General features: G+C 67.8%; 193 protein-coding genes and 7 pseudogenes (2 of these 200 running past the window's edge). 112 read left to right on the top strand and 88 right to left on the bottom strand.

Annotated elements, in window-relative coordinates; genetic code table 11:
• Positions 1-529 carry the 5' portion of a Rieske 2Fe-2S domain-containing protein gene (locus CYFUS_RS08890; protein WP_232537454.1) on the bottom strand. It extends 419 nt beyond the left edge of the window, so 529 of the gene's 948 nt are visible here — the first part of the coding sequence; the start codon lies at positions 527-529; its stop codon lies beyond the left edge, outside the window.
• A gap of 556 nt (positions 530-1,085) precedes the next feature.
• Here CYFUS_RS08890 and CYFUS_RS08885 point away from each other — a divergent pair.
• On the top strand, positions 1,086-1,298 hold the full coding sequence (locus CYFUS_RS08885; RefSeq protein WP_232537453.1) for a DUF4287 domain-containing protein: 213 nt from the start codon (positions 1,086-1,088) through the stop codon (positions 1,296-1,298).
• 110 nt (positions 1,299-1,408) lie between these two features.
• Here CYFUS_RS08885 and CYFUS_RS08880 read toward each other — a convergent pair whose 3' ends face one another.
• The 5 genes from CYFUS_RS08880 to CYFUS_RS08860 all read right to left on the bottom strand — a co-directional run bounded on the left by CYFUS_RS08880 (position 1,409) and on the right by CYFUS_RS08860 (position 6,243).
• The gene (locus CYFUS_RS08880) at positions 1,409-2,167 is read right to left on the bottom strand and encodes a DUF5953 family protein (protein ID WP_095991882.1); all 759 of its coding nucleotides are present in this window, start codon (positions 2,165-2,167) and stop codon (positions 1,409-1,411) included.
• Position 2,168: 1 nt separating this feature from the next.
• On the bottom strand, positions 2,169-3,143 hold the full coding sequence (locus CYFUS_RS51660; protein ID WP_198316513.1) for a DUF6310 domain-containing protein: 975 nt from the start codon (positions 3,141-3,143) through the stop codon (positions 2,169-2,171).
• A gap of 159 nt (positions 3,144-3,302) precedes the next feature.
• Positions 3,303-4,649 (bottom strand): diphosphate--fructose-6-phosphate 1-phosphotransferase, encoded by a 1,347-nt coding sequence (gene pfp / locus CYFUS_RS08870; protein WP_095984830.1) that lies wholly within the window; start codon positions 4,647-4,649, stop codon positions 3,303-3,305.
• Positions 4,650-4,723: 74 nt separating this feature from the next.
• The gene (locus CYFUS_RS08865) at positions 4,724-5,179 is read right to left on the bottom strand and encodes a hypothetical protein (protein ID WP_095984829.1); all 456 of its coding nucleotides are present in this window, start codon (positions 5,177-5,179) and stop codon (positions 4,724-4,726) included.
• Positions 5,176-6,243 carry an AAA family ATPase gene (locus CYFUS_RS08860; protein ID WP_232537452.1) on the bottom strand — a complete coding sequence of 356 codons (1,068 nt, stop codon included), beginning with the start codon at positions 6,241-6,243 and terminating at the stop codon, positions 5,176-5,178. The genes CYFUS_RS08865 and CYFUS_RS08860 overlap by 4 nt, the downstream gene beginning before the upstream one ends.
• Before the next feature lie 182 nt (positions 6,244-6,425).
• Here CYFUS_RS08860 and CYFUS_RS51655 point away from each other — a divergent pair, with 182 nt between their 5' ends.
• The 3 genes from CYFUS_RS51655 to CYFUS_RS08845 all read left to right on the top strand — a co-directional run bounded on the left by CYFUS_RS51655 (position 6,426) and on the right by CYFUS_RS08845 (position 11,734).
• On the top strand, positions 6,426-7,124 hold the full coding sequence (locus CYFUS_RS51655; RefSeq protein WP_198316512.1) for a ComF family protein: 699 nt from the start codon (positions 6,426-6,428) through the stop codon (positions 7,122-7,124).
• A 165-nt stretch (positions 7,125-7,289) separates the two neighbouring features.
• Positions 7,290-10,976 carry a DUF3857 domain-containing protein gene (locus tag CYFUS_RS08850; protein WP_095984827.1) on the top strand — a complete coding sequence of 1,229 codons (3,687 nt, stop codon included), beginning with the start codon at positions 7,290-7,292 and terminating at the stop codon, positions 10,974-10,976.
• A gap of 104 nt (positions 10,977-11,080) precedes the next feature.
• Positions 11,081-11,734, top strand: a complete 654-nt coding sequence (locus CYFUS_RS08845; RefSeq protein ID WP_095984826.1) for a hypothetical protein — start codon at positions 11,081-11,083, stop codon at positions 11,732-11,734.
• Between the two features lies 1 nt (position 11,735).
• Here CYFUS_RS08845 and CYFUS_RS08840 read toward each other — a convergent pair whose 3' ends face one another.
• The 12 genes from CYFUS_RS08840 to CYFUS_RS08780 all read right to left on the bottom strand — a co-directional run bounded on the left by CYFUS_RS08840 (position 11,736) and on the right by CYFUS_RS08780 (position 32,049).
• Positions 11,736-13,904: a bifunctional alpha,alpha-trehalose-phosphate synthase (UDP-forming)/trehalose-phosphatase gene (locus CYFUS_RS08840; RefSeq protein ID WP_095984825.1), complete on the bottom strand. Its 2,169-nt coding sequence runs from the start codon at positions 13,902-13,904 to the stop codon at positions 11,736-11,738.
• A gap of 14 nt (positions 13,905-13,918) precedes the next feature.
• Positions 13,919-15,070 carry a hypothetical protein gene (locus tag CYFUS_RS08835; protein ID WP_095984824.1) on the bottom strand — a complete coding sequence of 384 codons (1,152 nt, stop codon included), beginning with the start codon at positions 15,068-15,070 and terminating at the stop codon, positions 13,919-13,921.
• A 7-nt stretch (positions 15,071-15,077) separates the two neighbouring features.
• Entirely contained in the window at positions 15,078-16,433 is a 1,356-nt protein-coding gene (locus tag CYFUS_RS08830) for an amidohydrolase (protein WP_095984823.1), read from the bottom strand.
• Positions 16,430-17,446, bottom strand: a complete 1,017-nt coding sequence (locus CYFUS_RS08825) for an MBL fold metallo-hydrolase (protein ID WP_095984822.1) — start codon at positions 17,444-17,446, stop codon at positions 16,430-16,432. The genes CYFUS_RS08830 and CYFUS_RS08825 overlap by 4 nt, the downstream gene beginning before the upstream one ends.
• A 134-nt stretch (positions 17,447-17,580) precedes the next feature.
• Complete coding sequence (locus CYFUS_RS08820; protein ID WP_095984821.1) at positions 17,581-19,182, bottom strand: tetratricopeptide repeat protein; 1,602 nt, start codon at positions 19,180-19,182, stop codon at positions 17,581-17,583.
• A gap of 255 nt (positions 19,183-19,437) precedes the next feature.
• Positions 19,438-20,712 carry a chloride channel protein gene (locus CYFUS_RS08815; RefSeq protein WP_095984820.1) on the bottom strand — a complete coding sequence of 425 codons (1,275 nt, stop codon included), beginning with the start codon at positions 20,710-20,712 and terminating at the stop codon, positions 19,438-19,440.
• 100 nt (positions 20,713-20,812) lie between these two features.
• Complete coding sequence (locus CYFUS_RS08810) at positions 20,813-23,017, bottom strand: TonB-dependent receptor (protein WP_095984819.1); 2,205 nt, start codon at positions 23,015-23,017, stop codon at positions 20,813-20,815.
• Positions 23,018-23,023: 6 nt separating this feature from the next.
• Positions 23,024-24,964 (bottom strand): ATP-binding protein, encoded by a 1,941-nt coding sequence (locus tag CYFUS_RS08805; RefSeq protein WP_095984818.1) that lies wholly within the window; start codon positions 24,962-24,964, stop codon positions 23,024-23,026.
• Positions 24,961-25,569, bottom strand: a complete 609-nt coding sequence (locus CYFUS_RS08800) for a YfiR family protein (protein ID WP_157758343.1) — start codon at positions 25,567-25,569, stop codon at positions 24,961-24,963. Before CYFUS_RS08800 ends, CYFUS_RS08805 begins: the two co-directional genes overlap by 4 nt.
• 371 nt (positions 25,570-25,940) lie before the next feature.
• Positions 25,941-29,561, bottom strand: a complete 3,621-nt coding sequence (locus CYFUS_RS08795) for a patatin-like phospholipase family protein (RefSeq protein ID WP_095984816.1) — start codon at positions 29,559-29,561, stop codon at positions 25,941-25,943.
• A gap of 101 nt (positions 29,562-29,662) precedes the next feature.
• Positions 29,663-30,133 (bottom strand): Imm26 family immunity protein, encoded by a 471-nt coding sequence (locus CYFUS_RS08790; RefSeq protein WP_095984815.1) that lies wholly within the window; start codon positions 30,131-30,133, stop codon positions 29,663-29,665.
• A 941-nt stretch (positions 30,134-31,074) separates the two neighbouring features.
• Entirely contained in the window at positions 31,075-32,049 is a 975-nt protein-coding gene (locus tag CYFUS_RS08780; RefSeq protein ID WP_095984814.1) for a patatin-like phospholipase family protein, read from the bottom strand.
• Positions 32,050-32,282: 233 nt separating this feature from the next.
• On the opposite strand from CYFUS_RS08780, the gene CYFUS_RS08775 reads away from it, so the two are divergent.
• The 3 genes from CYFUS_RS08775 (at position 32,283) to CYFUS_RS08765 (ending at position 36,006) form a co-directional block, all read left to right on the top strand.
• A complete protein-coding gene (locus tag CYFUS_RS08775) occupies positions 32,283-33,557 on the top strand; it encodes a hypothetical protein (protein WP_157758342.1) in 1,275 nt (424 codons plus the stop codon).
• 148 nt (positions 33,558-33,705) lie between these two features.
• Entirely contained in the window at positions 33,706-34,941 is a 1,236-nt protein-coding gene (locus CYFUS_RS08770; protein ID WP_095984812.1) for an ISL3 family transposase, read from the top strand.
• A 474-nt stretch (positions 34,942-35,415) separates the two neighbouring features.
• Complete coding sequence (locus CYFUS_RS08765; RefSeq protein WP_095984811.1) at positions 35,416-36,006, top strand: pentapeptide repeat-containing protein; 591 nt, start codon at positions 35,416-35,418, stop codon at positions 36,004-36,006.
• 39 nt (positions 36,007-36,045) lie between these two features.
• Here CYFUS_RS08765 and CYFUS_RS53845 read toward each other — a convergent pair.
• Together CYFUS_RS53845 and CYFUS_RS08760 are read right to left on the bottom strand one after the other, a co-directional pair.
• A pseudogene (locus tag CYFUS_RS53845) lies at positions 36,046-36,180 on the bottom strand (hypothetical protein); the annotation flags it as partial.
• A 39-nt stretch (positions 36,181-36,219) separates the two neighbouring features.
• The gene (locus CYFUS_RS08760) at positions 36,220-37,086 is read right to left on the bottom strand and encodes a DUF1295 domain-containing protein (RefSeq protein WP_198316511.1); all 867 of its coding nucleotides are present in this window, start codon (positions 37,084-37,086) and stop codon (positions 36,220-36,222) included.
• 239 nt (positions 37,087-37,325) lie between these two features.
• Between CYFUS_RS08760 and CYFUS_RS08755 the strand changes: the two genes are divergently transcribed.
• A complete protein-coding gene (locus CYFUS_RS08755) occupies positions 37,326-37,607 on the top strand; it encodes a cytochrome P450 (protein ID WP_198316510.1) in 282 nt (93 codons plus the stop codon).
• Positions 37,608-37,656: 49 nt separating this feature from the next.
• On the opposite strand, the gene aqpZ is transcribed toward CYFUS_RS08755, so the two are convergent.
• Complete coding sequence (aqpZ, locus tag CYFUS_RS08750) at positions 37,657-38,478, bottom strand: aquaporin Z (RefSeq protein ID WP_095984808.1); 822 nt, start codon at positions 38,476-38,478, stop codon at positions 37,657-37,659.
• A gap of 225 nt (positions 38,479-38,703) precedes the next feature.
• Between aqpZ and CYFUS_RS08745 the strand changes: the two genes are divergently transcribed.
• Complete coding sequence (locus CYFUS_RS08745) at positions 38,704-38,910, top strand: hypothetical protein (protein ID WP_095984807.1); 207 nt, start codon at positions 38,704-38,706, stop codon at positions 38,908-38,910.
• Between the two features lie 320 nt (positions 38,911-39,230).
• On the opposite strand, the gene CYFUS_RS08735 is transcribed toward CYFUS_RS08745, so the two are convergent.
• The gene (locus CYFUS_RS08735; RefSeq protein ID WP_232537451.1) at positions 39,231-39,911 is read right to left on the bottom strand and encodes a hypothetical protein; all 681 of its coding nucleotides are present in this window, start codon (positions 39,909-39,911) and stop codon (positions 39,231-39,233) included.
• 483 nt (positions 39,912-40,394) lie between these two features.
• On the opposite strand from CYFUS_RS08735, the gene CYFUS_RS50475 reads away from it, so the two are divergent.
• Positions 40,395-41,279, top strand: coding sequence for a hypothetical protein (locus tag CYFUS_RS50475; RefSeq protein ID WP_157758341.1), 885 nt, complete (start codon positions 40,395-40,397; stop codon positions 41,277-41,279).
• A 506-nt stretch (positions 41,280-41,785) separates the two neighbouring features.
• Here CYFUS_RS50475 and CYFUS_RS08725 read toward each other — a convergent pair.
• Together CYFUS_RS08725 and CYFUS_RS08720 are read right to left on the bottom strand one after the other, a co-directional pair.
• On the bottom strand, positions 41,786-42,919 hold the full coding sequence (locus CYFUS_RS08725) for a YopT-type cysteine protease domain-containing protein (RefSeq protein WP_095984805.1): 1,134 nt from the start codon (positions 42,917-42,919) through the stop codon (positions 41,786-41,788).
• A gap of 427 nt (positions 42,920-43,346) precedes the next feature.
• Positions 43,347-43,598 (bottom strand): hypothetical protein, encoded by a 252-nt coding sequence (locus tag CYFUS_RS08720; RefSeq protein WP_095984804.1) that lies wholly within the window; start codon positions 43,596-43,598, stop codon positions 43,347-43,349.
• Between the two features lie 290 nt (positions 43,599-43,888).
• On the opposite strand from CYFUS_RS08720, the gene CYFUS_RS53840 reads away from it, so the two are divergent.
• From CYFUS_RS53840 to CYFUS_RS50460, 7 genes are all read left to right on the top strand, one after another.
• Positions 43,889-44,020 (top strand): hypothetical protein, encoded by a 132-nt coding sequence (locus tag CYFUS_RS53840; protein ID WP_269770221.1) that lies wholly within the window; start codon positions 43,889-43,891, stop codon positions 44,018-44,020.
• Positions 44,021-44,167: 147 nt separating this feature from the next.
• The gene (locus tag CYFUS_RS08715; RefSeq protein WP_095984803.1) at positions 44,168-44,779 is read left to right on the top strand and encodes an imm11 family protein; all 612 of its coding nucleotides are present in this window, start codon (positions 44,168-44,170) and stop codon (positions 44,777-44,779) included.
• Positions 44,780-45,233: 454 nt separating this feature from the next.
• Positions 45,234-46,076, top strand: coding sequence for a YopT-type cysteine protease domain-containing protein (locus CYFUS_RS50465; protein WP_157758339.1), 843 nt, complete (start codon positions 45,234-45,236; stop codon positions 46,074-46,076).
• A gap of 445 nt (positions 46,077-46,521) precedes the next feature.
• The gene (locus tag CYFUS_RS08705) at positions 46,522-47,412 is read left to right on the top strand and encodes an alpha/beta fold hydrolase (RefSeq protein WP_095991880.1); all 891 of its coding nucleotides are present in this window, start codon (positions 46,522-46,524) and stop codon (positions 47,410-47,412) included.
• Positions 47,413-47,461: 49 nt separating this feature from the next.
• Positions 47,462-47,722 carry a PH domain-containing protein gene (locus CYFUS_RS08700; RefSeq protein WP_232537450.1) on the top strand — a complete coding sequence of 87 codons (261 nt, stop codon included), beginning with the start codon at positions 47,462-47,464 and terminating at the stop codon, positions 47,720-47,722.
• A gap of 791 nt (positions 47,723-48,513) precedes the next feature.
• Positions 48,514-50,622: a recombinase family protein gene (locus CYFUS_RS08695; RefSeq protein WP_095984801.1), complete on the top strand. Its 2,109-nt coding sequence runs from the start codon at positions 48,514-48,516 to the stop codon at positions 50,620-50,622.
• Positions 50,623-50,674: 52 nt separating this feature from the next.
• Entirely contained in the window at positions 50,675-50,884 is a 210-nt protein-coding gene (locus CYFUS_RS50460) for a hypothetical protein (RefSeq protein ID WP_157758338.1), read from the top strand.
• 44 nt (positions 50,885-50,928) lie between these two features.
• On the opposite strand, the gene CYFUS_RS08685 is transcribed toward CYFUS_RS50460, so the two are convergent.
• Positions 50,929-52,359, bottom strand: a complete 1,431-nt coding sequence (locus tag CYFUS_RS08685) for a M91 family zinc metallopeptidase (RefSeq protein WP_232537449.1) — start codon at positions 52,357-52,359, stop codon at positions 50,929-50,931.
• Between the two features lie 184 nt (positions 52,360-52,543).
• Positions 52,544-52,786 carry a hypothetical protein gene (locus CYFUS_RS08680; RefSeq protein WP_071902754.1) on the bottom strand — a complete coding sequence of 81 codons (243 nt, stop codon included), beginning with the start codon at positions 52,784-52,786 and terminating at the stop codon, positions 52,544-52,546.
• A 240-nt stretch (positions 52,787-53,026) separates the two neighbouring features.
• Here CYFUS_RS08680 and CYFUS_RS54485 point away from each other — a divergent pair.
• Positions 53,027-53,224 (top strand): annotated as a pseudogene (locus CYFUS_RS54485) (helicase-related protein); the annotation flags it as partial.
• Positions 53,225-53,390: 166 nt separating this feature from the next.
• Here the strand turns inward: CYFUS_RS54485 and CYFUS_RS08670 are convergent.
• The 4 genes from CYFUS_RS08670 to CYFUS_RS08655 form a co-directional block, all read right to left on the bottom strand.
• Positions 53,391-54,818, bottom strand: coding sequence for an alpha/beta hydrolase (locus tag CYFUS_RS08670; protein ID WP_198316509.1), 1,428 nt, complete (start codon positions 54,816-54,818; stop codon positions 53,391-53,393).
• 364 nt (positions 54,819-55,182) lie between these two features.
• Complete coding sequence (locus tag CYFUS_RS08665; protein WP_095984798.1) at positions 55,183-55,365, bottom strand: hypothetical protein; 183 nt, start codon at positions 55,363-55,365, stop codon at positions 55,183-55,185.
• A gap of 6 nt (positions 55,366-55,371) precedes the next feature.
• Positions 55,372-55,932, bottom strand: a complete 561-nt coding sequence (locus tag CYFUS_RS50450) for a hypothetical protein (RefSeq protein ID WP_157758337.1) — start codon at positions 55,930-55,932, stop codon at positions 55,372-55,374.
• A 406-nt stretch (positions 55,933-56,338) separates the two neighbouring features.
• Complete coding sequence (locus tag CYFUS_RS08655; RefSeq protein WP_095984796.1) at positions 56,339-56,920, bottom strand: hypothetical protein; 582 nt, start codon at positions 56,918-56,920, stop codon at positions 56,339-56,341.
• 1,427 nt (positions 56,921-58,347) lie between these two features.
• On the opposite strand from CYFUS_RS08655, the gene CYFUS_RS08645 reads away from it, so the two are divergent.
• The 4 genes from CYFUS_RS08645 (at position 58,348) to CYFUS_RS08625 (ending at position 59,815) form a co-directional block, all read left to right on the top strand.
• Positions 58,348-58,665 carry a hypothetical protein gene (locus tag CYFUS_RS08645; protein WP_157758336.1) on the top strand — a complete coding sequence of 106 codons (318 nt, stop codon included), beginning with the start codon at positions 58,348-58,350 and terminating at the stop codon, positions 58,663-58,665.
• A 298-nt stretch (positions 58,666-58,963) separates the two neighbouring features.
• A complete protein-coding gene (locus CYFUS_RS08635) occupies positions 58,964-59,179 on the top strand; it encodes a hypothetical protein (RefSeq protein WP_095984793.1) in 216 nt (71 codons plus the stop codon).
• Positions 59,176-59,445: a hypothetical protein gene (locus tag CYFUS_RS08630; protein WP_095984792.1), complete on the top strand. Its 270-nt coding sequence runs from the start codon at positions 59,176-59,178 to the stop codon at positions 59,443-59,445. The genes CYFUS_RS08635 and CYFUS_RS08630 overlap by 4 nt, the downstream gene beginning before the upstream one ends.
• Before the next feature lie 13 nt (positions 59,446-59,458).
• A complete protein-coding gene (locus CYFUS_RS08625; protein ID WP_095984791.1) occupies positions 59,459-59,815 on the top strand; it encodes a hypothetical protein in 357 nt (118 codons plus the stop codon).
• Between the two features lie 88 nt (positions 59,816-59,903).
• On the opposite strand, the gene CYFUS_RS08620 is transcribed toward CYFUS_RS08625, so the two are convergent.
• Both CYFUS_RS08620 and CYFUS_RS50445 read right to left on the bottom strand, forming a co-directional pair.
• The gene (locus tag CYFUS_RS08620; protein ID WP_157758335.1) at positions 59,904-60,545 is read right to left on the bottom strand and encodes a recombinase family protein; all 642 of its coding nucleotides are present in this window, start codon (positions 60,543-60,545) and stop codon (positions 59,904-59,906) included.
• Entirely contained in the window at positions 60,542-60,799 is a 258-nt protein-coding gene (locus CYFUS_RS50445; RefSeq protein WP_157758334.1) for a helix-turn-helix domain-containing protein, read from the bottom strand. The genes CYFUS_RS08620 and CYFUS_RS50445 overlap by 4 nt, the downstream gene beginning before the upstream one ends.
• Positions 60,800-61,069: 270 nt before the next feature.
• Between CYFUS_RS50445 and CYFUS_RS08615 the strand changes: the two genes are divergently transcribed.
• The 16 genes from CYFUS_RS08615 (at position 61,070) to CYFUS_RS08545 (ending at position 70,583) form a co-directional block, all read left to right on the top strand.
• Positions 61,070-61,345, top strand: a complete 276-nt coding sequence (locus tag CYFUS_RS08615; protein ID WP_095984789.1) for a hypothetical protein — start codon at positions 61,070-61,072, stop codon at positions 61,343-61,345.
• Between the two features lie 31 nt (positions 61,346-61,376).
• Positions 61,377-62,000 carry a hypothetical protein gene (locus CYFUS_RS08610; RefSeq protein WP_095984788.1) on the top strand — a complete coding sequence of 208 codons (624 nt, stop codon included), beginning with the start codon at positions 61,377-61,379 and terminating at the stop codon, positions 61,998-62,000.
• A 1-nt stretch (position 62,001) separates the two neighbouring features.
• The gene (locus tag CYFUS_RS08605) at positions 62,002-62,625 is read left to right on the top strand and encodes a type IV secretion system DNA-binding domain-containing protein (RefSeq protein WP_095984787.1); all 624 of its coding nucleotides are present in this window, start codon (positions 62,002-62,004) and stop codon (positions 62,623-62,625) included.
• A 192-nt stretch (positions 62,626-62,817) separates the two neighbouring features.
• Positions 62,818-64,167 carry a hypothetical protein gene (locus CYFUS_RS08600; RefSeq protein WP_095984786.1) on the top strand — a complete coding sequence of 450 codons (1,350 nt, stop codon included), beginning with the start codon at positions 62,818-62,820 and terminating at the stop codon, positions 64,165-64,167.
• A 10-nt stretch (positions 64,168-64,177) separates the two neighbouring features.
• Positions 64,178-64,546: a hypothetical protein gene (locus CYFUS_RS08595; RefSeq protein WP_095984785.1), complete on the top strand. Its 369-nt coding sequence runs from the start codon at positions 64,178-64,180 to the stop codon at positions 64,544-64,546.
• 12 nt (positions 64,547-64,558) lie between these two features.
• On the top strand, positions 64,559-65,296 hold the full coding sequence (locus tag CYFUS_RS08590) for a hypothetical protein (protein WP_095984784.1): 738 nt from the start codon (positions 64,559-64,561) through the stop codon (positions 65,294-65,296).
• A gap of 10 nt (positions 65,297-65,306) precedes the next feature.
• Positions 65,307-65,627 carry a hypothetical protein gene (locus CYFUS_RS50440; protein ID WP_232537917.1) on the top strand — a complete coding sequence of 107 codons (321 nt, stop codon included), beginning with the start codon at positions 65,307-65,309 and terminating at the stop codon, positions 65,625-65,627.
• Between the two features lie 11 nt (positions 65,628-65,638).
• On the top strand, positions 65,639-66,436 hold the full coding sequence (locus CYFUS_RS08580; protein WP_157758331.1) for a hypothetical protein: 798 nt from the start codon (positions 65,639-65,641) through the stop codon (positions 66,434-66,436).
• A gap of 3 nt (positions 66,437-66,439) precedes the next feature.
• Positions 66,440-66,907: a hypothetical protein gene (locus CYFUS_RS08575; protein WP_095984782.1), complete on the top strand. Its 468-nt coding sequence runs from the start codon at positions 66,440-66,442 to the stop codon at positions 66,905-66,907.
• A gap of 26 nt (positions 66,908-66,933) precedes the next feature.
• On the top strand, positions 66,934-67,089 hold the full coding sequence (locus CYFUS_RS50435) for a hypothetical protein (RefSeq protein WP_157758330.1): 156 nt from the start codon (positions 66,934-66,936) through the stop codon (positions 67,087-67,089).
• Positions 67,086-67,694, top strand: a complete 609-nt coding sequence (locus tag CYFUS_RS08570; protein ID WP_232537448.1) for a glycoside hydrolase family 19 protein — start codon at positions 67,086-67,088, stop codon at positions 67,692-67,694. Before CYFUS_RS50435 ends, CYFUS_RS08570 begins: the two co-directional genes overlap by 4 nt.
• Complete coding sequence (locus tag CYFUS_RS08565; RefSeq protein WP_157758329.1) at positions 67,691-67,900, top strand: hypothetical protein; 210 nt, start codon at positions 67,691-67,693, stop codon at positions 67,898-67,900. The genes CYFUS_RS08570 and CYFUS_RS08565 overlap by 4 nt, the downstream gene beginning before the upstream one ends.
• Positions 67,901-67,904: 4 nt before the next feature.
• Entirely contained in the window at positions 67,905-68,225 is a 321-nt protein-coding gene (locus CYFUS_RS08560) for a hypothetical protein (RefSeq protein ID WP_095984780.1), read from the top strand.
• Positions 68,225-68,467, top strand: a complete 243-nt coding sequence (locus tag CYFUS_RS08555) for a hypothetical protein (protein WP_095984779.1) — start codon at positions 68,225-68,227, stop codon at positions 68,465-68,467. The genes CYFUS_RS08560 and CYFUS_RS08555 overlap by 1 nt, the downstream gene beginning before the upstream one ends.
• A gap of 72 nt (positions 68,468-68,539) precedes the next feature.
• Positions 68,540-69,220 (top strand): hypothetical protein, encoded by a 681-nt coding sequence (locus CYFUS_RS08550; protein ID WP_157758328.1) that lies wholly within the window; start codon positions 68,540-68,542, stop codon positions 69,218-69,220.
• Between the two features lie 232 nt (positions 69,221-69,452).
• Positions 69,453-70,583, top strand: coding sequence for a tyrosine-type recombinase/integrase (locus CYFUS_RS08545; RefSeq protein ID WP_095984777.1), 1,131 nt, complete (start codon positions 69,453-69,455; stop codon positions 70,581-70,583).
• Here the strand turns inward: CYFUS_RS08545 and CYFUS_RS08540 are convergent.
• On the bottom strand, positions 70,511-71,008 hold the full coding sequence (locus tag CYFUS_RS08540) for a transposase (protein WP_232537447.1): 498 nt from the start codon (positions 71,006-71,008) through the stop codon (positions 70,511-70,513). The genes CYFUS_RS08545 and CYFUS_RS08540 overlap by 73 nt on opposite strands.
• Before the next feature lie 302 nt (positions 71,009-71,310).
• On the opposite strand from CYFUS_RS08540, the gene CYFUS_RS08535 reads away from it, so the two are divergent.
• A complete protein-coding gene (locus CYFUS_RS08535; RefSeq protein WP_095984776.1) occupies positions 71,311-72,888 on the top strand; it encodes a TIGR02996 domain-containing protein in 1,578 nt (525 codons plus the stop codon).
• A 243-nt stretch (positions 72,889-73,131) separates the two neighbouring features.
• A complete protein-coding gene (locus CYFUS_RS08530; protein ID WP_095984775.1) occupies positions 73,132-77,433 on the top strand; it encodes a carbohydrate-binding protein in 4,302 nt (1,433 codons plus the stop codon).
• A gap of 401 nt (positions 77,434-77,834) precedes the next feature.
• On the opposite strand, the gene CYFUS_RS08525 is transcribed toward CYFUS_RS08530, so the two are convergent.
• On the bottom strand, positions 77,835-78,071 hold the full coding sequence (locus tag CYFUS_RS08525; RefSeq protein ID WP_095984774.1) for a DUF7336 domain-containing protein: 237 nt from the start codon (positions 78,069-78,071) through the stop codon (positions 77,835-77,837).
• 9 nt (positions 78,072-78,080) lie between these two features.
• On the bottom strand, positions 78,081-79,265 hold the full coding sequence (locus CYFUS_RS08520) for a hypothetical protein (RefSeq protein WP_095984773.1): 1,185 nt from the start codon (positions 79,263-79,265) through the stop codon (positions 78,081-78,083).
• Between the two features lie 368 nt (positions 79,266-79,633).
• Between CYFUS_RS08520 and CYFUS_RS08515 the strand changes: the two genes are divergently transcribed.
• Both CYFUS_RS08515 and CYFUS_RS08510 read left to right on the top strand, forming a co-directional pair.
• The gene (locus CYFUS_RS08515; protein WP_157758327.1) at positions 79,634-80,212 is read left to right on the top strand and encodes a hypothetical protein; all 579 of its coding nucleotides are present in this window, start codon (positions 79,634-79,636) and stop codon (positions 80,210-80,212) included.
• A gap of 683 nt (positions 80,213-80,895) precedes the next feature.
• Complete coding sequence (locus CYFUS_RS08510; RefSeq protein WP_095984771.1) at positions 80,896-82,143, top strand: transposase; 1,248 nt, start codon at positions 80,896-80,898, stop codon at positions 82,141-82,143.
• 1 nt (position 82,144) lies between these two features.
• On the opposite strand, the gene CYFUS_RS53835 is transcribed toward CYFUS_RS08510, so the two are convergent.
• Positions 82,145-82,267 (bottom strand): hypothetical protein, encoded by a 123-nt coding sequence (locus tag CYFUS_RS53835; RefSeq protein WP_269770219.1) that lies wholly within the window; start codon positions 82,265-82,267, stop codon positions 82,145-82,147.
• 508 nt (positions 82,268-82,775) lie between these two features.
• Between CYFUS_RS53835 and CYFUS_RS08505 the strand changes: the two genes are divergently transcribed.
• Both CYFUS_RS08505 and CYFUS_RS08500 read left to right on the top strand, forming a co-directional pair.
• Positions 82,776-83,291: an ImmA/IrrE family metallo-endopeptidase gene (locus CYFUS_RS08505; protein ID WP_095984770.1), complete on the top strand. Its 516-nt coding sequence runs from the start codon at positions 82,776-82,778 to the stop codon at positions 83,289-83,291.
• 365 nt (positions 83,292-83,656) lie between these two features.
• Positions 83,657-84,028, top strand: a complete 372-nt coding sequence (locus tag CYFUS_RS08500) for a hypothetical protein (protein ID WP_095984769.1) — start codon at positions 83,657-83,659, stop codon at positions 84,026-84,028.
• Between the two features lie 53 nt (positions 84,029-84,081).
• On the opposite strand, the gene CYFUS_RS08495 is transcribed toward CYFUS_RS08500, so the two are convergent.
• Positions 84,082-84,528: a hypothetical protein gene (locus CYFUS_RS08495; protein WP_095984768.1), complete on the bottom strand. Its 447-nt coding sequence runs from the start codon at positions 84,526-84,528 to the stop codon at positions 84,082-84,084.
• Positions 84,529-84,706: 178 nt separating this feature from the next.
• Positions 84,707-84,979 (bottom strand): helix-turn-helix domain-containing protein, encoded by a 273-nt coding sequence (locus CYFUS_RS08490; protein WP_095984767.1) that lies wholly within the window; start codon positions 84,977-84,979, stop codon positions 84,707-84,709.
• A gap of 102 nt (positions 84,980-85,081) precedes the next feature.
• Here CYFUS_RS08490 and CYFUS_RS08485 point away from each other — a divergent pair, with 102 nt between their 5' ends.
• From CYFUS_RS08485 to CYFUS_RS08465, 5 genes are all read left to right on the top strand, one after another.
• A complete protein-coding gene (locus tag CYFUS_RS08485; RefSeq protein WP_095984766.1) occupies positions 85,082-85,612 on the top strand; it encodes an OB-fold protein in 531 nt (176 codons plus the stop codon).
• A 154-nt stretch (positions 85,613-85,766) separates the two neighbouring features.
• On the top strand, positions 85,767-86,570 hold the full coding sequence (locus tag CYFUS_RS08480) for a hypothetical protein (protein WP_157758326.1): 804 nt from the start codon (positions 85,767-85,769) through the stop codon (positions 86,568-86,570).
• The gene (locus CYFUS_RS08475; RefSeq protein ID WP_095984764.1) at positions 86,567-87,379 is read left to right on the top strand and encodes a hypothetical protein; all 813 of its coding nucleotides are present in this window, start codon (positions 86,567-86,569) and stop codon (positions 87,377-87,379) included. The genes CYFUS_RS08480 and CYFUS_RS08475 overlap by 4 nt, the downstream gene beginning before the upstream one ends.
• Positions 87,380-87,502: 123 nt before the next feature.
• Positions 87,503-88,540 carry a DNA-processing protein DprA gene (locus tag CYFUS_RS08470; protein WP_095984763.1) on the top strand — a complete coding sequence of 346 codons (1,038 nt, stop codon included), beginning with the start codon at positions 87,503-87,505 and terminating at the stop codon, positions 88,538-88,540.
• A gap of 34 nt (positions 88,541-88,574) precedes the next feature.
• Positions 88,575-89,813, top strand: a complete 1,239-nt coding sequence (locus CYFUS_RS08465) for an HAD-IA family hydrolase (RefSeq protein ID WP_095984762.1) — start codon at positions 88,575-88,577, stop codon at positions 89,811-89,813.
• A gap of 50 nt (positions 89,814-89,863) precedes the next feature.
• Here the strand turns inward: CYFUS_RS08465 and CYFUS_RS08460 are convergent, their stop codons facing one another.
• Both CYFUS_RS08460 and CYFUS_RS08455 read right to left on the bottom strand, forming a co-directional pair.
• Positions 89,864-91,675, bottom strand: a complete 1,812-nt coding sequence (locus CYFUS_RS08460; RefSeq protein WP_095984761.1) for a serine/threonine protein kinase — start codon at positions 91,673-91,675, stop codon at positions 89,864-89,866.
• A 12-nt stretch (positions 91,676-91,687) separates the two neighbouring features.
• Positions 91,688-92,542 (bottom strand): DUF2381 family protein, encoded by an 855-nt coding sequence (locus CYFUS_RS08455; protein WP_095984760.1) that lies wholly within the window; start codon positions 92,540-92,542, stop codon positions 91,688-91,690.
• Positions 92,543-93,843: 1,301 nt separating this feature from the next.
• Here CYFUS_RS08455 and CYFUS_RS08450 point away from each other — a divergent pair.
• On the top strand, positions 93,844-94,164 hold the full coding sequence (locus CYFUS_RS08450; RefSeq protein WP_095984759.1) for a hypothetical protein: 321 nt from the start codon (positions 93,844-93,846) through the stop codon (positions 94,162-94,164).
• Between the two features lie 320 nt (positions 94,165-94,484).
• Positions 94,485-95,411 carry a Shedu anti-phage system protein SduA domain-containing protein gene (locus tag CYFUS_RS08445; protein WP_157758325.1) on the top strand — a complete coding sequence of 309 codons (927 nt, stop codon included), beginning with the start codon at positions 94,485-94,487 and terminating at the stop codon, positions 95,409-95,411.
• A 139-nt stretch (positions 95,412-95,550) separates the two neighbouring features.
• Here the strand turns inward: CYFUS_RS08445 and CYFUS_RS08440 are convergent, their stop codons facing one another.
• Positions 95,551-96,468, bottom strand: coding sequence for a transposase (locus tag CYFUS_RS08440; protein ID WP_232537446.1), 918 nt, complete (start codon positions 96,466-96,468; stop codon positions 95,551-95,553).
• A gap of 276 nt (positions 96,469-96,744) precedes the next feature.
• Positions 96,745-98,160 carry a discoidin domain-containing protein gene (locus tag CYFUS_RS08435; RefSeq protein WP_095984757.1) on the bottom strand — a complete coding sequence of 472 codons (1,416 nt, stop codon included), beginning with the start codon at positions 98,158-98,160 and terminating at the stop codon, positions 96,745-96,747.
• Positions 98,161-98,809: 649 nt separating this feature from the next.
• Between CYFUS_RS08435 and CYFUS_RS08425 the strand changes: the two genes are divergently transcribed.
• From CYFUS_RS08425 to CYFUS_RS08395, 7 genes are all read left to right on the top strand, one after another.
• Positions 98,810-99,778, top strand: a complete 969-nt coding sequence (locus tag CYFUS_RS08425; RefSeq protein ID WP_198316508.1) for an AraC family transcriptional regulator — start codon at positions 98,810-98,812, stop codon at positions 99,776-99,778.
• An 89-nt stretch (positions 99,779-99,867) separates the two neighbouring features.
• Positions 99,868-100,866 (top strand): MBL fold metallo-hydrolase, encoded by a 999-nt coding sequence (locus CYFUS_RS08420; RefSeq protein ID WP_095984755.1) that lies wholly within the window; start codon positions 99,868-99,870, stop codon positions 100,864-100,866.
• 89 nt (positions 100,867-100,955) lie between these two features.
• Complete coding sequence (locus CYFUS_RS08415; RefSeq protein ID WP_095984754.1) at positions 100,956-102,899, top strand: hypothetical protein; 1,944 nt, start codon at positions 100,956-100,958, stop codon at positions 102,897-102,899.
• Positions 102,900-102,935: 36 nt separating this feature from the next.
• Positions 102,936-103,325, top strand: a complete 390-nt coding sequence (tnpA, locus tag CYFUS_RS08410; RefSeq protein WP_095984753.1) for an IS66 family insertion sequence element accessory protein TnpA — start codon at positions 102,936-102,938, stop codon at positions 103,323-103,325.
• A gap of 26 nt (positions 103,326-103,351) precedes the next feature.
• Positions 103,352-103,663 carry an IS66 family insertion sequence element accessory protein TnpB gene (gene tnpB / locus CYFUS_RS08405; RefSeq protein WP_198316251.1) on the top strand — a complete coding sequence of 104 codons (312 nt, stop codon included), beginning with the start codon at positions 103,352-103,354 and terminating at the stop codon, positions 103,661-103,663.
• Positions 103,664-103,711: 48 nt separating this feature from the next.
• Positions 103,712-105,379: an IS66 family transposase gene (tnpC, locus tag CYFUS_RS08400; protein WP_095984752.1), complete on the top strand. Its 1,668-nt coding sequence runs from the start codon at positions 103,712-103,714 to the stop codon at positions 105,377-105,379.
• Positions 105,380-105,504: 125 nt separating this feature from the next.
• A complete protein-coding gene (locus CYFUS_RS08395; RefSeq protein ID WP_095984751.1) occupies positions 105,505-106,644 on the top strand; it encodes a hypothetical protein in 1,140 nt (379 codons plus the stop codon).
• 772 nt (positions 106,645-107,416) lie between these two features.
• Here the strand turns inward: CYFUS_RS08395 and CYFUS_RS08390 are convergent.
• Positions 107,417-108,283, bottom strand: coding sequence for a hypothetical protein (locus CYFUS_RS08390; RefSeq protein ID WP_157758321.1), 867 nt, complete (start codon positions 108,281-108,283; stop codon positions 107,417-107,419).
• Between the two features lie 1,206 nt (positions 108,284-109,489).
• A pseudogene (locus CYFUS_RS51645) lies at positions 109,490-109,704 on the bottom strand (polyamine aminopropyltransferase); the annotation flags it as partial.
• A 4-nt stretch (positions 109,705-109,708) separates the two neighbouring features.
• Here CYFUS_RS51645 and CYFUS_RS54480 point away from each other — a divergent pair.
• Positions 109,709-109,795, top strand: a pseudogene (locus CYFUS_RS54480) (KUP/HAK/KT family potassium transporter); the annotation flags it as partial.
• A gap of 32 nt (positions 109,796-109,827) precedes the next feature.
• Here CYFUS_RS54480 and CYFUS_RS08380 read toward each other — a convergent pair.
• The 3 genes from CYFUS_RS08380 to CYFUS_RS08370 form a co-directional block, all read right to left on the bottom strand.
• Positions 109,828-112,146, bottom strand: coding sequence for an alkyl sulfatase dimerization domain-containing protein (locus tag CYFUS_RS08380; RefSeq protein WP_198316507.1), 2,319 nt, complete (start codon positions 112,144-112,146; stop codon positions 109,828-109,830).
• 794 nt (positions 112,147-112,940) lie between these two features.
• The gene (locus CYFUS_RS08375; RefSeq protein WP_095984748.1) at positions 112,941-113,363 is read right to left on the bottom strand and encodes a sigma-54-dependent transcriptional regulator; all 423 of its coding nucleotides are present in this window, start codon (positions 113,361-113,363) and stop codon (positions 112,941-112,943) included.
• Positions 113,360-116,506 carry an ATP-binding protein gene (locus tag CYFUS_RS08370; protein WP_095984747.1) on the bottom strand — a complete coding sequence of 1,049 codons (3,147 nt, stop codon included), beginning with the start codon at positions 116,504-116,506 and terminating at the stop codon, positions 113,360-113,362. The genes CYFUS_RS08375 and CYFUS_RS08370 overlap by 4 nt, the downstream gene beginning before the upstream one ends.
• Before the next feature lie 463 nt (positions 116,507-116,969).
• On the opposite strand from CYFUS_RS08370, the gene CYFUS_RS08365 reads away from it, so the two are divergent.
• From CYFUS_RS08365 to CYFUS_RS08330, 9 genes and pseudogenes are all read left to right on the top strand, one after another.
• On the top strand, positions 116,970-120,089 hold the full coding sequence (locus tag CYFUS_RS08365; protein ID WP_095984746.1) for a tetratricopeptide repeat-containing serine/threonine-protein kinase: 3,120 nt from the start codon (positions 116,970-116,972) through the stop codon (positions 120,087-120,089).
• Positions 120,090-120,110: 21 nt separating this feature from the next.
• Positions 120,111-120,992, top strand: a complete 882-nt coding sequence (locus tag CYFUS_RS08360; RefSeq protein ID WP_095984745.1) for a sigma-70 family RNA polymerase sigma factor — start codon at positions 120,111-120,113, stop codon at positions 120,990-120,992.
• A 285-nt stretch (positions 120,993-121,277) separates the two neighbouring features.
• The gene (locus CYFUS_RS08355) at positions 121,278-121,898 is read left to right on the top strand and encodes a hypothetical protein (RefSeq protein ID WP_095984744.1); all 621 of its coding nucleotides are present in this window, start codon (positions 121,278-121,280) and stop codon (positions 121,896-121,898) included.
• A gap of 33 nt (positions 121,899-121,931) precedes the next feature.
• On the top strand, positions 121,932-122,720 hold the full coding sequence (locus CYFUS_RS08350; protein ID WP_095984743.1) for a hypothetical protein: 789 nt from the start codon (positions 121,932-121,934) through the stop codon (positions 122,718-122,720).
• Between the two features lie 201 nt (positions 122,721-122,921).
• Positions 122,922-123,029 (top strand): annotated as a pseudogene (locus tag CYFUS_RS54475) (hypothetical protein); the annotation flags it as partial.
• Between the two features lie 497 nt (positions 123,030-123,526).
• Positions 123,527-124,360 carry a hypothetical protein gene (locus CYFUS_RS52490; RefSeq protein ID WP_232537444.1) on the top strand — a complete coding sequence of 278 codons (834 nt, stop codon included), beginning with the start codon at positions 123,527-123,529 and terminating at the stop codon, positions 124,358-124,360.
• A gap of 384 nt (positions 124,361-124,744) precedes the next feature.
• Entirely contained in the window at positions 124,745-125,074 is a 330-nt protein-coding gene (locus tag CYFUS_RS50425; RefSeq protein WP_232537776.1) for a DUF2381 family protein, read from the top strand.
• A 226-nt stretch (positions 125,075-125,300) separates the two neighbouring features.
• Positions 125,301-125,726: a MarR family winged helix-turn-helix transcriptional regulator gene (locus tag CYFUS_RS08335; protein ID WP_232537443.1), complete on the top strand. Its 426-nt coding sequence runs from the start codon at positions 125,301-125,303 to the stop codon at positions 125,724-125,726.
• A 30-nt stretch (positions 125,727-125,756) separates the two neighbouring features.
• Complete coding sequence (locus tag CYFUS_RS08330; RefSeq protein WP_095984741.1) at positions 125,757-126,503, top strand: NADPH-dependent F420 reductase; 747 nt, start codon at positions 125,757-125,759, stop codon at positions 126,501-126,503.
• Positions 126,504-126,969: 466 nt separating this feature from the next.
• Here CYFUS_RS08330 and CYFUS_RS08325 read toward each other — a convergent pair.
• The 3 genes and pseudogenes from CYFUS_RS08325 to CYFUS_RS08315 form a co-directional block, all read right to left on the bottom strand.
• Positions 126,970-127,491 (bottom strand): annotated as a pseudogene (locus CYFUS_RS08325) (twin-arginine translocation pathway signal); the annotation flags it as partial.
• On the bottom strand, positions 127,467-127,826 hold the full coding sequence (locus CYFUS_RS08320) for a hypothetical protein (protein WP_198316506.1): 360 nt from the start codon (positions 127,824-127,826) through the stop codon (positions 127,467-127,469). The pseudogene CYFUS_RS08325 and the gene CYFUS_RS08320, both read right to left, overlap by 25 nt.
• Entirely contained in the window at positions 127,823-128,572 is a 750-nt protein-coding gene (locus CYFUS_RS08315) for an Imm52 family immunity protein (RefSeq protein WP_095984740.1), read from the bottom strand. The genes CYFUS_RS08320 and CYFUS_RS08315 overlap by 4 nt, the downstream gene beginning before the upstream one ends.
• Positions 128,573-128,994: 422 nt before the next feature.
• On the opposite strand from CYFUS_RS08315, the gene CYFUS_RS08310 reads away from it, so the two are divergent.
• On the top strand, positions 128,995-130,203 hold the full coding sequence (locus CYFUS_RS08310; protein WP_095984739.1) for an ISAzo13 family transposase: 1,209 nt from the start codon (positions 128,995-128,997) through the stop codon (positions 130,201-130,203).
• 467 nt (positions 130,204-130,670) lie between these two features.
• Here CYFUS_RS08310 and CYFUS_RS08300 read toward each other — a convergent pair whose 3' ends face one another.
• The 8 genes from CYFUS_RS08300 to CYFUS_RS08265 form a co-directional block, all read right to left on the bottom strand.
• Positions 130,671-131,435, bottom strand: coding sequence for a DUF5953 family protein (locus CYFUS_RS08300; RefSeq protein WP_095984738.1), 765 nt, complete (start codon positions 131,433-131,435; stop codon positions 130,671-130,673).
• A gap of 1 nt (position 131,436) precedes the next feature.
• Positions 131,437-132,429 carry a DUF6310 domain-containing protein gene (locus CYFUS_RS08295; RefSeq protein ID WP_095984737.1) on the bottom strand — a complete coding sequence of 331 codons (993 nt, stop codon included), beginning with the start codon at positions 132,427-132,429 and terminating at the stop codon, positions 131,437-131,439.
• Positions 132,430-132,737: 308 nt separating this feature from the next.
• The gene (locus CYFUS_RS08290; RefSeq protein WP_198316505.1) at positions 132,738-134,372 is read right to left on the bottom strand and encodes an FAD-dependent oxidoreductase; all 1,635 of its coding nucleotides are present in this window, start codon (positions 134,370-134,372) and stop codon (positions 132,738-132,740) included.
• Positions 134,363-135,859, bottom strand: a complete 1,497-nt coding sequence (locus CYFUS_RS08285; RefSeq protein WP_095984735.1) for a polyamine aminopropyltransferase — start codon at positions 135,857-135,859, stop codon at positions 134,363-134,365. Before CYFUS_RS08285 ends, CYFUS_RS08290 begins: the two co-directional genes overlap by 10 nt.
• Positions 135,860-135,884: 25 nt before the next feature.
• A complete protein-coding gene (locus CYFUS_RS08280) occupies positions 135,885-136,112 on the bottom strand; it encodes a DUF350 domain-containing protein (protein WP_095991874.1) in 228 nt (75 codons plus the stop codon).
• 5 nt (positions 136,113-136,117) lie between these two features.
• Complete coding sequence (locus CYFUS_RS08275; RefSeq protein ID WP_095984734.1) at positions 136,118-136,300, bottom strand: hypothetical protein; 183 nt, start codon at positions 136,298-136,300, stop codon at positions 136,118-136,120.
• A gap of 10 nt (positions 136,301-136,310) precedes the next feature.
• Positions 136,311-138,209 (bottom strand): DUF4178 domain-containing protein, encoded by a 1,899-nt coding sequence (locus CYFUS_RS08270; protein ID WP_095984733.1) that lies wholly within the window; start codon positions 138,207-138,209, stop codon positions 136,311-136,313.
• Complete coding sequence (locus CYFUS_RS08265) at positions 138,206-138,592, bottom strand: S-adenosylmethionine decarboxylase family protein (RefSeq protein ID WP_269770218.1); 387 nt, start codon at positions 138,590-138,592, stop codon at positions 138,206-138,208. Before CYFUS_RS08265 ends, CYFUS_RS08270 begins: the two co-directional genes overlap by 4 nt.
• Before the next feature lie 136 nt (positions 138,593-138,728).
• Between CYFUS_RS08265 and CYFUS_RS08260 the strand changes: the two genes are divergently transcribed.
• The 3 genes from CYFUS_RS08260 (at position 138,729) to CYFUS_RS08250 (ending at position 144,721) form a co-directional block, all read left to right on the top strand.
• Complete coding sequence (locus CYFUS_RS08260; RefSeq protein WP_232537441.1) at positions 138,729-139,676, top strand: alpha/beta hydrolase; 948 nt, start codon at positions 138,729-138,731, stop codon at positions 139,674-139,676.
• A 121-nt stretch (positions 139,677-139,797) separates the two neighbouring features.
• Positions 139,798-143,148 carry a serine/threonine-protein kinase gene (locus tag CYFUS_RS08255; RefSeq protein WP_232537440.1) on the top strand — a complete coding sequence of 1,117 codons (3,351 nt, stop codon included), beginning with the start codon at positions 139,798-139,800 and terminating at the stop codon, positions 143,146-143,148.
• Between the two features lie 58 nt (positions 143,149-143,206).
• Positions 143,207-144,721, top strand: coding sequence for a vanadium-dependent haloperoxidase (locus CYFUS_RS08250; RefSeq protein WP_095984729.1), 1,515 nt, complete (start codon positions 143,207-143,209; stop codon positions 144,719-144,721).
• 7 nt (positions 144,722-144,728) lie between these two features.
• Here CYFUS_RS08250 and CYFUS_RS08245 read toward each other — a convergent pair whose 3' ends face one another.
• Positions 144,729-146,612, bottom strand: coding sequence for an ATP-binding protein (locus tag CYFUS_RS08245; RefSeq protein ID WP_095984728.1), 1,884 nt, complete (start codon positions 146,610-146,612; stop codon positions 144,729-144,731).
• Positions 146,613-147,208: 596 nt separating this feature from the next.
• Here CYFUS_RS08245 and CYFUS_RS08240 point away from each other — a divergent pair.
• Positions 147,209-149,065: an OmpA family protein gene (locus CYFUS_RS08240; protein WP_095984727.1), complete on the top strand. Its 1,857-nt coding sequence runs from the start codon at positions 147,209-147,211 to the stop codon at positions 149,063-149,065.
• A 36-nt stretch (positions 149,066-149,101) separates the two neighbouring features.
• Entirely contained in the window at positions 149,102-151,153 is a 2,052-nt protein-coding gene (gene agmC / locus CYFUS_RS53830; protein ID WP_269770217.1) for an adventurous gliding motility protein AgmC, read from the top strand.
• A 6-nt stretch (positions 151,154-151,159) separates the two neighbouring features.
• Here agmC and CYFUS_RS08225 read toward each other — a convergent pair whose 3' ends face one another.
• Complete coding sequence (locus tag CYFUS_RS08225) at positions 151,160-151,744, bottom strand: DJ-1/PfpI family protein (RefSeq protein ID WP_095984725.1); 585 nt, start codon at positions 151,742-151,744, stop codon at positions 151,160-151,162.
• A gap of 122 nt (positions 151,745-151,866) precedes the next feature.
• Between CYFUS_RS08225 and lepB the strand changes: the two genes are divergently transcribed.
• Positions 151,867-152,544 carry a signal peptidase I gene (gene lepB, locus CYFUS_RS08220; protein WP_095984724.1) on the top strand — a complete coding sequence of 226 codons (678 nt, stop codon included), beginning with the start codon at positions 151,867-151,869 and terminating at the stop codon, positions 152,542-152,544.
• Here lepB and CYFUS_RS08215 read toward each other — a convergent pair.
• Positions 152,534-153,322, bottom strand: coding sequence for an alpha/beta fold hydrolase (locus CYFUS_RS08215; protein ID WP_095984723.1), 789 nt, complete (start codon positions 153,320-153,322; stop codon positions 152,534-152,536). The genes lepB and CYFUS_RS08215 overlap by 11 nt on opposite strands.
• Positions 153,323-153,626: 304 nt before the next feature.
• Here CYFUS_RS08215 and CYFUS_RS08210 point away from each other — a divergent pair, with 304 nt between their 5' ends.
• The 4 genes from CYFUS_RS08210 to CYFUS_RS08195 all read left to right on the top strand — a co-directional run bounded on the left by CYFUS_RS08210 (position 153,627) and on the right by CYFUS_RS08195 (position 157,406).
• Positions 153,627-154,508, top strand: a complete 882-nt coding sequence (locus tag CYFUS_RS08210) for a hypothetical protein (protein WP_095984722.1) — start codon at positions 153,627-153,629, stop codon at positions 154,506-154,508.
• Between the two features lie 112 nt (positions 154,509-154,620).
• Complete coding sequence (locus CYFUS_RS08205; RefSeq protein WP_095984721.1) at positions 154,621-155,802, top strand: HEAT repeat domain-containing protein; 1,182 nt, start codon at positions 154,621-154,623, stop codon at positions 155,800-155,802.
• Positions 155,799-156,812 carry a HEAT repeat domain-containing protein gene (locus CYFUS_RS08200; protein WP_095984720.1) on the top strand — a complete coding sequence of 338 codons (1,014 nt, stop codon included), beginning with the start codon at positions 155,799-155,801 and terminating at the stop codon, positions 156,810-156,812. The genes CYFUS_RS08205 and CYFUS_RS08200 overlap by 4 nt, the downstream gene beginning before the upstream one ends.
• A 51-nt stretch (positions 156,813-156,863) precedes the next feature.
• A complete protein-coding gene (locus CYFUS_RS08195; protein WP_095984719.1) occupies positions 156,864-157,406 on the top strand; it encodes a peptidase M23 in 543 nt (180 codons plus the stop codon).
• A gap of 73 nt (positions 157,407-157,479) precedes the next feature.
• On the opposite strand, the gene CYFUS_RS08190 is transcribed toward CYFUS_RS08195, so the two are convergent.
• The gene (locus CYFUS_RS08190; protein ID WP_095984718.1) at positions 157,480-158,190 is read right to left on the bottom strand and encodes a hypothetical protein; all 711 of its coding nucleotides are present in this window, start codon (positions 158,188-158,190) and stop codon (positions 157,480-157,482) included.
• Between the two features lie 153 nt (positions 158,191-158,343).
• On the opposite strand from CYFUS_RS08190, the gene CYFUS_RS08185 reads away from it, so the two are divergent.
• Together CYFUS_RS08185 and CYFUS_RS08180 are read left to right on the top strand one after the other, a co-directional pair.
• On the top strand, positions 158,344-161,070 hold the full coding sequence (locus CYFUS_RS08185) for a bifunctional acetate--CoA ligase family protein/GNAT family N-acetyltransferase (protein ID WP_095984717.1): 2,727 nt from the start codon (positions 158,344-158,346) through the stop codon (positions 161,068-161,070).
• A gap of 247 nt (positions 161,071-161,317) precedes the next feature.
• Positions 161,318-163,627 (top strand): di-heme oxidoredictase family protein, encoded by a 2,310-nt coding sequence (locus tag CYFUS_RS08180; RefSeq protein WP_095984716.1) that lies wholly within the window; start codon positions 161,318-161,320, stop codon positions 163,625-163,627.
• A 50-nt stretch (positions 163,628-163,677) separates the two neighbouring features.
• On the opposite strand, the gene CYFUS_RS08175 is transcribed toward CYFUS_RS08180, so the two are convergent.
• A complete protein-coding gene (locus CYFUS_RS08175; RefSeq protein ID WP_095984715.1) occupies positions 163,678-166,329 on the bottom strand; it encodes a carboxypeptidase-like regulatory domain-containing protein in 2,652 nt (883 codons plus the stop codon).
• A gap of 244 nt (positions 166,330-166,573) precedes the next feature.
• Here CYFUS_RS08175 and CYFUS_RS08170 point away from each other — a divergent pair, with 244 nt between their 5' ends.
• Both CYFUS_RS08170 and CYFUS_RS08165 read left to right on the top strand, forming a co-directional pair.
• A complete protein-coding gene (locus CYFUS_RS08170; protein ID WP_095984714.1) occupies positions 166,574-167,095 on the top strand; it encodes a MarR family winged helix-turn-helix transcriptional regulator in 522 nt (173 codons plus the stop codon).
• Positions 167,096-167,114: 19 nt separating this feature from the next.
• Positions 167,115-168,527, top strand: a complete 1,413-nt coding sequence (locus CYFUS_RS08165; protein ID WP_095984713.1) for a cytochrome P450 family protein — start codon at positions 167,115-167,117, stop codon at positions 168,525-168,527.
• 58 nt (positions 168,528-168,585) lie between these two features.
• Here CYFUS_RS08165 and CYFUS_RS08160 read toward each other — a convergent pair whose 3' ends face one another.
• Entirely contained in the window at positions 168,586-171,717 is a 3,132-nt protein-coding gene (locus CYFUS_RS08160; protein ID WP_095984712.1) for a lipase/acyltransferase domain-containing protein, read from the bottom strand.
• Positions 171,718-171,923: 206 nt separating this feature from the next.
• On the opposite strand from CYFUS_RS08160, the gene CYFUS_RS08155 reads away from it, so the two are divergent.
• The 3 genes from CYFUS_RS08155 to CYFUS_RS08145 are packed head-to-tail and all read left to right on the top strand — an operon-like array spanning position 171,924 to position 173,919.
• On the top strand, positions 171,924-172,724 hold the full coding sequence (locus tag CYFUS_RS08155) for a peptidylprolyl isomerase (RefSeq protein ID WP_095984711.1): 801 nt from the start codon (positions 171,924-171,926) through the stop codon (positions 172,722-172,724).
• 15 nt (positions 172,725-172,739) lie between these two features.
• Entirely contained in the window at positions 172,740-173,474 is a 735-nt protein-coding gene (locus tag CYFUS_RS08150) for an alpha/beta hydrolase (RefSeq protein ID WP_095984710.1), read from the top strand.
• A 31-nt stretch (positions 173,475-173,505) separates the two neighbouring features.
• A complete protein-coding gene (locus CYFUS_RS08145; protein ID WP_095984709.1) occupies positions 173,506-173,919 on the top strand; it encodes a secondary thiamine-phosphate synthase enzyme YjbQ in 414 nt (137 codons plus the stop codon).
• Between the two features lie 24 nt (positions 173,920-173,943).
• Here CYFUS_RS08145 and CYFUS_RS08140 read toward each other — a convergent pair whose 3' ends face one another.
• From CYFUS_RS08140 to CYFUS_RS08130, 3 genes are read right to left on the bottom strand one after another with little or no spacing between them, the layout of a single operon-like run.
• On the bottom strand, positions 173,944-175,281 hold the full coding sequence (locus CYFUS_RS08140) for a sigma-54-dependent transcriptional regulator (protein ID WP_095984708.1): 1,338 nt from the start codon (positions 175,279-175,281) through the stop codon (positions 173,944-173,946).
• Positions 175,282-176,676, bottom strand: a complete 1,395-nt coding sequence (locus tag CYFUS_RS08135) for a sensor histidine kinase (protein ID WP_095984707.1) — start codon at positions 176,674-176,676, stop codon at positions 175,282-175,284. It lies immediately after the preceding gene.
• Positions 176,673-177,035, bottom strand: coding sequence for a hypothetical protein (locus CYFUS_RS08130; protein ID WP_198316503.1), 363 nt, complete (start codon positions 177,033-177,035; stop codon positions 176,673-176,675). The genes CYFUS_RS08135 and CYFUS_RS08130 overlap by 4 nt, the downstream gene beginning before the upstream one ends.
• 375 nt (positions 177,036-177,410) lie before the next feature.
• Between CYFUS_RS08130 and CYFUS_RS08125 the strand changes: the two genes are divergently transcribed.
• Complete coding sequence (locus CYFUS_RS08125) at positions 177,411-177,647, top strand: hypothetical protein (RefSeq protein ID WP_095984706.1); 237 nt, start codon at positions 177,411-177,413, stop codon at positions 177,645-177,647.
• 84 nt (positions 177,648-177,731) lie between these two features.
• Here CYFUS_RS08125 and CYFUS_RS08120 read toward each other — a convergent pair whose 3' ends face one another.
• Positions 177,732-178,532 carry a hypothetical protein gene (locus CYFUS_RS08120; protein WP_157758317.1) on the bottom strand — a complete coding sequence of 267 codons (801 nt, stop codon included), beginning with the start codon at positions 178,530-178,532 and terminating at the stop codon, positions 177,732-177,734.
• 190 nt (positions 178,533-178,722) lie between these two features.
• Between CYFUS_RS08120 and CYFUS_RS08115 the strand changes: the two genes are divergently transcribed.
• Genes CYFUS_RS08115 through CYFUS_RS08105 form a run of 3 tightly spaced genes read left to right on the top strand, consistent with a single transcriptional unit; the run spans position 178,723 to position 184,529 of the window.
• Positions 178,723-179,046: a hypothetical protein gene (locus CYFUS_RS08115; protein ID WP_095984704.1), complete on the top strand. Its 324-nt coding sequence runs from the start codon at positions 178,723-178,725 to the stop codon at positions 179,044-179,046.
• 54 nt (positions 179,047-179,100) lie between these two features.
• Entirely contained in the window at positions 179,101-182,190 is a 3,090-nt protein-coding gene (locus CYFUS_RS08110) for an MG2 domain-containing protein (RefSeq protein ID WP_095984703.1), read from the top strand.
• The gene (locus CYFUS_RS08105) at positions 182,187-184,529 is read left to right on the top strand and encodes an alpha-2-macroglobulin family protein (RefSeq protein WP_095984702.1); all 2,343 of its coding nucleotides are present in this window, start codon (positions 182,187-182,189) and stop codon (positions 184,527-184,529) included. Before CYFUS_RS08110 ends, CYFUS_RS08105 begins: the two co-directional genes overlap by 4 nt.
• Positions 184,530-184,531: 2 nt before the next feature.
• Here CYFUS_RS08105 and CYFUS_RS08100 read toward each other — a convergent pair whose 3' ends face one another.
• The gene (locus tag CYFUS_RS08100; protein ID WP_095984701.1) at positions 184,532-185,287 is read right to left on the bottom strand and encodes a class I SAM-dependent methyltransferase; all 756 of its coding nucleotides are present in this window, start codon (positions 185,285-185,287) and stop codon (positions 184,532-184,534) included.
• 196 nt (positions 185,288-185,483) lie between these two features.
• Between CYFUS_RS08100 and CYFUS_RS08095 the strand changes: the two genes are divergently transcribed.
• The 7 genes from CYFUS_RS08095 to CYFUS_RS52475 all read left to right on the top strand — a co-directional run bounded on the left by CYFUS_RS08095 (position 185,484) and on the right by CYFUS_RS52475 (position 195,125).
• Positions 185,484-187,286: a serine/threonine-protein kinase gene (locus tag CYFUS_RS08095; RefSeq protein ID WP_095984700.1), complete on the top strand. Its 1,803-nt coding sequence runs from the start codon at positions 185,484-185,486 to the stop codon at positions 187,284-187,286.
• 71 nt (positions 187,287-187,357) lie between these two features.
• Positions 187,358-191,134 (top strand): tetratricopeptide repeat protein, encoded by a 3,777-nt coding sequence (locus CYFUS_RS08090; RefSeq protein ID WP_095984699.1) that lies wholly within the window; start codon positions 187,358-187,360, stop codon positions 191,132-191,134.
• A 162-nt stretch (positions 191,135-191,296) separates the two neighbouring features.
• On the top strand, positions 191,297-192,415 hold the full coding sequence (locus CYFUS_RS08085) for a glycoside hydrolase family 5 protein (RefSeq protein WP_232537439.1): 1,119 nt from the start codon (positions 191,297-191,299) through the stop codon (positions 192,413-192,415).
• Positions 192,416-192,519: 104 nt separating this feature from the next.
• On the top strand, positions 192,520-193,578 hold the full coding sequence (locus CYFUS_RS08080) for a hypothetical protein (protein ID WP_095984698.1): 1,059 nt from the start codon (positions 192,520-192,522) through the stop codon (positions 193,576-193,578).
• Between the two features lie 353 nt (positions 193,579-193,931).
• A complete protein-coding gene (locus tag CYFUS_RS50415; protein WP_157758316.1) occupies positions 193,932-194,378 on the top strand; it encodes a hypothetical protein in 447 nt (148 codons plus the stop codon).
• Positions 194,375-194,776, top strand: coding sequence for a hypothetical protein (locus tag CYFUS_RS08075; protein ID WP_232537438.1), 402 nt, complete (start codon positions 194,375-194,377; stop codon positions 194,774-194,776). The genes CYFUS_RS50415 and CYFUS_RS08075 overlap by 4 nt, the downstream gene beginning before the upstream one ends.
• Before the next feature lie 79 nt (positions 194,777-194,855).
• The gene (locus CYFUS_RS52475) at positions 194,856-195,125 is read left to right on the top strand and encodes a hypothetical protein (protein ID WP_095984696.1); all 270 of its coding nucleotides are present in this window, start codon (positions 194,856-194,858) and stop codon (positions 195,123-195,125) included.
• A gap of 48 nt (positions 195,126-195,173) precedes the next feature.
• On the opposite strand, the gene CYFUS_RS54305 is transcribed toward CYFUS_RS52475, so the two are convergent.
• Both CYFUS_RS54305 and CYFUS_RS08060 read right to left on the bottom strand, forming a co-directional pair.
• On the bottom strand, positions 195,174-196,463 hold the full coding sequence (locus tag CYFUS_RS54305; protein ID WP_095984695.1) for a LuxR C-terminal-related transcriptional regulator: 1,290 nt from the start codon (positions 196,461-196,463) through the stop codon (positions 195,174-195,176).
• A 38-nt stretch (positions 196,464-196,501) separates the two neighbouring features.
• Positions 196,502-196,924 (bottom strand): hypothetical protein, encoded by a 423-nt coding sequence (locus tag CYFUS_RS08060; protein ID WP_095984694.1) that lies wholly within the window; start codon positions 196,922-196,924, stop codon positions 196,502-196,504.
• Between the two features lie 588 nt (positions 196,925-197,512).
• Here CYFUS_RS08060 and CYFUS_RS08055 point away from each other — a divergent pair.
• Positions 197,513-197,800, top strand: coding sequence for a hypothetical protein (locus tag CYFUS_RS08055; protein WP_095984693.1), 288 nt, complete (start codon positions 197,513-197,515; stop codon positions 197,798-197,800).
• Between the two features lie 385 nt (positions 197,801-198,185).
• On the opposite strand, the gene CYFUS_RS08050 is transcribed toward CYFUS_RS08055, so the two are convergent.
• Positions 198,186-198,989: a hypothetical protein gene (locus tag CYFUS_RS08050; protein ID WP_095984692.1), complete on the bottom strand. Its 804-nt coding sequence runs from the start codon at positions 198,987-198,989 to the stop codon at positions 198,186-198,188.
• Between the two features lie 761 nt (positions 198,990-199,750).
• On the opposite strand from CYFUS_RS08050, the gene CYFUS_RS52465 reads away from it, so the two are divergent.
• Complete coding sequence (locus tag CYFUS_RS52465) at positions 199,751-201,052, top strand: glycosyltransferase (RefSeq protein WP_232537437.1); 1,302 nt, start codon at positions 199,751-199,753, stop codon at positions 201,050-201,052.
• Here CYFUS_RS52465 and CYFUS_RS08040 read toward each other — a convergent pair.
• On the bottom strand, positions 201,027-201,980 hold the full coding sequence (locus CYFUS_RS08040) for a LysR family transcriptional regulator (RefSeq protein ID WP_095984691.1): 954 nt from the start codon (positions 201,978-201,980) through the stop codon (positions 201,027-201,029). The two genes, CYFUS_RS52465 and CYFUS_RS08040, sit on opposite strands and share 26 nt — an antisense overlap.
• A gap of 114 nt (positions 201,981-202,094) precedes the next feature.
• Between CYFUS_RS08040 and CYFUS_RS08035 the strand changes: the two genes are divergently transcribed.
• The gene (locus tag CYFUS_RS08035; protein WP_232537436.1) at positions 202,095-203,288 is read left to right on the top strand and encodes an FAD-dependent monooxygenase; all 1,194 of its coding nucleotides are present in this window, start codon (positions 202,095-202,097) and stop codon (positions 203,286-203,288) included.
• Between the two features lie 70 nt (positions 203,289-203,358).
• Here CYFUS_RS08035 and CYFUS_RS08030 read toward each other — a convergent pair whose 3' ends face one another.
• The gene (locus tag CYFUS_RS08030; protein ID WP_095984689.1) at positions 203,359-204,138 is read right to left on the bottom strand and encodes a hypothetical protein; all 780 of its coding nucleotides are present in this window, start codon (positions 204,136-204,138) and stop codon (positions 203,359-203,361) included.
• 653 nt (positions 204,139-204,791) lie between these two features.
• Here CYFUS_RS08030 and CYFUS_RS08020 point away from each other — a divergent pair.
• From CYFUS_RS08020 to CYFUS_RS08005, 4 genes are all read left to right on the top strand, one after another.
• Complete coding sequence (locus tag CYFUS_RS08020) at positions 204,792-205,049, top strand: hypothetical protein (protein WP_198316502.1); 258 nt, start codon at positions 204,792-204,794, stop codon at positions 205,047-205,049.
• The gene (locus CYFUS_RS08015) at positions 205,046-205,483 is read left to right on the top strand and encodes an SMI1/KNR4 family protein (protein ID WP_095984687.1); all 438 of its coding nucleotides are present in this window, start codon (positions 205,046-205,048) and stop codon (positions 205,481-205,483) included. The genes CYFUS_RS08020 and CYFUS_RS08015 overlap by 4 nt, the downstream gene beginning before the upstream one ends.
• 289 nt (positions 205,484-205,772) lie before the next feature.
• On the top strand, positions 205,773-206,789 hold the full coding sequence (locus tag CYFUS_RS08010) for a DUF6310 domain-containing protein (protein WP_095984686.1): 1,017 nt from the start codon (positions 205,773-205,775) through the stop codon (positions 206,787-206,789).
• Complete coding sequence (locus tag CYFUS_RS08005) at positions 206,786-207,541, top strand: DUF5953 family protein (RefSeq protein WP_095984685.1); 756 nt, start codon at positions 206,786-206,788, stop codon at positions 207,539-207,541. Before CYFUS_RS08010 ends, CYFUS_RS08005 begins: the two co-directional genes overlap by 4 nt.
• Before the next feature lie 28 nt (positions 207,542-207,569).
• Here CYFUS_RS08005 and CYFUS_RS08000 read toward each other — a convergent pair whose 3' ends face one another.
• The 7 genes from CYFUS_RS08000 to CYFUS_RS07975 all read right to left on the bottom strand — a co-directional run bounded on the left by CYFUS_RS08000 (position 207,570) and on the right by CYFUS_RS07975 (position 211,489).
• Complete coding sequence (locus CYFUS_RS08000) at positions 207,570-207,956, bottom strand: DUF2381 family protein (protein ID WP_157758315.1); 387 nt, start codon at positions 207,954-207,956, stop codon at positions 207,570-207,572.
• Between the two features lie 754 nt (positions 207,957-208,710).
• The gene (locus CYFUS_RS53815; protein WP_269770216.1) at positions 208,711-208,836 is read right to left on the bottom strand and encodes a hypothetical protein; all 126 of its coding nucleotides are present in this window, start codon (positions 208,834-208,836) and stop codon (positions 208,711-208,713) included.
• 192 nt (positions 208,837-209,028) lie between these two features.
• Complete coding sequence (locus CYFUS_RS52460) at positions 209,029-209,466, bottom strand: transposase (RefSeq protein ID WP_232537435.1); 438 nt, start codon at positions 209,464-209,466, stop codon at positions 209,029-209,031.
• Positions 209,463-209,810 (bottom strand): hypothetical protein, encoded by a 348-nt coding sequence (locus CYFUS_RS52455; protein ID WP_232537434.1) that lies wholly within the window; start codon positions 209,808-209,810, stop codon positions 209,463-209,465. Before CYFUS_RS52455 ends, CYFUS_RS52460 begins: the two co-directional genes overlap by 4 nt.
• Positions 209,807-210,025, bottom strand: coding sequence for a helix-turn-helix domain-containing protein (locus CYFUS_RS07985; protein ID WP_232537773.1), 219 nt, complete (start codon positions 210,023-210,025; stop codon positions 209,807-209,809). The genes CYFUS_RS52455 and CYFUS_RS07985 overlap by 4 nt, the downstream gene beginning before the upstream one ends.
• Before the next feature lie 254 nt (positions 210,026-210,279).
• Entirely contained in the window at positions 210,280-210,948 is a 669-nt protein-coding gene (locus CYFUS_RS07980) for an NAD(P)-dependent oxidoreductase (RefSeq protein WP_095984684.1), read from the bottom strand.
• Between the two features lie 67 nt (positions 210,949-211,015).
• Positions 211,016-211,489, bottom strand: coding sequence for an AtaL-like protein (locus CYFUS_RS07975; RefSeq protein ID WP_095984683.1), 474 nt, complete (start codon positions 211,487-211,489; stop codon positions 211,016-211,018).
• Positions 211,490-211,734: 245 nt separating this feature from the next.
• On the opposite strand from CYFUS_RS07975, the gene CYFUS_RS07970 reads away from it, so the two are divergent.
• Positions 211,735-212,628, top strand: a complete 894-nt coding sequence (locus tag CYFUS_RS07970; RefSeq protein ID WP_095984682.1) for a LysR family transcriptional regulator — start codon at positions 211,735-211,737, stop codon at positions 212,626-212,628.
• Positions 212,629-212,710: 82 nt separating this feature from the next.
• Here CYFUS_RS07970 and CYFUS_RS07965 read toward each other — a convergent pair whose 3' ends face one another.
• The gene (locus tag CYFUS_RS07965; protein WP_095984681.1) at positions 212,711-213,553 is read right to left on the bottom strand and encodes a nuclear transport factor 2 family protein; all 843 of its coding nucleotides are present in this window, start codon (positions 213,551-213,553) and stop codon (positions 212,711-212,713) included.
• A gap of 94 nt (positions 213,554-213,647) precedes the next feature.
• Between CYFUS_RS07965 and CYFUS_RS07960 the strand changes: the two genes are divergently transcribed.
• On the top strand, positions 213,648-214,391 hold the full coding sequence (locus tag CYFUS_RS07960; protein WP_232537433.1) for a TetR/AcrR family transcriptional regulator: 744 nt from the start codon (positions 213,648-213,650) through the stop codon (positions 214,389-214,391).
• On the opposite strand, the gene CYFUS_RS07955 is transcribed toward CYFUS_RS07960, so the two are convergent.
• The gene (locus CYFUS_RS07955; protein WP_198316501.1) at positions 214,360-214,845 is read right to left on the bottom strand and encodes a MarR family winged helix-turn-helix transcriptional regulator; all 486 of its coding nucleotides are present in this window, start codon (positions 214,843-214,845) and stop codon (positions 214,360-214,362) included. The two genes, CYFUS_RS07960 and CYFUS_RS07955, sit on opposite strands and share 32 nt — an antisense overlap.
• 47 nt (positions 214,846-214,892) lie before the next feature.
• On the opposite strand from CYFUS_RS07955, the gene CYFUS_RS07950 reads away from it, so the two are divergent.
• A complete protein-coding gene (locus tag CYFUS_RS07950) occupies positions 214,893-216,413 on the top strand; it encodes an FAD-dependent oxidoreductase (RefSeq protein ID WP_095984680.1) in 1,521 nt (506 codons plus the stop codon).
• A 392-nt stretch (positions 216,414-216,805) separates the two neighbouring features.
• On the opposite strand, the gene CYFUS_RS07945 is transcribed toward CYFUS_RS07950, so the two are convergent.
• Positions 216,806-217,951: a hypothetical protein gene (locus CYFUS_RS07945; RefSeq protein ID WP_095984679.1), complete on the bottom strand. Its 1,146-nt coding sequence runs from the start codon at positions 217,949-217,951 to the stop codon at positions 216,806-216,808.
• Between the two features lie 959 nt (positions 217,952-218,910).
• Positions 218,911-219,360 (bottom strand): pectate lyase, encoded by a 450-nt coding sequence (locus CYFUS_RS07940; RefSeq protein ID WP_232537432.1) that lies wholly within the window; start codon positions 219,358-219,360, stop codon positions 218,911-218,913.
• Between the two features lie 74 nt (positions 219,361-219,434).
• On the opposite strand from CYFUS_RS07940, the gene CYFUS_RS07935 reads away from it, so the two are divergent.
• From CYFUS_RS07935 to CYFUS_RS07920, 4 genes and pseudogenes are all read left to right on the top strand, one after another.
• Entirely contained in the window at positions 219,435-219,836 is a 402-nt protein-coding gene (locus tag CYFUS_RS07935; protein ID WP_095991869.1) for a winged helix-turn-helix transcriptional regulator, read from the top strand.
• A 386-nt stretch (positions 219,837-220,222) separates the two neighbouring features.
• Positions 220,223-221,221: pseudogene (locus CYFUS_RS07930) on the top strand (ATP-binding protein); the annotation flags it as partial.
• Positions 221,218-221,697: a response regulator gene (locus CYFUS_RS07925; RefSeq protein WP_095984678.1), complete on the top strand. Its 480-nt coding sequence runs from the start codon at positions 221,218-221,220 to the stop codon at positions 221,695-221,697. The pseudogene CYFUS_RS07930 and the gene CYFUS_RS07925, both read left to right, overlap by 4 nt.
• A gap of 258 nt (positions 221,698-221,955) precedes the next feature.
• On the top strand, positions 221,956-223,929 hold the full coding sequence (locus tag CYFUS_RS07920) for a pre-peptidase C-terminal domain-containing protein (protein ID WP_198316500.1): 1,974 nt from the start codon (positions 221,956-221,958) through the stop codon (positions 223,927-223,929).
• A 141-nt stretch (positions 223,930-224,070) separates the two neighbouring features.
• Here CYFUS_RS07920 and CYFUS_RS07915 read toward each other — a convergent pair whose 3' ends face one another.
• The 3 genes from CYFUS_RS07915 to CYFUS_RS07905 all read right to left on the bottom strand — a co-directional run bounded on the left by CYFUS_RS07915 (position 224,071) and on the right by CYFUS_RS07905 (position 227,836).
• Positions 224,071-224,463: a transcriptional regulator gene (locus tag CYFUS_RS07915; protein WP_095984676.1), complete on the bottom strand. Its 393-nt coding sequence runs from the start codon at positions 224,461-224,463 to the stop codon at positions 224,071-224,073.
• Positions 224,460-225,473 carry a type II toxin-antitoxin system HipA family toxin gene (locus tag CYFUS_RS07910; RefSeq protein WP_157758314.1) on the bottom strand — a complete coding sequence of 338 codons (1,014 nt, stop codon included), beginning with the start codon at positions 225,471-225,473 and terminating at the stop codon, positions 224,460-224,462. The genes CYFUS_RS07915 and CYFUS_RS07910 overlap by 4 nt, the downstream gene beginning before the upstream one ends.
• 503 nt (positions 225,474-225,976) lie before the next feature.
• The gene (locus tag CYFUS_RS07905; RefSeq protein WP_198316499.1) at positions 225,977-227,836 is read right to left on the bottom strand and encodes a DUF7594 domain-containing protein; all 1,860 of its coding nucleotides are present in this window, start codon (positions 227,834-227,836) and stop codon (positions 225,977-225,979) included.
• Between the two features lie 2,050 nt (positions 227,837-229,886).
• Here CYFUS_RS07905 and CYFUS_RS50410 point away from each other — a divergent pair.
• A protein-coding gene (locus CYFUS_RS50410) for a hypothetical protein (RefSeq protein WP_157758312.1) crosses the window boundary here: on the top strand, positions 229,887-230,686 show its 5' portion. It continues 496 nt past the right edge of the window; the window shows 800 of its 1,296 coding nt (coding positions 1-800); its start codon is at positions 229,887-229,889; the stop codon falls past the right edge of the window.

Raw genomic sequence — 230,686 nt, 5'->3', positions numbered from 1 at the left:
AAGGGTCCAGCCAGGTCCCCGTCCCCAGAGCCCACCGGCGGTGCGCGAAGGGGAAGTGGTGCAGGTCCAGATTCCCCTCCATCACCCGGGCGAAGGGAACGTCCCACGTCAGCGTGGCGGTGCACGTGTCCGCTCCCTCCCCGGGAAGCTCCTGGTTCCAGGGCAGCGGGGGAAGCTCGCTCCGTTGCTCGCCCCACCACAGCCACACCAGGCCGAGGCTCTCCCGCACCGCGTATCCCCTCACCCGCAGGTCGGCCCGGATCGGGCGCGCCTTCCCCTCGCAAGGCACGCGCACGCACGCGCCATCCACCGCGAAGCGCATGCCATGGTAGGGGCACTCCAGGCATCCACCCACCACCCGGCCCCGGGAGAGGTCGGCGCCCCGGTGGTGGGGACAGGCGGCTTCCTGAGCCACCGGCTGGCCCCGCGCGTCCCGCCACAGCACGAGCTCGCGCCCGAGCCGGGTGACGCCCACCGGCCGGCGGCCCAGCCGCTTCGACTCCAGCACCGGGTACCACGTGTCGCGCACGAAGTCCTCCCGTGCTCCCGCTCCCCGCATCCGCCTATTCTCATCCGTTCTCATCCATCCAGGGCTGTCCATGTCTCCAACGTAGAGAAGCCCCATCGGACGTGAGTGATGCCACGCGCCAGAAAGAGTGCTCCCACGCGACAGTCGCGCCCGGCACCGGCGGGCCCCACCGCATGGGCCGGACTGGTGTCGCGCGTACTCGACTCCGCCGAGGCCAGCGGCATTCCCCGTCGCGTCCTGCTGGAGTCCTCCGGGCCCGAGCGCGTGCGACTCACCGGGCCCGAGGCGCGGGTGCCCCTGCGCTCCGTCTACACGCTTCGTGAATGGTGGGCGGCTCGGTTACTCCGCGCCGAGCGCCTTCCACCACGCCTTCCGCCGTTGGACGGGCCTATCTCCACGGGAATGGCGCATGGACGGAGAGACGGCTGCCTCGCGCCGGTGAATGCCTTCTGGCTTACTACTTCAACGAAGACGAACCCGCTCCAAGGGAGATTCCTGGGAGGCTTACCGAATGCCCGGTGCAAGAGACCGGGTAGCCACAGAGAAAGGAGCAGCAGTGACGACCAAACCGGTGAAGGGACCCCAATCGTACTTCCCGTCGATCGAGAAGACGTACGGCCGCCCCGTGGAGGAGTGGTTCAAGGTCATTCGCTCAGCGCCCGTCAAGAAGCACATGGAGATCGTGAACTGGCTGAAGTCCGAACACGGACTCGGCCACGGGCACGCCAACGCACTCGTGGCTTACCTGCGGGATCAAGAAGCCAGGTAGGCTGGGAGAATTGGCCGGGGACTTCCGGTGGTGGAGTTGCACCGGGGCCACCTTCCCGGTGAGCCAGAGGGTGGGACCATGAGCCCGGCCACTTCGAGCCGTGCCAAGCCTCAAGGGGTGGAGCGCCCACCAATCTCCGGGAAGCGCTCGTAGGCCCGTTTAAGCGCGTCCAGGTGTGCGGGGTTGTCCAGGTCGAGCGGCGCATCGGTGAGCCTGACAACCCACCCGCCCGTCGTGGTACGCCGTGAGCGCGAAAGCAAATCCGCGTCGCGGGCGGGGTCCGGAAAGCCGATGGCGCGCGCGGTAGCGGAAGACCAATAGTTCAGCCATCCCAGGTAATGCGGAATCTCAGGCGCGGGGATATCCCATGAGAGTTTGAGAGAGGGTAGCCCTTTGGGCGGAATATGAGCCGCATCCCCCGGGTGGCGAAACTGCTGCGCCACTGTCTCGGCCACGCTATCTGGCAGCACGCGCCCCCAGATCGCGCGAGCCCCCTCTGCTACGGCTTCTAGCGCATCCGCTGCCGCCGCAATACCCGCTTCGTCTTGTGGCAGCGTCGCATGGACTTCAAAGTGTGGCGTCATGTCCGCGGCAAGACCTCTCGCATTCTCCCATCCGGTAAGCGTCATGACGCGATTCTCGTCGTCATTGCAGAGGAACGGAAACCCGTTGTCTGTCCTATTTGTCGTGACCCACTCATCACGGTGAGGCAATGCAATGAGGTCGTCCTTTTCAGAAGTCGTCCACCCCAGCCGCAAGCCGGGAACCGCGCGCTCCATTCCATGGACGATGGCAAGAGGGCGCCCATCGTCGCCTACAAGCGCAGGTGCGTAGACAATAAGGTGTAAAGAGTTTTGCGTGGCTGCCATCTCAGCACCAATCCATGACAACAACTTTGAGGTTGGGGTCTAGTTTGAACAACATGGCTTTGTGCGTGGCGCTTTTGACACCAACGATGAAGTCATATCCACACTGTTTGGCGAGCCCGTCCTCGCGTTGTAATTCCGGCAACTTCACTCCAGCAAGAAACTCCTGGGACCGAGACGAGTGTCTGTCGAAGTCATCCGTCTTGACGTCCCACAGAGTGCGCGTGGCCAGTTGCAGCGCGTCGAAGTTCTTCCCATTCACGAACACATCCCAACCGGGGAAGCTGTTGTTCGGCATCAGGTCGGCGCATTTGTTGTGCGGGTCATTACCGCCCAAGTGTGGCACCGGGACGGGCTTGCATCTCGGGTCGTCTTCCTCCACGAGGGCGGACGCGAGCTGCTTCTGTGGCGAGGGCTTCCGGGCCGGTGCTTTCGCCGCACGAGGCTGGGCCTCAAGTTCCACCATGAGTTGCCGCGAGGACTCCGAGACGTCCCGCAGCCGTGCCTCGAACTCCCGTTGAGCGTCGACCCAGGGCGGGCGGCTGTCAGACTCCGGCCCGGCGGTGCGGAAGGGCCAGAGCAGGACGAGGGCCACAAGCACCGGACCCACCCTGGAGAGCGCCAAAGGGGCCTCGCCTGCGCGTCCAGCCTGGGCGAGGCCCTCGGCTCCCCTCGCTACCTCAGCGGCATGCCCGCTCGTCCTCGCGGCGCGCGAGAAGCGCTCGAAGGCCCGCTCCGCCGCGGTGAGCTCGCGGTCCAACTGTTCCCACTGACGCGGTTCCAGGTCCTCGCGCGCCCGAGACAGCAGTGCCCTGGCCTTGTCCAGGTCCGCCTTTCCAATCCACGACCGTTCCGGTGCCGGCTCCATCGGCGCGGAAACGAGCCGGATGCGAGGGCCCAAAGTGGGAGTCGACACGAAGGCATGGGGCCGTGGCATCGACTGCGGGGCGGGCGCGCTCGCGCAGGCGGTGAGCAGCACCAGGAGCGCGCTCCAGGTTCGCAAGCGCATCGTCACATCCTTTCATCAAGCGCGGGGGGCAGGCTCTAGTCGGGCGCGTTGGGGAGCATGGCCAGCATGCTCCGACAGCGACGAACGAGCGCGCGAGGGGCGCGGCACACGGCAGATGCCGCGAGGGTGTCAGGTCGCGGGAGGACCGCCCTCCTGGCTCTCTCCGCTCTCCGCGTTGCCTCCTGGAGTCGGCGTGGCCGCCAGAGCCTGGCCGACGTCCACCGCGATCTCCGGCTCGTCCTTCACCAGGTGGAAGAACTCGCGGCGGAACGCCTCGGGGGTGAGCTGGCACGTCTCCGCGAAGCGCGCCACCTCTCCCGGCCGGGCGAAGTCCTCGCGCTTGAGCCGCAGCATGAAGCTGCGCGCGATGCGGTAGCGATCCGAGTCCACATCCACCATGCGCACACGGGGCCGCCCGGTGGCCGGGTCCTTCATCTTCTCGAACGGGATGGCCTGGAAGCGTCCGTTGATCATCGCCACCACGGCCTCGGTTCCCCCCTCGATGATGTAGCGCGCCGCGCAATGGCCGAGGTCCCGCGTGTACTCCATGTCGAACGGAATGGGATCCGCGCAGCGCACCTCGTAGCCGATGTACTTGGAGACGATCGTGGACTTGATGCCCAACGCCGCGAGCCGCATCTTGACGGCCTTCTCGAGCACCTCGGCCAGGGGCACGTCCGCCACGTGCAGGTTGCCCATGTGGTCGCGCGGCAGCTCCGTGTAGCGCGCCAGATCCTCGGGCTCGATGCAGTCGGCGAGCCCCTCGGCCAGCAGCGCGATGCCGTCCGGGCGCCCGTACGAGAGCCGCTTGATGACGGAGCCGGCGAGCAGGTCCACCACGGTGGTGAAGGGCACCTTCTTGCCGCGGAACTCCTCGGGGATGAGGGTGACGGTGGCGCCCACCGCCTTGCCGATCGCCAGGGCGAGGTGTCCCGCCTTCCGTCCCTGGGCGACGACGAAGTACCAGCGCGACGTCGTCTTCGCGTCCACCATCAGGTTCTTGACGATCTCCACGCCCACGTGGCGCGCCGTCTGGAAGCCGAAGGTGCTCGTGTCGTCGGGCAGGTCGATGTCGTTGTCGATCGTCTTGGGCACGTGCACCACGCGGATGCGGCCGCGCGTCTTCTCGGAGATGATCTGCGCGAGCGTGGCCGTGCCATCTCCGCCCACCGTGACGAGCATGCCCACTCCCAGGCGCTCCAGCCCATCGATGGTGCGCTGGAGGTGCTCGGGGGAGCGCGTGGGGTTGGCGCGCGAGATGCCGATGTACGAGCCGCCGCGAAAGTGGATGCGGCTGGTGTCCTCGATGGTGAGGGGGATGACGTGGGAGGTGTCTCCCTCGGCGAGCCACTTGAAGCCATCCTGGATGCCGAGCACCTCCACGCCCGCGAGGCAGGCTCGGATGGTGGCCGCTCCAATCACGCTGTTGATGCCCGGGGCAGGCCCCCCGGCGACGACAATGGCGAGCTTCTTCATGAGTGCGCGTGTCTCCCGTGATTTCTTTGGCCGCATCCTCCCCCGGAGCGACGGCTGAACCCAGTGAGAAAAGGTCATGAATCGCGCGTGAGGTGCAGCAGGGAGCCGACGAGCCGGATGCCCGCGGCGTCGAGCATTCTCGACTCGGGTGTGTTGCGCGTGATGACCGTCTTGCCACTCGCGATCCAGTACCACCGCTTCACGGTCTGGCCCGGCTCGAGCACGGAGCGCAGCACCGCTTCGGCGGCACGCTTTTTCGCGATGAGGACCTTGACCTGTCCGGTATTCGCCGGATGGACCTCGACCGCGATGAGCGGAAGATCCGATCGGGTCGTTCCCAGCAGGTAGTCCCAGCGATTCTCGCTACCGCGCTCGGCCGCGGTTTGAGTGTCGAGGTCGAGCGAGTCGACGACCCGGGCGGCAGCGGACTCGACGATGCGCTCGCGATCACTCTTTCGGAGGGCTCGTTTGCCCGGATGGACCGCGGCCACGAGCGCGCAACCTGGCTCCAGCGCTTTGCGGACGCTCACGAGCCCTCCTCGTTGACCGCATCGGAGATGGCTTTTCCAAATCTCCCACTGAAACCGGTCAGCCCACCCCAGCCCGAGGTCGCCGCGTCATCGGCGCCTGGATCGAGGCTGGAAATGTCCCGGCCGTGGACGCGGAGTTCCTCATCGAACGCCAGGGCGTAGGTCCTCGTGGACTTGTTGAGTGCCTCGCTGATGAACCGCACATTCTCCGCCCCAGCGGACAGCCCGAATGCCTCGCGCAGCTTCCGAGCGCCTTGCTTCTTGTCCCGCAGGGACTGGATGGCGAAGACGACATCCAGCACGACGGGCGAGTGAGTTGACAAAACCACCCGGTAGCCTCGCCACAACAGATCGAGGACCAGGGCCATGACCGCCGTCAGTGCCTGGGGATGAAGACCCATTTCAGGCTCCTCGATGATGACCCACTCGATGTCCTCTTCCTTCCTTTTGCGCCGCTCGGGAAGAACCCGGTAGAGGCCCAACAGGAGCGGCGTGAACTCACGCTGACCAGCGGTCCAGGTCATGAACGGGAGCTGTGTCTTGCCGTAGCCCAGCTCAAGCCGGGTCTGCAATCCGGCCTTCTCCAGCCGCACCGTGCCCCCATGGAAGACGGCATCGTCGATCAGGGTACGCACCCCCTGCTTCAACCGTCGCTCCACTGGAAACAGATCTCCTGTCTGCTTTCCCGTGAAACGATCATACAGACTCTGGCTGAACAGGCGGGCCACGGTTGGCGTATCCGCCTTGAGCCGAATGAAGGGCGATGGCCACCCCTCTGACATGAGGAGGGCACGATGAGCCGGGACGAAGAACACGCGGCCCTTTGCCTTCCGGGCATGTAGCAGTTCCTCGGGGCGCAACGGCTGGCCATTGATGGACACCCGGGTCTTCCCCACCCACGCCGTGCTCATCCCCTCGCCGTAGTACGCATCCAACAGCTCGTTCTTGTTCTCCAGGGAGGTCCCAGCATCACGCAGCGCGGAGACGATCTCTCCCGCGTCGAGCCCCAGCTTCCACGTCTGCAACAGGAGGCTCTTCCCCGCCGCTTGGGGACCTACCAGCACGGTCAGGTCTCCAAACTCGATGCGAGCATGTGCGATCTGCCCGAGATTACGGACCTCCAGAACATCAGCAGCCACATGTCCTCCAAAGAGGAGAGGGACGCTGACACAGGGCGGGAGACTTCAACAAGCATCCTCGAGCGCTCCGGCCTCCGCTGGCCCCCGGGTTGCACAGTCCGCCCCGCGTGCTCCAGTCCCTCCTCGAACTGCTCTACCCGCCCGCGTGCATCGCCTGCGCGAAGGTGATGCCCGTGCGCGCCGCCTTCTGCGAGACGTGCGACCTCGCCGTGGAACGGCTGCCCATCGCGCGCTGCCGCACCTGCGCCGAGCCCGGCTCCTTCCCCCGCCACACCTGCCCCCGCTGCCACGACTCGCCGCCTCCCTTCTCCCGCGCCTGGGCTCCCTTCGCCCACGAGGGCCCCGTCGCCCGCGCCATCCACCGCTTCAAGTACGAGGACCATCCCGAGCTCGCCCCCGTCCTCGGAGAGCTGCTCGCCACCGAGTGCCGCCACTTCCTCTCCCGGGCCCCCACCCTGCTCGTCGCCCTGCCCCTGCATGGCAAGCGCTTTCGCGAACGCAAGTACGATCAGGCCCAACTGCTCGTGGAGGCCCTGGCCCGCGCCACGGGCCGCGAGGCCAGCCTGGGTCTGCTCCACCGCGCCCGCGAGACGCGCCGCCAGGTGGGCCTGTCCGAGGCCGAGCGCGCCCTCAATGTCTCCCAGGCCTTCCGCGCCTCCGCCTCCGTGGCCGGACGGGACGTGCTCCTCGTGGACGACGTGCTCACCACCGGCGCCACCGTCCGCGCCGCCGCCACCGCCCTCCAGGAGGCCGGGGCCCCCCACGTGGAGGTCCTCACCCTCGCCCGCGCCTTCTCCCTCGCCTGAACCCCGGGCCCCGGACGCCGGGCCCGCTCCCTCGCACGTTCCTCGACATTTCAGTTGCCTGCCCGCTCCCAACAGCGCATGCAGGGAAGGCTGCCCGAAGTCCGGCTGTTCACCGGCGCCGGGAATGACACCCCGGTCCCCCCTTCCGACGGACGAGGAACACGGATGTCTCGTACCCCACGGCTCGCCCCGCGCTCTCCCGCTCCCTGGCTCGCGACACTCCTCGTGCTCGCCTGCCCGCTCCTGTCGCGGGCCGCCTCCAACCCGAGCGCCGCCGAGGCCCAACAAGAGGCCGAGCAGGCCCTCTCCCTCGCCTCGTCCCCCCGGGGCGCCGCGCACCTGCTGCGCATGCAGGCGCTCGAGCCGGACCTCGACGATCTCACCCTCCTGGCGAAGACCTATACCGAGGTGGCCACGACCCGGAAGTTCGTGGACCCCGGCACCCGCGCCACCGCGCAGTTCCTCATGCTGGACCTGGAGCGCGCCCGCGGCCGGCTCACCCGCGCCGCCGAGTGGCAGGACTCGCTGGGCTTCGTGCGCGACTTCTACGTCGTCGGCGGCTTCGACAACGAGGGCAAGGCCGGCTGTGACACCGACTTCGGCCCCGAGGCGACCGCGCTCGACCTGTCCGCCCGCTACTCTGGCGCCAAGGGCCCCGTGTCCTGGCGCCCCCTGTCCGTCACCCCCAACGATGGCTACATCGACCTGGGCGCCGCGCTGCGTCCCAACCGCGAGGCCGTGGCCTACGCCGTCACCTGGCTGGAGGCTCCGGCCGAGGCGCGCGTGACGCTCGGCGTGGGCACCTCCGGCGCCTTCCGGCTGTGGGTGAATGGTGAGAAGGCCGCCACCAGCGACCACTACAACCTGCCCCGGCCGGATCAGACGCGCGTCTCCGTGCGCCTGCGCAAGGGCCTCAACCGCGTCCTCGTCAAGGTGTGCCAGGAGTCGGGGCCCCTCGGCTTCTACCTGCGCCGGGATCCCCCCGGCCGGCTGCGCGTCACCCTGCCCTCCACCGCCCCGGCGATCACCAAGGGCACCACCCCCGCGCCCCAGCTCCTGCCCACCCTCACCTCCAGCCTGAGGGACGCGGTGGCCCGCGCTCCCGCGGACGCCACCCTGCGTGGCGAGTACGCCACCGTGCTCGACTACTTCCGCGCCTTCGACGAGCGCGAGCACACCGCCACCGTGGAGGCCGAGCGCGCCGCCCGCGCCGCCCCGAACGACGCGCGGCTGCAACTGATCGCCGCCACCACCGCCCGCGAGGACCTCAACCAGCGCCGCCTCTTCCTGGAAGCCGCCGTGCGCGCCGACCCCTCGCTGGTGCGCGCCCGCGTGGCGCTCGCCGAGTTCGAGCTGGAGCGCGGCCACCCCGAGCGCGTCCTGGAGCTGCTCACCCCCGACCTGACGAACTCCCCCGACTCGGCCGGGGTCCGGCTCACGCTCGCCCGGGCCCACGAGGCGCTCGGGGAGACGGCGCGCGCGCACAAGCTCGTGGAGGAGACGCTCCTGCGGCTGCCGCGCATCCCCCGCGTGGTGCGCGCCGCCGCCAGCTCCGCGCGCGCCCTGGACCGGCCCGAGGAGGCCGCCTCCCGGCTGCGCGTGGCGCTCGCGCTGCGCCATGACGATCGCACCAGCCGCACCCTGCTCGCCTCGCTGCTCGCGGACCGCGGCCAGCTGGAGCCCGCCGTGCGCGAGTACACCCAGTTGCTCTCGCTCTACCCCTTCGACAACGGCTCGCGGTTGAAGCTCGCCGAGCTGCGCGCCGCCAATGGCCAGCTCGACGCGGCCACCACCGGCTTCGCCGAGGCGCGCGCCCTCTCCCCGGACGAGCCCGAGCTGTACGAGCGCGAGGGCCGCGCGCTGCTCGCCGCCAGCCACCGCGAGGAGGCCATCGCCGCCTTCGAGCGCTCGCTCGCGCTGCGCCCGCAGAACCCCACTCTCAAGGACGCCCTGCGCGCCCTCAAGGGCGAGGCCGCCAGCGCCGGCTCCCAGTACCTCCTGGACCCCAAGGCCCTCGTCCGAGAAGCCGACGGCTACACCAACGAGGACGCCGTCTACCTCACGGAGAGCACCTACGTGCGCGTGCAGAAGAGTGGCCTGTCCGGCCGGCTGCACCAGTTCGCCGTGAAGGTGCTCAACGCCCGCGGCGTGGACGCCTTCCGCACATTCCCCGTCACCTACTCGCCGGATCGGCAGGAGGTGCGCATCCTCCGCGCCCGCATCACCAAGCCGGACGGCTCCGTGGTGGACAGCTACGGCGAGAGCGACCGCAACATCAACGAGCCCTGGACGGGCATGTACTACGACGCGCGCGCCAAGATGCTCTCCTTCCCCGCGCTCGCCGCCGGGGACGTGCTGGAGTTGCAGTACCGCGTGGACGACACCGCCCAGGACAACCTGCTGTCCGACTACTGGGGCGACGTGGAGAGCGTGCAGGGTGTCTATCCCAAGGTGAGCTATCAGTTCCTCGTGGAGATGCCCCAGGAGCGGCCCCTCTACTGGAACGAGAAGAAGCTGCCCGGGGTCGCCTATGCCCACGAGCCCGTGGAGGGCGAGCGCGTGCTGCACCGCTGGAGCGCGAAGCACGTGGCCAAGGTGGTGCCCGAGCCCGGCATGCCCGGCTGGGCCGAGGTGGCCGCCAACCTCCACGTCTCCACCTACCGCACCTGGGACGAGGTGGGTCGCTACTGGTGGGGCCTGGTGAGGGATCAGCTCACGCCCAACGAGGAGCTGCGCCAGACGGTGGAGACGGTGCTCAAGGGCGTGGACCGCAAGGATCAGCAGGCGGTGATGCGCGCCATCTACAACTTCGTGGTGACGAACACGCGCTACGTGGCGCTGGAGTTCGGCATCCACGGCTTCAAGCCGTACCGGGTGGACCGGGTGCTGTCGCGGCGCTTCGGCGACTGCAAGGACAAGGCGAGCCTCATCCACGCCATGTTGAAGGTGGCGGGGGTGGACAGCCGGCTGGTGCTGTTGCGCATGCGCGACCTGGGCTCCATCGGCGAGGAGCCGGCGAGCCTGGCGGCCTTCAACCACGCCATCGTCTACGTGCCGCAGTTCGGCCTCTACCTGGACGGCACCGCCGAGTTCCACAGCGCGCGCGAGCTGCCCAGCGCGGACCGGGTGGCCAACGTGCTGGTGGTGGAGCCGGGCGGCAAGGCCTCGTTCCTCACCACCCCCGAGGCGACGGCGGACGACAACGCCACGCGCCTGAGCATGGACGTGACGTTGCGTCCGGATGGCAGCGCCGAGGTGGGCGGTGCCACGACGGTGGGTGGGCAGATGGCGCCCGAGTACCGCCGCGCCTACACCTCCGTGTCCTCGCGCAAGTCCACCTTCGAGCGCGCCTGGGCCCAGAGCTTCCCCGGCCTCACCGTGCGCGACGTGAAGCTCAATGACACCACGCGCCTGGACGAGGACGTGAAGGTGGACTTCCGCATGGCCATCCCCCGCTTCGCCGAGGCGCTCCCCGGTCAACTGCGCTTCCTGCCCTTCGGCACCGGGCGCGCCTACACCCAGACGTACGCCGCGCTCGCCGAGCGCCGCTTCGATCTGATGATGAGCGGCCCGTGGGTGAACCGCTTCACCTTCCGCTACACGCTGCCCGCGGGCTACTCCGTGGCCGAGCTGCCCCCCACCCTCCAGGAGGAGACGCCCTTTGGCCGGGTGCGGCTCACCTACAAGCAGGAGGGACAGCAACTGGTGTGCGACGGCGAGGTGGCGCTCACCTCGGCCCGGGTGAAGGCGGACGACTACGCCGCCTTCCGTACCTTCCTCGGCCGGGTGGACCAAGGCTTCTCGCGCAAGGTCACGCTGCGCGGCCCCGCATCGCCCACCGCCCAACGCTGACCTCATCCCGGGGGGCCGCATGAAACGCCCCCGGGGTTGGCGCATCCTGGCCTTTCGCGCGACCGCCCGAACGAGCACTCCGGGCCCGCGACGGGGGGGCGCTCATGATGAAGCTGGCGTTGTTGGGAGATAGCTATCCGTCCCAGGTCCGGGTCAATCCCCGGGCCCTCGGAGAGCTGGACGTCGTGTGGGTCGGACAGTCCCGTGAGACCTTCTTCCGGGAGGTACCCAGGCTCCGGCCCCAGGTGCTCGCGCTGGACTTCATGGACCTGACCCAGGTGCCCACCGAGCTGATTCCCGGGATGCTGGAGAGCACCGGCGCCCGGCACGCGCTCATCAGCTACCGCCTGCCCCACGCGCCCCTCATCGACGCGCTCCGCTCGCCGCGCGTGAGCTTCCTCCGGGGGCCGGTGCCCCTGAGCCTGCTGCACCTGCGCGTGCACCAGAGCCTCGACGACCTCAAACGGGCGGGCATGCCCCCGAGTCAGGGCCCCGCTGGCCGCGCCCCGCGCTTCAGCCCCGAGCAGCTCGGCCGGCTGATGGAGCTGTCCACCCAGGAGGGGTGCGAGTGCGCCTCCCAGCTCGCGCGGCTCGTCGGCGGCCTGCGCGGCTTTCGCGAGTACACGGCGGGCTGCGAGCCGCACGACGAGAAGGACCAGCGCCTCCACGAGCTGCTCGACCGGCAGATGGCCCGCGCCCGGGAAGCCCTGGAGGAGGGGCTCGTGGCGCTGCTCGAGCACGAGCACATCCGGCTCTGAGTCAGTCCAGCAGCGCGGCGAGCAGCCGGCGCACCTCGGTGGGGCCATTCACCCGGTAGCCGGCGCGCGACTCCTTGCCTCCCGCGTGGATGGCGATGCCATCCGCGGGGAGCGCGGCGAAGAGATCCTCGTCCGTGCGGTCATCGCCGATGGCCACCACCCGGGTGCCAGGAGCCAGGCCCTCGGTGACGCGCCCCACCACGCGGCCCTTGTTCACCCCGCGCGCGCGCACCTCCACCACCTTGTCACCGGGCAGCACCTCCAGCGGACCCTGGGCGAAGACCTCGCCCAGGTGCAGGCGCAGCTCGCGCGCCAGACGCGCCCCGAGCACCGGCTCCACCTGCCGGTAGTGCCAGGCGAGCGACGCGGACTTCTCCTCCACCAGGGCGCCGGGCACGCGCGCCGCGAAGGACTCGAGGATGGGACGCACCAGGCTCTTCCACTCCGTGGACACGCCTCCCAGCGACTCCCAGGTGGCGCCGGGCGTGGGCCGGGACCACAGGCCGTGCTCGGCGTACAGGCCCGCGTTCAGCCCGCCCACCCAGGCCTCCAGCACCTCGCGGCCGCGACCACTGACGATGGCCACCCGGGTGTGGGGTCGCTCGGTGAGCCGCCGCAAGAGCGTGAGCAGCTCCTCGTCCGGAGCGGCCAGCTCGGGCCGCGACGCGAAGGGCACGAGCGTGCCGTCGTAGTCGAGCAGCAGCAGCAGATGGCTCGCCTCGCGAAGGAGGGGGAGCACCTCCTGGGCGCCCTGGGGCTTCACCCGGGGAGGCGCCGTGGGCGTGGACTGGAGCGCCGACAGGAAGGAGTTCACCCAGCAGTGCACGTCGCACTCGATCACCCGGGTGCGCAGCGCGCGCATGCGCCGCTGGCGCTCCTCCTGGGGCATCTCCAGCGCGGCCTCCAGCGCGTCCGCCATGCCCTCCACGTCGTAGGGGTTCACCAGGAGCGCGTCGCTCAACTCGTCCGCGGCCCCGGCCAGCTCGCTGAGCACGAGCACGCCGTCCTCGTCCGGGCGCGAGGCGCAGAACTCCTTGGCCACCAGGTTCATGCCGTCGCGGATGGGCGTGACGAGCATCACGTCCGCGGCGCGGTAGAGGGCCGCGAGCTGCTTCTGGTTCAACGAGCGGTAGAGGTAGTGGATGGGGACGTTGTGCACCGAGCCGTACAGGCTGTTGATGCGTCCCACCAGCTCGTTCACGCGCTCGCGGTAGGTGGCGTAGTCCTCCACCGTGGTGCGGCTGGGGACGGCCACCTGGATGAAGCGCAGCCTGCCGCGCCAGGCGGGCTCGCGCTCGAGCAGCCGTTGCACCGCCAGGAGCCGGCGGGGAATGCCCTTGGTGTAGTCCAGCCGGTCCACGCCCAGCACCAGGCGCTGCTCGGCGGCCTTCTCGCGGTGCCCGCGCACCTCCTCGAGCACCGCCGGCTGCTGCACCAGCTCCTCGAAGGCCCGGGCGTCGATGCCCATGGGGAAGGCGCCCAGCCGCACCCGCCGCCCATCCTGGTCGACGTGATCTCCCACCTTCTCCAGCCCGAGCAGCTGCGTGAGGGTGCTGGCGAAGTGCCGCACATAGGAGATCGTGTGGAAGCCGATGAGGTCCGCGCCCAGGAGGCCCCGCACCAGCTCGAGGCGCCGCGGCACGGTGCGGAAGATCTCGCTCGAGGGAAAGGGAATGTGGTGGAAGAAGCCGATGCGTGCCTGGGGCAGGCGCTCGCGCAGCAGGGCGGGCACCAGCATGAGCTGGTAGTCGTGCACCCAGATGGTGTCACCGGGCTGGTAGTGGCGCACCGCCAGGTCGGCGAAGCGCTCGTTCACCTTGCGGTAGATTTCCCAGTCCCGGTCCTGGCGGGGCACGCGCTCGAGGAGATAGTGGCACAGCGGCCAGAGGACCTGGTTGGAGTAGCCCTCGTAGAAGCGGCTCACCTCGCTCGCGCTCAGGTAGAGGGGCACGCAGCGCTGCCGGGCGAGCTGCTCCTCCACCGAGGCCTTCTGCGCGGGTGTGAGCCGCGAGACATCTCCGGGCCAGCCCACCCACAACCCTCCGGATTTTTCATGCGGGCCCCGCAGCCCGGTGGCGAGCCCTCCGGCACTGGGGACCACGGAGACCCCGTCCTTGTCCGCTTTGACGGTGACGGGGAGCCGATTGGAGACGAGCAGGAGTCTGGACATGACGTCGCGCGTCTCTAGCTGGACGGGCGCGCATGGGTCACCGGGGAATCTCGCGAGGTGCCTGCTTTAGAACCTTCAGCCGCCGCGCCCCGGGGGGCCCAGCCCAGCCGCACGAGGAGGGCCGGCTCGCGGCCCGGCTTCCAGATGAACGCGTCCAGCAGGTAGTGCGTGGCCTGGGGCAGCGCGAGCAGGGGCACCACGAGCGCCAGCACGTCCGCGGGCAGCAAGAGGCCCGCCTCGCCGAAGAGCCGGGGCCGCTCGTGCCACACGAGCCAGTCCCAGAGCCCCTCCTCGCCCAGGGCGAGCACGACCAGCACGCCCAGCACCGCGGGGGCTCCGGCGCGCACCACGGGGGCGAGCACGCCATAGCCCCCTTCCGCGAGCCGGCCCCGCGCGTAGCGCAGCAGCAGCGCGAAGTAGGGCACCCCGTGCAGCAGGACGTTCATCACCGTGAAGGAGAAGTCGTCCCGGGCGAGCACGATGCCCCCGAACCACGTCACCGCCGTGGCGAGCACGAGCAGCACCTTGCCTACCTGGAGCCCCTCGCCGCGCAGGGCCCGCGCTCCCTGGAAGCCCGCCCACGTGGCGAGCACCCCACCCTGCACGACGAGCGCCGCGGTCCCCACCCAGGCGGGAAGCCCGGCGATGAAGTCCTCCTCGACGAACCACCAGAAGGCGCGAGGCAGGTGGGCGTGCCACCACACCACGGGGCCGAGCGTGGCGGCGTAGATGGCGGCGGCATCGAGGGCGCGCTCGGTGGAGGAGGCACGGGCCTTGCGCCCGTAGAGGGCCACCCAGCCGTACTGCTGGCGGATGAAGTGGAACAGGGCGGTGTACGCGAAGAGGCGCCAGAAGAGACCGGGGGACTGGCTCCAGGCGAACACGCCCAGCAGATACGCGGCGAGCGGCGCCGCCGTGTAGAGGGCGGGCCGGCGGCGCAGCTCCTCCCCATCCGCGTAGGTGCGCAGGAGCGTGGACCAGACGTGGGCCACGTCCACGCCGACGACGAGCAGCACCCAGGCCCACGGGGGCGTCTCGCCCACCGCCCCCAAAGCCGGCGCGGCGAGCACGAGCCCCACCGACACGAGCGCGCTGCCCGCGAAGACGGCGAGGTCCACGCCACGGCCGAAGAGCCACGCCTGGGAGGGAGCGAGGAGACGGGGCATGGGCGGCTCAGGGCCGGTAGTGCTGGATGCGCGAGCCCGGCACCCGCTGGGCCAGACGCTCCATGCCGCTGGCCACCTCGGCGAGGACGCGCTCCTTGTCGATCGTGAGCAACTGGCGGTCGCGCAAGAGGAGCCGGCCATCCACCATGACGGTGTGCACGTCGCTGGCGCGGGCACTGTAGACGAGGCCAGCCATCGGATCGTGGAGCGGCTGCCAGTGGGTGCCACGGGTGTCCACGAGGACGATGTCGGCCTGGTAGCCGGGCGCGAGCGTGCCGAGCCGATCCCCCATGCCCAGCGCGGCCGCGCTGCCCCGCGTGGCGATGTCGAGCACCTCGGCGAGGGGCATGACCTCGGAGTCGAGCGCGTCGTGCTTCTGCGTGAGCGCCAGCAGGCGCAGGGCCTCGAAGAGGTCGAGCGTGTTGCTGCTCACGGCGCCATCGGTGGCCAGCCCCACGGGGATGCCGGCCTTGCGCAGGGCGCGCACGGGGGCCAGGCCCATGCCCAGCTTGAGCGACGTCTTGGGCGCATGGGCGATGCCCACGTGCGCACGGTGGCGAGCGAGCGTCTCGATGTCCTGGGGCAGCAGGCCGCCGCCATGGGCGATGAGCGTGGGCACGCCGAGCACGCCCGTGTCCTGGAGCACCTGGATGGGCGTGTGGCCCCGCCGGTTCACGCTGGCGAGCGTCTGGTTCATGTCCTCGGCGGCGTGGATGTGGATGCCCACCCCGAGCCGGGTGGCGTGCCCCACGCACGCGCGCAGCAGTCCGTCATCGCAGGTATAGGGCGCGTGGGGGGCCATGCACGTGGTGATGCGCCCCTCCGCTCCGCCCTTCCAGCGCTCCGCGAAGGAGGCGGTCCGCGCGAGTTCCTGGTAGCCCCGGCTGGAGAACGCCGTCCACCCCAGATGCGCCCGCGTCCCCGCGCCCTCGACGGCCCGGGCCACCTCGTCCATGGAGAAGTAGTGATCGGCCACGGTGGTGATGCCGCCCTCGATCATCTCGATGAGGCCGAGCATCGCGCCCCAGTACACGTCCGCGTCGGTGAGGTTGTTCTCCAGGGGCCAGATGAAGTCGTTGAACCACCGCTCGATGGACACGTCCTCGGCCAGTCCGCGGAAGATGACCATGGACACGTGCGCATGGGTGTTGATGAGCCCGGGCATGGCGATCATCCGCTGGCCCTCGAGCACCTCCACCCCGGGCGCCAGCGGTGCTCCGGTGGGGCGGATCTCCGAGATCCGCGAGCCCTGGATCAGGATGTCCTGATGGCGCGCGAGGGTAAGCATGCCGTTGGCGCCCGGAACGAGGGCGTGACAGTCACGGATGCACGTCTGGCGTGCCTCGGGAGTGGAAGTGCTCATGGGGTGGACTGGACGGGACCGAACTGCGCGGGCACCCAGGTGTAGCCCTTGCCCTCGGCGCGCACATGGCCCAGGCCGGGGAACGGCAGGTGGGCACCGGCGATCCAGTGCTTGCTCTTGGCCGCCTCGGCGAACAGCCGCTTGCGGGTGGCGATCGCCTTGGGGCTGTCGACGTCGAACTCGACGGCGATCTCGGGCCTGGGGAACTGGAGCGCGACGTTGTGCACGATGTCGCCCCAGACCAGCAGGCTCTGCTCCTTGGAGGTGAACAGGTAGCCGCTGTGGCCGGGGGTGTGTCCCGGGGCGGGAGCGACGGAGACGCCCGTGGCCAGCACCTCGCCCGGCTTGAAGGGCTTGAACCGGCCCGCGGCCACGTAGGGCGCGACCGCCTCGCGGGCCATCTGGAACATGGGCCTGGCGGCCTCGGGCGCCTCGTTGGCCCGCTTCTCATCCAGCCAGTAGTCCGCGTCCTCCTGGGCGGCCCGCACCACGGCGTTGGGGAAGAGGGGCTGACCCTCGGGGGTGAGCAACCCCCGGGCATGGTCCGGGTGCAGGTGGGTCAGCAGCACCAGGTCCACCTGCGCGGGATCGTACCCCGAGGCGCGGAGGTTGCCCGGGATGGCGCCCAGGGTGGGACCGAAAGCCGTGGCCGTGCCGGTATCCACCAGGATCAACTGCTCGCCCGTGTGCACCAGGAAGGCATTGACCGCACCCAGCGCGGGGTTCGGGAGGAACATCCGCTCGTACAGCTTGTCCATGTCCTTGGCGCTCGCGCCCTTGTACATCTTCAGATCGATCGGGATGAAACCGTCGTAGAGCGCGGTGACCTCGAACGCCCCGACCCGCATGCGGTAGTAGCCGGGCACCTGGCTCTGCTGCTGCGCGGGCGGTGCCGCGTCCGCCACCCCAGGCGACAGCGTGGAAAAGGCCGCGGCGCCAGTGAGTGACAGGGACAGCAACGCGCGGTGGAGGGACAGGCGCGAACGGCTCTGGAACTTCGTCTCGTGATTCATGGCGGGAGTCTATCCGAGCCTCCAACGCCCGTGCGCGCCCCAAACCCGGCCCGGGAGAAACCCCGGGTGCAAGCGGGCCCGGACGTGAAGTCCCAGCCAGGGGCTCACCGGCCTCCCGAGCCCGCCGCGCCGAGCTACCCCGGAGCGAGCTTGCGCACGAGCTCGAACCACTTCTCGTCCAGGTAGAAGGTGTGCTCCCGGACCTCGTCGAGCAGGGCCTGACGCACCCCCTCCCCCCCCTCGCGCACCAACTCCTCGAGCCGCGCGTGGGCCTCTTCCCACCGGCCCTCGAGGAAGGCGAGGTAGGCCAGGTTGCCCCGGACGATGGGCTCGCGCGGTGCGCGCCGCAGCGACGCCTCCAGCATCTCCTGGGCGTGGCGCAGACAGTCCGCCACGGCGCTGGTGGCGCCCCGCTTCCAGCACTGCCTGGCCTCGCCGATCCACATCCGGCCCGCCTGGTTGAGCCCCACGGCCACTTCCTGGAGGACGGCCGCGTCGGTCGACTCGCCGAACCGGCGCACCAGCTCCGCGTAGAGCACCTGGGACTGCTCGGCGAGCCCCCGCATGCCGAGCGCATGGCCCCGCGTGCGCAGCGCCCGGGCCACCTGCTCCTGGATGGTCGGCTCGGACGACTCCCCGTAGCGCTCCACCACCTCGTGCAGACACCGGTGGGCCTCCTCGAAGCGATCCTGCTTCACGTAGAACCAACCCAGGTTGGTGAGCGCGCGGCAGTGCTGCTCCCGGCACCGGGGGGCGGGAAGCGCGACATAGCGGCGCAGCGCCTCCTGGAAATGGGACTCGCTCTCCGCCCACCGTCCCTCGTTCCAGTCCAGGAGCGCCAGACCCTGGTGGGTGTCGGCGATCATCTCCTCATCGAGCGAGTACATGGGCAGCTCGGCGCACCCGCGCAGCACCTCCTCGTAGTGGGCCCGCGCCCGTGCGGCGTCCCGCGAGGATTGATACATCCACCCGAGATCGAAGAGCGCCCGGAGCACCACGCCCCGCGTGGCGGTGTCCGTCGAGTCACCATGGCGCCGCGACAGCTCGACGAGGCTGGCCAGGGCCTCCTCCACGCGGCCCTCCGAGTGGAAGACATGCGCCAGCCCCCGATGCGCCTGGACGGCCTGCACCCGCAGCCAGTCCTCGGGGGCCTGGCCATAGCGCAGCATCATCTCCTTGAAGGAGGCACGGGCCCGGTCGAACCGGCCCTGGAAGCACAGCAGCCAGCCCATCCGGTATTGCGCGGCCGGCACCGCGTCGTACGGCGGCGGCCCCTGCGTCGAGCCGAAGCGATGGACCACCTCCTCGTAATGACCCCAGGCGTCTTCCCGCCGTCCCTGCTGCTCGGCGATCTCCCCCAGCTCCAGGAGCGCGCTCGCGATGTCGGACTCCCAGCGCTCCTCGCTCCCGCGCATGCGCCGGAGAAACTCCTCGTGACAGCCGCGCGCCTCCTCCCAGCGCCCCTCCGCCTTGAGCAGCTGCCCCATCCGCGCCAGGAAGACCACCGACTCGGCGGCATCGCCGTCCCCGGCGAGGGCGTCATCGCGGCGGATGATCTCCCGCCAATCCGCCAGGGTCTGCTCCACCAGACGTACCCGCTCCACTCCCGGAGTGCTCCCGTCCGGGAGTTCCCGGGGTGCCACCTCCGTGTCCCGCATCGGGTCGGAGGGCTGCTCGGGAGGTGGCTGCTCGGGACCCATCCGCCGGAGCGTGACGTGTCCGCCTGGGACGAGCAAGTACCCTCCAGGTGCCTCGTGCCAGGGCCGAAGGGGCCTGAACACGCCCCCCGGAGAGCGCCCGGCCAGGAGCGGAAGCGGCGAGCAGGAGGGCACCCGGGGGAGCCGCGTCTGGCGATGTGAATGGGCGGTGCGCCCCACACTCCCCGTGCGCCCCCAAGACGGTGGACCTGCTCACCACCGTGCGCGGGCTGTCCGAGAGCCAGGGCGCATGCGATCTGGCGCTGGCGGCGTTCTTCCTCGGGCAAGACGGAATCAGGGCCGGCGGGAGCGCTCGTCGTCCAGCTCGCGCAGGGGCAGCAGCCGCTCCAGCAGCGAACCTCCGTGCTTGGGCTGGGCGATGCGCTGCGCCGGGTAGATGCCCCGCTGTCCCGTGAGCAGGTACGCGGTGACGGTGACGATGACCACGTGGGGCAGCACGCCCGCGCCGAGCAACTCCACCGCCATGAGGGACAGCGCCAGGGGCGTGTTGGCGGCGGCTCCGAAGAGCGCGGCGAGCCCCACGCCCGCGGCCAGCTCCAACGGCAGGCCCAGCAGGCGCGCCAGCAGATTGCCGAGCGCCGCGCCCACGACGAACAGCGGCGTCACCTCGCCGCCCAGGAAACCCGTACCGAGCGTGAGGACGGTGAAGAGCAACTTGAGGGCGAAGGTCTCGGGCGGCAGCGAGGGGTCCACGAAGGCCCGCTGCATGAGGGGCACGCTCAGGCCGAGGTAGTCGCTCGTGCCCACCACCTTCCAGAGCACCACCACGAGCGCGCCGCCCAGGGCCATGCGCGGCGCGAGCGACGGGACGACCTTCTCCAGCCGCTTCTTGAGGAAGTGCACACCCTCCACGAACACCACGGCCACCACCGCCACCGCCGCGCCAAAGACGAGCCACTTGCCCATGACGCCCGGCGAGAGCGCGAGGGAGGACGCCGCCGGGTAGACCGTGTGGCGGATGCCCAGCGAGCGCGTGACGAAGTCGCCCACCAGGGCGGCCACCAGCGCGGGGACGAGCGCCTCGTAGTTGAGGCGGCCCACGCTGACGACCTCGAGGCCGAAGACGGTGCCCGCGATGGGGGTGCCGAAGACGGAGCCGAAGCCTCCGGCGATTCCGGCGGCGAGCAATTGCCGGCGCGTCACGGGCGAGACCTGGAGGCGGTGGGCCACGCCGTCGGCGAGACTCGCGCCCATCTGCACGGCGGTGCCCTCGCGGCCCGCGCTACCGCCAAAGAGGTGGGTGAGCACCGTGCCCAGCAACACCATGGGGGCCATGCGCGCGGGAATGCGCTCTCCCCCCTCGTGCATGGTGTCGATGACGAGGTTGTTGCCCCCTCGGATGGACGCGCCCCACCGGCCGTAGAGGGCACCGATGACCAGGCCCGCCAGCGGCAGGAAGTAGACGATGACCTCGTGGCGGATGCGCCAGTGCGTGGCTTCTTCCAGGAGGAAGAGGAAGATCGCCGAGGCCACACCACACACGAGGCCCACCAGGGAGCCCAGCACGAGCCATTGGCCCAGGGCCCGTGCGCGCTTGTCCAGGCTCATCTCCCGCCGTCTCTCCTCGTTTCAGGGTCAGCGGGACACCCGTTACCATGAGGACGCCCCCGATGCCGAGCCGAAGCACCCAGGGGCCCGACGAGTGCCCTCAGAGGTTGGCCTCCAGGGTCACGAAGACGCGCCGGCCCTCCATGCGGTAGTCGAAGGGATAGTCGTGCGGTCTCACGAGGTAGCTCTCCGTGTCCAACAGGTTGGACACCTTGAGCTCGGCGGCGGCCCAGGAGGTGATTTGATAGCGCACGTTGGCATCGAGCCGGAACCAGGCGGGCACCTGCTCCGGGCGCAGGGAGCGGAACAAGGGCTCCACGCTGTCCTCCTCGCGGCGCAGCACGCTGCCCTGGTAGCGACCCTGGAGCGCGAGACTGAAGTGCTCGCGTTGGTAGCTCGCCCCCGCCTTGGCCAGATGCGCGGGCGCCCAGGCGAGGTCCCCTGCCCGGCCCACCCCCTCGAGCAGGTGCACGTAGGTGTAGTTGCCGAAGGCCGACAGGCGGCCCATCCCTCCCAGGTCCACCTCCACCAGGAACTCGGACTCCACGCCCACGTTCGTCTGGGACAGGAGGTTGTCCATCACGTTCCCGGCGGAGAAGGCGATGAGGTTCTCGTAGCGCGAGTGGAACAAGGTGCTGCGCCAGCTCAGGTGCTGGCTGATGCTCCAGTCGGCGTCGAGCTCGAAGGTGGTGACCTGCTCGGGGCGCATCCTCTCGACGTTGGCGTCCAGTATCCAGGTGTTGGAACCGAGGATCTCTCCGGGCGAGGGAGCCCGGAAGGCCCGGCCGCCCTGGAACTTGAGGCTGAACACGGGACTCGGTGTGAACACCAACGCGACCCGCGGGCTGAGCTGCTCATAGGACTTGAAGCGGCTGGGTGTTCCGGGCTGCGCGAGGTCGCGGTAGTGGAAGAACTTCAAGTCGTAGCGCAGCCCCATGGTCAGTGACAGGGGAAGCGACAGCAACCGGTTCCAGGCGAGCTGGGTATAGGCCCCCACGTTGCTCAGGGGCTCACCGAGGATGGACTCGTAGAGGGGACCGAGCCGCACCGGAGCCGGGGGAGGGAAAGGCGACTCGTCGGAGAGGTCGGCGGTGGCGTAGTGCACGGAGTCCCCGCCATACAGCGTGGCGGAGTACTCCACGCCGCCCAGCAGGCTGAGCCCCTCGCCCAGGGAGCCCGAGAGCTGGGCGCGCCCGAAGAGTTCGTCCAGCGCCGTCTCGAGCACCTCGGTCACTCCATAGGGGTAGCGCCCGTCCTCGGCGCCGCTCGGATAGAAGCGCACGTGGCTGTCGTACTCGCGCCGCTGGTACTTGAAGACGTACTCCTGCGCCAACGGGCTGCCCGGCCGCGAGCGGTAGCTGGCCACGGCGATGTGCCGCCGGTCCCGCATGGGGCCGTCGATATCGGGCACCCACTGGCGCCAACCGTGGCCGGTGCCGTGGTTCCAGTCCTGCAGGTGGTACTGCAGGGACAGGCCGCGCAAGACACGCGAGGGCTCCAGCTTGACGAAGAGGTACGAGTTGTCGCGGCGATCGTTCACGAGAAAGCGCTGGAGCGCTCCCGTGGCATCGGTGCGTCTCGAGCCGTCATGGGAGAGATAGGAGAACCCATCCGTGTGCTGGTGTTGGAAGCCAACCACCGCGGAGAGGTGCCGGGAGCGGGTGACCGCCACCGCGTCCACCACCGCCGTGCCCAGGTTGCCGACGCGCAACCGGGCCTCGTTGTTGATCTCCAGCCGCTCGTCATCCTCCAGGGTATGGGACGAGGAGAGCGTGTTGAGGGCGATGACGCCATGGATGGCGCTGGAGCCATACAGGGCAGAGGCGGGGCCCCGGAGGATCTCCACGCTCTTGACCAGGAAGAGCGGGGTGATCTCCCAGGTGAACGCGGTGGCCAGGTCGCTGTCGTTCATGGGAACGCCATCCAGCAGCAGCAGCAGGTGGTTGTTGTTCCACCCCTCCCAGAGGCCACGGGCGCCCACCGTGGTGCGCTCGAAGTCATGCGAGGGAAAGAAGCCGGGCTGGCTGAAGAGGAGCTCGTCGATCGTCTCCCAGCCGAAGCGGCGCATCTGCTCGCGCGTCACCACCGAGGCCATGCCGGGAGCCTCCCTCGCCTGCTGGAGACGTTTGGAGGGAGTGGACAGCTCCACCCGCAGCAACTCCTCCAGGGTGAGGGATTGGGTCCACTCCGGTGGGGCCTCCTCCTCTTCGGGGACCTCGTGCGCGAGGGCGGAAGTGGAGCACAGGAAGGCGGCCAGGAGGAGCATCCCGCGGCCACGGGAAGCGAGGGGGGACGAACGAGGCATGGGGGTTCAACCCGAGACGGTGGGGTGGGAGTGGAGGGCGGGAGACTCGACCAGGGCGCGCAGCCGCTCGCGCAGGGCGCGCATGTCGATGGGCTTGTCCAGTGCCCGCTCCTGGTGCTTCTCGATGAAGGCGCGCGTCACCTCGGTGAAGGCGCCCCCGGTGATGAAGAGCACCCCTCGAGCCTGCTCGGGGTTGGTGCGCTGGAGCTCCGTGAAGAACTCCATGCCACTCATCTCCGGCATCATCAGATCGCACAGGATGAGATCGAAGGGCGGACCCTGGCGCACACGGAACAAGGCCTCGTGCGCGCGCGTCGACACCAGCACCTCGTGCTCCCGGCCCAGGGCCCTGAGCAGCGCGGTCCCCACCAGGGGCTCGTCATCCACCACCAGGATGCGCGCGCGCCGCACCGCCCCGGGCGAGGACTCCTCCCGGGGCCGGTGGCCCACCGAAGCGGAGCAGGCGGGGAGCACCACGGTGAAGGTGCTGCCGCGTCCCGGCTCGCTCTGCACCTCGATGCGCCCCCCCAGGTTGGTGATGATGCCCTGGCAGACGGACAACCCGAGCCCGGTCCCCACCCCCACCGGCTTGGTGGTGAAGAAGGGGGTGAAGAGGCGGGCACGCACCTCGGGAACCATCCCGCTGCCCGTGTCGGTGATGGACACCCGCACCCGCCCATCCTCGCCCAGGCGCGTGGAGACACGGATCTCGTTGCGCTCCGAGGCGCCCGCCTCGATGGCATGCGCGGCGTTGATGAGCAGGTTGAGGAAGACCTGGGCGAGCCGCACCTCGTTGGCCTCGACGAAGGGGACGGCCTGGAAGTCGCGCACCAGCCGGGCCCGGTGACGGATCTCGTTGCTGGCCATGTTGATGGCGCTCTCGAGCGTGCGCCGCAGCTCCGTGGGCTCGCGCTTGCCATCATCCCCGGCCGAGAAGGACTTGAGGCTCTGGACGATGTGCTGCACGCGCCCGCAGCCCTCGCGCGCCTCGGACAGGGCGCTGAACACCTCGCTCCACTCCTCCTCCTGCGGGCAGGGCTGATCATCCGGAGTGCCCTGGCGGGAGAAGCGGCGCAGTTGGGGAATCTCCCGGAGCGCGAACTGGATGTTGGCGGTGACGTAGGCGAGCGGGTTGTTGATTTCGTGCGCCACGCCCGCGGCGAGCGTGCCCAGGGAGGTGCGCCGGTCGGCGACGATGAGCTGATCCTGCGCGCTGCGCAGCTCGCGCACCTGGGACTCGATGAGGGCGCGCTGCTCGTACAGCCGGTCCAACATGCGCGAGAACGCCGCGGCCAGGGTGCCCATCTCATCGTGCCGGGAGAGGTCCAGCTCATCCCGGGCCTCGTGCTCGCCCTCGGAGATGCGCAGGGCCACGCGGGTGACACGCTTGAGCGGCCTCACCACCAGCGTGCCCACCACGAAGGCGGCCAGCACACCGCTGGCGAGGATGAGCGTGGAGATGCCCGCGGCGAGCTGTTGCGTCCGCAGGCTCTCCTGCTGGAGACGGGCGAGGTTGAAGCCCAAGAGCAGCATGCCCCGCTGGCCCCCGCGCGTGTGGATGTCGACCCGCGCGAACACCTCGTCCCCCAGGATGAAAGACTCCCGGGGATCGTCCAGGGAGTCCTTCGGCACGCGCTCGGGGTGCCACGCGGCCAGGGGCGTGCCGTCCTCGCGCAACAGCAGGCCGAAGAGCGCCTCCTGGCTGGAGGCGAGGGTCTCCAGGTGACGCTGCCCGTTGGCCGCGTCCCCGAAGTCGAGCGCGGGCTCGGTGGCGCTGGCCAGCAGCCGGGCGATTCCCAGCGTCCGATCGAGCATCCCCCGCCGCGCCTGATCATTCATCCGCGCGGGGAAGAAGAGCAGGAAGAAGATGGAGAAGGCCGCGAAGAGCAGCACCACCAGGGTGACCAACCGGGCCCTCAGGGAGGAAGGACGAAGCTGGAGGATCATGGTGTGCTCCGGGCGGGTTCGACGAGTTGGGAGAGGCTGAGCAGTCCGGCATCGAGGTCCGCGCCCTCCGCGCGAGCCGCCGCGAGCTGGATGAGGATGATGGGCGAGTTGCCCTGCCGGCCGAGCCCGATGGCCAGACCCTGCTCCAGCTCGGTCCTGCTGCCGGCGAAGGAGAGGATGGACAACTGCCGCGTCACCCGGGCGATGCTCGTCGTGTCGGCCTCGAGTCCCTCGCACGCGTAGAGCGCCACCACGCGTGCCTGGGACAGGTCATCCCTCAGTTGCGTCGGATCACGGAAGCCCACGCGGACGATCCGCACCGGCCGGCCCAACACACTCCTGCCCCGTGAGGCCAGCTCCAGTGCACGGGTGAACTCCTGGCCCTGGCCTTCCGAATCCGCATTGCCCTCGCGATAGAGGACGGCGATGGTCAGGGGCGGAGGCCGCACCCCCATCCGCCGGTCATAGGCGAGGATTCGCACCAGCAGCGAGGCGCGCAGGTTGGGCGGCAGTCCCTCCGCGCGCGGGGCCTGGCTGAAGAGCAGCACGAACATCAGCCCCAGGGCCGTCAGCCACGCGCCGGGGCTGCTCCGGCGGCGGCCCATCCCAGACTTCGTGCCCGATGACTCCCACTCGCGATGCATGCTCCCCCCCGAGGGCAAGCCCAGTGATTGCTACTCAATGTCTCACGAGGGATCACGGAGGGCGTGAGCCCGGCGGCCCGCGCTGTTGCATTCCGGAATCAACGACAAGTGATGAAACGTGGGTCCATCGGTCTCTGGCACGAGAGATATCGTTTTCCACGATCAGGCGGCCGACCGCTCGCCGTTTCACCTACCCTCCACATTGTCTGACATGGCCCTCTGGCGATTGTGCTGGGGGTCAATCATTCCGCCGCGCATGGCGGAGCGGCCCACCACGAGGTGACGGCCGTCGAGGGCCGCGGCGTGAAGGAGTGCCGCATCGAGCGCCGCCCTCAGTGCAAACCCGGCGTGGACTCCGCCTCGAACGACTCCTCGCGCCGCGCCGTGGCCTCCGGGGTGGGCTGGTAGAGCCGCGTCAACCAGAGCGACTTCCAGTACTCGCTCTTCTTCTTGGCCCACGGCATGGCGGCATCCTGGTCGAGCTCCGGCTCCAGGTCGGCGAGCCACTGCTTCAGCGCGGGGTCGGGCTGCGTGAACCCTTCCGCGTGGTAGAGGTGAAGCTCATCCGCCCACCGCTTGCGCCGGGCGGCCGAGGCCTCGCGATCCACCTGGAGCCGCACCGCCAGCACGCTCCCCGGCTCCACGATGCCCGGCATGAGCGGGTCCTCGGTGATCAACCGCAAGAAGTCCTCGCCGATGCCCGCGCCCCACAACCCGGGTGGCACGTAGAAGTCATCGCCCTGCCACAGCACCACCCGCCTCTCGGGTTTCCCACCCCCGGACCAGAGCAGCGGCCGCGCCTCGCCCTCGCGGTCCTGGTGGGTGCGCACGATGAGCTGCGCGGCCTGGATGGGGTACTCGGGGCGTCCCCCGTGGGGCAGATGGAGGATGTACGAGAGCAGGTGCTCATGGGGCCTGGGCTTGCGTCCTCCCTGCGCCACCCAGCAGGACATCGCGAAGCCCTCCTCCCTGCCGCCGAGCTGCCCGACATCCTTGTGCTCCACGGTGGGCAGGCTGAAGCGCTCCTCGAGGAAATGGGTGAAGCGAGGGGAGTGCAGTGTCTTGAGCAGGGGCCACCACGTCCGCAAGAGCGGCGCATAGCCCCAGCGCGCGAAGTAGTTCACGACGCCCCGGTAGGCCGGGTGGTTGTAATGGGCGGCCAACTGCTCGGTGAGGAAGACCTCCTCCATGAAGAGCAGCGCGCGCCGGATCATGTGGAGCGCGTCGGTCAGCTCCTGGGGCGTGGGCTTCGAACCAGCCTCGATCACCAGGGAGTGCGCGTCGGAGACCTGCGGTGGGGGGCTCGTCTTGGCCTGACGATCCAGCTCGGTGATCTCCTTGAAGATCTCCCGGAACAGCTTCCGGGCACCCGCGCCTTCCAGCAGTTGATCCAACGCGGTGGCCCGCTCCACGAAGCGCGGGAAGCGCTCCTCGTAGCCGGAGGGTACGGGCAGCCATTCGTTGCGCACGCGGGCGAAGAGCCTCGCGGTCGCGAGCATCCGCCCCGACTCGCTCTCTCCGCGAACGGACCGGAAGATCGTGAGCGCGGTGTGTTCACCCAGCCGGCGGTACGCCTCCCACTGGGCCTCGTCGTAGAACTGGTCCCCGGTCGTCTCGTGCGGGAAGGCCGTGTTGCGTGTCTTGTATTGCAGGATGTCCGGCGGCTCGTTGCCCTGCAACGAGGGCTTGATCAGCAGCAACACCCCGCTGCTGCCATCCGGGTACTCGAGGTCCCCGGCGACGACGGTGCGACGCGACAGGCCCGTGTCGCCGTCCGGACGCAGGGGGGACAAATCGATGCGCAGCTCCACCCCGAAATCCTCGCGGACGCGCCGCACGACGTTGGCGAAGTCATCGAACGAGGTGTCCGCGTCCATGCCGCAATCGGAGACGATGATGAACCGGCACCTGCGGCGGACCAGCTCGTAGAGCGCCAGGTTCTCGAAGTGGGCACCATCCGAGAGCAGCACGTCGCGACCCTTGGCGCGCGAGCGACCCAGCAGCTCCTTGTAGAAGGGAAGCCCGACACACAGCCGCTCGTACCAACGCCGCCGGGCCCGGGTCGGGTGGGGCCACCACAGCCCCAACCGGAGGTTGAAGGCGGTCATGAGGAAGGTGACGGCCGGACCCAGCCGCATGGACATGGAGCCCATGTGGGAATTGAAGGCCGCCGCGGAGGCGGTCATGGCCGAGGCGAGCGTGGGCGCGGTACCACCTTCCTGGCGGATCTTCTCCCAGCTCTTCCATTCGGGGCCCACCGAGAAGCCCACGCTCGAGAGCACCGCGCTGTCCGCGCCCCGGTAGAGATTGGCCATGGGATCTATCGACGCGAGATCATTGGCCGCGCAGCAGATGAGGTGGAGCGGCCCGGGCTGGGGCTTGAGTCGATCGAGCGAGAAGTCATCCAGGGAGTGGAGCTCGGTCTGACCGGGTCCCTGCCCATGGGCCGCGCCGATGAAGGTGCGCGCGATGCGGTCCCGGTAGAAGGCGTGCAGCCCCACGGAGTTGGCATCGAAGAGCAGCAGGGTGAGCCCGGTCAGGGCAATGACTGTCCCCACGAGATGGGGCAACCACGCCTGGTTCATCGCCCGGAGCACGAGCATCACCGCGCCGAGGAAGCTCAACGCCAGGACGGTGTACGCCAGGAGCTGGGGCAGGTACGAGCGGAGGCGACTGCTCGCGGTGGGGCTGACCGGCCGGGTCGCCCGGCGACTGAAGAGCTGTTGCAGCCTGGCGAAGGCGGCCGAGAGCACCATCACGGTGGCCACCACTCCCGTCTGCAACAGGGAGTAGATCTCCATCAGGTTCGACGTCAGGAAGAACATCCCGGCCAGCCAGAAGCACGAGAGGACCGACCAGAAGCTCGCCAGGAGCAGCAGCCGGCTGATGACCCGGCTCATCGCGGCCCGCTCCGTCCGCTGCATCCAGGCCGTGGCGAACCGGGAGCTCAGCCATCGCAGCAGCACGAGGGCGCCGGCCGCCCCCACCCAGGCGATGGCGGGGTCGAACACATGGAGCCGCTCCCGCCAGGGAGGAGCGTCCTCCGTGACGGGCCACCACACGGAGTGGAAGGCCTGAGCGTTCGCGGGGTGGGCGTGGACGAGCCATTGCCAGAAGAAGAGCACGGTGCCCACCGCCAACACCGAGGCGTTGAGGTAGTAGCCGAACCTGCGGCCCTCGCGCTCCTGGACCTCCTCGTCGGGATTCGCGCCCGGGCGGCCGCGGTTGAGCCTCACCCGGTTGTCCTGCCGGAACAGGAGCAGTTCCCAGGTGAACAGCGCCCCACAGGTGACTCCGATCATCAGGGCATACGAGACGGCCCGCGCCACCCACGGAGGCGAGCCCTCCCAGCCGAGCAGCAACAGCCAGGCGAGCAGCAGCCAGAGCAGCAGCACCAGGACGAGGAAGGAGAACGCCGCGAGGAGGGAGGGAAGGACGGCGCTCAGGGCCGCGACGAACATCCGGCCCGTGTCGAGACTCAGCAGCCCCAACCGGGGGTTCAGGAAGTTGCTGAACTCCCGCAGGTGACGCACCTCCGCGAAGCGTGCTCCGCGAGCGCCCTGCTCCTGGCTCATGGGGAAGAGCGCGACCGTGTTCCCGGCGGAGGGCTCCTTCAGGTGGTAGTGACGCCACGCCGTCCAGAAGCCCCCGATGTACCCTCCGCCCGAGACGGTGGAGACGTAGTCGAACATCTCCAGCAGTCCCATTTGTTGCAGGCATTGCAACAGACCCAGGTTGAAGGTCGCGCTGCGGATGCCGCCTCCGGACAAGGCGAGCCCGCACAGGTCACGCCGTGGAGCGGTGATGTCGGGCTCCGCGGGGGCCGGGGCTCCGTCCGAGGAAGGGTCCCGCTGCGCCAGGCGGCGAGCCTCGTCCAGGTATTGCCCTTCATGCGCCAGGAGACGGTCGAGCCGCGAGGCATCGTCCTCGAGGGGAGCTGGGGAACCATCCATGAAGTGTCACGGTAGGCGTCCCAAGGACCCGGGCCGAGTGTCCCGAAGGGCCGGAGAGCTTACGGCTCCGGACGGTCACCCCGCCTCAGCGTCTGAGGCCGTCATTTCAGCATCCTGTCTCGCAGCTCTGCTTTCATCCGCTCCAACGCGGCGTTGGGCCGCTCCATGAACGCATCCAGCAAGCGCTTCTCGACTCCATGTGGATCCCAAACCGCCGAGGGCTCAAGCCCTATGCACTCGTGAGGCTCCGCATCTCTCACATTGCCGAGGGTGTCGAAAATCGTGCAGCGGCCGAAGGGTCCCACTTCTTGCCTGTATTGGACGATAGGTTGAGTGAAACGCTCTTCAAGCGCTCTCCACCCGATGAACGCCCATGAGTCCGGGTAGGGGCTGCGAACGACTATCCTGAAGAGGATTGGCTTTGATGCGATTCTGCCCAGATCCGACTCTGGAGTGGTGGTTCTGTAGTCGTAGAAGGCATCGAACGGTGGATCGAGCGTCCTCGCATGGCCGAATGAACCATCAGGCAACGGAATCCTCAAGAACGACCCTGGTTTGTACTTGGATTTCATCCCTTAGTGTCCTGTGTAGGGGTGGAGTTGACCCCAGCGCATGGTGGCGGCGTCGTGGAATCGTTGGCTCCGCGGGTTGTCTTTCGCCACGGCGCGCACGACATTCTCGGTTCGATAGGGCTTGCCGGTGTCGGATTGGGCGCCTCCATGGAAATCGATCAACTGCTGCTCTCTTCCTCGGATCCGCCAATAGGGTGGATCATCATACCTCTGCTCATAGTTGATGGCGGCTCCGACGTCGAACACGTCAAGCCAGCAACCCCTCGCAGCGGCGACGGGGGCGGAGGTGGGGTGAGCGGCACTGCGGGTGAACCCACTGCCCGCCCCCCCGGCGCAAGCACGGCGGCCTGGCCGCCGTCGCCTTCAGCCCGTGCAACCGAGGCCTCACGGTGCGGTACGTAGACGCAGAACCTCTGCTGGAGGGGGGCGGGGCGGACTGCTTGCGTGGCGCCGCTACACCCCACAAGAAACAGGAAGGACAGCAGCGCCAGCCGACATAGCATACAACGACTCCTGGAGGTGGCCCCCCGCACAAGGGCCCCATTCGACATTACCAGTACCTCAGGGGATCCGCCTGCTCGTGCGCATCCGCATGAGCCCGCGGCAGGCGGGGCCTTTCAGCCCCAGCCTCATCACCCTCCCCACCTGATGGTGCAGAGGAAGACGCTGAAAGGCCTGCACCGCCGGAGCGAAGAGGCCGCGCGCCGGCGCGAGGTGGGAGGCGCCGCGGTGCCGGGGATGGAGCGGCCACTGCCGAGCCATCCCGGTGCCCAGCGTATAGCCACTGGAGTGTCAGGCGAGTGGCCCGGAACCGCCTCCGGGCGGACCACTTGCGGCCGGCTGCTCCGGGTAATGGCGAAAGATGCCGTGCTCGTTGAAGGGCAGGCGACGTTCGGAGCGCAGGTACGCGGCGAGGCGAGGCTGCACTGCGACGCGATCCCTCAGCGCCGCAGCCCGAGAAGCGACGAATCGTCTGACACCATTTCTGGCCAGGGAGGAGCGTCCTCCGTGACGGGCCACCACACGGAGTGGAAGGCCTGAGCGTTCGCGGGGTGGGCGTGGACGAGCCATTGCCAGAAGAAGAGCACGGTGCCCACCGCCAACACCGAGGCGTTGAGGTAGTAGCCGAACCTGCGGCCCTCGCGCTCCTGGACCTCCTCGTCGGGATTCGCGCCCGGGCGGCCGCGGTTGAGCCTCACCCGGTTGTCCTGCCGGAACAGGAGCAGCTCCCAGGTGAACAGCGCCCCACAAGTGACTCCGATCATCAGGGCATACGAGACGGCCCGCGCCACCCACGGAGGCGAGCCCTCCCAGCCGAGCAGCAACAGCCAGGCGAGCAGCAGCCAGAGCAGCAGCACCAGGACGAGGAAGGAGAACGCCGCGAGGAGGGAGGGAAGGACGGCGCTCAGGGCCGCGACGAACATCCGGCCCGTGTCGAGACTCAGCAGCCCCAACCGGGGGTTCAGGAAGTTGCTGAACTCTCGCAGGTGACGCACCTCCGCGAAGCGTGCTCCGCGAGCGCCCTGCTCCTGGCTCATGGGGAAGAGCGCGACCGTGTTCCCGGCGGAGGGCTCCTTCAGGTGGTAGTGACGCCACGCCGTCCAGAAGCCCCCGATGTACCCTCCGCCCGAGACGGTGGAGACGTAGTCGAACATCTCCAGCAGTCCCATTTGTTGCAGGCATTGAAGCAGACCCAGGTTGAAGGTCGCGCTGCGGATGCCGCCTCCGGACAAGGCGAGCCCGCACAGGTCACGCCGTGGAGCGGTGATGCCGGGATCCGCGGGGGCCGAGGCTCCGTCCGAGGAAGGGTCCCGCTGCGCCAGGCGGCGAGCCTCGTCCAGGTATTGCCCTTCATGCGCCAGGAGACGATCGAGCCGCGAGGCATCGTCCTCGAGGGGAGCTGGGGAACCATCCATGAAGTGTCACGGTAGGCGTCCCAAGGACCCGGGCCGAGTGTCCCGAAGGGCCGGAGAGCTTACGGCTCCGGACGGTCACCCCGCCTCGAGAGGCCACCACGCCTGAACATCAGCGCAGATACAGAACCCATTGTCCTACATTGCCCAAAAAACAACATCCTTCACTGAATCTTCCGCGCTGTCCCAGTACGCCCACAGGGAGCATGAGAGCATCCACATCAAGAACTTCGGCGGTGGAAATCATCTCGCCCATGGGAACATTCCAGATCACAGAAAAGCAGTTACGCGCATTTCAGGGAAACCCCATCGCCCACTGTCCTCGCAATTGGATAGAGCTGGAATATCTGTACGCGGATGCAACTCCTGTTGCCGGAGCAAAGTACACCGTCAAGGACGCACATAGCGGCTTTTGCTCAACGGGGACTCTCGATGAACGTGGCCAGGCACACGTCCCGTTACCTTCGGGAGTGACTCAAGTCACGTACGCTTTTCACGACGATCCAGACATCATCCAATTCAAGACGCAGCCACAGCATCATGGCCAGAAGGCCGTTCCCGGATGGATGGATAGAACCAAGCAGATGTTGGCTGACTCTGGCGCTTGGGTCTGGGGTGTCATCCAGGGAGATTTCAATGAAGATCCCTCGATTGGACAAATCATCGCGAACACCATCATCACGATGATTCCCGTCGTCGATCAGGCCTCGGACATCCGGGACCTGACCGCCAACCTGAAAGTCCTCATTTGGGATGAAGAATACGACAACCATGCCGCATGGGCCGCACTCACCCTGACACTCATCGGTATCATCCCCGTCCTAGGCTCTTTACTGAAGGGGGTCTGCAAGGCGATCTGGTTGGGCGCCCGCAGGGTGTCCCTGAGTGACTTGCTCAAGGTCTTCAACTTCTTTGCCAAGGGGAATGGATACAAATGGCTCAAGAAACTCGAAGGCTCGACACTGGATGAAATCTGTGAACAATGCATCCAGCGACTGAATGAACTTCTGGCTGCGTCATCCGCCAACCTCAAGACCTTGAGCGAGTACATTCCAGGCTTCGTCAGTTCGGTACATGCACGCATCGAACTGACGATAAGGTCCATCCTAAGGGTCCAGGCCAAAGCTGGAGGTATGATCCGCAAGGTCTTCAGCGATCTCAAGACGAAACTCAAAGAGATACTACAACAGAGAGGGCGACGCGAAGAACCTGGTACACCTCGACAGAAAAACACGGAGCAGCAGCAGGCCAAGAATGCGGCGGAACTGAGAAAAGCACGTTTGGAAAAGCTCGCCGCGGATCCGGCGCAAGGAGGGAAAATCACGGCGAAGACGATGCGTGAGGCGGAAGTAGCCGCCGACCTTGAGGATGCCGGCAAGCTCAAGTCCCCAGTCATCCGAGAGCCCACAGGGAAAGCGGAGTTCATCGACGGAGATGGAACCAAGTGGGACGTCAAGACCTTCAACTCATCTTTTCCGCCGAGAAAGGGAGGATTTTCGGATCTTCTGTAGCCGAAATGGGCGTTCCCGCCGTGGACGGGAGGGTCTCCAATGAGCGATGGGGAGCGAGAAGCCGATAGAGGCTGTCGCTCTGGGAAGAGACCAGGTCGCGGAGTTGCAATACGTGCCGCCCCCGGGGTGCTGGAGGGGGAGGCGGGGCGTGGCGGGGCCAAGGCTGCGAGAGGTGCTGGGGCGGGTGTTGCGCATCCAGGGGCTGAGTGTGCAAGGGGCCCGGCTGGAGGCCAAGGGAGTGGTGGTGGAGGTGCGCCCGCGCCAGCGCAAGCCTCGCTGCGGAGTGTGCGGCCGGCCCGCCCCCGGCTACGACGCGAGCCCTGGGCGGTTGTGGCGGCACCTGGCGCTGGGACAAACCATCTTCTGGCTGCATTACGCCCCGCGCCGTGTGCACTGCCGCGAGCATGGGGTGAGAGTGGAGAGGGTGGCCTGGGCGGCGCACGACTCGAGCTTCACGCGGGCCTTCGAGGAGCTGGTGGCCTGGCAGGCGCAACGCCTGGACAAGTCCTCCATCTGCCGGCTGCTGGGCATCAACTGGCGCACGGTGGGCACCATCATCGAGCGCATTGTCGAGGAGCGCCTGTCGCCAGGCCGCCTGGAGGGGTTGCAAATCATTGGAGTGGACGAGCTGGGCTGGAAAGCCGGGCACAAGTACGTGAGCCTGGTGGTGGACCACCTGCGCTCGCGAGTCGTCTGGGTGGGAGAGGGGAAGAACGAAGAGACCCTGGACGCCTTCTTCGACGAGCTGGGAGAGGAGAGGACGAAGGAGTTGACGCACGCGACGATGGACCTGTCGGCGGCCTTCAGCAAGGCGGTGGGCAACCGTGCCCCACATGTGCGCAAGGTGTTCGACCGGTTCCACGTGCAGAAGCTGGCGAACGAAGCGCTGGATACGGTGCGCCGGCAAGAGGTGCGCGAGCAGGCGGGGAGCCAGGAGGGAAAGGCGCTCAAACAGAGCCGCTGGGCGTTGCTGAAGAATCCGTGGAACCTGACGGTGCGCCAGGGAGAGAAGCTCAGCGAGTTGAAGAAGACGAACCAGACGCTCTACCGGGCCTATCTGCTCAAGGAAAGCCTGGCACGGGGCATGGACTACGTGCAGCCCAAGCGAGCCTCGGAGCACCTGGACAAGTGGTGTCAATGGGCCAGCCACTCCAGGCTCGCCCCCTTCGCGAAGCTGGCGAAGACAGTCCAGCGGCACAAGGACGGCATTCTCGCCTACGTGGAGACGGGACTGAGCAACGGAGTGGTGGAGGGAATCAACAACAAGATTCGAGCCCTCAGCCGCCGCGCCTATGGCTTCCGCAATCCCAAGGCATTCAGGGCGATGATACTGCTGTGCTGCGGGGGCATGGAGTTCACTCCGCCGTTGCCAGTAGCGGCATAGCCCCTCGCCGTAGAAGCAGGCGGCTGGGGACCGAGCCCCGCAGCGCCGACAGATTCGACTGCAACCCGGCCAGTAGGGCAGCGGAGCCAGGCGCTCTGTCATGCACAGCTGCGGCTTTCGGCACCCCAGGTCGTGCCCCTGTCTCATTCATGCCTCGAACTCTCGCGGGGACTTGAATCCCATGGCCATCGCTCGGCTCCGCACGCCCTTGAGCCCCATGTCCTCCCCATGCGCACGGCCTCTTGTCGACAGTCCTGCCCACTCGACGTACCGAAGACCCGGATTTTCTCTCGAACGTGATTTGGGGAAGATACAGTCCGAGCTGGCTCAAAATGAAAACGTCATTCTCGATACGAAAGACCTGAGTTCACAACATGTTCAAGACCTCATGGGGGCCGTGAACAAGCTCGATCCGAACCTCAAATCTCGGATCCTGCGGTATCCGTGAGCGCATCAATCGAGAGGAAACCGAAGATGGGACCAGAGCTGGCCGACAAATTGAAGCAACATGCCATGTGGGTCGAGTCCAGAGGTGAGCGAGGCGAGCGACTCACGCTTGAGGATGCCGAACTGCCCGGGTGTACGTTCCAAGCCCAGGAGTTGACCGAGGCGGAACTGCCGGGTGCTTGCTTTGACGGAGGTGATTTGAGCGAAGCGAGACTTTACGGAGCCAACCTTGCCTCGGCCTCGTTTGTTCATGCCAACCTCGCTGGCAGCCAGTTGACCAAGGCCAATCTGGATTATGCCACGCTGAGGAGAGCTGATCTGCGAAATGCCAACGCCTTACGTGCGAGCTTCTATGAGGCACAACTTCAAGGCGCGGATCTCTCCGGGGCGCAACTCAGTGGGGCCTATCTCGTGAACGCCAACCTGGAATCCGCCAATCTGAAGGGTGCCCAGTTGGATGGAGCAACCCTCCATGGAGCCAATCTCACGGGGGTGGATCTACGAGGTGTTTCGGGCCTCTCTTCCATCCAAGTGTCCTGGATCATTCAAGGCTCTGAACACACCCGGATTGAAGGGGAAGCCCTCCTCACATGGTTGAAAGCCGCGGCAGGCGCATAGGCGGGCAGGTGGGTCACCGCGTTCACCTTCCAGGGCAGCTCAGAGCCAGCTCGGCCCCTCGCGGCCGAGGCCCTTCAAGGCCCGCTCCGCGGCCTTCACGCCGAACCAGTTGGCCTCCTCGAAGAGCGCCAGTCCTCCCAGGTCCGAGTGCGCGAAATGCAGGTGCTCGCCCAAGCAGCCCCGCGTCGCCGAGGCCCGCGATCAAGACCCGGGTCATGTGCCGGTGCGGACGCGGCGCGGTGGACGCGGCACGAAGCGCGGCACTCGCTCGATGACGGCCGCGTATGCCGGCCGGCGCTCCAGGCTCCGCTGCTCCATCATCGGGATGCTGGCGAGTTGGAACATCGCGTATATGCAGGCGGCTCCCGCGAACACCCACCACGCATCCGGGTCGGCGGCGATGCCGAAAATCGCGAGCGAGACCCAGAAGCTGACCTCGCCGAAGTAGTTGGGGTGCCGCGACCACGCCCACAGACCCTGGTCCATCACTTGGCCGGGCTTGCGGGTCCGAATGAACCGGTGCATTTGGATGTCGGCCGCGAGCTCGATCGCCACTCCACCCACGCCCACGACGACCGCCAGCGCGTCCAGCCACCCGAGGTCGCGGCCGGTGCGGGTGAGGACGACGTAGACCGGCAGCATGCCAAGGAACACCTGCAGCGTGGGGAAGACGTGGATGCCCATGAGGTCGGCCGCCGCCTCGGCCCTGCCGGCGCGCTCGCGCACCATGGGGTAGCGCCAGTCCTCGTGGTGCAGTCCGGGGAAGGTCTGGACCCAGTTGGCCGTGAGCCGGACCGCCCATAGCACGATCACCCCCATCACGAGACAGGCGCGGGGCTCGTCGGCCGGTGTCCCGGACTCGACCCACCAGGCGAGCATCAGCAGCGGCGGCAGCACGCTCCAGTACGCGTCGTAGAAGCTCGAGTTGTGGTGCAGCCGGCTCGCGCCGAAGATCACCAGCGTCGCGATGAGGTCGGCGATCAGCCCGTCGAGCCACAACCACGCGGTCTCGGGACCCCACGCGAACCACGCAGCACCTGCGGCGATCGCCACGATGTACGCGATCACGATCCGCACCATGGACTCGGTCCTGCTCGCCTGCGCTGTGGTCATCCCGCGGACCGTACCTGGAACACGTTCCAGTTCGCCAGCGTTCGCGTACGGGTGCTCCGATGGACGGAACACAACGCGAACGTTCTCCTCAGCAACTCCGCCTGGTCCACTCGTGGCGTCCTCTCCTTCTTCGGCTCCTTGCTGACCCCTGCCTGGGATGCCACGCTCGCTCCCTCCTCTCCTGCTTGGGGGAGCAGCATCCCGAGGTGAAGGCCCGCGCCCGTGCCGAGGTGAATGCCGTGCTCGGTGGCCGCTCGCCCACCGCCCAGGACCTCCCCCGCCTGCGCTACCCCTTCGGCGCCGGCCAGCGGTTGTGCATCGGCAACAACTTCGCCCTGATGGAGGCCACCCTCGTCACCGCCGACGTGCTGCAGCACTTCCGTCTGCGCTCCGTGCCCGGCCACCTCGTGGAGCCCGAGCCGCTCGCCAGCCTACGGCCCAAGGGCGGGATGCCCATGCTCGTCGAGCCCCTGCACGCCAGCGCGTGAGCGGTGGCCCCAGAAGAGGAGCGCACCAGAAGGTCTCCAGGGAGCCGGCTCAGGGCGTCGGCTTTGTCGGGCGCCGGAGCGCGAGGCGCTCGACACGCTCGCTCTCCAGGGAGCGCTCGGCCTGGGCCGCGGTGAGCACCTCCACCGGGTGCCGCACCGTGCGATAGACCGCCGCCGCCAGCCCTGCTCCCAGGAGCGGGGCCACGATGAACAGCCAGAGCTGCTCCAGCGCCCAGCCCCCTACGAACACCGCCGGGCCCAGGCTGCGGGCCGGGTTCACCGACGTGTTGGTGAGGGGGATGCCCACCAGATGGATCAGCGTGAGGACGAGGCCAATCGCCAGCCCTGCGAACCCCACGGGCGCCCGGGCGTCCGTGGCGCCCAGGATCGTGAGCACCAGCAAGAAGGTCAGGAAGATCTCGGCCAGGAAGGCGGTGCCTGCCCCGTACGCTCCCGGTGAGTGGGCGCCAAACCCGTTGGCCCCCAGTCCCTGGGCTGCGGCCGAGTAGCCTTCCGGCCCTCCCTTCGCCCACAGGAGCACGATCCCCGCCGCCAGCAAGGCTCCCAAACACTGAGCAAGGATGTAGCCGGGGACATGCCGTCTCTCCATCTTCCCCGCGAGCACCAGCCCCAACGTCACCGCAGGGTTGACGTGACAGCCCGAGATGGGGCCCACGGTGTAAACCATGGCGAGCAGTGACAGCCCAAAGGCGAAGGAGATCCCCAGGAAGCCGATGCGGTCACCCGCAATGACAGCCGCTCCCACGCCTCCCATGACCAGGACGAAGGTTCCAACGAACTCCGCGAAGTACTTTCGGAGCGCCCCAGGGTCTGCTGCCGCAGAAACAGTCCGCGCACGGTCGCTTGCCATGGCTCACCTCCACCAGGCGGAGAGCCCAGGCCCGGGCCGCTTCCGCCACAGGGGTTCATGCTGCTCAAGGTGAGGCTGCTCACTCCCGAGTCCGTGACAAAGGCTTGCAGGGAGCCCTTGCCGCCACGGCAGTGCAGCCCCGTTGGGCACACGCAGCCGTGGCATAGGCAGCCCGGGGCCAAGAGGTAGGATGCGCGCTCCCTCCCCAGGAGCTTTTCCAGCCGCATGCAAGACGGACGCTTCGTCATCCTCAAAACCCCGGTGGCCCCCTCTCCGCTGCCCGCGGAGCTGGCGGCGCTCGAGCGCGAGCTCGAGATGGGCCGCATGCTGGAGGTGGAGGGCATCGTCCGGCACCTCGCGCTCGTCCCGCATGGGCGCTCATGCACCCTCGTCCTGGAAGACTGCGTCAAAGCGGGATGGGGGACCTGTTGAGGGGGAGGGCTGGAACCGAGAGGTGGAGGCGAGCAGTGACGTCGTCGCGGCCTCGGTCGTGGCACCGCTCTTCGCGCTCCCATTCGTCGAGCTGGTGCTGGGGGTGTTGCTCGTTCGCGCCGGAGTGTGCGTCGCCTGCGCAGGGGCTCACTTGCCCTGGAAGCGCGCCTCGCGCCGCTCGATGAAGGAGCGCAGTCCCTCCTGTACGTCCTCGCTCGCGTGGATCCGCCGCAACCGCGGCATCAGGTCCTGCGCGGTCGCCTCCGGTCCCTGCTCGCCGCTAACAATTACCGGGATAGGTGTCAAAGAAGTTGAAAGACTCAACCCGGCACCACTCGAGGAGGGAAGGCGAACCGAGGGAAATGAGCCAAAAAATCCCCCCGTCTCCACCGAGCCGCTGCCTCGCGGAACACCGCGACGAAGGCACGGTACTGCTCACGCAGTTCTCTCAGCGCCTGTCGCGTGGAGGCATGCCCCAGTGGCCGCGGGCTGCGTTTGAGTCGCTCAGGCCGGGTATGCGGGTGCTGCGCCTGCACGGCCTGAGCCCCCAGGGCGGGCTTGCCTCGCGCACGCGCTTCGGCTTCCACCTCCTGGAGCAATTCCCGCACCGCGCCCTGCCTCTCTTCTTCACTCTTCCCCACCCAACACGGCAGCGGCGCTACCTCCAACTCCACCGGCTCGGCCCACTGCTCGGCGAACCGCCCCTCCCCCTCCGCCCCGCTCCCACTGCCGCGTTTGCTCCAGCGCTTCGTCCAGTTGAACCAATGGAAGAGCCGCCGCGCCGCTCCCAGCAACTGCGGCAGGCACGTGAGGCCCGGCCACTGGGCGCACTTCTCCACCCATCCTTCCTTCACTCCATGGGCGAGCACGTAGCGCAGCCGGCCCACCAGCGCCGTGTCGTCCAGCACCGGCTCGGCCGAGTAGCGCCGCTCCCAGAAGCCTCCACTCCAGTCCACCCACCGCCCCACCTTCTTGGAGAGATTGGCGCGCAGGTACTGCATGGCGGCCCTCCTCGGCTCCTGCGCTCCAGCCCTCACCCTCACCCTGGCCCCTCTCCCGCCTATACGCCGGACGGGGGGCTTCGAGGTCCGCGGCCCGCGCGGTCAGCACGAACGAGAGCAGGACGGTGCCGAGGGGATGTAACCGGAAAATGCAGTGCCCCGTATCAACATTCGATCCCCCCGAAAGGCGAACGACGCAAACCGCCGTCCTTCTTCACAGGAGCACACGACATGATGAAGACTCTGAAGATGGGCTTGCTCGGGCTGGCGCTGAGTGTGGCGAGCGCTTGTTGCTGACCCCTCTGCCTCCAAGTCCCCGCGAGACGTGAGAATCCGGCCGCGGGTGATGGCATCAAGTCTGCTCATCACGAGAACGAATCACTTCCACTTGAAGTTGAAGGGTGACAATCCATGGACAGTATCGGCGGCCGAGGGGGCAACAGAAGGTACCCACCAAACTCCATGGGTTGGCAACGAGAAAGCTTGCCCACCGAGCATGAGCGCGGGACTCGTAGGCGCGTCCGTGACCCTTACGATCCTGAGGGCATTTTGAGCAGCTCTCGAGAAAATTCGCCCGCCGCGCGCACCAGCAGGACACAAGCGCCCGCTTATGATCCTTATCCTTATGACCCTACCCATCCGGGTGACGCTTATCCGCCGTCGCCGAGCGATGCCTATTCCCCCCAGCAGCAGTACGACAACCTCGGGGGCCAGTACACGGCCCAAGCCCGCCAGGAGGAGCAGCGCGAAATCAGCAGAAGGGCGAAGAACGTCTACGGCGGGAGCAAGCTGACTTCCAAGCAGCACCACAAGTACGACGAAGTCGGAATGCTGTATGAGAGCGGCTATTTGAAAGACCAAAACAACAAGAACCAGCAAATACCCGTGCCTTACTTCAATGACGCGCAAAGGCGCGAACACGAAGTCCTGGCTTATGAAGGTCAGATGTATAAGCAGGGAAGAGATGCGGACAAACTGGTGCCGCTGGACACCAATGACGTCCCACAAAAACATTATCTGTACGCCATGAACAAACATGGAGAGATTTATGCCGGTCGAGAGGATGACGTCCATCACCACTCCGCCTTCACCGCCGGAGGACCGGTGGCCGCCGCCGGCAAGATGCGAGTGGATGATGGACGTCTGAGGGCAATGACCGACGAGAGTGGGCACTACAAGCCGCCTAGAGAATACGGTGAGCAGGTCGCGCATGAACTGGGAAGGCGAGGAGTGGATATTTCCCATGTGAATTTCAATTACCAAGGTCCATCCAAGCGCGACCTCAAGAAGGCGGTCGACGACGGGTTGATGGACCCGCGTGACCGCTTGTATCCAGACGAAAATCATGTCAGGAGGAAGAAATACTGACGTTCTGTCACTCCGGTTTCCCCTCGGCCCATGTCTTCGCATGACCGAGGTAGTCGAAGCGCTGGGTGGAGTGGTTCGTCCAGAAGAGAGGCCCCCCGCGTAGCGGGGAGTCCAGAGGGCAAGGAGGCCTCCCGCGTAGGGGCACGTGACCTGACCAGGAGGACCTTCTCCTCGCCCCGTTCGCAGTTCCAACCCGCTCCTGCCCCCATCGCTCGCGTTGGAGACGACCAGCCTGGGCTTCACGGGATGGAGGCGGCGGGAATCGAAGCCGTAGGCGAGGCGATGGAAGACCCCAAGAAGGACGCCGGGGAAGCGCCATTGCGGAGCACCTGGGACTGTCCACGTCGCGTGTACCCCAAGGAGCAACGCGGCTTCTCCACCAGTGATGAAGGAAATCCTCTCCAAGATGTTTGGGTTCTGAACTGCTTCGCACCGTGGAGCGCCCGGCGGATGGGGTACCGATGCGCTCGCGTCAATGCACCCGAGGCGTCGAGGACGTCCTTGAATTACGCGGGATAATGCGTGGAGTCGACGTAGCCTCCGGCGTAACTCGGATAGATTGTCTTCATGTAATCGTGCATGAAGGCGTTCATGTGCGCTGGCGACTGGAACTGCCATTCGCCAGTGTTCGGGTCGAGCAGCCGCGGGTTGTTCCCCATCTGCACCGCGATGTCGTGCCCCCCGGTGCCGTCCTTCTGGAAGAGGCTCACCTGGTAGAACCCCTGCTTGGGGAACTGCCCGGCGAAGTCCTGGTGCACCTTGTCGAAATCGCTCCTGGGTTCGACACTCCCGTGGCTCAGGTTGCCCACGACCCGGTTGAGCTCGGCCTGCTTCGCGTCATCGGCGGCCTTTTTCGCCGCATGGTAGGCGGCGTTCTTCGGAGCAAGATCCTCCATGGTCGGTGGCGGTTGCGCGGAGCCCGTCATGGATGCCCACAAGGAGGGCTTGGGCGGGTTCTGGATGTCGTTGTAGGTATTGATGACATCCTGCTGCGCGGCCTTCTGCTTATCCACGAGCGAATTGATGTGTTGGTTGCTCTCCAGATGCTGCTGCTGCTTGTTGAAGAAGTGGCTGTTGATGCGTCCCCCGCCGTTCTCCGCCATCTCATGGAAGAGCGCCGAGTGGGCCTGGGTGCCCTCCTTCGCATCCTGGAGGTTGGAGCGGATCCACTCCGAGGACATCGCGACGCACACCCCATTGCTGGTTCCGGGGAACGCCTGGATGGCGGCTCCCTCCAGGCGGCCGGGATCACTCTGGAAGATCTTCGTCGTGCAGGCCGTGCCATGCTTTTGCGCCAGCTGGTCGCAGTCGACCCGGGTCTGGTTCGTGGACCCGGCCCTGTTGCTGACCTTGGGAGCGCGCGCGCCGTAGACGGAGTTGCGCCGCGAGTTCATCACGGCGATGTCCTGCTTGGACTGGAACACCGGGTTGCCGGCGGGCGCCTGGGACGGCGCGCGCGCCTTGCCGAGCTGATCCTGGTGATAGCTGGCGGGCGGGGCGGCGGGTGCCTTGGAGGTCTCGGCGCGCGGCGCCGCCGCTGGAGCCGCCGCACCGCTCGTCGCCGGACTGGCGGGTCTGCTCGTCGGCGTCGAGTCGAGCACCCTTGGCATCGGGGCACTCCGGGTCTTCTGGATGGTCATTTCGGTCTCCGAAAAAAGCGTCTCCCCGCGAGCGGCGGAGAACGGGCCATCTGCGTCTTATTTGAAGTGGTCGACCGAGAACCGGTGTTCGGGTCCATGAACTTGCAGCCATGCTCCCCCACCTGAATGCCCATGACGTGACCAGGCTTCTCGCTGTTCGAATGCACGTGCAGGGCGTAGAAGCCCGGCTTCTGGGTGGCCGCGTCAAGGTCATAAGCGAAGTTTTCGGTGATGGTCTTCTTATCCCCCGTCCGGGTGTGAGACAGCCCTCCCCGAGGTTCGCCGCCTCCTGTTTCTCGCCCCAGGCTCCCGAAGGTAGAGAAGGCGCAGCCAATCTGCTCAGGCCGCGCTCCTCTCAGGTTCGTGGCAGGGCCTGTTGACTGCCAGCATCCAGCGGCGGTCCCGTAGTTCTTGGTGAGGCGCTTGCTCAACACCCGCAGGAGAGCTTGCAGCGCGACGCATTGAGAGAACACACATTCGAGTTCCCACACTGCAGCTTCTTAATCTCGCACGCCGCCTTGCAGAGGTTACAGGTGGAGCCGCTCTGGGTGGACTGCGTGGCCCCCCCCGCTGCCCCCGAAGAGGGGCCGTCGGCCATCGCCACCTGCGAGGGGAGGACAAAGGCGCTCGCCACACCCAGCGCCAGCCCGAGCAATCCCACCTTCAGTGTCTTCATCATGTCGTGTGCTCCCGTGGAATGGGGACGGTGGTTTCCGTCGCTCCCCCGTCTTAGGGGAAGTACCTACCGATACGGAGTCCCCCATTTTCCGGTTACACCTTCAGCACCCCGTCCCCTCGCCCGCGGCACGTCGTTCCACACCGAGGTCTGCGCGCGTAGGCCGGAAAGGGTGTCAGACGATTCGTAGGAGACGAGGTGTCGGATCGAGTCCTTTGACACCTTCCCCGGCTGCACCCCGTGGGCCAACTCCAAGTCCTCCGTTGAGTCCTTTGACACCATCTCGGGCGCTGATGCTCATGTGGACGGAGATGCGCAACAAGTTCGACCCGGAGCTGCTCCAGGTCTTCATGCGCGTGATGGCCATCCAGCCGGTGAAGGTCCTCAGCCGCCGCCAGCAGTCGATGACCCTCGGCGGGCTCTGAGCGCCGGGCCTCCCCTCCACCACCGGGGGAGGCACGCCTCGGCGGAAAAAAATCCGCCTCCCTGTAACCGGATTTCCGGTGGAACCGTACCCATGAACGATCGCCACGCTCCCTCTCCCCTGCGGCGCTGGGATCCCTCCCACGTTCATGACCATGCGCTACTTCAAGCTCAACGCTCCCCCCAGCATCCACGGACAATGGCGGCTGGCCGACCCGGTGAATGCCCAGGGCCAGGCCTTCCAGGATCCCTTCATGTTCACGAGGGGCAACCCCGTGAGTGTCGGGGGACCACTCAAGGTTCCCCTGGCCGCCCCGGGCCGCCCGACGGCCTACTCCGTGGCGGGCATCAGTGAGGTGCCCATCGTTCACGAGCGGCTCGCCCAGCTCCTCACGCGCCTGGCGCCCCACGACGTGCAGCTCCTCCCGGTGGATGTCGAGGGTCAGAGCGAACCCCATCGCATTCTCGTCGCGACCAAGACCGTCCAGTGCATCGATGACGCGCGGTGCGCTGAGGTGCTGTATCGGACTCCGGACGATGGGAGTCCCACGCAGGACAGACAGTACAAGCTCATCCGGGATCTCCGGATAGATCCCGCGAAGGTGGTGCGAACCCAGCTCTTCCGCCCCCGGGGGTGGACGGTGGTGCTCCTCGTATCGGAGACCCTCCGGGAGGAGCTGATGTTTTCGGGGCTCTCGGGACTGGAGTTCGATGAAGTCACGGGCCCCAAAGAAGAAGAACTGCCCGCGGAAAACCCCTGAACACACTCTGGAGACCCGAGCCATGTACAATGTCAACAACAAACCCCCGCGGGCCCCTCAATACTCCACCACGCAAGGACCTGACAGGACGAAGCAAACCTCGAGTCCCGTCCGCGTTCCCCGCCAGGCAGAGACAGCCCCCTCGAACGTCCATGACGACCGTCAGACGAACAATCATTTCGATTCCCGGCGGCAGGCGGACCCATCCCTTCTGCCCACGAGTGCTCCCTCCGCTCAAGAACAAGCCGTTTACAACGTTCGCCGTGACAGCGTTTACGGAAGGGCCTCGCCGCCGCCAAGGGGCACGTCTTCCCACGACACCCCGGACTCCCACATGGTGCGGGGGGGGCGTTACTCTCCGGGTCGGTCCCAGCCGACCACTCAGTCGGTGAATGGGTTCCCCGCCCCCCCATGGGGGGCCACCCAGATAGCGCAACACGATGTCGCCGACGTCTTGAGATCTGCTCAAGGCATCGACCTCGCCGGATACGTTTCGCAGGCTGGCATCAATGCGCCAGGGGCCAGCCGCGGCGTGTGCAGCGGCATTGTGTCAAAGTGGCTCTCGGCGTCGAGAACCAGCCAGACCCCGGCGGAAGCCTCGGAAACCTTCCAGAGCTACCTCGCGGAAGGCCGCCCTCCCGGCGCTGCCATGGTGAACGCCCAGTATCAAAACGTGGAGCTCAACAGAGAATACAAATCCGCGAGGACGAGGTACGAAGCGCAGCTCCAGGACGTGCAGGATGGGTATGCACCCCCCTCCACTCTCGATAGGCTGCGTGAGCGGTATGAAGAGGCATCCGCGAACCGGGACTTCGCCTACAATGGCGGGATGAAGGCAGTCAGCGAGGAACAAAGCTACCGGACGCGTGGCGACTCCAACCAGATCGCCCGGGATATCCGGAGTGTCACACAGGACAACGGGTTCTACCGCATCCATTTCGACAACCTCCAAACGAGGGACTCACATGTCGTTGCCATGGAGCGTAAAAGCGATGGGAGCTTCAGGTTCATGGACCCGAACACCGGCGATTTCACGGCGAGAAACAGCAACGCCATGCATAAACTGCTGCAAGCGCACGTCGATATCAACTCGGTTGGACCCCAGGGACTATTCACCTCGTACAGAGTCGATCACCTGGAGATCCCGCCCCCGCCTCCGCCTCGTCAGTCGCCGTCTCCGGAGCCGGATTGGCGTTCGGAGTGGCGCTCGAGTTCTCCGGATCCGTATTCGCATTCGCCTTCGCGGTCTCCGACCTACGGCTCCCCCTACGACGACTACGACAGGTACAGGCGGTAGGAGGCGCCCGGTCTTCCCGCCTAGACTCCGGTCCTGATTGGGGGAGCCACGCACACCGCCCCCTGAAGAGGGGGACGCTTCGCGCACGAGGGCCTCAACCCGTTGCCACCCCGTGCTCGATTTCCAAGAAAATGAAAGCCGGAGGATGCGGCCTCCCCGCGCTGACGAGATTCCGGTGAATTAGAGTTTTCACGAATTTCTGACTTATTCGTCTTTTCATATGTATACTGCTCGATGTCTGGCTCGAGCATGGTGGCCATTCCAGTCACCGTCGGGCTGGAATTCCCCGCAGTGTTTGCACCCGAGGAGATTGTTCATGGGGTTGAGCAGATTGGGTCTGATTGTCATGGGGCTCGTGTGTGCCACGTCCGCGTTCGCGCAGGCCCCACGGGGCAATGCGGTGTGGAGCACCCTCGGAACGAACCAAGCCCAAGAGGGTCTCCTCTTGGAACACCAATACGCGGACATCAATGGCATCCGTATGCACTACGTGACGCAGGGTGCCGGTGAACCCATCATCTTCCTCCATGGCTTCCCCGAGTACTGGGGCATCTGGAAGAAGCAGCTCGAGGATCTGGGCAGGGACCACCAGGTCATCGCCCCGGACATGCGTGGCTACAACCTGAGCTCGAAGCCGGCCGACATCGGGCAGTATCACATCGAGCACCTGGTGGAGGACATCCGCGCGCTGGCGGACCACCTGAGGATCAACAAGTTCACCCTGGTCTCGCAGGACTGGGGTGCGCTGGTGGGCTGGAGCTTCGTGCTGCGCCATCCCCAGTACGTGAGCCGGTTCGTCACCATCAACATGACGCACCCCGCCCTGCTCAACCGGGACCTGCGCGAGGACGCCACCCAGCAGCAGGCCAGCCAGTACATGCTGCTCTTCCGCTCGCCCGAGGCCGAGCCCTTCATCATGGCCGATGACTACGCCTTCGGGCGGCAGGGGATGTTCGAGGCCGCCCGGCAGCTGGGCGCCCAGATCTCCGCCGAGGACGAGGCCGAGATGGTCACCGCCTGGAAGCAGCCGGGCGCCATCACCGGCGGGCTCAACTACTACCGGGCGGCGGAGATAGGTCCTCCCGATGGCCAGGGCAGCCTGGGGGGCAGCAACCTGTTGGACGGACTGGCGCCGTGGCAGCTCCAGGTGGACCTGCCCGTGCTCTTCATCCACGGCGAGATGGACCCCTATCTCCTGCCGTCTGGCCAGGTGGGATTGGAGGATTACGTGCATGACCTCACCTTCCGGCGCATCCCCGATGCGGACCACTCGGTCACCCTGGAGAAGCCGGCGCTCGTCAATCAGTTCCTTCGCGAGTTCATGCTGGAGAATTAGCCCCCGCGGGCGCCTACCGGACTCCGAGGAGGGGTACGATGGCTGGACGATGGCCCCAGCGTCCCCTCCTCCGTTCGATCCGCGCGGCTTCACCCGGCCCGCGCCCGTGCTGCTGCGCGACTACACCCTCGTGTCACTGGCAGCGCTGGCGGCCTTTCCCATCGCCTGGCTCGTGAGCTTCTTCCGGTACGAGACGCTCAAGTACTCGTTCGGCGAGGACGGGGTGTCGATGAGCTGGGGCATCCTGTTCCGGCGGGAGATCCACCTCACCTACCGGCGCATCCAGGACATCCACGTCACCCGCGTATAAGCGGGATGGGGGACCTGTTGAGGGGGAGGGCTGGAACCGAGAGGTGGAGGAGGGCTGCTGACGGGTGACAGGCGGGCTGTGCGCCGTGCTGGTGGAGAGACGGTGCAGCCCTATTGGGCACACGTCGGCCCAGGTGGCCCCCCAGGGGGAGGCAGCAGGGGCGTGGGCGTCTTTGGCCGCGTGACTGCTCGAGGCTCAACACCACGCCTGCTGGGGTGGCCCCTGGGCTGCAGCCAGCGCAAGCAAGCCGCGTAGGCAGTGCCAGGTGCCGCGGAATGGCGCACACTGCGTTGGGTGCCGTCAGGACGGCATCGACACACTGCCACGGGTCCGCCACCCTTATTTGAGCACGTGGCCGTAACGCTGCCGGTCCACCCCCTCAAGGGCGTGATGCTGCCGGTCGCCCGGTTCATCCGCAGCCAGGACGGTCGGCGCTACGTCGACGTGGAGTACCCTCCCGGCCGGTACATGCGACTGCCGCTCGAGTGGACGGACCGCTCCCCACCCCTCGTTCCGCCGAGCGTCGGTGGTCGCGCAGTCCGCCTCTCCGTCCCCGTTCTGCTCAAGCTTGCCAGCGCAGTGCAGGTGGCGCTCGGTCGCCCCCAGGGCTCATCAACCGCGCCCCTGTCCCACGGTGGACCTACGTTGACACATGCCAACGTGTCCACCCCAGAAATCCGGCCCGCCGTGGTCGGCACTGCCCGTGGCGGCAAGGCAGCAACTGCTCGGCACGTGGGCCGCCCTGCTGCACAAGGCGCTGCGCGCCGAAACCGTAGACGCGGAGGAAGGCGATGAACGACAAGGTTCGAGCCACGCATCTGGAGCGTCGAGCGGTGGTGTATCTGCGCCAGTCCACGCTCAGTCAGGTCCATGAGCATCGTGAGTCCACGGCCCGTCAGTACGCCCTGCGCCAGCGTGCTCTGGAGCTGGGCTGGCCGCCCGAGCGCATTGAGATAATCGATGAAGACATGGGCCAGAGCGGTACGAGCGCGGACTGGCGGGCGGGCTTCCAGCGCATGGCCGAGGAGGTCGCGCACGGACGCGTCGGCGCCATCTTCTCGCTGGAAGTCTCTCGCCTGGCGCGCTCCTCGGCGGACTGGCACCGGCTGCTGGACTTGTGCGGCCTGGCCGACGTGGTGCTGGTCGATGAACAGGCCGTCTACACTCCGCGCGACTACAATGACCGGCTGCTGCTGGGCCTCAAGGGCACCATGAGCGAAGCCGAGTTGTACTGGATGCGTTTGCGCTTGCAGGGCGGCAAGCTGTCCAAGGCACGGCGTGGTGCCCTCCACATCACGCCGCCCGTGGGCTATGAGTGGGAGGAGACAACGAGCCGGTTTCGCTTCGACCCCGACGAAGGGGTGCAGCGAGCCGTGCGCCTTGTTTTCGAGCGCTTTCGCCTGGAGGGCAGCGCCTATGCCGTGCTGCGCTACTTCATGAAGAACGGGTTGAAGCTGCCCGTGCGAGAGCCGGGCACGCACCAATTGCACCCGGAGCCACCGCGCTACACCCTGCTGCTCTCCATGCTCCACAACCCCACCTACGCCGGTGCCTATGTCTTCGGGCGCAATGAGAGGCACATGGCGCTGGTGGACGGACAGTTGCGGCGCCAGCGCCGTACGCGTTTGCCGCGGGAAGCATGGAAGGTATGCCTGAAGAACCACCACCCGGCCTACATCAGCTGGGAGGAATACGAAGCCAACCAGAAGAGGCTCGCTACCAACCATCCCAGCTACCAGCAGCCGGACCAACGCGGTGCTGCCCGCGAAGGGAGCGCTCTGTTGCAGGGGCTGGTGCTCTGTGGCCGGTGCGGTCACCGGATGCAGACGGCCTACCGGGAGTCCGGGCATCCGTACTACGAGTGCCGCCGCATCACCGACAAGGGCATGTGCTGGACGGTGTCGGCCGCAGGCATTGACGAGGCAGTCGCCCGACTCTTTCTGGAGACAGTCCAGCCTCCGGAGATTGAGCTGGGCCTGGCCATCACCCGGGAGGTGGAACGGCAGGCCCAGGAGGTAGGGCGTCAGTGGAAGCTGCGGCTGGAGCGGGCGCACTACGAGGCGCAACTGGCCGAGCGCCGTTACAAGGCGGTGGACCCGGACAACCGCGTGGTGGCCCGCACGCTGGAGCGTGAGTGGAACGAGAAGCTGGGCGAGTTGGAGGTGCTCGAGCGCGAGCACCAGCAGGTACTGCGGCGCGAGAAGGTGGAACTCACGAGCCAGGACAGAGCACGCCTGCTCGAACTGGCCAAGGACTTGTCGTACGTCTGGCACGCACGGAGCACGACGAATGCCGAGCGCAAGAACCTGCTGCGGATTCTGGTGCGAGAGGTGGCGCTCAGCCCTGTGGAAGTCCCGGAGCGCGGGATTCACATCCAGGTGCTATGGCAGACCGGTGCGTGCAGCGACCTGACCATTGCACGCCGCCCTTCCTACACGAGGGCTACCTCGCCCGAGACCATCAAGCTCATTGGCACACTGGTGGAGCAGAAGAGGACCGATAGGGAGATAGCGGCTGAGCTGAACCGAAGGGGGCTGCCCTCCGGAGTCAAGCGCGCCTGGGACAAGCAAGCGGTGCGCTGGGTGCGCAGGCGCTACGGCATCCACCGCCAGCCGGTGGGACGACGGCGAGGACGGCCTCGACAGCCGGAGCGCCGGGCTGACGGCCTGTACTCAACGCACGGTGTCGCCGCACTGCTGGATGTTACTGAGACAATGGTGCGCACCTGGGTCGAGAAGGGCTGGCTGCGATGTGTCGAGGGCGGCGGTCCGGGCACTCCTCGGTGGTACAAGCTCGATCGCTCGACACTCAAGCGGCTGAGGGCCGCCAAGGCCCAGGGAAATGGCTCCAGCGGACGCGGAGCTGCTCAAATAAGTGTGGAGGAAGGTGGGGCATTATGAGGAGGCCATCAGGTACGCCAACACCCGGCGCTTGCCTCCACAGCATGCACAGGTGAAGACGTCCAAAACGAACGTCCGGCGCAGCAGCCCGGCCCAATCCAGTCGCGGCATGCGCTCCTTCTTCGGCTCCTTGCTGACTCCTGCCTGGGTTGCCACGTTCGCTCCCTCCTCTCCTGCTTGGGGAGCCTGTAAGGTCTGCACGCTCGGGCAGATCTCCCGCACGCTCTACGAGGTGGGCGGGCAGTACCGGCGCAACATGTGAGGTGGGGCCCGGCGCCCCTCATCGGGGCGCCGGAGCCCGGCGCGTCACTTCTCCAGATCGGAGACGATCTTCTGGACGTCCGAGGGGCGGTAGAACGGGCTCTTCTCGTGCTTCTGGAAGAAGGTCCGGTTGTCAGTGCCCGCATCGATTCTGGCCAGCGCTTCCTCGGTCTGCCCGTTGGGGCCCTCCCCAGAGTAGTCCGTGCGCGGGGGCATGCCGAGCTCCCGGCGGATCTTGTTCTCCGAGGGCGCGTTGGGACGGCCTGGGGTCGGCTGGAGGCCCACCGTCTCGAACTCCTCCTTGAGCAGGTTGTGATGGCTGATGACCGCCTTGGGGAGGTTCGTCCCATCGGGATTGTTGTACCGCTGAAGCGTGGGGTGCTGGGCGTGCTTGCTCGATTCCAAGGGTGCTACGGCGACGCCGTGGGCGGCGCGCCAGGCGTGCGTCATCTCATGACCCAGACTGTTGGCGCGGTTGTCCCCCACCTGCGTGGCGGTATCCTGGGGATTGGTCTTTCCCCCCTGCGGATTGTAATTGATGTTGCTGGCCTTGCCCGCGCTCGGCTGGCCATTGAAACGGTATGCCTGCTGTGCGTCCGCGAAAATGGCGGCGTCGGAGGTGAGGTTCGGATCGAGCCGGGGGTGATGGCTCATGCGATTGCTCTCGCGGATGTCCACGGCCGTCAGGGGTACCTTCTGCGTTCCCGTGGCGCCGGGGTTGAGCCGCTCGGTGCTGTTGTTCAACTCGGTGAGCATGGCGTGGCCGGTCTGTCCTTCCATGAGCCGGTGTGTGGAGACCCGGGCGTCGCGAGTGAAGTCGGCGAAGCCCTCGCCCCGGATTGGTTGATTCTCCATGGGGACGGAGGGCAGGCGGGTGCGGATGCCCGGCAGGTCCGGATGCACGACGCCATAGTCGGCCTGCGAGTTCATCCGCTTGCGGTCGTTGGGCTGGGCGGGGTCGTAATGGTATTGCGCGATCTCGGCGGCGAGCGCGTCGTTGAGCTTCCGGGGAGGCTGGCCGGACGCGGGGGTCTCGGAATTGCGTGAGGCCGCGGGAGCAGGCGCCGCGGGCGAGTGGGCACCGGCCCTCGCCGACGAAGGGCTGGTCTGTGCCGTCGCCGCGGCGCGACCCGAAGAGCCGGAAGGGCGGGCCCCATAGACGGAGTTGCGCCGCGCGTTCATCGCGGCGACGTCGTCCTTCGACTTGAACACGGCATTGCCGGAGGAGGGCTCCTGGGAAGGCGCCTTCGGCTTGCCGAGCTGGTCCTGGTGCCAGTCGGGAGGAGCCGAGGCGGGCGGCTTCTGCTGTTGGACCTGTTGGCCCGTGGGCGCGCCCGCGCTCCCTGTCGTCGCGGCCTCGGTCGTGGCACCGCTCTTCGCGCTCCCATTCGTCGAGCTGATGCTGGGGGTGTTGCTCGTTCGCGCCGGAGTGTGCGTCGCCTGCGCAGGCCTGTTGTTGATCGGGCTGATGGGCATTCGTGGAACCTCCAGAAATCGAAAGGAAAGGCCTCTACGACTCTTCGGGGCTCACTTGCCCTGGAAGCGCGCCTCGCGCCACTCGATGAAGGAGCGCAGTCCCTCCTGTATGTCCTCGCTCGCGTGGATCCGCCGCAACCGCGGCATCAGGTCCTGCGCGGTCGCCTCCGGTCCCTGCTCGCCGCTAACAATTACCATACATGGCCGTGCAGATCACACCGCGCGCAGGGTTGCCCGCATTCTCGATGAGGCAAAGGGCCTTTCTGAGCTGGCAGACGGAGGGTGGGGTGTTCTGGGTGGGGTTCGTGGTCCCCCCCGCTCCCCCCGAAGAGGGGCCGCCGGCCATCGCCACCTGCGAGGGGAGGACAAAGGCGCTCGCCACACCCAGCGCCAGCCCGAGCAATCCCACCTTCAGTGTCTTCATCATGTCGTGTACTCCCGTGGAATGGGGACGGTGGTTTCCGTCGCTCCCCGTCTTTCGGGGGAGTACCTACCGATACGGAGTCCTCCATTTTCCGGTTACACCTTTGACGGAGGCCGCCCGAGCACTGCGCCAGGCCAGTGCAGAGGCCGCACAGCCCCCTTGGTACACGCCTGCTCAGGCCGCGCTCCCCTCAGGGGCGAGGCAGTGGGCTTGGGCCTGTGGGCAACTGCGGCCTGGCGCTCGCTGGTCGGCATCAACCTGATGCGCGAGGGCCTGGACATCCCCGAATGCGGCTTCGTGGCCATTCTCGACGCCGACAAGGAAGGCTTCCTGCGCTCGGAGACCTCGCTGATCCAGACGCTCGGCCGGGCGGCGCGGAACGTCGACGGCAAGGTCATCCTCTATCGGGAGACCGGCGACGTCCGCAAGCTCCTGAAGCAACTGGCCCCCATCGACGCCAGCCTCCGCGCGCGGGAGGAGCCGAGATTCACCACGAGCGACGAGGCCTGCTGGACGCGGTTCGGGCAGGGACTGTCGGCGGCGGAGCGGGCGCAGTTGCGGGGGGTGTTGGGGCGGTGAGTGAGGACGTAGACGCCGCGTGCTCCGATCAGGGCGCCGGCGCGCTGAATTTCGGCAGTGCGAGAACGACCTCCGCCGGCAGGCCCGTCATGTCCCCCGTTCGGAGGTAGTCGAGAAACCGATCCAGCAGGTCCGGATTCTGGTCGGCCAGATCGTAGATCGCCCCATGGCCGCCGCGCCGGACGACGACCAGGCGGCTGTTCGGGAAGTAGGGCTGAATCTCCCGCGAATTTTCGATAGGCGTGGAGGTGTCCCAGTCCCCGTGAAGGAAGACTACGGGGATCGGGCTCTCTGCCGGAAGTCGAAGCGCGTCCCCGACGTCGGGCGTGGGCCACAGGGAAGCGGCGGCCATCGACGGAGCGAAACCCCAGGTTCCCAGGTATCGGACCGCAGGGTCATTGGCAAGGAGCCGACCACGGGTCTCCGAAACGTTCAAACTGGTGTCGATCAACGGACCGATCAGCGCGGACGGCGTGGCCTTCAGGGGCCGCCGACTGGCCGCGACCTCCTCGGCCCACGCCTCATACCGCCCCCGATGGATGTCGATGATGCGCGCCGGCCACTCCGACGGGCGGGCGACGAGGCTCAATCGGAAGTCCTCCGGGCCGAGCACGACCTGTTCGCCGGACTTCAGCCGGACGGTGACCGCCGCTTTCTCGAGGCGGGCCAGGATTTCGTCGACGGCTTGCCGGAAGCCGCCCCGCGGAAGCGACGCCCGAAGGCGTGGATCGGCCTCCGCCTCCGCGGCGATCCGCATCAGGGCTGCCCAGACGTGGGACGGCATGTCGTAGCCGTTGTCGAGCGGCTCGACGCCCGACAGGAGCACGCGGCTCACCGTCTCCGGATGAAGCCGCATGACCGCGAAGCTCCACTGCGATCCGTAGCTGAGCCCGAAGAGGTTGATTTTGGCGTAGCCGAGCGCCCGGCGCAGGTCGTTCAGGTCCTCGACGCACTGGATGACGGTGTAGCCGGCGAGGTCATGATCCGGATAGCGGGCCAGCGCCCGGCGCACCACGGATGGAGCGGCCTCGAGTTCATCACCCAGACGCGCCGGCCGATCCAGCGGCTGCCCATCGGGGTTGTAGTTGAAGCCCAGCCGCTCCGAGGGGCCCGACGCGCCCCGTTGGTCCATGACGACCACGTCGCCCGCGCGCCGGAAGCGAAGGACGTCGCCGCGTTGCCTGGCCGCGCCGAACCAGTCCAGCCCGGATTTCGTGAAGGCTTCGATATAGCTGTCGCCCGGACCGCCCGGCAGCATGAACACCGGCGGCGTTCCCCAGGGGGCCGTTCCCTTGATCCGCATGTAGCGGACCGCGATCAGCCGGCTGCCCGGCCGGGCACGGTTCTCTGGCACATAGATGTGGCCCAGCTCATAGCGGACGATCGACAGGCCGGAGAGCAGATAGCGGGTGCTCGTGATGATCAGCATCGCCGCCAAGGCCAAGGCCAAGGCCATCGGCCACCGCCTGGTCCTCACGCTCTCATTCATGCAAGCCCCCACGGCGCAGGTTCGGCGCCGCCATCACACGGAATCGGACGACACGCCCGAGCTTCGCCAGCCTACAGCAACTTTCCCCGGCCGGGCGCCGGGATAGGTGTCCCCCAGAGAAGGTGTCAAAGAACTCGTCGGCCTGCCCACGTCGAGGGCGTGCTTGGCCCAGAGAAGGTGTCAGAGAAGGTGTCAAAGAACTCGTCGGCCTGCCCACGTCGAGGGCGTGCTTGGCTCCAGCGCAGGGGCTCGCCCAGCGCGCGGGGTGTTGAGGCTTACACCACCCCAGAGCCAACAGGCCCATTCCCCTACCGCGCCCCCCAGGCGGGTTTCACATCGTTCGGCGCCGAAGGCCCTCGAGTGCGGTCCGGAGGATTGGCTCCACGTAGCGGGTGTCGCCGTGGATTGTCGCGATGGCGTGGATCATGTCGATGAGCTGCTCAAGGGAGAGGTCGTCGCGGAGCTCGTTGGCGTGTTGTGCTGCGGCGAGCAGTGGATGGCCGTCGGCAATCACATCTGTCTACTCGCCCACGCTGGTGGGCGCGCGCTTCTTCTCGACGATGGGCACGTAGCACCGGCCCTCGGACTCGTAGAAGTCGCCGCAAGGCGGAGGCTGCTCGAGTCGCGCCCAGCAGGCGTCGTTGAGCGCTACGTTGGGCACCTCGCACGGTGGCGCCGCCTGGCCCTTCATCCGCTTGCTGGGCATCTTCTTGGCCACCACCCCGGCGTCGCCCTGGCCGGTGAGGATCCACTCCGGCACCGCCGTGTCCTCCACCTCCATCTCCGCGCGCGGGGCCGGGTCCTCGCTGAGCGTGAGCACGCCCCAGAGGGCGAGGCCCACGGCGATCGCCCCTACAGCGCGCGGGCCCCACGTTGGAGGCACGTGCCACGCCGCGCGCACCACGCGGCCTCGAGTGGGTGCAACCCGTGGCACGACACGCACGGCCACGAGGAAGGGCACCAGGGTGCCCAGCTGACTCGCGCACTCGACCGAGACGAGGATGAGTCTCAGCCCGCTAAGCCCCTGCCGCCTGGCACTGATGAAGACGCGGGCCCACTCCCGCCTTTTCTTTGGAGTCATGTTGGCGAGGCGACTTAGCTCGTCGTGCGCGCCGACGTCCACGGTCCACGCCCGCGGACACCGGCATTCAACAGGAGGGAGATGGGCCTCCGTGCGTCTCTCCGCTCCACGATGTCCGAGAACACCACGGAAGAACTGTCCGGAGACTCCAACTCCGAGAATCAGGACCCGAAGCAGCGTGTCCTGGTGCATGGGGTGCTGTTGGGCGTGGTCCTCATTCCAGCCTCGGCCTCCGCCGCGAGAGCATGTCCGGCCTCCTCAAGATGCACGGACTGGCGTTCGTGCTCGCGGTCCCCGCGGGGATCGTCCTGATCTTTCTGAAGGTCTTGCCTTGACGGCGGCGAGGCGCGGCCAGGGCCCGCTTCCCGTGAGCGTGTGCGCCACGGGAAGACGGGGTGGCTTCCACTCACTCGATGCTGACGGCCACGTAGAGCTTGCACGATGCGGGGTCGACCCACGCGCCGTCGCCGATGAGGCAGGTCGCGCCCTGCTGGCCGTAGGCGGACGTCGTGACGTTCGCCGTGCAGGCGCCGTTGACGACGCTGACGTCGACCTGCCAGCTGCAGGTCTTCGCCTGGCCGTAGGGATCCGACGGATTGGTCGTATAGGCGAAGACCTGGGTCCACGGCGTGAGGGCCGGGACGTCCACGAACGCCTGGGCCGAGCCCCAAAAGACGTCCGGCTCCGAGAAGTTCAGGGGGTTGGGCAGCGGGTGGTACACGGTGGAGCCCGAGATCGCGCCAATTGAATAGGTGGGGACGCCGGTCCAGTTCCCGAAATGATAGATCTGGGTCGTCATGGCCGCGAGCCGCGAGGCCGACCGGTCGTCCCCGCGCAGCGCGGGGAGTTCCACCGTCTTGCCCGGCACGAGGGTGACGAACTCCGAGCGCCTGGAGACAAAGTCCTCGGCGGCGGGCTCGCCAGCGGCCGCGAGCATGGGAGCAATGCAAAACAGGGGCACGGCCAGCAAGGGCTTCAGGTTCTTCATGGTTCTTTCCTGTGGTGTGTGTTGCGTTTCAACTGGAATGACGAAGCTCCGGTGATCCAGCAATGGCTGATGTTTGCGGCTATTTCAGATGAAGAAACCACCCGGTCATCAGCATTCCATACAGGAACACGCTCAGGGCACGGCCCCAGCCTGTCATCGCTCGACGCATCGTCACTCAGCTCTCGGGTTGGACTGCGCCGGAGCGCAAAGCATCAGACGTGCCAATGGCCCGTCCACCTGTCTTCCCTCGGAGCGGCCGCGCGGACCTCGTCCCCTGGGTGCGCGAAGTGACGTTTTACGACAAAAGACTGACGCTCTTGGGCACCCGAGGGCGCGCCCGGGTCAATCCCGGGCCGGCTTCTCGCGTGCACCGGCTCAGCGAAACGGGGCTCGGGATAGGTGTCAAAGAAGTTGAAAGACTCAACCCGGCACCACTCGAGGAGGGAAGGCGAACCGAGGGAAATGAGCCAAAAAATCCCCCCGTCTCCACCGAGCCGCTGCCTCGCGGAACACCGCGACGAAGGCACGGTACTGCTCACGCAGTTCTCTCAGCGCCTGTCGCGTGGAGGCATGCCCCAGTGGCCGCGGGCTGCGTTTGAGTCGCTCAGGCCGGGTATGCGGGTGCTGCGCCTGCACGGCCTGAGCCCCCAGGGCGGGCTTGCCTCGCGCACGCGCTTCGGCTTCCACCTCCTGGAGCAATTCCCGCACCGCGCCCTGCCTCTCTTCTTCACTCTTCCCCACCCAACACGGCAGCGGCGCTACCTCCAACTCCACCGGCTCGGCCCACTGCTCGGCGAACCGCCCCTCCCCCTCCGCCCTGCTCCCACTACCGCGTTTGCTCCAGCGCTTCGTCCAAGCAGGAAAACAGGAAGAGGATTCACGCGGCGGAGTCGTCGGGAGCGCAGCGCACCGTGTGTGGCCGGGAGGTGGCGCGTGTCCTGACCGTCGAGCGGTCTGACGTCGTGACGTGTGAACAGTGCCTCCGCTACCTCGCCTCTCGCCAGGATGTGCAGGGGAGGCAGTCTCCTTCCGCCGTGAGTGGTGCCGCGTCGTCTGCGCCGCCGAGCCGGAGCGAAGCGGAGGCGAGGCCCCTGGAGAAGGGCATGGTGCCGGGAGTCCAGGGACCACGGTGCGTGTGTGGTCACGCGTCGAATGAGCACGGCGCTTGGCGCGGCACGCGGGGCCTGGGGAAGTGCCGCCGGCGCCGCGTCGGGTGTGAGTGCGTGAAGTTCATCCAGCGCGGCTCGCCGACGGCCGCTGCGCGTGTGGCGAGCGGTCCGGTGCCGCCAGTCCGGGAGCGAGCATGGGCGGCCGGGAGCGGCGCGGGCGCGGCGGACGCGGGCGTGCCGCCGGGGTTGCGGCAGTGCTGCCCAGATGCTGGGGACGCGCGTTGCCATGGGCAGCCGCGGGGCGCGTGCAGCTGCTACGTGTGTCGACGTGCGGAGCGGCGGGGGGTGCGAGGGGACGTGCGCGCCGTGGCGGACGCCTTCCGGCTCGCGGCGCTGCCGCTGAGTGCAAAGCGGGCCGTTCGTCGCGCCCTGGCTCGGGTGCTGTGGACGCTGCGCGGCCGGGCCCGCGCGGTGGGGCGCGAGCGCGACGACGCCTTGATGCAGGCCAGCGCGGCCGCCGAGCGCGCGTGCAAGCTGGAGAGGTGTCTGGCGGACGCCGAGGTGCGGGAACGGCAGGCGATGGACCAGGTGGCGGAACTGGAGTCCATGCTGGACAAGGCGGGGGTGTCGGAATGAGCGCGCCGACCGAGGCGCGAGTGTCCGTGCGCACGTGGGCCAAGGGGAGCGCGCGTGGCGAGGGCCCCCAGGTGCAGACTGGCGGCGTCGTAGTGGCCGCCGCGCCGCGCTGGGTGCCGTGCGAGGACTGCGGCAGCGCTCGCCCGGAGAGCATGCCCGGCCGCCACGGCGCCATGCCGGCGCGCGGGGTGGTGCTGGCGGGGGCGGCGGCGTGGCCGAGCTGCCGCCACGGCGTGCCGCTCTGGGAAAACTGCCGAGGGCGGCCGGTGGTGCCGCCGTGCTGCCGGGAGGTGTCGCTATGACGCGGTCGGAGGCGCGCGGGCTGTGTCTCGCGGAGGCGGCGCGCGTGGTGCTGGTGCACGGCCCGGGGCCGGGCGTCCACGTGGCGGACGAGGACATGCCGGTGGTGTTCGACGAGGCCCGGGGGCTCGCGGCGGAGTTCAACGCGCGGGCGGCCGCTCTGGGCGTGTCCGCGCCGGTGCAGTTGGAGTTGTTCGCCGAGGTGACGCCATGAGCCCGGCATGGCGCGGCGCGTGCCAGCTGGCGGCGGCGGCCGTGCGCACCGAGGTGCGCAAGCTGGACAAGGCGGCCAAGGCCGGGCTCGTGGTGGACCCGGAGCAGCGCCGCGCGCTCGGCCTGCTCGCGGACTGGGTGGCGGCGGCCCAGCACCACGGGCCCGAGGTGCTGGCCGGCATTGCCATCCAGGGTACGCTGCGCGAGCACCTGGAGCGCAAGGGCAAGCGGCGGCCCATGGGCTTCAAGCCCGACGAGTCGCTGTGAGAGGATTGTGTCCATGGGTCTGGAAAGTGTCGCGGAGTGGCTTGGGAAGTATTGGTCGGCCGTTGTCGCCGTAACGGCGGTGGCGGCGGGCGGAACGACGGCGTTGAGGAACGTGCTCGACATCCGGCGCGGTCGGCGTGAGGACGCCGCAAAGCGTGCGGCGGCTCAGCGGGAGGATGAGCACCGGCAATGGACGGAAGCCATACTGGAGGTGCTTAGGGCGAGAAGGGAGAACGGTTGGTCAGGCAGCATGGTCGAAGTCAAGGCTGGTGACCGCGAACATCTAGATTGGGCGGTGAAGAACAAGCGCCTAAGAGTCGTGGTGCAGGGCAGGGACGGCGCGTGTTCGGTCGACGAGGCGGTGCCCTGACTTGTCGGGGCAAAAGGGACCCCTTCTGCCCCGCCCTCGGGTGAGGGGTAGTCCCCGAGGGGCGCGGCGGCTGACCCTTTTGCCCCACTCAGGGGTCCGGAGGCTCCCCAGGGGGCTCCCGGGCCCTTTCGTCGTTCTGCGGGGCGCCTAGGCCCTCCAGGTGGCGTTTCAGGGCCCGGCGGGAGACGCCGCAACTCTCGGCGGCCTTGCGCTGGCTCTCACCCGCCTGGACCATGGCGGCGGCGGCGCCGAGCTGGGTACGGGAGAGACGGGGCCTGCCGATGGGGCGACCGCTCCGGGTGCCCTTCTCCCGGGCGCGCCGCATGCCCACGCGGGTGCGCTCGCGCAGGGCGGACACCTCGAGTTCGGCGGCGAAGGCCAGCACGTGGATGATTAAGTCTCTCAAGGCCCGGTCCGCCTCGCTCCAGGACTCGCGCAGGCTCACCACCTGCACCCCCCACCTGTCGGCGTCTTCGAAGAAGCGCAGGCACGTGCGAGCGCTGCGCGCCAGGCGGTCCAGGGCGACGACAGCCACGGCGCGCACCCGGCCGCGGCGGCAGTCCTCACGCAGGCGGCTGAGTTCCGGGCGCCGGTCGTCGCGGCCGCTCCAGGTTTCCTCGTACCAGACGGGCTCCCAGCCGCGCGCCTCGCACAGGGCCTGGAGCGGCGCACGCTGGTTCTCCAACGTCTGCTCATCGGTGGAGACGCGCAGGTAGCACGCGGCTTTCACGCGGAGCGCTCGGTGCGGAAGAGCGGGAAGCCGTCGGAGGCGAGGCGCACACGCCAGCCGCTCCGGCCGAGCCGGCGGGCTTCCACCTCTTGCGACTCACACCAGCGGTAGACGGTGGCCACGTGGACGCCAGCGCGGTCGGCGGCGTCCTTCACGGTGGTCCAGTTGCGCGGCGGTGGAGGTAGCTCGCCAGCGGCGGCGGGGCGCGGGGCGGCGCGGCGGGCGCCGGGGGTGCGAGGGGTTCGGGTGCTCATGGCGCCCATTCTACAGGCAGCGCGGCCGGGCGTTGGTGGATGCGAGCCATGCGAAACGTGCGAGCGGTGCGGGCGCGGTGGCGTCCGTGCCCAGGTCCAACAGGCAGCCGGGCGCGAGACAATTCGTTTCGTTGACGGCGCCGCTCCGGCGCTCTGGGTCCGCCCCCGCGCCGCGAGGGACAGCGGGACAAGAGCCTCTCGGGCGCGCGGAGCGGTGCCGTCGCTTCTTACTTCGGGCCACGGGCCCACGCACGACACGGAGAGACGGCCATGGGAGAGACGGCGCGCCAGCGGTGGCACCGGCAGCAGGAGGAGAGGCAGCGCGATGGGGGCGGACAGGTTGTCGCCCATCCAGAGCTGAGGCCGACTGCCGCCCAGGCTCCGCTGGTGGCCACGGCGCGCACGCTCACGGAGCTGCGCCGCGAGTTGCTGGTGGGTCGCCTCAACCGGCTGGGGTTGCCGGTGCGGCTGGACGAGCTGCCCACGACCGACGCCGAGCTGAAGGAGTTGGAGCGTCTCGCCGCCGAGTCCGAGGCCGCCAAGTAGTCCCAGTCCCTGCTTCCCGAGGACGCACGCCATGAGCACCGAAGACACCACGTCCACGCAGGAGACGCCGCCCGAGGCCCCGCCGGCCGCCAGTGGTAAGCGCGAGCGCCCGCCGCCGAGCCCGGAGAAGGCCCGCCGCGCGGCTGCCGCCAAGCGCCTCAAGCGCGCCGTGGAAAAGGCCCTGGAGAGTGACGACCCGGAAGCCATGGAGCGCGCAGCCGCCGCGTTGAGCGGTGGCGCTTCGGTGGCCGCGAGTGCGCCGTCCGCCGAGCCCGGCGCGGCGCTCGTTCCGGCAGAGACGCCGGCCGTGGCCGCGCCCATGCCGTCCGCCGAGGAACTGGCGGCGATGACCCAGCTCGCGAACGGGCTGTTCGCCATGGTGGCCGCGCCGCTCCAGGGGACGAAGTTTGACCCCATGGTGCCGCGCCCCAACCCGCTCGGCGGCGAGGCCATTGTTCCCGCCCAGGCGGTGGTACAGGCGGCCGGGCCGGTGCTGGCCAAGTACCTGCCGTCCGCCGTGGCGACGCCGGAGGGACAGCTGGCCCTGGCGCTCGCGCTGTGGCTGGTGCCGCCAGCCCTGGAGATGGCGACGGCGAGGGTGATGGGTGAAGGCAGTGCGGCCAGCGCCGAGGGCGCGGGCATCAAGGCGGCCTGACGTGCTGCGCGCGCACGAGGTGAACCTGTACGTGGGCAAGCGCGGTAGTCGCAAGTCCACCAGGGCCAAGGAAGTGTTGGGCCTGTGTTTGAAGGCCGGGCAGCGCGTGGTGGTGTTTGACCCTCACGATGAGTACAGCCAGGAGGGCCGTGCCTCGGATGAGGTGGTGTTGGGGCCGCTGCCGAGCCGCCGGGAGTTGTGGCAGCTCAAGGCGGACCCGTCCGAGCTACTGGAGGGAGACGCCTCCTTCGCGGTGGTGCCGGGCTCGCTGCGCAAGGCCGAGGTGGCCAAGGCGTTCTCGTGGCTCGCGTGGACGGTCTATGAGGCGGGAGACCTCGTCTTCGCCGCCGATGAGATGGTGCTCTTTTGGGAGAGCAGCGAGGCACAGGAGGCGATGAACTTCCTGGCCACGCAGGGCCGGCACGCCAAGGTGCCGCTCGTGCTCGCGGCCCAGCGCGTGGTGCATGTGCCGTACACCGCGCGCACCCAGGTGACGTTGCTCGACACGGGTAAGCAGGACGACCCGGATGACGTGGCCGCCATCGCGAAGCGGTGCGGCAAGGACTTCGCGGAACAGGTGCCCAAGCTCAAGCTCGGTGAGCGCCTGGTCTGGCGAGACGAGTAAGGCCGAGCGCCGGGGGGCGCTCAAGCAAGGCCGGCGGGGCCGGCAAGGGGGACGAGGTGAACGTGAAGACGGTGTTGGTGACGGCGGTGGTGACGATGGCGCTCACGGTGGCCGTGCGGGCGGCGGCGAAGCGCTTCGCGCCGGGCGTGGCGGTGTACCTGTAGTCCGGTGGCTCGCTCAGGGGAACGACACATGAAAAAGCTCTCGACGCTGACGCTCACGGGCCAGGGCACCCAGGCCCTGTTGGAGAAGGGCAAGCTGGTGCTCGGCAAGGGCCGGTTGATGCAAGGCATCCGCGCCCTGATGACGGTGTCCATCGCCAATGCCTCGGGCACCTCGCGCGCGCTGACGGACGCCGAGCGGCAGTCCTTCCTGGACGGCTACAGCCTCAAGCTGTCCTACGGGAAGAATGGCCGCCGCACGCCGTACAACATGCTCACGCTCACGCGGCTCCAACGCATCGCCCGCTTCCTCTACGGCTCCGAGTGGGAGGGCTACACGTCCACCACGATGGGGCTCGCGCGGACGCTGACGACGGGCGCCACGACGCAGGTGCAGCTGTACGTCACCATCCCCACTGGCCGCCTATGGCAGCTCGGCGCCCAGCGGCGGCTGTTCGGCGTGGGGCGCACCCAGGCCGCCGGGATGCAGCTCGAGCTGTTCCGCAAGGTGGACGTGCTGCCCTCGGGCTTCACGGTGAGCGGTAACGTCACCTTCGACATCATCCCCGACGACTACTCCAAGAAGGGCCCGGAGCAGTGGACGTACCTGCCGGAGTGGCTGGAGGTGGACGAGACGGACAAGGTGGCCAGGCTGCCGCGTGGGTGCGTGCTGCTGGCGGTGGAGCGCAGCTCGACGCTGGCCGCGTCGCAGCTCACGGACATCGCCGCCTTCGTGGACGGGGAGGAGCTGTACACCAACATGTCCGCGGCGCAGGCGTACACCCAGGTGCTCGACTTGCCCAACCAGCCCGCCGAGGGCGACATCTCGGACCGCGAGACGGTGCTCTACTCCATCACCAGCGACATGGAGCTGCGCGACTGGCTGTCGGGCAACTTCCGGGTGGAGCAAATCACCAAGACGCTGGGCACCACGCGCCTGGGCGGCCTCGTCATCCCCATCCCCGAGCACGGGGAGGTGCTCGCGGACGTGGCGGACGCCGCCGGGAAGAATGGCCGCAACAAGACGCTCAAGGCGGTGAGCGCCGCCGCGTACTACGGCATCGCCGGAGGTGAGCTGCCGCATTCGCTCTACCCGTACCTGCCCATGGTGTTGCTGGACACCGACGACAAGGAGTTCCAGCGCTTCCCGGGGCTGGTGAGCCAGGGAGGCGGGGCGACGGACGTGTACCTGCCGGGCAGTCTCATCGCCAACGGCCGCGCCATGTACGCGCAGGCCATGGCCAACCAGGAGCCGGCGCTGGCCGAGGACGTGGTGCGCCAGGCGGCGCTCGCCGTGCCGGGGTGCGTGCAGGACACGCACGGCCTCTCGCGGCAGGGCTCCCCGGTGCTCACCAGCGTGCGCGCGCTCCTGACGGCGTGACGGGGGCCGCATGAAGACGGCGCATGTGGTGGTGGCGGCCGTGGTGGCGGCGGCGGTGACGGCGGGGGCCGTGGCGGTGTGGCGGCGGCGCAAGGTGGCGGCCCCCGCCGTGTCGCTGGTGCCGGCGGTGGAGAAGCCGGCGAGCGGCGTGCCGGCGCCCGTGGTGGTGAAGGCGGCGGTGGTGAAGTCCTTCGCGCCGGAGCCCACGCCCATCTTCGCGCCGCGCGCGGAGGTGGTGAATGTGTCCGAGGTGCCGTCGCTGCCGGTGATGCCGCCGGGGGCGAGTCCCGGCATCGTCGCCCCCAAGCTGGTGGCGGTGTCGAAGAACACCGGCATTGTCCCGAGGCAGCGGCTGGGGTCGGTGGTGGAAGCATTCTGAGAGGGGGCGGAGATGGCGGTGGGCGCGGTGGTGGCGGTGGGTGGCGCGGCGGCCGTGGCGGCGGCGGGGGCGTGGGTGGCGACGCGCGAGGGGGGCACGGCCGCCGCGCCAGCGGTGGCGCCCACGCCGAAGGTGGCGGCGCCTACGCCGGTGCCGACGGTGGAGAAGCCACCGAGCGGCGCGCCGGCGCCCGTGCCGGTGCCGGCCGCGTCGGGCGGCACCGGCATTCTCGGGGACGTGGTGAACAAGGCCGCCGAGAAGGGGTTGACGACGTTGCTCGGCAGCAGCGCGGCCACCGTCACCATGGGGTTGCAGGCGACGGACGCCATGCGCCAGGTGGTGACGGCCATTGCTGGCGCGGGTGCGGGCAACACCACGGCGGTGTTCGGCGCGGGCGCGGGCCTCGGCTTCGTGGCGAGGGAGGGAGTGGAGGCGGTGGGTTCGGCGCTGGGTGTTCCGGCTGAAATCAGCCGCCGCGTGGCCCAGACGGTGGGAGTCGCGGTGGCGGACCCGACGGGCATTCTCACCAGCCTGAAGGTGACGGGCGAGGTGGTGAGTCTGGGTATTCGCGCGGTGGCGGGGGCGGATGCCGAGCGCGCGGTGCGGGACGTGGTGGCGAAGCTGGACATCACCGACCCGAGGAATGCCGTGCACGCGCCCGTGGCGGCCGTGGCTTCGGCGGTGAGCGCGGCGGCCAACGTGGTGAAGAACGGTGTCACGTCCCTCTTCAAGGGACTGTTCGGGAAGTGAGGGCGCGGCAATGAATGGCATGACGGCGGCAGTGATTGGTGGCGCGGTCATCATCGCGGGGGCGGCGGTGGCGGCGGTGTGGTTGACCCGGACGAAGACGTCTGGGGTTGTGGTGTCGCAGGGGTCGGCGCCCGCGCCCGCGCCTGTCCCGGCGCCCGCACCTGTTCCGGCACCGGCACCCGCGCCTGTTCCGGCGCCCGCGCCCGCTCCGGCCAGTGGCATCGCGAAGACAGTCAACGATGTCGTGAGCACCGTGGGAAACATCGTCAACACGGTGGGCGGAGTGGTTGGTGGCATCACCAACCTGTTCAAGAACTTCAAGCTCTTCTGAGGGGTGAGTACATGCAAAGACAGACGGTTGTTACCATCAGCAGCGTGGTGCAGACGGTGGGCGCGGGGGGCATTGGGTTGCGGTTGGAGCCGCTCACCAATGCACTCACGGGGAATCCGGTGGACATGTCTGCGACCGTGAGGTTCAACCGCAACGACTCGCTGGTGCACGTGTTGGAGGACGACGGCGCGCGCTACTTCTCCGAGCCTTTCGAGGTGGCGGAGCTGGTGGGAGGGCGAGTGGGGGACAGGTGGCGGGTGACTGTCTTCGAGGGCTCGGCGGATGCGGTGGGCGGTGCCACGCGGCGGCGTGAGCGCTCGTTTCTGTTGGCCAACAAGGTCAACTTCGACGGCATGGTGAAGAACAATGGCTACTTCCTTCCCAGCGCCAACGGCAGCGTGGTGGATGCGGCGGTGTCGGATGGTGCGTGGCCGGCGCCGTTCGATGTGTCGCGCTTCCGTGAGCTGCATTTGTACGCGTGCGCCAGCTTCACCAAGGACCCCGCCTATCCGTCCAGTCGTCCCGCCCTCCAGGTGGGGCTCAATCTGCTGACGGGGCCTGATGCGCTCGCAGACCCGATTGGCGGGCCGATGCTGGAACTGGCGGGTGGAGAGCGGAAGGTGATTGTGCTCGGAAATGATGTCGCGACGTCTCGCCCGTCTGACCTGGCGGTGGATGGCTGGGTCGCGCTGAAGATGCGGCCGGCGTGGTTGCACGTGACGCTCACCTTCGTGGACCTGGCGGGCTACGCGGCAGCCAATCCCACGCGGGGGACTCCCATGTACGTGCGGCTCGTGGGCATGGAGTAGGCCATGGCCGCCGCGAGCGCGCAGGAGGTGGCCGCCATGGACGCGGCCATTCGCGAGGTGAGAGCGCAGTACGCGCGCGGCAAGGTGCGGGTGGAGGCCAACGCGGGCGGCTTCTTCGCGTCGGAGGAGGAGCGGTCCATTCGCGCGGCCTACCTCAACATGGGCGTGCTCCTGGAGAAGTGGGCGAGCACCTATCGCACCTGGGCGGTGCTCGGGCGGCGCGAGGACGGCAGCGAGTACGCCGTCCAGCGCTTCCTGGACTTCGGCCGGGTGGACTTGGCGGACGCGGTGGAGCGCATTGTCGGCGAGGCGTACGACCGGAGTCTTTTCGCGGCGGTGAAGCATGCCGCCGCGAAGACGGCGGAGACGGTGACGACGCCGGCACTGTGGCCGGCGTGGATGAAGTGGGCGGCGGCGGGTGTCGGCGCGCTCGTGGTGGTGGTGGCGGTGGCCGCGCTCGTGCGGCGGTGAGGTGAGACATGGAGCTGCATCAGGCGGTGACGGCCCTTGCGGCCTTCTTCGGCAGTTACCTTGGCCAGCGTCACGCGGCGGCGGCGCTCGCGCCTGCGCTGGACGCGCTGGCGCGGCGTGTGTCGCGGTTGGAGCGCTACGCGGCCCGCGTGTCCAGGTTGCTCGCGCGAGGCGCGCGGTGAGCCGCGGGGCGTGGCTCGCCCTGGTGGCGGCGGCGGTGCTCGGCGTGGGGGTGCTCATGTGGAAGGGGAAGGACGTGGTGACGTTGGCGCAACTGCGCGCGGTGATGCCACGCCTCACCGAGGCCCGCGCGGCGGAGTTGCTTCCGTGGCTGCTCGCGGCCATGCGTGAGGCGGGGGTGAGCACGCCCGCGCGCGCGGCGGCCTTCCTCGCCCAGCTCGCTCACGAGTCCGGTGAGCTGCGGTACTTCGAGGAACTGGCCAGCGGCGCGGCCTACGAGGGGCGGGCGGACTTGGGCAACACGCAGCCGGGGGACGGCGTGCGCTACAAGGGTCGCGGGCCCATTCAGCTCACCGGTCGCGCCAACTACCGCGCCGCCGGTACGGCGCTGGGGTTGGACTTGGAGGGCAGTCCCGCGCGGGTGGCCACGCCCGCCGTCGGCTTCCGCACGGCCGCGTGGTACTGGCGCTCGCGCGGACTCAACGAGCTGGCGGACGCGGGCCGCTTCGATGACATCACCCGCCGGGTGAACGGCGGACTCAACGGCAAGGCCGAGCGCGACGCCTACCATGCGAAGGCGCGCGCCGTGCTGGGGGTGACGGCATGAGTGCAGGCAGGGCGGTGGGCGTGGTGGCGGGCGCGCTGTTGGGGACGGCGGTGCTCGCGGTGGGCGTCGGGGCGGGTGTGTGGCTCAGTCGCTACTACTGGGGGCAGTGGGAGGCGGGAAATATCTCCTGGCTGCCGATTATCGGTACCAACAAGTCACCAGCGGCCATCAAGCGCTGGCCGAAGGCGACGCCGGTGGAGCGTTGACGTCATGCAAGGGTTTGCGCGCGAGGTGTTGTGGTGGCTCGGCGGCTTCATGGCCGCCGTGCTCGTGTATGGCGTCGTCGTCCTGACGGATGCCGGATTCAGACAGGGGGAGCGTGTGGACAGGAATGAGAAGACGGCCAGCGGCGTGCCGCTCGACTTCAACAACAACGGCGTGCCGGACTTCCAGGAGTCGTGGTTCTGGCGCGGGGTGTGGCGCGGCGCGGCCCTGCTGGTGAAGACGTTCGCCAAGCCGCACACGGTGGCCTACCGCGCCGTGGTGGCGGCGGAGGAGTACGAGCGCCAGGCGCGCGGGGAGCTGCACTGATGAATCGGGACATGGCGGTGGGGCTGTACATGCTGGGGCTCGCCTTCGTGGCGGGTTGGGTGGCGGCGGATGTGCTGGCGCGCCGCCGGGAGCGTGAGCGCGAGTTGGAGCGGCAGGTGGACCACCGCTTTCACCACGTCGCGCAGGCCGTCCAGGACCTGCACGGTCGCATCGACGCGGAGAAGTGGATGGCGGACCATGGCGCGCTCGAGGCGCCCACGGCCCCGCCGGCTCCGGCCTGACGGTGGTGCGTGGTACGGTGGCGGCGGGAGGAAGTGATGAACCGCCGCAACCGGGTTGGGAAGTTGACCGTCTTGAGACGGTTTCGTGGTGCTGGGCGCGACGTGGGCCGGGTGTACGCGGCCCGCGATGAAGAGACGGGAGCGCCGGCCGTGATGGTGGGCCCCGGCCGCGTCGGTGACTGGCGACCGGTGCGCGGCTGGAAGTTGACGGTGCTGGGTGGCGACCAGCCACGCCGCGCCTCCCTCCGGGTGGACCGGGCGCCGCGTGGTGCCTCTCTCGCGGACCTCTCCACGCTGCTGCTGCGGCTGGCGCTGGTGGTGGGGGACCTGGCGCGGCGGCGCGACGCGCGCGAGCACCTGATGACACCCGGCTGGCGTCTCCGGCCCCCGCCGCGGCTGGTGCTCCCAGCCGCGCTTGCGGTGGTGGCCGTGGTGGCGCTCGTCCTGTTGCCGCTGCGGGTGCTCGAGCGGCCGGAGCTGCCGCCGGTGGAGGCGGCGCGGACGTCGGATGAGGCGCCGTCCGCGTGGGCGCCCACGCAGGGCGTCTTCCCGGCTGGACCCATGCCCGCCAAGCCCTTTGAGCGGCAGAAGCGCCCGCCGTGTGACCCCGAGCTTGAGGACGAGGTGCGGGGCGGGTGCTGGACGCGGCTCAAGTCCGTGGCGCCGTGTCCGGCGAAGGCGTACGAGCATGAGGGGCAGTGCTACCTGCCCACGCTGGCGGCGCCGAAGCCCAGCCAGTCCATCCAGCCCTGATGCCTTGACACCGGCACGGGGCGGGCGCAACCTGCTGTCCAAAGAAGAGACTGCGCGCTTGAGGCCCTGGCAGGCTGACGGTGCGTGCATGTTCCGGGTGTTGCAGCACCGGGGACGTGCTAGAAGGCTGTCGGGCATGGCAGGACGGATGCCAGTCCGTCCGGTGTCCAGGAGGGCCCCTTGAGCGCGGCTGCAACCGCGTTCAAGCGGGCCCTCCGCTTTTGGGGGCCCCATGGGCGCCAAGAGGAACCCGAAGTCGAAGTCACCGGCGGGTCGAAAACGAGCCGCTGGGCAGGAAGAGCTACCTCTCGACAACAATCCCACGCTCGGACAGGTGACGGGATGGTACGAGCGCACGGTGCTGCCGCACCTGGCGAAGCGCACGGGCGACAGCCAGCGCTCGGTGTTGCGTCAGGCTGTTGCCGCGCTGCCCACGCACCCGGACGGACGGCACCTTGTGGACTGGCTGCACGGCCGCATGGAGCGCGGCGAACTCATGGCCAGCTCGGCCAACAAGGCGCTGAAGGTGCTCAAACACGTGTACCGGCGCTACGCGGACCACCGCTGGTGTCCACAACCCTTCGCACGAGTGCGGGCCTTCCCGGAGGAGAATCAGGCGCCGCGCTCGTTGGAGGACGCGGACACCACCTTTCCGCGCTTCCTCGCGGCCTGCCGGGACGACCGGGAGCGGGCGTGGCTGTGTGTGCTTCGCTACCTTGGCCTGCGGCGCGGAGAGGTGCTCGGCTTGGAGCCCAGACACCTGTCCCTGGCGGACTTGGACAAGGCGACGCTCGCCGTCGAGCAACAGCGCCAGCCGGACTACATCAAGCCGGGTCCGCTCAAGACGGCGAAGTCACGGCGCACGCTGATGGTGCCACGGCCACTCGCGGAGCTGCTCAAGCGCGTGCTCACCCAACGCCTGCGCGGCCTCAAGGACGCCCGCGGGCAAGCGTCGCGGCGCTTCGTCTTCCCCTACTCGGAGGCGCAGTTGACAGAGTTGTTGGAGCGGCTCCGGGCGGCCGTGCCGGGCGTGCTGCGCGAGCGCGAGCGCGGAGACCATGGTGGAGATGCGTGGCACGTCTTCCGCCACACGCGCGTCAAGGACTTCACGGGCGTGGGCACGCGGGTAGAGGACGTGGCGGTGTACCTGGGGCACACCAACATCCGCCACACGCAAGGGTACATGGACAACTTCCGGGCCCGCGTGGTGCCAGAGGACATGCAGCGCCAGTATTGGGCGGCGCACCCGCCCGTTGTGGCGGCGCCGGGAGACGTGGAAGTTCCGGTGGTTCAACACGCGAAAAGTGGGACCACAGGAAGTGACAGTTCAGTGCAGACGGCCCGAGTGGCCAGGAGGCGGTGAGATGTTCCGTTCGTCCAGTTGAACCAATGGAAGAGCCGCCGCGCCGCTCCCAGCAACTGCGGCAGGCACGTGAGGCCCGGCCACTGGGCGCACTTCTCCACCAATCCTTCCTTCACTCCATGGGCGAGCACGTAGCGCAACCGGCCCACCAGCGCCGTGTCGTCCAGCACCGGCTCCGCCGAGTACCGCCTCTCCCAGAAGCCTCCACTCCAGTCCACCAACCGCCCCACCTTCTTGGAGAGATTGGCGCGCAGGTACTGCATGAAGGAGGCGAGGGACGCACCACGAGCCCACACCAGCAGGTGGAAGTGATTGGAGGCGAAGGTGAATGCGTGTAGCCGCACGCCGCCCGCACTATGTTGCACCGCTTTGGCCAACACGCCTCCCACCACCTCGTTCACCTCCAGGCTGGGGCGCAGCAGCATTCGCCCCTGGAAACACCTGGACGTGACGAAATAGTAGCCTTCCTCCTGGAACATCCTCAGCGGCCAACCCATCCCCTCCCCCGCGTTTGCTCCGCGAGACTGAATGCACTCCGCAGGCCAGCCCTCAAGACCTCGGAATGACTTGGAAGGCCGTCGTTTGCCCCGTCCAAGCCGAGTCTCATTCCCCACTCGAGTCCCGGTTTCGAATCCTTTGACACCTCAGCGGGCGGTGGACACCTCAGCGGTGGACGGGGCATGGGCGTCATGATGACGACTGAAGTCCGTTCATCGGGAAGGAACCCATGCTGAAGCAGTCCCTCACGCAGGCCGCGGCCAACGGTGACTGGCGCACCGTGCTCGCGCAGCTCCTCGACGCCTGGCGGGCCGCGCCGCACCGCGAGCTGGCGGACCGCATCGCCGCCGTGGGCGCGAAGCTCGGCGCCGGGACCTGGGACACCGTCGCGACGAAGCCGGACCCCACGGTGCTGTCGGCGCTGCTCGACACCCTCCTCGACAAGGGCTCCGTCAAGGCACGCGCGCGGCTCGAAGCGATGGAGGCCTGGCCGGAGGACCCGCGTATCGACCGCTGGGTGGCGGACCGGTACGCGGACCCGCCCTTCACGAGCACCGGCGCACGTCCCTTCTGGACACGGCTGCTGCCACTGGCGCGCCGCGTCCGGGATGCACGGGCCGCGGAGACGCTCGCCAAGGCTCGCACGGGCTTCGACCGCTCGATTCTTCATGAAGAGTTCCTCGGCCGTCACCTCGACAGCCTCCAGTTCCAACTGAGCGCCGTGACGGACGCGGAGCTCTCTGCCGACCTCCGCGAGGCCCTGCCGGGAATCGACGCCGCGCTCCGCTCGGAGACCGAGGCCGCGAAGCCCCGCCGCTCGGCAGATGCCGAGGCGCTGCTCGCACAGGTGCTCGCGAAGCCGGAGGACGACGAGGCGCGCGCCGTGCTCGCGGACGTCCTGCAGGAGGCCGGACATCCTCGCGGGGAGCTCATCGCCCTCCAGCTCGAAGCGACCCGCCGCACGCTCACCCCCGCGGAGGCGAAGCGCGAGCGGCAGCTCATCAAGTCGGCGCGCAAGGAACTGCTCGGCCCGCTCGACGAGGTGCTGAAGCCCGACTGCGCCTTCTCGCGCGGCTTCCTCTCCCGCGCGGCGCTGAAGCAGGGCAACTCAGGTGCGCTCGCGAGCGCCATCGAGAAGACCGCCGGCCACCCGCTGTGGGCCACCGTCGAGCACCTCGAGGGCAAGGGCGACTCCAGCATCACCCCGCACGAGGTGATGCGCTCACTGCGCTCCCTCGCGCACAGCAGCGTCGGCATCAAGAGGCTGGCCCGGATGCCGAAGCTGGAGGCGCTCGTCGATGACAGTCACTCCGAGGACTGGCTCGCGCTCGCCCAAACGCAGGAGGCCTTCCCGCGGCTCCGCGAGCTCGACGTCCAGCTCTTCCCGCGACAGGCGCGCGACTTCCTCCTGTCGCCTCTCGTCGCGCGCCTGGAACGGCTCCAGGTGCGGCTGGACCTTCCAGGTCATGACCCGTCCATCGCCGAGGCCGCGCTGCAATGGCTTGCACTCGTGCCGAGGCTGAACGTCCCCGACCTCACCTTCCGCATGGTCCGCTACAGCACCAAGGACTGGAGCAGCGGCTACCAGTTCGTCCGGGACGCCTCGGGACAACTCTCCGTCCGCGTCTTCACCACCGCGATGAACGAACCCCACGAGGCGCTCGTGCAGGCCGATGTACTGCGCGGCCTGGATGAGATTGTGAAGCTGAAGCCCGCGAGCCTCGTCGTCGCCCATCAACTGCGCACGGACGTCCGGACCGCCGTCGAGGCGCGGGCGCGCGAGCTCGGGGCCACGCTGGAGACCTGAGCTGCGTATAAGCGGGAGGGGGGACCTGTTGAGGGGGAGGGCTGGAACCGAGGCGACCGGCCGGCGCGGGCCCCCTGCCCGACAGGCTCCTCCGCTGCCTGACAACGTTGCCAACCGCAGGCCGGGGTGCTCTGGTCGGGGCCTGCACAGCCCCTGCACCCGCGTCCGCAAGGGCGGCGGTGTAGGCCCGCCCCCCCCACGACTCCCGCGACCTTGACCCACGACGGCTCAGGAGGCCGACCGATGCGCTTCGAACCGCCACGCCCCACGGCACCGCGACGCTCCCGAGCCGGCGCCCGCAGGCTCCTCGTCGCCGTGGGCGTCGCGGCCCTCGTCGCCCCCCTCGCCGCATGCCGGCCCGCGGACGCGGCTGACGCCGCGGACCCGACCGGCCCGACCGGCTCGGCGTGGACCCTGAGCACCACGGACCCGACCCGCGACTACTCCCCCACGTTCGTCGGCAACGGCTACCTCGCGGCGCGCGTACCGGCCGAGGGTGCCGGCTGGTCCAGCGCGCCGGTCCCCACCCAGGCGCAGGTGGCCGGGTTCTACGCCCACCCGCGGGGCGACGTCGAGATCCGGGCCAGCCTGCCCATGTGGACCTCGCTCGGCTTCTCCGACGGCAGCGGCAGCTACGGCGGCGGCCCGGACGCGGCCCTGTGCCGCTACGGCCTGGTCTGCGAGGCCGAGAGCGGGGAGCTCGCGAGCGGCGCGACCCGCGCGACCGACCACTCCGGCGCCTCGGGCGGCGCGTTCGTCGCCGGCTACGGCGACCAGGGCCACCCGGTCGTCGGCGCGCGCATGACGCTGCAGGTCACCGACGTGCCGACGACCGGAACCTCGACCCTGTGGGTGCGCTACGCCAACAGCGACGGCGGGGACGGGGTGCGTACGCGCAGCCTCAGCGTGTGGGTGGGCGGCACGAAGCAGGGCACGGTGGCGCTGCCGCCGACCGACGGCTGGGACAGCTGGTCCACCGCGACCGTGCAGGTCCCGCTGAGCGCGGGGACCGACACCGTCGCGCTGTCCTGCGAGGCCGGCGACGGGTGCATGGTCAACGTCGACTCCCTCGCCCTCACCACCGACGGCACACCTGCTCCTGCCCCTGGCAGCGGCACGATCAGCGACTACCGGCAGACCCTGGACCTGCGGCGCGGCGTCCTCACGACCTCGCTGACCTGGACCTCCCCCGCCGGCCGCGCCACCGATCTGCGCTACGACGTCGTCGCCGACCGGGCGCGGGCGCACGTGGGAGCCGTGCGCCTCACCGTGCGGCCGCACTGGAGCGGGACCGCGAGCGTCACCGACGCCTTCGACGGGCGGGCGGTCCACGCGGCGGCGGTCTCCGGGACGGGGCTCGACCCCGCCCGCGGCCAGCTGCGGGAGACCGTGACGGCCGAGGGCACCGGAGCGGTGGCAGGCCTCGTGTCCACCCTCAGCGTCGGGGATGCGGTCACCCCGACCGCGCTCGTCGACGGGCTCGCGAGCTCGAGCGCCGCGCAGCGGGCCCGCTTCGAGGTGCGCGACGGGAGCACGTACACCGTCACGAAGTACGTGGGGATCGCGACCAGCGTCGACACCGACCGCGTCGACGGGCTGGCGCCCGTGGCGGCCGCGGCCCAGGCGTCCGGCGACGCCGCCACCGCCGGCTGGGACTCGCTGCTGCGCGGCCACGAGGCGGCGTGGGCCGACCTCTGGGCCTCCGACATCCGCGTCCCCGGCGACGACGCCCTGACGCTGCAGGCCCGCGCCAGCATGTTCTACCTGCTCGAGAGCGTCCGGTCCGGCGTCGACTGGAGCACCTCGCCGGGAGGCCTGTCCTCCGACGGCTACTCCGGCCACGTGTTCTGGGACATGGAGACCTGGATGTACCCCGCGCTGCTCGCCCAGCACCCGGACCTCGCGGAGGGTGCCACCGCGTACCGGCAGCGGCTGCTGCCGGGGGCCGAGGCGTACGCGGCGGCAGGCGGCTGGCAGGGCGCGCGCTTCCCGTGGGAGAGCGCCTCGACCGGTGACGAGCAGACGCCGACGTGGGCCGACACCGGCAAGTACGAGATCCACGTGACGGCCGACGTCGCCCTGGCCCAGTGGCAGTACTACCAGGCGACCGGCGACGAGCAGTGGCTCGCCGACAAGGCCTGGCCGGTCCTCGAGGCCGCCGCGGACTTCTGGGCCAGCCGCGCCACCCGCGCCGACGACGGCAGCTACCACATCGACGACGTGATCGCGCCGGACGAGTACGCGGTGCGCGTCAACGACAACGTCTACACCAACGTCGCGGCCGCCTCCACGCTGCGCATCGCGACCGCCGCCGCGAAGACCCTGGGCCGGACGCCCGACGCGCGCTGGTCCACCGTCGCCGACGGCATCGTCGTGCCCTTCGACTCCGCGCTCGGCATCCACCCGGAGTACGACGGCTACCGCGGGCAGACCATCAAGCAGGCCGACGTGGTCATGCTGCAGTACCCCTGGGGCTACCCGATGCCGAAGTCGGTCGCGCAGGCCAACCTCGACTACTACGTGGGGCGCAGCGACCTCGGCGGTCCGTCGATGACGGACGCGATCCACGCGATCGACACCGCCGAGCTGGGGACGCCGGGCTGCGCCTCGTACACGTTCCTCGAGCGCAGCGTGGACCCGTTCATGCGGGCACCGTTCGACCAGTTCAGCGAGACCCGCGGCGGGGGCGCCTTCACCTTCACCACGGGCGCGGGCGGGTTCCTGCAGGAGTTGCTGTACGGGTTCCCCGGCCTGCGCTGGGATGCCGACGCCCTGCGGCTGGACCCGATGCTGCCGCCGCAGCTGCCGGGGCTCGAGCTGACCGGGCTCGCCTGGCAGGGACGCCGGTTCGACGTGAGCGTCGGGCCGAGGACGACCACCGTCACGCTGGTATCGGGGGCTCCGCTGCCCGTCGCCATCGCCGGTGCCGCGGCGCGCACCGTCCAGACGGGCGGCTCGCTGACGGTCCCGACCCGCCGGCCGGACCTCGAGCCCACCTTCGACACCGCCCGCTGCGCCGTGGTGTCCGCGAGCTCCGCCGACGCCAGCTTCCCCGCGGTGGCAGCGGTCGACGGCAGCGTGACCACGCAGTGGCGACCGATGACCGCCGGGGCGTCGCTGACCGTCGACCTCGGCAGCGCGAGGACGGTCCGCCGGGTGCGCGTGGTCTCGGCCACGGGGCGAACCACCGCGTACGACCTCGCTGTCTCCGCCGACGGCAGCACGTGGACGCCCCTGGGCACGGTGGGCACCGCCGACGACGCCACCAGCAGCGTCGTCACGGCACCCACGACCGCGCGCTACGTCCGCTACACGGCGGCGTCCGGCGTCACGCCCGAGGTCGCGAGCCTCGAGGTCAACGACACCTCAGTGCCCGACGCACCGACCGGTGTGACCGGCGTCCCCGGTGACGGGCAGGCGACGGTCTCGTGGACCGCACCGCGGTGGGACGGCGCCGAGCCGGTCGACCACTCCACCGTCACCGCGTACGTCGGTGGCTCGGCGGCGGCGTCGGTGACCACGAGGGACGCGTCGACGTCGGCGGTGGTGCCCGGGCTGGTGAACGGCGTCGCCTACACGTTCGTCGTCACCGCCCACAACCGCCTCGGCGACGGGGCTGCCTCGGTCGCCTCGGCACCCGTGCAGCCCCGGGTGGCGCTGGCACGCATCGACGCCGCCGTCGACCGGCTGGCCGCCTCCGGGCATGTGGCTGCGGGCACCGCCCGGAGCCTGCACGAGCTGCTCGCTGCGGCGAGGACCGCCGACGCAGCAGGCGATGCCGCGACGACGCTGCAGCGCCTGCGGGCCGTGCGGACCGCGGTCGACACCGCGCCGGAGAGCGAGCTCGACGGGACCGCCCAGGCGCAGTTGGAGGACCTGCTCTTCCAGTGGCTGCACTCGCCGGCCGGGCTGGACGCGGTCGTGCACGAGCTCGCCGCCCTGACCCGCGGCGGGGAGGTGGCCTCGGCCACGGCCCGCGACCTGCAGGCGCAGCTGGCCTCGGCCACGGCAGCCCAGCAGGCAGGGGACTCCGCGCAGGTCCGCGCGGCGCTCTGGTCCGTGCGCGGCGTGCTGGCGGCGGCGAAGCCGAGCAATGTCAGCACGCACGCCCGCTCGGTCCTGCTCGCGCTGGTCGAGCCGCTGCTGGACCGGACCCTGGAGGCCGAGGACGCCGTGCTCGGCGGCGGGGCGTGCACGGCCACCGACCACGGGGGCTACACCGGCAGCTCCTTCGCCGCGTGCTTCGACCGGAAGGGCGCCGCCGTCGGGTTCCAGGTCGAGGCCGCCCAGGCGGGCACGTACGAGCTCTCTCTGCGCTACGCCAACGGGACGGGGTCGGACAAGGCACTGACCCTCACCGTGGGCGCGGCGCCGGCACAGCAGGTCACGCTGCCGTCCACCGGCGGCTGGGACACCTGGGGCCTGCAGACGGTGCGGGTGGCGCTGCCCGCGGGAGTGACCACGGTGTCGTACGCGTACGGGCCCGAGGACAGCGGCCACGTCAACATCGACAGCCTCACCGTGCAGCCGCGCTCGGCGTCCTGAGCAGGACGGGCGGGCCGCGGGGACCGCTCCCCCGCGGCCTGCCCCTACGCCAACCCAGTCCGGTGGCCGTCCCTTCCCTACGCCTCCCGCGCTCCCTCGCTCGCCCTCCTCGAAATGGCGGAAGTCGAGTTTGACACCTTCCCCGGTGTTCCCCAACCTGGTGGGCCTGAGCGGCGTGGCCACGTCCGTGCTGCGTCCGGCACATGCGCGCATGCCGGACGCCACGACAACCCGAGTATAACCGGTCACCGCATCAGGGGACCCAATCGGTTCTTGTCGGACCAGATTTGGACTCAATTGGGCTTGTGGGGCAGCGTGACGGCCCCAACCCATCGCCTACCTCCAACCATCCGGAAGACCTGAATGCTATCGCTCGGACGAGAGCTTCGACTCCCATGGATTCATGATTCATCAAGGGCGTCATCCCATCCAATGAACCCCTCGGTCCAGTGGTCCTTGTTGAGTTCGTACCGAGAAATGTGAAACCCCTCCGGGTGCTCCCGGAAGCCTGGCTGTTGGCGCAGACGGGAAACAGCCGCCTGGGCATCTGCCTCGGTCACGTACACGCCAATGAGCTTGATATCCTCCTCTCCGTTTGGAGCTGCATGCACATGCTGAAGGACATACACGTGTGTCATGGGACGCCCTCATGGGTTCTCGAATGCGCGGTCTCCCCATTTTTGTATCTTGTTGAATTCACTCCCAGGACCCTTGTCGTAGCTCCCTTCCCCATACTTCTTGTCCAACAACCTCTTGGCGAAGTCCTTGCCACTCTCATCAACCTTGGGCCGTTCACCTTTCGCCCAGCTTGGCACATCCTTGGCGCCCTCTTTCCCGCTGACGCCAGACTTGGGCGTCTTGTATTGCTCTTGCTTCGAGCCACCACCGGGCCCCTTGCCCGTCATGGCCACCGCCGTGGGAGCCAGGAGAATGGTGATAGTGCCCTCGGCGGAAACCGCCACCGTGCGCACCTGTCCTATCTCCGAAAGTGTGAGGCGCAGTGGTTCGGCCCCTAGTGCCGCCGCCTCCGCGACGTTGGGCAGCATCGGCAGTCTTGAGGCCAGCCATGCCGAGCCCCCGGTCATGCCGTGGCTCATCACCACCGTCACCGCGAGGACAAAGACGCGGGCCACCTCCGGCCCCACCCGGTCGGCGAAGCGCTTGCTGGCGTGCTCCAACTCCTCCCAGGTCATGGCCCGGTCGCTGGCCCATTTCAATTCCCGGCTCGCGTCCACCACCTCCAGGAACGTCTCCACTCCCAGGTAGATCAACAGCAGCGCCGAAACGATTGCCGCCGCCTTGGTGAACACGGGCTCGGGGTTGACCGCCAGGACGGCCCAGGTGACCAGCCCCGTCGCAATGACGGTGTAGAAGAGCTGAGGGGCCAGCGTCTTCTCCACCGCCCTGGCAATGCTCTCCTTAAGGGGATCAATCGGCAGGCCCAGGGCCACGCCCAGTTTGTCCCACTCACTCAGGCCCATCACGTCGTCGAGCGGGGCGAGGCAGGTTTCCGTCCGCTGGCCCGGCTCGCAGAGGCCGCCGTAGCGCTTACTCATGAGGCGCTGCCAGCGAGGGGCCTCGTCGTTGCCTGGGTAGGAGGCGAGCACCAGACCACCGTGCTGGGGTGGGCGGAGAGTGAGGGGCGCATTCAGCACCATATGCGTCAACGCTTCCTCGAACGCTTCCGCGTCCACCTTCACGGACTGAGGCAAGGTGGGCGGCTTGTACTCCAGGGGTTCCCCCTGCCCCGTGTCGAGGCGGACCACACGCTGGGTGGCGCACGCACTGAGCAGGGCCAAGAGCAGGACCGCAGAGGTCAGGCGAGTTGCCATGGGGCACCCTCCAGATCGAGGAGGGTTCCAGCCTACAGGATCGGACAGGACTTGACGCCCCCGAGAGGGTGTCAAAGAACTTGAGCATCGACCTTACCCATTTTTTTCGCCGACCCTCTGTGCAGGGAGGAACGGTTTGAGGGTCCAAAAATGGACCGAAGGTGGCGGGTAACGCGACCTGCCACCTCAAGTTTTATCACGTACCTGACGTGCCAGTCTCGGGGCCCTTGCCTGTGCTCTGCTGGTAGCTGGCAGCGCGCCCTGACGGAGTTCCACAAGGCATAGACGGCAGCATGGGTGCATCGAGGGTCCCGAAAGGGTGTCCCCGAAACCGCTGTTGGTCAGCAGGCCGTGCTACGCCGACCTTCATGAATTCGAATCTGGAGGCTGAGATCACGCGGATACGCATGCGGCTCAATTCCGCCTCGGAAATACTGGCGATTGACGTCACCAGGGCGTTCCGAAGGGCATGCGAGCACACGGCTCATGACGTCGTTGTAAACGGGGATCCAGCGCGTACACGTGTGCTTCATGAACATGGGCGGCTTGTGGGGCTCAAGAAGGATGTCGCCATTATTACGGCTGACATGGAGCGCGATGCCAAAGGAATCTTGGCGTGGCCAGATTTCTGGCCTCACCGAAACAATAACGACATTGCTGTCTTTGCGAGCAGCGTCCCCGGGTCATCCGAAATGGACCCACAGCCCCCGAAACGTTTCGTGGATGAGCTCGGAACGCCGGCCGTGCAGCGCCTGAAGAAAATCTTCGATTTATACGGCTACGCCTTCACTCGTACGCTCCTGCGCTGGCCAAAGTTCCCAACCGCAGAACTTTCTGCGTACATCCAGGACGTCAGGAAGCTGCGAGACCTTCAACAGGCTCTCGCTGCACAAGAGGCCGCTCCCTCTGGGACGCAAAGTGCCGAGGAGTTGTGGCTGAAGGCGTAGTGGCTCGTCAGCGTGCAGGCAGCACAGGCCGCGGGACGGACTCCGTGGTCATGAGGTAGGGGAAGTAGAGCGGAACCGATGGAGCCTCCCCCAGGAGCTGGCCCGGCCTCTCCTGGTGGAGGCTTTTTCGCATCGTGCAGGCCAATCACTCTCATAACGGTGGAGTTATTGTATTGGTGCGAGCCGGTGCCACATAGACAATGGGTGGCCCCACCTGGACGGCCAGTAGAGCTAATCGCCTGGAGGCCAGCCAATTGCATATCAACAACGGTGGAGTTATTGCATGTGTACAATCAAACCACACCTCAATGACAATAACGGTGGAGCTAAAGACTGGCATGTATACTTTAGCAACATTTGGCCGTGCGCTATCGCGAATGCGACATCTGCTCCCTGAATCTGGGAGGGCTCACTGTTGACGACTCGCACGGCCGCCCACCATCTTCGCGGACTGCTTGCGCCGCCCAACTGCGTAGGTTGGTGGCGAGGAGGGCAAAGAAAGAGGAGACGCGAAAAAAAGGGGCCGGACCCGCCAAGGTCCGGCCCTCATCTTGGGAGGAGAGCTGCGCCAACAGCCCTCCCCCTTTCACTGCTGGAACGAGGCTGGTGGGCCACGCTCCTGTCCGTCCGGGACGAGAGCAACGTAGGCACCACCGGCGCCCGTGTCCAGCGCCGGGAGAGGTGTGCCTCGAGAGAAGTCCATTCCCGAGCGTTTCGACGCCTACGTGGAGAAAGTGGGTGGACGGCTGTACAGGCCGTGCCGCCGCTTTCTGCGCGAGGCCCTCTTCGGACTGGTGGAGAAGCGGAGCGTCCTCCTCTCTCAAATCGGCCGGGCCCTCAATGAGCCGAGCCGCCTCATCCACACGGAGAAGCGCCTCTCGCGCAACTTGGCCAACGAGCGCTACGACGACGTGGCGGTGGAGCAGGACTACCTGCAGCTCGTCGCGCCCATCCTCCGGGACGAGCGCTACCCGCGCCCCGTCATCGCGGTGGATCTCACCGACATCGCCAAGCCGCGCGCCCGAAAAATGCCGCACCTCTACAAGGTCCATGACGGCTCCAGAGACGAGATCGTCAACGGGTACCAGGTTGTCTCCGTGGAGGCCGTGGGCGTGCGCGGGAGGCGGTTGCCGCTTCTGTCCCGGCTCTTCTCGCAGGCCGCACCGGGCTTCAAGAGTCAGAACGCCACCACCATCGACGCAGTCACCACCGTGCGCCCGCATGTACCGAAAGACGCCTTCTGGGTCTTCGACTCGGGCTTCGACGGGCACATCTTCTTCAAGCGCCTCGACGAGCTCGGCATCCGCTACGCGGTACGACTCAAGCTCAGCAATGACCGCTTCCTCCACTCCCCCGAGGGGAAGATGAAGGTGAGCGAGCTGGTGGAGCTACTGCCCCAGCCCCACGCCCACCGCATCAAGTTCCGTCGCCGCGAGGGCATGGGCTGGAGGCAGAAGGAACTCCAGCTCGGCTTCGTCCGCGACGTGCACCTGCCCGAGTACACGCCAGGAGGTCGCCCCGCGGAGAAGAAGCAGGGCGAGACGCGCTACTCCCTCGTCGTCGCCCGCGGCCTGGGGATGAAGCCGCTCGTCATTCTCACCACCGAGGACGTGCAGACGAAGGCGGACGCCGGCCGGGTGGTGGACATCTATCTGGAGCGGTGGGGAATTGAGGAGGCCAACCGCTTCACGAAGCAGGGCTTCGACTTGGAGGACGTGCGCGCCCTCACGTGGACGGGGCTGAAGCGGATGGTGCAGCTCACCCACCTCGCCTACGGCTTCCTCGCGCTGCTGGTGCACGGGCCACGCAAGCAGGTGGAGCGAGTGGCCTCCAGCTTCAAGGCGTTCGGGCCGGTACCGGAGTACATGTTCTACCGGCTGCTCGAGGGCATTGGGCGCCTTCTCCGGGCCACCATGGATGGCGGCCCGTGAATCACCTCGGGGGCTGGAAGAGCTGGGTCACATCCACGTCGAAGCCCTCGCAGAGGCGGGCCAGGGTCGTGAAGGTGGCGTTGGCGTCCTCACCCTCCACTCCGTGGTGGTGACGCGCCGTCATCAGCGGTGCGCGGCCTCCTCCTGCGTCCAACTTGAGGACACCAGGCTCTCGGCTCTGCGGCTCTGCGGCCCCGCGGTAATGGGCGTTCCGTGAACCGGACGACGGCGTGGTCCATTCACCATCGCCCCGAAAAAGCGTCAGAAGAGGATGCGGAGACCAAGTCGTCCAACTGGCGATAATGCCGAGATTCCGCCTACTGAGCGCACTCAACCCCGCGTTCGGACTCCACCTTTATGGCCGGCCAAGCATCGAGCAAAGCTCGCGGTTACCTATAGGGACGACTCAAGAGAACGGGCCAGATGAACACAATGTGAGGAGTAGGACGCGTCCCATAATTTGGGATCATGGGTGGAGCCTGTTATCAACAAGTCCACTTGTCGCCCATTTGCCTACCCCATAGGGGCTTGAGCGTCGCCTGCGGGCGTGTCAAGTTTCCGCTCAAAAATCGCCGCTGACGGGAGACTGCGGCCACTGAAAATTTGGTCAGTGCGATCAGTACACTAGAGCCATGCGATCTGACCTCACCGCCAAGACGATTTCCTTGAGGAAGCCGCAGTGGAGGGTGATGCGGGAGAAACGGGCCTCCGCAAGCCAGCTTCTTCAGGCCTTTGGTATCCATCAACCGCCGGTTCCCATCGAGGACATTGTGGAGTGGCTCGGGGTGCATCTGAACTACGTTCAGAACGCCGGTTGGTCGGGAGCGGTCAAGATAACGCCCCCCAACCGCGCGGACATTTGGGTCGCCAATGACGAGTCCTATGTTCGGCGGCGGTTCACCCTTGCCCACGAGATAGGTCACCTCATGCTCCACAACGCCGAGGAGGAGACCTACCGCGATGTCAGCTTCGCAGGCAGCAGAAAGGAAGTTGAGGCGAACAACTACGCCGCCAGCTTGCTGATGCCGTTTCGGATGCTTGAGGCCTACGTCGATGAGTACGGCCCAAGAGTCAGCGTACTGGCCAGCGCCTTCGAGGTGTCTGAAGCCGCGATGAGAATCCGGCTTGAGAACATGGCGGGCTATTGATGGTGAAGAAGTCCAAGCGTCGGCATCAAGGGGCTCAGCTTGGCAGCGGAGCATCGGCCGGGCAGCCCCCGCTACCTCAGACCGGAGGTATGTCGCCGGTGGTCAACGGGCCGCCCGCTGCGCCGGCACCAACGCAAGCTGCGTTGCAGTCCCCTCCGCCCCCTCCGCCCCCTTCGCTCCCAGCGGCTTCCACCTCCACCGCCACGGGATTGCAAGCAGCGGCGGGCGCTGCGGTCCCAACGTCCACCGGCGCGCCTACGCTACCTGAGCCGCTGCTGCCGGCAGATCAAAGGCGTGCCCAAGCAGAAGGACTTCTGGGCTACGAAAAGTCTTCACCCAATAAGGAGAATGAGACGCAGGCCCAGTTGGCCGTCGTCACTCGACGCCGGCTCATCGGTTACCTGCTTGGAGCTGGGAGCATTGCCGCTGCGACGGGCTTCTTCGTCTGGTCGCTCAAGGCCCTCGACGCGCTGCAGGCGCCTCTTCGTCCAGAGCAAGAGATTTTCGCTCTCGCGAAGCTGTTCGTGCATGCCTGCATCTCTGCGGCGTTCATGCTGTTCATCTACTCCGTGATGCGCGTAGCCGAGCGCATGGTGCTGCCCAACTGGTGGGATGCATCGCTCCGAAAGACGATGTTGGGTCTTAAGGACCCCGCCACCAACCTGGTGAAGATCACCTCGAAGTTGGCGGAGGTCGTCGACAAGCTGAGCGACAAGATCATCCCGGGGAAGAAGTAGTCGCGAAAGCGCTCAGTCGGCTTGGCGATTCGGTGAACCTGGGAGTGGCGACACTACGGGGTCTCCACTCCCACTGCGGAGGCTGGTGTCCCAGCATCCGCCTGGGGCTTCACCTTGGCCCACGCCCGGGCTGCTGTCTGCCGCACCTGCTGCATCACCCCCTCCACGCCCGCATCACCCTGGGCCTCGCTCTGGGCCACTGAGGGGTCTCCCTCCTCGAGAGGGATTCCGCCATCCTGAGCGGCCTGGCTGATGTAGCACTGGCACTGGGCAGGGACCGGTGCCTCGTACTCATTCGCCACGCCCCCTCTGAAGAAGGCCACCCTGTTGTCGCCGCACATTGTCTTACACTCGGAGTACTCCGAGGGTTTTTTCAGGTACGCACACTCTGCGACCAAGGTCAGAACGCTAACCACCCCCAGCACGGAGTACTTGAACCACTTCTCCGGAGGCGGAGTCGACGGCACGTTGTTGGTGGTAGAGGTGGTATTGGTGGTCATCAGCTCGCCTGGTCGCTCCTCGGGCTCTCCCTCAAGAGCCCGCACGGAGGGAGGATAACCAGCCGCACGGGCAGCGCCACATTGCGGTCGGCCCCCGGCTGAAGCCGGGCAACTTGCGCCAGCGACCTTCCGGCCCGCACCGGGCGATGTGTGCCGGCAGCTTGCGGCCGCCCGGCAGTCAGGTGCGCGGCGCGAAGAGCTGCGTCACATCCACCTCGAAGCCCTCGCAGAGGCGGGCCAGGGTCGTGAAGGTGGCGTTGACGTCCTCACCCTCCACTCCTTGGAGGTGACGCGTCGTCATGCCGCAGCGGTGCGCAGCTTCCTCCTGCGTCCACCCCTTCTCTGCCCGCAGGCGCCGCACGGTCGCCGCCAGCCGCGACTGTAGGTCGCGGTAGGTGGGACTCTCATACTGCTCGGCCCGCTCGGGCCGGCGTCTGCGGGGCTGCGCCATCTTGCGGCGCGACCCTAGGAGCGCCTACAAGGAGCCGACCACGCAGCTAGTTTCGTGTAGCTAGCATCGTGTGAATGGCGGCAACGCCACGGGAGAGCTCACATGGCGCTGGTGAAGTGCAGGCAGTGCGGCAATGAGGTGGCGACCAACGCGAAGGCCTGTTCGAAGTGCGGAGCGCCGCCACCCCGTCGCCTCAACTTCGGCAAGCTGTTCGGCATCGCCGTCGCGCTCCTCGTCGCCCCGTGCTTTCTCGCCTGGGCGCTGGCCCAGGTCCGCAGCGGCGACGGTGCTGCACCCACCAGGCGCACGGTGGACGCGAAGCAGGTGGAGCTCCGCACGCTCCTGGCGGAGTACACCGACAACGAGGTGCGTGCGGACGCGAGCTTCAAGGGCAAGCTCATCCAGACGAGCGGCGTCGTCGACGACGTGAAGCGGGACGTGCTCAACACCGTCTACGTCATCGTCGGCACTGGCAAGCGGTACGAGGCGCGTCAGGTGCAATGCTTCCTCGACGAGGAGAACGCCCAGACAGTGGCCTCCCTCACCAAAGGGAACCGCGTCACCATCCGCGGCCGCGTCGAGGGGCTGATGATGAACGTCCTCGTGAAGGACTGCGAGATCGTCCAGTTGTAGCTGCCGCCGAGGGTTTCGCCTCGGTGCTCAATCCGACTGACCCTTGCGAGGTCCAGAGGCAGGGTTCAAGCCGGCCCTCAGCACCTGAAGCCGTGACGCCCTCCAGGGCCGGCCAATAGTGCACTGGGGCACGCACTGGGGCTGGAAACTGCTTGTGCCTCAGTTCCCTTACCGTGATGCTGCACTCCGGAAGGGGGTATCGGTGGCTGGTAAACGGCAACTCGGCTTGTTTGGCGAGAACGTCAAGCGCCTCAAGACCGAGTCCGTTGAGGACGGTGCCCTCATCAAGGCACTGAACTCGAGTACAGCCTGCGTCAGCTGGAGCGATGATGATCGCCAGTGGGTGCGCAAACGTGTGCTCCACACCCAGCGTCCAGCCCTGCTCGCGGAGATTCTCGGGTGGTTGCTGTCGGTGGAACTTGACGTCCCAGTACCCGATGGGGCGGTGACCGGAGAGGGTGAGGATCTATCCTGGCTGAGCGAGGTACTCCCTTACGCCCAGCACTGGATGCCCGCTCGCTACAAGTACGTCCAGAACCTAGATGACCTCGGTCGCATGCTCGCCCTGGATGCGATCATCTTCAACCCGGATCGGCACGAGAGAAACATCCTGGTGACGACGAGTTCCTCGGATCTGGAACTGAGGGTCTGGAGCATCGATCTCGGGGAGAGCCTGCTGGGACAACCCAGGAGGCTGGCGGCTGCCGGACTGACGCTACCCGAACTCGAAGTCGTTCCGGAGCAGCTACCTCTCCCCTTGATCAGGGACGGAGCAACCGCCGCAGCGGGAGCTGCGGAACTCATCACGAAGAGCCTCCTGAAGAGCTTCGTGGACGAAGCATGCCACATCGTAGGGGAGCGTCGTTCAGAAGAACTACTAGGTGCACTGTGGCATCGGACGCGACATGCACAGCGGCTTGTTGCAGAATACCTTCGGAAACTAGAGACGGCCCAATGAGAACGCGCTTTCGCATCGTCCACTTCGTGCCCGACCTGGTAGCGGGCAGTCGTGTGCCGATTGCGGCCCTTGTCGAGAGTGAGGGGCGCGTGCAAGTCGCGCGCGCGGAGCACATTCCCGGTCCACACTGTGTTGGTGGGAAGGCCGCTTGGTTCTCCCTCCGCATGGCTCTTGAGGACTTGGACTTCACCGATAGCTTCGAGCAGCTACCCCGTTCGCTCGGCGCATTCGTCCACATGGATGAAGCCCGGTTCGTGCCTGCGACGGTGACCGACCCCGTCCAATGGGTGGAGCGTCACGTACTACCCCGCCGCCCCATTCTACCCGAGGACCAAGCAGAACGTCCGCCGCCGGCACTCAAGAGGCATGTCCAGGGAATGCGCTTCCTCCAAACGTGCAAGGTGGCTCACTACGTCCAGAGTAACTTCAATGGATCCCTGTTGTCGATTCACGAGGACACTGCGAGCCACATCTCGCACTTCGTAGCTGGGGACACCGGGCTGCTCTTGATGGAGCCCATCATCGCATCGCGTGCGGACTTCCATGAGGAACTGCGCCACGTGAGTAACGCGTTCCTTGCTTGGCGCCAGCTCTTCGAGAAGCGGCAGGTAGCGCGTCGCTACAGCTTCCTTGCCTATGTCCTTGATGGTCGGCGGGGCGAGTCCTCCACCGTTCGCGGGGTGCTGAAGGAAGCAGAAGCAGAAGTACTCGATGTGGACGTCCCTTCAGAACGGGACAAACTGATCGAACGAATTCGCTACGTAGGCATCTCGAACCCGGCACAGAACGAGTTGCCGATTGAGTCATGACGTTCGCCATCGGTGCAGGAACGTCGCTGCCCCACCAAGCAGCCCCAGCCTTGAGGCCACAAGGTTGACTTAAAAAGTAGTGCCAATAGGATAACTCGACAAGATGGCTCTGCGGCGTTGCTGATGAACTTCGACACCCCCACCACGAGTTCTGCCGGACAGCTCACATTGCTGGGGCTTCGCGGCATCGGCTCAGTCTCTGCCCAGCGGCTCGCCCAGGTGGGCCCCACGCTTCGGCACGTGCTCGAAGCTCTACCGAACGTCATCGCGCGCCATGTGCCCACTCAAGCGCGTGCAATCCTGCGTGATAAGGCCGCATGGGAGTCGGCTTACTCCCGGGCTATCGCTACCCTGGAGAAGGCGTCAGCTCAGGGGGTGAGCATCCTCTCGTTTGCAGAGCCAGAGTACCCCCTCTACCTCAAAGCGATCCCGGACCGGCCTTCTGTCCTTTACGTGAAGGGCACCCTGGCTCCCGACCATCGTTCCATTGCCTGTATCGGGACGCGGGAGCCCTCCACCTTTGGCGTGGAGGTGGCGAAGCGCATCACCGCGCTTCTCGCCGCTCGTGGCTGGAGCATCGTCAGCGGTCTCGCGCTAGGCGTGGACGCACTCGCACACCAAGCGGCGCTGGATGCTGCGGGGCACACGGTCGCCGTGATGGCAAGCGGCCTGGACGCGGTGTACCCGAAGAAGAACGCCCACCTCGCCGAGGACATCCTGTCTCGAGGCGGCGCGTGGGTGAGTGAGCAGCCCTTTGGTGCGCCTGCAGTCTCGCGCAACCTCGTCCAGCGCGATCGCCTACAGAGCGGTATGTCCATCGGCATCATCGTCATGCAGACGGATGTTGTAGGCGGCTCGATGCACACCGTCCGTTTCGCCCTCACTCAGGGTCGGCACGTCTGGGCCCCGCTGCCCCCGGAGGGAGTCCACCGTCAAGAGCCGAAGAGCCAGGGCATCCTCGCGCTTACCCAGAGGACAGGTCGTGAGTTGTCGCAGCTCGTCGGCGCGGAGCCTGAGTATGCCGAGCTGCTGGAGGGGCGCTTCGCCACTCGGCCGGTGGCTGCTCCCATCATGGGGAAGCAGGATTACGACATTTTTCTGTCGGAGCTGGAACGGGCGGCCGATCACATGAAGTCCACAATGTTGCAAACCGGGGAGTAAGTTTGTCAGATCGAGCCCCATAAGGGGGCTTCACGTGAAGACAGCCGTCCTCTTCGATTTGGACCAGACGCTGTTGGACACCTCCGCCCTGGCGGATGCACGAGCCCGGGGTGACTGGGACTACGCGCTCTCGAATCTGGCGTCGGTGAAGCCCTTCTTTACCCCGGGCTCACCGTTGCCCCATCAGATGCCTGGCGTCCTGCATGGGATGGGGCACCCGGTGGCTATCGTCACCTCTTCACCGGGCCGGTACGCGAGGCCGCTCCTGGCGAAGTTCCAAGTGCACTGCGACGCGCTCGTGGCCTACGAGGACACGAGCGCGCACAAGCCAGATCCGGACCCGCTCAATGAAGCGCTCAGGCGCTTAGGGACTAATGCGTCCAACGCCTACTACGTGGGTGACGCGGTGGACGACTTCGCCGCGAGCTACAACGCCGGCATTCGCTCCATTGGCGCTGGCTGGAATCCGGAGGTGGATGGGCTTTGGCAGACCGCTGCGGACATCCTCCTGTACGACACCAACCCCCTGTTGAACCCCGACTCCTTGCCGCGGTGTGGCTACGTGGCAGAGGTTCTCGCCGCGGGGCTCCAACCGCTCATGCACCGTGGGAGTTTTCTGCGCTCGAAGAGTTCCTCGGCAATCGGCCTGGGACGGTACTTCCCCACGGCGGATGCACGGCACGGCTCGCACGTCCTCTCCGGCCTCATCCTGAAGCTGAAGGGTAACGATGAGCACTCCCCCATGTTCGGGGCCGCCGTGGCTAACTACGTGGCGTTCGGCCTGTCCCCTCAGCCGGACTTTGCGACCTGTGTGCCGCCAAAGCCCTCTCAGGACCGCATCCGCTTCGCGAAGACGCTCGAGCACATGAAGACGTATGTGCCCGGCGTGGCCATCTATCCGGATGGCATGCGCGCCACCCGGGAGGTGGAGGACTACAAGCATACCCGGCGGGACGAGCGGGCCGCCCTCGTCCAGGGGGCCTTCGAATCGAAGTACGCCTGGGGGAAGAAGGACGTCCTCCTCTTGGACGACGTCTTCACCTCCGGCTCAACCACGGACGAGTGCGCCCGCGTGCTCATCAACAGCAACGCGGCCAATGTGCGCACCGTATGCATCAGCGTGGACCAGAATGTCATGAATACGCGTCGTTGCCCCAACTGTAGCCGCGTGCTCAAGGTCTACACGAACCGCCGCGATGACAGCCACTTCTGGGGGTGTCCTAACTATTTCACCCCCATCAATTGCAGGTACAAAACCAGCTACGACGGCTGAAGATGCTGGGGCGTAGCCTTATTCAACTCCAGCATGAGGAGTGAGCCCTTTCAGGGCCAGCGCCAAACGGCCGCCACCGGCAACTCCCGTGGCAGTCGAACGGCCCCAGGCTTCGAGCCGGGCAGCTTGGGCCAGCGCCCTTCCGGCCCGCCCAGGACGATGCACACCGGCAGCTTGCGGCCGTCCGGCAGAAGCGCTTCCGTGTAGCGCCCCAGTACCGCGTCTTCCCCATCCCGGTTCTGGATACCAGGGCCCGTCCAGAGCTTCCCGTACAGGAGGGTGCTGCCGGGCAGCTCCGGGGGAGACCAGTCGCGCTGCACCACGCGGCCGACGATGGGGCCGTCCCGGTAGCTGCCCTCCTGGGTCGGCTCCCCGGGCTGGTTGATGTCGACGAGGGCCTGGAGCTCCATGCCCTCGTTGAGCTTCAGCACCTCGAAGTTGTTGCGCCGAGCCTCCTCCGGGCAGGCATCCGGCTCCGGCCTCACCTGGGCGGCGGGACAGCCCAGGCCGGTGGCGGTGCACAGCCACACGGCGAGGATCCGGAGGTGCGGGTTGCCGTTGGCAGGGGCTGAATCCTGGGGCGTGGCGAGAGTGGGCACGGACACGGATCCTTTCTCGAAGCCAACGGACGCGGTGGGCTCCGACACGTGGGGCGACGGGAGTGTGGACCGCACCAGCCATGACGCAAGGAACAGGACGGCCAGGAGCGCCATGCTCACCACGGCGAGGTGCCGCATGCGCCACGCCCGGCGCTCCCTGGGGGGCACCTCCTCCTGCGCTTCCTCCTGCGGCTGTGAGCGCTCAGCAGGAGGGCGAGCCCTGGCTGCCTCGGGCTCAGGGGGCACTCCTTGCTGGCGGGACAGCCACTCCTCTTTCTCTTCGGGCGTCGCCTCCAACGGGAGTTCCTCGGTGGAGGGGAGAAGGGGCACCTTCCAGGCCCGGGACGCGCGCTCCTTGCCTGCCCCCCAAAGGGCCTGCAGCAGCGACTCGGTGCTGGGGTAGCGCGCCTCGGGCTGCTTCTCCAGCAGCTTCATGGCGATGTCGCTCAGCACGCGCGGGGCCCTGGGATTGATGATGTGGGGCGGGGTTGGGGGCACGGTGGAGATGGCCGCCGTCAGCGCCCTGTCCGACAGGTAAGGGTCGAAGGGGTGATGATCGCACAAGCCCTGGTAGAGGATGATGCCCAGGGCGTAGAGGTCCGCCGCCGCACCCCCCTCGAAGGGGATACCCTTCCTCCACACCTCGCTGCGCGTGTACTCGAGGAGTTCGGGCGGCAGGAGGTGGAACACCCCCACGGGCACCCCCAGCGTCTCTGCGAAGGTGCCCGGCAGACGCACGTTGCCGAAGTCCACGACGAAGACGTGCCCGTCAGCCCGGCGGATGAGGAGATTTTCTGCCTTCAGGTCGCGGTGGTACGCGCCGCGCTCGTGCAACGCGCCCACGGTACGCACCGCCTCGGAAAAGGCGTCCACCAGCCTCACGGAATTGGGGTTCGTCTTCCACCGCCACACGTGCCAGTCGTCGCCCTCCACCAGGTCGGTGACGATGAAGGGGTACCCGCGGTCGGGGTGGGGCCAGCAGTCCACCGCATGCACACGCACCAGGTGGGGGTGAGGAGCATAGGTCAGCAGAGCTGCTGCCTCACGCTCTATCCGCATGGCGGCTTCTTCCCCCGCCGGCTCGCTGCGCTCCTCCTCGTCGGAGACAGGGCGCAGCGCCATCTTCATGGCGTACAGGCGCCCGCCGCGCTCCACCTTGAAGACGCGAGCGGAGCCACCAAGCCCCAGCCGCTCCACGATCCGCCAGGGGCCCACCATGTCGTTGGGCTGCAAGTGGTCCGGGTGCAGGACATCCCTCGTCATGGCACGGCCCTCCTAGAGCTTGACCGCGGTAATGGGAAGGAGGCGTCCGCCCCCAGCATCCACGAGTTCCAGCTGGAACAGCCCCTCGGTGGAGGCGGGGGGCTCCACCAGCACCGCCACCAGGGCGGACTCCCCCGGCTGGAGCTGCGGCTTCTCCATGTGCACCGAGAGCACCTTCACCGAGCTGCCTTTCGTGCTGGTGAGCCGGGCTGCACCCGGCGCCCATACCGGCTGCCCGGGAAGGTTGCGCACGCGGACAGTCACCATGGCCCAGAGGGTGGCCCGGTAGCCGGTGCCGCGGCCTGGCTCCAGGCCCCCCTTGTAGCCGGGGGCCGCGCTCCCCCAGAAGGGCTTGGCCCGGACGTCCTTCGAGTCCAGCAGCCCCGAGAACGCGAGGCTGGGGAGCCCGCTCTGCGCACACTGGCCTTTCAGGGCGGCGAGTTCGGCTTCCACGTGAGACAGCCGTGCTTCCAGCCCCTCGACGGTGCGCGGACGGCGCACCACCTCCACCTCCTTGTCCACCAGCGTGGGGTGCGAGACGAGCGCGAGGGTGGCGTGCGCCGGGGTGCCGCCGTCCTTATAGCGAACCCGCAGGATGAGCCGCTCTCCCGCGGCCGGCTCGACAGAGGGCTCGAGCGCGAGGATGTACTCCCCCGGGTCCACCAGCTTGAAGCGCGTCGTCCTCCCCTCCACCTCCACCGAGGCCCTGTCGATGGGGGTACCGAAGCGGAAGAGGGTGAGGGTGTTGGCCGCCACCCGCACCTCTGGCACGGGCTCACCGGGCCCGGGGACGACGACTTGCCGCTCCTGGTACTCGCGGACTGGGGGCTGAGGCTGCTGTGCGGCCGCGACCTCGTGGACGGCCAGGGCAAGTAGAACGAGGAGATGAGCGGACGATGGTAGTGCCAGAGCGGAGAACCTCTCCAGTCCACCTTAGCAGATGCCGCTCCCAGGGCGATCGTTACGCGGCCGGGGCATATGGCGGTCGACTCATTCCGCTATGACGGAAAAAAGCACGTTTCGGGGGAAAGAGCCCTGAGCCGTCACGACGGAGAACTTCTCCTCCGAATCAGGCGCTCAACGGCGTTGATGCTCGTCGGAGCTTGATGGCCCGTGAGACAAGGAGGGAGGGGGATGAAGGAGCCGGCGGGGATTTCTCCCCGCCGGCCGAAACCTTCTTTGGGGCGGAGACGCCTCCAACTAAGGGCTCTGGACAAGGAAGTAATAACACATTTGTGCTTAACGTGGGCCGATTTTGGCCCGATTCGGGTGGCCCGGCCGATTCAGGTGGCCCGGCCGATTCAGGTGGCCCGGCCGATTCGGGTGGCCCGGCCGATTCGGGTGGCCCGGCCGATTCGCCGATTCGGGGTGTGGCTCGACGTGGCCCGGCCGGTTGATTCGGGGTGTGGCTCGACGTGGCCCGGCCGGTTGATTCGGAGTGTGGCTCGACGTGGCCCGGCCGGTTGATTCGGGGTGTGGGGATCTCGCGGTACCTTCGCCCGAGGCACGGAGTCCTTCTCGGCTGCAATCGATTGCAGGGGCGTGGGCCCCGTGGAGCTGACGCGGCACTTCGCTCACGCCTTGCAGTCGGCCATGCTGGAGCTTGTCCGCAGTGGAGTGCTCGCTGCGACTAGTCCACCATCGTTAAAAAGCTAACGAATGAGGCCTTCGAGCACGCTCCAAAGCCCGTTGGGGTTGACGCACCCCTTCGCTACTGCAGGCGCGGGTGGTTGAGGGCCCGGGCGAACGACGTCGCGAAAGGGCGCTACCCATCGAGTTCGACGGCCCGGCCAGGGCCTCAAAAAAGCCGAAAAGACGAGGTCCGGCTGGGGAAGGGACCTTACCTATTGAGTCTAGACTCCAGAAACAACGTCGCTCGTTGTAAACGCTTGCCGCTCCGGGTCTACCCAGGTATTGTGACCGAGCAGGTTGCGGTAGCGAGGGACGTCTTCAACTAAGGGCTCTGGACAAGCATCTTGGTTGAGCGCAGTGGCGCCCCTCTTCTCCCGCACATCGACGGAGCCGGTGCCCGCCGGGGCGATGGCCGATGTGTATCTAATTACCGGCGGGAGGGAGCAGATGGACAACGAATGGTAACTCGTGCGCGCAACAAGCATGGAAACAGAGGTGGAAGAGCGAAAACCATCACCTGCCTACGCTGCGGCTTCGTGGGCCCGCGGGTCTGGCACTACGGCAGTAGGGTGTGCCAGGCACGGGTGTTCATCGCCAACATGAAGGACTGCGGCTACGTCTCTATCCCCCACCGCCGCTGGACCCGCACCTTCAAGGCGGCGGGGGTCCCCGTCGTCCATGGGCCCATCGACATCAATCACACGGGCAACTGGGCGCCCCGGGAGTTCGTCTGCGCGTTCATCGCGCATCGGCGCAACCCGGTGTTCCGCAGGATGATTCCCTTCCACCTGCAGGCGCAGGTGGTCTGGTGGTGGCTGACGCATCCCGCCAATCCCCAGCCGCCCCAGACTCCCTGAGCTGCTGACCGGCGACGTCCACCGTGGCGTCGCCGGTCCCCTCCCGACCAGGTGCCCCGCCAAGGCGCCTGGTCGGTGTCGTTTCAGGGCCACTCATGGGCGAGCGCCGTTTTCTTTCAGGGGTGAGGTGCACACCGCCTGTCGGACCTGTGCGCATCGGGGTGGAGTATCATCGTCCCGATGACCGACTTGAGGTTGATGAACCGGCCTCCTCCGCTGGAGGCGATGGCGAGGGCGGACGACATCATGGCGGACCACCTCCCAGCGCCGGGCGACGTATCGGCCCTGGGAGGGAGTTCGTGGCCCCGGGAGTCTCGGCCGTGAGCGAATCGAACCAGCCCCCGCTGGACGACGCCGAGCGCGAGTTCCTCCATCTCGTGGACAATGACGCCCCCGAGCCCGACCTCCAGGCATTCTTGGAGCGCCGCCCCGAGTTCCTCGTGCTCCCCCACCTCCTCCACCACGGCCTGCTCGAGGACGTGGTGATCAGTCAGTTCCCGCTCGATACTTCGCTGGTCACTGACTTCGCGTACCTGACGAAGAACAGCTCGGAGGTGCGCGTGGTCTTCGTGGAAATCGAGCGCGCCGGCAAGACGCTTTTCAAGGCGAGCGCACCGTACCCGACCGAGCACCACGAGCTGACGGCGGCGGTCGCCCAGGTGAAGACCTGGGCCGAATTCCTCCAGCGGTCCAGCGCGGAGGTGGTCCGTAGGTTGTCCCCTTTGATGCGGGGCGTGGGGCAAATTTCGCTCGACTTCCGATACGTGCTCGTAATCGGGCGGGACACCCAACTCGACTTGAACGCCTCCATGCGGCGGCGGTGGGCGCAGAAGCCCATCCCGGGCCTGTGCTGCGTCACCTGGGATACTCTTCTTCGGCACTACCGGAAGCAGCGCGACCAGGCTCTGCACTACCGAGCTGCGCTACAGCGAGTATTGGAAGGTCATCCGGACCCGCGCGGCAACCTCTGGGAGGCGGCGGACCGGGGAGACCCGCCCGTGGAGTGGCTTTCGAGGGAGCGCCCCAACGTGCTGTCTCTCACCCGAGAGCGCTACACTTTCAAGGCACTCCACCACCAGCCGCAGTCGCTCTTCGGGTGGGTGGGCCCGAATGAGTTTGAGGTGTCCCCTGCCCATCGGCGGATGCTCGTGGCGTGGGGCTACGACATGGACGCCTGGGACAAGGGGATACTCCTGAGAGGCGGACGGACGGTGGAGTGGCAAGCCTTCAGGACAACCGGAGGGTAGCCCCTAGCGGACGAGACCGTTGGTGTTCGCATCCGCCGGTGTCGGAACCGGGCCAGCCATCAGCCACCGACTTTCCACACGTGTGGAAAACGCCACAGGGCGGGAGGGAAACCGCCCCAATCTCCCTCCCTGCGCATACTTACGATGTCAGGTACTGCTCTCGCCAGCGCCATCGGGCCGGCAAAAAAATGGGTAAGGTCGAAACTTGAGCGACGCAACCTGGCACCACCCGCGGCGGGAAGAAGAACGGAGGAAAGGGCGCTGAGCAATCCCCTCGCCCCCAGCGAGCTGCCGCCTCTCGGAACGCTGCGACGAAGCCACGATACTGCTCACGCAACTCCCGCAAGGCCTGGCGCGTGGAGGAATGCCCCAGAGGTCGCGGGCTGCGCTTGAGGTGCTCAGGCCGGGTATGCGGGTGCTGGGCCCTCGCCGCTCTCGCCCCGAGGACGGGCTTGTTCCTTGCGCGCGCCTCGACTTCCACTTTCTCCACCAGGGCCCGCACCGCACGCGGCCTCTCTTCCTCCCCCAGTCCTTTCCAGCACGGCAGGGGCGCCAGCTCCAACTCCACCGGCTCGGCCCATTCCTCGGCGAAGCGCCCCTCCCCCACTGCCTGCTCCTCGCTTCCCCGTTTGCTCCAGCGCTTCGTCCAGTTGAACCAATGGAAGAGCCGCCGCGCCGCTCCCAGCAACTGCGGCAGGCACGTGAGGCCCGGCCACTGGGCGCACTTCTCCACCCATCCTTCCTTCACTCCATGGGCGAGCACGTAGCGCAGCCGGCCCACCAGCGCCGTGTCGTCCAGCACCGGCTCCGCCGAGTACCGCCTCTCCCAGAAGCCTCCACTCCAGTCCACCAACCGCCCCACCTTCTTGGAGAGATTGGCGCGCAGGTACTGCATGAAGGAGGCGAGGGACGCACCACGAGCCCACACCAGCAGGTGGAAGTGATTGGAGGCGAAGGTGAATGCGTGTAGCCGCACGCCGCCCGCACTGTGTTGCACCGCTTTGGCCAACACGCCTCCCACCACCTCGTTCACCTCCAGGCTGGGGCGCAGCAGCATTCGCCCCTGGAAACACCTGGACGTGACGAAATAGTAGCCTTCCTCCTGGAACATCCTCAGCGGCCAACCCATCCCCTCCCCCGCGTTTGCTCCGCGAGACTGAATGCACTCCGCAGGCCAGCCCTCAAGACCTCGGAATGACTTGGAAGGCCGTCGTTTGCCCCGTCCAAGCCGAGTCTCATTCCCCACTCGAGTCCCGGTTTCGAATCCTTTGACACCTCAGCGACACCTCAGCGGGGCTTCGAGTCCTTTGACACCGTCTCCGGGCCGGGCCGCTCAGTATCCCCACACCTGCATCTCGACGAGCGAGTAGCCCCACTGCGTGGCGCGCTGCGTGCCGAGCATGCGCACATAGCGGCCGCTGCCGTTCAGGTTGGGCAGCACCACATGGCCGTACGAGACGCCGTTGGTGGTGGAGTAGAACGTGGTCCAGTTCACGCCGTCGTTCGAGGCCTGCAGGTAGTAGACCCTGGCGCCGGCGTCCCAGTACAGGTCGACGCCATTGATGGTGCGCACCGAGCCCAGATCCACCATCAGCCACTGACTGCCGGCGGCGCTGCCCTCGATCGAATTCCAGCGCGTGCTGGTGGTGTTGCCGTCGAAGGCATTGTTCGGGCCCAGGCTGGCGTTGTAGCTCGACGAGGCCGAGGCCGGCTTGCCCTGCGACAACAGCACCGTCTGCGGCGGCGCGACGGCGGTGCCCGGATGGTAGTTCGAACCGAGCTTGGCGCGCGTGCTGTCGGCATTCACCCCGAACCGCGACAGGCTCCAGCGCTGACCCGTGCTGGTGTCGCCCAGGTAGAGCTGGTAGCCGCCCGTCGTGGTGGACGAGAAGAACACGTAGTTGGTGCCGTTGACGGGCCAGGGATCGGAGTTGTTGCTGTTACAGTCGTTGATGCTGAGCTGGTTGGGCGTGTCGCCCGGGTTGACCTTGGTGTAGAGCTGGTCGAGTTGGGTAGCGTCCTTCCAGCGTGCATAGAACACGGTGCCGTCAGCGCGCACGATCGGGTAGTAGGCCGCCAGCCCGGTCGGCGTGTCGAACGCGACCTTGGTGCGGGTGGCGACGGTCTGCTTGTACAGCCCCATGCCGGAGCCCGCACCGGTGACGAAATAGACGGCGCTGCCGTCAGGGCTGGCGAACGGCATCGAACTCTCCACGTCCGGTGCCGTGTTGGTGAGGTTCACCACCGAGGTAAACACCGGGCCCGAACTGGTGTACGACAGCGTGGCTTGCATGATGTCGCCGTTCTGCTTGAACAGCAGCGACTTGCCATCGGCGCTGAACTTGGGGTCCTCGTTGCGCGTCTCGCCAGTGCTGTTGGTCAGGTTGACGGGTAGCTCGCTGGAGCCGACCCGCCAGAAGAAGACGTTCCACGCGCCATTCGCGATGCCCATGAAGGCCAACCATTTGCCGTCGGGACTGAACACCGCGTTCATCGGATCCTGGATGCCCCAGGTGCTGTTGGACACCTGCGTGAGCGTGCGGGCCGCGAAGTCATAGATGAAGAGCTGGCTGGTGCCGTCGCCGTAGCCGACGTAGCTGTGATACGCGAGCTTGCCCGTCAGGCTGGCCGGAAAGGTGGAGTCGGACTGGGTCGGCGGATTGGCCACGCAGGCCGCGTGGGCCGCCATGCCCAGGGTGGCAACAAAGGCGCCCGCGGCAAGGCGCAGTGCGAGAAAGCGGTGAGGCATGGGTTGAACTTCCTGTGCGAATGCGTCGATGGGGAGAGGCCACCGGGTTGAGCCTTCGCCGCACCGGCGGTGAGCAGGCAAAGCTCCGCCCGCTCGGGTTTAACGAGGCTTCATGAAGCAACAACCCGTCTACCACGAAAGGCGTGAAAGTGACGAAAAATATGAAGCCATCCGAGCGCGTGAACCGGGATGGGAATGAGCTGTCTGGACCTGGTTTGATGTCCTGCAACAGCCGCGCGCCCTGGGGGGAACCACCGCTCACCCAGGGATCGGAGCCGTGCTCCTGCTCGAAGGCGACGAAGACGACACGGCCATCTCCCACCGGCTGGTGCAGAGGGGCCGAGAAGGGCCGCTGACGGAGGCCGCCCGAGCACTGCGCCAGGCCCGTGGAGAGGCCGCACAGCCCCCTTTGGGTACACGCCTGCTCAGGCCGCGCTCCCCTCAGGGGCGAGGCAGTGGGCTTGGGCCTGTGGGCCACTGCCGCCTGGCGCTCAACACCAGTGAATCCTTCCCAGGCGGACACGAGCACGGCGTCAGGATTTGGCTTCATTCCCTGGAGGCTCTTCCTGGCCTGGCCAGGACATGCGGTAGGCTCACCGGATTGAGCCCCATTTCCTCGAAGCAGCGACTCACGAACGAGAGGGTCTCGGTGGCGACGTACTTCCTACGTCCCCTCCGCCGGGCCCTTGATGCGCACGGGTGCGAGCCGTCGTCGGTCCTCGCCCCGTTCGGGCTCGCCGATCAGCCAGCGGCGCGCATCCCCTTTGAAACCGCGGCGGCCATCTGGGCTTCGGCGGCGGCGCTCGCCGAGCCGGGCATTGGCCTGCACGCGGCGCGCATGCTGGTCCCTGGCGACTATGGCGCTCTGGAGTTCGCGGCGCGCTCGAGCCCCACGCTGCGCGCCGCGCTCGAGCGAAATGCGCGCTACCACCGCCTCCTGAACGACCGGAGCGAGGTGCTCGTCCAGGGACGCTGCGTGCGCTATGTGCGCCCGGGCATGGAGGCGTCGATGCCCGCTCCCTACGTGGAGTTCGTCCTCGCCTCCTGGGCGAGAATGGCCCGCGATCTCGCGGAACGCTCCTCGCTGATCGAGCGCGTCTTTCTGCCCCACGGCCCTCCTCCGGACGACACGCTCCATCGCGAAGTCTTCGGGTGCGAGGAGATCCGGTTCGGGAGGGGCGAAGCGGAGCTGCACTTCGCCGAGGGTGCGCTCGACGCGCCACTCCCTCGCGCCGACGGGGCGCTCGCCTCGGTGCTCGACCGGCACGCCGAAGCCCTCCTCGAGGAGATCGCTCGCGGCGCGCGCTGGACGTCCCGTGCGCTCACCCACATCGAGCGCCGCCTCGCCGATGGGACGCCCCGGCTCGAGGATGTCGCGCAGGACCTCGGGATCTCGCCGCGCATGCTGCGCCGGCGTCTCGAGGAAGAGAACACGACGTTTGCCCGGGTTGTCGACGATATCCGCCGACGGCTCGCGCTGAAGATGACCGCGGACGCCACCCTCTCGCTCGGAGAGATTGCGTTCTTCCTCGGGTTCTCCGAGCCGAGCGCCTTTCACCGCGCATTCCGCAGATGGACGGGCCGCACGCCCCGAAGCGAGGAGCCCTCGCCGCCATAGCGGTGGTCACCCGGGTCAGCCGGGGGGTCAGCCGAGTCACTGCCTGAAACGAAGCCTGGCTGCAGAGTGGGAAGCGAAAGGTGCTTCCCATGAACCCTTCCCTCTCGCCTCTCGCCGCGCCGCCGGGCCTGGGCCTTGCGGCGCGCCTCGGTCCTCACGTGCGGCTCGCGCTCGCCGGATTGGCGCTCGCGCTCGGAGGAGCGGCGTGGGTCCTTGTCCCGTACCGTCCGATCGCCATGGCCGGTGCGACACCGGCTCCGCCACCGTATGGACGACCCGTGGCGGTGCCCGGCCTGCGTCTCCACGTCTTCAACACCGGGGCGAACCGGATGTCCTCGCTGCTCGTGGGCGATGTGCGGCCCTGGCGCTCCGCCCCCGCGTTCGTCATCGAGCATCCGCGGCACGGGCTCATCGTCTTCGATACAGGGCTCTCGCCAGCGGTGGCACGCGACGGTGAGCGCGCGTTGCCGCTGCCGGTGCGCTGGCTCTTCGAGAGCCGCGGGCGGCCCGAGCGCACGCTGCCCGCCCAGATGCGCGAGGCCGGTCTCGAGCCGGCGCGTGTCCGCCAGGTGGTGATCTCGCATCTGCATGACGATCACGTGGGAGGACTCGCCGCCTTCGAGAACGCGCCCATCATCGCTGGCCCGGCAAGCGCGTCCCAGGCCAGCGCGTACGGCCTCGAGGGGCGGTGGCATGAGGTCCACTTCGCGGGTGACACCGCGCCTCCATTCGACGCCGCGGCCGACCTGCTCGGAGACGGGAGCGTGGTGCTGCTCGGGGGCGGCGGACACTCGAGAGAGGATCTCCTGGTGCTGCTCGCGCTTCCGGGAGGCCCGGTGCTCCTCGCGGGCGACGCCGTGGTCCATTTTGACTGGCTCGAATCCGACGACGTGCAGCGGATCGCCGTCGATGCCGAGCGCGCGGCGGCGGTCCGCAATCAGGTCCGTGCGTTCCGGGCAGCGACTCCGGACCTTGTCCTCATCCCTGGGCATGACCTCGACGGGCTGCCCACGAATCGCACGGACCTCGTGCTGCACCACCCGGAGTGGTTCGCGGTGGAGGCCTGGCCGATCTCCCTCGAGGGGTGATGCCCACGGGCCTTCGTGAACCCAAACCCCGAGGCACTGACCATGAACCCGACGCCAAAATATAACGGTTTTGCCCAACTGGAGAAACCATGAAGAGATCCACCATCGTCTTGAAGTCGATCGTCGTCGCCGGCTCCGCCCTGTTTGCCGGCACCGCGCTGGCCGGGGTGCCCAGCGGCGTTTCCGTCAAGACCTCACACCCGCGCCTGTATGCGAGCGCCTTCGACTTCACCCTGCTGGAGATCGAAGCCGCGGTGGGGCCGAAGACGTTCCCCACGCAAAAGGGCGAGTTGAAGTTCACGCTGACGCCGGTGCCCAAAGGAACGGGCGACACCGCGACCACGACCATCTTCGGCGACCAGAATGCGCCGAACTCGCTGTACGTGCGCCATGCGGACAGCGGCACGAGCGCCGGCAGGACCCTGGTGCAGGTGGTCTTACAGCGCACCGCGCGCGTCGGGACGACGGAACCCATCAACGCGTTTGCCGCCACCTTCGAGGTGACGACCGGTACGCCCCATGAATTCGTCGTCACCTGGGATGCCGGCGCGAAGACCGCGGTGCTGAAGGTCGACAACGTGCAGCACCCGGCGAAATGGCAGCCGGCCGGCGACGGCTGGACCGCGTCCGGCCAGAAATTCGTGCTGGGTGGACATAAGGGCGACCAGCTGAAAAACCTCAGCGTGCGCAACCTGGCGACGAACGAGGTGTGGTCGTCGCTGCCGGAGCTGCCGGTCGAGATCGCGCTGCACGAATCGTGGCAAGGTTACCTGCGTCGCAGCACGACGCTGGCCAACTTGATGAACAATACGTGCGACCTGAGCAAACCGCTGGCCGATCAGGTCGACTACTGCAATACGACGAGAGGCGGCCGCGGCAAGATCACCGAACCGGCCAAGTGGCTGGCGCTGGCTTACCGGCTCACCGGAAAGCCGGAGCTCCTGACGGCCGCTAAAAAGCACATCAAGCTGCTCCTGAAGGCCGACCTTGGTGCGGGCGAAGTGGACGGCCCGGAATGGAGCATGAGCGGCCGCGTCGGCGCGATGGGGATCTATTACGACTGGCTGTTCGACGACCTGAAAGGCGACAGCCCGGACGGCGTACTGACCTACCACGAGGCGCTCGCGCAGCGGATCAAAGCGACGATCGCGTTCGACGTCGTGGGTAAGAACACCGACCTGCTCGGTTCCGTGTGCGGTGCGCCGGCGCAAAATGCCAGCGGCCAGTGGGTGACGCCGACCATCACGGCCAACCCGTTCGACTGCGCCGTCAAGCCCGTCTTCACCACCGGTGCCGGTCCGAATATCCGCACCAACTACCTGAGCGGCCACACGGCCAGCGCCAACACGGGTTCCCTGCTGGGTCTCCTCGCGATCGCCGATGCGTACCCCGAGGTGAAGGGCCTGATCGACACGATCTACGACCACTTCAAGTTCGGCTACTTGCGCGCGCGCGACTTCGTTGCCGAGAACGGCGGCAACCAGACGCTGTATTCGTACGCGTCCTCCGCTGGCGAGACGGCCGACCGCCTGCTGCTGTGGAACCGGGCGCTGACGAGCAACTCGGGCCTGCAGATGGTGTCGGCACCGTACATGATCTACCCGTACATCTACGGCGTGCGCGCCGACGGCAGCTTCCCGGCGGGCGGCGACAACTTCACGTTCAGCCTGGGCGAGCGCAGCGTGGGCAGCATGGCGCTCGTGGGCGCGGCGGCCGGCGACGTGCATGCGGCGAATTACTACTGGAACGACATCATGCGCTACCGTAGCGCCTCGCACGTGGGCCTGTTCGAGGAGCGCCTGCTGTATCCGAAGCCGACGACAGCCGCGCCGACGACCGCGCTGCCGCTGTCGCGCCACTTCAAGACGGCCGGCAATGTGCTGATGCGCGACACGTGGACCCACGCGGAGGCGACGCTGCTAGACTTCAAATCGTCGTCGTTCATCAGCGAGAACCATCATCACCTGGACCAGAACGCCTTCTCCCTCAGCTACAAGGCGCCGCTGCGTAAGCCTCCGATCCAGCCCAGGTAGTGGAAGTGCTCGAGGGGCCGCAGAGTGCGCGGCGCGATGACGACGAACACAGCGACGACGAAGACGGAGCCGGCGTGGTTGGAGGCAGCGCGGCGGCCGAGGTGGACACCGGAGGTAGCAGCGCAGGTGGTGCGAGCGTGGGAGGAGGAAGGAGGCACGCAGTCGGCCTTCATGCGCAAGCACGGTTTGCCGCGCGAGAGGCTGCGCTTCTGGACGAGGAGGCGAGAAGGGAAGGAGGGGGCGCGCACGGCCATGTCCTTCGTGCCCGTGGAGGCGGCGCCCGCTGAGCGGAGCGAGGCGGGGCGGGAGCAAGGGGAGGCGGTGCAAGTGGAGGTGGGCGGAGTGCGGGTGCGAGTGGAGGCGGGAGCAAGCCAGGCACTGGTGGAGCGGGTGCTGCGGGCGGTGAAGGAGGTGCAGGGGTGCTGAAGCTACCGGAGGGAGTGAGAATCTGGGTGGCGACACAGCCGTGCGACATGCGCAAGCAGGCCGACGGGCTGAGTGCGCTGGTGCAGGGCGGCCTTGGGCAGCAGCCGAAGTCGGGCCACCTGTTCGTCTTCTTCTCCAGGAGAAGGGACTTCGTCCGCATTCTCTTCTGGGACGCCAACGGGTACTGCACCGTGAGCAAGAGACTGGAGGCGGGACGCTTCCGGGTACCGGCGCCCGTGGAGGGCCAGGCCGCGGTGCACCTGGACGTCCGGCAGCTCGCGGAGTTGCTGTCGCTGGTGGAAGCAAGCCACGCGGTACGGCGGCGCGAGGTGCACTGAGTCCGCGCTTGCGCGCCCGGCATGACTTCGGGCATAGGCAAGGCGCGCATGACTTCTCCCGTCACCATCGAAGAAGAGAGGGGCCAGGAGGAAGAGGCCCAGCTGCCCGCCATCGAGGGGAAAGACTTGGAGGCGGTGCGCGCCTACGTGCTGCAGCTGCTGACGGAGGGCCGCGGCGAGCAGGCCATTGAGATGTTGTTGGACCTGTTGGGTCGGCTGCGCGAGGAGCACAGCTCCACGCTGGTGCGACTCAAGCAGGCGCTGCGGCAGCTGTACGGACGGCGCAGCGAGAAGACTCCCGCCAGTCAGCTTCAACTCCTGCTGTCATTGCTCACCCAGCAGCAGTCCGTCGAGCCAGCGGCCGAGCCCACCACCGCCGACGGCGCACAGGCAGCCGCCCCAGCGGCCCCGCCGGCCGACGCGCCGAAGAAGGCGCCCAAGCGCCCGCCCGTGCGCGGCGCCCAGGCCCTGCCCGCGCACCTGGAGAGGCGCGAGGTGCTGGTGCAACCCGCGGCCGAGGAGTGCGTCTGCCCGGGTTGCGGTGAGCAGAGGCAGCCCATGGGCGAGGAGGTCAGCCAGCGACTGGAATTGGAGCCGGCGCGCTTCTACGTGCGGGTGGAGAAGCGCCCGAAGCTGGCATGCCAGCGCTGCAAGGAGGGGGTGGCCGCCGCGCCCGCCGGTGAGACGCCACTACCCGGGGCACTGCCCGGCCCGGGGCTGCTGGCGCAGCTGCTGGTGGGCAAGTACCGCGATGGGCTACCCCTGCACCGCCAACAGGCCATTTTCGACAAGCGCCACGGGGTGAGGCTGCCCGCCTCCACCCTGGGCGACTGGGTGGCGAGCGCCAGTGACTTGCTGCCGCCCGTGGTGCAGCTGCTCAAGCAGCGCACGCTGGCGGACGCCCTGCTGCACACCGACGACACCGGGGTGCGCGTGCTGGACAGGGACGACGCCCGTGGCATCAAGCGCGGCCACCTCTGGCCGTACGTGGGCGTGGGTGGCAACGTCTTCGTGGAGTACACCCCCGACTGGAGTGGCACGGGCCCCCAAGCGGTGCTGGCCGACTTCCGAGGCTATCTGGTGGTGGACGGCTACAAGGGCTACGAGGCCCTCTTCGGCCCCACCTCTCCACGCATTGAGGTGGGCTGTTGGATGCACGCCCGGCGTGGCTTCGAGCGCGCATACGTGGCCGGAGACGCTCGCGGCGGCACGGTGCTCATGCTCGTGCAGAAGCTGTACGCCGTGGAGCGGCAGGCTCAGGACGCGGGGCTCTCCCCCGAGGCGCGCCTGACCCTGCGACTTGCACACAGTCTGCCTGTCTACGAGGAACTCTTCGGCTTGCTGGAGCAGTGGGCCCCGCACGTGCCCGCCAAGACGCCGCTGGGCAAGGCCATTGCCTACGCGCGCAACCGCTACGTCCCCCTGGGCCGCTTCCTGACGGACGGACGCATTCCGCTGGACAACGGGGAGGTGGAGCGCCTCATCAAGCTCATTGTCCTCGGACGCAAGAACTGGCTCTTCCTGGGCAGCGATGCCGCTGGCCACCGGGCCGCCAACGTCTACTCCCTCGTGCTCAGCTGCTACCGGCTGGGCATGGACCCGTGGGCCTGGTTCCGCGACGTGCTGCCCAAGCTCGGCGACACCCGCTTCCCCGCCTCCCGCCTCGCGGAGCTCCTCCCCGAGTCGTGGGCCCAGCAGCAGGCTCAGCAGCGATAGGCTCGTCGACGTGCCGTCCATCACGCGGCCACCATGCCACGCTCCTCGCTGGTCGACACCCTGGGCTGGCTCGGGGGCTTACGCCGCTGCTGCTCGATTCCGGCCGCTACGACAACTACGGCAGCGTGCATTGGCTGAACTACTACACGCGCACGATCGCGCACAATACGATCACGGTGTACGACGAGGAGACATTCGGCGGCCGGTCGCTCGACGGCGGCCAGTGGTTCGGCACACGCGCGACCTATCCGACGATCGAACAGATCCAGCCGGGCGGGTCGAACGTGCTCGATGGCGTGGCCAGCTACGAGGAGGGGGGCGACTACGCCTACGTGACGGGTAACGCCAGCAAGGCTTACGTCAACAGCAAGATCGATCCGAACACAGGCTTCCTGCGCAGCATCGTCTACCTGCGTTCGCAGGTGCGCGGCGAGCAGCCGAAGATCCTTGTGTTCGACAGCGTACGCCCGACCAAGCCCAATATGGAGATCACGTCGCTGCTGCACAGCGTGAACAAGCCCACCAGCACGATCGTACCGACGGACGAGCACAGCGGTCGCTACAAGTTCGGCTTTATCGGCGCCGCCGAGCCGCTGACGATCCGGAACGGCGACGGCATGGTGACGGTGCAACCGCTGCTGCCAGCGCAAAGCGACATCGCGCTGGTGGGCGGCCTGAATGAAGGCAGCTCGTGCGTGCAGGCGGCCGTGCCGGGCACGACGTCGTTCGAGACGCCCCGTGCCGAGTTCACGTCGCAGGATTGCCGCTTCATGGTGCGCACCAAGCTGCAGGACGGCACGATCGGGTGGCGCAACTTCGCGATCATGGATGAACCGCCAGAGCCGTCGCGCGACACCGATATCGGCGCCTGGCGCGTCGAGATCACGCCACGCACCGCGCCGGCCGTCGGGACAGCGCAGTTCTTCCTGAACGTGCTGCACGTGGACGACAGCGATGGTGCGACCAGCGGTGCCGCCGCGATCGCCAAGGCGCGCCTGTTGTCGTCGGATGGCAATGCCGTGGCGGTGGCGATGGCCGACGGCCGCGTGGTGGTGTTCCATGGCGGTGTCGCGCCATCCGCCACCACGGACGAAATCAGTTGGACGGTCGATGCGGGCTCGAAAGCGCCGACGTTGGTGGTAGGGCTGCAGAAGGGCGCGACCTATACGCTGACGCCGGTCAGCACGACGCGCATGAAGCTCACGCGCAGCAGCACCGGTACGCTGACGGCGCCGAACGGCGTTCTGAAGATCAACCGTAGCTGACGACAGGTGCCCCGCGCGCGAGGGGCCATGAAAAAAACCCGCCACGGCGGGTTTTTTTCTTTTGGCCGGCTACGCTCAGGCGAAGTTCTGGTTCACGAAGTCTCAGTTGACCAGGTTCCACCACGATTCCGGATGGTGTCTTCCGGATGGTGTCAAAGGACTCGAAACGCGGGACCAAAGCCAGAACGAGACGGGGCGTGGACGGTGGAATCCACCCTCTTCAAATGCTTCCGCGGACTTGCGAGTTGGCGCGCGCGGTGCATCCGGCCCAGGAAGGGTGTCAGACGATTCGTAGGAGACGAGGTGTCGGATCGAGTCCTTTGACACCTTCCCCGCCAACACGCCTCCCACCACCTCGTTCACCTCCAGGCTGGGGCGCAGCAGCATTCGCCCCTGGAAACACCTGGACGTGACGAAATAGTAGCCTTCCTCCTGGAACATCCTCAGCGGCCAACCCATCCCCTCCCCCGCGTTTGCTCCGCGAGACTGAATGCACTCCGCAGGCCAGCCCTCAAGACCTCGGAATGACTTGGAAGGCCGTCGTTTGCCCCGTCCAAGCCGAGTCTCATTCCCCACTCGAGTCCCGGTTTCGAATCCTTTGACACCTCAGCGGGACACCTCAGCGGGGGATGCGGCGGTCAGCTTTCTCCGTGCGCTGGTGCGCGAGGCGGCACGTTGATGGAGGCGCTCGCCTCTTCCTGCCTTGAGAAACCTTCAGGGCTCGACCCGGCCCCCTCATCGCGTGCGCGGCTGCCGGGTCTCCTCGCACCGTTCAGCGGGGCACGACGCGATAGCGATTCGCGCCGGCGATCATGACGCGCACCCACCGGCTCCGGTCGAACTCGACGGGCCGCGTGTACGTGCCATTCGACGGCACGAGGACGCGCATGAGCTTGAGCACCTCCTTGAGCGCGTCGAGGCGCGCCACCGCATAGGCGCCCGTCGACTGCTTGCCTTCGTAGACATCCATCGCGGCATTGAGCGCGGAGAGAGCGTCGAATTGCTTCTTGGGCAGCACGTGCTTGGCGGATTTCTCGAAGCGGGCACCGCCGTCATCGAGGTTCTCGTCCCAGTTCGCACCACCCCCCGCGGGCTGGAGCCGCAGCGCCGAGCCGGGCCCGCGGTGCAGGTTGGCCGGCCACCAGAACCAGAAGTTCTCGAACAGTCCCCAGCGCCCAGTTGTCGCCGCATCAGCGGTGTCGGCGTCGGCGTGCATGCCGGTGAGCACCGCGATGACGGCCATGGTCACGCCCGCTTCATTGGCCGCCTGTGCCGGCGCGTTGTTGTCCTGGAAGGCGAGAGCGGACGGGTAGGTATCACCATTGCGATAGCGATAGTGCTTCTGGATGACGAAGGTGCAGATCTGCTTGAATTCCTTGGTCGCACCGTCGCCGTTCGCGATCACCTTGTCGAAGAAGCTCTTGAGCTTCTCCTTGGGGATGATGTGGTGGTAGCTCCACGACGCGATGGCATTACCGGCGGCATCGGTCGGGGCGGGAACGGGTGTCGTGGGCGCGAAGAGCCCCGCGGGGCAATTTTCGACCTTGCGAATCTCGAATGGCATCAATGCCTCTTCTGGGTGAAGAAAAAGACAACGCCGCGCGTCGGGCTGAGGAAAGCGCCCGCGCGTGATATTCATTCCATCGCACGGCTCGTGAGCAGCCCACCGTGGAGCCACCAGGATAGATGGGTACGGTGTCCGTGGCAATCGGGCGCGCGAGGTTGGGTTCGCCCTGAGGTCGCTGGACACTCCAGATGAGAGGCTTGCGCCGCCATGGTCAAGAAGCCCAGGCCCATGCGGTGCATCTCATGTGTGCCCAACGGAGGCGGCACGCACCGAGGCCCTGCTATGGTTGAGCGATATTTCGTGGGGCCTCCATGCCCCCGTGGCCGATTGACCGCTTCATCTCCTCTAATAGGCGGGATAGAAGCCATGTTGAGGGAGAGGGCAGGAGTGGAGGGGACGAGAAGGGCCGCTGCCGGGGCCAGCAAGGCCGCGCGCCGCGCCGGTGTACACGGGACGGTACAACCCCTTGGGGCACACGCCAGCCCTCGCCGCCCTCGCGTGAGGAGAGAGGCAGAGAATTGGGGCGTATTGAAAGCGGCTGCGCCAAGTTCAGCACCACGCCTGCTGGGGTGGTCCCGGGCCGGTGCCCGCTTCAGAGCCTGAGTGGGAAGTCCCAGGCTATCCAATATCGAGCGCACCCCAGCAGGGGCCGTCACCTACGCCAGCACCTTTCGCCTGCCTCCACACCGCGGACAGGCGAACACGTCCAGGGCTTTCCGTCCTGTGCAGCAGCCCGGCCCGATCCACCCGCGCCGTCCTCTGCTTCCTCGGCTCCTCCACCGTCGCGGCCAAGGAGAGGCTCTCCTTCTGTGGGCCCGCCTCCGTCCCCGCGTGAGGGAGCAGAAATGACCGGAGCTTGGCGCCCGGAGCGAAGACGCCATGAAACCTCGTGAGGTTCGCCCGAGGCGGAGGCACCGTTCTGGGCGGCGAGGCGCTCCGGTCCCCACAGGAATCCCGGCACGGGGCGCACCATCGCGTGTCCCCAGCGCATGACCTCCAGCCGCCGGGCCCACTCGGCGATGCCGGGGTGCGCGGGCATCGGGTCGGCCATCACCAGCCCCTCCCAGTCGCCATAGCTCGCCGAGAGCACCTTCTGGCGCTCGGCCTTCACGTCCAGCCCCGCCATGGGCAGATACCAGGTGAGCACCGTGGGCCCCTGCTCGTCCATGTGCGCTCTCCCTGCCCGTTCTGCCGGGCGGCGAAGTACCAGATGCCGGCCCACGCCGACACTCCCTCCGCCGTGGTGCCGTAGTCGTCCCGGCACGCGTAGTCCACCAGCCACCGCAGCCGGGGCTCCTCCTCGTAGTAGTGGACGAGCACCTGGTTGTTCAGCCGGTTCACCTCCGTGGGCAACGGGCCCATGTCCGGGGGAACTGGAAGAGCGAGGCATGGGTCTCCTCGGAGAGGAAGCGCAAGCCCGCTACCAGCGGCCGGCGCGGCAGCACGCCCTCGTGGGCGACGAGCACGTAGCCCCACTCGCCGAACGAGGGCACTCATATGAGCCGCAACGCGCGCAGCGCCACGTCCTACTTCCGCATCCCGCCCAACTGCGTGGTGGAGCTGGGCGCGCAGGTGGAGCTGTAGCTTGCGCCACAGCCCCACCCCGCCACGCGTGACTACCGTCCGCTGAGCACGGGAATCGCGATGGGCTTGGGATCGAAGTTCTGGAGGAACGTCACGGCAGAGTCGCTATTGCCCTTGATCGCTCGGATCTTCTTCTGAGCCACCTGGTCCTGCAGGGTCGTTATCAGCGTATTCGTTCCATCCGCCTCGATGAGCGCGTCGAGCGCCGAGCGGTCCATGTCGAGCACCGTGGTCGCTGCTTTCAGCGTATCCTCCGTGCTGCCCTGGGCGAACTGTGCCACGGCCTTGCGGATGGTGAGCGTGTAGCCCGCCGTGCCAGGGCTGGGGACGCCCAGCTCGTTGCGGATGATGAACCCCAGGGACTGGTTGGTCTCCCCCGGTATCAGCCGCAGCCCCAGTGACTGCACCCAGTGGCTGCCCGGCAGCGCGGAGATGATGGTGGACGAGACGAGCCCGCCATTCACCTCGTGCAGCGGCAGGAGGCAATCCAGCTCACGCGACGAGGCCGCGTACCAGTTGCGCCAGTTGGGGTTGATCTCTGGCTCGGCCATGTAGGCGAACGACGTGGACTTGATCTGCCTGGCCTGCTGGACCTCGGGCGTCGCGCTCTGCTTGCACGTCGTGGTAGCCCCGATGTGGGTCGGATAGGTGGGGTCGGTGACGCCAGCCTGGATGACGAGCGTGGCCAGCTCCGCCGCCCACTGCAGCCCCTTGATGTACTCGGGATCGGTCTTGTTCAGCTTGAGCGCTGCGTCCTGGGCCGCCTTGGCCACTTGCAAGACATTGGTGTTCGGGCTCTGCATCAGCTGCACGAGCCGTCTGGCTGACTCTTGCGGAGGCGTGGGGCGCAGCTCGATGGGGTCCGCCTGGAAGAAGCCAACCTTGCCCACGTAGATCTCCCGCACCCCCTGGGACACCGAGCCATAGAACTCCGTGAGGTAGTCGCGCGGATTCACCCACCCCATGCCGACCGGAGTGCCCGTGTGCAGGGGGCCCTCGTTCTGGATGGGCTTGAGCTGATCCAGATCCTCCACCAGGTACTGGGGCAGTTGGATGAGCTGGGGCAGTTCCACCAGGGTGTAGCCCCGGTTGATGTAGCGGATGGCCTGGTCATTGGTGAACTGGATGGCGTCGCGGAAGCTGCGCAGCAGCAGCTCGATGTTGTCGCGCTCGCACAGCGGCGGCCCGTGGCTGGGCACCATGCACCACGAGTCGAGCGAGCGCAGCACGTCGACGCTGGTGTACCAGGTGCTCGGGTCGCGGAAGCCCGTGCCGCGCAAGCTGTAGAGGTTGGGGAAGGAGGGGCCCTGGATGACCTCGGCCGCCAGCAGCAGGCCCGACTCCTTGGACCAGTCCTCGCTGCCCGTCACCTTCGATTCCGGCAGGTTGTACCGGTCCGGCACGAAGGCGATGATCTCGTCGTCCGTCTCGCTCGGCACGTAGCGCAGGTTCAAGTTGATCCCCGCCGCCGTGAGGTTGAGCGACTGGCTGAACGTCTTCGAGGGCAGCTGGTAATAGGCGCCTTTCTTGGGGTTCTCGCCCGAGACCTCCCGGGGCCCGATCCCCGAGTTGATGCGCGCCTCGGGCACGGCGTTGCCGTACATGTAGTAGGAGCGCGCGTCGATGATGCTGCCCACCACGGTGGACGTGTTGACGATGGCGCTGTTGATGTTCTCCTGGCCAATCACCGCCACGCAATCGGCCGTGTCCGCGTTGACCGTGTCCGCGTTGAAGTAGCCGTCCTTGCCCGCGTTCTGTGCGGTCTCGGGAGCACAGGGGGGCAGCTTGGCCGCGGCGAGGTAGCCGTTGACGCCACCGGTGTGGTCGATGTGGTTGTGCGTGTAGATGATGGCGCGGATGGGCAGCTTCTCCGGCCCCGCCTTCTCGCGGCCATAGATGCGTTTGCGCAGGGCGGGGATGACCTCGTCCACCGTCTTGGTGCTGCCGAGTGTGTCGACGATGATCCACTCGGGGAAGCCCTCTTTGGTCAGTTTGTTGCCGACCAGGACGATGGTGTTGGCCAGGTCATAGCCCACGGCGCTGTAGGGCTCGTAGGTGACCTGGGACGGGTATTTGTCCAGCGGCCAGTGTTGCTCCTTCAGCTTGTAGATGGTGGGCAGGATCGTCGGCTCGCTCCAGGGCTTGGCCGGCTCGGCCCCGAAGAAGTGCGAGTGCTTGGTGAGGCGAGGATTGGCGTTGTTCGGGGAGAGCGGCCCGTTCTGCACCACGGCCTGGGTGGGAGCCGGAGGAGGTGTCTCGGGCGTGACGCCCTGGGCATGGGCGCAGGAGGTCAGGACGAGCAGGGCCAGCAGCGGGCGGCGCCTGCTGCGGAGAGGGGTGAATGGATTCATGGGGTCCCTTCGGGTGGCGTCGATGCGGAGGCGAGCCTGTGCACCTTCCATTCCAGGTGTTTTCTGCCGGACGGAGGCGGATTCCCGGGGGTCCACCGCGTCAGGGAGCCCGGCTGACACGTCAGGGACGTCAGGCCGACGTGTCACCCATGCGCAGGGGTGGGGGACGTCACTGGTGAACGCGCGCGTGGTCGCATCCGTTCGGGAACCGACGCGCAGTCCCCACCCCGGGGGTAATGCGTTGCCTCCCCGGTCGCCGCAGGGGGGACAACATCCCTACTGATGTGCCCACACGGGGCAGTCGTCGCTCTTTCGCGCCGAGCTCGAGCGCTCGCGCTCGGGGGGCACGGGCATCCTCGCCATTGGCGCGAACGGGGCGCAGGCGCTCCACGACGTATAGGCAGGAGAGAGGCCATGTTGAGGGGGAGGGCTGGTGCAGAGGGGCCGCGGAGGATCGCTGACGGGTGCCGGCCGAGCTGTGAGCCGGGCCGGTGGAGAGGCCACGCAGCCTCCTCGGGCAGTCCTGCCCAGGCCGCCTTCCCATGAGGAGCGCGGCAGGGGCATCAGGTCTCTTGGCTGGCTGTGGCGGCGTAGGCCTCAACACCCTGCGCCCTGGGGTGGCGCTCGCGCCGGGGTTCTACTGGCCGCGTCCTCTCCTTCCTCCGCTCCTGCCTCGCCCCTGCCTCTGGCGCCACGCTCGCCTCCTCTGCTCCTACCTGGGGGCTCGTCACGCTCCTCTCCTCCCCACCTGCTTGGGGGAGCATCCATGTCTCAGCCCGCGGGCGCGAGGCCCGTTACCGCGTGCCTCGGCCTGCCTGGAGCGCCTGTGTGATGAGGCGCAGCAGGTCATCCAGATCGAAGGGTTTCCTGATGTAGTCGTACGCTCCCTCGCGCCGGCAGCGGCTCGCCGTCTCGTCGGAGGCGTAGCCGGTGGCGACGATCACCGGCAGGTCGGGATGGAGCTGCTTCAGGCGCACCAGCACCTCGATGCCGTCCATTCCAGGCATCTTGAGATCCGTGATGACCAGGGAGAAGCGCGCCAGCTTCGCCCGCTCGATGGCGGTGGCGCCGCTCTCGGCAGTCGTGATCTCGTAGCCCTCCAGCGAGAGGATCTCCGCCAGGCTCTCGCGAATGTCCTCTTCGTCATCGATGACCAGGACATGCTCGCGCTGGGTGCTGTCCGGCGGGCACTTCGTCTCGGTGGGGCCGCTCCTCATCGGCTGACCTCCGCGCTCACCCGAGCTGGCACTTCGCGTCCGGGTACGGCGGCGGGTAGCCAGAGGCGAACCGTCGTTCCGCGACCCACGGTGCTGTCGACCTGGAGGGTTCCGCCGTGGGAGTCGATGAACCGCTGGGTCAGCGACAGGCCAAGTCCGATGCTCTGACCCACGGGTTTCGTGGTGAAGAACGGCTCGAAGATCCGCGGCAGGTCTTCGGGAGGGATGCCGGGTCCACTGTCGCTCACGGCGACCTCCACGCCCGGCTTTCCTTCCCACGTCAGGGGCCGTGTCTCGAGCCGCACCGTGGCTCCTTCCGGGCTGGCCTCCAGCGCGTTGCGCACGATGTGGTGCATGGCTGTCTCCAACTCCAGGGCATTCACGTCGACCCAGAGCCGCCCGGTATCGGAGCACGACTGCTCGAGGTGCACGGCACGCCGGTGCGCTTCGTGCCGGGCGAGCTCGAGCACTCGGCTCGTCACCTCGTCCACGGGGTGCGGCTCGCGCACAACGGGGGTCTGGCGGGAGAACTCGAGCAGCGCCCTCAACAAACTCGAGCATCGTTGCGACTGGCGATCGATGACGAGGAGCGACCGGCGCAGGCTCGCCGGATCCAGCGCGTGCCTGAGCAGCAATTGGGCATTCATGCGAATGGCGGCCACCGGGTTGTTCAGCTCGTGGGAGAGCCCGGCCACCAGCGTCCCCACGGCGGCGAGCTTGGCCTTCTGCACGATCTGATCCTGCGCCTCGTGCAGCTGTCGCAGCGTGGCCTGTAGTTCGAGCTTGCTGGCGTCGAGCTCCAGGTAGGCTTCGTGGAGGCGCTCGGCCGCGCGCACCCGGGCCTTGAGCTCGGCTGGACTGAAGGGCTTGCCAAGGTAGTCGTCGGCTCCGGCATTCAGGCCCCCCACCACCTCTTCGCGGCTGGCCTTGGCCGTCAGCAGGATGATGGGAATGTCCCTGTACTGGGCGCTCGCCTTGAGCCTGGTGGCCAACTCGACGCCGTCCATCTCGGGCATCATCACGTCCGACACGATGACGTCCGGCCGCTTCCGCTGGACCGCCTCCCACGCTCGAAGGCCGGTCTCCACCAGCTCGACCTCGTACTCCGTGGCCAGGAGGCCAGCGAGGTACGCGCGCATGTCGGGATTGTCTTCGGCGATGAGCAGGCGCGACACAGGCTTGTCCGAGCGGCGAGGTGCCGGACCGGGCTCTGGCGGGGCATCGTGGAAAGGGTTGAAGTAGCCGGTGCTTTCCACGGCCGTCGTGCCCTCTCCGCCCGGACGCGATGCCACGATGTGCTCGGGGTTGCGCGGCAGGCGGACGATGAAGCGCGCGCCCTTGCCCGGCTCGCTCTCCACCGTGACCTGGCCCCCCATCAGCTCGGCGAACTCCTTCACGATGGCCAGGCCCATGCCAGTCCCCTCGTGCTTGCGCGTGGTGGTGCCGTCGATCTGTTGGAAGTGCCGGAAGAGCAGCCCCTGTTGCTCCTGGGGGATACCCGGCCCCGAGTCGGCCACGGACAGCTCGACCTGTCCGTCCATCGCCCGTAGCGCCACGGTGATCTGGCTCCCGGGAGGAGAGAACTTCAAGGCATTGCCCAGCAGGTTGAGGACGATCTTCTCGAACTTGCGCCGGTCCAGGGGCACCGTGCCCAGGGTGGCATCGGCCTCGAGGCGCAGGTCGAGCCGCCGGGAGTTCCCCGCCGATCGTGCGTCCTCCACGATGCGGGCCGCGAGCTCGGAGATCTCCACGGGCTCCCAGTCGACCTTCATCTGGCGGGCTTCCACCTTCTGATGGTCCAGGATGTCGTCGACCAGCCGGAAGAGCCGCTCGGCATTGCGCTGGACGCGCTCGAGGTCGAGACGGGCGTGGCCGGAGAGCTCGCTGACGCGAGAGGAGAGCAATGTATCCAGCGGCCCCAGGATCAAGGTCAACGGGGTGCGCAGCTCATGACTCATGACGGTGAGGAATTCACTCCTGGCTCGGGCCGCCGCCTCGGCCTCTTCCTTCGCCTTCTGGAGATCCAACTCCATGCGCTTGCGCTCGGTGATGTCCGCGTAGATGCCCAGCAGGCCGGTGACATGACCGGCCTCGTCGCGGAGGGGGACCTTGCTGGTCAAGAGAATGCGCTGCTGACCATCCCCGCGCAGGGCGGGCTCCTCGACCTTGAGGAGGGGCATGCCGCTCCGCATCACTTCGCGGTCGCTGCTCACGAAGGCGTCCGCCTCCTCATGCTTGCTCCAGACGTCGTGGTCCGTCTTGCCGATGAGGTTCTCCGGGCTTCCCACGCCCGTGTCGTCGATGAAGTTCTGATTTCCGCCGAGAAATCGCCCCTCCCGGTCCTTCCAGAAGATGGCGTGGGGAACATTGGCGATGACGTACTGGAGCACGGACTGCTGCTGTCTGAGCGCTTCGAGGATCCGCTCACGCTCGGTGACATCGTTGGCGATTCCGATGCCCCCGACCACCTTCCCGGCCGCGTCGCGCAGCGGGGTGAACTGCACATCGAACCAGACCGCTCCCACCGCCCCCACGACCTTCAGCGGCTCCCCCTCCAGCACGCGGCGGATGCTCCCGGTGATCCATTCGAAGTCACGGTAGACGTCGAAGATCGAGCGACCGACGACGCCACCCGGTTCCAGTCCGAGGCGTTGAAGTCCGCTCCCCTCGGAGAGCGTGAAGACTCCCTGGGCGTCGAATGCGAACAGGATGACGGGAGCGTGTTTGAGTATCAGATGAAGGTGATCCGGGTCCTGCTCGGCTCGCTGCGGCCGCTCCTCGGTCTGGTGTTGCCGGGTGACATCGCGCAGGAAGAGCCACAGCTGCCCATGCTGGGGATGAAAGCGAACCTCGAGCCAGGACTCGAGTGAGGCGTGGTGCATGACGAACCGCGCTGGCGCGTGTTCGGCGAGCGCGTGCCGGCAGTGTTCAAGGAATGCCTGGGACTGGACCTGCTCTCCGAAGACCGATGCCAGCGTGGAGCCGAGCAATCGAGAGCGCGGAAGCCGGAGGAGCCGCTCGGCTGCCTGATTCACCACCTGAATGCGGCACGAGGGGTCGGCTGTGATGAATCCCTCCTCCAGGGCCTCCACGACATCCAGTGGAGAGCAGCCAGCCAGGTTCTGCTCATGGAGATTCATCATGTTGCCCCTCAAGTGAGCCTCAAGGCCCGGTCGGGCCCCCCTTCATCCGTAAGGAACGTATATTCGTTCGGAAAATTGAACCACACGCCGCCCTGGGCGGAAGGCGCTTGACAGGCGGCTCACGGAGGCGAGCCCGGTGGCCGGGAGCGAGGCAACTCGACCGTGAAGGTGGACCCCTCGCCCGGATGGCTCTCCACCCGGATGCAGGTGAACACGTCCACCGCTCTGCTCCTACCTGGGGGCTCGTCACGCTCCTCTCCTCCTCACCTGCTTGGGGGAGCATGCATGTAAATTTATAGCGAACACCCCGGCGCGTGACCCATCCGCGACAACCTCCTGCGCGAGCACCTGGAGCGGACGCGCCGCCGCGCGCGTCCAACCGGCCGTCACCGGCCCATCCCTTTTTCTCGCGGAATTTCCGTGGAATATTGTTCCCGGTCTTTCTCTGGATGACCGGTACCCCATGTCTGCCTGCCCCGACGAGAACGAGCTGGTGGAGGGCGCACGGGGGCTCCTGTCCGCGGAGGCCAGGGCAAGGCTGGAGGCCCATCTGGACGGGTGCGCGGCCTGCTGCGCGGTGGTGGCGGGCCTGGAAGTGGACGGGCCTCCCCCCGTGAAGGACAGCGAGCGCCTGGCGCCGGCCGGGCCCGGTGAGGCGCCCCAGCCGGGAGAGCACGTGGGCCGCTACGTGCTGCTGCGCCGCGTGGGCGAGGGCGGCATGGGAGTGGTCTTCGCCGCGTATGATCCGGACCTGGACCGGCAGGTGGCGCTCAAGCTGCTCAAGCCCGGGGCGCTCGCGAACGCGCAAGCACGGGGGCGGCTGGTGCGCGAGGCTCAGGCGCTGGCGCGACTGTCGCACCCGAATGTCGTCACGGTGCACGACGTGGGCACGGACGGGGACACCGTCTTCCTCGCCATGGAGCTGGTGCGGGGGCGGACGCTGCGCGGCTGGCTGGAGGAGACACCCCGGCCCTGGCGTGAGGTGCTGGCATGCTTCCTCCAGGCGGGCCGGGGGCTGGCCGCCGCGCATGCGGTGGGGTTGGTGCACCGCGACTTCAAGCCGGACAACGTGCTGCTGGGAGACGACGGACAGGTACGCGTCACCGACTTCGGCCTCGCCCGGGCGGACCCCGCCGCCGGGGCGCCCCCCGGCCCGCCCGTTGGAGACGTCCTGCCCACGGAGGCTCCCCCCAGCAGGGGTGACAGCGTCGGAGTCCGGCTGGGGACACCCGCCTATATGTCCCCGGAGCAATGGCGGGGCGAGCACGCGGACGCGAGCAGCGACCAGTACAGCTTCTGCGTGGCGCTGCACGAGGCACTCTTCGGCCAACGGCCCTCCAAGGCCGGCCCGGCACGGACGCGAGCCGGAGCGGAGGCGGGGCCAGCGGCGCGCGGCGCGGGCGTCCCCGGAGCCGTGCGGCGGGCCGTGCTGCGCGGACTGGCCGAGGAGCCCTCCGGGCGCCACTCCTCCCTGAACGCACTGCTGACACGGCTCGACTCCGCCCTGCACGCGCGACGCTGGCGCTGGGCGGCGGCGACGCTGGCGGTGGGCGTGGTGGCCAGCGCCGCCACGGGCTTCATCCTGGCGCGAGGACAGGCCGCGCGGGTGTGCACCGGCTTGGAGGCCCGGCTGGCGGGCACCTGGGACGCGGCGCACCGCACCCGGCTGGAGCAGCGCTTCCTCCAGAGCGGACTGCCCGCCCCCGGCGAGGCCTTCCACTCCACCGCGCGAGCCCTGGACGCATATGCCGAGGCCCTGGTGGCACAGCAGCGGCAGTCCTGCGAGGACACGCACGTGCGGCGGACCCAGTCCGAGCGGCTGATGGATCTGCGCGCCGCGTGCCTGGATGGCAGGCGAGAGGCGCTCCACTCCCTGGTGGTGCTGCTGGAGGAAGGGGAGCGGGAGGCACTCTCGCGGGCACCCGAGACGGCGCGGCAGTTGCTCTCGCTCTCCGCGTGCGAGGACCGGGCCGTGCTCGCCCGCGTGGATCCGCTGCCGCAGGAGCCCGCGGCCCGGGCACGGGTGGCGGCGTTGCGCCAGGAGTTGGACGGGCTGCACATGCGGTTCGTGGCCAGCTCCAACACGCGCGAGCTGCCCCGGCTGGAGGAGATGGTGACGGAGCTGCGCGCACTGGGGCATCGGCCCACGCTGGCGCGCGCGCTCCTCCGGTTGGGCGAGGCGCAGGACAGCGCCGGGCGCTACACCGTGGGGCGCGAGGTGCTGGAGGAGGCCGTGCGCGTGGCGGAGGCCGGGCACGACGACGAGACGGCCGCGCGCGCCTGGAACCGCCTCCTCAGTATCGAGGGACAGGCACTGGGCCTGGTGGCGGAGGCCCAGCGCACCGCGCGCATGGCGGAGGCCGCCCTGGCGCGGCTGGGGCCCGAGGGCGCTCCGGAGGTGGCGGCGGAGATGTACCGCTTCCGCGCCAGCTTGAGCCACCGGCAGGGCGAGTTCGCGCGGGCACTCACCGACTGCGAGCGGGCCCAGGCCCTGCTGGAACGGGTGCGCGGACCGCAAGACGTGTCCCTCACCGACCCCCTCAGCTGCATGGGTCTGGCCCTCAACGGGCTGGGGCGCTACGCCGAGGCGGCCGGACACTACTCGCGCGCCCTGGGACTGGTGGAAGCCGTGTATGGGCTCAACCACCCGTTGCGCGCGGTGCAGCTCAACAACGTGGCCACCGCGCTGCGGCTCCAGGGGAAGGTGGCCGAGGCGGTGTCCCTCCATGAGGAGGCGCTGGCCCTGGGCGAGCGGCACTTCGGGCAGGCCCACCCCAACACCAGCATGCTGCGGGTGAACCTGGGCGACGCGTTGGCCAAGCAGGGCCGGCTACAAGAGGCGCTGCCCCATTACGAGCGGGCCCTGAGCATGCTGCGTGGAGCGGACGGCCAGCACCTGCGCGCGGCGGCCGTGCTGCTCAGCCTGGGCAACGCGCGGGCGGACCTGGGGCAGGTGAGGCAGGCGGAGGCGGCCTACCGCGAGGCGCTCGTCCTCCAGGAGGCGCGGCTGGGCCCCCGGCACCCGGACGTGGCCCTGTCACGCAACAACCTGGGCTCGGTGGCGCTCGACGCGGGCCACCTGGACGAGGCCCGCGCCCACTTCGAGGCGGCGCGCGAGCTGTGGGAGGCGGCGCTCGGCCCGGAGCATCCCAAGGTGGCCAGCGCGCTGCACAACCTGGGACACGTGGAGCTGCGCCAGCACCGGGTGCACCGGGCACTCGTCTACCTGCGAAGGGCCCTGGCGGTGCGCGAGAAGGCGCTGGGGGGGGAGCACCCCCGTGTGGTGCAGACGCTCGGCCTGCTGGGCCTGGCGCTGGTGGAGGCGGGCCAGGCCCAGGAGGCGCGCGAGCTGCTGGAGCGGGCCGTGGCGCTCTCCACCCGGCTGGAGCTGGCCCCGGCCGACGTGGCCCGGGTGCGCTTCGCGCTCGCCCGTGTCCTCTGGTCCTCGCGTGGGGAGCGGGAGCGGGCCCTGGCCCTGGCTCGTGAGGCCCAGGCCGCCTATCAGGGTGACGGCTCCACCCATGCGTCAGGATCGCGTGAGGTACACAACTGGCTGGCCGTCCGTGAGGTGTCTCGAAGGTAGGCCGCCGTGGAGGAGGTGCGTATGCCGTCCGAGCAGATCGAGTCCTTCCTCTCCCATGCGCCACCGGCGCTCGTCCCGGCGCTGCGGGCGCATTCCGGCCTGGAGGCGGCGCTCGAGGGCCTGGTGCGGGAGGCGCGCGGGGCCTGGCCGGAGGTGCACATGGAGGTCAGCGGCTTCCTGTCGCATGTGGCGCGGAGGCTGCCCTCCTCCGGCGAGGCCCACGAGGTGCTCGCGGGCCTGCACGCGGGGGACACCTTCCTCGCCTTCGCCTGCATGCGAGGTGATGCGCGGGCCGCGGAGGCGCTCGACGCACGGCTGCTGTCCCAGGTGGGGACGTGGCTGCCGCGCGAGCCGCCCGCACGGGTGGATGAGCTGCGGCAGTTGCTGCGCCAGCGGCTGCTCGTCCCGGAGGGCGGTGCGCCACCGAAGCTGGCCTCCTACTCCGGCCGCGGTCCGCTGGCGCAGTGGGTGCGGGCGGTGGCGCTGCGGCTGCTCATCGACCAGCGGCGGGCCACGCCCCGGGAAGTACCACTGGAGCAGGCGCCGGTGGCGCTGGCGGAGAGCATCGGCGTGGACCCCGAGCTGGCCTTCATCCGGCAGCGGCACCAGGAGGACTTCCGCGTGGCCTTCCGCTCCGCGCTGGCGCGGCTGGACAGCCAGGAGCGCAACCTGCTGCGGCTGCACCACGTGCACGGGCTGTCCGTGGACTCGGTGGGGGCCACGTACCAGACGTCCCGCTCCACGGCGGCGCGGTGGATCGTCCGGGCCCGGGAGCGGCTGATGGCGCTCATCCGCGAGGAGCTGACCACGCGGCTGGCGCTGACTCCCGACGAGCTCAACAGCCTGCTGCGTCTCGTCCAGAGCCAGCTCGACGTCAGCCTGCACCAACTGATGGCGGACTGACGCGCCCACCCGAGGCACCCGCTGGGCCGGAGACGACGGACTCCCTGGACTTTCGTCTCACCCGGACCGCGCTTTTTTCACCAGGACTTGGGGAAAACGGAGAAATGGGACGAAAAATCCCTTTCTCCGTCCTTCTGGTGGGCACCGGGATGAACCGGGTTCATCCCTCCGAGGTCCGATGCGGCCCCCCGGGGAACACGAACATCCCGTTGTCCGAGCCGTCGACTCCTGCTGTCTGACTCGAAGACGCTCTTCACCCGAAGAGCAAAACCAGGCGAGAGAATCATGCTCATGAGGAACGCGGGCCTGCTGGCCTTGACGTCGCTGTCTTTGTTTGGCTGTGGTGGTGCGGACATGGACCTGCCGGATGGTGACTACGCGCCGCCCACCGAGGAGGCGATCACCTCCATTCCCCAGGGGCTGACCCGGGGGGACGTGGACTACCGCGCCTGGCAGTGGACCACCGTGGGCATGCTGTACTGCCAGGTGCCCAACGGGCAGTGGGACAGCTTCTGTGGCTACACCTGCAACCGCACGGGGGCCGCGAACACCGCGCAGTGGAATCCGTACCGCTCTGACTGCTCGGGACTGGTGTCCTGGGCGTGGGGCGTCGGCGCGCCGGGCTGGAACACCAACACCATCTTCAACGACACGTCGCAGACCCAGCGCGTGGGCCACTGGGACATGCAGATGGGTGACGCCATCACCACCCACAACGGCAGCAGCGGCCACACGATGATCTTCCACGGCTGGAACGCGGATGGCTCGGCCCGCGTGTTCCAGGAACTGCGCTGCGGCCTCAATGCCCAGGACGTGAACATCCCGTTCGTGCGCAACAGCGATGGTTCGCTGCGCTGGGCCGCCGACGGCCGCACCTACTGGCCGGTCCGCAAGAAGGTCCTCTGAGCCGCCCCGCTGTTCCCACCTGGGCTGGAGCGCGTGCTCCAGCCCCCGCCGTCCTCTCGTGCCCTGTTGGACCTGACCATGTACGCCGACCTTCCCCCCGCCTATCACCTCGAGTTGGCCCAGGCCCCCACTCCTCCCGCCTCGCAGCGGTTCGAGGTCCCGCCCCAGCCGGCCGCCGAGGTGCGCTCGCCATCCCCGTCGGGCCCCCCTCCCATGCTGGTGATTGGAACCCCGGAGGCGGCGTTCCTGTGGCCACTGGCCACCCTCACCCCGCCGGACACCCAGCAGATGGTCATCTCGGCGAAGCTGGTCCATCCCGCCTGGAAGAAGCGCAAGCCCACCTTCTCCTCGGACAGCTACCTCCTCGAGGCGGCAGAGCCGTTCGAGCTCTCCGCCGTGCGCGAGGGCACGCTCAAGAGCTTCAAGGTCTCCATCTCCAAGCCGGGTGCGGCCAGCCCGGAGTGGAAGGACGTGGAAGTCCAGGTGAAGGCCATCCCCTGGTACAGCCAGCTCGTGCCCAACAGCGCCACGGTGCCGCGGCTGCTCTACCGGGTCTTTGGCTCGCCCGGCGCCACCTTCCTCGTGCACGAGTTGTCTGGCAGCCCGGACTTCCACCACGTCGTGCTGGTGAAGTTCAAGGACCGGCGCTTCACCCAGGAGGAGCTCTCGCAAGGCCTGCTGGTGGACGTGGAGGACCGTCCCAACGTCAAGGGCGCGAAGCTGCAGGTGGGTGACGCGCCCAAGGGCTCGCTCCTCGATGACAAGCCAGTGAAATTCAAGGTGGAGCGGGAGCTCCTGTTCCGCGAGGCCGGAGTTCCCTGACGTCATCAACAACCCCCCGCTGTTCCCACCCTCCCCAGGAGAATCCCCTGCTGTCTTCCTTCAAGCGGATGGCCGCTCCGGTGTCGAGCACCGCAACGCCCCCCCTGGCCCAGTAGGGCTCTCTTCCATTCCATTCAACGGAGCATTCCACGTCATACGTGACGTGCTCGCCGTGGAGGTTGTCCCCCTCTAGACGAGTTCATGATTCTGTCCAGCGACGCCGACTTCACTCCCGTGCTCCTGCGCTTGCGCGCGCACGACCGGCGCACGGCCGTGCTGGCCGTCAGCCATGCGGTGGAGGCCTATACGGCGGCGTGTCATTGGGTGATTACCGAGAATCTCTTCATCCGGGACGCGCTCGGAATCAGCCCTCCCAGCTTCCCACAGTTCGCCGACGTGCCGCCCCAGGCCGACCTGCCTCAGCCCGCGCCAACGCCTGGCCTGGAGCAACGCTCCAGCGACACCGCCCCCCTTCCCTCTCCGCCCGCCTCAAACGCCAGTACCGACGAGCTCAAGAGGGCCATCCTCGCGTATGTCCGGACACGCCCCAGGGAAAGAGAAGACGCTCACGGTGGTGCGACAGGCACCGCGGCGGCGGGCGGGTTGGCAGCCAACGTCCCTGTTCCCTTCACCCCGCGAGGGCGCCCCTCCTCCCTCTACTCCCAGCGGCCAGGCCTGGAGAAAGGCCAGCGTCATGGCCTTGCTGGCCCTTTCCGAGCCAGAGTTCGAGGTGTCATTGTACGGGCGTTAGTATCCGAACCACTCCACGGTATAGTCCGCCGCCTCTATCTAAAGGAGACGTGCGCATGTTCAGAGCATTCAAATCCATCATCGCGCTCATGGCGCTTGCAGGTACCACTTCCGCGGGAGCCACCACGTTCGAGGATTGGAGTTCGCCGCAGCTCAACGTCGGCGGCACGATCGGGTCCGACGGGCAGGTGTGGGTGCTCGACGCCAGCAAGCGCTGGGTCATCAACAACTGGAAACCCGACTGCAACGCCGCGCTGGCCGGACCCAACACCTGCTACGCGCCGAGCAATGGCAGGCTTTACGTCCATGCGGAGATGGGTGGGAAGGCCGGGGAGCCGACCGGCGATGGATTCCTGCTCGCGTCGCTCAACAAGGTCAGCTTCACCAATGGCATCATCATCGAGGTGCCGGTCTCGCCCGTATGCTACCAGAGCCCGAATCCCGCCGCGCCCCCGACGCAGTGCGGCCTCAACGTGGGCATCTACGAGAGCGAGCAGAACTACCGGTCCATCGGCTTCCGGACCTTTCCCGGGACCGGGAGCAGCATGTTCTTCAACATCTGGGGCCCCACCCTGGAGGCCAACTTCAACGGCGCGGCGCCCTTCTATAACTACCTGCCCATCACCGCGGGCAGCACCTACACGCTGAAGCTGCAGTACTGGAACTCCTCGTCCGGCTGGCGCTGGGACTACTCCCTCAACGGGACCTGGGTCGCGGGGCATCCGGCGAACCCGGACAACCAATTCAATCTGGGTCCGGCCTACTTCCCGAACCGTGAGGCGCGGTTGCAGATCGCCGCGTTCAGCTACACCCGCAGGCCGGACGATTGGGTGGGCCCGTTCAACGCCGCCGAGGGCTGGTTCGGTGCGGTGACCTACTCGACCTTCTGAGAAGGCGCGCTCACTCTCTCTCGGCAACGAGCCACGTCACTCCGCCGAGCGGGAGGTACTCCGGGAGGAAGGCGGACGGGGGAAAAGGTCACGCTCGTGTCGAGCGCGACGAGCGTCACCCGCTCCTGGAGTTCGAAGCCCGCCCGGAGCAGGCGCTCGGTGAGATCCCGGGGGACGTCATGCGAGTAGATCCACCACGATGCGTTGCGACTCACTCCGCGGCTGGTGACATGGGACACCGCGGGCAAACCGGACTGCGGTGTCCCCGAGCCCACCACGGGAACGTCACGGTGCCCGGCGTCGAGCGCCAGCCCAGGGTTCCCTGGGCGAGCTGGCCGTAGAGGCTGCCGTCTGAAGCACACCCCGGGAAACGCTCTCCTCTTGGTGGAGGGCAAGGCGTACAGCTACACCCGAGAGGAAGGCACCCAGGCAGTGAGCCTCGCCGTGCGGTTGCTGCTGTCCAACCCGAGCGCGGAGCCCTGGACTACGGCGGGCGCGGCCCTGGTGGACTCGGCGGGGGAACAGGTGGATCTGTCCGCCTTCCAGCGCGCGCCTATCGTCCCCGGCACTGATGGAAACGTGGTGGTGGGCACGGAGAGGGAGCCGGGGCGGCTCGCTTGCCCCTGCACGCTCAAGCTCTGGGAAGCGCAGGGGTCGCGCACCGTCACCTTTGGTAACGTCCGCTTCCCCGAGGGGCCGAAACCGGGGCGTTGAGCGCGCGGACAGCTCCCCCCTGCCATGTCGTGCATATGTCGCACTGGTCGGCCGACGCGGCTTTCCTGAATGCTGAGCGTGGTGCCAGTCAACAGGCTGCTTGGCGGCGAGTTGGCGCCCGAGTCATGCAGTCACCGCATCCGCGCCACCCCATAGGCGGCTTGACACGCCGTCCACGCCCAATTATCTAGTGAACTAGGTACTAGCGCACCAGACGAGAACTACTTTGAAACAACGGAACGTCGGCACACAGATTTCCTTCGCGCTTTACAGCGCAACGAACCGGATGGTGCGGCTGCACAAGCCGTTCCTTGAGCCGTTGGGCCTGACCTTCCCCCAGTATCTCGCAACCCTGGAGTTGCTGGATAGCGCGCCACTTTCGGTCGGCGAATTGGGTGCCCGCCTGGACATGGATACGGGAACTATCACGCCGCTACTCAAGCGGCTTGAGGTCTCTGGGATGGTCACGCGAACACGCGACCCCGCCGACGAACGCCGCGTGCTGGTCGACCTGACACCTGATGGTCGCGCCCTCGAAGCCGAGATCCGAGGCATCACCGACAAGATCAAGTCGGCATGCCAGATGACCCAGAAGGAACTGAACGACCTCCGCCGTACGCTCGAAACGTTTGCGTACCCTGCACCCAAGTGAAGCCTTCACGCAATACAAGGAGATTCGATCATGAAGATTGGCATTATTGGCGCTGGCCATATTGGGAAGAGCTTGGTGAAAAGGCTGAGCGCGGCCGGACACGACGTGAAGGTCGCCAACTCCCGCGGCCCGGAGACGATCGGAGCCGACGTGCTGTCCTCAGGAGGACGCGCGGTTTCGGCGGCGGAAGCCGCAGTGGACGTTGACGTTGTGATCCTCTCGATTCCTCCGCAGAGTATTCTGAGGGTTGCACCGCTGATCGCCCGCCTGCCATCCGAGACTGTTGTTATCGACACCTCGAATTACTATCCGCTTCGCGACGGTAAGATCGACGCCATCGAAGCGGGTCAAGTCGAGAGCCTGTGGGTGGCCGAGCGATTGGGCCGACCGATCGTCAAGGCATGGAACTCGATCGGTTCCGACTCTTTAGCGAAGAGGGGGAAGCCCGCGGGGACTCCGGACCGCATCGCTCTCCCCGTCGCGGCCGATCGCGAAACGGATCGCAAGGTGGGAATGGCGCTCGTCGAAGACACCGGGTTCGATGCCTTCTATTCGGGGACGCTCGCGGAGTCCTGGCGGCAGCAGCCTGGCGCGCCCGCTTACTGCACGGACCTTACCCGCGAGGAGATGCTGGCCGCGCTGGCGGCAGCCGAGGCGGCGCGATTGCCCAAGCGGCGTGACCTGGTGGTGGCGGCATTGATCGAACGTGTTGGCGACGGTAAAAAAAATCCTGATGCGGAGTATGGTGTTCGTCTGAGTCGCGCGTTGTATATGTGACGAGGAGCCGTCTCAACTCGCTTCGGAGCACGCTGATTCTTCGTGGGCGGCCAAACGTACAGCTACGCGAGTAGATCGACCTATCCGCGTGGCAGGCGGCACCCGTCCCGGCCGGAGGTGATGGGACCGTGGTGGTGGGCACGGAAAGAGAGCCTGGACCCTAGCGTGCCCCTGCACGCTCAAGCTCTGGGAGTCTCCGGGCACCCGGGTTGTTACCCTGGGTAACGTCAACTTCCCGGCTGCGCCGAAGCCAGATCGCTGAGCATGTGCCCCCAGTGTGCCCCTCCAGCGGGGAATTGAACGGGACGAGACGGGGCGAAACGGACTGGGGCGGGATGACGAATCCGAGGAGAATCAAGGCGATAGCGGGTAACAGCTCGTCCTGCTTGGGGTTTTCCATCGCCTGATTCACGGGTTCGATTCCCGCCGCCTCCATCCCGAGAAGCTCAGCAAGGTCAAGGGCAGCTCAGAGCCAGCTCGGCGACTCGCGGCCGAGGCCCTTCAAGGCCCGCTCCGCCGCCTTCACGCCGAACCAGTTGGCCTCCTCGAAGAGCGCCAGTCCTCCCAGGTCCGAGTGCGCGAAATGCAGGTGCTCGCCCAGGCTCTCCTGGGCGGCGAGGCGCTCCGGGCCCCACAGGAATCCCGGCACGGGGCGCACCATCGCGTGTCCCCAGCGCATGACTTCCAGCCTCCGGGCCTGCGCGGCGATGCCGGGGTGCGCGGGCATCAGGTCCGCCATCACCAGCCCCTCCCAGTCCCCATAGCTCGCCGAGAGCACCTTCTCTCGCTCGGCCTTCACGTCCAGCCCCGCCATGGGCAGATACCAGGTGAGCACCGTGGGCCCCTGCTCGTCCATGCGCAGCCGCTGGTGCGTGGCCACCACGTACCCCAGGCTGCGGCTCTCGTAGAGGACGTTGTCCCAGGACAGGGGAAAGCCGCGCGACAGCGGCGCTTCCGACAGCGTCAGGTTGGCCACCACCCACGGCCCATCTCGGAGAAGTCGCAGTCGTCGATCCCACCCGCCCTCCACCTCTCGTCCACGTCCTCGCGGAAGCCGAAGTCATTGCCGGTAAAGCGACCCTTGAACCGGCACCCCGTCAACTTCATCGGTGCCCAAGGCAGGCCCGTAAGCTGGCCCTTCGCCTGGATGGTGCAGTTGATGAACTGGCCCGACATAGGCACCAGCGACCGCCCAGCCGCACTGATGATGACAGTGGAGTCGCGCACCGTGAGGTCGGGGCCGAGCCAGTAGATCAGGCCCATAGCCAGCTCCAGCCGCTCACCGACAATCTCTCGCTTTTCGTAGTGGATGTTGGGAGTCACTCGGGCACGGTTCCGGTGTTCCGCCTGGACCCTGGCGGAACCATCAACCTGAACAGCCCACGCTCCTCGAGTTCCGTCTGCGCCCGCCATGCGAGCGCCACGTGCTCCGGATTGCTTGGGGTGAGGCGCTCGGGGGTGAGCGTGATCAGCGTGCCCTTGTCACCCAGGGGCTCGCCTCGCACCGGCGCCGCCAGCGGTGGCACCTCGCCCCGCTCCCGCGAGAAGTACGTCATCCATCCCACGAAGCAGCCGAGCCGACTGCCTCCAGAGAGCTCGTCCCACAGCCCGTCAGCGGTCGCGACCGCCCACTCAGGCTCCCACGCCACCGCAATGGCGCGCATAGCGCCGGCGACAACGGGAGCCGTGAGCACACGCTCCTCGCCCAGGGCCTCCCTGGGCAAGAAGAGCCATAGGTTGTTGGGTGCCACCTCCCCCTTCGAGCCGCACCTGAGCATGACCATGGCGCCCTGATCGTCCGCCTCACGGCCCGTCCATGCGCCGAACCTGAAGCCATCCTTTCCGCTCTGGTACTTCTCCCGGCCGAAGAATTTAAGGAATGTTTCGCGGGTGGGCTCAAAGCCGAGCTGCAGCCCCTCGCGTTCCGAACTGCTCTTCTCGTACCACCGGGCAAAAGCGGGGTGGCACTCCGCGAGGAGCCGGAAGAATTCCTCCGCCCGGCGCGCGCATTGCTCAGCCGACTCGGGCCTGTGGCCCCAGTAGGCTTTTATTCCGTACGTCTCGCTCATGCGTCGTGGCCCTCACTACAGGGGTTGAGTGTAAACAACGTCCATGGCCTGGAGGCCGTTCGCGTCGAAATACTTCCGAAGCACCGCCACCAGAAGTGCAACGCGCCGTGCACCTCATGCGTGAGTGGCCAGAGTCGAAGGTCAGAGCAGGATGCGAGCTGCTGCGCGTCCTCCACGGCGTGACTACTCGTGATGAGTAGGACCGTCTCAAGTTGGGGACTGGGGTGGTGGTCGTGGGATGTTTGCTGGCGGAGGTGGTGGGGACGGCCGACCTTGGAGAGGCCGTCATGCAGGGAGGGGCCCACCCACCACCCTGGTCCCGCTGTTCGACCCCGCCGTGCGCGGTTGTGCTAAGGAGGCTGGAGGAAATAACTTTTCCCTTTCAGTTGTTGCTCCAATGAACTCGGCAGTGAGGAAGGCGGATGGACGAGGGCGCATTGCTAAAGGTCATCCAGAGCAAGTACGAAGCACTGCGCGCTGGCATGAATGAGGCGGTCCGTCGACGGTGGGCGGCAGCAGAGGCCATTGCGATGGGGTCCAAAGGAGCTCGGCTGGTCGCCCAAGCTACAGGACTGTCGCTGCCAACGATTCGACGGGGAATGAGGGAACTGAAGCAAGGCATTCCGCTAGAGGTGTACCGCGCACGTCGACCCGGTGGAGGCCGAAAGAAGGCAACCGCAAGGGATGAAACGTTGCTGGCGGACCTCGAAGCATTGGTTGACCCAGTGACCCGCGGCGATCCCACCTCTCCGTTGCGTTGGACGTGCAAGAGCACTTTGAAACTCGCAGAGGAGTTGCACAACCAGGGCCATGGCATCAGCGCCCATACGGTGGGCGAGATTCTCCACCGGCAGGGTTATAGCATGCAGAGCAATCGTAAGACCCATGAGGGGGCCCAACACACGGATCGCAATGCGCAGTTCGAGTACGTGAACGCCCGGGTGAAGGAGTTCCAGGGGCGAGGCTCTCCGGTCATCTCCGTGGACGCCAAGAAGAAGGAACTGGTGGGGGACTTCAAGAATGCTGGGCGAGAGTGGACTCCAAAGGGCCAGCCACCTCAAGTGCGCGCCTACGACTTCGTAGACAAGGAGCTGGGCAAAGCCCTGCCCTATGGCGTCTACGATGTGGGAGCCAACGAAGGCTGGGTGAGCGTTGGGGTAACGCATGACACCCCGGCCTTCGCGCTCGCAACCATTCGGACATGGTGGTTGGAGATGGGCGTCGTACGCTACCCGAAGGCAAAGGAGTTGCTCATCATCGCCGACAGTGGCGGTAGCAACAGCGCCCGTGCCCGACTGTGGAAGGTGGAGTTGCAGCGTCTGGCGGACGAAACGGGCTTGCGGATGGCCGTCAGCCATCTGCCACCTGGCACCAGCAAGTGGAACAAAATCGAACATCGCATGTTCTGCCACATTACTCACAACTGGCGCGGACGCCCGTTGGAGAGCCGAGAAGTCATCGTCAATCTGATTGGCAGCACGACAACGGCAAAGGGACTCCACATTCAGGCCAGTCTCGACATGGCGGACTACCCCACGGGCATCAAGGTACGTGACGACGAGGTGGAAGCATTGAAACTCAAGCGCGATGACTTCCATGGAGAATGGAACTACATGCTCCTTCCCAAGTAGCCATAAGACATCCCCTTGCGACGGGTTGTGTGCTTTCCTGAAAGGGAAAAGTTATTTCCTCCAGCCCCCTTAGCTTTCTGACGAAGCCTCCAGCCAACGCGCTCGGGGTGAAGGGGGTCTGGAGTTACAGCTACACGCCCACGGGCGAGACCCACCCGGCAAGCATGACTGTGCGGCTGCTCCTCTTAAACCCCGGCGCCGAGCCCTGGACGCTGGCGGGGGCGGCGCTGGTGGACGCGACAGGGAGACAGGTGGAGCTTGCCCGTTGGCCACTGGCGCCCATCCCCGCGAATGGTGCCGGTGCTGTCGTGGTGGGCATCGAGGGGGAGCGCGCGCAACTCGGCTGCCCCTGTACCCTCAAGCTATGGGAAGCACAGGGGCGCGCACCGTCACCCTCGGGAACGTCGAGTTCCCGGTGAGCCAGCAGGCGGGGCCCTGAGCACGGCCACTGCGAGCCGTGCCGAGCCTCAAGGCGTGGAGCGCCCGCCGATCTCCGGGAAGCGCTCGTAGGCCCGTTTGAGCGCGTCCAGGTGGGCGGGGTTGTCCAGGTCGAGTGGGGCATCGGTGAGCTGCACGACCCACCCGCCCGTCGCCGTGTGCCGCGCCCGTGACAGCAACTCCGCGTCGCGGGCGGGGTCCGGAAAGCCGATGGTGCGTGCGGCAGCGGCCGACCAGTAGTTCAACCATCCGAGGTCATACGGAATCTCAGGCACGCGCATGGCACTAGCGGACTTGAGTACCGGCAGCCCTCGCGGCGGAGGCTCCAGATCGTCTGGCCAATTCTTCGTCTGGCGCGCGATGTCCACTCCTGCGCTGAATGGCGTTGCGTGCCCCCAGAACGCGCGAGCACCCTCTGCTATGGCTTCCAGCACATTCGCTGCCGCCGCGATACCGTCTACGGTGAGAGGCAACACCGCATGAATCTCAAGCTGGGCTTGGCCACCCGGCGAACTGCCCGCAGGTAATTCCAATCCAGTGACCGTGACCCGGAAGTCATCATCCCCGTTGCGGAGGAGCGGAAACCCACGCCCTTTTGGCCTCCCTCGGGCGAGGAATGCCTCGCGCTGCGGCACTGGGATGCGCTTTCCCTCGCTAGAAATCGTCCACTCCAGGTGCAAACCAGGGATCGCGCGCTCCATGCCATGAACAACGCTCAAAGGGCGACCATCGTTGCCCACCAGAGCAGGCGCATAAACGGTAATGGCAATTTCATTTTCTTGTGTGGCTGGCATCTCAGCACCACTCCATGACGACGATAAGTCCCCTGAGATCGCGGGCAGCGCGCTCCAGTGCGGCTTTGTGCGCGGGGCTTCGCACGCCGACCCGGAAGTTAAATCCACAGGCCAGAGCGAGGGCACGCTCATCCCGCAACTCTTCCACCTGACTCTCGACCACAATTTCTCGAAGGTCGGGCGGGTACGTGTCGAAGTTATCGGTCTTGACCTCCCACAGCGTGCGCGTGGCCAGTTGCAGCGCGTCGAAGTCCTTCCCATTCACGAACACATCCCCACCTGGGTTAATGTTATTCGGAATTCTGTCGGCGCACTTGTTGTGCAATTTATTACCGCCACGGTGATAATTTTTCGGTATGGGCTCGCACCTGTTGCGATCTCGCTCCGAGGTTTCGGGTGGCTCCAGCGGTGGGAAAAAATCCGGCCCCTTGGGCTCCGGCTTGGGCCCTTTTTCCGGCGAGGTCTCCTGCGGGGCGGGCTTCGTTACAGGCACGGGCTTCACTTCAGGCACCGGCCGCGCTTCCGGCACAGGCCGCGTCTCAGGCACCGGCAGCGTAGGCGGCGGCAGCGTAGGCGGCCGAACCTGGGGACGGCCCTTCTTCTCGTAAGCCTCCAGCGCCTCTGAGATCGCGAAGCCCACCACCACAATGCCCGCCACAACTACCGCCCCCACGATGATCTCAGGTGCGGCCAGCACACAGACTCCGAGCCCCATTGCCGCAGCGCCCGCTGAGGCCACCGCGCATCGTCCGGTGATGTCGTGGAACTCGATCCGGTCATGGTCGAGGGCCTGATAGCACCGCTCCGCCAGCACGGGCCAGGGCTCGGAAGCTTCGCGGACGGCGCACCGCCCCCCATCCGTCCAGGGCAGCGCCGCCGCTCGCTGGAGGTTGGCATACCTCGGGTCCCAGTCCACGGGCTCTTCCGGGCTTGGCGCTGACGTCGCGCAGGCGGAGACGTAGAGCAGAAGTGCGATGCACGCTCGGAGACGCATGGTCGGGTCCTCCCTTGGATCTAGGACCTGGCGGGTCCTGGTGGATCCGGTCGGAGTATGACAACGCCCCCGACAGCGACGAACGAGTGCGCAGACAGCTCCCCGTCATGTCGCGCATATGTCGCACGAGCCTGCGGAATGACCTGGAACGGGGCGGGACAGGGTGGGACGCGGCGGGATGACGACTCCCAGGCATTCCGGGCGGTTACGAGGTAAGGGCGCGAATCTGCTAGAGGTTTCGCACCGCCCGGCGCGGGTTCGATTCCCGCCGCCTCCACACTCAGAAGCTCAGCAAGGTCAAGGGCAGCTCAGAGCCAGCTCGGCGACTCTCGGCCGAGGCCCTTCAAGGCCCGCTCCGCCGCCTTCACGCCGAACCAGTTGGCCTCCTCGAAGAGCGCCAGTCCTCCCAGGTCCGAGTGCGCGAAATGCAGGTGCTCGCCCAGGCTCTCCTGGGCGGCGAGGCGCTCCGGGCCCCACAGGAATCCCGGCACGGGGCGCACCATCGCGTGTCCCCAGCGCATGACTTCCAGCCTCCGGGCCTGCGCGGCGATGCCGGGGTGCGCGGGCATCAGGTCCGCCATCACCAGCCCCTCCCAGTCCCCATAGCTCGCCGAGAGCACCTTCTCTCGCTCGGCCTTCACGTCCAGCCCCGCCATGGGCAGATACCAGGTGAGCACCGTGGGCCCCTGCTCGTCCATGCGCAGCCGCTGGTGCGTGGCCACCACGTACCCCAGGCTGCGGCTCTCGTAGAGGACGTTGTCCCAGGACAGGGGAAAGCCGCGCGACAGCGGCGCTTCCGACAGCGTCAGGTTGGCCACCACCCACGGCCCATACTGGAAGGCACCGAGCCACTCGGGACGCCGCTCCCTCCACGGCGCCACCAGGTGCGCGGCCACGAAGCGCGGACACGCCAGCACCACCTGCCGCGCCCGCCACGCCCGGGGCCGTCCCGTGCCCGCCTCCACCGCGTCCACCCGGCAGCCGTCCGGCCCCGGCGTCACCGTGTGCACCAACACCCCCGGCTCCACCTGCCCCGGAGGCAGCGCCGACAGGAGCTGGTGCACCAGCCGGCCATTGCCCTCGGGCCAGCTCAGGAAGCCCTCGCTGCGCTCCCCCTGCCCGTTCTGCCGCGCGGCGAAGTACCAGATGCCGGCCCACGCCGACACGCCCTCCGCCGTGGTGCCGTAGTCATCCCGGCACGCGTAGTCCACCAGCCACTTCAGCCGGGGCGAGCGGAAGCCCTCCGCCTCCAACCAGTGCGCGAAGGAGAGCCTGTCCAACGCCGTCCACTCGGCGTCATCGCTGGAGAGCGCCGTGGGCACCGCGAAGGCCTTGCGCCCACGCCCATCCCGCGCCGCCGCGAAGGCGTTCATCCGCGCCTCGAAGCGCCGCAACTGCTCCAGGTCCTCGGAGCTGGCTCCCGCGCGCAGGTACAGGCCCTCGTACCACTCGCCCCGGTAGAAGAGCCGCTCCTCGGGTTCGCTCACCAGCAGGGTCTCGTCGAAGGTGGGCTGGCCCTGCTCGTCCACGCCCGTCACCGCTCCCATCTCGCGCAGCAGCCGCATCACCGGGCCCGCGTCCACCAGGGGCGCCGGCAGGTAGTGCGCCCCCCACGGGTAGGCGGACACCTCGTTCTTCCCCGAGCGCGCCGTGCCACCCGCCTCCGCGTCCAGTTCCAGCACCCGCACGTCCTTCACGCCCGCGGCCGCCAGCCGCCACGCCGCGCTCAGGCCCGCCACCCCTCCCCCCACCACCAGCACGTCCACCGGTTGGGCCTCGGCCGCGAGCGGGAGCGGGCCCGCGCGCAACCGGTGGCCCGTGTCCACCACCCGATCCACGAGCGCTCCGGGGATGGGCTCGCGCGGGGCCGTCTTGCGGCACGCGCTGGCCGCCACGGCCGAGCCGAGGAACGCGGCCACCAGCTCCCGCCGCGTCAGTTCCACCGCCGCCACTCCTCCTCGTAGTAGTGGACGAGCACCTGGTTGTTCAGCCGGTTCACCTCCGTGGGCAACGGGCCCATGTCCGGGGGGAACTGGAAGAGCGAGCCGTGCGTCTCCTCGGAGAGGAAGCGCAAGCCCTCCACCAGTGGCCGGCGCGGCAGCACCCCCTCGTGGGCGACGAGCACGTAGCCCCACTCGCCGAACGAGGGCACCAGGGCGTGGTAGGGCTGCGTCCAGAAGCCCGCGGCCTCGAGCGTGGTGTTCACGCACCAGAAGGAGCGCCGGGCGTAGAGTGGCGAGGTGCTCTGGATGACGGCCACCCCGTCCGGCGCCAGCCGCTTCTTGAGCAGCCGGTAGAAGCCCGTGGTGTACAGCTTGCCCAGCGCGAAGTTGTTCGGGTCCGGGAAGTCCACCACGATGACGTCCCAGGGCTCGCCGTGCTCGCGCAGGTACTCCATGGCGTCGGTGTTGATGACGTGCATGCGCGGATCCGCGAGCGAGTGCGCGTTGAGCTCGGCCAGCTCGCCGTAGCGCGTGGCGAGCCCGGTCATCGCCGGATCCAGGTCCACCAGGGTGAGCGTCTTCACCTCGGGGTACTTGAGGATCTCCCGAGCCGCGAGCCCGTCACCCCCTCCGAGCACCAGCACGCGCTCGAGCTTCCCCGCGCGCACCAGGGCCGGGTGCACCAGCGCCTCGTGGTAGCGGTACTCGTCCACGCTGGCGAACTGGAGGTTGCCGTTGAGGTAGAGCGAGAAGCCCCGCTTGCCGCGCGTGAGGACGATGCGCTGGTAGGGCGAGCTCGTCGCGTGCACCACCTCGTCCGTGAAGAGGTGCTCCTCGGAGAAGTTGCTCAACCGGTCGCCCAGGACGAGCCCCACCATGAGCAACAGGCTGAGCCCCACCGCCTTGACGCGCAGCCGCCCCGGGTGGGCGAGCACCGGCGCCAGGAGCCACGTGCTCCACAGACCCACCAGGGCGTTGAGCAGCCCGAAGAGCAGCGACGTGCGCACCAGGCCCAGCCTCGGCACGAACAACAGGGGGAAGCTGATGCTCGCGGCGAGCGCGCCCAGGTAGTCGAACGTCAACACCCGGCTGACCAGGTCCTTGAAGGCGAGCTGATCCTTGAGCAGGCGCAGCAGCAGGGGGATTTCCAGCCCCACCAGGGTGCCGATGAGCAGCACGCTGCCGTAGAGCACCACGCGGAACACGTCCGTGAGCGCGAAGGTGAGGAAGAGCAGCGGCGCGCACAGCCCACCCACCAGGGCCACGCCCAGCTCCACCTCCACGAAGCGCTGGGCCACGCCCCGCTCGATGAAGCCCGACAGCCAGCTGCCGATGCCCATGGCGAACAGGTAGCAGCCAATCACCGTGGAGAACTGGGTGATGGAGTCGCCGAGCAGGTAGCTCGCCAGCGCGCCGATGATGAGCTCGTAGATGAGCCCACAGGTGGCGATGACGAGGACGGTGACGAAGAGGAGCGTCTTGTTCACGGTGGAAACGGCTCGCCGCGGGACTTCAACCCGAGATGGCCGCGGCCACGATGATGGCCAGGCCGATGATGAAGGAGCCCATCACGATGCCGAGCGCGGTGTTCTGGTCGACCTCGATCTCCTTGTGCACGTCGAACGGCATGATGAAGCGGAACACGTACAGGCCCGCCACGAACACCGCCAGCCCCACCAACGAGTACACGAGGCTCGCCAGCAGGTTGTCCAGGTTCACCAATACGGCCAGCACACCCATCCGCATCACTTCCCTCCCATGAAACCGCCACTGCGGTAGCGCGATCCACCCACGAAGAAGCCGCCGCCCGAGCCGCGCGAGGACGTCGCGGACGTCACCGTCCCCCGCTCCGCGCGGGTGAACGGCTCCCAGCCCCGGTACGCCATCAGCGCGTAGAGCACGACGATGATTCCACCGATGAACTTCATGACGCCTCCCTCACTCTCCCGAGCCGGAGTCCAGGTTGCTCTCCGCCCAACGTGATGTCTCGAAGCTCGAGGCGCGGAAGACCGCGAACAGGGGCAGCACCCACAACACCACCAGCGCCCAGAAGAACCAGAGCGCGCGCGGGGTATCGCTCACGAGCTTCATCGTATAGCTCTGTCCCTGGGGCGTGCCCTCGAAGAGCGCCTGGGTGCGCAGCACATAACGTCCGGGAGGCACCGAGGACAGGTGCTCGCTCTCCGTCTGGTCTCCCTCGCTCCAGGAGCCATCCGAGTCGCTGCCGGAGTAGTAGCCCACCTCCTCGTAGAAGCCGATGACGTCGCCGCTCTGCTCGTTGACGAGCTCCGCCTGCACGCCCAGCCAGGCGTTGTTCACGGGCGAGGTCAGCTCGGCGCGCACGTTGCCGTGCTTGTGGATGTCGAAGGGCTTGCTGAAGTGGATGGCCGAGGGCGTCCCCGAGCGGGCATCCAGATCCAACCGCACGGTCTGCTCCAGCACCACCTCGTTGGCGGCGAGCGCGTTGAGCACCAGGAAGACGACGAACAGGGCCGCGCTCCAGGTCCCCGCCCACCGCCACGCGGGGCCGCTCGAGTGGGGGTTGGGCTGGCTGGGCGCGATGCCCTGGGGCTCGGGCAGGGGCTCCTTCAGCCCGAAGGCCTCCTGGATGACGCCGGGCGCCAGGTACTCGCCGCGCGTGTACGTCACCTCGTTGTCCGTCTCGTCCACGTTCACCGAGTACGGCGGTGCCACGTACTCCTCGGCGCGCGACGTCTCCCCGGCGCGCACCTCCCAGTAGAACTCGCCGAGCACCGTCTCCGTGACGGCCTCCACGCCCTGGAAGGCCCGGTAGCGCTGGCCCTCGAGGTGCGCGGCGATGCCCGGAGCCACCGACACGTCGCCCGCGTCCAGGGGGGTGAGGAACACCCAGTGCCCGTTGGACTCCATGAGCCAGGTGAAGCCCCGCTCCCGGTTGAACAGGAGGTACTCCTCCCACGGGTAGCGCACCCCCTCCACCGTGCACGAGCGAATCAGGAAGCCGATGCACACCCACTCGGTCCCCTCCAGCTTGCCCCGCGCGCCCAGGGGAATGCGGGGCCCCGGGTCCGGCTTCTCCAGCAGTTGGAGGAAGGCGAGCTTGCCCTTTCGCACGTCCAGGAGCGCGCCGCAGTAGGGGCACGCCACACGCTTCGTCTGATCCGGCGCGCGCAGCTCCAGGGGACCGTTGCACTGGGTGCAGCGCGCCTGCTGCAGCGCGACCTTCTTCACCCGCGGCCGGAGCTGGTCCGGCGCGATGCCCAGCTCCGTGAGCTTCAGCTTCTTGCCGACATAGACCTCGGGGTCCGTCGTCGACGTCCCGAAGTCCAGCGTCACGAAGACGCCCCTGGGCCCCGTGGCGTCCACGTAGTGGCTGTCCGCGCTGGGGTCCACGTCGTCGGGCAACTGGCCCTCGGCGGCCACCACGCGGCCATGCCCCCGCTCCTCCACCACGAGCCGGTGCCCCGCCAGGCTGAAGCGGTGGCCGGGCGGGAAGTCCTCGAGCGACAGGCCCTCCTCGGTGCCGGAGGCGATGAGCAGGTGGAAGGCGCCCTCGGACTCGGAGAGCCAGCCGGTGCGCCCGTCGTCGAACTCCACGTACCACTCGTCCCAGGGGCCCGCGCCATGGTCCTTCTGCAGGTGCCCCACCAGCCGGTACGCATCGCGCCCCAGCCGGCCCTCCGCGCCCAGCCGCAAGGGCGAGTCGGTCTCGACGATGGCGCCCACCTTGCCGTGGGCCTCGAGGGACGCGCCCTGGCGCGCCACCACCGTCTGGCAATGGCCACACACCACCACCTGCGCCGAGCCCGCGGAGAACTCCACCGCCGCCCCACACGAGGGACACATCCCCTGCGTCACGTCTCCACCTCCCGTCGCAACTCCCGCACGCGGCAGGAGACCGCCCCCAGGTGACGCATCGCCAGATCCTCGAAGTCCGGGCACAGCCGCGGCCGGCAGCAATAGACGTTGAGCGCGGCGAAGCCATGCTCGGGGAAGGTGTGGATGGTCAGGTGGCTCTCCGCGAGCAGCGTGAGGCCGGTGACGCCCCCGGGCTCCGGAAACACGTGCCACTGCGGCTCTCCCACCACCTTCAGCTCCAGCAACACGATGAGCTCCTCGAACAGGGCCGCGAGTGCCCGCGCGTCCTTCAGGCGCGCGGGCACGCACCCGCTCACGTCCACCAGCCATTCCTGTCCGGTCGTCAGGGCGTTCCTCCCCTTGCAGCCCCTACCTTCTACCACGGTGTCCTCCCCTGGGGAGGGGGTGGGAGGAAACGCGGAGCCCGTCCCTGGTACACTGCACGTGAGCATGGCCCCGAAGGATCTCCTCCCCCCGCCCGCCCCCATTTCCCCCGTCCAGGAACCCGCGCCGAGGAAAGTGCCCGCGCCGAGCGCGGTGGCGCGGCTCTTGCGTTCCCTGCGCGCCCTGCCGGAGGCCCGGCACGAGGCCCCGGCGGGAGGCAGCACGGGCCTCGCCGGCTGGTTCAAGTCCGAGACGGCCCCGCCCACGGACGTCACCGCGCGCTTCCACGAGCTCTACGCCCGCGTGCGTCAGGACGAGCCCGTGCTGCCCGACGAGGCCCGGCGCCACCTGTACCTGCTGGTGAAGGGGATGCTCGGCGACGAGCTGCCCGGCTATCTCGAGGACAACCAGCTCCGGCTTCAGCAGCGGGGGTTGGAGACGCGCGAGGTGGCGGTGGACACCGAGGGGCGGCTCGTGGACAACGTGGAGGTGGTGCGCGAGGCCCTGCTGGACGCCGTCCACTTCGGCCGCACGGTGGTGCTGGTGGGCCACAGCAAGGGCGGCGTGGAGGCGATGAGCACGCTCGCGCTCTACCCGGAGCTGCGCCGGCACGTGCGCGCGGTGGTGGCGATGCAGCCGCCCTATGGGGGCTCGGTCATCGCCAATGATCTGGTGACGACGCCCGCGCTGAGGCAGATGCTGGACGTGACCTTCCCCTCGCTCTTCCAGGGGGACGCGGCCTCGGTGGAGGACCTGTCCTACGCGCGGCGGGTGGAGTTCGTGCGCCAGCACCCCTACCCCCTGGACGTCCCCACCGTGGCGCTGGCCACCTCGCGGCTGTCGCGGCGCTCGCTGATGCGGCCCCTGTGCAACTACGTCCAGGAGCGCTACGGCTGGGGCTGTGACGGGCTGGTGACGGCGCTGGACGCGGAGGTGCCCGGTTCACGCGTGGTGCGGCTGACGGACATGGACCATGCCGAAGCCGCACTCACCGGCCTACCGGGCTTCGCCAACCACTTCCCCGGCTCGCTCACCGAGACGCTGGTCGCCCTGGCCCTCGACTCGCGCGCCCAGGGGACCTAGAACGCGCCCCTTCGTTATGAGTAGTCAGGGCAAGCCCGCCGAGACGGGTGTATCCATCAGCGACGAGCCGGCACCGAGCGAGCGAGCCCCCACGGACGCCCCTCTCCTCACGGACGTATCCATGCGCGAGCCGGAGTCCTCCGGCATCGGAGAGGCGCCCACGCTGCGGACGTTCACTCCAACGCGTCTGGAGCGGCTCCGTCCCAGTCACCTGCTGCCCGTGGTGGACCCGGCGCACTACGCGCTCGTGGGGGAGCTCGCGCACGGCGGCATCGGCCGCATCCTGCGCGCGCGGGACCTGCGGCTCGGCCGGCCGGTGGCCATCAAGCAGATGCTGTCCCCCACTCCGGGGACCGAGTCGCGCTTCATGACCGAGGCGTTCGTCACCGCGCGGCTGCAACACCCGGCGATCGTGCCGGTGTACGAGGCGGGACGCTGGCCGAACGGCGAGCTGTTCTACTCGATGAAGCTCGTCTCCGGACGCTCGCTGGCGGACGTGCTCGCCGAGCGCACGGCGCTGGAGGAGCGGCTGGCCCTGCTGCCCCACGTGCTGGCGGTGGCCGAGGCCATGGCCTACGCCCACTCCGAGCGCATCATCCACCGCGACCTCAAGCCGGCCAACATCCTGGTGGGCGGGTTCGGCGAGACGGTGGTCATCGACTGGGGCCTGGCCAAGGATCTCTCGCGCGCGGAGAACACCACGCTCTCCCAGGCGCTCGTTCCCGAGGGGTCCTCGCCAGACGATGGCCTGACCCGGGTGGGCACGGTGATGGGGACTCCCGCGTACATGCCGCCGGAGCAGGCCGCGGGCCAGTCCGTGGACGAGCGCGCCGACGTCTACGCGCTGGGCGCCATCCTCTACCACCTGCTCGCGGGCACCCGTCCGTATGAAGGAAACACCTCGGATCAGGTGCTGGCGAAGGTGGTGAGCGGCCCCCCACGACCACTGGCCCACCTCCAGGAGGGCATCCCGAGGGATCTGCTGGCCATCGTGAGCAAGGCGATGGCGCGCCATCCCGACGAGCGCTACGCCACGGCGCGCGAGATGGCGGAGGATCTGCGGCGCTTCCAGACGGGACAGATCGTCGGGGCGTACGAGTACTCGCCCGTGGAGTTGCTGCGCCGCTTCGTGCGCCGCCACCGGGCCGCGCTGATGGTCACGGCGGTGGCCCTGCTGCTGCTCGCCCTCGTGGGCGCGGAGAGCTTCCACCAGATTTCCGCCGAGCGGGATGACGCCCAGAAAGCCCGGCAGCAGGCGCAAGCCGACACCGAAGAACTCCGGCTGACGAACGCGCGCGATGACGCGGAGGATGCGCCCAACGAGGCCATCGGCTCGTTGAAGAAACTCTCACCCGGCTTCAAGAAGTGGTCCGCGGCGCGCATGATCGCGGCGGATGCCCAGGCCCATGGCTTCGCCACCGTGTTGCGCGAGCACACCCAGACCGTCAACGACATCGCCTTCACGGCCGATGGCCAGACGCTCGTCTCCGCCAGCGACGACTCCACGTTGCGTGTCTGGGATCTCGAGCAGGGCAAGGAACTGCGCAAGCTGGAAGGTCACGAAGACGAGGTCTGGCGCATCCGGATACTGCCGGGAGACCGGGGCTTCATCTCCAGCGACAAGCAGGGAGTGCTGCGCAAGTGGACCCCTACCACCAACACGTCCAGTGTCTTCGCGTCCCTGGGGAGTCCCGTGTCGGCGCTCACCGTGGGCTGTGGGGGCCAGTGCCTGCTCGCCGCCACCCAGGCGGATGACGTCCTCCATCAATGGGATCTGGCCACCGGGGAGGCCCGCACGTTCCACACGGGCGTGCAGGGCATCGAGGAGCTGTTGGTGTCTCCGCTCGGCCCCTGGGTGTTCGTCCGGGGCCACCGCAACGCGGCCTCGGCCCTGGGAAACCTGGAGCGGGGCACCTTCCAGGTGTTGAAGCAGACCCGGCCCACCGCCGGGGGATTCTGCCCGGATGGCCGTCTCTTCACGGTGGACGCCCAGGGTGAACTCCACGCCTGGATGCCCGGAACGCCCGAGAGACGTCTGCTCACGCGCAACCTGGGCATCGGCACGGCGCTCACCTTCGTGCCCGGCACGGCCTGGGTGGTGATCGGTACCCAGGAGGGAGTGATCCGGCTGTGGAACTTCGACACGGGTCGGCTGCGGGAGCTCCACCATCACCAGGGGCTCGTCAACAGCCTGGACGTCACCTCGGATGGCCGCTATCTCGCCTCGGCCAGCGCCGATCGGACCGCTGCGCTCTGGGAACTCGCGACCGGAGAGCCCCGCGTGCTCCGAGGGCCCCGGCAACAAGCCCACCTCGTCCTGTTCTCGCCGGATGACCGACGGCTGGTCGTGGCCAGCTACACCGGGCAGCTGCGCTCCTTCTCCCTGGAGACGAAACTCCACCACGTGCTCTCGCTCGGCGCCGCTCCGCAGGCCTCGCTGGTGCTCTCCTCCAACGGCCAACGGCTGGCCACGATGTCCGAGCAGGGCGTCCTGCGACTCCTCGATGCCTACTCGGGCAGGACCATCCAGGAGGTGCCCGGCTTCGCCCCGGAGGCGATGGGCTTCTCCCCGGATGGCCAGTGGTTGGCCGCGGGTGGACTCGATGGACGGGTCCATCTGTACGCGTCCGACACCGGAAGCGAGCGGCGCCTGCTGTCGGGGCATGCGGCCCGCGTCACGGCCGTCACCTTCTCAGGGAAGGACCAGCGCCTCGCCACGGCGGACGAGCACGGGGAGGTGTGGCTGTGGGAGCCTGGCTCTGGTCAGGGACGCCGTCTCGGGACACACGAGGCCAAGGTATGGCAGCTCGCGTTCTCGCCCCAGGGCGAGCACCTTGCCTCGGCGGGAGACAATGGCGAGGTGCGGCTGTGGAACGTCGCCACGGGCGATTTCCGCTCCCTGCCCGGCAAAAAGGGCGCCGTGCGCGCCGTGGCCTTCTCCCCGGATGGGGAGCGCCTCGTCATGGGAGGCATGGATCAGCTCGTGCTCTGGGACCTGCGCAGTGGCCAGAGCAAACAGCAGAACACGAAGAAAGGAGACGTGCTGGAGCTGCGCTACTCACCCGGGGGCGACGTGGTGGCCAGCCGCAGTCACAGGGATGGCAACGTGATGCTCTGGGACGGACGGACGGGAGACTCACGCGGCACGCTCCGGGGACACCAGGGTGATGTCCTCGGCCTGGCCTTCTCGCCGGACGGGACGCGTCTGGCCTCGGCGAGCCTCGACAAGACCGTGCGGCTGTGGGACCTGGCCACCGAAGAAGAGAATCGCGAGAATCGCGCGCTGAGGGGCCACACCGGACCGGTGGAGGCAGTGGCCTTCTTCCCGGACGGAAAGACGCTCGTCTCCACCAGCCACGACGGCACCACCCGGCACTGGCCGGACGACCTGCCCCTGGACCCGGAGGCCCTGCGCGCCTGGATGAGTACTTTCAAACAGGACAAACCGCCGCCACTACACTCCTGGCGCTGAGGCCGGAATCTGTCAGACGAGGGGCGTAGAGGGTGGGGCTCACCCAGGAGACTTCCGCATGCTCCAACCCCGACAGCTCCTCGCCTGTCTCGTCCCCCTGCTGCTCCTCGTCCCGTCCGCCCGGGCGGAGACCCCCACCCCGGAAGGGGGCCACGGGCCCTCCGCCGCGTACCGGTGGCTGGACATCGTGCTCGAGGCCACGGCGCGCGAGGTGGAGCGGCGCGGCGCGCGGCCCACGGTCATCTCCCGTGCCCACGCCATCTCGGTGACGGCCATGTACGACGCGTGGGCGGCCTATGACGCGCGCGCGGTGGGCACCCGGCTGGGAGCCAGCCTGCGCCGGCCCCCCTCCGAGCGGACCCCGGCCCGCAAGCAGAAGGCCATCGCCTACGCCACCTACCGCGCCCTCGTGGACCTCTACCCGGAGGATGCCGCGTGGCTCGCGCAGCAGATGAGCGGCATGGGGTACGACCCCAACGACACCTCGACCAACCTCGCCACGCCCCAGGGAGTGGGCAACACCGCCGCGGCCGCGCTCCTCGCCTGGCGGCGGCACGATGGCGCCAACCAGTTCGGCGACGAGCCCGGCTCCAGCGGCGCCCCCTACTCCGACTACACCGGCTACGCGCCCGTCAATCCGCCCGACGTCATCATCGATCCCGATCGCTGGCAGCCCATCTCGTTCGATGACGGCCAGGGCGGCACCGTGACGCCCGGCTTCCTCACCCCCCATTGGTACAAGGTGCGGCCCTTCGCGCTCACCACAAGCGCCCAGTTCCGTCCGCCGCCTCCTCCCAAGGTGGGCTCGGCACGGCTCGCCCAGGACGTGCAGGAGGTCATCGACTACAACGCGAACCTCACCCCGGAGCAGAAGGCGCTCGTGGAGTTCATGCGCGATGGCCCCCGCTCCACGGCCCAGTCCGGCCACTGGCTGCGCTTCGCCCAGGACGTGTCCCGTCGCGACCATCAAGGCCTGGACCGGGACGTGAAGCTCTTCTTCACCGTGGGCAACGCGGCGCTGGATGCCTTCATCGCCGCCTGGGAGTCCAAGCGCTACTACGACTCCTCCCGGCCCTGGACGCTCGTGCGCTACTACCACGCGGGTGACACGCTGCCAGGCTGGGTGGGGCCGGGCCAGGGCGTGGACTGGATTCCCGCCGAGCAGTGGCACCCGTACTCGCCCTCCACGTTCATCACGCCGCCCTTCCCGGGCTATGTGTCGGGCCACAGCACGGTGAGCGCCGCGTGCGCCCGGGTGTTGGAGCTGTTCACGGGCAGCGACGCCTTCGGCAAGGTGGAGCAGCTCACCGCGGGGGCCCTCACCGAGCCGGGCTTCGCGTGCAACATCATCCAGCAGCGCGAGGGTGTGCCCTCGCAGGACACGCCCGAGGACTGCCAGGTGACACTGGCGCTGCCGACCTTCAGCGAGACGGCGGAGCTGGCGGGCATCTCGCGTGTCATGGGCGGCTACCACATCCAGGCCGACAACATCGCGGGGCTGGAGCTCGGACGCCAGGTGGCCGACTTCCTCTGGCCCCGGGCGCGGGCCTACTGGGCGCCCGGAACGAACTGACGGACGCTCAGGACAACTCGAGCGAGGCGGAGGGCCGCTGGTTCTCGCGGGGGCCCTCCACCGGCAGTACCAGCGTGAAGGTGGCCCCATGCCCCAGCCCGGTGCTCGAGCAGGACAGACGCCCGTGCATCTCGGTGGCCGCCAGCGCGCTGATGTGCAGCCCGAAGCCGTGTCCGTGCTTCTTCGTCGTGAAGCCCTGGGAGAACAGGCGCGCCAGGTGCTCCGGCGCGATGCCCACGCCATTGTCGGCGAACTCGATGACGAGCTGGTCGCCTCCTGCACCCAGACGGATGCGGATGCGCAGGCGCTTGTCCAAGGTCTTGCTCTCCACCAGCGCGTGCCGGGCGTTGCTCAGCAGGTTGACGAGGATCTGCAGCAGGTTGTGGCGATCCACCAGGATGGGGGGGACGTCGGCGTACTCCCGCACGATGTGGATGCCCTGGCGCTCGAACGATCCGGCATGCAGGCGCAGGGCCTCCTCGATGAGTTGAGGCACCGGCATCCGCTCCAACACCCCACCGGCCCGCGCGTACTGCTGCTGCATGACCACGATGGACTTGATGTGCTCGACGCCCTCGGTCAGCGCACCCACCTCCTGGCGCAGCACCTCGCGCTCCTTCTCCAGCTCCTCCGCGAGGGCGAGCAGGTAGCCCGGAAGCCGCTGGCCGCGCGCATCCGTGGCGAGAAAGGCTCTCAGTTCCTCGGAGTGCGCCTCCAGCAGGACGGCCGCCTTGCGCAGGCCGGACAAGCGCGAGTGGCGCAACTGATCGTTGAGGATGCCCGCCGAGATGTTGACGCTGTTGAGGGTGTTGCCCACGTTGTGCAACACGCCGGTGGCGATCTCGGCCATGCCCGCGTAGCGGGAAACATCCACCAGGCTGCGGTGCATCTCCCCCAACCGGGCCTCCGCCAGCTTGCGCGCCGTGATGTCCCGCGCGGAGACGGTCAGCCCCATCACGCGGCCTTCATCTCCCAGGATGGGGCTGATGGAGAGGTCCAGGACGACGTGGACGGGGTCCTCCAAGGGCTCCTCCGAGTGCTCCTCCTGCTCGAAGCGCAGGCGCTCCCCCGCGAGCACCCGGTTGAACCTCGGATCCCATTGCGCCTGGAGCTCTGGAGTGCGTGGGAAGCAGAAGCGCTGTCCGGGAACGAGTTCCTGGCCCTGCATCCGCCGGTAGAACCGGCGCATCGCCGTGTTGGCGGTGATGACGCGCAGCTGGGTGTCGAGCGAGAACACCAGGTCATCGGAGCTCTCGATGAGGCTGCTCAGCTTGCCCTCGCTCTCGCGCAGGGTGGCCAGGGTCCGCTCGAGCGCGTCGTGGGCGGTGTCCCGCGAGGTGCTGTGCAGCGTGCTCAGCACCCACGAGCCCAGGAGGGCGATGGCCGCGGAGGCGCACATGACCGTGAACTCATCCAAGGGGATGGCCGTGAGGCCGGGGGTGAAGCGCACCCGGAACAACGGATGGAGGATGCCCAGGCACACGGCGAGACAGCCCGTGACGACGAGGCCCAGGCGGGGTCCCAGCAGGTACACCGCGAACGCGGGAATCATCATGCTCGAGGCGTGGAACCCCCCTTCGGGATGAGCGCTCAGGAAGATGGACACCACGTAGCTCACCACCATGGACAGGCACAGGAACATCGCCGGCAGGGTCAAGGAGCGGGCCCTGCGCGCCAGCAACAGCGTCGCGGCGTAGCACCCGATCAGGAGGAGCGTGGGGACCTCCGCGGCCGTGAAGGGCACGAGCAGCAGGTACGACATCCCGAGCGGGATCGCGAACAGGCAGGCGGCGATCAACACCCGCTGACGGTGCAACTCCGAGGGGGGGGCCTTGAGCAGCGCATCCGAGAGGAACGCGTCCAGCAGGGAGGTGAGCCAGAGGTACCCCACTCGCGTCCCCCCTCGCTCCAATGGCGTGGATGAACCGGAGCCTACGTGCTTCGAATCGGATGTGCTCGCCATGTCGATGTCGCGCTCGCCGCGCACCCCCCGTCGTGAGGATAGCTCACGGACATGTTCGGCAGTGAACAGGGCCAGGCCAGCCATCGCTCGTCTGGTCCATGGATTGGCGGAGTGCGCGGACGAGCAGCGCGACCCGGAAGCGGACCGGTACATCGCGTGAGGCCCTCAGTGCCTGCCGGTGCGCGTCGAACCCCGAACGTAAAGCGCGAAAGCGAGGAGGGCCGCCGAGCCGTTGTCCGATGCACGGTTTGGATCCAGAACTGTTGGATCATACCCTTCTCATTGGAATTCCAGGAAACAGAGAAGGACGATTTGCGGGAATTCAGGCACTGTTTGTTTGCGCCTGCTCCGCTTTTGAAGATAGGAGGGGAGATTGAGCCGATGGCAGAGCAGAGGAGAGAGGCACGCCGGTGTTGGCATGTCGTATGCGCGGCGCTCACCGTGAGAGCGGCCCTGAAGCCCGCGGCACGACGGCGCGCTCCCTGCTTCCCGCCAGGAATGTATCGACCCGATACGGAGAATCCATGAGTCACGCGAAGCCGACCCTCGCCACGCGACTGGTGGGCTACATGCGGCTGTCCGCCGTCGCCACCGGGCTGATTGCCTCCCTCGCCTCCGCCCAACCCAAGGGCCTGGTGAGCTTCGAACTGGAGCGCCTGGAACTCAATCCCAACGGCCGGGGTTCGTTGGTGATGGGCACCGGTGAACTGCTGCCCGGAGGCGCCTTCCGCCTCTCGGTGGCGGGGCATTACGAGAAGAACCCCCTCGTGCTGTACTCGGACATGAGTCCGGTGGGCGCGGTGGTGGGAGACCGAGCCACGGCGCACCTGTTGCTGGCGTGGACGCCGCTGCGCTGGCTCGAGCTGGGCGCGCACCTGCCCCTGGTGGCCTGGCAGCGCGGAGATGACCTGAGCGGCCGGGGCCTCGGCACGCCGGCCACGACGGGCCTGGGCACGCCCTCGGCGCAGGTGCGCGTGGGACTGCTCGCGCAGCGCCGCGAGGCCCCGCTGGACCTGGCGCTCGAGCTGGGCGTGGGCCTGCCCGTGGGCAGCGTGGACACGCTCTCCCGGGACAGCGCCTTCCGGCTGTCGCCCAAGCTGTCACTGGGCCGGCGCTTCGGCGGGCTGCGCGCGGGCGTGGAGGCGGGCGTGCTGGTGCGGCCCCCGCTCGTGCTCATCGACGACGGCGCCGTCCAGGACGAGCTGGGCAACGAGGTGCGCCTGGGCGCGGTGGTCGCCACCACGGGCAAGGGGCTGCGCGGGGAGCTCAACGTGCGGGGCACGATTCCGCTCACCCAACAGCAGAAGTCCATGGAAGTGCTGCTCGGCGTGCGGCTGCCGCTGGGCTCCGCGGCGGAGCTGTACGCCCTGGGAGGCCCGGGCTTCGGAGACACCACGGGTACGCCTTTCTTCCGGGCGCTGCTCGGCGTGGCCTTTGGCGGAATGGAGCCGGAGATCGAACGGGGCGGCGCGCGCGACGACGATGGCGACGGCGTGCCCAACAGCGAGGACCAGTGCCCGAACGAGCCGGGTCCGGCCGCGCGCCAGGGCTGCCCGGTGCGGGACACGGACAACGACGGCATCGTCGACAGCGCGGACAAGTGCCCGAAGGAGCCGGGGCCGGCCGAGTTGCAGGGTTGCCCCACGAAGGATCGGGACGGGGACGGAATCCTCGACACCGAGGACAAGTGCCCGACCGAGGCGGGTCCGGCCGAGCGCCAGGGCTGCCCGGTGAAGGACACGGACGGCGATGGATTGCCGGACGAGCAGGACAAGTGCCCGCGGGAGACGGGCCCGGCCTCGCGCCAGGGCTGCCCGGTGAAGGACACGGACGGCGACGGCGTCGTGGACGAGCGTGACGCCTGCCCGACGCAGGTGGGTCTGGTGGAGCTGCGCGGCTGCCCGGCGAAGGACACGGACGGCGACACGGTGTCGGACCACCTGGACAACTGCCCCACGGAGAAGGGTCTGGCCAGCAACCAGGGCTGCCCCGAGCAGCAAGAGCAGTTGGTGGAGATCCAGAAGGACCAGCTGAAGATCAAGCAGTCGGTGTACTTCGCCACCAACAAGGCGGTCATCAAGCCGCGCTCGTTCAAGATGCTCAACCAGATCGCCAAGATCATCCAGCAGCACCCGGAGATCGAGCAGATCGTCATCGAGGGCCACTCCGACTCCGTGGGCAATGCCGATGCCAACCGCAAGCTGTCGCTGGCGCGCGCGGAGTCGGTGAAGACCTACCTGGTGGAGAAGGGCGTGGAGGCCTCGCGGATGCAGGCGAAGGGTTATGGACCCGACCGCCCCATCGCGCCCAACACGAACGCCAAAGGCCGCGCGGCCAACCGCCGCGTGGTGTTCACCATCGTCAACGAAGAGCACAAGTAGAAGCCGAGGGAATCAACAGTCATGAGGAATCCATTCATGAAACAGTGGCTCCCCGCCGCCGTGTGCGCGCTGGGACTCGGCTCGACCACGGCGATGGCCGGGGCGGACACGGTCGGTTTGGGCAACGGACATAACGGGCCCGTCACGGTGTCTACGTTCGGCACCGTCATTAACAGCTATGCCCCAGTAACCGCAGCACTGGCGGCCCAGGCCACGTCCATCCAGATCGGAACCTGCCGGGGAGCCCCGGCATGCTTCGCAGAGGGAGATCTGGTGCTGGTGTATCAGGCCACGGGCCTCCAGCCTGTGCCCGCGTCTGGGTCGCAAACCCCCATCGACGTGAGCAACAACGCCGTGGGGCAGTGGGAGTTCGCGCGTCTGGCCTCGGTGGAGACTGATCGGCTGACGCTGACGGAGCCGCTCATCCATGCCTATGCGGCGAATAACACTCAAGTCATCCGGGTGCCGGAGTACACCCGGTTCACCATCCAGAACACCGGAAGCATCACGGCCCCGGCTTGGGATGGCACCACCGGCGGGTTCATCGCATTCCTGGCCAACGACGCGGTGAACAACGGGGGAGTGATCGACACAAGCGGCCTTGGGTTCCGGGGAGGCAAGTTCATCGCTGCTGGTGATGACACGGCCAGGGGCTGCTCTGACGTGGATGAGGCTGGCCCTCTGAGCGGCGCACGAAAGGGTGAGGGCATTGCAGGTGCCAGCCGCTACAACGCTGAACCAACCGGCTCAACTCCAGGCTCGACCGGTCGCGGCAACGCGGCCAATGGTGCGGGAGGCGCCGTCTGCTTCAAGTCAGGGGGTGGCGGCGGAGGCAACGGCGGAGCCGGCGGCCAGGGAGGTCGTTCGGATTATTCGTTTGATAACGGACGCGACGTGGGTGGACGGGGAGGCGTGGAGCTCTCCTATGGAGACAGGGCGACTTCCGATGCCTTCCTGCGACGCCTCACGTTCGGCGGAGGAGGAGGGGCCGGATATGGCGTCACCGAAGGCGGCTCGGGTGGCGCGGGCGGAGGCATCGTCTTCTTTCGAGCCCTCCAGCTGGCAGGCAGCGGCAGCATCAACGCCTCGGGGAGATTGGGTGGCGCGTCCGCGGAGGGAGGCGGCGGCGGTGGTGCGGGTGGGTCCATCTATGTGCGGATTGTCAGAGCTGCCGCCTGCGGCACGATTGCAGCTACGGGCGGCCTCGGAGGCGCCTCGGATGCCATCCGTGTCGGGCCCGGAGGTGGAGGGGGCGCTGGGCATGTGCTGTTCCAAGCCGACCCGGGAGGCACCTGCGGGCTCGTCGCCACGGGGTCTGCACCCGGAGGCCAGAAGGATGCATCGGCTCCTCCTAATAATGACGCGACGTATGGCGCGACGCCGGGCGGCACCACTCCAGCCGCCGAGCTGAAGTACGGCTTCATCATCCCCGCGCCTCCGGTGGTGACCACGCCGGCCAACGGCAGCTTCACCAACAACGTCCGCCCCCCCATCACGGGCACGGCTCGGCCCAACACTCCGGTGATCGTCTACCTGGATGGACAGGAAGTCGGCCGAGTCACCACCAACGCCGCTGGTGAATACTCCGTCACCCCGACCCAGGATCTGGCCGAAGGCGCTCACACGGTGATTGCGATCGCGGCGATCGATGCCGTGCAGAGCCTCAACAGCGTGCCCGACACCTTCACCGTGGACATCACCCCCCCAGACACCGACGTCGCCAGCGGTCCGGAACGGTTCACGCGTGCTCGTGACGTGAAGTTCGAGTTCAGCGCTTCGGAAGAGGGCGTGAAATATCTGTGCAAGTTGGATGACGCGGCCGACTTCACCCCCTGCGATCCAACGTACACCTTCGCCAACCTGTCCGAAGGGCCTCACAAGGTGGAGGTGTATGCCGTTGATCGCGCCGGTAACCGGGATGAGACGCCCTACGTCCGGGAGTTCCAGGTCACCGTCGCGGACCTCTCGCTGCTCGGTGATGGCATCGGCGGGTGCTCGGCCTCCGGGCAGGACGCCTCGCTGATCGCGCTGGGTCTGGGCGCTCTCGTGGCCGGGCTCCGGCGTCGCCGCCAGAGCCAGACCCACTAACACCACTCAGTGCTGGATGCGGGTGCCCAGCACCTGCAGGAAGCCCGCAATCCAGCGCGGGTGGCCGGGCCAGGCCGGCGAAGTCACGAGGTTGCCGTCCACCACCGCCTCATCCGCGGCCACCTCGACGAAGGTCCCCCGAGCCAGCGTCACCTCGGGGCCGCAGGCCGGATAGGCCGTGCAGCGCTTGCCCTCGAGCACTCCCGCCGCCGCGAGGATCTGCAACCCATGGCAGATCGCGGCGATGGGCTTGCGCGTCTCGCCGAAGTGGCGAACCACCTGGATCACCTTCGGGTTGAGGCGCAGGTACTCCGGCGCCCGGCCTCCGGGAATCACCAGACCATCGTACTGGGTGGCATCGACCTCGGAGAAAGTGGCGTTGAGCACGAAGTTGTGCCCGGGCTTCTCGCTGTACGTCTGCGCTCCGTCGAAGTCGTGCACCGCGGTGCGCACGAAGTCGCCCTTCTTCTTGTCCGGACAGACGGCGTGCACGGTGTGCCCCACGGCCTGCAGGGCCTGGAACGGCACCATCACCTCGTAGTCCTCCACGTAGTCGCCCACCAGCATCAGCAGCTTCTTGCCTTGAGCCATCGTCTTCTCCGGTTTGGGGAGTTGGGGGGTGAATCGTCCAGAATCATACCTCCCGGAAACAGGGCCTGGGCAATGGACGGCGCCTTCACGCGTAGGGCGCGCCAACCCGCCTTGGAGGCCCCATGCAACGCCCCGCCCAAGCACCCCGAGCCCGTGGCCGATGGACGAAGTACCTCGTCGATCTCTCTCCCCTGCTCCTGCTGCTCGTCGGCCGGGCCAGCCTCGCCGACCACTACCACGTGCCTTCCGGCTCCATGGAGCCCACGCTCCAGGTGAAGGATCACATCGTCGTGGACAAGCGCGCCTATGGCCTGCGCGTTCCGCTCACCCACCTCTGGCTCACCGAGCACGAGCCTCAGCGCGGCGACGTCATCCTCTTCGACTCGCCCGTGGATGGACGCGTCATGGTCAAGCGGCTGGTGGGCCTGCCGGGTGACCGGATCGCCTTCGACGGCGAGTCGCTCCTGCTCAATGGCGAGCGCATCCCCCAACACCTCACCCCGGACGGCACGCGCCTCGAGTTCCTCCCGGGCGCCCTCCACCCGCTCCACCCCGAGACCGACCAGGGCCCGCCCCTGAGCGAGGTGGAGGTGCCCGCGCGGAACTACCTCGTCCTCGGAGACCACCGGGGCAACTCGGCCGACAGCCGCTACTGGGGCTTCGTTCCCCGCGAGAACCTGCTGGGCCGGGCGGTGGCCGTCGTCTACAGCCAGCGCGAGGGACTCTCCGCCGGCGAGCGCTGGTGGCTGCCGCTGCTCCCCGAAGAAGGCACCGGCCTCGACCCGCGCCTCACCCGCTGAACTCCCGCATGAACTCCACGAGCGGTGGATTGAGCAGCTCCGGATGCGTCAGGGTGGGCGCATGCGCGGCGCCCGGAATGGGGACGTAGCGCGTGCGGCCCCCGAGCGCCTCGACGAGCACCTGAGCTTCGGAGACGGGAATCGCCGCGTCGGCGAGGCCATGGAAGACGATGGCCGGACAGCGGATCTCCCCGAGCCGGGGCTCGATGTCATCCCGCTCCAGGAGGTTGTTCGTCGCGGCGACGAAGGCGGCCTTGGGCGTCTGGCGCCACCGCTCGAGCCAGGGGCCGAGGAAGCGCGAGTCGCCGATGATGACCCCCGAGTAGAGCTGGAGGATGTTCTCCGTGGCGCCGGGAGTCCCCCACAGGTCTCGCACCTGCCGGTAGCCGGCACGGCCCTGCTCTCCGTCCATGGTGCCGCTGGTGCTCATCAACACGAGGCCATGCACACGCTCGGGGTAGCGCAGCGCGACGCGCAGGGCGCAATAGCCCCCCTGGGACAGGCCGCCGACGACCGCCCGCTGGATGCCCAGGTGGTCGAGCAGCGCGATGCAGTCCGCCGCGGAGTCATAGAGGGTGAAGGGCTGGCCGTCCCACCGCGTGCGCCCGAAGCCCCGGGCGTCCCAGCGGATGACGCGGAACTCGGGGGCGAGCGCCTCGGCCTGCGCGTCGAACATGCGGCCGTCCATGAGAAAGCCATGTCCCAGGATGAGCGCGGGACCCGGGCCGCCAGAGTCCTCGAAGTAGATGCCTTGATGGTTGAGTTCGGCGATGGGCATGGAGCCCCACGCTACTCCACCCCCACGTGCCTCCGAGGCTACACGCGGCCCGGCGAGGACTCCGGATGCCGCGGACGAGCGCCGGAACTCCCAGGCCCGGGACCCGGTCGTGAATTGAAAAACAACAGTGTACCTGGAAGCTGTGGTGTTCCAGACAACACAGTAAGAACGGTCTTCACCGTCCACAGAGGGAAACACGCGTTGGCCTGCTTCCTGCTTTGGGGTCAGGGCACGCTCCGCGAGTCCGCCGAGCCACCGTGAGGCATCGGCCTCGCGGTCCCCTCCCCCGGAAGAAGAGGACCCCATGATCCGCACCCTGCTCCGCCCCTCCTCCCTGCTCCTCGCCTGTGTCCTCGCCTCGGGTTGTGGCCCCGCGCCCGAGCCCGAGCCCACCCCCGAGACCACCGCCGCCGCTCAGCCCCTGCGCTGGCCGAAGTGGATCCGGGTCATCGGCGCCGACATCGTGGGAGCGATCGAGGGGGCACAAACGGGCGGTACGATCGGCGCCGTCTTCGGCCCCGAGGGCGCCGTCATCGGGACCGTCGCGGGTGCCGTCATCTACGGGACCCAGGCCTCCGTCGAAGCCGCCTCCGCGACGACCACCACCCAGGGAGTGTCCGCGGGCAGCCGGGCGTCGAGCGATCCCTCCAACGCCCTCAACCCGTTCGATCACATCGGCAGGCACCACAACGTGGAGCTGGACAACTCCGTGTCCATCATCGGCCCGGGAGGCTGCATCCCCAACCCCTTCCCGTTCCCCTTCCCGCGTGATCGCACCCAGGGCCCCCTCTGGGACTACGCGGCCAAGGAGTTGAAGACCCCTCAGGAGTTCCTGGCGCTGCCCGAGTTCAAGGAGGGCTGGTACGACTCGCTCGACTTCGTCGCCTCGACCGCGAACGACGACATCGAGACCTCCATCAAGAAGCGCGTGGAGAGCGGAAAGATGACGGCGGCCGTGGGCCAGCGGCTCACCCGCTACTTCACCACCGTCGCGCCCCTCGACACGGACAAGCTGATCGCGGCCACGAAGTCCTTCGAGAAGGAGACGCTCGCGGACAAGACCCTGACGGAGCAGGACCGCTCCACCCTGCTGAGCGGCTACTCCGTCGCGCGCTACAGCGCGGCGTACTGGGCCGATCAGGCCGCCAAGACGACCACCTCGCCCTGGTGCGGCTGCAGCAAGTAATCCCTCACACCGCCGGTCCGCCCAGGCCATACGGAGAGCAAGAAAAGCCGTTATTCCAGAAATCTTGGAATGCGATAATTGTTTGTGCTAACAGGTAAAGCCTGTTCAGCCCATGCAACGTCCCTCTTCCAAGGCCATCGGCACCCTCGGTGTCCTGTTGCTCATCGCCCTCGGAGCGGCGCTGATCTCGCGCCCTCCGGACTCCTCCCGGAGCGCCTCCGCGGAGGCTCCGGCCTCCCGGTCCTCCTCCGCGAGCGGCGCGCCCACCGCCGCCGCGCCACCCGGAGCGGCGGGCCCCGCCATCCCCAGGGAGCCCAAGCCGAAGGAGGAGATCCTGCCCATGCCCGGGTGCTGGGAGGGCGTGGCGGAGTTCGACCAGAACGGCTCGCTGGACACCTTCCGCCAGGCGCTGAGCGCCGCGGCGGCAGCGGGGGACAGTGATCTGCTGCTCTACCTCCAGGAGCGGCTCACGGAGCTCATCGCGAACGACGCGGGCAAGGCGCTCCAGGTGCTCGAGTGGGCGGAGAAGTCCGCGCCGCCGGAGCTGGGCGTCTACATGGAGGCGATGAAGCACGCGCCCGCCGTCCACCAGCCCCAGGTGGTCGAGCGCCTGCTGAAGATGGGCGAGGACCCGGGCGCGCAGCTCGGCACCCGCGCCGCCGCCGTGGACGCGCTGGAGACGCAGAAGCGCCTGTCCCCCACGAACATCCAGCGCCTCAAGGCACTCGCGATGGAGCCGGCCACGGACTCGGCGGGCTGGGTGGCCACGCGCACCATCGGCCGGGTGATGAAGGAGGACTACGAGCGCACCGGCACCTTCGCTCCCTATTGGAACGAGCTGCTCGACGTGGGCGAGAAGTCCGAGGACCTGGCCGTGCGCCTGCTGGCGCTCGAGATGCCCTCCTACTCGGATCCCCTCATCGGAGACGAGACGATGGATCGGCTCGCGAGCATCATGCGCAAGGATCCGGAGCGGGACGTGCGGGAGATGGCCGCCTTCCGGCTCGCCGTCACCGGAGAGCCCCAGAAGGCCCTGGAGGCCTACCGCACCGCCTTCCCGCTGGAGAAGGACGAGTGCGTGCGCTGGGCCCTCTTCCGCTTCGCCGTGCGCGCCGGTGGACCCGAGGCCCTGCCCCTGCTGCGGCAGATGGCCGCGCAGGACCCACGCTTCGCACAGGACTACCAGGACTTCCAGCGGCTCTACGCCGAGGGCACCGTGGACTTCGCCCGCATCTGGCTCGGCGTCCAGGAGCGCCACCGCTGCACCATCGAGGAAGGAGCACCCCACCAATGAATCCCCCGCTCCCCTCCGCCCTCGCGAGGCGCGCGTCCTGGTGGCGCGCGACGCTGCTGGCCTCGGCCACCTGGCTGCTGCCGGCCACCTCCCACGCCGCCGATACCGCCACGCCCTTGCGGCAGACGGCGTGCTCGTTCTCCGGGATGATCGACGAGCTGCGCGTGGCGTTGAAATCGGGCTCGCCCGCCTACCGCAAGTACGCCCGGGAGCGGCTCAAGACCGCCGCGCGCGTCATGCCCGCGGACGAGCTGCGCGCGGCCGTGCAGGACGAGCGGGACCCGGACACCCTGGAGGCGCTGGGCATGGCGCTCGCCAGCAAGTCCTCGTTCACGGAGGACGCCACGCTCGTGCAGCCGCTGCTCGCTCGCGCGTCGGGAGACGGAGACCCCAAGGCCCGGGCCGCGGCGATCCGGGGCCTGCGGGGCACCGGCTCCGTGGACCTCATGACGAAGAACGGCGGCGTGGTGACGTACGAGCAGCTCATCCGCGACAGCGCCCCCGAGGTGCGCCAGGCCGTGGTGGACAACCTCATCCACGAGAGCGCCAAGGTGTACTTCGGCCACGAGCGCACCGTGTCCGAGGCGGCCGTGTCCGCGGCGCTGGCCTCGAAGGATCCCCAGGCGGCCGCGAAGCTGCTGTCCGAGGTGTCCATGGAGGCGGTGGGCCACGACACGGTGGAGCGGTTGCGCCAGCAGTTGCGCTCGGAGGACCCCGCCCTGCGCGGGGCGGCGGCCACGGCGCTCGGCGGTGTGCCGGGAGCGGAGTCCTCCGCCATGCGCGACGCACTCGTGTCGCTCTACCGCGACGAGAAGGATCCAACGGTGCGCAAGGCCGCGCTGCAGGGGCTCGTGAGGCTGGGCATGGGGGGCGCCCGCGCCACGCTCGAGTCCCTGCGAGGCGTGGCCCCCGGGATGGATCCGGAGATCGATGCCTGGCAGTCCGCGCTCAGGCTCGGGCTGCAGGAGTGGCACCTGCTGCTGCGCGAGAAGGAGCGCCTGCGCAGGTAGCGGCTGTCTCACCCCGTAGTCCCGCAGCGCAGTGCCCCCCGAGGAGGACGTATGAACATGAAGAAGGTGATGTACACCGCCAGCGCCCTGCTGGCTGGCTGGGCTGGCATGGCCATCGCGGCGAGCGCCAAGGGCCCCATCTGCGAGCCCAACGCCCGCGTGAACTCGACGACGTACTACAGCTGCAGCAGCGGCAGCCACACGGCGCTCGACATCAGCAACGGCACGTGCGGTGAGTGGAACCACCGCGGCATGCTCGCGGGCAGCTTCGCCTACAAGTACTACGGCGGCTGTGGCGCGGCGTGCTACGGCTCCACCTGTAACGGCGGCGCGGGCAACTACTACGTCGTCTCCGGCGGCAGCGGCTGGGAGTTCCGCCAGCTCCACATCTACGCCAACGCCAGCTCCGGCACGAAGACGTGCGACGGCTGCGCCCTGGGCCTGGTGGGCGGCACCGGCGACGCCACCGGTCCCCACGTGCACGCGGACAACCGCCAGTACGGCACCCGCAAGTCCGCCTGGTACACCAGCAAGGGCACCACCTGCGGCACCACCGGCAACTGCACCACGGTGATCGGCGCCCCCACGCTGTAGTCCCCGCGCGCCCCGTTCCGCTCACCACCACCGGGCGGAACGGTCCTCCGGTCGTCCATCCCGCGCTCGTTCCTCAGGGCGCGTAGGAGAACGTCGTGGTGGAACGCACGCGCCGTCTGATGAAGAGCACGCCGCCCTCGCCCGTGGCGAGGATGCGCGACAGCTCCCGGCCCTGCGCTCCAGACGCATCGAACTCCAGGGTGATGTCCACCTTGTCCGCGAGCTTCGGCAGTTGCGTGGGTCGGGTGCTGATGCGCAGCAGTTCGCCCCGGCGCCCATCCACCAGGGCCTCGCCCACGAGCCCATCCGAACTCTTGCCGTCCTTGGGCGCGAAGGCGATGCGCAGCAGGTTGGGCTGCCGGGAGTCCGGGCCCTTCACCTCGAAGCGGTAGCGGCCCTGCTCCCTCGGGGAGAAGGGAAGGTAGTCGAGCTGGAATTGCTTCTCCTTGCTCTCGGCCCGGGCCTTCTCCTCCTTCGCGCGCTGCTCCCGCACCTTCTCGGTGATGTCCTGTCCATCCTGCGTGGCACGCACCACCGTGGTGGCGCGCTTGCCCTCGCGCCACTCGTTGCGCTCCAAGGACTCCAGGCGGGACTTCGTCTTGCCCTCGTCGTCGAGCTCTTCCCACACAGTGGTGGCGAAGGTGCTCCGGCCCTGTCTGCGTTGCTCGCGCGCCTGTTCGGCCGCCGCCAGGCGCGGGAGCAGCTCGGCCAGGGGATCCTCGTTCGCGAAGACCGGAAGCGACAGGAAGAAGGACAACACCATGGACCAGTAAGGGAATCGCATACGCGAAAAGCTACACCTCGCCTCGGAAACGCCAGCCCCCCCTGAGGTCCTTGTGTGTCTCGTCCAGGTGACAACTGATACCCAGACGACGCCCCATCGCGGGGCTCTTCGTCCATTATTGAATCACCCGGAGGAGCAGCCCAGGAGCGCGCCATGGATCCGACGAACCGTCCGCCCCCCAGCGACCCGTCGTACGACCTGCTGCACCAGCGAGACCGCCATCCACTCGACGCTCTCTTCGCGCCGCGCAGCGTGGCGGTGATTGGCGCGAGCGAGAAGCCGGGAAGCGTGGGACGCACGCTCCTGTGGAACCTCATCAGCAGCCCCTTCGGGGGCACCGTCTACCCCATCAATCCCAAGCGCAAGAACGTGCTGGGCATCACCGCCTGGCCCACCCTGCGCGCGCTGCCGGAGCCGGTGGAGCTGGCCGTCATCGCGACCCCGGCGGCCACGGTGCCCGAGGTGATGCGCGAGTGCGCCGAGGTGGGGGTGAAGAACGCCCTCATCATCTCCGCGGGCTTCAAGGAGGTGGGTGGCGAGGGCGCGCGACTGGAGCAGGAGGTGCTGGAGATCGCCCGGCGGGCGCGCATCCGGGTGCTCGGCCCCAACTGCCTGGGCGTGATGCGGCCGCCCAACGGCCTCAACGCCACCTTCGCGGGGAGCGTGGCGCGAGCGGGCAACGTGGCCTTCATCAGCCAGAGTGGCGCGCTGCTCACGGCCATCCTCGACTGGAGCCAGCGCGAGGCCGTGGGCTTCAGCGCCATCGTGTCCCTGGGCTCGATGATGGACGTGGGCTGGGGCGACATCATCGACTACCTCGGGGATGACCCGCGCACGCGCAGCATCCTCATCTACATGGAGTCCGTGGGAGACGCGCGCTCGTTCCTGTCGGCGGCGCGCGCGGTGGCGCTGCACAAGCCCATCATCGTCATCAAGGCGGGACGCACCGCCCAGGCGGCCGCGGCGGCGGCCTCGCACACGGGCTCGCTGGTGGGCAGCGACGAGGTGCTCAGCGCCGCCTTCCGCCGCGCGGGCGTGCTGCGCGTGGACTCCATCGCGGACCTCTTCTACATGGCCGAGGTGCTCGCCCGGCAGCCTCGCCCCGACGGACGGCGCCTCACCGTGCTCACCAACGCGGGAGGCCCCGGCGTCCTGGCCACGGACGCACTGGTGATGGGAGGCGGCGAGCTGGCGCGGCTGTCGGACACGACGCGCGAGCAGCTCACCACCTTCCTGCCGCCCGCCTGGAGCCACGGCAACCCGGTGGACATCCTCGGTGACGCCGACCCCGAGCGCTACGCGCGGGCACTCAAGGTGACGGGCGCGGACGAGAACAGCGATGGCCTGCTCGTCATCCTCACGCCCCAGGACATGACGAAGCCCACGCAGACGGCGGAGCTGCTCAAGCCCTACGCGCGCATGGGCAAACCCATCATCGCCAGTTGGATGGGCGGCTCGGAGGTGAGCGAGGGCGAGCGCATCCTCAACGACGCGGGGATTCCCACGTTCGGCTACCCGGACACGGCCGCGCGCATCTTCAATTACATGTGGCGCTACTCGTACAACCTGGCGGGTTTGTACGAGACCCCCGTGCTGACGGAGGAGCCCGAGCGGCGCGAGGAGGCCGAGGCGCTCATCCGCGAGGCGCGCCGCGCGGGCCGCACGATGCTCACGGAGTACGAGTCCAAGCGGTTGCTGGCGGCCTATGGGATTCCCACGGTGGAGACCCGGCTGGCATCGAGCGCGGACGAGGCGGTGCGCGAGGCCCGGGCATTGGGCTTTCCCGTGGTGGTCAAGCTCAACTCCCAGCACGTCACCCACAAGACGGACGTGGGCGGGGTGCGCCTGGACCTGCGCACGGAGGAGGCGGTGCGCGAGGCCTTCGACGGCATCCGCCAGAGGCTCGAGGAGCTGGGACAGCCGGACGCCTTCCAGGGCGTGACGGTGCAGCCCATGGTGAAGCTGGACGGCTACGAGCTCATCCTGGGCAGCGGTCTGGACGCGCAATTCGGGCCGGTGTTGTTGTTTGGCACCGGAGGCACGCTGGTGGAGGTGTTCCGGGACCGGGCACTGGGCCTGCCCCCGCTCAACACCACGCTGGCGCGGCGGATGATGGAGCAGACGCGCATCCACGAGGCCCTGCGCGGCGTGCGCGGACGCAAGCCGGTGGACCTGGCGGCCCTGCAGAAGCTGCTGGTGCGCTTCAGCCACCTGGTGGTGGAGCAACGCCTCATCAAGGAGGTGGACATCAACCCGCTGCTCGTCTCGGAGGAGCGGATGATCGCGCTGGATGCGCGCGTGGTGCTGCACGAGCCCGAGGTGACGGAAGCACAACTGCCCCGGCTCGCCATCCTCCCCTACCCCCAGCGCTACGTGGACCGATGGCGGGCGAGCGACGGCGAGGAGCTGCACATCCGCCCCATCCGCCCCGAGGACGAGCCGAAGATGGTGGAGTTCCACCACACGCTCTCCGAGCAGTCGGTGTTCCTGCGCTACGCGGGGATGATGAAGCTGGACCAGCGCGTGGCCCACGAGCGGCTCGCGCGCATCTGCTTCATCGACTACGGGAGGGAAATGGCGCTGCTGGCCACCCGGGCGGACGGCACGGTGCTCGGGGTGGGACGGCTCACGCGCCTGCCCGGAACGGAGGCCGCGGAGTTCGCCCTGCTCATCAGCGACGTGGTGCAGCGCCAGGGCCTGGGCACGGAGATGCTCCAGCGGCTGGTGACGGTGGGCCGCGACTGGGGCCTGCGCTACATCGTGGCGGACATCCTGTCGCGCAATGGCGCCATGCAGCGCGTCTGCCGCAAGCTGGGCTTCCACATTCACGAGGGGGAGCTCGGCGATGACATGGTCAAGGCCGTGAAGAAGCTGGACTGAGGGTCCATCCTTCCCCGTCCGGACTGACACGATTCAGCACGCGTACCCCGGTGCACCGACTTGTCGGTTGCAAGACAGCCAACAGCCCCGGGGTCCCTGTATTGCGCACCGCGTCCAGCTATTGAATTCTCATAAAAACATCTCAATAGCTGGACTTAACCCTAAAAATCATTTTTCTTCTTCCTCTGCTTTCGCAGGAATCCGTTTGGTTTCGGCGCAACCTGGATGAGGAGGACGAAGCACCACCATGAAATACAAAATCACTGGACTCGCCGTCGCGATGATGGTCACCGGCCTGTGGGCGGGTGAAGGTCTCGCGGCCCCCGCATCTGGAGTGCAGGGCTCGGGCTCCTCCGCCATCGCGTACATCAACACCACGACCTGGGCGGACATCCATTACCGCGTCAACAACGGTGGCCAGCTCAACGTCCGCATGGCGGTCGTCAACGGGCGCAACGAATACACGATCACCAACCTGACCAGCGGCGCCACGGTCGACTACAACTTCACGTATTGGGACACCGCGTGCAACTGCGCCTATGACACGGCGACGGCCCGGTATGTCCATGGCAGCGCGACGCCGGACTCGGGCACGCCGGACTCGGGCACGCCGGACTCGGGCACGCCGGACTCGGGCACGCCCGACGCGGGCGGCCCCCAGGACGCGGGAACACCGGACTCGGGCACCTTCGACGGCGGCGGAACCACCAACGTGGTGCCCCTGTTCAACAGCGGCACGGCCCTGGAGCCCGTGCTCGTGGAGAACACGTCCACGGCGATCATCACCCACGTGGGCGACCGCGTGCGCGACCGCCATGCCCGTGAATCCCAATTCCAGGCATACGAGCACTTCCTCAGCCTGTATTTCACCGGCCGCACGTTCTACCTCGACATCATCGACGAGGTCGCCAAGGGCGGCACCCAGGTCAAGGTCAACATGACGACCACCTACCCCCATGACGGCACCAACTTCCGCGCCTTCTTCCGGGGCATCAACACCACGGCGGAGTACTGGCACAACGGCACCTTCACCCGCACGACGGACGATTATCACTACACCGCCAGCGTGGGTTACAACGCCAAGGAAGGCCGGGCGATCAAGGTGGGCGATCGCATGGAGATCGAAGTGGGCGTCTTCCTGAAGCAGCCGGTGGAAGGACGCTTCAACTACTACTCCAGCACCATGCTCTACATCGTCGGCACCGGCGGCATCGTCCCGTTCGAGGGCGTGGGCTCCACCCTGGACTCCTTCCCGCTGCCGGAGACCGCCTGGAGCGGCGGCCGGACCACGCTCAACTATCCCTACTCGAACGAGCCCTCCAAGCGCTTCATGCAGCTGGCGACGAACCTGGCGCCCGTGAACGCGCAGCCGTTCGTCGAGGGCCGCCGCATCCACCACACCCACTTCGGGGACGGCACCCACTCCGAGTCGGGCAATCCCGTGTTCACCCAGCAGGTGGGTAAGCTGGGGGTCAACTACGTGGCGGAGTCCTGTGTCGCCTGCCACAAGAACAACGGCCGCGGTCTGCCCCAGGCCACCAACACCACGCTGACCAACATGGTGGTCAAGGTGGGACGCGTCAGCGGAAGCACCGTCACCGCGGATCCGCAGATCGGCGCCAAGCTCCAGCCGCGCAGCACCAGCGGCACGCCCGAGGCGGACGTGCGCATCTCCGGCTGGACCACCACCAGCGGCCAGTTCGCCGATGGGACGGCCTACCAGCTGCGCAAGCCGACCTACGGCTTCACCAACGTCATCCCCACCCACTTCTCGGTGCGCGCCACCCCGCAGCTCGTCGGCCTGGGCCTGCTGGAGGCCGTGCCCGAGACCGACATCGCCGCCCTGTCCGACCCCAATGACAGCAATGGTGATGGCATCTCCGGACGCATGAGCAACGTGAGGGATCCCCAGACGGGCGAGCTGCGCATGGGCCGCTTCGGCTGGAAGGCGGGCCTGGCGCGCGTGCGCCACCAGGTCGCCGATGCCTTCAATGGCGACATGGGCGTCACCACGTCCGTCTACAAGTCGCTGGACTGCGGCGCGTCGCAGCAGGGCTGCACGGGCACCAGCACCGAGCTGAGTGATCAGGATCTCGACAAGATCGTCCGCTACATCTCCCTGCTGGGAGTGCCGGCCCGCCGCAACCTGAACGACACCCAGGCCCAGCGCGGCGAGACGCTCTTCCAGAGCGCGGGGTGCGCGAGCTGCCACAAGGCGACCCTCACCACGAGCGCCTACCACCCGAACGCCGAGCTGCGCGGCCAGACGATCCGCCCCTACACCGACCTGCTGCTGCACGACATGGGGTCGGGCCTGGCCGACAGCCTGCCGGAGAACAACGCGTCGGGCTCGGAGTGGCGCACCGCTCCGCTGTGGAGCATCGGCCTGACGGCGGGCGTGAGCGGCGGCGAGGCCTACCTGCACGATGGTCGCGCGCGCACCCTGTCCGAGGCCATCCTCTGGCACGGCGGTGAGGGCGAGGCCGCCAAGCAGTCCTTCGTCAAGATGTCCGCCTCGGATCGCGACGCCTTGATCAAGTTCCTGCAGAGCATCTGACGCACCCGTCGTCTCCGCCGCCGGGGGCACTCCCCCCGGCGGCGTCTTGCCTACCAGGGCACGCCCGCGTCAGGAGCCCGACGCGACTCGACCGGAATGTCCCCCACGTCGAGCGACTGACCGGGCACCAGCTTCACCGGGCGTTGGCCGAGACGAACTCCGCTCGCCAGAAACTCCAGACTGTCTTCTCCCGAGGAGAGGTTCTCCAGCGTGAAGCGTCCATCCGCGCTGGTGCGGGAGGAGCGGAGCGCTTGTCCCCTGATGAGGACGAACACTCCGGCCAGGGGAACGTTCGTGGCGGCATCCACGACCCGGCCTCGCACGGTCGCTCCCGACTCCACCGAGACCGTCACCTCCGCCGTCGTCCCCACCGACGGAGATAGATGGACTTCCCCGATCGCGCCCTCCAGGGTCCGCACCGACAACGTCACGGGCTCATCGGGCACGTCCGACAACTCGAAGCGATCTCCGGGAAACTCGAGGGTGTCCAAGCCCGCCAGGTACTTCAGGCCCGGGAGTCGAACGGCCAGGACGAAACCCCGCACGGGCTGACCATCCCTCCGCACGACCTGGCCGCGCACCGAGGTCCCAGGCCGCAACCTCACCACCACTTCCTGCTCGCCACGCTTCACCAGTTGCTGCGTCTCTCCCATGCGTCCGCCGTTCCTCGCAGTCGCCGTGAACAGCCTGGCCTTCGCGTCTTCCAGCTCGTGGGAGAAGCTGAAGCGCCCCTCCCCGTCCACAAACGCCCCCGAGCCGCGTCCCCCCTGGAACCCCTCGAGGGAGAGCATCAGCCAGGCATGGGGAGAAGGAGTCCCATCCGGTTCGAGGACGAGGCCCTTGATCCGCAAGACATCACCCGAGTCCTCAGGCAACGTCAGCTCGGTCTGGACGGTCCGTCCCGCTTCGACCTTCACCTCCCGCATGGGAGGTTCGACATGGGAGGAGACAAGCACATGGTAGGACCCCTGCGGTAACACCATCCGGAAGCGCCCGGAGGGATCCAGCGCGATCCGCTCGGGCCGAGGGCTGGAGGATGAAGGCGTCGTCAAGGAATAGGCGCTCACCTCCAACGGCTTGGAGGGAGGCGAGCCCCGCGCCGTGCGCACCACGCCCTCCAGCGTGCCAGTCCGCTGAAGGGTGAGATCCACCCGGGTCATTTCTCCCGCCTTCACGTCCACGGACTGGCTCACCCCCAGGTCCGCGCCCTCCGAGAGGGCGGAGATGTCCACGCGGCCGATGGCCAATCCCTCGAGGTGGTAGTGCCCATCGGCATCGGTGCGGGACTCGGCGGCGCTCCCCCACCCGCCCGCCCAACGCAGGCCCCCCACCACCCGCACGCCCGGCAGCGGCGCTCCCGCGGCATCCCGCACCTGGCCTTCCACCGTGCCCATGCCCTCGAGCTGGAGTTCGAGCGGGAAGCGCTCACCCGCGGCCACCATCAATCCCCTGCGCGAGAGCCGGGAATAGCCGGGTGCATGCACCACCAGATCATAGCCACCGGAAGCCAGGCCCTTCAGGGCGAACAGCCCCGCGCGATCCGTCACCCCGCTTCCCGCGTCTCCCGGACGGCCCGTGGGGCGGACACTCACACGGGCGCCCTCCACCGGAGCACCCGTGGCCCGCGCGAGGACCCGGCCTTCCAGCACCGCCCCCCGCCCGAGCCGGATCCGCACGTCCCGCACCGTCTGCCCCGCGCGCACGAACAGAAGCTTGTCCACCGAGCCCGCCTCGGCACCGTGCCGCGCGGAAAGAAGGTAGGAGCCGGTGCTCACCTCGGCGGAGAAGCCGCCGCCCTCGCCCGTGGTGAGTTGCCGGGGAGTCGTGGGCCCGCTCACCATCACCTCGGCATCCGCCACGGGCCGCTCCTCCGCATCCACGACGAAGCCCTCGATCACCCCCGCCCTCTCCAGGGCCACCGTCAGTGGAGCCTTCGCGGGGAGTTCCACCCCGAGCAGAACCTCGCGCGTCTGCCCCGGGGCCCGCGCATCCAGCATGTAGGTCCCCGAGGAGAGCCCCTCGACGCGGAACTCTCCCCGCTCGTTGCTCGTGGCGTACACCCGCTCCTCCGCGGGAGCGTCGGGTTCGAAGCCACGGTCCAGGCGCCCTCCATGCGCCGTGAGGACGAGCTCCACCAGGGGCAGCGGCTCGTTCGTCCCCGCCACCACCGTGCGGCCGGTGAGCGAGTGGCCGCGCTCCAGCACGAGGCGCAGGCTCGTGCGCGCCTCACCATGGGGGCGCGACACCGGCCGCCGCAGCGGCGCATGACCCTCGGCGTGGACGGCTATCAGGTAGCCCCCGGGCCGTGAAGAGAGCCGTGCCCGGCCCCGCGCGTCCGTGGTGGCCGTGCTCGCCAGCCGCCAGGACATCTCGTCAAGGCGCGGGTCGCGCGCGCCGCGCCAGTACAACCGGACGTTGGCACCAGGCATGGGACGCTCGCCCGCGAGCACCTCCACCTCCAGCACGCCCTCCGCCTCCGTGGGAGCCACGACCAGCGACGGCGTACTGCCCGCATCCGCGCCACCGCGAGCGCCCACGTCCTCGGGCCGCTCCGGCTGCAACTCCAGGCCCGCTCGTCGCCCCGGCTCCCGCCCCGGCGATGGAGTATCCCCCGCCGTGAGACTCCCGCTCCCCCGGAGTCCGAGCCAGAGCAGGAGGAGCACTCCCATCAAGACCACCACCACGAGTGTGAGTCTGCGCATACCCGCTGTCCGTTCCAGAGAGGGGACACCACACTAGCCGGAGAGCGGCTCCACCCGGCGCCCTCCACGACAATCCCCCCCCTCGGTCCGTACACTCACGGCATTTCTTCAACCACATGCCAACCACCCGCCTCGCTCCCCCCACCAGGTACGAACATTCCCTGGCCGGAAAGCGATTTGCCTGTCATACCTTTTGCCAGGTAAACCATCGGGTGCAGGCGAACCCGGTACGAGACACCCAGCCATGCGCCAGCCCCTGACCTCCCAGCCCGCCAACGCGTACGCCCTCCAGGCGCTCCAGCTCATTCCCCGGCTGTACCGGTGGGCGGTGGCGAGCATGCAGGCCAACCACCTGGGCCGGGACTTGAGCCTGCGCCAGTTGGGCGTGCTCTACGCGCTCCGGGAAGGCGAGTCCTCACCCGGACAACTGGCGCGCCGGCTGCGCGTCACGCCCGCCGTGATCACGGGCCTGGTCGATCGCCTGGAGCGACAGGGCTACGTGCGGCGCGAGGCCGAACCCACGGACCGGCGGCGCTTCCGGCTGGTGCTCACGGAGAACGGGCTCGCGGTGAGCCTGGAGGTCCAACAGACACTGGCCGCCGAGTTGACCGCCCAGTTCGCGAGCGCCTCCCCGGAGCAACTCCAGGAACTGGGTCGCTCGATGCAACTGGTGGAGCGGGCACTGCTCGCCCTGGAAGAGCGCACGCCGCCCACCCTCCTCGACGAGGAGGAGCCGGCGAAGAAGTCGAAGGCAGGACGGAAGTGACACCAACGAGGAGGACACCATGGCGACGAATCCCGTGAACGAACAGACGACGAAGGCGGCGGCGAGTGGGCCCACGCCCCAGGCCACCTGCCCCATGAAGGCCCTGCGCGAGGCGCCGCGCTGCCCCGCGCTCCTCGACAAGGAGAGCCCGGAGTTCCTCGCCCACGCGTACGCCACCTACGCGGACCTGCGGACCCAGGCCCCCGTCGTGCGCACCTCGTTCGCCCACAACTTCGCGGACGCGGTGCTTCCGGGGGGCACGAAGCGGCCGGAGTCCGGAAGCCACCCGGCCAAGGAGCGCCTCTTCGTGACCCGCTACGACGAGGTGGTGGAGGCGCTGCTCGATGAGCGCCTCTCGTCCGACTTCCGCACGTCCCTGACGCCGGAACAGCGCGCGAACCTTCAGTACATGCCCGAGGAGGTCCGCCCCATCGCCTACAGCCTGCTGATGTTGGATCCGCCCGACCACACACGGCTGCGCAAGCTCGTCCAACCCAACTTCACCGCGCGCACCATGGAGATGCTCCGGCCGCGCATCCAGCGCATCGCCGACACCCTGCTCGACCAGGTGGAGCGCGCGGCCGCCGAGCGCGGGGAGCGCGAGGGGGAGCGCCGGATGGACTTGCTCCACGCGTTCGCCTACCCGATGCCCATCACCGTCATCAGCGACATGCTCGGCATCCCCGAGGAGGATCGGTCGCGGGTGCACGGCTGGGCGGAGAGCCTGCTCGGCGCGGATCGGCGTGACGCCGCGATGGACGAGCTGCGGCGGAGCAGCCTGCGGGAGTTCGCCCGGTACCTGGATGGCTTGTTCGAGCGCAAGCGGCGCGAACCCGCCGAGGACATGATCAGCCAGATGGTCCACGCCCAGGACGAAGGGGACAAGCTCAACCACCAGGAGATGGTGTCCATGGTGTTCATCCTCTTCTTCGCCGGGCACGTGACGACCGTGAACCTGATTGGCAGCGGCGTGGTGGCGCTGCTCACCCATCCGGAGCAGCTCGAGCGCTTCCTGGCCGACCCCACCAACCTGTCCAAGGGCGCGGTCGAGGAGACGCTGCGCTACTGGGGCCCGGTCGACTACATGTCCACGCCGCGCATCATCAAGGAGGAGATGGAGCTGGCGGGCACGCACCTGCCCCAGGGGGAGAAGCTGTCGGTGGGGCTCGCGTCGGCCAACCGCGACCCCCAGCACTTCCCCAACCCCGACGTGTTCGACATCACGCGGCCGAACGCGCACCGCAACCTGGCCTTCGGCAAGGGCATCCACATCTGCCTGGGCGCGCCCCTGGCCCGCCTGGAGGGGCAGATCGCCTTCGAGACCCTGTTCCGGCGCTACCCGCGCATGCGCCTGGAGGTGCCCTTCGAGTCGCTGCGGTGGAACACCGGCTCCGGCCTGCGCGGCTTCGACCGGGTGCCCGTCCGCTTCTAGTCTCCAGCGCCCGGCCCCACCCGCGTCCGCCCACTCTGGGACGCGGGCAGGTCGCGCCTCACGCCTTGGGAGGCGCGTGCGGCGGGGAGAAGCGCGCCATCACGTCCCCCACGTACACGTAGGACAGATACGTGGGAGACGTCTTCGCCTCGCGCTCGCGCAGCCGCCGCAGGGACTCGCCCACGCTGATGCGCTGCTCCATCAGGTCCCCCACCAGGTGCTCCACCGCGCTGCGCGCGTGCGCGTCCTGCACCGGCCACAGCGGCGCGATGAAGCCCGCGAAGCGCTCGCTCACGAACGTCTCCGCCCAACCCCCAATGCCTCCCAGCAGCTCCGTGGCGGCGCCCACCTCGCAGGCGTTGAAGATGACGAGCGGCCGCGACTTCTGCCCCAGCATCGTGAGCGAGTTGCGCACCTCGAGCGTCTGCAGGGTGCCATCCTCGAGGAACACCCGCGAGGGCGACACCTCGTTGTTCGCGCTGTACTTGCCGTGTCCGGCGAAGTGCAACAGGCCCACCGCGCGCGGATAGCCGCCCGTCAGCAGGCTCAGGATGGGCTGGCGCCTTCCGGCCACCCGCACCGCGCGAAAGCGCTTGGACAACTGCCGCGACTCCTCCTGCGCCTGCGGCAGGGGCGCCAGGTGCGGGTGGAACTGGTAGTCCGGCGCCACGGTGAGGATGTCCCCCTGCGTCAGCCGCGCCGACATCGACGTCTGGTAGTCCAGCAGCCAGCGCGCCACCGGGTGCTCCATGCACAACAGCTCCGCGCCCGGCACGTCCACCGGCGCCATCAGCTCCCAGGGCACGTGCGGATCATCGGTGATGAACTGGATGGGAAAGCCCGGCCCATACTGCTGGCGCAGCGCCTTGAACGTCTCCCGGAAGGCGCTGGGCGTGCGCTGGTAGAGCAGCTTGCCCAGCCCGAGAAACCAGGCGTAGTGCTCGCCCGAGCGCAGCTCGCGCGCCGTGGACGCCACGCTCTGGAAGAACGCCGCCGGATCCGAGCCCAGGTTGAGGTCTCCCGAGAGCCGGGCCGGCAATCCCTCGCACGGCACGCCCACGTGGAGCATCCAGTACAGCCGCTGGGGGTTGGAGGGATCCAACCGGTGGATCTGCACCGTCAGGTGGGGCTTCTGGGCCCCCGCGTCCACGGCGAAGACCCCTCGCTCCTCCTCCCCGTCACTCGCGGAGGCCGACACGCCCCCGCCGGACGAGGACGCCGAGGGGGCACGTGACGGGCCCCGACCCGGATTGCCCGTGCCCGTGGACACGATGGGGACGCGCCGACGGGCCGCTCCGCAGAAGCGCCCCTGGTACTCGAAGGTGGCCACCAGGGAGAGCTCGCCCGAGGCCCCCGCGTTGACGGTGCCGAAGAGCGTCACCGGCTTGGAGCTGTCATTGCGCCGCACCACCACCTCGCCCGTGTCCTCTCCTGGCTTGAACGTCATCTCCGCGCACAACAGGCGCACCTGGATGGGCAACTCCTTCCAATCCTCGGCAAGGCCGGAGAGCGACACCCCCGCGGACTCCGACTCCGCGCCCACCTCGAGGATCGACAGGTCCACCTTCACGGCGAGCTCCTCGCCCGGGCGCGCGGCCGTGCGCGGCTCCACCGAGGGGTAGCGGGTGATGGTGCGCCCCTCGTCCCGTGCCGCGAGCTTCGCGGCGAGATCCTCCTCCGTGACCGGGGCGGAGAACGACTCCGAGCGCCACTCCGACGTCGCGCCCGTCCCCTGGCCCACCGCGAACTCCAGCGTCTCCTCCTCGTCCTCGGGCAGCGCCCCGGTACGGTGGAAGACGGCGAAGACGTCGCTCACCGGGATGACCTCGGGGCCGCCCTTGACGCTCACGCGGTAGAGCCCGGGCGGCAGCGGAGCCAGCGTCCCCTCGTGCCGTCCATCCGGTCCCCGGACGAGTGGCGTCGAGAAGGACTCCGCCGTCTTCACGTTGGACACGTACGCCCGCAGGGACACGGTCTCGGTGGAGGGCCGCACGCGGATGACCACGGGCTCGTCGTGCGCGAACGCATCCTCCATGCTCAGCGACAGCATGCTCGGCGCGGGCCCGAACAACGAGTCGCGGTACTTGTCGAGCGCGAGATGCTGGCCGGTGATGAGTCCCTCCACGTGCGCCAGCACCTCGAAGGCATTCTGCAGCGAGGCATGGGACGTGGGGCTGTACATGGCGCGCACCTGGCCGCGCTCCTCCAGCGGCAGCGCGGCCACGCGCGGCACCGTGCCATCGCCGGCGTGGTCCGTGCCATCCGGCTCGCTCGTCAGCATCTCCACGGCTCCGGACGCGCTGACACGGGCCCCCTGCAACGTGGGCTGGAAGGTGCCCACCACGGGGTAGAGGTGATAGCCCCGCTCGAGGTACTCGGAGCTCTTCGCGTTCGCCGCCAGGGCGCTTTCGATCTCCCGCTGGAAGGCGAGGCCCTGGGCGGCGCGCACGGGATCGAGCTGGCCCAGGCCCTGGACCTCGCCCGGACGCACGAGCCGCCCGTCCGCCAGCCGCACGCAGGGGTAGATGGGCAGGAGCTGGTACGCCGAGGGCAGCGAGCGCACCATGTCCGTCAGGTCCACCAGGTTCACCGGCCCCAGGTCCTTGCGGAAGCCCAGCGCGAGCGCCTGCAGGGCCATGAGGGAGCCACGATGGGGCGTGCCGAAGGTGATGAGCGCGCGCGTGTCCTTCCACCCGCCGAGGCACTCGAGGAAGTAGCGCGAGACGATGCCACCCATGGAGTGGCCCACGAGGATGAGGCGCGCATCGGGCGAGCCGCCATTGCTCTTGCGCCACGTGTGCAGCCAGCGCGCGGACTCGCGGGCGAGCCGTTTCGCGGTGTGGCGGATGTCGCGCCGCCAGTCATAGGGGAACTCGAAGAAGTTGGCGCCCGGGATGAGGCCGAGCCGGCTCACGAGCGTCTCGGCCACGCGGGTGTAGCCATCCACCTTCCAGAAGCCGGGGATGAGGTGCGTGTCGGGGAGCACCGCGGTGGCCACCACCCCATCATCCGCGACGTCCTCCCCGCTGTCGGACTTCAGGGCGAGGGACTTCACGCTGCCCGCGCCACTGAAGAGGGCCCGGAAGATGGCCCCACCGGACAGGCCCCAGATCTCCTTGTCGTCCCGCTTGAGCACACTGCCGAGCAGACCGGGCAGCAACACGACGACATCCTTGATGACGGCGGCCATGGCTTCCTCCTGGGGGAGCGGGGCTCCTGGGCCCGTGTACGCAGGGGACCCAGGAGGTCTGACGATAGCCGGAATCGTATGGTTCCCCTCCGACCCATCCGCGCCCGGGGAGCGTGGGGGACTGAACGCTTGCGCCGCCACGCCCCGGCGCCATCCCGGAGCGTTCCGGTTGCGAGCGCGGCTTCGCTCTGTAGGATGCCCGCCCCATGCGCACGAAATTCCTGACGACGGGACTCCTCCTCCTCACCACCCTGGCGGCCTGCAAGGACAACCCGCCCCAGAGCACTCCCCCGGCGGCGCCCCCCGCCAACACGGCGACGCAGCAGGCCACGCCGCCGCCCGCGCCCCCTCCTCCTCCCAGCGAGGCCCCCGCGGAAACGCCGGCCGCCGCGCAGCCCCAGGAGCACGGCGCCAGCGCGGCGCCCCGGACCCAGCCCCCGGGCGAGAACCCCGGCCCCTGGCAGAAGAAGGCGCTCGGCGGGCAGGAACTGTTCGCCACGCTGCAGACCAACCACGGTGACGTCGTGGTGAAGCTCTTCTCCAAGCAGTCGCCGCTCACGGTGGCCAACTTCGTGGGCCTCGCCACGGGAGAGCAGGCGTGGAAGGACCCGAAGACGCAGCAGGAGAAGAAGAACACGCCGCTGTACAAGGACATCCTCTTCCACCGCATCATCGCGGGCTTCATGATCCAGGGCGGAGATCCGCTGGGCCAGGGCGTCGGCTCGCCGGGCTACACCTTCGAGGACGAGACGCGCAATGGCCTGACGTTCAGCAAGCCGGGCATCCTGGCCATGGCCAACCGCGGCCCCAACACCAACGGCAGCCAGTTCTTCATCTCCGTGGCTCCGCTGGAGCGCCTCACCGGCGGCTACACCATCTTCGGCGAGGTGGTGAAGGGCTACGAGGTGGTGGAGAAGATGTCCCAGGTGAAGACGCTTCCCGGCGACCGGCCAGAGAAGGACGTGGTGCTCAAGAAGGTCATCGTCAGTGACAAGCAGCCCACGTAGGGGAGACGAAACACCATGCGACGAGTGAGCACGAAGCTGGGCGAGCTGGACTGCCAGGTGTTCGACGCGGTGCCGGAGGGAACGAACCCGGAGCTGGCGGTGGTGCTGTGCCACGGCTACGGGGCCCCCGCGACGGACCTCGTGCCACTGGCGCGCGAGCTGGTGCAGTTGCAGCCCGAGCTGGGCGCCAAGGTCCGCTTCGTCTTCCCCGCGGCGCCCCTGTCGCTCGCGGCCATGGGGATGCCGTCCGCGCGGGCGTGGTTCCACCTGCCCCCGGAGGTGTTGATGGGGCGGGAGCGGGACTGGAAGAAGTTCGCGGTGTCCGTGCCCGAGGGGCTCGCGCAGGCGCGGCGGGGACTGATGGGGATGCTGTCCGCGCTGTCGGCGGCGACGAAGCTGCCCTATGGGCGCATCGTCCTGGGCGGCTTCAGCCAGGGCGCCATGGTGACGACGGACCTGTCGCTGCGGCTGGAGGAGGCTCCGGCGGGGTTGTGCATCCTGTCGGGGGCGCTCATCTGCCAGGACGAGTGGAAGCAGCGGGCCGAGCGGCGCAAGGGCCTGCCGGTGTTGCAGGGGCACGGGCGCCACGACGACATCCTGCCCTTCCATCAGGCCGAGTCGCTGCGGGAGCTGTTGAAGAACGCGGGCCTGCTCGTGGACTTCGTGCCCTTCGACGGGCCGCACACCATCGATCCGGACGAGCTGGCGAAGCTGGCGGAGTTCCTCCACGTCCGGCTGTTGAAGCGCTGAGCGGGAAGGAGCCCCGGAAGAGGAGCGAGCCATGTACCACGCCAGGGAATTGACGGTGGCCACGCGAGGCCGGGGCTTCTACGACATCACGGACGAGGTGCAGCGGGCGGTGGCGGCGAGCGGCGCGCGTGAGGGCCTGTGCACCATCTTCCTGCACCACACGAGCGCCTCGCTGCTGCTGTGCGAGAACGCGGATCCAGACGTGAGGAGGGACCTGGAGTCCTTCTTCTCCCGGCTGGTGAAGGATGGGGATCCACTCTTCGTCCACGACGCGGAGGGCCCGGATGACATGCCCGCGCACGTGCGCACGGTGCTGACGCAGAACTCCATCAGCGTGCCCATCAAGGGCGGCGAGGCCAGCCTGGGCACGTGGCAGGGCCTCTACGTCTGGGAGCACCGCACCGCGGCCCACCAGCGCCGGGTGACGGTCTCCGTGGTGAGCTGAAGCAGTTGAAGCGCGGGCCGGGCCCTACTCCTCGGGCTCCTGGGCCTCGAGCAGCTTGTAGAGCGTCTTGCGATCCACGCCCAGCAGGCGCGCCGCCTCGCTCTTGTTGCCCCCCACGTGCTGGAGCACATGGGCCGCGTAGCGCCGGGACAGCTCGGCCAGGCTCGGCATGTCTCCGGCGAGGCCGCTGAGCTTCTTGGGCGCGTCGCCGATGGGCTCGGGAAAGTCCTGGGGCCCCAGCACGCCCGTCACGTTGAGCGCGAGCGCCCGCGCCACCACGTTCTCCAACTGCCGCACGTTGCCCGGCCAGTCATACGCCGCCAGCCGGACCATCGCCTCGCCCGCCACCACCGGCGCCACCCCGCCCCGCGCGTGCAGCGCCGCGAAGTGCTCCACCAGCGCCGCGATGTCCTCGCGCCGCTCGCGCAGGGGCGGCAGGTGCAGGTGCACCACGTCCAGGCGATAGAGCAGGTCCTCGCGGAACAGCCCCTCGGCCACCCGCGCCTTCAAGTCCTTGTTCGTCGCCGCCACCACCCGCACGTCCACCTTCACGGGCGCGCTCTCGCCCACGCGGCGGATCTCCCCCTCCTGCAGGGCGCGAAGCAGTTGCGCCTGCACCTTGGGGCCCACGTCGCCAATCTCGTCGAGGAAGAGCGTGCCGCCGTGTGCCTCCTCGAAGAGGCCCCGCCGCGCCCCCGTGGCGCCGGTGAACGAGCCGCGGGCATGGCCGAACAGCTCGCTCTCCATGAGGGACTCGGAGATGGCGCCACAGTCCACCGGGATGAAGGGTCCGGTCGAGCGCGGCGAGCGCCGGTGCAGCGCCCGCGCCACCATCTCCTTGCCCGTGCCCGTCTCGCCGGTGATGAGCACCGGCACCGACGTGGCCGCCGCCCGCGCCACCTGCTTGTACACCTCGAGCAGCCCCGGGCTGCGGCCCACCATGGCGCCGCGCTCCACCTGCTTGCGCAGCGAGCGGTTCTCCTCCACCAGCCGCTTCTGCTCCAACGCCCGCCGCGCCACGCGCATGATGGCGTCCACGTCGAAGGGCTTGGACAGGTAGTCGAAGGCGCCCTGCTGGATGCTGTCCAGCGCGCCCTCGATGTTGCCAAACGCCGTCACCACGATGACGGGCGTGTCCGGCAGGTGCGCGCGCACCTCGTGCAGCACGAGCAGTCCATCGCCCGCGTTCGGCATCGCCATGTCGGTGAACACCAGGTCGAACGGACCCTCCTCCGCCATGCGCGCCGCGGCCATCTTCGGATCCGACGCCTGCGTCACCTCGCCGAGCATGCCGAGCAGGCGCTTGAGCAGATCCCTCGCGTGGGGATCATCGTCGACGACGAGGATGCGCGCGGGATTCATCTAGGCCGCTCCCCTCTGGGCAACGGGCGCCGCCTCGGCCGCCAGGGGAAAGCGCACCGTCACCCGGGTGCCCGCGCCCGGCGCCGAGTGCAACCGCAACGTGCCCTCGTGCGCCTCCACCAGACGCCGGGTGGTCGCCAGACCCAACCCGTGCCCGGGAATGCCCCGCGTCTCCGGCGAGCGGAAGAAGGGCTGGAAGAGCTTGCCCTGGGTGTCCTCGCTCATGCCCATGCCATTGTCGACGACCTCGAACACCGCCTCGCCTCCCTCGCGCGCCACCCGCACGCTCACCCGCGCGTCGGGCCGGCCCGCCGTGTACTTCACCGCGTTGGATAGCAGGTTCTGCGCGATGATCTGCAAGAGCTGCGAGGGGCACATCACCTTTACGCCCGAGCCCAACTCCCGCTCCAGGGCCACGCCCTGCGCCGCCGCCGTCTGGCTCACCTCCAACAGGAGCGTGCTCACCGCCGTGTCCAGCTCGCCCACCACGGGCTCGCCCCGGGTGCCCGCGCGGCAGAAGCGCAGGAGCGCCTCGATGAGCTCGCCCATGCGCACCGCGCTCGACTCGCACAGCGACACGAGCTCCAGCGCCTGCGGCTCCTTCACCGCGCCCGAGCGGCGCAAGAGCGTCAGGTAGCCCTTGAGGGGTGACAGCGGGCCCATCAGGTCGTGCGCCACGCGCCGCGTGAAGGCATCCAGTTCCTGGTTGCGCCGGTCCAGCTCCTCCATCTGCGCCTGGATGGTTTTTCCCTGCCGCTTGATGACCGAGGTGATGCGCCAGACCACCGACAGGGACACCAGCATCGCCAGCAGCGTCACCGCGCCGCCGAAGGCCAGGTTGCGCGTGCGCAGCGCCGCCAGATGGTCGAGCAGCAGGCGGCCCTCCTCCGCGTTCTCCCGGTTGAGGTGGCCCGCCAGTCCGTCGATCTCCTCGGCCAGCGGACGCACCTGCTCCACCAGATGGTGCCGGGCCCGCTCCGCCTCCTGACGATTGGAGAGCACCGCCGCGGCCCGCACCTGCTCGGCCAGGCGCGTGCACGCCATGTTGAAGCGCTCCCACACGACGAGGGGTTCTCCCTTGGGCAGGCCGCGCGTGTACGCGAGCGTGGCGTCGCGCACGTCCGCGAGGATGTCCTCCATCACCTCGTTGGCCTCCTGGCGCTCCGCGTCGTTGGTGGCCCGGATGTGGGCCTCGATGGCGGACTCCAGCGAGATGGCGTCCACGCGGATGCGGCCGATGAGCCCCGCCCGGTCCAACGACTCCTGGAAGCGCGCGGCCACCTCATGGCTCGTGCGCACCTCCGTCCAGAGGAAGAAGGCGGCCACGGCCGACAGCAGCATCACCGCGAACAGGAAGCCCGCGCGGTAGACCCGGATCGAAGGAGAGGACTTCACGGCGTGCTGGCGGACTCGGCGGGAGGAGTCGCGGGCGGCAGGGGCGGAATGGGCAGCGGCTGCGGCTGGCTGCGCCGCCGCGCCCGGGACAGCGCCGACTGGTACCACACGTCCTCCAGCTCCTCCTGGATGGCCGTCAGCTCGCGCTGCTTCGTCACCAGCTGCGCGTTGTGCTCCACCAGCGTGTGCCGCTCCGCCTGCACCCGCTCCAGCTCGTCCTGCCACAACGGCGGAAGCAGCACCTGCTCGGCGCGCTCCAGGTTCACCACCTCCAGCGCGCTCTCCACCGAGGCGAGCCGCATGGCCAGCGCTTCCACCCGTTCACGCTCTTCCTCATACCGGCGCTTCCACTGATCCATGTCCTCCGACACTGGGGGTGGTGCGGTTACCTTTGGAGTCACGCACCCGACTTCCAACCCACACATGACCACCGCGATGAAGAGGTACCGCATGCCTTCGCTCCCGTCCTCCGCCGCGCGTCATGCGCCTCAGGGCTAGACCGGGCTCTACCTTGGCCGGCTGACAGGGCCAGCATCCCCAAGATGAAGGGTCACGTCAAAGAGCGCGGTGGGTTTGTGGGGAGGGTGCCCCCATGCCGGGCAGGCGACATGGGGAGAATCTCCGCAATCCAACACCACGGCCCCTGGGAAGAGGCCGTGGCACGGCGGGTGCTCTGTCACGCGGACGAAACGTCGCACTCAAGCGACGCTTCTTCGTCCTTCCGGAGCCCGACCATGAAGAACGTCCTCGCCGCCGTTGTGCTGTCCGCGTCGCTGTCCGCGTTTGCTTCCGAGCCCACCAAGGCCACCGAGCCGGCTCCCGCCGCCGAGCCGGCTCCCGCGCTGAAGGCCGAGGCCCAGGCCGAGGGCGTGAAGGCCGAGCCCCAGCCCGAGGCCGCCAAGACCGAGAAGGCCACCAAGAAGCCCGCCAAGAAGGCCGACAAGAAGGCCGCTGCCGCCGAGACCAAGTAGTTCGTCTCCTCGAGCCGCATCGTCCGAGGGCGCCCCCATCCCGGGAGGCGCCCTCGTCGTTTTCAGCTCAAAGCGCCCGCCGGCTCACGGCCCCCCGAGGTCGGTGGTGCTGAAGTACTCCTCGCGCTGGACCGTGAAGGACACCTCGGTGCCATCCTCGAGACGTCCCGTCCAGGCGGAACCCACGAGAGGCCGGTGGCTCGCGTCACCCGGAAGGATGGCGGACACGGGCACGCCCGCGCTCCCCCGCGCGTCGCCCAGGGCCAGGGAACGCGTCTCCAGGCGGAGGATCTGATCGAAGTCCGGAGCGCGGCTGGCGACGTGGACGCCAAACCACTCTCCCTCCCGGCCAAACACCCGGTAGCTCGCGGAGGAGGGCGCCGGATCGGTGGGTCGCAGCGCCTTGACCATGAGCAGACGCTGGACCGTGAACGACACCTTCGCCGCGCTGTCCGCGGAAGGAAGCGGCGTTCCGCCCTGCTCGAAGTGCCCGTGGTAGAGCGTGCCCTCCAGCGTGAAGCCCGGCTTCAGCGAGGCCAGGGCGAAGGGCTCCGGCTCGAAGGTCACGAGCGGGCTGCCCGCGGCCCGGTCCGAGTCGTAGAGGCGGCGCCCCGCTTCATCCAGGCGGGCCTCGATGACGATCTGCCAGGCATGGAGGCCGTGCCACATGGGCAGGTGGTAGAGGTAGAGGCCCTGGTCTCCGAAGACAACCATGCCATGCACGCCCGCGCGCGTGGACCCGGCCAGGGCCGAGGGCTCGCGAACCTCCCGTGTGCGCGACACGCCAGGCGCGGCCCGTTCACTTCCACGACAGGCCAGCAGACCCACGCACAGACCCATCACGCACGCCCTGCCCCACCGCCACGACACCCACTGAGACGACATCCCACAGACTCCTCGCCAGGCGCGCTCCCTCCACGGAGCCACGATGGGGCCCGCGCGTAGCACTTGTCCTCGTCCCCGACCAGAACCCCCGGGTGGAGGGCGGGCCACTCCCCGGATTGCCTGGAGCTCCTTTTTCTCCCAACATGCCGCCGGCTTGCCGTTGAACCTCCGTCACCCAACGAGACCGCCCATGTCGCAGACGACTCCGAACTCCTCCGCGCTTCCCATCGAGCCCCCCGAGCTGGTGGCCAGGCGGGAGCAGTTGCTGGCCACCCTGGAGAAGGAGGCGAAGGTGGCCACCGGCACCGCCGAGCCCGTCCTGCGCAAGATGCACGAGCTGCTCGCCAGCACCCAGCCGGGAGCGCCGTTCGACCCCGCCCTCTACGAGGGCGTCAGGAGCGCGTTCGTGAGCTTCACCCAGGCGCCCGTGTTCCCGCCCCCCGCCATCCTCATGGAGTGTCTGGCGTTCCTGCAGGAGCGGCAGGTGGCGTTCATGACCGCCAGCCAGGGTTGAGCCCCCCAGGTACACCGCCCCACCGCGTGGCGTAGACTGGCCACGGGAGGGTCGATGAACATTCGTTCCAATCGCCGGCTCACACTCGGCATCGCCGCGCTCGTCATCCTGATCGGCATCTGGTGGGTGGCCGTGGACGACTGCGTGTCCACCTGGATCTTCCAGGGGGTGAAGATGCCTCGGTGTCCGGACGGGCGCATGCGACAGACCGTGACCCTGGACGCGCGGGGACTCGCCCGCGAATCCACGGGGAGCGTCACCGTCGGGGCCCTGGCCCATGGCGTCACCCGGGATGGCGGCACGCTGCAATCGGCGGTGCGCCGCCTGGAGCCCGCCCTCTTCCTCGTGGATGCCGAGGGCAAGGAGACTCCGCTTCCCATCGAGGGTCCCTGGGAGCGGCAGAAGCCCGGCTTCGCCCAGAGCGCCTCGGTGAAGCTGCCCGCCCTGCCGGACGGGGATTACCGGCTGCGTGCCCGCGTCGACTCGCCGCTGGGCACGGACACCGTGGACGCCCCCCTTCCCCTCTACGCCCCCGCCCGCATCCAGGTGCTCACCGACCGGCCCCTCTATGAGCCCGGCCACGTGGTGCGCTTTCGCGCCGTGGTGCTGCGTGCCCGGGACCTGGCTCCCATCGATGGGCGCCCGGGCTCCTGGTTCGTGACCGATCCCTCGGGAGAGGTCCTCCTCGAGCAGCGCATGCCGGCGGGCCCCTGGGGCGTGGTGTCCGGAGAGTTCCCGCTCGACCGCGAAGCGGCCACCGGCGCCTGGAAGGTGAAATGGGTGAGCGGAGACACCGGCGGCGAGGTGTCCTTCCAGGTGCAGCCCTTCACCCTGCCCCGCTTCCAGGTGGAGGCCCAGGGCACCAGGCCCTTCTGGCGCGCGGGCGAGTCGCCCCTCGTCGAGGGCCGGGTCCTCTATACCTCGGGAGCCCCCGTGGCCGGCGCCACCGTGAAGGTGGACTGGCGCGCCTCGGGCCGCTGGCCTCCGCCCACCGCGTGGCTCGACGCGAACGCCCGCGACGGACTGCCCCGCGAGGCCCGCACGGACGCCGCGGGACGCTTCCGCCTCCCACTGCCGCGCGTGCCCTTCGATCTGCGCGGCCAGGCCACCCTCTCCGCGACGCTGTCCGCCACGGACCCGGCGGGAGACCAGGTGCAGGGCGCCACCTCGGTGCTGCTCACCGAGGACGCCCTCTCCGTGTCGGCGGTGACGGAGCAGTCGGACGGCCTGGTGGACGGCTACGGCAACCGCGTCTACCTGCGGGCCACCACCGCCGCCGGCCGGCTGTTGCCCGGCACCGAGCTCACCGTGCGCCGGGCGTGGGATCCGAACGACGAGGGCGTGCGCGCGGTGACGGACGAGGACGGCGTGGCCGTCTTCCAGCTCGACCCGGGCCCGCCCGTCAACGTCGTGCTGCCCGCCTTGCCGGTGCGCCCCGCTCCCCGGCCCCCTCCGGTGCAGCTCGAGGAGATGAGGGATCTGCTCGCCGACGAGGGCGACGCCTCGCTGGAGGATCAGCTCGCCGTGGAGCGGTGGTTGGAGCCCCTGCGCCCCTGCGCCCGCTTCGTGTCGCCCGAAGCGGACTCCTTCGAGGTGGAGCTCGGCCTGCGCGTGACGGCGGGAGGCGCGGTGGTGGACGTCACCGCGGAGGACTCGCCGCTGGCCTCCTGCGCCGCCGCGATCCTGCGCACGCGCTCGCTGCCTCCCGGTCGCGAGCGCATGCTGGGGCTCACCCTGAGCCTGAGGGATCCAGGACTGCCCCTGCTCGTCACCGAGGTGCGCGACCTCCTCGGAGCCAGTACCAGCGAGGGGCTCGAGGATGCGCTGCACCGCGCGGCGCTCGATGCGCGCGAGTGCCTGCCGGCGGACTTGTCGCTCGCGGCGCCACTGCCCTCGGTGCTCATCTGGCGCACGCGTCCGGGCAAGCGCGAGGTGGAAGTGGGCTGGACGTCCCCACGCCCCCAGGAAGACTCGCTGCCCACCCCCCACCTCGCCTGCATCCAGTCGCGCTTCGCGGGGATGCGGCTGAGCGAGGAGCCCGGCCACGCCACGGGCATCGTGCGCTTCACCGCCGAGCCCACTTCCCGGTCCGCCGAGGGTGCCGTTCCCCAGGAGACGACGATGCTGGGCTACGAGCTGAAGGTGAGCGCGAAGGACGCGACGGGGGATCTCGGCTCGACGACGTGGATCGCGTCGCCCGCGCGGTTGCCCCCCACGCGCCTGCGCGCCTCGCCCGTGCTGGCCCAGACTGGAGGGGAAGTGAGCATCGAGCTGCTGCGCGGCCCGGACTTCACGGGAGGACTGCCCGAGGAACTCGAACTCCAGGCGGGAGACAGGACGCTCCGGACGAAGGTGGAGCGGACGGGGCCGGTACCGGTGGCGCGCTTCTCCCTGCCCACGAGCTTCGAGGGCTGGGCCGAGGCGTCCTGGAACGGGGCCGTGGCGCGAGTGTACGTGGCGCCCCAGGCGCGGCTCTCACTGGAGGTGGCGTCGGACAAGGCGGCCTACGCCCCCGGCGAGCTGGCCCACCTCCAGGTGAACACGTGGGTGGACGGTCGCAAGGGCCCGGCGGCGGTGGGCCTCTTCGGCGTGGACGAGAGCCTGTCGCAGCTCGTGGCCCTGCCGGACGCGGACGCGCTCGATGGGATGCGGCCCACGCCCTCGATGACCTCGCCCGCCTTCGGGGTGCTGGACGGCACGGCGCTCGTCATGGGGCGCATCCGGGGCGCCAACGCCGCCGCCGCCACGCTGCTGCGCGTGAGGAGCGTGCCCTCGCGCGCCGAGGGGGAACGGACCCTGTCGTTCTCGGCGCGGTCGCCCTTCGAGCCCGACGTGGAGTTGACCGAGCCCTTCTACCGGGTGCTCTCGGAGCTGACGGTGCGGGTGCGCGCCTGGGAGGAGTCCGCGCCCGAGGGCGAGACGCTGTCGCCCGAGGGCCTCGCGCGGCAATGGGAGCAGGCGCTCGCGGCCTGTGAGCAGCGGGGCGAGAAGGTCACGGACGCCTTCGGCCGCCGGTTGCGGTTGTCGCAACTGCCCTCGGAGCTGCTCGCCCTCACGGATCCGCGCGCGGTGGTGGTCAACGGCACGCGGTTGCCCCAGGACATCGAGAATTGGGGCGCATGGGTCACCCGGGAGTCGCCATGAAGCGCTACATCCTCGTGGGGGCGGGAGGCCTCGTCGTGGGCGTCCTGCTGACCCTGTTCTCGAGCATCCTGTTCATGCCGAGCTTCTCACCGGTGCGGGCGGAGCCGGAGGAGCTGATGCTGGCGGAAGCACCCCCCCAGGCCGCTCCCGCCACCCTCCCCATGGAGCAGCTCAGGGGGGGCCTCATCGAGGCAGACGCCATCCCAGGGGGCGGAGGAGCAGCCAAACGAGCTCCGGTCGCTTTCGGGATGAGGGAGAAGGGGATGGCCGTGGGAGCACTGGCCCCTCCCCCGCCCCCACCTCCCCCCGCGCCCGGGCAGGAGCAAGCGGCGGCCCCATCGGGACGGGCGTGGTTCCCCGAGACGTTCCTCTTCGAGCCCCTGGTGGTGACGGACGCGTCGGGCGAGGCCTCGGTCCCCGTGAAGGTGCCGGACCGGCTGACGCACTGGCGGGTACTGGCGCTGGCGCACTCGCGCTCGGGGGCTCAGGCCGGGGCGGTGAGCACCTTCGCGAGCTCGCTGCCCACCTACGTGGATCCGGTGTTGCCCGCCTTCCTGCGGGCCGGAGACGTGGTGCGCATGCCGGTGCAGTTGGTGAACACCACGGGCGCCGCGGTGACGCGCGCGCTGAAGGTGGAGGCCCAGGGAGCGCAGGTGGAGGGCGGCACGCGCACGGTGACGGTGCCGGCGGCGGGCAGCGTGGTGGAGTACGTGACGCTGCGCGCGGCGAGGCCGGGGCCGGTGACGGTGCGGGCCGCGCTGGAGGGAGCGGACTCGGTGGAGCGCGGCTTCGACGTGTGGCCCACGGGCCAACTGGTGCGCGAGACTCGCGGAGGCACCCTGGCCGCGCCGCGCACACTGGAGCTGGTGGGGCCCCCGTCCCCAGTGGAGGGCAGCGAGCGGGTGCGGCTGCTCGTCTTCCCCGGAGCGCTGGGCGTGCTGCGCTCGGAGCTGGCGGCGGCTCCCGGCCGCGCGGGCGGGGCCGAGGATGCCTATGCGCTGCTGCTCACCGGGCGCGCCCCGGCGCTGCTCCAGGGCCTGGGCGGGACGGTGGAGCCACGCGCGCTCGAGCAGACGTCGATGCTCGCGGGCCAGCGGGTGCTGAAGGCCGGACGCGCGCCGGACGTGGCGACGGCGGCCCTGCTCGCCGAGGCGGCGCTGGCCCACCCGGGCAATCCCGTGCTGGCACGGCTCGGCGAGCGCCTGTCCGAGCAGGTGGCGCGGGCCCAGCGCCCGGATGGAACGTGCCAGGGCGGCGAGGGGTGGACGTTGCAGCGGCTGCTGGTCGCCACGGCGGAGTGCACCCGGGTGGTGCGCGCTGGGATGGGCACGGACGCGGGCCTCCGACGGGCCTCGGCCTTCGGGGCGCGCGCGTCGGGTGCCTTCGAGCGCGCCCTGTCACGGATCCGGGACGGCTACACGGCGGCGGCGGTGCTGGCCAGCGGAGGGGTGTCCGGCTCGGTCCGGGACACGCTGCGCGGGCGGGTACGTGAGGCGCTCCAGCGGCGACCGGATGGCGCGGCGTACCTCCCCGTACCAGCGGGCGTGGTGCGAGCGGATGGACGGATCCCCTCGGAGGCCGAGGCCACCGCGCTCGCGGTACTGGCGCTGGTGGAGGACAAGGAAGCGCCGCTCGCGGACCTGGGCACCTCGCTGCTCGCGGACTACCGGCCCGAGTCCGGCTGGGGTGACGGGCGCGCCAACCTCGCCGGACTCCAGGCCGTGCTGGCCCTCTTCAAGGAGCCGTTGCCCTCTCGAGTCCGGGTGGTGCTGGAGCGGGATGGCCAGCCGATAACGGAGGGGAACTTCGACGCGAAGGCGCTGCGCGAGGTGCTCGCGCTGGAGGCGGAGGCACCCGGTTCCGCGGGCCCGCACACCTGGAGCGTGCGCGCGGAGCCCGCGGTGCCGGGACTGGGCTTCTCCCTGACGCTGGCCGCCCGCGTGCCCTGGCGCGCGAGCGAACCGGGCCATGGACTGGAGCTCGCCATGAAGGTCGCGGCGGACGCGAAGGTGGGGATGCCCGTGGAGGTGACGCTCCAGGCGGCCTCTCCGGCGGGCCTGGAGCTCACGCTGCGCCAGGAGCTGCCCGCGGGCGTGCAGGTGGATCGCCCGAGCCTGGAGGAACTGGTGCGCCAGGGCCGGGTGACGGCCTACGACGTGGAGGACGGAGCGGTGAGCCTCACCCTGCCGCCGCGCGGCGCCGCCGAGCCCTTCACGGCCCGGTTCCGGGTGGTGCCCACGCTCGCCGGCGCGTTGCAGGCGGGCGCCTCCAGCCTCTCGCTCGTGGGGAGCGAGAACACGGCCTTCCGCGTGGCGCCCACCACCTGGACGATCCGCTGAACCTACGGCTTGGGGATGAGGATGAACTCATCCCCCTGCCGCAGGCGGTACACCCCGTCCGACTCCCGGCAGCGCCCGGCGTGCTCGCGAATCCTCGCATCGAGAGCGCGCGCCTCGTCGTCGCTCAGCGCGGCGAGCTGCCGCGCGGTGTAACAGTCCTCGAACACGAAGAAGCGGCAGAGCGTGTACATCTCCTCGAAGGTGGCCGCGGAGAAACCGTTCTGGGTCTCGACCACCTCGAACGGGAGCTGCTTGTCCTTCAGGATGGCCTTGAGCTGCTCGCTGGTGATCACCGTCTGGGTGAAGTCGCGATGCAGCTCGTAGTTCTGCCCGCGCGCCGAGCCGAGGACGACCAGACAGTAGCCCCCCGGGCGCACGAACGAGAGCAGCCGCTCGATGGCCCCGCCCCAATCGGACACGGGCACGTGGTACAGCATGTGCGAGCAGAGGACGAGATCGTACTTCTCGGGCGATTGAAAGCTCTCCAGCGTCCCATGGATGAGCCGGGCCCCCGGCAGCTCGAACGCGCCGAGCTGCTCCTGGTTGGGCTCGAGCAGGGTGAGCGGGCCAAAGTGCGGCGCGAGCCGCCGGGCGACCGAGCCCGGCCCCGCGCCGACATCGAGCAGGGACGGACGCGCGGGCAGCCGGGAGAGAAGGCTCCGCTCGACCCACTGCCCGATGTTCTCGGGGTGCCTGGCCGTCCTGGCGAGCAGGTGGAAGGCGGTGGCGTAGTCCTGGGGAGACAGCGTGATGTTCATGGCGCGAGTTCCTCGGAGGTCAGCCTAACACCCACCACGTGCTCGACCCGGAGCTCAAGGCATTCCCCGAAACCCACGCGTGTAGGAGAAAGGCGACGCACACGCGACACCCCTGCCTGCTTCCCCGCTGGCGAGGCGGCCATGGCTTCTGGCGTCCGCGCGCGATCGGTTCTGGTAGCCTACGCGCCCGCCTGCCATGTCCTCGCTCGACGCCACCGCCACTTCCATCAGCCGGACGTTCGATCCGGATCTCATTCCAGGCTACCGGCTGGAGAAACTCGTTGGCGCCGGGGGCATGGGCGAGGTGCACAAGGCCACCCAGCTGTCGCTCGGCCGCACCGTGGCGGTCAAGCTGCTCAGCCAGCAGCTCGCCCAGGACGAGAGCTTCGTCGCGCGCTTCCAGAAGGAGGCCGCGGCGCTCGCCACCCTGCACCACCCCCACATCGTGTCCATCGTCGACAAGGGCAGCACGCCGACGACGTACTACCTGGTGATGGAGTTCGTGGACGGGCCCTCGCTGCGCGAGCGCATGCGCCAGGCGCCCGAGGATCCCTTCGAGCACCTGCGGATCATGATGCAGATCTGCCGGGCCATCGAGTACGCGCACAACCGGGGCGTCATCCACCGCGACCTCAAGCCGGAGAACATCCTCTTCGACATGCAGGCGGGTGACCTGCCCAAGGTGACGGACTTCGGACTCGCCTCGTTCCTCGAGGACAGCAGCACGCGCTTCGCCCTCACCAGCACGCACGTGGCCATGGGGACGCTGTCCTATATGGCGCCCGAGCAGCGCGTGGACGCGAAGAACGCGGATGGCCGCGCGGACATCTTCGCGCTCGGCCTCATCTTCTACGAGCTGCTCGTGGGGGAGCTGCCCGCGGGCCACTATGATCCGCCCTCGCGCCGCAAGCCGGGGGTGGACCCCAAGCTGGACGGCATCATCGACCGGTGCCTCAAGCAACAACCCGAGGAGCGCTACCCGAACGTCACCGCGCTCATCCGGGACATCGAACCGCTCATCCCCCACTACACCACCATCGCGCCGGCGAAGCTCAGCCGGGTGCAGCGCGCGAAGCGGGTGGCGGCGCGCGTGGTGCGCACCTGCCTGCAGGTGGTCGCCACGGTGATGGTGATCGCGTCCGTGGGCATCCTGGGCGTGGCGTGGATGCGCAGCGGGGAGAAGCGAGTGGAGCGCACCCCGGGCGCCGCGCTCACCGCGGACCTCGGACTTCCCGCCGCGTCGTCCCTCGCCGGACGGTTGATGACGGTGGAGGGCGAGACGCGCCGGGTCACGCTCGGGGAAGGCCCCGACAAGCCCTCGGTACTCGTGTCGGGCCGTCCCCTGGAGCTGGAGGATCGCACGATCGTCTTCCCCTCGGTGATGGGCCAGTCCCGCGTGGGGCTCATGCGCGTGGACGTGCGCAGCATGCGCGGCAGCCGCGCCCGCTTCTCCGCGCGCGTGGATGCCCGCGAGCCCGAGCCCACCCTCGCCAACCGCCTGCGCTCCTTCAAGCACGGTGAGGCGCCGGACCCCGAGGTCGCCCTGCTGTTGCTCGGCAGCACGGGCCGCTACGTGGCCCTGGTGTACAGCGGCGCGGGGGCTCCGCTGCGGCTGGAGTGGAGCCTCGGCGAGAAGCGCGGAATCATGCTCGGCGAGGATTCGCCCGACGGGCCCGTGCAGCTCTCCCTGGAGGTGGACGACGAAGGCGTGCTCGTCGCCTCGGTGGGGACCAAGGAGGACCAGCGCCCCATGGGAGAACCCCTGCACCTGGGGACGGACTGGCAGAGCAGGCGCTTCGGCGACGAGCCCGTGCCGGCGCTCGGCTGCATCGAGGGCAGGTGTCAGGCGGAGAACTTCACCTATCAGGTGTGGCCCGCGCCCAAGCAGTCCACCACCGCCCAGCTCACCCCGCCGCCGCCGGCCTCCAGGCCGGCCGCCGCTCCGGCCAGGCGCGCCCCCACCAAGTCCACGTCCTCGAAGGGCAAGCGCTCGAAATAGAGAAATGCGCGTCCATCCGCTGCATGCGGATGTGGCCCGGACCCGGGCTTTGAACTATCCCTGGGTCCTCTATGCGCACGCCCACCCGCGCCCTCCTCGCGCTCCTGCTCGTCACCGGCCTCGTGGCCGGTTGTGCCGCTCACTCCCCCGCCTCCTCCGAGGTGCTCGAACGGGCCGCCACGGCGGCGAGCAATGGGGCTTCCGCTTCGCGCACCCTCGCCTTCGCGGGCTTCCATTCCTGGCTGGTGCAAGGGGACATGGCGGCCGCCCAGGGCCGCTTCGACGAGGCCATCTCCAAGGATCCGGCCGAGCCCTACGCCCTCTACGGTCATCACCTGCTCGCGCGCCGCGCCGCCCAGCCCCGCCGGGCGCTCGACGCCGCGCTGGCGGTGGTCACCCGGGCGCCCCGTCATCCGCTGGCGGTGCCCTCGGCGCGCTACGTGCTGGAGTCGGTGGGCGTCTCGCCCGCGCTGGATGAAGTCATCCTCACCGGCCTGCTCGCCGCGCTCGACGCCGGCGCCGTGGGGGAAGCCGCCCAACTGCTGCGCGCGGCCCAGCTCTCGGTGATGGCCCTGCGGCCGGACCGGGCCGCCCAGACGCAGGTGCTCCAGGATCTCGGCGCCGCGGACACGGCCACGCTGCTCGGGCCCTTCTCCGCCTGGCACCTGCTCACCTTCGACGAGCCGCTCGCGCCGGAGAAGGACGGCTCGCTCGTGGGCCCCTTCACCGGCCCCTTCGGTCCGCTCGCGCCGCGCATCCTCCACGCGCCCGACAGCCGCCTGGACATCGCGGGCGAGACGAGCCCGGGAGATGTCTACCTGCTGGCGGCGGACGTGGAGGTGCCCGAGGCGGGCGTCTACGTGGTGCGCGCCGCGTCCGCCTCCTCGTACAAGCTGATGCTGGACGGGCAGCCCGTGCTCGAGCGCCGGGCCTTCGCGCGCGCCGCGTCCACCGTGGCCGCGCGCCCCCTGCAGCTCGGCGCGGGCCGGCACCGCGTCCTCGTCAAGCTGCTGCGCGATCAGCGCCAGGCCTCCGTGTCCGTCACGCTGTCGCGCGCCGATGGGCGCCCCGCCGCCCTGCGCTACAGCGCCGCCACCGGACCCGCTCCCGCCCCGTGGGGCACTGGCCCCAAGGAGGCGCGCGCGGAGCTCGTCTACCCGCGCGCCGAGGAGCTGTCCGCGGCGCTCACGGCCGAGGCGGGGACCCTGCTCGCGGACTTCATCGCGGTGCGCGACGGCATGTCGAGGGATCCGGACGGCTCCTGGCGGCTGATGACGCGCCTGGCGAAGCTCTCGCAGGCCCCGGCCGTGCTGTCGCTGCGCGCGGAGCTGGCCGTGCAGGACCGGACCATTCCCAGCAAGGTGGCGCGCGGACGCGCGACGAGGGATCTGGAGGCGGTGCTGGTCAGGGACGCGAGCGACGTGGTGGCGCTGATGGTGCGCGCCGAGCTGTCCCTCGGCGACAACCAGCCCACCACGGCGCTGGAGACGCTCAAGGCGGCGCGCAAGGCGGCGACTCCCACGGGCTGGCCCGTGCTGATGATGGAGGCGCGCGCGGCGGTGGCCCTGGAGCTGGACAGTACGGCGGAGGAGAGCCTGGCGTCGGCGCTCCAGGTGCAGCCGGGCCTGTGCGAGGCGCAGGGCCTGCGCTACAACCTGGCCAGGCGCCGCGACGCGGTGGCGCGCACGGATGAGCTGATCACCTCGCTGGAGGGCTGCCCGGGCTCGCTCGCGCGGGCGGCCGAGCACGCGCGGATGCGGGGCGATCTGGAGCGCAGCGTCGCCCTCTACCGGGAGCAGCTCACGCGCAATCCCGGGGACGGCACCACCGCCCTGTCGCTGGCGGCCGCGCAGGTGGCCCTGCGCCGGTTCGACGACGCCACCGCCACGCTCAAGGAGCTGAGCCTGCTGTGGCCGCGCAACCCCCGGGTGCTGGAGAAGTGGGCGGACGTGCGTGAGCTGGCCGGAGACGCCGCCGGGGCGCTCGCCCTGCGCGAGCAGTCGCTCCTGTTGGATGGGGACAACCTGTCGCTGCGCCGCGCCGTCACGCGCGCGAAGACGGGGCAGGAGGTGTTGCAGGCGCACGCCATCAACGGGCGCGAGGCCATCCGCGACTACGAGCAGAACCACGGCCCCGAGGACAGCTCCGCCGCCTACGTGCTGGACGCGGCCGCCACCCGGGTCTTCCCCGATGGCTCCCAGGTCACCCGCATCCACATCATCCAGAAGGCGCTGGAGCAGAGCGGCGTGCAGGAGATCGCCGAAGTGAACCTGCCCGCGGGCGCGCAGCCACTCGCGGTACGCACCCTCAAGGCCAATGGCACGGTGCTGGAGCCGGAGAGCATCGAGGGCAAGGACAGCGTCAGCCTGCCGGGCGTGCAGGTGGGTGACTACGTGGAGATCGAATACCTGCTGGCGGAGCCCTCGCGCGGGCCGGCGCAGCCGGGCTTCAAGGCGTCGGACTTCTACTTCAGCGTGGCGAGCATGCCGGACCACCGCGCCACGTACACGGTGGTGGCGCCCAAGGGCACGGGCATGAAGGTGGACGCGCACAACGTCCGGGTGCCACCGCCCACGGTGAAGGGTGACGAGGAACTCTTCACCCACGAGGTGCGCGGGGTACCGCCTCTCATCCCCGAACCGGATGGCCCCTCGAGCAAGGAATACCTGCCCTTCGTGGTGGTGGGCGCGGGCACCACGGGCAATGACAAGCTGGTGGCGGTGTACGCGGACAGCTTCCTGGAGCGGGGCGCGCTCAACTGGGAGCTGGAGGCGTTCGTGCGCGAGGCGGCAGGGGACAAGCGCGGGCTCGCGGCGGCCCAGGCACTGTACGCGGCGGTGATGAAGCGCTTCAGTGGCCGGGACGCGGGGCTGACCCAGTCGGCGGCGTCCGCGGTGGCGCAGGACCGGGGCAGTCGCATGTGGGTCCTCAAGACAGGCCTGGAGGTGTTGGGGATTCCCACGCGCCTGGCGGCGGTGCGCACCTTCTCGGTAGACCCGGCGGAGTACCTCTTCCCCGAGGAGTCGCTGCTGCCCTACATCGCGCTGCGCGCGGAGGTGCCGGGCGCGGGGCCGGTGTGGCTGGACACCACCACGCGCTACGCGCCCTTCGGCGAGCTGCCCGAGACGGCGCTGGGCGAGCGCGACGCGTACCTGCTGCCCGAGCCGGGCCGGGCCCTGGAGAAGGTGAAGACGCCGAAGCTCGAGCCGCAGCCGGGCAAGCAGGTGAAGCTGGAGCTGGAGCTGGATGAAAACGGCCACCTCGTGGGCCGCGGCGAGGAAGTCTACACGGGCTACGACGCGGCCCAGCTCGCGGAGGCCTTCGAGGCCATCTCCGGCGATCGCCGGCGGCAGGCCCTCCAGAACGCGGTGGGCCGCTACTTCAACGGGGCGGAGCTGACCGAGCTGAAGTTCGATCGCGAGGAGCAGGTGGGCGCCCCCTTCACGGTGCGCTACGGCTTCAAGGCCACGAGCTTCGCGCGCGCGAGCGGCGGGACGCTGGTGCTGCCGCCCATCACCATGCCCGCGACGTTGGGACGGCAGTACGTGCAGCTCAGCACGCGCACCGTGCCCCTGCTCATCGACGACACCGAGGCGAGCACCACGCGGGTGAGCCTGAAGATGCCCTCGGGCTACCGTCTGACGGATCCCCAGGCGCAGTTGAAGACGGAGAGCTCCTTCGGCCGGCTGCTGCGCACGGAGAAGCAGGAAGGCAACACGCTCTCCATCGACGAGACCTTGCGCGTGGAACGAGGCCGCATCGCGGTGAAGCAGTACGAGGACTTCGCGCACTTCGCGGGCGAAGTGGACCTCATCCAGTCGCGCGACCTGGTGCTCGTGAAACCCTAGCTCCCTTTCAACAAATACGTAAAAACCGAGAAACCAGTAAAAAACCCCACCCATTGGAGAGGCAATGAGATATCCTGCGTGCGCTTGACGATGAGCCAAGCCGTGCGGGTGTCTGTTTGAAAGACACCCGCGACGACATTGCATCCATCTCGAGAGGCGCGCATGAAGAGGAATCCGGTTTCAGGCGGTAGGGGTCTGAGCGGCTGGCGGGGTCTGTGTCTGGCGGTCCTCCACCTGTCGCTCCTCGGCGGGTGTGGGATCGAAGAGCCCAATCCTCCAGGGGAGCAGCCCCCGGTGGTGGTGGAGCCTGGCCCCACCACCCCCACCTCGCCCGCCACTCCCACCAACCCCGCTCCGACCCAGCCCACCAACCCGACTCCGACGCCGGTGGCCTCGCCCGTGGCCACGAATGGCCAGCTCAAGGTGGTGGGCAATCAAATCCAGAACCAGAATGGCGTAGCCGTCCAGCTCAAGGGAATGAGCCTCTTCTGGAGCCAGTGGGGCAGCGCGTTCTACAACGCCTCCGTCGTCAACTCGCTCGCGGACAACTGGAAGGTCACCGTGGTGCGCGCCGCCATGGCCGTGGAGGAAGGCGGCTATCTCACCAATCCGGCGGCGGAGAAGGCCCGGGTGAAAACGGTCGTCGACGCGGCCATCGCCAAGGGCATCTACGTCATCATCGACTGGCATGATCACAGCGCCACGCAGCACACCGCGCAGGCCAAGGCGTTCTTCACGGAGATGGCGCAGCTCTACAAGAACACCCCCAACGTCATCTTCGAGATCTTCAACGAGCCGGACAACGAGTCCTGGAGCGAGGTGCGTGCCTACGCCGTGGAAATCATTGGCGCCATCCGCGGCGCCGGTGCTCCCAACCTCGTGGTGGTGGGCACGCCGACCTGGTCGCAGGGCGTGGACGCGGCCGCCAACAACCCCATCACCCAGTACCCCAACGTGGCCTATACGCTGCACTTCTACGCGGGCACGCACGGGCAATGGCTGCGTGACAGGGCGGCCGCGGCGCTGTCCAGGGGCATCGCCCTGTTCGTGACGGAGTTCGGCACCTGCGACGCGTCCGGCAATGGCAATCTCAACCTCAACGAGAGCCAGCTGTGGATCGACTTCATGAACAGCCGCAAGCTGAGCTGGGCCAACTGGTCGCTGCACGACAAGCCCGAGACGGCCTCCGCGCTCGTCCCCGGCGCGAGCACCACCGGCAACTGGCCCGCCTCGGCCCTCACGCCCTCCGGCACCTTCATCAAGCAGAAGCTGTTGCAATAATCCGCGACGGGCGGGAGGCCTGAAGCTCCCGGGGCCTCCCGCCCTCACCGGCTTGATCCGAAAGAACGCATGGTTCGTGCGTTCCCTCCTGACAGGGTATCCACATGAGAAAAGATACGGCAGCTCGTCAACCCTCCCAAACTGAAGCCCTCACCCGCACGAAGCCCTCGTTTCACGCTGCTTCGGCCCTCCTCCTCTCCGCAGCTCTGGCCGGCTGCGGCGGCTCGCCCGGCGAGGCGAACGTCGCGGGCGCGAGTCTGGAGGAAGGCCAGGCAGAGAGCGCGCTCGCCTCCACGCTCGCATGTGCGCCGCTGTGCAATGGGAGCTGCACCCCCATCGATCTCGCGACCATCAACACCAACGGCGCCATTAATATCGCGCTGACGGACCAGTACGTGTACTACGGCGGCGGCTATGGCTCCGAGGTCAGCAACGACGAGGTAGGCAGGGTCCCCAAGGCCGGCGGCGCGAAGACCGTCCTCATCAATCGGCTCACCTACGTGACCGAGCTCGTGGGAAGCGGCCCCTACGCCTACTTCTCCGGCAGTGGTCCCGGCCTCGGGAGCAAATTGAACAGGGTGAACCCTGACGGCACCATCACCGCGCTGCCGGTCACCGGCGGCTACCCGTCGGGGGTGGCGGTGGACTCGACCCATATCTACTGGATCGGCAACAATCAATACAACATCTACGCCCAGCCGCTCTCGGGCGGGACCGCGTCCCTGGTCGTCCCTCGAGATCCTGTTTCGGGCGGGCTGCGGACGTCATTGTTCGCGGACGGCGATAGCCTGTACTATCGCGAACTCGGCTCTCTCTCTTCCACCATGAAGGCGCCCAAGTCTGGCGCCTCGGCGCCGATCAAGCTCACTCGTACGAGCTGGTATCTCGACTTCGACGACGCCAACGTCTACTACGCCGCGAGCGGGGTCTACAGAATTCCCAAGAGCGGCGGCACCGCCGTCCAGCTCGCCACCACGGGGACGAGGGTCGTCGTCGATAGCGAGAGGATCTACTGGCTCGATGGAACAGCCCTCCGGGCGATGTGCAAGGACGGCACCGGCGCCCAGGTCCTGGCGTCCACCGGCGAGTCTTATAACCTCGCCGTGGACAGCACGGGGGTCTACTGGGCTGGCGAGGGCAAGATCCGGAAGATCGCGAAGTAGCCCGCCCGCGGCGCTGGGGGGCGCCCGGCAGCGACGCCCTCCTCCACGGCCGACTCACCTTCGAGCAGTCTGAGCGCATTGTGTGCGGACGGACCACGCTTGACGAGGTGCTGGGCCAGTTGCAGCGAGCCGTCGGTGCCCTGCCGTACATGGGCGAGGGCACGACGGTCTCGCAGTAGGCTCGGGCCCACGCGCCGTGGGCAGCAGTGCTCACCGATGGATGCCGAGGTGCTCGTGAGAAATGCTCCAAGTGGTTCCGTTGTGGAGCCATCCGGGAGATGCTGCCCTCATCTGGTCATGGCGGAACGCTCCCCGGGAATGCTCTCCGGAATCGAGCTCGCGGAGGTGTGCAGGTGACAATCTTCGAGGAGCTTACAGGCGCGACGCTTTTCATCGAGACCCGGCGGCGAGCAGCGGAGGCGAAGGGTCGACAGGACGAAGAGAAGCTCTGGCGCTATGTACGCGCATTCAACCACTTCGTCCTCATTACCGGCCAGATCTACCGATTCGAAGACTCACTCGAGGGCAAGGCTCCAGCGGAACGCCCCTCCGTCAGCGCAAACCTGGGCAAGCATGAGGGGACGCTCGCGGAACCGGCGGTGGAACTGCTGCTCAAGACCCTGGACGAAACACCCGAGCTCGAACAGAAGCAGCATGCGCGCCTTCTCATCGCCCTCCTCGACTTCATCGCCGGACTGGACAGCTCGATGAGGCCGAGGACTACTTCATCAATCAACTGGACCATGCCCCGATGGCCATCGCGCACTTCACCAGCCAAGAGGAAGCCGAGGCCTGGATGAAGAGCGTCGCGGAACCACCGAGCCCGGTCCGCATCCTCATCGGCGATGCGTATTACCAATTCTGGTATACGCGTGAGGACAATACGCGCGGGATGTATCGCGAATATTGCATGGAGCCGGCGCTGGAGGCGCTGACCGCCAGGGGAATCCCCCCGCGGACTCCTTCGTTCGCCACACGCATGGAGGCGGAGGAATGGTTGATGAGCCACCCAGCCAATCCCTATGCCTTCGTGGTCATCGCCGGGGAGCACTACTTCGCGGTGCATCACCCGAGGCTGAAGCGTCACTCCCTCCACCACGTGGCGTCAGCCCTGAAAGACTGGGAGGAACGCAAGAGGGCCGTGGAGCTCGATACAGCCCTGGAGGCCGCGGCTCCGTCAGATGGAGCCGATGAGTAGCTAGACGCACGGCGGCTCGCTGGGCGGGGCCACGGCCCGAAACGGGTGTGTCGTATTCGATATGATAGCGGCGGCCGTTATGGTCGAACTGCAGGTCCGGTCGATTGATTCCCACGCGCTGGCGATTTTCCACCCGAATCGGGGCCAAGCGTATCCCGTTGACGACTCCAACGGCAGCGCCATCCGCACGGGAATCCGGAGTCAGACCGCCAATTACCAATGTGGAGCCGTGTCGGTCTCCTACGGCGTGCAGACCATCGACAACATCTCCGATGCCCAGGTGGCCGCGTGCGGCGATGCCATCGCGGCCGTCGGAGGGGCCTTGTGCCACAGTCGCCATGCGGCGTGAACCGCCGGCGTCCCGCCCTACCAACGACTCCGCCTGCTTCTGAGCGGTTCATCCACCCGAGGCCGGGGAGGCGCCCCGCGGGCGAGGCGCCTCCCCGGCCTCATTCCCCATCCGCGCCCACAACCCGCCCAGCTCGGCGGCGCTGCCCACCGCCAGCTTCTTCATTGCCCGGGCCCGGTGCTTCTCCACAGTCCCCTCGGAGATGTCCAGCTCGGCCGCGACCTGCTTGTTGAGCAGCCCCCGCGCCACGAGCGCGCACACCTCGCGCTCGCGCGGCGTGAGCAGGGAGATGCACGCCGCGACCGCGCCTGCCTCGTTCGCGCTCGGCGATGGCGGTAATCTCGCGAGCGCGGCGGTCAGCGTGGAGCCCCGATGATCGCGGAACGCCTTGTCTATCGAGCGCCCGCTCGCGCCGGTGATCCGGCAGAGCTCGCGCATCGACACCGGGCGGGGCCCGGCGGCCTCGACGTATTCCTCGACCCTGCGGACCGCGCCCATGCCGGCGCTCGGCGTGGGGGTCTGGAGCAGATGGGAGTAGTCGTGCGCCTGGCCCAGGAGGAGCGCGCGCACGACGCTCTCGCCGAGAGGGGCTATGAGCCGCGGATCCTGGAACATCACGGATCCCTTCTCGATCTCTCGTCCCAGGAAGAGGCACATTTGCCGGAGGGATTCGCCGTAGCCGGCTTGGGTGTCCATGGAGAGCGCGAACCGCGGCGGCCCATGCACGGTCTGGCCCGTGAGCGCCTCCAGCTCGGCCTGCAGATGGGCGGGGTCGATGCGCAAGGTGACCGAGCGGACGCCATCCGCCAGCTCCAAGACGAGAGGGTGTCCTGCCGTGAATACGACCGCGCCGCCGTCCTGCGTGATGTCGGCTGCGTTCTTGTGTGAAGCCGCGTGCCCGCTTTTGTCGGTGAGCAAGACCACGACGTAGCTGTCGGGCATGACGCGCATGATGGTCCCACCACTGCTCCCCCCGCGGGTGAAGACGACGGGGCCCGTGCCGGCGAGGTTGACCCGCCACTCGAAATGCTTTGAGTCCACGGCATCGAGCTTCGACTCACCGTACGTACGGCGGAAGATGTCGCGCGCCTCGTCAAGATGGCGCGTTTCCACGAGCTTGTATGGGCGAGGGCCCGACGAAGAGGTTTCGTTGGTCATGAAGAGCGACGCGAAGTTACGTAATCTCCGGTACGGAGCAAGCTCTGCGTTCACTCTCGGGAAGATTTTGACCTCGCAGGTCGCACCCGGAGCGGGGGCGGGGACGGGCGTATAGGAGGGAGAGGGGACCTGTTGAGGGGAAGGCTGGAACCAAATAGAAAGGCCGGTGCCGAAGCTCATGGCTCTCAGCACCGGCCCACGCTTCTCTTGGTACGGAACTACGTAGCGCCATTACTCCGGACCTGCCAGGACCCACGCTGAAGCTCCAGCGACTTGCACTGCTGAGTAGCGACGTCCCAGGTGAAGGTCAGCTTGTCATTGTCCTTGAGTGCGTAAACGAGATCGACAAAGGCCTGGGGTGGGTTGTTCAGGATACAGATCCCGTCGTTGCCGCTGGTATCCCTGGCATGGCAATACAATCTCTGGGTTGCTGTTCCCAAGGCCGTAAGGTCCACCTTGATCTGGCACTGAATGACGGAGTTCGTATCAGACGAGTTCTGCACGCCAACGAAAGAACCCGCCGCAACAGCCGTGCCCGACGGGGGAATGGAGAGGTAGATCTCAAAATTCGTCTTGCTGCCTGCGACGGCGGCTGTAGACAGAAGGGCAATACAAGCAAAGGCCAGTTTCGCGACGTTCATGTTTCCTCGATGTGGGATGTGGGCTATGGGCAAACCACCACAGCAAGTGAATCGTATTTCACTCCCGGAGACCTGTCAAACAAGATCAGTCCAGGCATCCAGCCCAGGCATCCAGAGAAAGTGTCAAAGAGTTCGTTCTGACACCTCTCTTCCCGCAAGCGGGCCCACAGAAGCAGAGCCTCTCCTTGGCCGCGACGATAATGTCACTTCACCGAGCCCGTCAGGGCTGCCTGGTACCAACGAACGTCGTCGATGATGCCCGCGAAGAATGAATTCGAGCCAGTCGACAACGGGGTACGCCTGGCCCTGATTTGGATGGGATCCATCTCCCGCGAATCGACCCCATGAGCTTGCCCGTCACCGCGTGGAAGGTAATGCCGGGGAACATTCTGTGGAGGGGTGGGTTTCCACCCCTTGCAAGGCGGGCCGAAGTATGGGGAGGGGGAATGGAGCGCTGCTCGCGTCTTGCCGATCAGGCCCCAACCCGTCGGCCGCATGGCATGGGCACGAAGGAAACGGGCCTGCGCGGTAGCTTCCATTCCGCCCGCATCTCGCACTTTCCGTAGGCTGGAGTACCATCTGGTCCGCGTGGATGGTGTCCGCTACGAGCCCATCTACACGGGGAGGGGATGTGGCGAGGAGTCGCTCATCTTCCGGGCCACGTTCAAGGCTGGTCGCGTCGCCGAGGCCTTCACCGACGGTCGTGAGCGTAAGTACCCCGTCGACCACGTTCGTGGCGTGGTGCACGAGTTCGGGAAGAGAGTGACCTGGTCGGACTGGACATACCACCGTGAGCGGTACTTCCCCCCGCCTCCGGCCCAGCCACCCAGGAGGACGTCGCGAATCAGTGGAAGTGAAGCCCCCGCGCTCGGGTGATACCCATCAACGGCCCTTCTCGGGCCTTGCCGCGCGGGGCTCGCCTCTTGCCGCCTCGGCTCTACCCACGCTTGGGGGACTTCCGGCGGAACAAGGCATCGGCTCGAAAAGGTGTCAGACGATTTGTACGGACGATTTGTAAGCGACCCCCTTCCCGGCTCGTTCACGGGACAAGCCAATCCTCGGGGCGCGTGCCGTGAGGGCCCATCACCCGCCTACCCGGCCCGAGGCAACCCGCGACCGTTGGGGCATGCCTCCACGAGCCCAGGCGCTGCGAGAGTTGCGTGAGCCCCTCGGAGAGCGAATCCGAAGGCACGGCCAATGTCGGATGGACGAGCAGGGACGAGCGAAGCCGGTTGCCGGGCGCCAGGGGGCCCCGCGCTCCTCACTGCCCGAGCGACGAGGGCGGCGGCTTCGCGCTGAAGGCGGGCGAGTAGCACTTGCCCTGGTGCTCGTAGAGCACGTCCGGGCACGGGGCCTTCAACTCGTGAGGCATCCAGCAGGCACCGACCAACTCGACCTCGGCGTAGCGATGGCAGGGAGGGCGCTTCTGTCCCTTGAAGGGCTCGCGCGGCAGCGGACGGGCGAGTACGGATTGCCCCGCGTCCGCGGTGTCCACGAGCACGCCATGGGTGGGCATGTCCAGATTTTCGCCCGCCGCGGGCTCCTCGTGGCTCCCAGACGCGGGCGGGGCGCTCGCCAAAGTCTCCGGGGAGCTCGGAGGTTGGGACACCGGGGCCAGACGCACCAGCGCGAAGAGAAGGGCGCACACCATGGCGGCGCTCGCCATGCCCAACCCCAGGCTCCACCGGAAGCGGGGCTCGTGGGTGCCGGACACGGCGCGGGCCATGCGCCGCACTTCCTCGAGCACACTCTCCAACGTGAGCAGCATCGACTCCGCCGACTGCCTGTCCAGGGCCCTGGCCCAGTCGGTGTGCTCCACTTCCATGGCGGAGTAACCCCCTGAGGCCCAGGAGCCGAAGAGCACTCGCCAGTCCTTGCGTGGTGCCGCGTCCTCCTCGGAGGAGTGCTTGCGCACCAGGGCCTTGGCCCCGCTCGTCTCGTGCGTGGCCAGGTAGAGCTGCTCCTGGCTGTCATGGGACTGCTGCACCTGCTCCTGAATCACGTACGGCCCCAACCGCTCCGGTTCCTCGCCGTTCGCTTCGGACTTCTTCTTCTTCTCGTCCATGCGTGCTCCTCCGCCCTGACCTCCCCGCCTGCGGGTGGCCAGGAGTCATGGTGCTCTCATGGACCGCGCCTGACTTCCAGGAGGTACTCGGTTCGGCAGGTGGGGGCCTACTCCTGGGGAAGGTGTCCGGCGAAGTCTCGGAGAAGGCATCTCCACACCCTTCCTGGGACTTGTGCCCCAAGGAGGGTTGCACCGCTTCTCCACTGGCCCGGCGCACAGCCCTGACAGCACCCATCCGCGGCCTTCCTCTCCCCCTCCGCTCCAGCCCTCCCCCCTCCACAGGGCCCCCATCCCTCCTATACGCCTTCGTAGTCCCGAGCATGTGTCATCCCCCGCAGAGGCGACGTTGCAAACCATACGCGGAGGGAATGAACGTAGTTCTCGTGGTCGCCATTGAGACGATCAGCGCTTGCCGTGACGTTTTCGCTGGGCGACCTTGGAGGAGCGCCCTGAGAAGGTGTCAGACAATTTGTACGGGACGATTCGTAAGAAACTCCAGGAGGTGTCAGAGAACTTGTTCCGCTCCCTCGCCGCCTACGAGTCGTCTGACACCTCTCAGGGCCTTGGTGTGCATGGGGCCGAGACTACCGCCCCCCCGCTCGGGGTGGGATGCGCCCTTCTTCCAATTCTCTCATAAGCCGAGTATCGCAACTTCGAATTGCGGTGAGTGAAATCCAATTCTATTCATCATCGCAACTTGGAGTTGCGGTCCATCGCGTGTGCGGAGGGGACCGTTTGCGACTTCCTGGGGGAGAACGACCATGGCATCCACGAATGATGTTTCCCGGAAACCCGCGACCTTCCTGCTGGCGAGCTCGGGGGCGCCGGGGCATCTGCTTCGCGTCCTGGACCTCGCGCAGCAGCTCACCGCTCGGGGCAACCGGGTGCTGTTCAAGGCGAAGGCGAGCCTGGCGGCCGATGTGAAGGCCGTCGGCGCGGAGCACCTGCCTCATGAGCGGATGCTCGACGTCCAGGACATTGGCGATCTCGCCCAGCTCACGAGTCTGCCGCCCTGGATGCCGTCGGTCCCCTTCGGCATCACGATGTTCCGGAGCATCGGCCAGGCGAACAACGTCCAGCTCGCGCGAGAGCTGGAGCCTGTCTTGAAGCGCGAGAAGGTGGACTGCGTGGTCCACGACTACTTCGAGCTGGGCGCGGCCTGGGCCGCCGAGCGCGCCGGCATTCCCTGGGCGAGCGCCGGGAACATGGGGACGGTCCTCACGGCGGATGAGCTGCCGCTGCTCTTCAGCACCATGCCGTCCATGAAGCCCTTCTTCCGGTTCCCCGCGCTGACGCACCTGCTGATGGGCCAGCTGATGCCGTTGAACGAGGCGAGGGCCCAGCTCGGTCTGTCCCCCTATCGTGGCCGCTTGGCGCACCTCGTCCAGGCCGCGGCCTCGCCCAAGCTCCACATCATCATGGGCCACCGGGGACTCGCCGGGAGCATTCCGCTGCGCGACAACCAGCTCTTCGTCGGGCCGACGACCGCCAACAGCTCCACGAGCCGCAAGGAAGCGCCGCGCATCGAGCCCGGGACCGTGATCGTCAGCACGACGACGACCCATGCGGACAATGGCTTGTTCCGGCGCGTGTTGGAGGCGGTCTCGCCCATGAACGTCCCCGTGCTCGCCACGGCCGCGGGGGCCTCGGATGTTCCCTCCGGGCTCGGCTCCCACATCCGCATCGAGCGCTACGTTCCCCACGACGAGGTGTTCCCCAAGGCCCGGGCGTTGATCACCCACGGGGGTTGGGGCGCGGTGGGTCGCGCCCTGTACACGGGTCTGCCCATGCTGGTCATCCCCCTCGTTGGAGACCAGACCCTCAACGCGTCGCTGGTCGAGCGCGCGGGGCTCGGGCGCTACCTGCCCCTGGAGAAGGCGACTCCCGAGCGGATCCGCGCCGAGTTGCAGGCACTCCTGGCCGACGAGTCGCTGCGAGCCCGCGCCCGGAAGGTCTCCTCGGAGATTCAGCAGCTCAAGAGCGGGCAGGTCGCCGCGCGCGCCCTCGAGAAGCTGGCCTTCGAGGGGAACGTGGACGTCAAGAGCATTTCCGCCGCGGCCTAGCCTTGGAGGAGCGCGTGCGGTCCGCGGTGCCTTGCGGGAACGGACTCACTTCGCGTGCACTCTCGAGCAGCGCTCGCACCACGGGCGTATCGGCGTCCTCCACGCGCCATGTGACGAACTCACTCAGGTTGATGTGGAGGTCCTCCACGGGCCGCCACATCAACGAGGCTTGCGATGCTGGCTCCCAGAACTTCTCCGTCAGGAAGGTAATCGCGTCGCCGATAACGACCAGTGCCAGGAGCGCCTCCAGGTCGAGCACCTCCGCCGTCACGTGCAGCGTCGCGCCCTGTGCGCGCGCCGCCATGATGATGTCCGCGTGGAGCCGCGGATAGAGATGACGTGGCTGGAGTAGCACGCGCTCGTTCTCAAGGTCTCGAAGCCGGATTTTCCCAAGTCGTGCGAGCCGATGCTCAGAGGAGAGAAGCACCCCGAGCCGGTCACGGCTCATCTCCAGGTGACCCAAGGAGTCGTCACTGGGCGCGTATGCACCATAGCCGAAGGTAATCGTCCCCTGCCTCAGCGCCGTCCACTGCTCGAGGCTGCTCATGGGGACGAGTTGCAGGCCGACACGGGGCGTTCGTCGGCGAAGCGCCGCGACGAGGGACAACAATGCACCCACGAAGGTCGTCCCCGTTTCAAAGCCGATGACCACGGTGCCAAGTCTGCCTTCGGCGATTCCCTTGGCTTCCTCAATGGCCGTGTCGACGCTCCCAAGGATGCTTCTGGCTCTCTCCGCGAAAACCTTCCCAGCAGCCGTGAGCTTGATTCCTCGCCCCTCGGGCGCGAAGAGTTCAACGCCCATCTCGTCCTCGAGGTCCTTCATTTGCCGGCTCAGCGGCGACTGCGAGACGTGGAGTCGCCCGGCCGCGCGACGGAAGCTTTGCTCCTCGGCGATGGTGACGAAGTAGCGCAGATGTCGGAGTTCCATGAGTTCTATCGTTGCTCAAGAGGTATCATATTCGTTCAATCAATGTCTTGGACGGTTCGATTCCGGAAGTGTACCTGAGGGTCCATGTCCTCTACGACTCCAAGGATCCCCCGCGTGCTGGTATCCGGCGCCAGCGTCTCCGGTCTCACCATCGCCTACTGGCTTGCGCGCTACGGCTTCGACATCACCGTCGTCGAACGTGCGCCACACCTGCGTCCGGGTGGGCAGGCGCTCGACGTGCGTGGGCCGGCGCTCACGGTCGCGGAACGTATGGGCATCCTCGCCAGGCTCCGCGAGCACAGCACCAGGCTGACGGGGTTCTCGATGGTCGACGCCAACGGCAAGGAGACACACCGAAGCGAGGAGCGCACCCTCACGGGCGGGCGTTTCGAGAGCCCCGATGTTGAAATCATGCGCGACGACCTTTGCCGCGTGCTGCACGAGGTCGTGGGCAACCGGGTGGAGTATCTCTTCGACGATTCGGTCGCGTCGCTCACTCAGAACACGTCGGGGGTCGACGTGACGTTCGAGCGCGCAGCTTCTCGCCGCTTCGAGCTCATCGTAGGCGCAGACGGCCTGCACTCTCGGGTGCGGAAGCTCGCGTTCGGCCCCGAGCCGCGGTTCCTCCGTCGTCTTGGCAATTCGTACATCGCGGTCTTCGGCATGCCGAACTTCCTCGGTCTCGAGCGCTGGGAGGTCATGTACCAGGACGAGGGAACCGGTGTCGGCGCGATGGTCATGGCCTTACGCAAGGATGCCAACGCGCGGGCGTATGTCGGCTTCACGGCCGCCGAGCCTATCGAGTACGACTACCGTGACATCGTGGCTCAGAAGCGCCTCATGGCCGAGCGCCTCTCGGGCGGCGGGTGGGTGCTACCACGGATTGTCGAGCACATGATGACGGCGCCCGACTTCCACTTCGATTCAATCAGCCAGATCCGCATGGAGGGTTGGTCACGCGGACGCATCGTGCTCGTCGGCGACGCGGGATACAGCGTCGCACTGGCGTCGGGACAGGGCACGTCGGTCGCAATGGTGGGCGCGTACGTTCTCGCCGGTGAACTCGCCAAGCACAAGGATGACCTGGCGAGTGGCATCACCTCGTATGAAAGCGCTCTGCGCGACTACGTGATTCGCAATCAGGACATGGCGGTCAAGCAGCACGAGCAGAACGCCGGTCTGCAAGCGCCGACGGTCGGCGAGCCGTCGGACGAAGAAGAGAACGGCGCCGCGGATGGCCTCCCCGACTTCGGTGCACTGACACTGCCGTTCGAGCTCAAGGACTACGAGGGGTTGGTGAGGCCCTGAGAAGGTGTCAGACGATTTGCTCGGATGGGCGAGCGAACCCGGTTGCCAAGCGCCAGGGGCTCCGCGCTCCTCACTGCCCGAGCGACGAGGGCGGCTGCTTCGCGCTGAAGGCGGGCGAGTAGCATTCCCCCTCGTGCTCATAGAGCACGTCCGGGCACGGGGCCTTCAACTTGTGAGGCATCCAGCAGGCACCGACCAACTCGACCTCGGCGTAGCGATGGCAGGGAGGGCGCTTCTGTCCCTTGAAGGGCTCGCGCGGCAGCGGACGGGCGAGTACGGATTGCCCCGCGTCCGCGGTGTCCACGAGCACGCCATGGGCGGGCATGTCCGGATTTTCGCCCGCCGCGGGCTCCTCGTGGCGCCCAGGCGCGGGCGGGGCGCTCGGGGGTTGGGACACCGAGGGCGGGCGCACCAGCGCGAAGAGAAGGGCGCACACCATGGCGGCGCTCGCCATACCCAACCCCAGGCGCCACCGGAGGCGGGGCTCGTGGGTGTCGGCGACGGCGCGGGCCATGCGCCGCACTTCCTCGAGCACACTCTCCAACGTGAGCAGCAGCGACTCCGCCGACTGCCTGTCCAGGGCCCTGGCCCAGTCGGTGTGCTCCACCTCCATGGCGGAGTAGCCCCGTGAGGCCCAGGAGCCGAACATCACCCTCCAGTCCTTGCGCGCTGCCGCGTCCTCCTTGGCGGCGTGCTTGCGCACCAGTGCCGTGGCCCCGCTCGTCTCGTGCGTGGCCAGGTAGAGTTCCTCCTGGCTGTCATGGGACTGCTGCACCTGCTCCTGAATCACGTACGGCCCCAACCGCTCCGGTTCCTCCCCGCTCGCTTCGGACTTCTTCTCCTCATCCATGAGTGCTCCTCCCGCCCTGACCTCCCGCCTGCTGGTGGCCAGGAGCCATGGTGTTCGCATGGACCGCGCCTGACTTCCAGGAGGTACTCGGTTCGTCGGGTGGGGGCCTACTCCTGGGGAAGGTGTCCGGCGAAGTCTCACCAGGTGATCAACGGGGAACGATGCACCCAGGTGTCGTCGCGCACCTGGTCCAAGGCTTCCTGGAGGTGTCTCCTGGAGGTGTCAGAGAACTTGTTCCGCTCCCTCGCCGCCTACGAGTCGTCTGACACCTCTCAGCGGGGGGCTGCCTGGCGCCAGCAGCTGAGAGCGGCTGAGTTCTCCGCTCGCGCGCCGGCTTGTCCCAATCAAATGATGTGGACCATGCTCCGCGCCCATGTCGGCCACGATCAAGAGAGGGCGCAAGCCGCCACCGAGCCATGAGCGCACGAGCCGAGCCCTTCAAGGGCTGCGCCCGTGGACAGTGACGCTGGTACTGGCCTTGACCGCATGCGCAACGGACGATGGAATGCGGTGGGAGCAGGAGCCCGCCAGAGCGGTGGCGGAGGAGTCCTGCGAGTCGGTGGCCGGGCCCTCGCGGGTGGTGCTCGAGGCGGAGGGCCGACAGGTGGTGCTCCCCGCCCTGTCTCAAGCCCAGGCTCACCTCGGACGGCCGAGTGCTGCCCTACAAGGGGACAAGGCAGCCGCCTCAACCCATTGCCATTCTCGGACGCAACCGTACAGGCAAGACGGTGACGAACGGGAGGGAGACCGTCCGCTTCGACAAGCACGGCTTCGCCGAGTTCGAGACGAAGTTCGAGACGCTCATTGATGACGTCCACATCGGGAGCAGCAGCCACAGGATGCATTACCGGAGGGATGTCCATCTGGGGAGGCGGATACCAATAGATTTTCGGATGGAGGAGTTCAAATGAGTGTTCAATGGAGACCGCACGTCCTGAAAGCGCCAGGTTCCGTCAGTCCACATGAATTGGAGCGGCTCGAGTCCGCATGGGGAGTCAAACTTCCCGATGACTACAAGCGGGTTGTATCCATGTATCAGGGCATGGCCCCCGAGCCCAATGGGTTCAGGGTTGGAAGAGGCGACAATGCATTGGGTGTGCTACTGACAGTTTCCGAACACGAGGGGAGGGAGAGCTACTCCATCCTCAACTCATACGAAGTCATTCGCTCCCATGTCCCATCGGGCATCTTCCCCTTCGCCAGAACCCCTGGTGGAGAGGACCTGTGTTTTGACTACCGAGGCTCGCCCGAACAGCCTCGCATCGTCCTCGTCTCCGTCGAGGGCTCCGTCCACCCCGTCGCCAACAGCTTCCAGGAGTTCATGGACGGGTTGTACGACGACTGAAACTCTACTGGAAGCGGCGGGAATCGAACCCGCGCCGGGCGGTGCGAAACCTCTAGCAGATTCGCGCCCTTACCTTGTAACCGCCCGGAATGCTTGGGAGTCGTCATCCCGCCGCGTCCCGCCCTGTCCCGCCCCGTTCCAGGCCGTTCCGCAGGCTCATGCGACATATGCGCGACATGGCGGAGCCGACCCCCTCGCGTGTTCGTTCGTCGCTGTCGGAGCGCGCTGACATACTCCGAACGGCCCCGCCAGGACCCATTGGGTCCTCGCTTCGACAGAGGACCCGACCATGCGCCTTCGAGCGTGCATCGCACTTCTGCGCTACGTCTCCGCCTGCGCTACGTCAGCGCCGAGCCCGGAAGAGCCCGTGGACTGGGACCCGAGGTATGCCAACCTCCAGCGAGCGGCGAAGCTGCCCTGGACGGACGGGGGGCGGTGCGCCGTCCGCGAAGCTTCCGAGCCCTGGCCCGTGCTGGCGGAGCGGTGCTATCAGGCCCTCGACCATGACCGGCTCGAGTTTCACGACCTCACGGGACGATGCGCGTTGGCCTCCGCGGGCGCTGCGGCCATGGGGCTCGGGGTCTGCGTCCTCGCGGCGCCGGAGCTTGTGGTGGGCGCGGTAGTTGTGGCGGGCGTGGTGGTGGTGGGCTTCGCCATCAAAGAGGCCCTGGAGGCTTACGAGAAGAGGGGCCGTCCCCAGGTTCGGCCGCCGCCTACTACGCTGCCGGTGCCGGAGACGCGGCCGGTGCCGGAGACGCGGCCGGTGCCGGAGACGCGGCCGGTGCCGGAAGCGCGGCCCGTGCCTGTAACGAAGCCCGTGCCTGTAACGAAGCCCGCCCCGCAGGAGACTTCGCCGGAAAAAGGGCCCAAGCCGGAGCCCAAGGGGCCGGATTTTTTCCCGCCGCTGGAGCCACCCGAAGTCACGGAGCGAGAGCGCCGCCGCAGGTGCGAACCCATCCCGGTGCCGCACGAGGGCAAGGATGACGCGCATAACAAGTGCGCCGATCAGTTTCCGCCCAACCGTTATCCCGGAATGGATGTGCTCGTGGACGGCGTGAGCTTCGATGCACTGCAAGTCGGCGTGCGTGTGCTGTGGGAAATCAAGACCCATCGATTCGACACGTACCCTGACTTTATCCAGGATAGGGAGATTGAGAAGGAAATGAAGCAATTGGACAGGCAGCGAAAAGCTGCGGCGGCATGTGGATATGACTATGTCGTTGGGGTGAGCACCGAAGCGCACAAAGACGCGCTGCTGCGAGAAGACCGGCGCCTTAATGCAGTCGTCACGGGGTGCAAACGATGACCAAGCGGAAAAGACTCGGAATTATCGTCTACGCGCCTGCGCTCGTGGGCAACGACCGCCGCGCGCTCGATAGCGTCCATGGAATGGAAAGGGCGCTCCCCGGCTTGCGCCTGGAGTGGAGAGTTACCGAGAGGCGGCGGCTTGCTGTGTTGCCGCAGCGCGATGCGTGGCTCGTAGAAAACATTGAGGACGGGGGATTCCCTCTCGTGTGCAACGGGGACGAGAGTCACCCCGTGACGGTTTGGGGAATGGGAAAATCGGGACTCTTCAGCCCAGGCGGTCAGGACCAGTTTGAAGTGCATGCAAAACTGCCACTGGACGAGCCTGTGATCGCGGCAGCGGCGGCTGTGCTTGAGGGCGTGGCGGAGGGGGCGCGTGCGTTCTGGGGGGAGGCGACGCCAGACGACGCTGCGGGGGATATCGCGTATCAGACAGCACCCACGCGGGGAGGGCCGCCGTCCCCACGCCGGGGGTTGCCCGCCCTGAAACTCTTCGAGCACATCCGCTCGCCAGAGATTCCCTATTACCTTGGATGGTTGAACTACTGGTCGGCCGCTGCGGCACGGGCCATCGGCTTTCCGGACCCCTCCCGCGACGCGGAGTTGCTGTCACGCTCACGGCGTACCGCGACGGGCGGGTGGGTAGTGCAGCTCACGGATGCGCCGCTCGACCTGGACAACCCGGCCCACCTGGACGCGCTTAAACGGGCCTACGAGCGCTTCCCGGAGATTGGCGGGCGCGCTACACCTTGAGGCTCGGCACGGCTCGCGCTGGCCGCACTCAGGGCCCCTTCGCTTTCCCCTCGGGGAAGGTGACGTTCTCAAGGGTGAAGGTGCGCGGCCCCTGTGCTTCCCATAGCTTGAGGGTGCAGGGGCAGCCGAGCTGCGCGCGCTCCCCCTCGATGCCCACCACGACGGCACCGGCCCCATTCGCGGGAATGGGCGCCAGTGGCCACCGGGCAAGCTCCACCTGCTCACCCGTCGAATCCACCAGCGCGGCCCCCGCCAGCGTCCAGGGCTCGGCGCCGGGGTTTAAGAGGCGCAGCCGCACAGCCACGCTTGCCGGGTGGATCTCGTCCGTGGGCGTGTAGCTGTAGCTCCAGGCTTCATCAAGCCGCAGCGCGTTGGCTGGCTGATCCGTCAGTCTGACAAGCGGCTTGAACGCCACGACCCCGGCCCCCTCCAGCTCGAGCCAGGGTTGTTCTCCGGCTTCCCCAACCGGTCTCCTGTCATGGAAACGTCAGGGCCTCCCAGGTTCCTGGGCAACCCTCTGTGGACGTGCCCCGCTCTCCGACCCCGGCGAGACCGGGAGGTCAGGCCTGTGCAACCTCCCGATGCGGCCTTCCGCTGTTTCGATGGCGTCGGCTCTCGCGACAGGTTCCTTTCGGGGCTCAATCACGCGGCCCACCCACTTGCCGTCTACGCTTCGCAGCCCGGGTTACCCCGGCACCACGCAAGACTCGCTTCCGGCTGGTGGCCTCCTTTGCCGGGCAGGACTCGCTCCTGCTGGGTTACTCGTGAGGTTTCCGTTCTACATCCCTTCCTCCTCACCCAAGCTTAGCCTGGCGCACCGAAACTCGAACTCAGGGGCTCTGCCCGCGCGAGGACCCGAGGATGCACAGCAGGCGAACCAGGCGCAGTCGCCGCAGCAACGGCTGCGTTGGGCGGAGGTGGACTTGCGGCCCCCCTCCCCGAAAGCAACCCCGGTGCGCCGTCCTGGAGGGATTCTCCCTGCACGCCAACACGCACCTTCACACGAACGACAGGCCGGGGCTGCATCACGGCTACTCAGTCACACGCCCGCGGCCCCAGCGGTTGATGGGCTCCTGGCACCAACATTCACCCGTGACGCCATCGCTATAGACGCAGAACTTCTCGGGGTTGTTGGGAATGAGAGGCTCCTCCCGGGCGCTCATGGTCAATCAGGTCCCGTCGAAGCCCCGGCAGAGCGCGTCTCCGAGCAGGTAGCCCAGTGCGTGGCTGACACCGTGGAAGAGCCGCTCCTTGCGCAGGGGCAGCAGCTTCACCGCCTCGTCCGGCACCTCCACCTCCGCCGCCTTTGCGCCAGCCGTCTCACATAGCCGCCGCCGTGCAGGTACAGAACGACAGGCTTCGGCGCCCCGGCGAACATGGCGCGCAGGGCCTGCGCGTCCGATGAACTGATTTCGTGCTTGATGACAGACATGTTGGTCTCCCTTCCTGCTATTCTAGTGGACTGTAAACGAAGTTATTGGACATAGTCAGGAGCGATGTCGCTCCACCCACTCATGCATTTTGGGACGGGTCCAGGACCAGGTGAAGGGGTGGGCGTAGAGGCGGTTGTACTCGGGCCAGCTCGCTTCGAGGTGGGCGATGAATTCGGAGCGGCTGGCCCAGTCTCCCCGTTGCAGATAGCGAGCGGCGAAGGCGCGCAGGAGCAGCTCGGCCTGGTTGAGCCAGGAGGCATGCGCCGGGGTGAAGAGCACCCGGACACGTGGGTAGTTGTGCCGCAGGAAGGCGCGTGTTTCCTGGGCGATGTGACTGGAGCCATTGTCCCAGATGAGGTGGATGCGTCGCAGTTGCCTGTACTCCCCAAGCAACTCGGGGAGCACTGCGCGCAAGCACGCCGCGTCATTGCGCTCCAGGCACCAACCGCGCATCTGGCCGGTGTGGACCTCCAGCTTCACCAGGAAGTTCACGGTGCCGTGCCGGATGTACTCGAACTCACGCTTCTCATGAGCCCAGGACGCATGGGGCGCGTGAAGCAGCGACGCTCCAACACCTGGATGTTGGGCTTCTCGTCCAGGCACAGCACCACCTCGCCGCGCTCGGCCAGAGTCCGTGCACGCTCGTAGCACCAGAGGATGGATGCCGCCTTGTGTCGGAAGGTGTCATCCGGAGTCGGTGTCTTCCAGTAGCGGGAGCGATGCGGTTGCAGGTCGGCCGTGCGAAGGATGAGCGCCACCTCGGAGTGGGAGATGGTTGGAGCAATGCCCCGCAGTTGGGCGGCACGTGCCAGGCTGCGGGTGGACCAGTGCGTCATGTGCAGCCCGACTCCGGCCGGCTCACAGCACGCCAGCCGCACCACCCCGACGCGCTGGAGGGGGGGGAAAGCTCCCGCGGGCGACCGGAACGGGGAGCATCCATCACCACGTCGACGCCCAATTCATCGAAGCGACGACAGAGCGCCCAGATGGTTCTGCGGTCCAATTCGAGCCGGTCAGCCAGCTCCGACACGAGGGTGGCCGGGTCAGCCATGGCCAGCAGGACTCGCGCTCGCCGGGCGATGCGCTGCTCGGTGCGTCCATCCCGCACCAGTCTCTCCAGGTAGGAGGCCTCTTCTGGCGACAGGTGGACGAGTCGTGGAGGGCGTCTTCTCATCCACCAGAGCTATTCATCCCCCGCGACTATGTCCAACTACTTCGTTTACAGTCCACTAGCCGCTCTGGCGGCGCGCTCCCGTGGTCACTCGCATGGAGGGACCACGGGTCTGATGGCTCGCTGAGTGACTTTCACCAGGAGATCAACGGGGAGCGATGCACCCAGGTGTCGTCACGCACCTGGTCCAAAGCAAACCTCGCGACGTCTGCTCGCGAGATGGCTCCGCCATGGAAGCTGGAGAGATCCGTGAGCGCGCGGATCGTGTCGCGGCTGGGCTTGTTGGTCAGGACGGAGGGGCGAACGAGAACCCAGTCGAGCCCGCTGTCCCTGACGATGGTCTCCTGCCGATTCTTGTCGGCGTACACCTTGCGCAAGAGAAGCGGGAAGATCAGGTTGTCGAAAAGAAAGCCGCCGTGCCCAGCACTGTCACCGGCGCCAATCCCTGTGATGCAGACCAGACGTGAGACCTGCTCGATCTTCATTGCGCTCACGAGCGCCCGCGTCGCGGTCGAGAGAAGCGTCACCTCGCGGAACGGGCTGGCCGGTGTGCCGAGTACACTGACGACGGCGTCCCGGCCTTTGAGCGCCTGGCGCAAGGCCATCTCGTCGCGGGCGTCTCCGACGATGAGCGTCGCCCCCTTGAGCTCACTCGCCTTCTCGGCTGAGCGCACGAGCGCGGTGACGTCATACCCTCGCGCCACTGCCTGACTGACGATCAGGCGGCCGGTGCCGCCAGTCGCGCCAAGAACCAGTATCTTCGGTTGGGGTGTCCGGATGTTGTTGGTTACGGAATCTCGCATGATAGCTACCTCGGAAAGCGGGACGCCTCCTGGGAGGCAGTCCCGTCGTTCATGTCCCGGGTGATGATTAGAGCCGGCCCTCCGCGAGCAGGCCGCGGGTCCGTTTCAGCGTTGACAGCAAGGCGCTCTTGTAGCCCTTGTCGCTGTTCATCCATTCTTGTTCGGCCTGCTCTTCGGGGCCGTTCGGCTTCTTGCCGCGCAGGCCGAGATAGCAGTAGAACCGAAGTTGAAGCGCGCCGGCTTCGTCCTCGAACAGCTCGTTGATGATCGCGCCTTCGCGCGGACCGGTGACCTGGAAGAAGGTCACCTTGCGCTCCGGCTCGAAGGTGATGATTTCGCGCAAATCATCGCCTGCGATCGTGGCTTCACGCACGATGTGCGTCACGCGCTCCTCCACGACCTCGCAACGGGTGCAGACGTTGGGCGGGAGAAACAGGCGGGCGTCGCGGGCCTTGAGGACCAGGCCTTTCCATGCCTGCGCGCGGGTCAGCGGGGTCTCGCCCTCCGGATTCACCGGAACCGTGGCGGTTGAATAGATCATGATGGAATTCCTTGTTGTTGGGGTTGCCGTATGGCCTGTGCCGTCAGGCCGAGGCCGCGCTCTTGGAGGCGAAGTCGCGATAGGAGCGCAGGGGACGGGTTGCGCCGGTAACGAGGAGGGTCATGGGGCTCACTCCGGGTTCGAGTCAGAAGACACCCTATAAATGAGCGATCCACACGTGGGCCGACAGATGGTATCTTTGGACGGACCGTCTCACTGGTGGAACGGTCTCCCTGGTGGAACGAATGGATCTGCTTGCCCTCGCTGATTTCAATCTCGTCGCCCGGCACGGAGGGTTCGGACGAGCCGCACGCGCCGCTGGGCGCCCGAAGGCGACCCTGTCCCGCCGGGTCGCGGAACTGGAGGCCAGCCTCGACCTGCGCCTGTTCGAGCGCGGGGCGCGCACACTGAAGCTCACCGAGGAAGGACGGGCGCTCTTCGAGCGAGCGGGGGCATTGCTTACCGAGCTCGACGAGACCGCGGCAGCGATCGCTTCGGGTGGGGAAAGGCCGCGAGGCAAGTTGCGGATTAGCGCGCCGCTGCTCTTTTCGCAGACCGCGATGGGTAAGCTCGCGGCCGGCTTCGCGCTGAAATATCCGGAGGTCCGGCTCGAGATCACGACGGAAGATCGGACCGTCGACATCGTAGAGGAAGGTTATGATCTGGTCATCCGGGTCAATCCGAATCCGGATGAAAGCCTTGTCGGACGAATCCTTCTGCGCGATCGGCTGATAGTCGTCGCGAGTCCGGGCCTCGCTCGACCGGCGGCCAATGTCGCTGTTCCGGCTGTAGTGCGGGGGGCGGGCGACCGGACCGCGGCCTGGGATGTTCTGGTGCCAACTGGAAGATCACGCATCGCGATAGAGCCAGTCCTTCGCCTGTCATCACTCGTCATGGTCCGCGATGCTGTCCGAGCGGGCGTCGGCGCCGGACGCCTCCCAGTGTCACTCGTCAGTCACGATCTGGCTGCCGGCACGCTGGTGCATTGGGGTGATGCAGACGGGCCAGACATCGTCCTGTGGACGCTCTATCCATCGCGGCGGCTGCTGAGCGCTCGTGTATCCGCCTTCCTCGACTATTTGAAGGAAGCTTTTCCTAGAGGAACGCCTGACGAGCTGGCGGCCTATATCGGGGCGTAGGATGGGTATCGCTCGGGCTCTTCTGCTGGCCTTCGTGCGGAACGAAGGCCGAAGGGATTGATGCCGGCCGCCCCTGCCAGAGTCAGGGGTCTGTCGCCCTTGCCACCGCGAAGCTGTCCTCGAAGAGCCGGTAACGAACGATCAGGCCGTTGCGTATCGTCATGTGCAAGGCAAATTCACTCTCGATGATTTTGCCTGTGCGCTTGACGCGTGATTCCAGCGCGCCCAGCGCCACGGCCTCGTCGCCGTCGACGACGAGCGAGCGGACCTCGAAGCGGAGCGGTTCGACCTGTTCTCGAAGCGAGCGGAAGAAGTCCGCAACGCCAGCCCGCCCCGTTCTTCTCCCTATCCAGGAGACCCTCCGGGTGTCGCCTGGGATATCCCAGTCGACCTCCTCACTGAACAGCGACGCGATGGCGTCCGGCTCCGCTCCCGCTCGCAGGCGTGCGAAATAGGCGCCGGCGATGGCGCGAGTATCCGGGTGTTCCGCGGGTTTGCCCCGTAGGAGCCGGACGCGCTCCAGGTCCGCGCTGGTGAAGTCCGGATCGACATAGATATGAACGCGCCGGATCAGCGGCCCATCGAACTCGAAGACATTGCAGAAGCGGCCCTGGGATATCTCGTTGTCCGGCCAGTGCACACCGCCGCGCGTCACGCCGCGCTCCGTCCCCTCGACCACGATGCTGTCGCCCGAGACCACGTAACGGAAGCCCTCGATATCGTGCTCGATGCTTTCCAGGTAGCTCGTGAGCATCTGCGAGAATCGTGCGAGCTCGGCCTTGCCTCGGCTCACGCCAAACTTGGGGAAGAAAAACTGCACGTCGTCAGTGAAGAGCTCCATGAGTCCAGGGTCTCTGCGATCCGCCTTCCTGAAATAGTCCTGGACCGCCTTCAACCGGCTGTTGCTGTCGGGTTGCTCCGCCATATCGCCTCTTTATGTAGAACCGGCTACAGAAATAGGGAGCTTGATGGGGAGCGTCAAGAGATTCTATAATCCCGGCTACAGAAATAGGGCCGACATGTCGAATCGAGGAAGACCCCGGAGTTTCGATCGCGATCTCGCCCTGCGGCGCGCGTTGGAGGTGTTCTGGGCCAAGGGGTACGAAGGCGCACAGATCGCCGATCTCACCTTGGCCATGGGAATCAATCCACCGAGCTTCTACGCGGCCTTCGGTTCGAAGGAGGCCGCTTTTCGCGAGGCGCTCGAGTTGTATCTGGGCACGTCCGGCGCCGGCAGCATGCGAGTCCTGGACGAGGTGGCGACAGTCCAGGAGGCCATCGAGGCCATGTTGAGGGAGAGCGTGGAGAGCGCACTGGCCGCACCCCACGCGAAGGGCTGTCTGGTTGTCCTGGGGCTCGTCAACTGCGCTCCGGACAACGCGCCGCTCGGCGGTCACCTCGCGGAAATGAGGCACACCACCTTCAGGCGGCTCCAGCAGCGAGTCGAGCGGGGAGTGCGGGACGGAGACCTGCCCGCCCACGTCGACACGAAGGCCCTGGCCGCCTTCTATTGCACCGTCATGCAGGGCTTGTCGCTACGGGCCAGGGATGGAGCCTCTCGCGAGGAGCTCCTCGGCACGGTGACCTTGTCGATGAGCATCCTGAACGCCCACGAAACCCCCTCCCCGGCGAATCGCCGGAGCAGCCGCACTGGAGCGAGACGCGTCCGACCCATGAACATCGGCCCCGAGGCGGACGAGAAGCAACGAGGACAGAAGGACCTCCACTCCGTCAAGGGGCGGCCGTCGGCTTCTCGCTCATGACGTCGGCCAGCATCCGCATCAACCGGACCAGTTCGTTGAAGTCCTTGAGCGTCCAGTCGCGGAACAAGGTCAATGCCATTTCCTCGCGGGCGGCATCGACGGCGTCCGTCGCCGCCTTCCCACGCGGGGTGATGATCGCCTCGCGTACCCTTTTGTCGGCCGAGCCCGCGCGGCGGTCGACGAGTCCGAGTTCCTCCAGCCTCGCCACCTGGCGGCTGACGGTGGTGTAGTCGCGCCCGACGCGACCAGCGAGATCGCCCACGCCGATCGGCCCCAGCCGCTCGACCAGGACGAGGAGCGGGAAGAGCGCACGCTCGAGCTTCAGGCCCGCCATCTCCAGCATCACCACGTCGCGCTCAGGGCGGTTCATCACGCTCACGATGTCGATCAGCGCTCGATGCAGCTCGGGTAGGGACGCCTTGATATGTGCATCATGCACATTTTTCGTTGACACGCACTCATCTCCTGTAGATATGTGCATAATACACATAGGAGGTGACTGTGGAAGAGCAAAGCCCGATCGCGGTTTTGATCTGCGGTGCCGGTGCCGCCGGTCTCACCCTCGCCATCGACCTGGCACGACGGGGTGTGTCATTCCGGCTGATCGAGAAGATGGATCGTCCGTTCCCCGGTTCGCGGGGCAAGGGTATCCAGCCGCGGACGCAGGAAGTGTTCGAGGATCTCGGCATCATCGACCGGCTCGTGGCGGCCGGCGGCCTCTACCCGCCGTCGCGGGAATATCGCGACGACGGCAGCCATGCCGAATCGGACGTGGTCGAGCCGCACGAGCCGACACCGGCCGAGCCCTACCACCTCGCGCTGATGGTCCCGCAGTTCCTGACCGAGCGGGTGATGCGCGAGCGGCTCGCCGAGTTCGGCCATCATGTCGAGTTCGGATGCGAGCTGGTCGGGTTCGAGCAGGACGAGGGCGGGGTGACGGCGCGCCTCGTGGGTCCCGCGGGAGAGGAGACCGTGCGCGCCCGCTATCTCGTTGGGGCGGACGGAGGGCGCAGCTTCGTGCGAGGCACGCTCGGCGTGGATTTTCCCGGCAAGACGCTGGGCGTGCGCGCCATGGTGGCGGATGTCCTGCTGACCGGGCTCGACCGTGATGCCTGGCACCAGTTCAACAGGGGTGACATGGAGCGGCAGGTTTCTGTCTGCCCGCTCGCCGGAACCGACCTCTTCCAGCTCCAGGCACCCATCCCGCTCGAGGGCGAGTTCGACCTCTCGACCGAGGGGCTCGAGCGGATGGTCGCCAGTCGCACCGGTCGAAGCGGCATCCGCGTACAGTCCGTGTCGTGGGCGTCGGCCTACACGATGAATGCGCGGCTCGCTGAGCGCTATCGCGTCGGTCGGGTGTTCCTGGTCGGCGATGCCGCCCACATCCATCCGCCGACGGGAGGACAGGGCCTCAATACCAGCGTCCAGGACGCCTACAATCTCGGATGGAAGCTCGCGGCGGTGCTCGGCGGCGCTTCGGAGCGCCTGCTCGACAGCTATGAGGAGGAGCGGCGCCCGGTCGCGGAGGCGATGCTCGGCCTTTCGACCCGCCTGCTCGACGCGATGAAGCGCGGAGTGAACCGTCGAACCCGCGACGTCCGTCAGCTCGACATCGGTTACCCGGAATCGTCGCTGGCCCTCGGGTCATCCGCGCGTCCCGGTGGTCTGTTGGCCGGAGCTCGTGCACCGGACGCGCCCCTGCGCGGAGCCGCTGGCTGCTCCCGACGCCTGTTCGAGCTGTTCGCTGGCCCACACTGGACGCTGGTGGGTTTCGAGACAAAGTCAGACATCGTCGTGCCACGACGCGGACTGCGCATCCACAAGGTCGGGGTCGGCCGCGAGCTGTCGGACGAAGCGGGGCATCTGCGCGAGGCCTACGGTCTTGCTCCTGGCGAATGGGTGCTCGTGCGGCCAGATGGCTATGTCGGTGCGATCGTCGCCTCCGAGGAGGCCCATACGCTCGACAGCTATCTCGCGGGGGTTGGTCTGGCGGTCGAAGGAGCAGAAGTGAGGACGGCATGAAGCAAGCTTCTCTCGTGCGGCCAGCCGAATCTCCGGGGATGCACACAAACTGCGGGAGAGCCATGTAACCGGGGCAAGCCCAAAAGGGCCCCCATCCGTCCTATACTTTATACTTCGCACAACTCGGCGGCACCCGTCAGCGGCCCTCCTCAGCCCCTCTGCACCAGCCCTCACCCTCAACAGGCCTTCTATTCGCCCTATGCGTTGGATCTCGGATGCGACCTTGGGTGGATGAGGCACCAATGTCGAGCAGCGGGTGGGGGGAGGGACTCGTCGCTTCAGCAGTCCGTTCTTCCCCTGCTGCGTGCCGAGCTGGAGCAGGCGGCACGCTCCGCGCCGCGGTGAGCGAGGGCCCCCAAACAAAGGAGGGGACCCTCAACTCCCTCCTTGGCTCAGGGGATGACCGTTGCGCTGCGTGTCTTGCAGATCAGACCGTTGGCGCGGAAGGGAAGGGCCTTCTTCCCGAGAGCCACCCCCGTCGTGCTGTTGAATGAGAGCAGCTCGGGATTGTTGCCCAGGATGAGCAGACGGCCATCCTCGGTGGCGTCCATCCCCATGATCCAGCCGCTGTAACCCTCGAGCTTGATCGTCTGGGGGCTCTCCGTGCGATTCAGCGCGAAGGTCTCGATCGAGTCCGTGGAGTGCCACGCGAAATACCCGCGGTCTCCCCCAGCCGCCATCCTGCTGGCATGAGGACGGTTGTTGAGCGTGCACGAGGTCACATGCCGCGCCGCGTTCCGGAAGGAGTCGAACTGGACGGGCGTGTTCAACACGGACGTGTTGGTGCCATCGTAGTCGAGCAGGGTGAGCAATCCATTGCGGTACGAAGTGACCGCTTGGCAAGCGATGGGGGCGATGTCCGTGCTTCCATCCACGAGGGAGATGCGCGCCAGACCCCGGTCGTGAATACAGCCGTAGAGGTAATTGCCATTCCAAGCCAGGGAGGAGACATCATACAAACTGGAAAGCTTGGAGGGCACGCCAGCGCACGTCCGTCCACTGTCCAGCCCCACCACGGTGGGGGTGTTGTAGTTGAGGGTCATGCAATAGGCAGACTCCGTGGTGAGCTGCTCACACCCTCTGGGCACGACTGGATCGGAGGCGGTGGACACCGTGTTCTCGGGCCGCAACGTTCCCGGCTCGCCGATCTCGAAGCTGGCCGCCTCGTAGCATCCGCGGAAGGAGGACAGATTGCGCTCAACGAGATCCTCGGCGGCATTGACGAGTTGGGTGGACTTGTAGGCTGGCCACTCATAGGCGAAGGGGCCCACATAGTTCTGGGTCTGCTCGTAGCTGCGGATCTCAACGGGCACTCCCGCCGGCGCCGAGACCTTCTGAGCGTGGTAGCCATTCACGATGATGCGCTCCACGTTGGCGCCGGGCTCGACCTTCACGTTCCAGGTGGTGGCCGTGTACGCGGACAGCACAAGCACCGAGGAGCCAGCACGCGTGACCCGTACCTGGACGCTCCGAGTGCCATCCGCTCCCAGCGCGGCTTGATAGATGCCGATGACATGGAGCTGCGCTCCACTCCCCATGGACTGTTCGTATTGAACGTATCTGCTCGAGCCACACGCATGGACGCCAGTGGCATTTCCTCCCTCGAGGGTACTCCGGAACGGCAGGGGCGTGAGGGGAGAGGCCGTCGAGGACGCGGGACACCAGGACGCGTTGGCTGTGGATGAGACCACAGCCTCTTCGCCCGGGGAATTCATCGACGGTGACCCCACCTCAGTGCTCCCGGAACCGACGTCATCTTGAATGGCTTGCCCACATCCGACGAGCAACATCAGGCAGGACAAGAGTGAGCTACGCCAAGAACCCCCGCTCTTCATTTTCATGGAAACGCCTCCTGGACAGGATTGGCATGACAGCTTAAAGGAATTAAAGAACTTTCCAACCCCGTTCACACCTCTGACACGGTGAGGCACGTCCAAAGGACGCAAGCGCTCGTGAAGTATAGGCGGAGGGCGGGTGCAGGGATGCGGCGCCGGTGGAGGGGTGAGAGAACACCCCATGGGGCACACGGCGGCCCTGGCCACCCTGGCTTGAGGAGAGCAGCAGGGAGTTGTGGGTCGTCCTCTTCAGGCGATTTTTAAGAAGCATCGTTCCTTGATGAGGGTGGCCAAGCACAAGCCGATATCTCCCAGCAATCTATATGCCAATCAAACATGGAGAGGTTTTTCCTCGGAGGCACGTGTAGGGCAAATGCTAGACGGACGGATCCGACCATTCGTGACGGGACCCGGACGAAACTGTCCATTCCCCATTCAGAAGCAGGTGGCGCCGGGCTTTCCCGACGAGGGGTCGCATCCGGTATGTTCTTCGCGTCGAGCCCCACCTCCAGGTGGGTGCCCGCTCCCGCAGTGGCGATGCCTTCGCTCCGTCCGGTCTTGCCGGGCGGGTCACCGGACGTCCAACTCCGCCCAGGTACGGCCGCCGTGACAGCGACTGCGCCTGGGCCGCCTGTCGCGCATCTGGCGGAGGGGAGGCGGCTTCAGTAGCCCACCGAGTCGCTGTAGGTGAACAGCTTGGTGCCGTAGTTGCCGCCCCACTCGTAGCCGTAGCGGCGCTCGGCCTCGATGTCCATGATGCTGTAGAACATGCTGCCGGTGCGGTCGCTGAAGATGCCCTTGTCCTCGTTTAAATCATAGAAGCGGTACCACATGATGCTGCCGGCCTTGATCTGGATCGGGTTGTAGGAGTCGTTGGTGTTGCCCGAGGGTCGATTCACATAGGCTGTGTTGGCGACCTTGACCGTGCTTTTCTTGTACCAGGCAATCGCGGCCCGGACAGCGACCTTGACCTCGGTGGTCTGCGAACGGGTCATCAAGAAGGTGACGATCCCCACCGATTCGTTGCCGCTCCTGGAAGGCAGCGCATAGGCCCGGGCTCCCTTCGGAGCGTAACTGACCGGATCATGCTGGGCACACCACACGGTCTTCACGCCGCCCTGAACGATTTGCGGGAAGGTATCTCTTGCATACCAGGGATCAAGAGCGTACCTTCAGCATCCTTGGTATGCTGAGCGATACTGAAGACGATCCCATCTACCGGGCCGACTGCCCCAGCCGCACGATCCTCGATCAGATCGGCGACAAGTGGTCGATGATGGTCCTTGCCGTGCTTGTGCGCACGCCGAGGCGGTTCAACGCAATCAAGCGACGGCTCGAGGGAATCACCCAGCGCGTGCTAACGCAGACGCTGCGAAAGCTCGAACGCAACGGGATGGTCCGCCGACGCGTCATCGGCGGCTCGCCGCCGGGCGTCGAGTACGCGATCACCCCGCTTGGCAGATCGCTCCAGGAGCCGTTCGCGGCACTGTACGATTGGACCCTCGCGCACATCGACACGATCCAGAAGCACCAGGAAGCCTACGACCGCGAGCGTCCCCCTGGAGCGCCCCCTGAGAAGGTGTCCTGAGAAGGTGTCAGACGATTTGTACGGGACGATTTGTACGGACGATTCGTAAGAAACTCCAGGAGGTGTCTCCAGGAGGTGTCAGAGAACTTGTTCCGCTCCCTCGCCGCCTACGAATCGTCTGACACCTCTCAGGCTACTTGGGGTGCGTGGAGCTCGCGCGCCGGGCGGGGGCGTTGCGCGCGTCCGGCGCCGCCCGGGCGGGCCGAGGGGAATACCTAAGTCCTTTTTCGTGTCGGATGCGATCGTGCACATCCGCGCCGCCGTCAGCCAGACACGTGCTCACCATGCCACACCTGCCTCCTCCGCATTCACCCCTGGCCCGCTCGACGCTCATCAAGATGGGGGTGCGCATCGCGGTGGTCATCGCGCTGTCGACGTTCTTCAGCGACACCGCGCGCGAGGACGAGCTGGGCCAGCTGGCCAAGGCCTTCGAGGCCATGGCCACCCGGCTGCGCCGCCGCGAGGAGGACCTGCGCGCGGCCAACGAGGGGCTCGAGCAGCGCGTGGAGGAGCGCACGCGCGAGCTCAAGTCGGTCCACCAGCAGCTGGTGCAGACGGCGCGGCGCACGGGCATGGCGGAGATCGCCACCAACGTGCTGCACAACGTGGGCAACGTGCTCAACAGCGTCTACACGTCCTCCCAGGTCGCCAAGGAGCGCGTGCTGGGCATGCGCCTGGACCATGTGAGCCGGGTGGCCCAGATGCTCCAGGCGCGGCAGGCCAATCTCGCCGTCTTCCTCACCGAGGACGAGCGGGGCAAGCTGCTCACGCCCTTTCTCGACAAGCTCGGCCAGAACCTGATGGACGAGCGCCAGGAGGTCATCTCCCTGTTGGAGGACGTCGGCCGTTACACCGAGCACATCGGGGAGATCGTCAAGGTGCAGCAGGACTACGCCCGCACGCCGCGCCTGTACGAGCCGGTGGTGCTCTCGGAGCTGGTGGAGGACGCGCTGCGCATCAACGCCGCGGGCCTCACGCGCCACCACGTGACGGTGGAGCGGCGGCTGGAGCCCGTGCCGCCCCTCGTCACGGACAAGCACAAGCTGTTGATGATCCTCGTCAACCTGGTGAGCAACGCCAAGTACGCGCTGGATCCCGTGCCCGAGGACTCGCGGCGCCTCGTCGTGCTGCTGCAACGCTCCGCCGAGGGCTCCATCCACATCGCCCTGCGCGACAACGGCATGGGCATCGCGCCCGAGCTGCTCACGCGCATCTTCCAGTATGGCTTCACCACGCGCGAGGAGGGGCATGGCTTTGGCCTGCACTCGAGCGCTCTGGCGGCCCAGGAACTGGGCGGTACCCTCAGGGTGGAGAGCGAGGGCCCCGGCCGGGGCGCCACCTTCACGCTGGTGATTCCCCCACCCCCTGCCCAGGCGGAGACATGAGCATGCACCCGAACCCCAGGCGCCTCCTCGTCATCGACGACTCGGAGGCCATCCACACCGACTTCCGCCGCATCCTCACCGACGAGCCGCTCAAGAGCCGGGGCGAGCTGGACCTGATGGCCGACGCGCTCTTCGGTCCCGAGGCGGCGGGCTCCAGCGAGGGCAAGACGGTGGTGGAGGTGGATTCCGCCTACCAGGGCGAGGAGGGCGTGGAGCGGGTGCGCGAGGCGCTGGCCGCGGGCCGGCCCTATGCCCTGGTCTTCCTGGACTACCGGATGCCCCCGGGCTGGAACGGCGCCGAGACGCTGCGGCACCTGCGGCAGGTGGCCCCCACGCTGCCGGTGGTGCTCTGCTCGGCCTACTCGGACTACTCCTGGGCGGAGCTGCAGGCGGAGTTCGGCGAGTCCCGGCTCCTGCGCCAGCTGCGCAAGCCCTTCAACCGGCAGCAGGTGCGCGAGCTGGCCCTGGGTGACTAGAAGCAGCCCTCTTCAGACAGTTATTGACAGCTCTGTCTATTTCCGCGAGGCTTGAGCCAAATCAAATAGTGTCACCCTGTTCATCCCTCACGGAGGCATATGCAACGCCCTGGTCTTCAGATTCTGGCCCTCTCTCTCACTCTTGGAATCGCCGAAGCAGCCCCGGCCCAAGCCCCGGCCCTGGCCCCGGCCAAGAGCGTCACCACAGACAACCTGACTGTGTATTCAGGAGCGCGGGCCACCTCTCCAGAGCAGGCCTTGCGCGACAACGCGGAGCGCTTCGGCCTGCCCGCCAGCCTCGAGAATCTGGTCCTGGTCCAGGTGAAGGAATCCCTGCTCGGCAAGCACTACCACTACCAGCAGATGTTGCTGGATCTGCCCGTTGATGGCGCGGAGATCGTTGTCTCGATCGGCAAGGACGGCCAGCTGCTGCAAATCCACAACACGAGCCGGCATGTCGGCGAGGACATGGAGGAGGCGGCGGTCAACCAACTGCATCTGAAGGCGCAGCTCTCCAGCGAGTCCGCCCTCGATCGCGCCTGGACCAACATGAGGGTCCAGAATCCCCTCGTCGACCTGCCCAAGAGCGAGCAGGTCTGGCTCCCCGTCAAGGACGGCTTCCAGCTCGCGTACAAGGTGTCCATCTCGGCGCAGATGCCTACCGGCGGCTTCGTGCAATACATCAACGCCCAGGATGGCAGCCTGATCGACTCCTACTCCACGTCCATGCCGCGCAACGGCAAGTTCGAAGAGCGCACCCTCGCCGCTCGCCAGCGGACACTCGGCTCGCCTCTGGATCGCAAGGCCGAGACGGCCGCCATCGAGCGGCAGACGCGCCTGGCCCAGCCGGTGACTTCGCTCGTGCCCTCCGGCATCGACGGCTCCGGCTTCGTGTTCGATCCGGATCCGCGCACCACGCTGAACAACGACAACCTGACGGACTCCTCGGCCGCTTCCGCCTTCGAGAGCGCCTATTTCAACAAGCCGCTGCGCGACATCTCGCTCAGTGGCGGCGTGTATTCGCTCACCGGCCCGTACGTCAACATCAAGAACATCGAAGCGCCGAACACCGCGCCTTCCACCACCACCAACGGCGCCTGGACCGCCAAGCGTGGCAGTGATGCGTTCGACGACACCAACGTCTACTTCCAGCTCGATCAGAACCAGCGCTACATCCAGTCGCTCGGGTTCACCAACATCATCAACCGTCCGTTCGATGTAGACACCAACGGTGTCAACGGTGACGACAACTCGCACTACAGCTACGGCGGCAGCACGGACTACCTGGCCTTCGGTCATGGCTGCGTCAACGACAGCGAAGACGCCGACGTGATCCTCCACGAGTACGGCCATGGCATCCAGCGCAACATCAACACGAGCTGGTCCGGTGGCGACACCGGCGCCATGGGCGAGGGCTTTGGCGACTACTGGGCGGCTTCGTATTCCTACAGCACGCCGAATGGCCCCACGTATCACCCCGAGTGGGTGTTCAGCTGGGACGGTCACAGCAACTGCTGGAGCGGCCGGGCGCTGAACCGCACCGATGCCAGGTACAACAGCATCAGGACCTATGGCGCGCACCAGTCGATCACCGAGGGCGGCGTCACCTTCGTGTCCGACGAGCTGTGGTCCGCGCCCTTGTTCCAGGCGCTGACCAGCCTGATGGCCAACGGCAAGTCCCGCGCGGATGTCGACAAGATCATCCTCCAGGCGCACTTCGGCCTGGGCTCGGGCGTGAAGATGCCGGCGATGGCAACGGCCATCGTCAACGCCGCGCACAACCTGTTCCCGAATGATGTGACCTACGAGAACACCTTCAAGGCGAAGTTCGAGGCGCAAAACATCATCAGCTCGGTCCCCCCAGGCCCGACCATCAACGAGACCGAATCCAACGACACCCAGGCCACGGCCAACGAGCTCTCCACCACCAACACCACCGTCAACGCCGCGATCGCTTCGCGCAGCGATGTCGACTTCTTCAAGGTCACCCTGCCGGCGGGCAAGACCCTGACCGCGAGTATGACGCCCAACTCGACCTCTGACTACGATCTGGAACTGTACAACAGCGCGGGCACCAAGCTGACCTCGAGCACCGCGGGTACCGGCGCGGTGGACTCGGTGACCCGGAGCAACAGCGGCACGACGTCGGCCGACTTCTATGTCAAGGTGATCTACTACAGCGGCGGCACCGGCTCGACCAACGGGAAGTACTCGCTGGTGGCGACCTGGTAGTTGGCCGTCCGTTGTAGCTCGAGTTGAGAAGAGGCCCACCTGGAACCAGGTGGGCCTTTTTGCATGGCTTCATGCAGGACCTGCGCACCAACCTGTCCAAGAAGGTGGGCAAGCTGGTGGACTGAGAAGAGCGCTGAGTGGCTACGACTCTGTCGAGCGCCGCCGCTGCCGCCTGTTCTTCGCGAGTGCGGCGCGGAGCATCTCTCGCCGACGCCGCTCCGCATCGTCGGGCGGCGGGGGCTCCTCGATGCGGGGAAACGACAACACGACCTTTCCGCCGAACGGCGCGAAGACCTTGTTGAGCGTTTCGAGCGTCGGGTTCGCGTTCGGATCGTCCTCGAGCGTCGCGACGACGCTGGTGGAGAGCCTCACGGCTTGTGCGAAGGTCTTCCGGTCCATCCCCAGCATCGTGCCGCGGAGGATGCGCGCGGCATCTCCGAGGCCGAACTCTCCGGTGACGACCATCGCGGCGAGTTCTTCCAGCAGCGCCTTGCGTTCGAGCGCAGTCAACCGGGCGACGTCGGCGCGCTTCATAGGAGACCCCACGCGCGGAGTCGCTTCTCGGTGCCACGGAGGTCGAGCCCCGCGAAATTCAGCGTTTCATCTGGCAGCCCGAGACCCGCGAGCAACTCGGGGAGATGGCGAAGGCGCGAAGCAAGATCGCGGAGGCCCTCGCGCAGCGACGCCTCATCCGGGCCGAAGCTTCGCAGGAGCCCATCCCAGTCGACATCTCCGCCGGCTTCGTACCCCTCCCACGTCGTGGTGCGGGTGATTCCATCGAGGTCCATCCTCATCGGCGCGAAGTCGAAGATGGGCGCGAGGCGGACGGCACTGTCCGTCTTGAGCACGGCGATGTTCCTGCAATGGTAGAGGGATTCGAGTCCGTACCGGATTTCGCGGCCACCTCGGCGCGCGACGTCAAATCGGGGAAGCCAGAGGCTCGGGCCCGAGGGGCCTTCGTGAAGCGCGAGCCCGTCTTGCGCAATGGTTTCGACTCCGAGTTCCGCGAGCGCTTTGTAATAAACGTACTCCGAGCGAAGGATGTTCCGGTCACGTTCGCTGCGGCTGCGCGCGAACTTGACGAGGTAATGCCGATCTGGACAGGCGGGGTCATCCTGCCAGACGTCGATCCACACCTGATCCGCGGCGTCGCAGCGAAGCAGGAGCTTCGGCGAATCGCCGCCGGCACCTGTCGCGCCTCCGACCTGCGCGCCGGCATTGGCGGCGTACTCGATGAAGGCGTGCTCGCGGTCGATGACGGCCTGGCGAGGGAACCGCTTGGGAAGTTCCTTCTTCGTGGGAACCGACTCCTCGATTCGAAGATTGCCGACCGGCGCAATCGTGCCACTCCGCAGGATGTCGAAGTCACTCGCCCCCTCATCGGCGAGGCTCAGTCGCCGCAGCCACCAGTGCCGGGCACTCCCCATCGGTTGCAGGTCATCGAGGAACGCGGGCCAGTGGTGCCAGACCTTGGGGTGGAACTTGACCGGTAGATTGAGACTGACCGCCACAAGCGGCGGCGGGTCGGCGATCCACCGAATCATGTATTCGTGCTCGTACTCGAAGGTGCAACCTCCGCGTCGACCCTCCCCAACCCTAGGGAACTCAAGCAGCGCTGCCCGCTGCCACGACCCGTCGATCAGTGCCTGGAGGTGGAGCTGCATGTAATCCTTTATAACGGATTTAAATCGCGTCGGCAGCGCTTTTTAATCCGGTGGACCGGTTTATCTACCCCATTGGAGGTACGTTTAATCCGGCATAACGTATTTACGCTGGGCGCGTTCCGCGTGCGGCCAGGCCCCCTCTGGGAGTGCCAGGCGGCGGCTTCGATTGCCGCCGCCTCCACGGAAAGTCGGTTGGGCCGAATGTCGAAGGGAGGGATTCCCGAGCGTCCCGCAGTTCGTGCAGCGCACCCGGACGAGGGACAGGCCGTGGCCATGGCTGCCGGTCGGCTGCGGTCGCGCGGCATCGGGCAGCCGAGCCAGCGTGCCCCCACACACGCTGCACCAGCCCTCCCCCTCCACTCGGCTTCGCTCCTGCCTATACGCTACGGATTGAGCATCAGGTAGAGCAGGTCGCCGCCGCCCACGGGCGTGAAGGTGCGCCCATCGAGCTGGAAATTCCACCGGAGGGAGATACCGAGCAGCACCCCCCCATCGGATAGCAGCGCCATATCCAGCGAGCGGCCCTGATCGAAGGAGCGGGACCAGAGGTGCTCGCCCTGTGCCGTATAGCGCGCCACGAAGGGCCGATTGGTGGGGACGAAGGGAGAGCCCCAGGCGAAGCCCAGCGCCCCACCCCCCACGTCGAACGCCTCGAGGCCCACACCGGAGAGGACGAGCGAGCCGTCGTTCCCCACGGCCAGCTCGCCGAGGGAGACGGGCTCACCCACGGCACGCAACCATGCGTCGCTTCCCGTCGCTGTCATGACCCCGAGAAAGCCACTGGCGGACAGGGTCTCCAGGAACTCCCCTTCATAGGAGTGCCCCGCGAAGGTGAAGAAGCCCGCGATGTTGGCGCCGAAGGCGATGCGATCCGCGCCTTGCGGCTGGATGACCCTCACCTCGCCGGCCCCCCCGCTGAACACGCGCTTCCACGACAAATCGCCCGAGGGGGTGTACTTCGCCAGGAAGGGCACGGGGTCGCCCAACCAGCCCTCCTCCCCCAACGGGCCATCTCCGAGGTCCGTCAGGGCGCTCGCCGAGCCACCGAGGAGCACGTTGTCCTCCGCGTCCGCGGCCACGGTCCAGCCCTGGACGTACTGCCCGGCCAGGTGGGTGCGCAGGGCCCGCGACCAGAGCGGCTGGCCTTCCCAGGAGAACTTCGCCACGAAGCCCCCTGTGTTCATCGCGAAGCCGGGCTCGCCCGTGGAGCCCGAATCGATCGGCCCCGTCCCCAGGTCCATCTGGCCCGAGAAGCCGCCAGTGACGAGGAGGCTGCCATGGGCATCGGTGGCCACCGCCTGCGGGGCCACCCGCTGGAGCATGCCCGTGGCGTCCCGGGCCACGAAGCCATGCGCCCACACCAGCCGCCCCACGGGGGAGAACTTGGCGATGAAGAATCCGGCCATCCACGCCTCCTCCTCCGGCGCGGAGGGAAAGGGGCCCGTGCCCAGGTCGGGCGCGTTGTGGTAGCGGCCCACCACGAGGAGGTTGCCCAGGGATGTGACGGTGATGTCCGTCACCAGCACGTCGTTCGTGGCCACCACGCTCGACCACTGAAACGTGCCGTCCGCGCCGTAGCGCGCGAGCGCGAGGCCCTCGCCCTCGGCGAACACCGCGTCACCGAACAGGCCCGCGGCCACGAAGCCGCCCTGGGGATGGGGGGCCACCACCGACACCGACTCGGCGCCCGCCCCCCCAAGCTGCCGCACCCACGCGCTGAGGCCGCCCGTGCCCGAGCCCCTGTAGGAACAGAACGGAGGGCTTTCCGTCGTGACGACCAGCATGGGCAAGCGCTCCGCCTGGACGCTCTCGTTCGAATAGAAGTCCACGCCATCGCTCGAGTCCGACAGGAGGACGAAGCTGTAGGGCTGTTCCTGTGTCACCACGCCCGTCACGTCATAGGACACCCGCGTACTGGGGTGGATGGCGCCGAGATCGCCCAGCACCCCGCCCAGCACGGGAGGTCGGTTGTTCCAGGTGAGCTCGCCCTCGGTCCAGTCATCGCCGGCACGGTAGAGGCGTGGACCGTCCGACGTGCCATCGACGGAGGTGAACTCCAACCGCGCCGCGCGGATGGCGAGGCCCTCACTGAAGGGCGAGAACTTCAGGTAGGACTCGAGCCGGGGCGAGCCATCCACCATCAGCACCGGGGACGTACCGAAGTTGACGGTGGGCTCGCGCTGGGAGACGTAGCTGTCCTCGAATGGGGAGGAGGCGTTCACATAGGAATCCGTGCGAGGCATGCAGCGCTCTGGCAGGACTGGAGAGGACGCGACGCCCACCCCCGCGGAGGCCAGCTCCCGCGGGCTCCCCATGTCACCACAGCCCGCCAACCACAGCACAGACAGCACCCCACCCCACCACCCCCTGCCGTGTCTTCGACTCACGTTCGGACCTCCGTGTCCGCCGCGAGCGATTGCACCAGGTGTACCCATGGCGGAGTGAAGGATCGCAAACACTCGCGCCCGTTCCCGGCAACCCGTTGTGCTCGGGAATGAGCCGGGGAGGAGCCAGACTGGCGACCGTCCTACCCCATCAGGGAAGGAACGAGTCTCGGGCTGAGAGTTCCGTCGACCTCGAGGCGAGCAGCCGAAGGAGCACCTCTCCCCTCCCCACTTCCTTCCCGTGGGCCCTGGGCTCCCCCAAGCAGGTGGGGAGGAGAGGAGCGTGACGCGCCCCGGCCTCACCCGTTGCTGAAGAACAGCCCGGCGGCGCCGCCCCGCGACGAGTACTCCAGCTCCTCGGCCCCTCCGCTCCAGTCCACAACTCCCGACCGTGCTTGATGGGCTCCAAGATGGTAAAGCACGGCCACTTTGGAAGCCTGATTGTCCGCATGTCGCAACTGTGGAAAACGCACTCGTCGAGCCGAGCCTCCGAGAAGTCACAGTGAGAGCACTGGGCGGAGTAGGCCCTTCGCGTCCAACACCTCCTGGACCCTGCGACCGAGCGCCAGGTGCTCTGGGTTTCGTCCCTCATCACCCCCTCACCGCTAGCGGCTACCTCCAAGAGGAGGTGCGCCGCCATGCGGCGCAGCCCGAAGTTGCCCAGCGTCACCGGAGTGGAGAGCAGGTGCTGCACCAGCTCCAATGCCTGCTGAGGCGCCAGTGTGCGCCCATCCCTGGGCAACGCAGTGCCAGGCACGCCAGCTTGCGCGAGGAACCCCTGGAAGTAGTCGAGCGTCACGGGCACCTCGAACGGCCGCCCGTCGCCCACGCCATCCAGCCATCCACCACCCTTCCCCTCCGGGTGTACCTCCTCGTCCACCACGCTCACGCCGCGCGGTCGATTCCGGGCCCGCTCCGGCGCCCTGGCAGACTCGGCCGCGCCAACCTCCGTCGGGACCGCGGCTTCGCGCGCCTCGGTGCCAGCGTCAGTGCCCTCGGTGTCCGCAATGGCCGCCCCGGTCCTCGTTGAAGACACCCGCTGGGCCTGGCCAGCGCCCTCCTGTGACCTGGGACTCGTGCGCTGCACCCGCCACCGATGGCGCGCGCTGCCAGCGAGCATCCCGCGGTACCCGGACATGCCTTCGCGCAGGGTTTCGATGGACTCCTCCGGGTGCACCGAGTCGATCACCGCATGGGGCCCGACCGCGTTGAACTGGTGCGAGACTCCCCGGGGGATCTGCATGTCCACCCAGCAGTTCGGTGGCACGACGACGTTGTACCGCTCCCGGTGCACGCCCTCCGGGGTGTCCGGCAGGCGGTCGACGAAGGGTACGCCCCGCCGTGGCTCACACCCGCCGGACTCTCCACGTTCACGCCCGCGTTGGACGGCAGCCTGTCTCAGTGTGGGGAGGCGGTACCCTGCCGCGCATTCACCTCCGCGCTGGGCGTAGCAGCAGTCGCCCCTGGATGCACCTGGACGTGACGAAGTAGTAGCCCTCCTCCTGGAACATCCTCAGCGGCCAACCCATCCCCGTCCCCCCTCGTGAGCACATCGAGGCGAAATGCACCGCGCGCGCCAACTCGCAAGTCCGCGGAAACAGTTGAAGAGAGTGGGTTCCACCGTCCACGCCCCGTCTCGTTCTGGCTTGGGTCCCGCGTTTCGAGTCCTTTGACACCATCCTGCGTTCACGCATCGAGGCTGGCGAACGGTCCATCGGGGCGCCTCGGTTTTCTGTCGGGCGCCACCTCGCTACCGCCTTGCGGGGGGGGGGACAACACAGTAATAAACTAAAAAAAATCCTCGATCCGTTAATACAGCCTCATTCCCGTCTGATAGAACACCTGAGCAGTCAGGTGACTGCTCACAACTGAAAGAGAGAACGCCGTGCGTTTCAGGATACCTTTTGCGATGGCATCAGCCATCTTGGTGACATCTACCGCCATCTCGTCCGTTGCTCATGCCGAGCAATTGAATATTACTTTCCAAGGCACGATAGACCCCATGTTCGGTATCGAAGGGAACTATCACTATGGAGTAATGACGGCGAACTGCGGATACAAGCACATCAGTGAGCAATGCAACGGAACGGTGGCATCGGGACCATCCTACGGAGCCTGGTTCGACGGCCCCATCAACCCCTATAAATTTGGTTCAGAGACCTACTTCCAAATTCCGCACTCACAAAACTACAGAATAAAAGTTACAGGAAACAATTGGGGTGCACGCCATCTTTGGCAGATGGAGCCAAATAACACGGTCCACGGCGCCACCATAACCCCAGCGGACTCAGACCTCAACCAATCCCACTATCAAATGCGGAATTGGATTTTTTCACCGTACGTCCAGTATCCAAACATCTACGGCCTCACCCACCACGAATGGTATTCATCGGTTAGTTTTGTGAATGGAATACCATTCCTGGCACCTGGTGCCACCACAGTTTGGGGTCTCGGCTGGATCAGCTCGGCCGACGGTGGAAATACATGGGCCATGAATCCAATCAACTACAACGCACCCAGCAACTCCAACAGAATGGTGTTGATCCCAGAGCCATGGAATTCTAGCCTTCCCAATTTCTATGGCTTTTCGCATCCCTCCAACATTGTCAAGGAAGGTATTTACTACTATGCATTCATGACCAATGTTGGTCAAAAATCCAATGGCAAGCAAACACTCGGAGTAAGTCTAATCAGAACGTCAAATCTAGC

The sequence above is a fragment of the Cystobacter fuscus genome, from assembly GCF_002305875.1.
GTDB classification, from domain to species: Bacteria; Myxococcota; Myxococcia; order Myxococcales; family Myxococcaceae; genus Cystobacter; species Cystobacter fuscus_A.
This window is presented reverse-complemented; position numbering and strand designations above follow the sequence as displayed.

Excerpts from the sequence above, each read along its gene's own strand:
- CYFUS_RS08880 (WP_095991882.1), bottom strand. The coding sequence starts at position 2,167 with ATGGCAGCCACGCAAAACTCTTTACACCTTATTGTCTACGCACCTGCG.
- pfp (WP_095984830.1), bottom strand. The coding sequence starts at position 4,649 with ATGAAGAAGCTCGCCATTGTCGTCGCCGGGGGGCCTGCCCCGGGCATC.
- CYFUS_RS08850 (WP_095984827.1), top strand. The coding sequence starts at position 7,290 with ATGTCTCGTACCCCACGGCTCGCCCCGCGCTCTCCCGCTCCCTGGCTC.
- CYFUS_RS08845 (WP_095984826.1), top strand. The coding sequence starts at position 11,081 with ATGATGAAGCTGGCGTTGTTGGGAGATAGCTATCCGTCCCAGGTCCGG.
- CYFUS_RS08840 (WP_095984825.1), bottom strand. The coding sequence starts at position 13,904 with ATGTCCAGACTCCTGCTCGTCTCCAATCGGCTCCCCGTCACCGTCAAA.
- CYFUS_RS08835 (WP_095984824.1), bottom strand. The coding sequence starts at position 15,070 with ATGCCCCGTCTCCTCGCTCCCTCCCAGGCGTGGCTCTTCGGCCGTGGC.
- CYFUS_RS08830 (WP_095984823.1), bottom strand. The coding sequence starts at position 16,433 with ATGAGCACTTCCACTCCCGAGGCACGCCAGACGTGCATCCGTGACTGT.
- CYFUS_RS08825 (WP_095984822.1), bottom strand. The coding sequence starts at position 17,446 with ATGAATCACGAGACGAAGTTCCAGAGCCGTTCGCGCCTGTCCCTCCAC.
- CYFUS_RS08815 (WP_095984820.1), bottom strand. The coding sequence starts at position 20,712 with ATGAGCCTGGACAAGCGCGCACGGGCCCTGGGCCAATGGCTCGTGCTG.
- CYFUS_RS08810 (WP_095984819.1), bottom strand. The coding sequence starts at position 23,017 with ATGCCTCGTTCGTCCCCCCTCGCTTCCCGTGGCCGCGGGATGCTCCTC.
- CYFUS_RS08805 (WP_095984818.1), bottom strand. The coding sequence starts at position 24,964 with ATGATCCTCCAGCTTCGTCCTTCCTCCCTGAGGGCCCGGTTGGTCACC.
- CYFUS_RS08800 (WP_157758343.1), bottom strand. The coding sequence starts at position 25,569 with ATGGGCCGCCGCCGGAGCAGCCCCGGCGCGTGGCTGACGGCCCTGGGG.
- CYFUS_RS08795 (WP_095984816.1), bottom strand. The coding sequence starts at position 29,561 with ATGGATGGTTCCCCAGCTCCCCTCGAGGACGATGCCTCGCGGCTCGAC.
- CYFUS_RS08790 (WP_095984815.1), bottom strand. The coding sequence starts at position 30,133 with ATGAAATCCAAGTACAAACCAGGGTCGTTCTTGAGGATTCCGTTGCCT.
- CYFUS_RS08780 (WP_095984814.1), bottom strand. The coding sequence starts at position 32,049 with ATGGATGGTTCCCCAGCTCCCCTCGAGGACGATGCCTCGCGGCTCGAT.
- CYFUS_RS08765 (WP_095984811.1), top strand. The coding sequence starts at position 35,416 with ATGGGACCAGAGCTGGCCGACAAATTGAAGCAACATGCCATGTGGGTC.
- CYFUS_RS08760 (WP_198316511.1), bottom strand. The coding sequence starts at position 37,086 with ATGGTGCGGATCGTGATCGCGTACATCGTGGCGATCGCCGCAGGTGCT.
- aqpZ (WP_095984808.1), bottom strand. The coding sequence starts at position 38,478 with ATGGCAAGCGACCGTGCGCGGACTGTTTCTGCGGCAGCAGACCCTGGG.
- CYFUS_RS08745 (WP_095984807.1), top strand. The coding sequence starts at position 38,704 with ATGCAAGACGGACGCTTCGTCATCCTCAAAACCCCGGTGGCCCCCTCT.
- CYFUS_RS08735 (WP_232537451.1), bottom strand. The coding sequence starts at position 39,911 with ATGCAGTACCTGCGCGCCAATCTCTCCAAGAAGGTGGGGCGGTGGGTG.
- CYFUS_RS08725 (WP_095984805.1), bottom strand. The coding sequence starts at position 42,919 with ATGACCATCCAGAAGACCCGGAGTGCCCCGATGCCAAGGGTGCTCGAC.
- CYFUS_RS08720 (WP_095984804.1), bottom strand. The coding sequence starts at position 43,598 with ATGATGAAGACACTGAAGGTGGGATTGCTCGGGCTGGCGCTGGGTGTG.
- CYFUS_RS53840 (WP_269770221.1), top strand. The coding sequence starts at position 43,889 with ATGCTCATGTGGACGGAGATGCGCAACAAGTTCGACCCGGAGCTGCTC.
- CYFUS_RS08715 (WP_095984803.1), top strand. The coding sequence starts at position 44,168 with ATGACCATGCGCTACTTCAAGCTCAACGCTCCCCCCAGCATCCACGGA.
- CYFUS_RS08700 (WP_232537450.1), top strand. The coding sequence starts at position 47,462 with ATGGCCCCAGCGTCCCCTCCTCCGTTCGATCCGCGCGGCTTCACCCGG.
- CYFUS_RS08695 (WP_095984801.1), top strand. The coding sequence starts at position 48,514 with ATGAACGACAAGGTTCGAGCCACGCATCTGGAGCGTCGAGCGGTGGTG.
- CYFUS_RS08685 (WP_232537449.1), bottom strand. The coding sequence starts at position 52,359 with ATGCCCATCAGCCCGATCAACAACAGGCCTGCGCAGGCGACGCACACT.
- CYFUS_RS08680 (WP_071902754.1), bottom strand. The coding sequence starts at position 52,786 with ATGATGAAGACACTGAAGGTGGGATTGCTCGGGCTGGCGCTGGGTGTG.
- CYFUS_RS08670 (WP_198316509.1), bottom strand. The coding sequence starts at position 54,818 with ATGGCCTTGGCCTTGGCCTTGGCGGCGATGCTGATCATCACGAGCACC.
- CYFUS_RS50450 (WP_157758337.1), bottom strand. The coding sequence starts at position 55,932 with ATGACTCCAAAGAAAAGGCGGGAGTGGGCCCGCGTCTTCATCAGTGCC.
- CYFUS_RS08655 (WP_095984796.1), bottom strand. The coding sequence starts at position 56,920 with ATGAAGAACCTGAAGCCCTTGCTGGCCGTGCCCCTGTTTTGCATTGCT.
- CYFUS_RS08635 (WP_095984793.1), top strand. The coding sequence starts at position 58,964 with ATGACGCGGTCGGAGGCGCGCGGGCTGTGTCTCGCGGAGGCGGCGCGC.
- CYFUS_RS08630 (WP_095984792.1), top strand. The coding sequence starts at position 59,176 with ATGAGCCCGGCATGGCGCGGCGCGTGCCAGCTGGCGGCGGCGGCCGTG.
- CYFUS_RS08625 (WP_095984791.1), top strand. The coding sequence starts at position 59,459 with ATGGGTCTGGAAAGTGTCGCGGAGTGGCTTGGGAAGTATTGGTCGGCC.
- CYFUS_RS50445 (WP_157758334.1), bottom strand. The coding sequence starts at position 60,799 with ATGAGCACCCGAACCCCTCGCACCCCCGGCGCCCGCCGCGCCGCCCCG.
- CYFUS_RS08615 (WP_095984789.1), top strand. The coding sequence starts at position 61,070 with ATGGGAGAGACGGCGCGCCAGCGGTGGCACCGGCAGCAGGAGGAGAGG.
- CYFUS_RS08610 (WP_095984788.1), top strand. The coding sequence starts at position 61,377 with ATGAGCACCGAAGACACCACGTCCACGCAGGAGACGCCGCCCGAGGCC.
- CYFUS_RS08600 (WP_095984786.1), top strand. The coding sequence starts at position 62,818 with ATGAAAAAGCTCTCGACGCTGACGCTCACGGGCCAGGGCACCCAGGCC.
- CYFUS_RS08595 (WP_095984785.1), top strand. The coding sequence starts at position 64,178 with ATGAAGACGGCGCATGTGGTGGTGGCGGCCGTGGTGGCGGCGGCGGTG.
- CYFUS_RS08590 (WP_095984784.1), top strand. The coding sequence starts at position 64,559 with ATGGCGGTGGGCGCGGTGGTGGCGGTGGGTGGCGCGGCGGCCGTGGCG.
- CYFUS_RS50440 (WP_232537917.1), top strand. The coding sequence starts at position 65,307 with ATGAATGGCATGACGGCGGCAGTGATTGGTGGCGCGGTCATCATCGCG.
- CYFUS_RS08580 (WP_157758331.1), top strand. The coding sequence starts at position 65,639 with ATGCAAAGACAGACGGTTGTTACCATCAGCAGCGTGGTGCAGACGGTG.
- CYFUS_RS08575 (WP_095984782.1), top strand. The coding sequence starts at position 66,440 with ATGGCCGCCGCGAGCGCGCAGGAGGTGGCCGCCATGGACGCGGCCATT.
- CYFUS_RS08565 (WP_157758329.1), top strand. The coding sequence starts at position 67,691 with ATGAGTGCAGGCAGGGCGGTGGGCGTGGTGGCGGGCGCGCTGTTGGGG.
- CYFUS_RS08560 (WP_095984780.1), top strand. The coding sequence starts at position 67,905 with ATGCAAGGGTTTGCGCGCGAGGTGTTGTGGTGGCTCGGCGGCTTCATG.
- CYFUS_RS08555 (WP_095984779.1), top strand. The coding sequence starts at position 68,225 with ATGAATCGGGACATGGCGGTGGGGCTGTACATGCTGGGGCTCGCCTTC.
- CYFUS_RS08545 (WP_095984777.1), top strand. The coding sequence starts at position 69,453 with ATGGGCGCCAAGAGGAACCCGAAGTCGAAGTCACCGGCGGGTCGAAAA.
- CYFUS_RS08540 (WP_232537447.1), bottom strand. The coding sequence starts at position 71,008 with ATGCTGCTGCGCCCCAGCCTGGAGGTGAACGAGGTGGTGGGAGGCGTG.
- CYFUS_RS08535 (WP_095984776.1), top strand. The coding sequence starts at position 71,311 with ATGCTGAAGCAGTCCCTCACGCAGGCCGCGGCCAACGGTGACTGGCGC.
- CYFUS_RS08530 (WP_095984775.1), top strand. The coding sequence starts at position 73,132 with ATGCGCTTCGAACCGCCACGCCCCACGGCACCGCGACGCTCCCGAGCC.
- CYFUS_RS08525 (WP_095984774.1), bottom strand. The coding sequence starts at position 78,071 with ATGACACACGTGTATGTCCTTCAGCATGTGCATGCAGCTCCAAACGGA.
- CYFUS_RS08520 (WP_095984773.1), bottom strand. The coding sequence starts at position 79,265 with ATGGCAACTCGCCTGACCTCTGCGGTCCTGCTCTTGGCCCTGCTCAGT.
- CYFUS_RS08515 (WP_157758327.1), top strand. The coding sequence starts at position 79,634 with ATGAATTCGAATCTGGAGGCTGAGATCACGCGGATACGCATGCGGCTC.
- CYFUS_RS53835 (WP_269770219.1), bottom strand. The coding sequence starts at position 82,267 with ATGACGGCGCGTCACCACCACGGAGTGGAGGGTGAGGACGCCAACGCC.
- CYFUS_RS08505 (WP_095984770.1), top strand. The coding sequence starts at position 82,776 with ATGCGATCTGACCTCACCGCCAAGACGATTTCCTTGAGGAAGCCGCAG.
- CYFUS_RS08495 (WP_095984768.1), bottom strand. The coding sequence starts at position 84,528 with ATGACCACCAATACCACCTCTACCACCAACAACGTGCCGTCGACTCCG.
- CYFUS_RS08490 (WP_095984767.1), bottom strand. The coding sequence starts at position 84,979 with ATGGCGCAGCCCCGCAGACGCCGGCCCGAGCGGGCCGAGCAGTATGAG.
- CYFUS_RS08485 (WP_095984766.1), top strand. The coding sequence starts at position 85,082 with ATGGCGCTGGTGAAGTGCAGGCAGTGCGGCAATGAGGTGGCGACCAAC.
- CYFUS_RS08475 (WP_095984764.1), top strand. The coding sequence starts at position 86,567 with ATGAGAACGCGCTTTCGCATCGTCCACTTCGTGCCCGACCTGGTAGCG.
- CYFUS_RS08470 (WP_095984763.1), top strand. The coding sequence starts at position 87,503 with ATGAACTTCGACACCCCCACCACGAGTTCTGCCGGACAGCTCACATTG.
- CYFUS_RS08460 (WP_095984761.1), bottom strand. The coding sequence starts at position 91,675 with ATGACGAGGGATGTCCTGCACCCGGACCACTTGCAGCCCAACGACATG.
- CYFUS_RS08440 (WP_232537446.1), bottom strand. The coding sequence starts at position 96,468 with ATGCTGCTGCGCCCCAGCCTGGAGGTGAACGAGGTGGTGGGAGGCGTG.
- CYFUS_RS08435 (WP_095984757.1), bottom strand. The coding sequence starts at position 98,160 with ATGCCTCACCGCTTTCTCGCACTGCGCCTTGCCGCGGGCGCCTTTGTT.
- CYFUS_RS08420 (WP_095984755.1), top strand. The coding sequence starts at position 99,868 with ATGAACCCTTCCCTCTCGCCTCTCGCCGCGCCGCCGGGCCTGGGCCTT.
- CYFUS_RS08415 (WP_095984754.1), top strand. The coding sequence starts at position 100,956 with ATGAAGAGATCCACCATCGTCTTGAAGTCGATCGTCGTCGCCGGCTCC.
- tnpA (WP_095984753.1), top strand. The coding sequence starts at position 102,936 with ATGACGACGAACACAGCGACGACGAAGACGGAGCCGGCGTGGTTGGAG.
- tnpC (WP_095984752.1), top strand. The coding sequence starts at position 103,712 with ATGACTTCTCCCGTCACCATCGAAGAAGAGAGGGGCCAGGAGGAAGAG.
- CYFUS_RS08390 (WP_157758321.1), bottom strand. The coding sequence starts at position 108,283 with ATGAATATCACGCGCGGGCGCTTTCCTCAGCCCGACGCGCGGCGTTGT.
- CYFUS_RS08380 (WP_198316507.1), bottom strand. The coding sequence starts at position 112,146 with ATGAATCCATTCACCCCTCTCCGCAGCAGGCGCCGCCCGCTGCTGGCC.
- CYFUS_RS08375 (WP_095984748.1), bottom strand. The coding sequence starts at position 113,363 with ATGAGGAGCGGCCCCACCGAGACGAAGTGCCCGCCGGACAGCACCCAG.
- CYFUS_RS08370 (WP_095984747.1), bottom strand. The coding sequence starts at position 116,506 with ATGATGAATCTCCATGAGCAGAACCTGGCTGGCTGCTCTCCACTGGAT.
- CYFUS_RS08365 (WP_095984746.1), top strand. The coding sequence starts at position 116,970 with ATGTCTGCCTGCCCCGACGAGAACGAGCTGGTGGAGGGCGCACGGGGG.
- CYFUS_RS08360 (WP_095984745.1), top strand. The coding sequence starts at position 120,111 with ATGCCGTCCGAGCAGATCGAGTCCTTCCTCTCCCATGCGCCACCGGCG.
- CYFUS_RS08355 (WP_095984744.1), top strand. The coding sequence starts at position 121,278 with ATGCTCATGAGGAACGCGGGCCTGCTGGCCTTGACGTCGCTGTCTTTG.
- CYFUS_RS52490 (WP_232537444.1), top strand. The coding sequence starts at position 123,527 with ATGTTCAGAGCATTCAAATCCATCATCGCGCTCATGGCGCTTGCAGGT.
- CYFUS_RS08330 (WP_095984741.1), top strand. The coding sequence starts at position 125,757 with ATGAAGATTGGCATTATTGGCGCTGGCCATATTGGGAAGAGCTTGGTG.
- CYFUS_RS08315 (WP_095984740.1), bottom strand. The coding sequence starts at position 128,572 with ATGAGCGAGACGTACGGAATAAAAGCCTACTGGGGCCACAGGCCCGAG.
- CYFUS_RS08310 (WP_095984739.1), top strand. The coding sequence starts at position 128,995 with ATGGACGAGGGCGCATTGCTAAAGGTCATCCAGAGCAAGTACGAAGCA.
- CYFUS_RS08300 (WP_095984738.1), bottom strand. The coding sequence starts at position 131,435 with ATGCCAGCCACACAAGAAAATGAAATTGCCATTACCGTTTATGCGCCT.
- CYFUS_RS08295 (WP_095984737.1), bottom strand. The coding sequence starts at position 132,429 with ATGCGTCTCCGAGCGTGCATCGCACTTCTGCTCTACGTCTCCGCCTGC.
- CYFUS_RS08280 (WP_095991874.1), bottom strand. The coding sequence starts at position 136,112 with ATGGGTGTGCTGGCCGTATTGGTGAACCTGGACAACCTGCTGGCGAGC.
- CYFUS_RS08275 (WP_095984734.1), bottom strand. The coding sequence starts at position 136,300 with ATGAAGTTCATCGGTGGAATCATCGTCGTGCTCTACGCGCTGATGGCG.
- CYFUS_RS08255 (WP_232537440.1), top strand. The coding sequence starts at position 139,798 with ATGCGCGAGCCGGAGTCCTCCGGCATCGGAGAGGCGCCCACGCTGCGG.
- CYFUS_RS08250 (WP_095984729.1), top strand. The coding sequence starts at position 143,207 with ATGCTCCAACCCCGACAGCTCCTCGCCTGTCTCGTCCCCCTGCTGCTC.
- CYFUS_RS08240 (WP_095984727.1), top strand. The coding sequence starts at position 147,209 with ATGAGTCACGCGAAGCCGACCCTCGCCACGCGACTGGTGGGCTACATG.
- agmC (WP_269770217.1), top strand. The coding sequence starts at position 149,102 with ATGAAACAGTGGCTCCCCGCCGCCGTGTGCGCGCTGGGACTCGGCTCG.
- CYFUS_RS08225 (WP_095984725.1), bottom strand. The coding sequence starts at position 151,744 with ATGGCTCAAGGCAAGAAGCTGCTGATGCTGGTGGGCGACTACGTGGAG.
- lepB (WP_095984724.1), top strand. The coding sequence starts at position 151,867 with ATGCAACGCCCCGCCCAAGCACCCCGAGCCCGTGGCCGATGGACGAAG.
- CYFUS_RS08215 (WP_095984723.1), bottom strand. The coding sequence starts at position 153,322 with ATGCCCATCGCCGAACTCAACCATCAAGGCATCTACTTCGAGGACTCT.
- CYFUS_RS08210 (WP_095984722.1), top strand. The coding sequence starts at position 153,627 with ATGATCCGCACCCTGCTCCGCCCCTCCTCCCTGCTCCTCGCCTGTGTC.
- CYFUS_RS08205 (WP_095984721.1), top strand. The coding sequence starts at position 154,621 with ATGCAACGTCCCTCTTCCAAGGCCATCGGCACCCTCGGTGTCCTGTTG.
- CYFUS_RS08200 (WP_095984720.1), top strand. The coding sequence starts at position 155,799 with ATGAATCCCCCGCTCCCCTCCGCCCTCGCGAGGCGCGCGTCCTGGTGG.
- CYFUS_RS08195 (WP_095984719.1), top strand. The coding sequence starts at position 156,864 with ATGAACATGAAGAAGGTGATGTACACCGCCAGCGCCCTGCTGGCTGGC.
- CYFUS_RS08190 (WP_095984718.1), bottom strand. The coding sequence starts at position 158,190 with ATGCGATTCCCTTACTGGTCCATGGTGTTGTCCTTCTTCCTGTCGCTT.
- CYFUS_RS08185 (WP_095984717.1), top strand. The coding sequence starts at position 158,344 with ATGGATCCGACGAACCGTCCGCCCCCCAGCGACCCGTCGTACGACCTG.
- CYFUS_RS08180 (WP_095984716.1), top strand. The coding sequence starts at position 161,318 with ATGAAATACAAAATCACTGGACTCGCCGTCGCGATGATGGTCACCGGC.
- CYFUS_RS08175 (WP_095984715.1), bottom strand. The coding sequence starts at position 166,329 with ATGCGCAGACTCACACTCGTGGTGGTGGTCTTGATGGGAGTGCTCCTC.
- CYFUS_RS08170 (WP_095984714.1), top strand. The coding sequence starts at position 166,574 with ATGCGCCAGCCCCTGACCTCCCAGCCCGCCAACGCGTACGCCCTCCAG.
- CYFUS_RS08165 (WP_095984713.1), top strand. The coding sequence starts at position 167,115 with ATGGCGACGAATCCCGTGAACGAACAGACGACGAAGGCGGCGGCGAGT.
- CYFUS_RS08160 (WP_095984712.1), bottom strand. The coding sequence starts at position 171,717 with ATGGCCGCCGTCATCAAGGATGTCGTCGTGTTGCTGCCCGGTCTGCTC.
- CYFUS_RS08155 (WP_095984711.1), top strand. The coding sequence starts at position 171,924 with ATGCGCACGAAATTCCTGACGACGGGACTCCTCCTCCTCACCACCCTG.
- CYFUS_RS08150 (WP_095984710.1), top strand. The coding sequence starts at position 172,740 with ATGCGACGAGTGAGCACGAAGCTGGGCGAGCTGGACTGCCAGGTGTTC.
- CYFUS_RS08145 (WP_095984709.1), top strand. The coding sequence starts at position 173,506 with ATGTACCACGCCAGGGAATTGACGGTGGCCACGCGAGGCCGGGGCTTC.
- CYFUS_RS08140 (WP_095984708.1), bottom strand. The coding sequence starts at position 175,281 with ATGAATCCCGCGCGCATCCTCGTCGTCGACGATGATCCCCACGCGAGG.
- CYFUS_RS08130 (WP_198316503.1), bottom strand. The coding sequence starts at position 177,035 with ATGGATCAGTGGAAGCGCCGGTATGAGGAAGAGCGTGAACGGGTGGAA.
- CYFUS_RS08125 (WP_095984706.1), top strand. The coding sequence starts at position 177,411 with ATGAAGAACGTCCTCGCCGCCGTTGTGCTGTCCGCGTCGCTGTCCGCG.
- CYFUS_RS08120 (WP_157758317.1), bottom strand. The coding sequence starts at position 178,532 with ATGTCGTCTCAGTGGGTGTCGTGGCGGTGGGGCAGGGCGTGCGTGATG.
- CYFUS_RS08115 (WP_095984704.1), top strand. The coding sequence starts at position 178,723 with ATGTCGCAGACGACTCCGAACTCCTCCGCGCTTCCCATCGAGCCCCCC.
- CYFUS_RS08110 (WP_095984703.1), top strand. The coding sequence starts at position 179,101 with ATGAACATTCGTTCCAATCGCCGGCTCACACTCGGCATCGCCGCGCTC.
- CYFUS_RS08105 (WP_095984702.1), top strand. The coding sequence starts at position 182,187 with ATGAAGCGCTACATCCTCGTGGGGGCGGGAGGCCTCGTCGTGGGCGTC.
- CYFUS_RS08100 (WP_095984701.1), bottom strand. The coding sequence starts at position 185,287 with ATGAACATCACGCTGTCTCCCCAGGACTACGCCACCGCCTTCCACCTG.
- CYFUS_RS08095 (WP_095984700.1), top strand. The coding sequence starts at position 185,484 with ATGTCCTCGCTCGACGCCACCGCCACTTCCATCAGCCGGACGTTCGAT.
- CYFUS_RS08090 (WP_095984699.1), top strand. The coding sequence starts at position 187,358 with ATGCGCACGCCCACCCGCGCCCTCCTCGCGCTCCTGCTCGTCACCGGC.
- CYFUS_RS08085 (WP_232537439.1), top strand. The coding sequence starts at position 191,297 with ATGAAGAGGAATCCGGTTTCAGGCGGTAGGGGTCTGAGCGGCTGGCGG.
- CYFUS_RS08080 (WP_095984698.1), top strand. The coding sequence starts at position 192,520 with ATGAGAAAAGATACGGCAGCTCGTCAACCCTCCCAAACTGAAGCCCTC.
- CYFUS_RS08075 (WP_232537438.1), top strand. The coding sequence starts at position 194,375 with ATGAAGAGCGTCGCGGAACCACCGAGCCCGGTCCGCATCCTCATCGGC.
- CYFUS_RS52475 (WP_095984696.1), top strand. The coding sequence starts at position 194,856 with ATGGTCGAACTGCAGGTCCGGTCGATTGATTCCCACGCGCTGGCGATT.
- CYFUS_RS54305 (WP_095984695.1), bottom strand. The coding sequence starts at position 196,463 with ATGAGCTTCGGCACCGGCCTTTCTATTTGGTTCCAGCCTTCCCCTCAA.
- CYFUS_RS08060 (WP_095984694.1), bottom strand. The coding sequence starts at position 196,924 with ATGAACGTCGCGAAACTGGCCTTTGCTTGTATTGCCCTTCTGTCTACA.
- CYFUS_RS08050 (WP_095984692.1), bottom strand. The coding sequence starts at position 198,989 with ATGGACGAGAAGAAGAAGAAGTCCGAAGCGAACGGCGAGGAACCGGAG.
- CYFUS_RS52465 (WP_232537437.1), top strand. The coding sequence starts at position 199,751 with ATGGCATCCACGAATGATGTTTCCCGGAAACCCGCGACCTTCCTGCTG.
- CYFUS_RS08040 (WP_095984691.1), bottom strand. The coding sequence starts at position 201,980 with ATGGAACTCCGACATCTGCGCTACTTCGTCACCATCGCCGAGGAGCAA.
- CYFUS_RS08030 (WP_095984689.1), bottom strand. The coding sequence starts at position 204,138 with ATGGATGAGGAGAAGAAGTCCGAAGCGAGCGGGGAGGAACCGGAGCGG.
- CYFUS_RS08015 (WP_095984687.1), top strand. The coding sequence starts at position 205,046 with ATGAGTGTTCAATGGAGACCGCACGTCCTGAAAGCGCCAGGTTCCGTC.
- CYFUS_RS08010 (WP_095984686.1), top strand. The coding sequence starts at position 205,773 with ATGCGCCTTCGAGCGTGCATCGCACTTCTGCGCTACGTCTCCGCCTGC.
- CYFUS_RS08005 (WP_095984685.1), top strand. The coding sequence starts at position 206,786 with ATGACCAAGCGGAAAAGACTCGGAATTATCGTCTACGCGCCTGCGCTC.
- CYFUS_RS52455 (WP_232537434.1), bottom strand. The coding sequence starts at position 209,810 with ATGACGCACTGGTCCACCCGCAGCCTGGCACGTGCCGCCCAACTGCGG.
- CYFUS_RS07985 (WP_232537773.1), bottom strand. The coding sequence starts at position 210,025 with ATGGCTGACCCGGCCACCCTCGTGTCGGAGCTGGCTGACCGGCTCGAA.
- CYFUS_RS07980 (WP_095984684.1), bottom strand. The coding sequence starts at position 210,948 with ATGCGAGATTCCGTAACCAACAACATCCGGACACCCCAACCGAAGATA.
- CYFUS_RS07975 (WP_095984683.1), bottom strand. The coding sequence starts at position 211,489 with ATGATCTATTCAACCGCCACGGTTCCGGTGAATCCGGAGGGCGAGACC.
- CYFUS_RS07970 (WP_095984682.1), top strand. The coding sequence starts at position 211,735 with ATGGATCTGCTTGCCCTCGCTGATTTCAATCTCGTCGCCCGGCACGGA.
- CYFUS_RS07965 (WP_095984681.1), bottom strand. The coding sequence starts at position 213,553 with ATGGCGGAGCAACCCGACAGCAACAGCCGGTTGAAGGCGGTCCAGGAC.
- CYFUS_RS07960 (WP_232537433.1), top strand. The coding sequence starts at position 213,648 with ATGTCGAATCGAGGAAGACCCCGGAGTTTCGATCGCGATCTCGCCCTG.
- CYFUS_RS07945 (WP_095984679.1), bottom strand. The coding sequence starts at position 217,951 with ATGGGGAGTGGAGCGCAGCTCCATGTCATCGGCATCTATCAAGCCGCG.
- CYFUS_RS07935 (WP_095991869.1), top strand. The coding sequence starts at position 219,435 with ATGCTGAGCGATACTGAAGACGATCCCATCTACCGGGCCGACTGCCCC.
- CYFUS_RS07925 (WP_095984678.1), top strand. The coding sequence starts at position 221,218 with ATGAGCATGCACCCGAACCCCAGGCGCCTCCTCGTCATCGACGACTCG.
- CYFUS_RS07915 (WP_095984676.1), bottom strand. The coding sequence starts at position 224,463 with ATGAAGCGCGCCGACGTCGCCCGGTTGACTGCGCTCGAACGCAAGGCG.
- CYFUS_RS07910 (WP_157758314.1), bottom strand. The coding sequence starts at position 225,473 with ATGATTCGGTGGATCGCCGACCCGCCGCCGCTTGTGGCGGTCAGTCTC.
- CYFUS_RS07905 (WP_198316499.1), bottom strand. The coding sequence starts at position 227,836 with ATGCCTCGCACGGATTCCTATGTGAACGCCTCCTCCCCATTCGAGGAC.